The sequence below is a fragment of the Allomuricauda sp. CAU 1633 genome (assembly GCF_017313225.1).
GTDB lineage: Bacteria > Bacteroidota > Bacteroidia > Flavobacteriales > Flavobacteriaceae > Flagellimonas.
In genome coordinates this window covers 173,015-403,700 of sequence record NZ_JAFLNE010000004.1, presented here as the reverse complement: position 1 = coordinate 403,700, position 230,686 = coordinate 173,015, and the positions used below count along the sequence as shown (strand labels likewise).

The window sequence follows — 230,686 nt, the reverse complement described above, 5'->3', positions numbered from 1 at the left end:
GGAAGTGATGAAAAAAGCCCAAGAAATGGGTTTGGAAGCAAGCCATTTGGATGCAGATGGATTAAAGAAAATAGAGCCTAACATTGAGCTCAATGCCTTAGGGGCCATACATTACGAATGTGACCGACATACTACCCCGCCCCAGATTATGAAGAACCTTTTGGAACATCTTTCCAAAAATGGGGTGAGCATTCATAAAGGTGAAGAAGTTCTGGATATTGATGTGGAAAAAGGGTTTGTAACGGAAGTACGGACCAATAAATCCAGTTACCAAGCTGATGAAGTAGTTTTTGCAGCTGGCTCATGGACTTCGAACCTTTCCAAAAAAATGAATATCGATTTGCCGTTACAGGCGGGAAAAGGATATCGCATCAATGTGGAATCGCCCACCAAAATATCCATGCCTGCCATTTTAATGGAAGCAAAAATGGCTGTTACACCCATGCAGGGTTTCACCCGTTTTGCTGGAACCATGGAGTTTTCAGGGATTAACCATATTATTCGCAAAGAAAGAGTAGAGGCCATTGCCCAAGGAGCGGAGCGCTATTATAATGGCTTAAAAATTTCGGATGAAGACAAGAACAATGCCCAATGCGGATTGCGTCCTGTATCTCCAGACGGATTGCCTTACATTGGTAGACCTGCGGGTTATAAAAATTTGACCATCGCCACTGGACATGCCATGATGGGTTGGAGTTTGGGGCCTGCCACCGGCAAAATGGTCACTGAGCTGATTTCAGGTCAAAAAACAGCTATGGATTTATCCCCATTCAATCCGAATAGGAAGTTTTAACCCTCTTGTTTTCTTTAAGTTAATTTCGGCATAGTGTATGCAGTAAATTTTTTAGTTGCCTGAATTCGAAGTAATTTTATAGCATGACAAAAAACTACACACTACTCGTTTCTTGTTTTTTTCTTATCTCGGGGCTTCGTTCTCAGGAGATACAAATCTTCACATTGCAAGATTTTGACCTAAATGGGAAGGTAAAATCATGTTTGGTCATTACGGATTATGGTCGGGAATCGTTTGAATTTACCAAAGAAGGTATTTTGACCAAAACGGTGACCCAATACAATGATACCGATCAAGATATTACCTACTACAAGTACAATAGTGACGAACTTGTGGAAAGACGAATGGAGAGTTATAAAAATAATGTGCTGGATGCATCCACCTCCATGGCCAATTTTTATGAAATTGACACAGTTCCAAATCGAAAAGTCTTGGAGAAAATCATTTCATATGATAAAGAATTTTTGGAACAACAGGAATACTTGTACGATGATGAAGGCAGGTTGGCGAAAATCATTACCTCTAACTCTGATGGGGTGGATGAAACCACTTTTGAATATACACCGTATAAAAATGAGCTTACTACCAGTATTTTTACCAATGGAATTCTAGAAAAGACCATAAGAACTTCAGAACGTAAAAATTCCAAAGGAACACAAAAAGTAATTTTGACCAAGGAATATATTGATGGCGAACCCAACAGGGCCACGGAGGAAGTCTTTAATTCGGCAGATGATTTGGTGACCAGTGAGTTCTTTCAATATGATATAGACGAAAAGGAATTTGTGGCCCAAAAAAAATTGTTCTACTACTATACCAACGGGATTCTGGACAAAGTTGTAACCAAAACATTGAACACAGAATCTGTGGAAAACTATATCTTTCAGTTTGATAGCAACGAAGAAAAAAACTGGGTGAAAAAAATCATCACGCCCGGCAATGCTTACACTACACGTGTGATCAAGTATTATTCGGAAGAAGAAGACACCGCTGAACCTAACGAGGGGAGATAGGGTTAGATTAACCCTGTTATACCAAAATTAACTCCGGTTTTACCTCATGCCCGCCCTTAAAAATTATGATTTCAGCCTTTCCATGAAATAGTGAATCTATTTTGACTTTTTCAACTTGTAACCGCTCAGAAGTCAAATACTCATCAGAATCGCCATAAATGATTTTAATGGCTGTCGTGTCAAAATCCATAAACTCAAAATCCTCCTTTTTTACTTCATTTGGGATTCCCCCAGCGTAGAGAATTAATGCTTTCACTTGAACTTTTCGATGCACCAACCAACGGGTTGCAATGGAGACCCCTTGGGAAAATCCAAAAAGAATTAAGTTCAAATCTAAAGGAATTTCCTCAGCATCGAAGACGGCATCCACATAGTTGAGCACATTATCAATTTCCATGGGTGTATTCTCTTTGGTCAACCAACTGGCCCCAACATATTTGTATTCATTTTTCAAATAGTATTTTGAGGGAGCTTGGGGGACAATAATATGGTTCTCATCAGGGTTTAGGCCTTCAAAATATTTTACAAAAAAGCGGCTCAAATAGCCAATACCATGAAAAACCAACCATACATTCTTGGTTTTCTGGGTAATAGGATTTTGGGTGAGATACGTATTTTGGGTGGTATAGATTACCGTCTTTTCGCTCGGGACCATAAAGTCGTTTCTAGGTTGTTCGATTGCTTTAGCTTTGTGTAATTTTACAAAAAATAGAAGGATGGAAGAGCACAAAGAGAAGATTCTCTCTGTTTGCAATGAAATTTGCAAAGGAACATTGATGGAAACTTTGGACATTACCTATATTGATGTGGGGGAAAACTTTTTATTGGCCCGAATGCCCGTAACCCCCAAGGTTCACCAACCCGACGGTGTCCTTCATGGAGGAGCTTCCGTGGCATTGGCCGAAAGTGTGGGCAGCGCTGCCTCTTATATTTTTTTGAATGCCAAGGAATTTTTTGTTCGGGGAATCGAGATTTCAGCGAACCATGTTAAATCCATCAAAGAAGGTTTTGTTTATGCAAGGGCCTCTATCTTGCACAAAGGTCGAACCACTCAACTTTGGGAGATAAAAATAACAGATGAGGAGGGTAAACTGATTTCCAATTGTAAATTGACCACTATTGCCTTACCCAGAAAATAAGGATTTTCAGTCCATTCTTCACAAGATTGATTTTTGCCTAGAAAAAGGCTTGCCTTTTGCCGTTTATAGAAAACCAAAAGAAGAACTGGTGACTGCTGTTTCCCAAGCGGATGATACCTTGCATTACACCATTGATTTTACAGAGAGCGGATTTGTTTTTGCACCGTTTGATGTAGTGGACAATGCTATTTTAATTGAGCCAGATGAAGTCTTTTCAGCTCGATTCAGCATTGGGCCAAAACAAGAAAAGAGTTCTGCAGTAATTGTGGATTCTGCGAAAGAAGCCCACATTGATTTGGTAAGAAAAGGGATTTCTGAAATAGAAAAAGGCCATCTTAAAAAAGTGGTACTATCTCGAAAATTGGTTGTTGAAATGGCAACAGCACCGACTCAAATCCTTCAAAATCTGTTGCAGAATTATCCCAATGCCTTTTGTTATCTCTTCCATCACCCAAAAGTAGGTACCTGGTGTGGTGCCACTCCAGAGACCTTGGTGAAAATCAAAGGTCAACAATTACGCTCTATGTCTTTGGCGGCCACCTTGCCGTTTGATGGAGATGAAAATCCAAAATGGGGCTCAAAAGAAGTTGAAGAGCAACAGATGGTTTCGGATTACATCAGGGAACGGTTGGGTCCTGCTGTAGAAGAACTCCATATCGGAGAAGCGGAATCCATTAGAGCTGGAAATCTGTGGCATTTACGGTCAGAGGTTACGGGAACATTATCCGGTGGAAATGGGATAAAAAAGGTCATCACAGCTTTACATCCCACCCCAGCGGTATGTGGCATTCCTACCCAAACCGCGAAATCTTTCATTTTAAAAAATGAAAATTACATTCGAAATTTTTACACAGGCTTTTTAGGTGAACTGAATCTGAATGATTCAGGAGAAACCTCACTTTTTGTGAACTTACGATGTATGGAATTGTTGGGAAACAAAGCCACAATTTTTGTGGGTGGGGGAATCACATCCGCCTCGAATCCAGAAAGCGAATGGATTGAGACCCAGAACAAAAGCAAGACCATGTTGAATATCCTATAATTTGGTGCCCCCGAATTTAGGGGAATACGCTTTTCAAATGTATTTTTGTGGTCCATGATGTACTCAGATATTCCCTCGGCACAGACACTGGTACTGTACTTTAAGTCCAGAGGCGTAAAACATATTGTGATTTCTCCAGGATCAAGGAACGCTCCCTTGACACTCAGCTTTTCCAAGAATTCCTTTTTTAGCTGCTATAGCATTGTAGATGAGCGATGCGCGGCTTTTTTTGCTTTGGGCATGGCCCAACAACTGCGAGAACCGGTAGCCGTGGTGTGTACATCTGGAAGTGCACTTTTAAATTATTATCCGGCTGTGGCCGAGGCATTTTATAGCGATATTCCTTTAATTGTGGTCTCAGCTGATAGACCCAGTTACCGAATTGATATTGGTGATGGACAGACCATCCGACAAGAAAATGTGCTGGAAAAGCACATTGGATACTCGGCCAATTTAAAGCAAGATATTTCCCATGCCCCTGAAAAAGTGTCAGAATGGGGGAAATCCCTTCTCGCTGAAAGCCAGGAGGCGATTCAGGAATACAATGAACGGGAGTTGGTAAATGCGCTTCAAATTGCACGATGGAAAAGCACTCCGGTGCACATCAACATTCCTTTTGAAGAACCTTTGTATGGAGTAGTGGAAAAACCCGCTCTTCAAATTGCTGAAAAGAAGACAGATGTTCCCATCAATTCCGATGAAGAGAATTGGTCGGATTATGCATCTATTTGGAAACAAAGCGGTCGAAAAATGATATTAGTGGGGGTCAATCAACCCAATGTGATGGAAAAAGCAGTGTTGGAAGCATTGGCCCAAGACGGAAATGCCTTGGTGTTTACGGAAACCACTTCCAACATGCACCACCCTGAGTTTTTCCCGAGCATTGACAGCATCATTGCACCCATTGAAAAGTCAGAGAATAAGGAAGATTTGTTCAAAGCTCTTCAACCGGAAATACTGGTCACTTTTGGTGGATTGATTGTTTCCAAAAAAATAAAGGCGTTTTTACGGAAGTATCAACCCAAGGAACATTGGCACATCGACCCTAAAAAAGCGCATGATACCTTCTTTTGCCTTTCCAAGCATGTTAAAGCCAATCCAAATGATTTCTTTGGAGCTGTTTTACCTTCGGAAACAGAAAAGAGTGCTTACAAAACCAAATGGCAAGAAGTTAAAAAACATTACGAGGCTAGGAGGAAGACCTATTTGGACCAAATTCTTTTTTCCGATTTTACCGTTTTTGACCAAGTAATGCAGTATATACCCAAAGGGTATCAGGTGCATTTGGCGAACAGTTCCACAGTACGCTATACCCAATTGTTTCCGATGGATGCATCTTTAAAAGTGTTCTGTAACCGGGGAACCAGTGGTATTGATGGCAGCACATCAACAGCGGTTGGGGCGTCCATTCATGCAGTGGAGCCCACCTTGTTGATTACGGGTGATTTGAGTTTCTTTTACGACAGCAATGGCTTGTGGAATACCCATATTCGACCTGATTTTAGGATTATTCTCATTAACAATTCGGGGGGAGGAATTTTTAGAATTTTACCGGGCAAAGAGGATACAGAGGAATTTTCCACCTTTTTTGAGACCCATCATGGGTTTACAGCAGAACATTTGGCCCAGATGTTCGGATTTGACCATTTTAGAGCCGAAGACGAGGTAGAGTTGGCCAATGGATTGGAAGATTTTTATGCTACCTCCCTCAAGCCCAAAATATTGGAAATATGTACCCCGCGCTTGGTGAACAATAAAATTTTGCTTGGGTACTTCGATTTTATATCTTAGAAGCTGAGTAAAAATCAAACAAAACACTAATCAATCATGAGCAAACGAGACGAATTGATCACAAAGTACGCCGAGGACATCCAAGGTAAATTTGGAGAGGCACCAGATATGGACCTGTTGACCAAAGTAGCTATTGGCCTAGGTCCGGCCATATACAATTTGGATGCTTCGCGTGTTTCAGGGTCGGACGAAAAGGAATTGGAGACCGTAAAGAACAATTTCTTGGTCAAAAAACTAGGGCTGGCAGACAATCCCGCATTAATGGAGGCAATCAATAGTATTATTGATGGATATGGTCGCTCGGACAAGAATAAGTACCGTGCGGTGATCTACTATATGCTGACCAAGTATTTTGGAAAAGAATCCGTTTATAATTAATAGGGTTTATCCTAAAGTAGAGCTGTCCTTTTGGGGCGGCTTTTTTTATACCCGTATTTTCAATCTACCTTTGCACTATGATAAAATTGGGAGATTATAACACTTTAAAAGTATTGCGAAGTACAAGTGTTGGGCTTTTTTTGGGAGATGATGAGGGAACAGAAGTGTTGCTGCCCAATAAATATGTACCGGAGGATTTTCAGATTGATGCTGAAATGGAGGTGTTTTGTTATCTCGATAATAATGAGCGACCGATTGCCACCACACTAAAACCGTACATTAAGCGAAATGGATTTGCGTCTTTAAAAGTGGCCGAAGTTGCCGATTTTGGGGCGTTCATGGAATGGGGTTTGGAAAAACATCTCTTGGTACCCTTTCGGGAGCAAGCCCAACGTATGGAGGAAGGGAAAAACTACATCGTTCACTGTTATTTGGATGAGGAGACCTTCCGATTAGTAGGGTCAAGCCGAATCAATAAATTTTTATCCAATGAGGATGTGGCCTATGAGGTCAATGATGAAGTGGAGGTATTGGTGACCCGAAAAACCCCACTGGGCTGGGAAGTAATCGTAGACCAAAAGCACAAAGGACTCATTTTTGTAAGTGACTTGTTCAAACCCGTTTCGGTGGGAAGCCAATTTAAAGGGTATATCAAAAATGTGCGGGATGATAAAAAAATTGACATTTCACCGCAACCCATTGGGGCCAAAATGTTGGAACCCACCGCCAAGATCATATTTGATAAATTGCAGCAAAACAATGGTTTTTTGCCTTTGCATGATAAATCATCCCCAGAGGAAATACAGCACCAACTCCATTTGAGCAAAAAGGCGTTTAAAAAGGGAGTGGGGATTTTATATCGACAGCGAAAAATCAATATTAAAGATGATGGAATTTATTTGGTTTGAGCAGCTAGAAATTGAGAAGTATATAAGTATGAAAACAAGAAATTAATTTCATACCGCTAAGTTTTTTTGTTTGACCAAAAATTTTACATTTGTATAAACCTAATTTAACTTACTGACAGCTATGCTTTTAGCGAGCTGTTAGAATTTATAAAACCACTTAACGTATGCCTTTTATTGAAGAAAGTGATTTGTTGGACCTTCATAAGGATATAGATAAGGCCCAGATTATCAACGAAAGACTTTTAGATCAAATTAAATACAAGAACAAGGACCTCCGAAAAATAAGGCTGCAACGCAATGTTTTACTGGGCATTACGGGCTTGTTTGTGGTAGGGGTCTTGGCCATCACTTCCTTCACAGCTGGGTTGAGTAGCAAGAATTCATTTGAAAATCAAAATAACCATCTTTTGGTTTCCATAGATAGTTTGGATGCGGTTAAAACCCGCATTGATAACCTTAAGGCACAAAATGAGGAGCTTAGTTTGGTAAGGGAATTCTATTTGGCCAAGGCGTTTTTGGATAAGGAAAAAATATATTCCGTACAGGTAAAATCCTTTGTGGATAACAACGTCACCTTGGCCTCTGAAGCATTGACCAATACCCTTTTTGTAAAAACAAACCCATTTTATGCGTATTCCTTGGGTAATTTTGAAACCTTGGATGAAGCCCAAACGTTTAGAAAGCAATTGGTACAAATGGGCTTTAAGGATGCTTTTGTGGCTTCCTATCAAGATGGAAAACGAATTCAAATTGAAGATCCGTATTAATCTTGGGAAATATTAAGGTCTGGGTTCAGGCCGCTAGACTGCGCACCCTTCCTCTTTCATTATCAGGAATTATTGTAGGTACTGCTTTAGCCAGAAAACAAGGATTTTTTGAACTGGGCATTTTTGTGTTGGCCTTATTGACCACCATCGGTTTTCAGGTCACTTCCAACTTTGCCAATGACTATGGCGATGGGGTAAAGGGCACTGATAATGAGGATAGGATTGGTCCTTCGAGAGCGCTCCAAAGTGGGCTATTATCACGCCCTGTTTTAAAAAGGGGAATCATTATTTCAAGTATCATTTCCATGATATTGGCTGTGGCACTTATCTATCTGGCATTCGGTACTGAAAATTGGATTTATGTCCTTCTCTTTTTCTTTTTGGGAACTTTGAGCATTTGGGCCGCCCTTAAATATACCATTGGTTCCAATGCATATGGGTATATAGGGTTGGGGGATGTGTTTGTTTTTCTATTTTTTGGACTTTTAGGGGTTTTGGGAAGTAAGTTTTTATATACCAAGACTTTGGATTGGGCCTCATTGCTTCCAGCCGTGTCCATAGGACTGTTGTGCGTTGGTGTGCTCAATCTGAACAATCTCAGGGATGTGGTTTCGGATAAAAAATCGGGAAAGAACACTTTGGTGGTCAAAATGGGGTTCGCCAATGGAAAGCGGTATCATTTTGCATTGATTTCCCTAGCGGTTCTATGTTTTCTAGGGTATATCTGGCTGGAAAAAATCAGCCTATTGAACACGTATTTTATGCTGGCTTTTCTGCCCATTTTGATTCATTTGGCAACGGTACTAAAAACCCAAGAACCGGGAGAACTGGACGGCGAGCTTAAAAAATTGGCGCTCAGTACTTTTGCACTGGCTATATTGTTCTATATTGCTATTAATAATTTTTTGTAATTTTGATATACAACCAAATAAACTTTAAGCAACTTGGAACATCCCATTAAAATTTTAATTGTTGAGGACAATGTCATCATTGCAGATGACATGCAGTCCATGCTGGAAGAGATCGGCTATGAGATTGTGGATAATGTGATTGTCTATGAACAGGCCGTGGAGGTATTGAAAAATAATCATGTTGACCTGGTCCTGATCGATATCATCTTGGCTTCTGATAAAACTGGGATTGATTTAGGAAAGCACATCAGGGAATCCTACAACATTCCCTTCATTTTTGTGACCTCCAACTCGGATAGGGCCACAGTTGAAAATGCAAAAACAGTAAAACCAGATGGTTATTTGGTAAAACCATTTGAACAGCAAGACCTATATACTTCCATAGAAATTGCACTTTCCAATTTCAACTATAATAAGAAGGGAGAAATAAGGGACGAAGAAGGGGAAGAAGGCGAAAGCTTTACCTCCAACTCCGTATTGAAGGATTCCATCTTCGTTAAAAAGCAACACCTTTATTATAGGATTCAGTTCACGGACATCCAGTTCATCAAAGCTGACAATGTCTATTTGGAAGTCAACACTGCAGATAAAAAGTTTTTGGTTCGTTCCCCATTGAAGGATTATTTGGAGAAATTGCCCAAGAATAAATTTTATAGGGCGCACAAATCCTATATCGTAAATGTGGATCATATAGATGCCATCAACTCAAAAGACATTATGATCAACAACAACTTGATTCCCATTTCCAAGGATTTCAAGGAGTTTATCCTTTCGTCGATGAACAGTTGATTTTATAAAGAAAATTAGAATATAAAGAGCACCTTTTTCAGGTGCTTTTTTTGTGCCACAAACTTTTCTCCTGAACTGACCACAACTTTTTACAAGTTCACAACAATGTTTTCCCACTATGGTAAGCCTGACCTACTTTAGCAGTGTAAATAATTAGAAAGTAATTTTTTCATTTTCATATAGTGTTCTCGTAAAAGGGTCTTGTTTAATAGCAAGGCCTTTTTTGATTTTACAACTCTCCTAATTCCATGAAATGCACAAAACATCGATAAAAGGTCGTTTGACATACCCTTGGATACATTTCACAACAGAAATGAGCAGTTTCACAACAATACTGAACAAGTCTGTCCCTTTGCATTTAATTTTGACGCCAAACTAACGTTCTTTATATACCCCATACGTTGATTCCAAAGGTTGAATCGATAAAATACATCCAGCGCAGAAATCATCTTACGGGGAAGACAAATAAAGGGCACAAACCATACTATGGTTCTACAAGAAATTCTTGGAGAACCATATATCGTAAGTAAATTAATGGAACGTTACGTAAGATTTTTATTCACTGTATTTTGCTTTGTTTTTCTTTACAGCGGTTCTGCACAGTCTTTTGACGACCAGGAGCAGAGTGTTTTAAAGGAATTCCAAGATACCAATCTCCCAAAAGAACGGTTCAACGTTTTTTTCAATTCTGTCGATAGATATAATCAGAACTCGGCCTACGACTGGTTGGAGACCATCAAAATATACCTCTCCAACGCACAGACAACCAACGATACAACTGCCCTTCGTTTGTATCAGATAATGCAGGCACAGATTTATAATGATCTTGGTGAATACGACAAAAGTACCACCTTGGCCAAAGATATTTATGCCGCTAAAGACTCATTGGATGTAGACTCGCAAACAGCGGTCTTGGATGTTTTGGACGATAACTATGCCAACCTCCAGCTTTTTGATAAGCAAATAGAAATCAGGAAGCAGAAAAAAGAAATGGGCATTACAGATAACGTTTCCTTCTATGATATCTACAGCAACTTAGGATTGTACCGGGTGGCTAGGAACCAATACATTATGGAGGTAAAGCCCACCATCGCCGATAATGATTCTTATGGATTGGCGAAATACCATAGCAAAGTGGGAAACTATCTTCGTCTTGATAATTCAGCACCAACTGCGTTGAGCGAATTGAAGAAAGCAAAAGCCTATTTGGATGTTTATCTTAATGACATCTCTATTCAAAAAAGTGAAGACGAAATTTTTGAAAGTGATTTGCTCAAAGCTGAAATAGAAGGAAATATAGGAAAGTGCCATGTAATGCTGGGCGAATATGAGCAGGCCATTCCACTTTTGGAAAGTAGCATTGAAGTATTGGATACGTCATCCAAGAACAGCCATAAAAGTGAGATGGTAGAGAATACCCTCTATTTGGCAAATGCCAATTTGCAGATGGACCGATTTTTGGCAGCAAAACGAAACCTTGATATTGAGTTTGATAATATTGGGATCCAACAGGTGATTAAGCGAAACAGCCTATTGGCGGCTTATTATGACAGGGTGGAGAACTACAAAAATGCGGCCATGTACTACAAACGTAATGAACGTATCAAGGATTCCATGGCGCAAAAACAGTCCTCCATTATAAAACAACAGTTGGTGACCATTGTGGCCAATGAAGATTTGGAGAACTCGCAACGCTTGATTGAGGAACAAAAGCGAATCAATGAGTTGGCCCGGAGTGAAATGAAGGCAAAGGATGAACGCATCAATTTGGTTTTCATCTCCCTTATTTTCACATTGCTCGGTTTTGCCGGGTTGGTCTATGCCTATTTAAAGAGTATCAAGAACCAACGTTTAATTGCCGAACAAAAGCACATCATTGAAAACGCGCTGATTGAAAAAGATTCCCTGCTCAAGGAAATCCACCACAGGGTAAAGAACAACTTGCAAATGGTTTCCAGCTTGTTGAGTCTTCAAACCAAAAATACGCGTAGCAAGGCGGCCATTGAGGCATTGGAAGAAGGCAAGAGTAGGGTGAAAGCCATGGCATTGATACACCAAAAATTGTATCAGAATGATGATTTATCCGTCATTGAAATGCAGGGGTACATTGAAAGTCTTATCAATAGTGTTCAGTCGGTTTACAAGAAGGGCGGTCACAACATTAGCATTACCATTGACGCTGAAGGCACTGAATTGGATATTGATAGAGCCATTCCTTTTGGATTGATTTTGAACGAATTGGTGTCCAATTCTTTTAAATATGCTTTTCCTGATAGTGATGATAATGGCAAGATCTACATTCATCTCCGTAAAAATGGCGATCAAGGCTATTTTGAATACACCGATAACGGGGTTGGTCTTCCTGAAGACACAGAGGAGCGCACCCATTCTTCAATGGGAATCCGTTTAATGAACCGATTGGTAAACCAATTACAATCCAAGTTAAACATAGACACGCAAACCGAAGGAGTTCGCTTTTGGTTCAACTTTAGCTGATGATTTTTTGGTTGTAGCATCCTAAATATGGTTACATTTGAAACCATTGGATGAAAGCTACCTATAAAAAGTATATCCTAAATTTTAAGATTCCCAGTGGGACGTCACGTGGCGTTTTGACGCAAAAAGAGACTTGGTTTCTGTTGCTTCAGGATGAGAACCGTTATGGAATAGGAGAGTGCGGTATTTTACGAGGGTTGAGTGTAGACGATGTTCCCGGTTATGAAGAAAAGTTGCAATGGGTCTGTGAAAACATCCATTTGGGACAAGATGGTTTACTGCAGGAATTGAACGGATTCCCTTCCCTTCAATTTGGGCTGGAACAAGCATTCTTATCACTGCAGTCCCAAAATCCCTTTGAGCTGTTTCCTTCTGAATTTACTAAAAAAGAATCGGCGATACCCATTAACGGACTCATCTGGATGGGAGATGAAGCATTTATGCTCTCCCAACTAAAACAAAAACTAAAAGATGGTTTCCAATGCATTAAAATGAAGATTGGAGCCATAGATTTTGCTGCTGAACTTTCCATATTAAAAACTATCCGGAATAACTTCACACCACAAGAAATTGAACTTCGGGTCGATGCCAATGGTGCTTTTTCACCTACTGATGCCATGGAGAAGCTACAACAACTATCAGAATATCAACTCCACTCCATAGAACAACCCATTAAGCCCGGTCAATGGGAACAAATGGCAGAACTTTGCCAGAATACGCCATTGCCCATCGCCTTGGACGAGGAATTGATTGGTATTTTTTATGTAACGGAAAAGGAACAATTGCTACAAACCATAAAGCCACAATATATTATATTGAAGCCTAGTTTGGTGGGTGGTTTTAATGGATGCCGAGAATGGATAGATCTCGCGGAAAAGTATCAAATAGGGTGGTGGGTAACCAGTGCTTTGGAAAGCAATATCGGGCTCAACGCTATTGCGCAATGGACCTATACGTTGGGAAATTCCATGCCTCAAGGCTTGGGTACCGGAAGTCTGTACACCAACAATTTTAAAAGTCCGTTGGAGGTTTCAAACGGGAAATTGTATTATAGCAAGACAAAACAATGGAAACATAATTTAATTGAAGATTTATGTATATAGAACAAGGGTATAAAGGGGACATTGGCCTGTGGAAGTATTTTATCATCCCGGTTGCATTCATAGGGTTTATGGTGCTCAACTATATTGCCACGGTAAATTCTCCAGTAAGCGTGGAAGATACCATGCAGCAAGTTATAGCGGAATTTGGTTCTAATTTGGTTTTGATTTTCCTTTTGTTTCCATTAGCGGTAGGATTGTTCGTGGTATTGGGTTGGACGTATATTGTCCATAAACAATCCATTACCTCATTGACCACTTCACGAAAGAAAATAGATTGGAGACGTATCTTTTTTTCATTTGGACTTTGGACAGTCATCACCATTCTTCTGGTTGGGATTGACATTTATTTTTCCCCGGATAGTTACGTGTTGAATTTTGATTTGGTCAAATTTATCCCCTTGGCGATTATTGCCATTGTTTTGATTCCCATGCAAACCAGTTTTGAAGAATATTTGTTTAGAGGACACATGATGCAAGGATTGGGTATTCTGGCAAAGAACAAATGGGTGCCGTTGGTGGTAACTTCTACCTTGTTTGGACTGATGCACATTGCCAACCCCGAAGTGGAAAAATTGGGTTTTGGTATTCTTATTTACTATATCGGAACGGGCTTTTTCTTGGGAATTTTAACACTAATGGACGAAGGGTTGGAACTCGCACTCGGTTTTCATGCCGCAAACAACCTTATTACAGCACTTTTGGTCACCGCGGACTGGACCGCTTTTCAGACCAATTCAATCTATAAAGACATTTCAGAGCCCTCGTTAGGATGGGATGCTGTGATTCCTGTTTTTGTGGTTTTTCCACTGCTATTGTTGTTTTTTTCAAAAAAATACGGTTGGAAGAACTGGAAGGACAGACTATTTGGAAAAGTAATGACCAAGGAAGAATTTGTGGCCTTATCCAATGGAGAATCCAATCTGGCATAACATACATCCCCAGTTTAAGCTCAACGGCACTTCGTATCATTTGGAAGACCTTAAGGAGATTGGCTATAGCTTGGTCAAGGAAGGAGACCCTTTTGAGCTCTCCCTAGGTGATTTTATATTGGATTGGACTTCTGAAAAACCCACTTTGGAGGTTTTTACTTCAGGCTCCACAGGGAAACCCAAAAAAATTGCATTGCTAAAAGAGCACATGGTCAATTCGGCCAAGGCTACTGGAGCCTATTTTGGTCTAGCACCTAATCATACTGCTTTATTGTGCCTTCCTTGTTCGGGAATCGCAGGAAAAATGATGTTGGTTCGGGCTATGGTACTCGGTTTGCAATTGGATTATGTGGAGCCCTCATCGACCCCATTGTCAACTAATGAGAAGGCCTACGATTTTGTGGCAATGGTTCCCCTGCAAGTTCAAAGTTCCTTGGAGCATTTGGATAGAATCAAAATAGTGATTATTGGTGGTGCACCAGTGGATATCACTTTACGGAGCAAACTGAAAAACCTACCCACTCAATGTTATGAAACCTATGGGATGACGGAGACCATCACCCATATTGCCGTAAAAAGAATGGGAGATGGTTCAATCGATTATTTTGAAACCCTGCCCAATGTTACCATTTCTGTGGATGCGAGGGACTGTCTAGTGATTAATGCTCCCAAGGTTTTGAATGATCAAATTGTGACCAATGATGTGGTGGAACTCGCCGGTGAAAATCAGTTTAAGTGGCTGGGGCGTTATGATTCCATCATCAACTCTGGAGGCGTTAAACTGATTCCTGAGCAAATAGAGAAAAAACTATCGTCCATTATCAACTCCCGTTTTTTTGTAGCGGGACTTCCTGATGCGGTTTTGGGACAACAATTGGTTTTGGTGATAGAAGAATCCCAGGTTGACTCGGAAGTACTACTCTCAAAAATCAAAAAAGTAAAAGGTCTTCACAAATATGAAGTACCCAAAAAAGTAGTGGCCCTAAAACCGTTCATTGAAACCAAAACTGGCAAAATCCATCGTAAAAAAATAATGGAGCAAATACGTTAAGTTTTGTATTTTGAGAGGATAAATCAAACTACATGAAACAACTAACGCTATTATTTACATTCCTTACTATTTTTCTTGCCCATTCCCAACAAATCCTTCCCGAAGTGGAACGTGCCCGGGTAGTGGATGAGATTCTGGAAGAACGGTTCAATGTCTTACTCCCAAAACTTATGGATGATACGGGGATTGATATGTGGATACTCATCTCAAGAGAATATAATGAGGACCCTGTGCTACGCACTATGCTTCCGGCCACTTGGTTGAATGCCCGAAGACGAACCATACTCCTTTTTTATCGAAATACCGAAAAAAATACCATAGATAAATTGGCGGTAGCTCGATATAATATTGGCAAGAGCATAGTTTCCGCTTGGGATAAGGAAAAGGAACCTGACCAGTGGAAGCGTTTAATACAGCTTATTGAAGAACGGAATCCACAGAAAATAGCCCTTAATTTTTCAAAAGATCATAACATAACCGATGGTCTGGATAAGACGGATTACGATGAATTCATGTCCAACCTTCCCAAAAAACACCAGTCTAAAGTAATGTCAGCGGAACAATTGGCGGTACGTTGGATTGAAACCCGAACTGAAAGGGAGATGGTGATTTTTGACCAACTCGTGGATATTACCCATGATATAATCGCCGAAGCCTTTTCTGAAAAGGTCATAACTCCGGGCATCACAACCACCACTGAGGTAGAATGGTGGATGCGGCAAAAAGTTACCGATTTGGGATTGGAAACATGGTTTCATCCTACGGTGGACATCCAACGCGCTAGTGAAGAATTGGTAAGTCATCTGTATTCCTTTTCAGGAAGACCCGATGATTTGGTGATCATGCCGGGCGATTTGTTACATTGCGATTTCGGAATTACGTATCTCCGTCTCAACACGGACTGTCAAGAACTTGCGTATGTACTAAAACCAGAAGAGACCGAAGCCCCTTCATTTTTGGTGAATGCGCTATATGATGGTAACCGGGTTCAAGATTTCTTGACCACGAACATGGTCCAAGGAAGGGTTGGAAATGACATTTTGGCCAAATCATTGCAGGATGCCAAGGATGCGGGCTTACAACCTGCCATTTATACCCATCCTTTGGGAATGTACGGACACTCCGCTGGGACCACTATTGGCATGTGGGATTCCCAAGGCGGTATAGAGAAGGATGATGGGGACAATTACCCTCTAAACCCCAACACCTGTTATGCCATTGAACTGAATGCCACGGTGAACATCCCGGAATGGAACCGAGATATTCGGATTATGCTGGAAGAAGCGGGATTTTTCGGTGAAGATGGTTTTCGGTATGTGAATGGGCGACAAACAGAATTGTTTTTGATTCCAAGAGTAAAACCGCAGCAAGGATATTGATGGACAGTATTCCAGCAGCGTCTATTTTATACAATTGTTGACCGAGCGATACTTTTACATTAGCCCCAGAGAATGCTAAACATATTGAGAAATGAAATTAACTAACTGGAAAATCATTCTGATTTGTTTTCTGATAGGATTCAGCAGCAATGCACAAGAATACAAAAATGTCTCTATTTGTTGGGATGCTTCCCTCTCCATGCAAAATCGGGATATTGAAAAGGATTTTTATTTTTTGGACGCCTACTTTAAAACAGTCCAGAATGCCCAGGTGAGTTTGGTGACTTTCAGTGACCGGGTTCTCTCTAAAGATACCCATCAAGTAACTTCAGGTGACTGGTCTTCCATTAAAAAAGAACTTCAAGCATTAACTTATGATGGAGCTACTTCTTATGAATCACTCAGTAGTTATGTGGATACAGGAGAAGTTTTGTTTTTTACCGATGGAAAACAAAATTTGGGCAGCGGCACCCCCAATTTTAACGGTGAACTCTATATCATCAATAGCAACAAGAGTTTTGATAAAGCCAGCCTTAACCTGCTGTCCATTGTGAACAATGGAAACTTGGTGGATTTTAATGAAAAGAAGGATTCAGACGCCCCATTTGACAATACTAACCAATATTCTGGGACTATTTATAGCGGCACAGCAGGTCTGCAAGGTGCTGATATTTATGTTCAGGGCAATGAAAGTAACCGCGTTAAATCTAATGTAACAGGTGGTTTTTCAATAGACGGAAGGGTAGGGGATACATTGGTCGTTGCTTATGGAAATAAATTGGAAAAGCAGGTGTTGGGAGAAAATAACACGCTTAATTTTTCATTGGAAGACCAAGGAATTCAACTTCAGGAAGTGGTAGTGAGTGAAACGATAGGTGAACCTGAAGAGACCATTACAACGGGTTATGGCGAGGAAAACAAGGATAAAGTGGGCTATGCGGTCCAATCCATTTCAAGTGATGATATTTCTGATGCGGCCACAACCCCAGACATGGCGATTCAAGGTAAATTTTCTGGGGTGAACCTGGGACAAAATGAAGATTTGAGCCAAGTGACCATGCGGCCACGAATGACCTTGTTGGGTAATGTGTATGGATTGATTGTAATTGATGGTGTTCCATTACGGCAGTCTGATTCTGCAAGCGGCACGGTCTTTAGTTCAGATTTCATCAACCCAGAAAACATTGCGGAAATTACCGTTTTAAAAGGATTGGCCGCCACAAACAAATACGGCAGCCTTGGTGTTAATGGAGTTCTTCTGATTACTTCAAAAACGGCAACCTACGCCAAGGAATCGGGTGGAAAACCAGACATGGCCCGTTTAAGAGACAATATTTATGAAGATAAAATTAAGGTGAACAATAAAACGTTGGTCACACCTTACCTAAAGGAATTGAAAAATGGGAAAAGTATTAGGGAAGCCTATGATATTTATTTGAATCAAAGGGAAAGATATTGGAATGCTCCCGAATATTTTTTAGATGTTTCTAATTTCTTTTTGGGTTCAAGTCCTGATTTGGCGGAGCGGATATTATCCAATGTTCTTGAAGTTGAAAATCCCCCTTATGAAGCATTACGTGCCCTATTTTTAAAATGTACTGAACAGGAAAATCATGCAATGGCTGTATTCGCAGCCGATAAAATGCTGGAATTCTTTCCCAATAAAATCCAATCCTATTTTGATGTTGCCTTGGCCCAAAAAAACGTTGGAAATCTGCAAGAATCCCTCAACATGTTGAACGGTATGGTCAGTGGGGATGCCAATCTCGAATTAAATTTTTCTCCTATGGAAAAGATGGTAGGAACAGAGATTCGAAATATGTTGAATCAAAACAAGGGGAAGTTGGATATTGATAAAGTGGATGCCAAATATCGGAACAATGTAACCTATAATGCCAGATTAATCTTGGATTGGAGCGTTCCGGATGCCGAATTTTCCGTTCAATTTGTGAATCCTCAGAAACGATTCTTCACTTGGGAACATACGGAAATTGGTGACCGAAAACGGATTTTGGAAGAACTCCAGAATGGAAACTCCAGCGAACAGTTTGAAATTGTGGGTGCTGAAACCAAAGGCGAATGGATATTAAATGCCACCTATTTGGGGAACAGAACCCCAAAAAATGAAGCAGCCACATTTTTAAAATGTACCGTACAATACAATTTTGGGAAACCCAATCAAAGAAGCGAGGAATTTATAATACGACTTCAGGAAAATGGAGACGAACAGCAATTGGCCCGGTTCACCGTAGATTAATTACACCTGTAGCACTCCCATATTGAATTTTTTCTCAATTGGTGCATGATTGGCCGCTTCAATCCCCATAGAAATCCATTTTCGGGTATCTAAAGGGTCTATGATGGCATCGGTCCAAAGGTGTGCTGCAGCGTAGTAAGGAGATATTTGGTCGTCGTACCGCTGTTTGATTTTATCGTAAAGCTCTTTTTCTTTCTCTTCATCAACTGGTTTTCCACTTTTTTCCAGAGAAGCTTTTTCAATCTGTAGCAAAACCTTGGCTGCTGAATTCCCACTCATCACTGCGAGTTCAGCACTCGGCCAGGCCACAATCAATCTAGGGTCATAGGCCTTGCCGCACATGGCATAATTTCCGGCACCATAACTGTTTCCAATAACAATGGTAAACTTGGGCACAACGGAATTGGCTACTGCGTTCACCATTTTGGCACCATCTTTAATAATACCACCATGCTCACTTTTACTACCCACCATAAAACCAGTAACATCTTGTAGGAACACCAACGGAATCTTCTTTTGGTTGCAATTGGCAATAAATCGGGTGGCTTTGTCTGCAGAATCAGAATAAATAACCCCGCCAAATTGCATTTCCCCGTTTTTAGTTTTGACTACCTTCCGCTGATTGGCCACAATCCCCACGGCCCAACCATCAATTCGGGCGTAGCCCGTTAAAATGGTTTTACCGTAGCCTTCCTTGTATTGCTCAAATTCAGAATCATCTACAAGTCGTTTTATGATTTCCAACATGTTGTATTGGTCACTCCGTGAAGCAGGTAGAATTCCATAAATATCTTCTGGATTTTCTGATGGAGTTTTTGGCTCAGTTCGATTGAAACCTGCTTTATCAAAATCCCCTATCTTATCAACAATATTCTTGATTTTATCCAGCGCATCCTTGTCGTCCTTGGCTTTGTAATCCGTTACTCCACTAATTTCGGAATGGGTGGTGGCCCCACCTAAAGTTTCATTGTCAATGTTTTCACCAATGGCCGCTTTCACCAAATAGCTTCCTGCCAAAAATATGCTTCCAGTTTTGTCCACGATCAGGGCTTCATCGCTCATAATGGGCAAATAGGCGCCTCCTGCCACACAACTTCCCATAACCGCAGCAATTTGGGTGATGCCCATACTGCTCATAACGGCATTGTTCCTGAAAATACGTCCAAAATGCTCCTTGTCTGGGAAAATCTCATCCTGCATGGGCAAATACACCCCAGCACTGTCCACCAAATAAATGATGGGAAGTCTGTTTTCGATGCAAATTTCTTGGGCCCTTAGATTCTTTTTTCCGGTGATGGGAAACCAAGCCCCAGCTTTTACGGTAGCATCGTTAGCGACAACCACACATTGCTTTCCCTTCACATAGCCAACTTTTACCACAACACCTCCGGAGGGGCAACCTCCATGTTCCTCGTACATGCCATCGCCTGCGAATGCACCAATCTCAATTGAGGGCGATTTGGCATCCAACAGATAATCAATGCGCTCTCTAGCGGTCATTTTACCCTTTTCGTGATGTTTTTCAATGCGTTTTTTGCCTCCGCCCAGCTTTACTGCGGCGAGTCTTTTCCGAAGTTCGGAGAGCATTAATTTGTTATGGTCTTCATTTTTGTTGAAGTCGATATCCATAGGCACTATCAATTTCTTGCTATCGGTTAAAGATAAGGAGTTATAATCATTACTTTTGAGGTAATATGGACACAAAAATTAAATGGGGCATCGTGGGCCCTGGAAAAATTGCCACAGATTTTACCGAAGATTTAAAATTGGTGCCAGATGCGGAAGTAGCTGGGGTCGCTTCCAGAAATTTGGAAAGAGCGCAACTGTTCGCGGATAAATTTAATATTCCAAACGTTTTTGGTAGTTACGAGGAGCTTTTCAATTCAGATACAGTGGATATTGTCTATGTGGCCACGCCACATAATTTTCATAAGGATTTGGCCATTCAAGCTATAGAATCGGGTAAGCATGTGCTTTGCGAAAAACCGTTGGGTGTAAGTAAAACAGAAGTGGAGGAAATTGTGGCTGCTGCCAAAGCGAATAAAGTATTTATGATGGAGGGGCTTTGGTCCCGATTCAATCCTTCGGTACAAAAAGCAAAGAAGATGGTGGACGATGGAACCATAGGTAAAGTCGGTTATCTTCATGCTGATTTTGCCTTTTACGCTTTGGACAGAGGTTTGGACTCCAGATTGTTGAATCCAAATTTGGCTTCTGGTTCACTGCTTGATATAGGAATCTACCCTATCTTTTTGGCGTATTTGATTTTGGGAATGCCGAAAGAGATTATGGCCAAATCAAATTTTCATGAAAATGGGACTGAGTTGCAAACGTCCATGTTATTCCATTACCAAAATGCACAAGCGATTTTATATAGTGGATTGACCAGTAAGTCTAAAATGGAGGCAGAAATTTCAGGAAGCAAAGGTGAAATTTTCATCCATCCTAGATGGCATGAAGCTGATGGCTGTAGATTGGAAAAAGAGGGTGAAATCCAAGAATTTGAACTACCCCGCCAAGGAAATGGTTTTGTGTATGAAATTGAGGAAGTGCATCAGTGTTTGAAGGCCAAAAAGTTGGAAAGTGACCTTTGGTCCCATCAAAATAGCTTGGATTTGGCGGAATTGTTGAACACAATTCGTGAAAAATGCGGAATAACCTTTCCTTTTGAGTGATAAACCGTGCTCAAACCTTTGGATTATTCCATTTTTTACGATATTTGAGGCTCTTCTGAACGCTATATATGGGAATGAACAAAAACACAGTGCTCGCTTGGGCTACATGGATCATGATTTTTGTAGGAATAGGTATGATAGCTCTTGGGGCTTTCAAATATGACGAGGTTGCAGGTTACGGTTTTGGTGCGGTAGGCATCGGATTTTTTGCTGTGGCCTGGGTATTCAATGCGCTCAAGGGTCGGGTTTAGATTCCTCCTTTTTTCAATTTAAAGAACAACTACATGTCAGACGATAAAAAAGTCATTTTTTCAATGTCTGGGGTTACCAAGACCTTTAAAACGGCCAACACCCCTGTACTCAAAAACATTTATTTAAGCTTCTTTTACGGCGCCAAAATTGGGATTTTGGGTCTCAATGGCTCTGGTAAATCTACTTTGTTAAAAATCATTTCGGGTGTTGATAAGAACTACCAAGGTGATGTGGTGTTTTCCCCGGGCTACACTGTCGGTTACTTGGAGCAGGAACCCCAATTGGACGAAAACAAGACGGTAATGGAAGTGGTGCGCGAAGGTGTTGCCGAAACCGTGGCCATTTTGGATGAATACAATAAAATCAACGATATGTTCGGTCTGCCCGAGGTCTATGAGGATGCGGACAAGATGCAAAAGTTGATGGACAAACAAGCAGCCCTTCAAGATCAAGTTGATGCGTCCAATGCTTGGGAACTGGATACGAAATTGGAAATCGCGATGGATGCGCTTCGTACTCCAGAGTCTGACAAGAAAATTGCAGTGTTATCTGGAGGAGAACGCCGAAGAGTGGCTTTATGTCGATTGCTCTTGCAAGAACCCGATGTGTTATTGTTGGATGAGCCTACCAACCACTTGGACGCAGAATCCGTGCATTGGTTGGAACATCATTTGGCGCAATACAAAGGAACGGTGATTGCCGTAACGCACGACCGTTATTTCTTGGACAACGTTGCAGGATGGATTTTGGAGTTGGATAGGGGAGAAGGTATTCCATGGAAAGGCAATTATTCCAGCTGGTTAGATCAGAAAGCCAAACGTTTGGCCCAAGAAAGCAAACAAGCTTCCAAACGCCAAAAAACCTTGGAGCGAGAGTTGGAATGGGTTCGTCAAGGTGCAAAAGGAAGACAGACCAAGCAAAAGGCCCGTTTAAAGAATTACGATAAGCTGCTCAGTCAAGACCAAAAACAATTGGAGGAAAAGTTGGAGATATACATTCCCAATGGACCTAGACTGGGTACCAATGTCATTGAAGCAAAAGGGGTAAGCAAAGCATATGGTGATAAATTGCTATATGAAGAGTTAAACTTCAACTTGCCGCAAGCGGGAATAGTGGGAATCATTGGTCCCAATGGAGCGGGTAAGACCACCATTTTCCGAATGATCATGGGCGAGGAAACCCCGGACAAAGGAGAATTTGTTGTTGGGGATACGGCAAAATTGGCCTACGTGGACCAAAGTCACTCCAATATCAACCCAGAAAAATCAATTTGGGAAAACTTTAGTGACGGACAGGAATTGGTAATGATGGGAGGGAAGCAAGTGAATTCCCGAGCCTATCTAAGTCGATTCAATTTCTCAGGAAGCGAACAAAACAAGAAGGTAAGTATGCTTTCAGGTGGGGAGCGTAACCGACTTCATTTGGCCATGACCTTAAAAGAAGAAGGAAACGTACTGTTGCTGGATGAGCCAACCAACGATTTGGATGTAAATACGCTACGTGCTTTGGAAGAAGGTTTGGAAAACTTTGCGGGCTGTGCGGTTATTATTTCCCACGACAGATGGTTCTTGGATAGGATTTGTACACACATCTTGGCGTTTGAAGGGGATTCGCAGGTCTATTTCTTTGAAGGTTCGTTCTCCGATTATGAAGAGAACAAAAAGAAACGCTTGGGAACAGATATCATGCCCAAGCGTATCAAGTATAAAAAATTGATTCGGTAATTGAGAAACTATTCTTCTCCGCCGAGATTTTTGATGCCTTCCTCAAGTATTTTTTTGGCTTTTTCCAAATAAGCTTGTTGGTGCGATGCCAAACTATTGGGGTCATTGCTTCCAGTAGAATTTGCTCCAATGGTTTTGGAAAGCTCCACCAATTGTGCAATAGCTTGTTCGGCGCTGCTTAATTTATCGGTGGCATGCTTTTCAAAGACCTTGATCATTTCAAGTTCCATGGAATTTTCAGATGCTGTATTAGTTTCGATTTCCGCTGTGTTGTTATCGGCATGAGCTTCATGTACCATCGTTGTATTACCACTATCGGCGATGGTTACATCAGACGAAACACCAAGTGTACACTCATCTAAAAAAGTAATAAGTTCATTGATTTGACCCAACGCTTTTTTGGTATAGAATCGGCCAGCCTCCCAATCTATGGGTTCAATAGCCTTGTCTAAAGTCTGCTTTGTGTCATAGGCCTTGTCATAGGCTTTTTTACATACACAGTCACCTTTGAATTCATCCGCTTTTTCAAGTGCGGTCAATGCTCGTTCGGCATAATACATTTGGTGTTCAAAGTTGGTGGCCGTCATTGCTTTTTTACAATGGTTGAGCGCATACGTCACTTTGGAATAATAATTATCGCATTGTTGGGAAAAAGTTGCATTTATGGCAAAAAGTATTGCCATAACTACTAAAACACGGGATTTGGGAGCCATGATTAAGTATTTTGATTTGGTTAAGTTCTGTTACCTTAACGACAATATGGTGCCTTTATTTTACGTAATCAAAAATCATCATTGGGATACCAATCCAACTGAACAACTTTGATAGCTGAATTACCCTCATTGACCAATTGCTTGAATTTTGCCACATCGCTAACATCAGGCCGACCTCTAAAATGATAAGGGTACACCTCTTCGGGTTGAAATTCCAAAACGGCATCCGCCGCACTTTCCACCGTCATTGTGTAAGGGAGATTCATGCAAACAAAGGCCTTATCAATATTTTCCAATGCCCGCATTTCAGGAATATCCTCCGTATCTCCGGAAAAATAAATGCGTTCGTCCCCAAAAGTAAAGACATATCCGTTGCCCCTTCCTTTAACATGGAAATCCTTAGCTTCTTCACGTAGGTTGTACATGGGAATAGCTTTAACGGAAAATCCCGTTATTTCCTTGGTCTCTCCATTGTTTATCACGGTAGTTTTGGACGATAATGCTTCCTCCATTTGTGATTTTACCGCTTCCGGTGCGATGATTTGAACACCTTCCAAATTCAATTCATTCAAAGTTTCTGGATTAAAATGGTCGCCGTGTATATCGGTTATAAAAATCATATCTGGTGAATTTTGACCTTCAAAGGCCGCTTTTCCTCCAACCGGGTCTATATATATAGTGGTATCGTTCCACTCCAAAACCGCAGTGGCGTGTTCAATGGGTATGATTTTTACCTCGGCGGGAGTCTCAACTTCTACTTGAGAGGCTACCTCAGCGGTATCTTCTTTCGCTGACTTTTTCGGTTTGCAGGAGATAGTTAGTGCCAGAGCAATCACCATCAGGATAAAATTTCTTTTCATGGTTTTCTTTTGAATTCCTTTAAAATTAAGGGATATAGACCATAATTAAGATTTTTTTTGAGATTATTTCAATCCAAATGATCCAAATAGAAATCCAAAGCGTATATAAACCAAACACAATTGATTAAAAAACCTAAACGAGAATCAATTAATACAAAACGTTATGACTGAAACAAAAAATAACAATGGTTTGAAGGTAATAGCTGGTTTGTTGGGTGTAGTTCTTTTGGGAACTATCATCTATACTGTAAGTCTTTACCAAGATAAGAAAAAGACAACTCAAGCGCTTACCCAAGAAAAAGATTTGGTTGTTGAAGATTTGAACAATTTGAAATCTGAGTACGACAAAGCGATTTTGGAAAGTAACGCTACCAATGAAGAATTGGTTGCTGCCCGTGACAACATTGCAAAGTACATTGACTCTGTTGAAAGTATGAAGGCTGACATCGCTTCTCTTTCAAGATACAGAAGACAAGTAAGCGTATTGAAGGCTGAAAGAGAGAAATTGATGAAGCAAGTTGATTCTTTGACACAATCCAACACTTTGTTGGCCATGCAAAGAGACAGTACTTTCACCGAATTGGAGAAACAAACTGTTTTCAACGATTCTTTGATCGTACAGAACACTCAATTGGCAGATGCTGTTGAAAGAGGTTCTGCACTTAACCTTTCCACTATCAGTGTTGATGCTGTTAGAGAGAGAAACAGTGGAAAATTGGTTTCTACTTCCAGAGCCAGAGCTACTGACAAATTCAAAGTTTGCTTTACCATTGCTGATAACGTAATTGCTGAAGCTGGTGACAGAGAGTTCTTTATTGAAGTACTTGGTCCACAAGGAAATGTTTTGGGTGACAGCTTCACTAAAACTACCGAAGAAGGTGCTTCCATCACGTATAGCAAAGGAACCAATTTCTACTACGAAAACAGTTCTTTGGACGTATGTGACTACATCAACAAGCCTGCCGATGAGTTTCAAAAAGGAAACTACATGGTAAATGTATACGACAATCAATTGAAATTGTTGGGTACTTCCAAATTTGAATTGAAATAATTCACACTATCCATATAACTAAGAAAGCCCGTTCAGTTGAACGGGCTTTTTTTATGGATTGATTTTTAATCAATTACTTAAGGCTTCCCACCATATCTTCGGGTTTTACCCATGCATCGTATTCCTCTGGGGTAACATATCCTAAATTAATGGCTTCCTCACGTAGTGTAGTTCCATTTTTATGCGCAGTATTGGCAATTTCAGCCGCTTTGTAATAACCAATCTTGGTGTTCAATGCGGTTACCAGCATTAATGAATTGTTCAATAACCTTTTGATTACTTCATGATTAGGTTCAATGCCAATGGCGCAGTTTTCATCAAAACTAACACAGGCATCCCCAAGGAGTTGGGCTGATTGTAAAATATTGGCGGCCATCATGGGTTTAAAAACGTTCAGCTCATAGTGCCCTTGGGTGCCACCCACACTCACGGCAACATCGTTGCCTATAACTTGGGCACACACCATGGTCATGGCCTCACATTGGGTTGGATTTACTTTACCGGGCATAATGGAACTTCCGGGTTCATTGGCGGGAATAATGATTTCTCCAATACCAGAACGTGGTCCAGAGGCCATCATTCTTATATCATTGGCAATTTTATTCAAGGAAACCGCCAATTGTTTCAAGGCACCATGACTTTCCACAATGGCATCATGGGATGCCAAGGCCTCAAATTTGTTTTGGGCCGTAACAAATGGAAGTCCAGTAAAATCCGCAATATATTTAGCGACGAGCACATCATATCCGTTGGGTGTATTGAGACCTGTTCCTACGGCTGTTCCGCCTAAGGCTAGTTCGCTTAAATGAGAGAGTGTATTTTTCAGCGCTTTTAGACCATGTTCCAATTGAGCTACATATCCAGAAAATTCCTGACCCAAGGTTAGGGGAGTGGCATCCATTAAATGGGTACGGCCAATCTTTACCACATCCTTAAATTCCTTGGATTTTTTGGCCAAAGTAATTTTAAGCTGCTCCACCCCGGGAATGGTAACCTCCACTATTTTTTTATACGCAGCAATGTGCATTCCCGTAGGGAACGTATCATTGGAAGACTGACTCTTGTTGACATCATCATTGGGTTGGATGGTCTTTTCACCTTCACCGATTTTTTTTCCTGCAATCTCATGGGCCCGGTTGGCAACAACCTCATTAACGTTCATGTTGCTCTGGGTTCCCGAACCGGTCTGCCAGATGACCAAGGGAAATTGATCATCGTGTTTTCCCTCCAAAATTTCATCACAAACCTGTGCAATTAAATCCCTTTTCTCTTCGGCAAGCACACCCAGCTCGTGGTTGGCATAAGCGGCAGCCTTTTTCAGATAGGCAAAGCCGTAGACCACATCCAAAGGCATGGAGGCGGCAGGGCCAATCTTAAAATTGTTTCGGGAACGTTCCGTTTGGGCTCCCCAATATTTGTCCGCGGGCACTTTTTCCTCGCCCATGGTATCCTTTTCGATCCTAAAACTCATTTTTCAAAATTTATACCTACAAAGGTAATTGTTCACAAAATTATATGGTAGTTGTTATGGGCAAATACACTTTTTTGGAGTGAGATTTGTATTTTTTCACAAGAAGGAAGTATCTTTGTTCAACAAAAGGAAAGTATAATGTTCGAATTTGACCAATATTTAGGTTTTTTAGCTTTTTTAACGATTTTGACCATTGGTTTTTGGTTGATGATTTTCTTGTTGACCTTTGTGGTGCCTTATTGGTTGATTGGCAACTTACGTGAAATGTTCAAAGAAAGACGCGAGGCCAAAAGGGCTGAGCTTAAAGAATAAAAAAAGGAGCCAATTTGGCTCCTTTTTTGTTTTATATCGTTTCTTCTTTTCTAACCTTGGAATTGACCTTCACCTTCTCCATCATCATCATTTTGTCGGTCTCCTCTTTGTCTACGCTCCTTGGGTTGATTAAAGCGATAGATTAGGGACAGGTTGATTTGTCTTACCCTCCATTGAAATTCACTATCAGAAGTAAAGAATTCAGTTTGTGTAAAAGATTGACGTCTTCGTGAATTGAAGACATCGCTCACATTTATTGAAACCGTGGCATTATCTTTAAACAAGTCTTTGCTCATGGCCAAGTTCAAGGAGAACATGCCTTTGGTTTCTGTCTGGGCATTTTGACGAGGCCCCATATAGAACGAGTTGGCCTGGAAATCTATTTTGGCAGGCAAGGTGAATTTTGAACTGAACCGGGCAAACCAACTTGTGTTTTCTGTACCATAGTCCACTCCATTAAAGCTACCGTCAGAACTGAACTGGAAGAAATTGAAACTACCATTCAACCGTAGCCATTTTGTAGGGTTGTATAGCATTCCTGCTTCTGCGCCAATACGCTCATTGGTAGAAAGGTTAATAGGAATAGATCTGATAATACGGATACCATCTGAAGTAACCTCCCCAGTTTCTTCCTGAATACGTTCAAACGAGTTGGTTTCCCGTTGATAGTAGACTGATGATGTAAACGTCAATTTGGTCCATCGCTTGAGGTAACCTATATCAAAAGCGTTGGCAAAAGCAGGGTCCAAATCTGGATTCCCTTGGAAAACATTGGTTCTACTAGACCTAGAAGGGAAAGGGTTGATAAACCACCCTCTGGGCCTGTTAATTCTTCGGTTATACCCTAGGGAAAGGTTTTGGTTGCCTTCAAATTCGTAAATCAAATTAATGGTAGGGAACAGACCAAGGTAGTTTTTGTCAAAATTCAAGTCAACATCCTCTCCAAGAATCTCTTCCAAAGCTTCACTGTCTATTTCGGAATCAACGCCACCTCTCATCTCGGTGTTTTCCAATCGCAAACCTGCCAAGAAGGAAAATTTACCAAATTTATTCCCGTATTGGGTATAAAGGGCATTCACATTCTCATGGTACGTAAAGACATTGGTCAAATCTATGTTGGTCTCAAATTCATCGGTATCCAAGTTGTATTGGTCCAATTGGTAATCATTGACCTCTTTTTCAAAAGTTCCGCGATACCCAGCTTCAAATTGGGCATCACCAATGGGCAAAACGTAGTCTATTTGGGCCAGTATGTCATCCTGGGTTTGATCCTCCAATATATTTTCCAAGGCCAACAAATCTGTATTGGGAACGGTATTGTTTTCCTGGATCACCGTAAAAACAGATTCATCATCGTATGAGTATTGAAAATCTGCGGTGAGTTTATGCCCATCATCATTGATGTTATTGGTATAATTGAAGGAATACTGATAGCTGTTGTCATCTTCACCTTGATCTTCACTTCTAAAGGTGCGACTTGCCAATGCAGCATCAGTAAATCGTTGGTTATCGTTTTCGGTGATATCGTTTTCATCCGAAATACGGTAGAAAAAGCTTCCCGTTATGGATGATTTTTCCGTAAGGAAATACTCCATTCCAATATTAAGGTTGAAGCCATCATCATTTCTACTGGTATTGCGATCTTCAATGATCCGGTCATACTCTCCCTGCGAATAAGTGTTATCGCTATATCCATTTCCAGGAGACTCTCTGTGGAAATACCCCAGTGTATTAAAAATGTTGAATTTATCGGTACGGAGATTGAAATTGGTTGTAACCCTTGCATTGAAAGGGTCTCCAACTGTGGCATTTACTGACCCATTGATTCCCAAGGTCTTTTCCTTTTTCAAGACAATGTTAAGAATCCCTGCCGTACCTTCAGCGTCATATCGAGCAGACGGACTGGTAATAACTTCTACCTTTTCAATGGCATCGGCCGGCAACTGCTGCAACACATCGGTAGAACCAAAACCCGCTAGTGCGGAAGGTTTTCCGTTTATTAAAATCCGAACATTCTCATTTCCTCTCAAACTTATTGCACCTTCCACATCAACAGAAACAGAAGGAATATTGTTTAAGGCATCACTAACATTTCCACCACTTGTGGTAATGTCTTTTCCAATATTGTATATCTTTTTGTCCAATCGTACCTCAACAGTGGTTTTTTCTCCAACTACCTCAACCTCTTGGAGTTGGGCCACATCAGGTGCAAGAATAATATTGCCCAAATCAGTGGAAGATGTATAACTTTGGTTGCTACGGGAGTAGGTTTTATAGGAAATATATTCAACACGGATGTTATAATGGCCAGGAGCAGCTTCAATCTCAAATTTACCATCCAAATCTGTGATTCCCCCAGTTACGTTATCAGGATTTTCAGCCTCCTGTAAAACAAAAGTGGCATATTCCAAGGGTTGTCCGGAATCTTGGTCAACTACTGTTCCAGAAATGGTAATGGAGTTTTGGCTCTGCCGTGTTTGGGCATTCAAGGAAATGAAGGCCAACAATAACATCGGTACAATGATTTTTTGCATAGTTTGGTTTTATGCAAACAAAGTTGACATGAAATTAGAAGAAGCGAAATTTATATCTGCCAACAACAGACTTGATCCCGTGAATGACCTTAATGATTTGTTAATCTTTTTTCTTTTTCTTTTTCTTCTTCTTTTTGGCCTTGAAACTGTTTTCCTGAAGTTCTATAAATGCATTGTACTTATCTTCTGGTAGACCGGCCTGCAGTTCCTCGTTCTGCTTTTTTAAAATCTTCTCGTATTCCTCCTTCATCTTCAAAGGTTCCAATCCTAAAATTTGCAACTCAATCCGTTGCTGAACGGACTGCAATAGCGTTGTGCGAACCACGGCCTCTTCAAAAGGGTTAAGTCCCAAGGCTTCTGTAATGGAAGGCATTTGCTGATCCACGACTTCTTCTGCTGTTGGAGGCTCCACTTCTTTTGGGGTTTCTTGCGCTTGGGGTATGGTGCTCTGTCTTCTACCGTAACGGTTTCCGTAGGGGGATCCATAGCCATACTGTGCCGCTAAATCACCAATGCACAAGATTGTGGTCAAAAGGGTTAAGAAAACAAGGGTCTGTGTACTTTTCATAGCCTAATGAATACGTTTGTAATACTATAGCAAGGTATTGATTTTTTCTGAAGGTCTGCCAATCACGGCCTTTTTATCCTTTACAACTATCGGGCGTTCAATCAATTTGGGATTCTCCACCATAGCAATGATGATTTCGTCATCTGAAAGGGACTTTCCTTTGTATTTCTCCTTCCAGACCGCCTCATTTTTGCGAATCAATTCCAATGGAGCTATGCCTAAATACCCAATTAGGGTTTTTAACTCCTCTTTGGAAGGTACTTCGTCCAAATACTTAACAACTTCAAAATCTTGCCCTGATTTTTCCAACACACCCAGTCCTTCCCTGGATTTTGCACATCTTGGATTGTGATATATTTTAATCATATTCTTCAGTTATCAGTTATCAGTTATCAGTTGCCCATTGCCGGTGATACCCCAAACCCTTTAGCTTTATGTCTTTGGTCTTGTTTCTTTTTTCTTTTTTCTTTTTTCTTCCTTCGTCACCAACCCATTATTCTTCTTTCTGCCCCATCATCATAAGATAGGCCTTTAAAAAAGGATTGATTTCCCCATCCATGACAGCGTCCACATTACCGGTTTCTTCTGCTGTACGAACATCTTTCACCAATTTATACGGATGCATCACGTAATTTCGGATTTGGGAACCCCACTCAATCTTCATTTTTGAGGATTCTATTTCAGCTCTGGCCTCTTGTTTTTTCCGAAGCTCTATTTCGTACAATTGCGATTTCAGCATCTTCATGGCCGTTGCGCGATTGTCGTGCTGTGACCGAGAATCAGAACAAGAAATCTGGATACCTGTAGGTTTGTGCACCAACTGTACCTTCGTTTCCACTTTGTTCACATTTTGGCCACCAGCCCCGCTGGAACGTGCTGTGGTAATCTCAATATCTGAAGGATTGACTTCAATTTCAATGGTATCGTCGACTAAAGGGTACACATATACCGAAGCAAATGAAGTATGTCGCTTGGCATTACTATCAAAAGGGGAGATGCGCACCAATCTATGTACGCCATTCTCACCTTTAAGCCAACCAAAGGCATATTCGCCCTCAATCTCCAAGGTTACGGTTTTGATTCCTGCTACATCGCCTTCTTGGTAATTGAGCTCTTTGACCTTGTACCCGTTCTTCTCGGCCCACATCAGATACATCCGCATGAGCATGGAGGCCCAATCGCAACTTTCCGTACCTCCGGCACCCGCCGTTATTTGAAGCACTGCAGTAAGTTCGTCTCCTTCATCAGACAACATGTTCTTGAACTCTAAATTTTCAATGAGGTCCAGCGCTTTTGTATATTGTTGGGTCACTTCATCTTCAGAAACTTCGCCTGCTTGTTGGAATTCCGACAATACCTCAAGATCGCTTACCAAAGTTTTGGCAGATTCATAATCTTCCACCCACTTTTTCTTGGATTTAAGGGATTGCATTTGTTTTTGGGCCTCTTGGGGATTGTCCCAAAAGTTGGGTTCGAGGGTTCTTTCTTCCTCGTTTTCTATTTCAATGAGTTTGGCATCGATGTCAAAGATACCTCCTTAACGCACCAAGGCGCTCAATAAGATCTTTTTGCTGATCTGTGGTTACCATGTATTCAATTTTGCGCAAAAGTAAGTTTCTTTCTGCACATTCTATAAATTATCTATTGCTGTTGCTGCTGAGCCGCTTTTACCAATACAGAGTATTTGGTCTCATTTTTTCCTAGCGTGTAGACCACACCTTTTAAGGGAGCACAGTCGGTGTAATCCTTGCCGTGGCAAACTTTGATATGATTATGGTTGGCCAAAAGATTATTGGTGGGGTCAAAGCCTATCCACCCGGCATTAGGCACAAAGGCCTCTACCCAAGCATGCATTTGGGAATCCCCGAAGAACCCATTTCCTTGGTGCAGATACCCCGAAACGTAACGGGTGGGAACTCCATTCTTCTTGGCAATAGCACAGAAAAGATGAGTAAAATCTTGACACACTCCATGTCTTTTTTCGATAATCTCCTCCATGTGGGTATGTACATCAGTGACACCGGGCTTAAAAAATATTTTGTTGAAAACCCACTGGTTCAGTGCCTGAAGATTCTCAAATAAGCTTACATTTTCATCAAATGGGAAAATGGTCGCATATTTTTCAGGAAGATGGGTCAATCGGGTATTTCTTAGGAAGGGCTCATGATCTATTCTAAAATCCAGACTGCGGAGTTGGTCATAATCCTCTTTTGAATCCAGCGGAAGCTCAAAATCAAACGGATTGACTTCCTTTTTAATGAGCTTAAAATGCGCATTGAATTTGATATGGTCGATTTCCTTTTTAGATCGCACCTGCACCGTTCGAAACCCAAGTCCATTGATGGAAACACTGTTGCGTTCTCCCAAATCATTCTCAAAATGCCAATAGGTGAGTTCTTGGGTATCATTTTCTTCGGGAACAACCAAAAATTGCCAAAAGGCTTCATTTAACCCCTTTTCATAGGAGTTTTGGGTGTCATAATCTATTTCATATTCATAGAACATGGGCAAAATTTCAATCGGACCAAGTTAGTCAAATTGCCCTAGTAGTTGAAGAATTCTTTCTCCATGTTCTCACTAATTTTGAACATTTTATTAAGGATCAAATCCAGATTGCCCTGAATGTCCTCTTGTATTTCCTCAATTTGTTTGAATTCGAATTCAGCTTTTATTTTGCCTACCATAAAAGCAGTTGAGCTTTTGGCATATTCCACCTTTTTATCTATCTCCAGGATATGCTTGTACACTTGGTTGATACAGTTCATAAAGGAACGGGGGCACCTTCCATTCAATAGTAAAAACTCAAGGGTAGAGGTGCTGTTGGGTGATTTTTTATAGAGTCTGCGCATCATATCATACGATTCGGCACATTTGAGCAAGGTACTCCACTCAAAACTATTCCCAATGGGGTCTCCGTAGCTTCCCTTGGCCATTAAGGCATCGTTGTATTTGGTGTTGATGATTCGGGTAATCTGTATGGCCCGTTCAATATTTACACCCATCATAATAATGGCATATACCTCGTCATGAAGCAACGTACCTCGAATTTTTCCGCGGAGTACAGCGGTCATTTCAGTGATGTTCACCGTAAAATCATATAGATTGGTCTTTACAAAGGTGTCTGTGGAATAGTTCATCACATAGTGATAAAACTTGTTAAGGCTTTCATACAGTTCTGTTGAAATAAGATCACGCGAACTATTGGCGTTCTCCCTGGCCACTTTTATACTGTTGATGATGGAATAGTTCTTTTCCCGATTCAACCCAATATTGAATAAGACTTCCTCTTCTTTTAATTTTAAGGAATCATCGTATACAGGATCTCCCACCATAAACAGCATGGACCGAAGTACAAACTGTCTGGATTGCGACAATTGGTTGGGGGCATCCAAGGATGAAAAATAATTTACATTCATAAAACGGGCTACATGTTCTGCCCGTTCAACATATCTTCCCATCCAAAATAAATTATTGGCTACTCGTGCAAGCATACTATTTTATTGTTTTAACACCCAAGTATCCTTAGATCCGCCGCCTTGGGATGAGTTTACGATTAAGTTTCCTTCTTTTAAAGCCACTCGGGTAAGGCCACCCTTCAATACAAATTGTTGGTCATGTCCTAGAACGGTGAATGTTCTCAAGTCCACATGCCGTTGCTCAAAGGATTCTTTTTCATCGATATAGGTTGGGTGTACAGATAAGGACATTATGGGCTGTGCCACATATTTTCTGGGATTGGCTTTTACTTCGGCCTTTACTTTTTCAATTTCATCCTTGGTCAATTTGTTTCCTATGGAAATACCATACCCTCCAGCTTCATCCACAGGTTTTACTACCAATTCCTTCACATTTTCCAAAACATATTTCAACTCATCAGGACGGCTGCAATGATAGGTATGTACATTTTTTAGGATGGGTTCTTCATCTAGATAGTATTTAATGATATCCGGAACATAGGTATAGATGGCCTTGTCATCAGCAACCCCGGTGCCAGGGGCATTGGCGATGGTGACATTGCCTTTTTGGTAGGCGGCAAATAATCCAGGAACACCCAGTGCAGAATCGGGATTGAACTCCATGGGGTCTATGAATAAATCATCAACCCTTCTATATACCACATCCACCCGGACCGGGCCCTGTGTGGTTTTCATATAGACAAAATCGTTTTCAACAAAAAGATCACGACCCTCTACCAATTCCACCCCCATGGCTTTGGCCAAATAGGAGTGTTCATAATACGCTGAATTGAACATACCTGGAGTGATTACCACGCAAACGGGTGAATCTACGCCCGGTGGCTTTACGCTTTCCAAAAGATGTAGCAGGTTCTCGGCATAATTGGTCACGGTATGGGTCTTATAATGGTTGAACACGCCAAAAAGTGCCCTTTTTAGTGCAGTTCGGTTGCAAATGACATAGCTTACACCTGAGGGACAGCGGATGTTATCTTCCAATACATAATAATTGCCATCGGAGTGTTTAATGATGTCCGTTCCAGAAATATGGTTGTAGACTTTGCTGGGAGGATCAACATTCATCATTTGATGAAGATAATTGGGCGAGGAACTCAATAATTCTATAGGGACAATGCCATCCTTCACAATCTTTTTATCGTGATAGACATCCCATAAAAAGTGATTTAGCGCCAAACTTCTCTGAATCGCTCCTTTTTCTATGATTTCCCATTCTTTTGGGTCGATTATTCTTGGAAAGAGGTCAAAAGGAAAGATTTTCTCCTGACTTTGCTTATCGCCATACACTTGAAACGTAATACCTTGGTTGAAAAAAGACGATTTCGCCTTTGTGTTCAAGTTGACATAATCTTCAATGGACCGAGATCCATATAGATCTAAAAGCTTCTGATACACAGACTTAACATTACCATTACCTTTAAAAACTTCATCAAACAATCCTTCTTTTCGTACATAACTGGAAAAGATGGTTTTTTCTGTGGCTGACCCCATATTGTTTTTTTATTAAAATATGGATTTTCAATCTCTTATGAAATAAACAATAGTTAAAAATCCATCTGTAAAAAAATGGATGAAACAAAAATTGAAGGCAATTTTTATCAATATAGATTTTAAGGTGGAAAAGGAGGATTCGCAGGGTTTTTTAAAATGAATTACATATTTTTAAATCCAATTACTACTCAACTATGAAGAACACATTTACCCTCATTACTTTTTTAGGTTGTTTGTTTACTTCGGTATATGGACAAACCTTTGACAAAGCCAAGAATTTCCAAAAGTTCAATGGATATTTCAATTTCTATTATGATGATGCTTCAGATAAGATTTATCTGGAAGTGGATGAGTTGGACAAGGAGTTTTTATATGTCTATTCCTTGAGCAGTGGAATAGGGAGCAATGATATTGGTTTAGATAGGGGACAGCTGGGCAATGAACAGGTGGTTTTCTTCAAAAAAGCAGGGAATAAACTGCTATTGGTGCAGCCCAATCTAACGTACAGGGCCATTACCGATAATGCTTTGGAGCGAAAATCGGTGGAACAGGCTTTTGCCAAATCCATTTTGCATGGTTTTAAAATCGAGGAAGAATCCAAAGGACATTACCTTATTGATTTTACGGATTTTTTAATGCGTGATGCCCATGGCGTATCCAATAGACTAAAAGCATCAAAACAAGGAACATATAGCCTAGACACTTCCAAAAGTGCCTTGGCGTTTGAGCGAACCAAAGCATTTCCTAAAAATGTGGAGTTTGATGTCACCTTGACTTTTAAAGGTAATCCTGAGGGAGCTTGGATTCAGTCGGTAACACCAAATCCCAGTTTGGTGACTGTTGCCCAACATCACTCCTTAATAGAGTTGCCCGATGACAAATACAAAAAGCGGGTGTTCGACCCTCGTTGTGGTTCCTATCCAATTACCTATTATGATTATGCAACTCCGGTACAGGAACCTATTTTAAAGCGTTTCATAACCCGCCATCGTTTGGAAAAAAAGAACCCTGGAGCTGAAGTAAGTGAAGCCGTGGAACCCATCATCTATTATTTAGATAATGGAACGCCAGAACCCGTTCGTTCCGCGCTATTGGAAGGTGGCAAATGGTGGAACCAAGCCTTTGAGGCTATCGGATACAAAGATGCTTTCCAACTTAAAATACTACCTGATGACGCCGACCCTTTGGATGTTCGTTACAACGTGATACAATGGGTGCATCGTTCAACCAGAGGTTGGAGTTACGGAAGTAGCATCACCGACCCACGAACAGGAGAAATCATGAAAGGTCATGTAAGTTTGGGGAGTTTACGGATTCGTCAGGATTTTTTGATTGCCCAAGCTTTGATGGACAAGCCTTTTGCTGAGCGTGATGATAATTACCAACCGATGTTGGATATGGCTCTAGCCAGAATTCGTCAACTTTCTGCCCATGAAATAGGACACACCCTTGGTTTTGCGCATAATTTTGCCGCGAGCACTAACAACAGAGCGTCGGTTATGGATTATCCACATCCACAATTCGAATTGAAAGGAAATACCATTGACTTCTCCAATGCATATGACACAGGTATTGGCGTGTGGGATAAAGTTACAGTAGCGTATTCGTATGCTGATTTTCCAAGCGGCACTTCAGAAAAAAAAGGACTTAACGCTATCCTAAAGAAGGCCCAAGATGATGGGTTGCGCTATATCTCCGATCAAGATGCACGACCCACCGGAGGTGCCCATGCCTTGGCCCACCTGTGGGACAATGGCAAAAGTGCCAGTCAGGAATTGGAAAGTGTATTGCAGATCAGAAAAACAGCTATGAACAATTTCTCCATTGATAATATTCGAACTGGGGAGCCCAATTCTGTTTTGGAAGATGTTTTTGCCCCCTTGTATTTTTTCCATCGTTATCAAACCGAGGCCGTTTCAAAGGTTGTTGGCGGTCTCGACTACAATTATGCTGTCAAAGGAGATGGACAACGAGTTGTGGAGCCTGTAAATCAAGCAGTACAAGAAAAAGCGTTGGAATCTATCTTAGAAACTTTGGATGCCGAGGTCGTTGCCATACCCAAGAATAAGTTGGGTCTTTTCCCGCCCAGAGCCATTGGTTATCCACGTACTCGCGAATCATTGATGGGAAGGACTGGGGTAAGTTTTGATGCGCTTTCAGCTCCTGAAACCGCTGCGGATATGACTTTGGGGTTATTGCTACACCCAGAACGCGCTTCAAGATTGATTCAACAAAAGAGCTTGGATAAAAATCAATTGGGATTGGAAGAAGTTTTAAGCGAGTTGATTAACACTACCATTGAAGAATCCAAAAAGGACCCTTATTTGGAAGAAGTGCAACAAACCATCAACTTTAGGGTATTGTACCATATCATGAATTTGGCGGCCCATACAGAGGTGCATCCCCAAGTCAATGCAATCGCAAATGAAACATTAAAAGAACTTAAGGTCTCATTATTGGGTAGTGGAAAAACAGCTATCACTGTGGAAATGGTAAAACGTATCGATGCCTTCATGGAGAAACCCTCCAGTTTTAATGTAATACCTGTCCCAAAAATTCCTGATGGTTCTCCCATAGGAATGGACTGCATGGATTAGATAGGGACAAACACAAATACAAGTTCAAGTCCAAGCATAACTGTTGATGTAGGCAGACATTATGAGCAACATCTTCTAGAAGGAAGGTTTTACGTAATGATGAAATTATAAAAAGGAAACTAAAAATAAAGTGAGTTTGAACTTGAGCTTGAAATTGAACTTTTATGACAATCAATCTGATAAGTGACACGGTCACCAAACCCACGGCAGGAATGTTGGAGGCCATAATGACCGCTAAAGTAGGGGATGATGTTTTTAAAAATGACCCTTCGGTAAATGCCCTGGAAGAAAAAGTGGCCGATTACTTTGGGATGGAAGCCGCCCTGTTTTTTCCGAGCGGTACCATGACCAACCAAACAGCCATAAAATTGCATACGCAACCGGGAGACCAGTTGATTTGTGACAAATATGCCCACGTTTATAATTATGAAGGTGGTGGTGTAAGTTTCAATAGTGGTGTTTCCTGTAAGCTGGTGGACGGTCATCGCGGGATGATGACAGCTCAACAAGTGGAAGAAGCCATAAATCCCCCTGATTTTTACCACAGTCCCTTGACCTCTTTGGTCTGTATTGAAAATACTACCAACAAAGGTGGTGGTGCCTGTTGGGATTTTGAAGAGCTCAAAAGAATCCGGAAAGTTTGTGATGAGCACGGTCTAAAGTACCATTTGGATGGTGCCCGTTTGTGGAACGCTCTTGTAGCCAAAGGGGAAGATCCTAAAGCCTATGGCAACCTATTTGACACCATTAGTGTTTGTCTGAGCAAAGGAATGGGATGTCCGGTAGGCTCCGTTTTGGTGGGAGATAAAAATTTGATTGATAAAGCGCTTCGGATTCGTAAAGTTTTGGGAGGTGGTATGCGGCAATCTGGTTTTTTAGCTGCAGCCGGAATCTACGCCATGGACCATCATGTGGAACGGTTGACGGAAGATCACAAGAAAGCTGCTGAAATAGGGGAGGTGTTATCCTCGTTGGATTTCATCAAGAAAGTTGAACCCATTGAGACTAACATCATCATTTTTGAATTGGATGAATCCAAAATGACATCAGCAGATTTTTTGACCAAACTCACCGAAAACCAGATTTCCATCATTGGTATGGGGCAGGGCAAACTGCGCATCGTCACCCATTTAGACTATACGGATGAGATGCACCAGCATTTCCTTAAAATCCTGAAAACAATTGGATAAGATGTCACTTCGAGGGCAGTGGAGAAGCCTTTGTAGGTCTCGACTGCGCTCGACCAGACAAATCAAAATGTCCCCTTGAGGCCTCCCTGCCGCAGGTAGGGGACTTTAGGGATGTTTTATTTCATAAAAGCATCCATCCCAGGAATATTGGGCATACCTTCTTTAGCCACAGCGGCCAACTCCGTTTCATTTACGTTGGTAGCTTTTTCAATGGCCTTGTTCAGGATAAGGACCAAATAATCTTCTAGTTGTTCCTTATCCTGAAAAAGGGAATCGTCAATGCTGATGGATTTAATTTCACGGTTGGCGGTTAAGGTCACTTTTAGTAAACCATCGGAAGATTGCTCATCTATCATCACCGTGTTCAAACGTTCCTTGGTTTTCTGTACTTTTTTCTGGGTTTCTTTGAGTTTACCCATCATTCCCATGATATCTCCAAACATAGCTGTAATTTTTTTGTGTCTAGTTGACTTCAAAAATACTAATTTGGCAGAAATCAAACTGGATGAAACGAATCAATCCAACCCTTTCTATTCTCGGAATATACCTTATTTTTGCAGGCTCTTGCCAAAACCGTAACGATTTGATGCAAATACAACCCCCGGTAGCTAAAAAGATTCCAACCAAACTGGAAAAACACGGCGATATTCGGATAGACAACTACTATTGGATGAACAATAGGGAAGACCAGGCCGTAATAGATTATCTCAATGCTGAAAACGACTACTACCAAAAAATGACGGCCCATACCAAAAAGTTCCAAGAGGACCTTTTTTTGGAAATGAAGTCTCGAATTAAGGAGGTAGACTCCTCCGTACCCTATAAACTGGATGGCTATTGGTACATTAATCGGTATGAACAGGGGAAGGAGTACCCCATTTATTCTCGAAAAAAGGATAGTTTAGATGCGGCCGAGGAGATTATGTTCGACTGCAATCAAATGGCCGAAGGGCATGAATTCTTCAATCTAAAAGGTATCTCCGTAAGTCCAGACAATACCCTGGCCTCTTTTGGTACCGATACAATTTCCAGAAGGCAGTACAACATTCAGATTAAAAACCTACAAACGGGAGAAATTTACCCTGATATTATCGAAAATACCACCGGTGGTTCCGTTTGGGCAAACGATGGGAAAACCCTATTCTACACCAAAAAAGACCCTGTGACCCTGCGTTCTGATAAAATTTTTAAGCATGTCTTGGGAACTTCTGCGGAAAATGATGAGTTGGTGTTCCATGAAAAGGATTCCACCTATAGCACTTTTGTCTACAAGACCAAATCCCGAAAATATATTGTCATTGGCTCAGTAAGTACAATGACCACCGAATACCGTACTTTGAATGCGGACGATCCCAATGGAAGTTTTAAGGTGTTTTCCCCACGGGAATTAGGGGTGGAATACTCCATCGCTCACTACGATGGTAATTTTTATATTCTAACGAATCGGGATAAGGCCACCAATTTTAAGCTGATGCGAGCAGATGAAAACAATACATCATCAGAGCATTGGCAAGAATTCATTCCCCACAGACGTGACGTTTTGTTGGAAGATGTGGAGATTTTTCGGGATTATTATGTGCTTTCGGAGCGTGAGAATGGGCTCAATCAGATGAAAATATCCCGCTGGGATGGCTCGGAAAGCTATTATTTGCCTTTCAACAGTGAAACCTATGTGGCTGGAGCTTCGGTAAACTTGGATTTTGATACCGATGAGCTTCGGTATTATTATAACGAAATGGGAGCGCCGTATACCATTATCGACTTTAATATGAAGACGCGCACTAAAAAAGTGTTGAAGGAGCAAGAGGTTTTGGGCGGTAAATTCGATAAGGAGAATTATAAAACCGAGCGTTTATGGGCTACGGCCCAAGATGGGAAGAAAGTGCCCATTTCATTGGTGTATCGAAAAGACACCCCTTTGGACGGTACGAGTCCGTTGTTTCAATATGCCTATGGTTCATACGGTAGTACCATAGATCCTTATTTTTCATCAGTGCGGTTGAGTTTGTTGGATAGAGGCTTCATTTATGCCATCGCCCATGTAAGAGGAGGGGAGTATTTGGGAAGACCTTGGTATGAAGACGGGAAGTTGTTCAACAAAAAGAACACGTTCACAGACTTTATTGATTGCTCCAAATTCCTGATTGAACAGAAATACACCAGTCCGGAGCATTTATACGCCAGTGGCGGTTCTGCTGGTGGACTTTTGATGGGAGCCATCATAAATATGGCACCGGAACTCTACAATGGCGTCATTGCGGAAGTGCCTTTTGTGGATGTGGTCACTACCATGTTGGATGATTCCATCCCGTTGACCACCGGAGAATATGATGAATGGGGAAATCCGAATGACAAGGATTATTACGATTACATTAAATCCTATTCACCCTATGACAATGTAGAGGCCAAGGCATACCCTAATTTATATGTATCCACAGGACTGCACGATTCTCAGGTACAATATTGGGAACCAGCTAAATGGGTTGCAAAATTAAGGGAATTTAAGACGGATGGCCACCTCTTGTTTTTGGATACGAATATGGATGCAGGGCATGGAGGAGCTTCGGGTAGATTTGAAGCTTTAAAGGAAACTGCAAAGGCGTATACCTTCATTTTAGACCTAGAAGGGAAAACCCTTTAAAAATAAAATACTATTTTTGTGCCGAATGAACTTTTGTAATTTCAAAAATTTGTTCCTTACCTAATACCAGTTATGAAAAAACAGATAAATGCGTGTAGCAATATCCTTGACCTAATTGGAAATACCCCCTTAGTTAAGCTTAACAAAATCGCAGCCCCCCTTACTGGAAACTTTTATGCCAAATTGGAATGCTTTAATCCTGGACACTCTTCAAAGGATAGGATAGCAGCCTATATCATAGAGGAAGCCGAGCGTAAAGGGATTCTAAAACCTGGAAGTACCATTATTGAGACCACTTCCGGGAATACAGGTTTTAGCTTGGCTATGGTGAGTATCGTAAAAGGATATAAATGTATTTTGGCGGTCAGTTCAAAATCATCCCCAGACAAGATAGATATGTTGCGGTCTATGGGAGCCAAGGTTTATGTATGCCCCGCCCACGTTAGTGCAGATGACCCAAGATCGTATTACGAAGTGGCCAAAACCCTGCACAAGGAGACCGAGAACTCCATTTATATCAATCAATACTTCAACGAACTCAATATAGAGGCCCATTACCAGACCACTGGTCCTGAAATTTGGGAGCAAACCAATGGTAATATCACCCATTTGGTGGCTTGTAGTGGAACAGGAGGTACCATATCTGGAATTTCCCGTTATCTAAAGGAGCAAAACCCCAAGATTAAAATATTGGGAGTTGATGCCTATGGATCTATTCTTAAAAAGTACCATGAAACAGGGGAGTTTGACCATAATGAGGTATATCCATATCGTATTGAGGGATTGGGTAAAAACTTGATTCCCGCCGCCACGGATTTCAACAGTATAGACCGTTATATTAAGGTCACCGATGGCGAAAGTGCCCACATGGCGCGTAAAATTGCCCATGCCGAAGGTATGTTTGTGGGGTACACCAGTGGTGCCGCCATGCAGGCCCTATATCAACTGAACACAGAGGGAGAATTCACTGAAGATAGCAATGTAGTTGTTATTTTCCCAGACCATGGTTCAAGATATATGAGTAAAATATATAGCAATGAGTGGATGGAAAACCAAGGGTTTTTCGATATTAAAAATGCCGAGGTACCCGAAAAGATAGAATACATCAAATAAAAAGATGTAATTCAACTCAATTAAAACGGCAATGGAATTCATTGTCGTTTTTTTATGTGAAAAAATCGTTATGCGAGGTTCGTAAAAATCTATATTTTTGCATTTGAAACAATTTTAAGGTAGATGAGAGATTTATTTGATAGAATCATTGAGAATAAAGGTCCGTTGGGAAAATGGGCATCACAGGCAGAAGGCTATTTTGTATTCCCGAAATTGGATGGACCCATCTCCAATCGAATGAAATTCCAAGGAAAGGATGTAATTACATGGAGTATCAATGACTATTTAGGGCTTGCCAATCTACCCGAAATTAAGAAAGTTGATGGTGATGCTGCCCATGAACATGGGGCCGCTTACCCTATGGGTGCCCGAATGATGAGTGGACATACCGATTACCATGAACAATTGGAACGAGAATTGGCTGAATTTGTCCATAAAGAAGCTTCTTATCTTTTAAATTTTGGTTACCAAGGATTCATGTCGGTCATTGATGCGCTTGTATCCAAAGATGATATCATTGTATACGATGTGGATTGCCACGCCTGTATCATAGATGGTGTTCGACTGCACATGGGAAAACGATTCACCTTTAAGCATAACGACCCCGAAAGTTTGGAAAAAAACTTGGAACGGGCCACAAAACTCGCCAATGAGACCGGAGGTGGTATTTTGGTGATATCCGAAGGTGTTTTTGGAATGAGGGGTGAACAAGGTATTCTCAAGGAAATTGTGGATTTGAAGAAAAAGTTCACTTTCAGGTTGTTGGTAGATGATGCCCACGGTTTTGGAACTTTGGGAAAAACAGGAGCAGGAGCAGGAGAGGAGCAAGGTGTTCAGGATGAAATTGATGTATACTTGGCCACTTTTGCCAAATCCATGGCCGGAATAGGGGCTTTTGTCGCCGCTGATAAAGAAATCATAGAATACTTAAAATACAATCTCAGGTCACAAATGTTTGCCAAGTCGCTTCCTATGGTTTATGTAAAAGGAGCGTTAAAGCGATTGGACATGTTGCGCACCATGCCCGAATTGAAAGCAAAACTTTGGGAAAACGTGAATGCCCTACAAAACGGTCTTCGTGATCGTGGTTTTGACCTTGGAACGACTTCCAGCTGTGTTACGCCAGTATATTTAAACGGTAGTATCCCAGAGGCCATGGCCTTGGTGAAGGACTTACGGGAAAATCATGGAATTTTCTGTTCCATTGTGGTATATCCGGTAATTCCAAAAGGATTGATTCTCTTACGTTTGATTCCAACAGCGACTCATACCATGGAAGATATTGCGGAAACCTTGGATGCCTTTTCATCTATTAGGGAACGACTGCAAAACGGTACCTACAAGCGACTTTCTGCTGCCGTAGCTGCAGCCATGGGTGAGTAAATTTTAATTATTTATCCGTTTTTGAATCACCCCATTTTTTAGTACGGTGTTGATGGATAATGTATTATGGATGGATTCCAACGGATTTTTATCCAAAATCACCATATCTGCAACCTTACCAATTTCTATGGAACCTAAATGGTCTTCAACCCCCATCATTTTAGCAGCATTTAAAGTGCCCATTTTTATGATATCCAGTTTTGGGATTCCGCCCATTTCCATAAGTTGCATTTCCTCATGCAGGCTATAGCCAGGAAAGTTAAAATCATTACCTGTGTCAGTTCCCAAAACCATATTGAACCCTTTACCATACAGATACTGAATATCTTGAACCTGAGGAATGATCCCTTGGGATAAATTGGCACCCTCCATTCCGTATTCCTCTCTCAATCCCATTGCATGCATATTTGAACGTTTCATTAAGTCCGGTGTTATAGCATTGACTTTCTCTTGGTATTCTGGCAGCATTGCATCATTTTCAAACCATTCAGGATGTAAAGGATACAAAAAAGACTTATCTATCATCAAAGTGGTAACCCAAGATGGGTCGCGCTGTATAAACTCTTTTAATAGTTCTACCTGATTTTCATTGGTAGGATCAATGTTTACCCCTGTATAATGAATCAAATTTTGAACACCTGCATTGATGGCCATTTCCAACTCCGTGTTGTCACTAACATGTGCGAATACCTCCATGCTGTATTTGTCCGCTTCTTTAACTGTTTTATTTATGAACTCTTGGGGCATCCGTTCAACAAAAGGCGGGGCTGGCCCATCTTCAATGGTCAGCTTTATTCCAACAATTGGATTTTTGGAAACCCGTTGTACCAATTTTTCAATTTGAACGGTGTCCTTCAAATAGAAAATGCTCTCTCCATCACGCCAATTACTACTAGCATAGGTCTTGGAAGGGTGCCTTCCTTCCATCGTAAAATGCTGGCTCGTATGATAAACTCTTGGTGCTGGAATGGAATCTTGTTCGCCCCGTTCACGCATTTCCGAATAGTACGCATCTGTACATAAACTCCCGCCTGTTATGAAGATAGATGTAACCCCGTAATGCATAAACCTTGGGAAATCCCGGTTATAATCCATGGTATGGGTGTGGCAATCAAACAAGCCGGGGATGAGATATTTACCCGTTCCATCTATATATGTTAAGGCTTCACTGGAAAATTCGCTGTCGATAGCCACGATTTTTCCATTCGTTATTGCCACGGAAACCCCTACTTGCATTGATTTGCCCGTTCCATCAATTACATTGATGTTTGACAGTATCATGTCATAAGGAACTGAAGCTTCAGTTTTGGATTTACAGCCCCAAAGAAGAGCAATGGCAATACTGGCAAAAACGTATTTCATGGTTTACAGTGCTAGTTGGAGGGGGAAGTGCCCTAAATTTCAGCAAATATTCCCAAAAAACAAATGTTCTACCGATTTTTGTAGACAATAAACTATTTTAAACCTTTTCTGTAGGTTCTGCGCCGTTTATGGGTTACTGGATTAAAGTGTTTCCACATCTGCCGAATAGCCACATTGTCCTCTAGCTCAGGGGTACGGATGCAGTTTATAATTCCCTTGTCCTTAAATGTGTGGTAATATTCATTGAAAATGATGGCCGTTACCCCCTTGTTCTGATAGTTGGGATGGATACCGATTAAATAAAAGATAACATCTTTGCTTTCTTTTTTGGCTTTCAACAGATGAAATATTCCTGTAGGGAATAAGTGTCCATTCGCTTTCTGCAATGCTTTTGAAAATGAGGGCATAACAATAGCAAAGGCAGCCAGATTATCATCAGAATCCACCACAAATTTGATGTATTCTGGATTGATGAAACTGATATATTTTTTCTTGAAGTATTCCTTCTGTATATCCGTAATCTTTACAAAAGAGGATAGTTTGGCGTAACTCTCATTAAAGAGGTCGAACATCTTGTCCACCCACGGCATAATTTCTTTGCTGTTCGTAAAGTTCATTTCTCTGAGGCCATACCGCTTTTTCACCAACAAATTGGCTTTCTCAAATAATGCAGGGTCGGCCGCGGCGGCAAGGAATTTGTTTTCCAGATATTCCTTTTCCTTTACAAATCCGTGTTCTTCGTAATGCTTTTGATAGTATGGATGGTTGTACCAAGTAATCATAGTGCCGATATGGTCAAATCCTTCAATAAGGACTCCCACTTTATCCAAATTAGAAAACCCTACAGGACCTTCCATGTATTCCAACTGATTTTCTTTCCCGATTTCAGCTACCTTATCCAACAAAGCTTTGGAAACTTCAAAATCATCCACAAAATCAAACCAGCCAAAACGCATTTTCCGAACTTTTTGTTCGTTCACCTCCAACCAATTGATGATGGCGGCCACACGTCCCACCACTTGATTACCCTTGTAGGCCAAAAAGAAAGCGGCTTCGGCATTTTTAAAAACAGGATTTTTGCTGGCATCAAAGGAGGCCATCTCATCTTTAATGATGGGAGGAACCCAGTATGGGGAATCTTTATAAAGGGAAAAGGGAAATTTTACAAAGCGTTTTAAATCCGCTTTTGATTGGACCTGCTTGATGGTAATCATACATCATTTTTTACAGGTCAATATTAGCAATATTACCTACAGCATAAAAGTATTGGGCGTAAAACTTAGAAGTCAATGGCGTCTTTGTCTTTTTTCTTTCGCTTTTTTGATTTTTTCTTATTGGAATTCCTTTTGATTTTCCCATTCTGATTGCTGCTTTGGGTGTCAATGGTTTTAAAGCTGTCTTTGTGGAAGTCCAAGCGGTAGGAGGCACCAAGCACCACAAATAGGCGGGAAGGGTCGTTTTTAAACCCGGAGCCCATATGAAGATCAACTTGGAAGTTAGGACTGAGCAAACGGGCCACCCCTGTTCGTAAAATGATATCGGAATACCGATCTCCTGATATCCCTTGCCCTTCAAAAAAGATGCTCCACCGTGGGTCTCTAAGGGCATGCGAAAGGGATAGGGCATACCGCCACTCCGGAAAATCGGTGCCAATGCGGTCATACGCCACATTGGAAATAAGGACGAACCTTGGAGATAGCCTACTTTGGGTGGCAATGGCCCCTCGGTAGGAAGTTGTAGGTTCTCCAGGATAAAATGGATTATCACCCAACACAAAATTAACCCCACCATACAAAGAAACTGCAGGGATTAGATTTTTCCATTGGAACAAATTATTGGCTCGCCAGCTGTATAAATTTGGTTTGTTCCGTTCTGGATTCTTGTAGGGATCATAAATAAGATATTTTACACCAAGTCGGTTACGGGAGAAATCTGCTAGTTTCCCTTCAATCCCAAAATCCGGATAGTTAATGTTCTGCTTCATGAAAGACCCTTCCCAGTTGATTTCCAATTCTTCAAAAAGAAATCCGTACCTCAGGGCCATATCGGTTCCAAAAATATTGGAATCTGAATTTAGGTCCACATTGTCCTGTTGTTCATAAAACAACCCCACTTCAGCCTGAACCACATTTTTTCCAACGGCATACGCACTCACAGCCCTACCAGGTCGGTTGGAATTGATAACATCGGTATATTGGGCACTCAAAAAAACAGGCGAAAGCAAGAAAATTAAAAGGGTCTTTTTGAAAAAGGAAAAATCCATATAACTGATTTTAATAGTATTTTAAGATACGTTTGGGCGTTTTATGCTACTTAGAGTGTAATTTTGATACAATAGACTAAGGTTATATGGTTGTACTAAAAACGATATTACTCCTCATATTAGTATACTACGCAGTGAAATTACTGCTGAAATGGTTGGCTCCCAGATTGCTGAACTATGCTGTGAAGAAAACAGAAGAACGATTTGGGCAACAATTTGGCAATTACCAAGATTTTGGACACACTGCCGCCAATGAAGGGGATACAACAATTCACAAGAAACCCACCCAAAAATCCAATCCCTCAAAAAAAGTTGGAGAATACATAGATTTTGAGGAAATTGACTAATATTTGTCTTTTCAAAATCTATCCATGAATCTTTCTCCAAAAGCCATAATCACCCACATTTGTGTCATTGGTTTATTTTTACTTGCGTCTCTGGTATATTTCTATCCTGTTTTGCAAGGCAAGGCCATTTTTCAATCGGATATTGCCCAATATAAGGGCATGGCCAAGGAACGGGATGATTTTAAAGAACTTACAGGGGAAGAATCGTATTGGACCAATAGTGCTTTTGGTGGAATGCCCACCTATCAGTTAGGGGCGAACTACCCGAACGATTATATCAAAAAATTGGACCGCTTAATTCGGTTTTTACCAAGACCAGCGGACTATCTTTTTCTCTATTTCATAGGATTTTACATCTTATTGCTTTGCCTAAAAGTTGACTTTCGGCTAGCGGCATTGGGCGCATTGGCCTTTGGTTTTTCTACCTATTTGATAATCATTTTGGGGGTTGGCCACAACGCTAAAGCCCATGCTTTGGGGTATATCCCCATGGTTTTGGGAGGTATAGTGCTGGTTTTTCGGAAGAAATATCTGCTCGGTTTTATATTGACGGCCTTGGCCATGGCCTTGGAAATTAGTGCCAATCACTACCAGATGACGTATTATTTTATGTTGTTGGTACTTATTTTAGGGTTGGTGCAATTGATTTATGCCATCAAAAACAAGAAACTGAAACACTTTTTCCTTTCGGTCGGAATTTTGATTGGAGCCGTTGCCCTTTCCATAGCGGCCAATGCCACAGGATTACTGGCCACTAAAGAATATGCAGATTGGAGTACCAGGGGAAAATCAGAATTAACCATCAACCCAGATGGAACCCCAAAACAACCATCCAATGGATTGGACAAGGAATATATTACCCAATATAGTTACGGGATAGCGGAATCCCTTAACCTTTTTGCACCTCGCCTTTTTGGAGGTTCAGGGAATGAAGATTTGGGTAAAAACTCCAAAGCATATGAGTATCTGATTGGACAGGGACTTTCACCTACAAAAGCATTGGAGCTATCTAGTGGCCTACCCCTGTATTGGGGAAAACAGCCCATTGTTGCTGGGCCTGCGTATGTGGGTGCCATTGTATTTTTCCTATTTGTATTGGGGCTCTTTTTGGTAAAAGGAAAACACAAGTGGTGGTTGTTGGGCGGTGCCGTTTTGGCGCTTCTGTTGTCATGGGGAAAGAATTTTCCGGCTTTGACCAACTTCATGATTGATTATTTCCCATTGTACAACAAATTCAGGGCGGTTTCTTCCATTCAAGTGGTACTGGAACTTTGCCTTCCAGTTTTGGGAATTTTGGGATTGCGACAACTCTTTAAAAAATCCGTTGATGAATCAAAGAAAACCAAAGCCTTGAAACTAAGTTTTTTCATCACTTTGGGACTTGGTGTTTTCATTTTTCTTTTAAAGGCCTTCTTTGATTTTAATGGTATGCGCGATGAGATGTATCGTGGTTATTTTGGCGATGAATTAATGACCATGATCCAACGTGATAGGGAGGCCGTTTATGTCAGCGATACTATCCGCTCTTTGATATATGTGACTTTGGCCGCCGTCGCCCTATGGTTTTTTGTAAAGGAGAAAATAGGGAAGAATGCTATGGTGCTTATCCTAGGCGGATTATTACTATTTGATTTAGTAGGAGTGGCCCTTCGCTATGTAAATGAGGACGATTTTGTACGTCAGCGTGAAATGAACACACCCTTCCAGGCTAGTCAAATTGATGAAGCTCTTCAACAGGATGATTCGGTTTACCGGGTTTTTGACCCCCAAGAGGGATTGAATGGAGCTCGTACTTCGTATTTCCACAACTCCATTGGGGGGTATCATGCCGCGAAACCTAGAGCTCTACAAAATTTGTTTGAATACCACCTGTACCAGAACAATCTACAGGTGCTTAACATGTTGAATGTAAAATATATTCTTCAACAAGACGAAGAGGGGAACAGTTTCCCTGCTGTAAATGATGATGCCAATGGCAATGCTTGGTTTGTAGAGCAGTTGCTTCCAGTATCTTCTGTCAATGAAGAAATTGAATTGTTAAAAGACTTTGATCCCAAATCCCAAGCTGTGGTCAATACCAAAATGTATCCGCGTTTGACGAAGCTTCGATATGAAACTGATTCCTTGGCTCATATCGATTTAGTGGACTATCGCCCAAATTACTTGAAGTACGAATCAAATAATAGCCAAGATGGATTTGCGGTCTTTTCAGAAATGCACTATCCTTCCGGTTGGAATGCCTATGTTGATGGTACACCAGAACAGCATTACAAAGTGGATTACGCTTTGCGAGGCATGAAAATCCCATCTGGTGAGCACGTGATAGAATTCAAATTTGAACCCCAGATTATTGAAACGGGTAGTCAAATAAGCTTGGCAGCTTGTATTTTGTTGGGATTGATTATTGTTGGCAGTGTTGGCTATTCCTTTGTTCCGAAGAAATCCAAAAAGTCCTGATGCAAAAAGTATTGGTCATAGCATACTATTGGCCTCCGGCTGGGGGACCAGGGGTACAGCGGTGGCTAAAGTTTACCAAATATCTTCCTGAATTTGGATTTCAACCCATAGTCTATATTCCTGAAAATCCCAGTTATCCCATTACTGATGATAAGCTTGTGAGGGAAATCCCGAAGGGTATTCAGATTTTGAAATACCCTATTAAAGAGCCTTATGGATGGGCCAGTATGCTGTCAAAAAAGAAAACAGAGACCATAAGTTCTGGGATTATTCCTGAAAAAGACCCTTCTTTTTTGGGAAAGGTATTGCTTTGGATTCGGGGTAATTTTTTTATTCCAGATGCGCGAAAAAGTTGGGTAAACCCGTCCATTTCCTATTTGGCCAAGATAATTGCTGATGAAGGTATTGAGACCATAATCACGACAGGTCCACCTCATAGCTTACATTTGATAGGATTGGGTTTAAAAGAAAAATATGCTGTTCAGTGGATTGCCGACTTCAGAGATCCATGGACCTCTATTGGCTATCACAAAAAATTGAGATTGTCCAAAGCATCTCAGAAAAAGCACAAGAATCTTGAAAAAGAAGTCTTGACTTCCGCAGATAAGATTGTAGTGACCAGCAATCTGACCAAGCAGGAGTTTGAGTCCATCACAGATAAACCCATTAAAGTAATTACCAATGGCTACGATGATGAGCTAAAACCGGTGCCTCTGGATTCAGGCTTTACGATTTCACATATGGGCTCTTTGTTGACTGGCCGTAACCCCCTTGCGCTTTGGAAGGTCATCCAAGAATTGGTTCAAGAGAATGAAGCATTTAAAAATAAGGTGCAAATCCAGTTGGCCGGGGTAGTGGGGGAAGAGGTGCTGCAATCCATTACCGAATATGGTTTGGAATCCTATGTAAAACCCTTGGGCTATTTATCCCATGACGAAGTCTTGAAGGTTCAGCAAAAATCCCAGGTTTTGCTGTTGCTGGAGATTGATTCGGAAGAAACCAAAGGCATCATCCCTGGAAAACTGTTTGAGTATTTGAATGCCAGACGTCCTATTCTGGCTATAGGCCCGAAAGGATGGGAGGCTGGAGAATTGGTTGCTCAAACCCAATCGGGAAAGGTATGCGTGCAAAATGATGCTGATAGTTTAAAAAATGTACTTTTGGATTGGTTCCAGAACTATCAGAAGGGAGAACTTAATTGTAAATCGGTGGGAGTGGAGCAATTCCACAGAAAAGCGTTGACCGAAAGTTTGGCAAAATTCATCTAATGGGAGTCGTCTTAAAACAATCCATACAGAATGTTGTGGTCACCTATGTAGGGTTTTTGTTCGGCGCAGTGAACACCCTATTTCTGTACACCAAGATTTTGGAGGATGCCTATTATGGCCTTGTAACTTTTATTCTGGCATCGGGTGCTATTTTAATGCCGTTAATGGCTTTTGGAGTACACAATACCATGGTGAAATATTACAGTAATTATGGAGAAAGGGATAAAGATACTTTTTTGACTTTCATGCTCTTGGTACCACTATTAGGAATCATTCCTGTGGCCTTGGTAGGGTTATTTTTTTATGAACCTTTGGGAAATTTGGTTTCCCAAGAAAACCCCATGGTAAAAAATTACCTCTGGTATATCTTTTTTGTGGGCTTGGCCATGGCTTATTTTGAAGTGTTCTATGCGTGGTGCAGGGTACATTTAAAGTCGGTCTTTGGCAATTTTATGAAAGAGGTCTTTGGGCGTATTGGGGTATCCATTTTATTGGTTCTTTTATATTTTGATGTCATTACTTTGGACACATTTTTTAAGTGTTTGGTTGGGCTGTATCTTTTGAGGACGGTCATCATCAAGATATATGCGTATACGTTGCGCTTTCCAAAGTTTGATTTTCATTTACCACACAATACCAAAGAAATCTTATCGTATTCTTTTCTCATTATTTTGGGTGGGTCCGCTGCATTGATACTCTTGGAAATTGACAAGGTGATGCTCAACCAGTTTGTTGATATAGAAAATGTGGCATACTACGGAGTGGCAGTTTACATTGCCACAGTAATCATTGTCCCGTCTAGGGCCATGCATCAAATCACATATCCATTGACTGCCGAACAATTGAATTCAGGAGACCATTCTGGGATGGAGAAACTGTATCAAAAAACGTCATTGACGCTTTTTATTGCTTCGGGGATTTTGTTTGTGCTGATTATTTTGAATTTGAACGACTTGTATTTACTATTGCCCGAAGCTTACCGAAGCGGATATACCATAGTTTTTTTGGTAGGATTGGCCAAGGTATTCGATTCACTTTTGGGGAACAATAACTCTATTTTATACAATTCCCAATACTACAAAACTGTCTTGGTTTTTGGGGTTTGTTTGGCGGCATTGACCATTTTACTCAACTACTTGCTGATTCCTGTTTTAGGCTTGGAAGGGGCAGCTTTGGCCAGTTTTGTTTCTATTTTCATCTTTAATTTGACCAAGTTGTTGTTTGTAAAGCAAAAGTTTGGAATCCAGCCTTTTACCAAGGCCACCTTCAAGGTATTCGGGGTATTGGTGTTGTTGGCGGTATTGTTTGATTTGCTTCAATTTCCATTTCACCCTATTCTGAACATCGTATTGAAATCAGCCTTAATTGTTGTGATGTATGTCGGCATCCTCTATCGATTTGATATTTCTGAAGATGTTACGGGATTTCTTTCAAAATGGCTAAAAAAGAAAACCCCGTAGCGGATAAATCCTACTACGGGGCTAAACAACTAACCAACCTAAAAACTCTCGTTTAATTTTTTCGTGAACTTCTGCTATAACGGGCGCTACTGTTTCCTCTATTGGAAGAAGTTCCTGTGCTTCGTTTGACGGTTGTCCGCTTAGAGCTGCTACTTTTTACAGTTCTCTTGGGGGCATTGCTCCTTTGAACTACAGGCCTACTTGAATTACTCCTTGTTTCGGGTTTCTTGTAGGTGGTTGTAGTACGTGACACCGTTTTACGATTGGGTGTGGAAGTAACCTGTCTTTGGGTAACGGTTTTCCTATCGGGGGTACGTGTTACCTGCTTTTGGGTTACAGTTCTACTACTTCTTGAAGCACCTTCTGATTTTCTATAGGTATTACTTTGCTTTACGTTCCTCTGTGGTGTAGCTTGTCTTTTTACACTACTGTTGGAGCGATACACATTTGGACTTCCTTTTCTGTCATTGTTCTGAGCAACCGATCTATTGCTTCTACCGTAATCTTGGTTTCCACGTCTAATGCTATTGTTGTCACGAACACTTACCCTATTGTCGTTTCTATAGATATTGTCCCTTCTATATCTATTATCGTTTCTGTACACCTTCCCAATTCGGGCATAAGCTCTTCTTTCATTATATCGGTAAGGGGCATAATAGGTATAGCGAACAGGAGCATAATACCTTCTATAGGGTCTGGCATATACATTACAGAATCCAATTGAAGGTCTTATAAAGTACCTGTGGAACGGGCGATATACGTAGTGTCTGTTATAGATATTGATATATCCGGTATAGTGACTAAATACACCACCATTATAGTAGACATGCAATCCCCCAATTCTACGAACCCTACCGTTATTGTACCAGACATTTACGTTACCAATTTGTGAAACACGACCATAATAATCGTAAAAGATAGGCGTGTTTTCAACTTGGATTACGGCTCCGTAGTCATCATATTGCACAAAAGGGTTATAGTTATATCCGGAGTTAAAGGTGATGCCCACATTTCCTATTTGGGCACCGACTCCAACATTTACCCTATTATCCATATAGAAATCGAACTCTCCATCTGGGTATACTGAAAAAGTTACACCATCTTCTACAAAGATGAAGGAATTTCCATATCTAGTGGCTATGGCCACATTATTATCCAATTTGGCTGCTTGGGCACCTATGGTACCGAAAGCGACCGCTGCTATAAAGAGTACTAACTTTTTCATACTACTAGGTTTAAGGTTCTAGATGTACCTATTTACATCCACTCTAGTAATAGCAATCAGCGTGCCAAAAATTGTAAATAACTGATAATCAATACATTTTGATTTGATATTTACTCTTTTATAATAAATACGGACCTTCTATTTAATTCGTGCTTGGCCTCTGGGCATTGAACCCCGTTGGCACATTCATTCAACAACTGGGTCTCCCCGTAACCTTTGGCAGAGAGTCGATGGGAGGCTATTCCTTTATCAATCAACCATTGCATAGTGGCCAAAGCTCTCCTTTGTGATAAGTATATATTATATAAGTCGCTAGATCTGGAATCGGTATGGGATTCAATATGGATTTTTAGTTGTGGGTATTCTTTCATGGCTTCAAGAATTTTGGCCAATTCTACTTCAGCATCGGGTCTTATTTCATATTTTCCATAATCGAAATAGATAGGTTGTAAATCCAACCTACATCCAAGGTCGTTTGGCGGACAACCAGTAGGGGAGAGTTGAATGTCCAATTGTTCTTCTGCTTTATCACCAAGAATTGTTACGGGTTTTTCGGTAGGACTGTATTCCATTTCTTGATGTTCAGCCCTAACGCTGTATTGTTTGTTGCAGTCAACCATATCCTCAAATTGATAAATCCCGTCCATATTGGAAGAGGTCTGGGCAATTTCTTCATTATCATTGTTGAGCAAGGTCACCAATGTCCCACTAACCGGTAACTGGGTCATAGCATCAGTGACCATGCCACGAAGTGTTTGTACTTTGCAGGATTCCCTTACTTTATATATGTTGTCGGAAGCACTTCCATTTGCACCCTCTCTGTTGGAGGAAAGGAAACCAATCTTCTTTTCTTCATCCATTATAAAACCAAAATCGTCACTACTGGAATTGATTGGCTTTTTAAGGTTTGTTATCTTTTTATATGGACCATTCTCCTCCAAAGAAATTGCAAAAATGTCCAACCCTCCCAATCCAAGATGTCCATCACTAGCAAAGTATAGGGTATTTTTGCCACTTATGTAAGGAAATGTTTCCCGGGCTTCCGTATTGATTTCAGGTCCTAGATTTTTAGGGGTTCCATAGCCACCGCCATCCAGAATTTCCACGTACCACAAATCAGATTTCCCAAAGCCACCTTTCCTATCTGAAGAAAAATAGAGCCGTTTTTCATCAGGGCTTAGGGTAGGGTGGGCCGTGGCGTAGCCATCATTGTTTATGGGCAGTTCGGTTACATTGGTCCAAGCCCCGTCTTTGTTTTTTATCGCCTTATAGATTTTTAGCGTGATTTCCCTGTTCTTGTTTTTCTTTTTTTTGCCATCCAGATAGTTGTTTCTTGTGAAATAGACGGTCTTTCCGTCTTTGGTAAAAACAGGAGTTGATTCATGGTAAGGGGTATTGATGTCTCCACTGATTGAAATGGGATTGGATAGGTTGTACTCCTCGTCCAACTCGGCTTCGTAAAGGTCTAAATATTTCAACCCTGTCCATTCATCGGTTTTGTTTCCTGTGGGTTTTTTGGAAGAGGAAGCATAAACCAGTTTATTTTGGTAAAAAGAGGGGCCAAAATCTGAACCGGACAAATTATGGGTGATGTTTATGACTTCAAATTTTTCCGAAACAGTATCCACCAAACTGTCCAGACCCGGGTAACTTTTGATAAAATTATTAGCAAGATTGGTGGTTGATGAAAGCGAGGAAAACATACCCATCATTCTTTTGGATTGATAATAGTCCCCAATACTTTTATAGGTTTGAGCCGCCCTGTAGTAGTATTCAGGTTCCAACTCATTGGGGTAATTATCAATCAACTTTTTGTACCACTGGGCGGCATCAGCATATTCACCATTAAAGTAGTAGGTGTCCCCAAGGTTTTTATAGACTTGCGCTGACTGATATCCGTTTTTAACCACCTTTAAGTAGATTTCACGGGCATCGATATAGGCATAGGCATCGAACACCTCGTCTGCTTTTTTGATGTTACTTTTTTGTCCGTGTACTACCAATGCAAACAGACCCAGGTATAGAAAGATTATGGAAAATTTTATAGGCATTTCATTCAATTTTAAAAGAACCTTGGGGTAAGGACCCTATCCAGTCTATTGAAGACATCAAACCGAATAAAGACCTCATAGGAGCCATTGCTGTAATCTTCAATAGCGGTGGATTGATAATCATAGGCCACCCCTGCAAAAATGGACCTTGAAATTTGGAAACCAGCCAAGGCACTTATGGAAGCGTTCCAACGATAGGATGCTCCAAGTGCCAGCTTCTCATGGATTAGAAAATTGGCAGACATGTCCCATTGCAAAGGAGCACCGCTTACGAACTTGGCAAGGGTTGCTGGTTTGAATTTTAGGTTTTGACTTAAATCAAAAACATAGCCCATGATGTAGAAATAGTGCAATCGTTCAACGGCTATGTTGTTTAAGCTCTCGTCCTGTAACGAGCTTTCATCAAAGTGTTTTGAGTTTAAGAAATTTGGAACAGACACTCCAGCATAAAATTTCTCGGTACGATAATAGATTCCGACACCCACTTGAAGGTTCAATTTTTGATCTATGTTATTTTGAAAAGCAAAGTCGTTGGGATTGGAGAGTTCCAATCTACTATAATCTACATCCAGCATATCTACTCCTGCCTTTAGCCCAAAGGATAGTTTGCTTATGGTATAAGGAGCCAAATTAATGGAATAGGAATAGTCCACTACAGCATTGGATTCTATGGCCGGACCGATTTGGTCATGGACAATGGACATACCCAATCCCATATTTTTGTAAAGTCCCGTTGGGAAATTTACGGTAAATGTTCCCGTTTGTGGGGCGCCATCCAAGCCTACCCATTGGGTACGCCCCAAAACGCCAAAACTGAGAACTTCCCTAGACCCGGCATAAGCGGGATTTACAATTTGGGTGTTGTACATGTATTGGGTATACTGGGGGTCTTGTTGGGACAATCCTGAATGCATCGTAAAAATTATAATAATTAGGTATGCCCATTTCGTTTTTTGTATGTTAACTATCATTTCCTGATCTGTAGGTTGTTTTTGAAGTTGTTTTGAGGAGATTAGTCCTGATTGATATAGAGGTATCCGGTATAGCTTTCTTTGCCAGGGTTATTATTTCCATGGAAGGTGAGCGTATAAAAATAGGTACCACTTGGAAGCTTTCTATCTTTTGCAACAGTGACCTCACTATCGGAATGACCTGTGAACTGTTTATTACTTAAACCGTAACCATCCACCTCAAAGACCAAGACGCCCCATCTGTTAAATACTTTTAAAGTATTATCAGGATAATTTTCTATGCCATCTATTTGAAAATAATCGTTGACACCATCCCCATTGGGGGAAATACCATTAAAGATTTTAAAGTCAGAATCTGGATTGATGCATGTGTTGACCACGGTCATTACAATTTCATCTGAGCTAGTAATAGGGTTATTGGTGAGTACCTCCAAAGCTGATACCGTAGCTTGATTGGTGACTTCTCCATCAGCTATGTTTTGCTGGGTAATGGAATAAAGAGCCTCAAACATCCAGGTCTCATCTACAGAAATTACTTGGTCGCCATTACTATCACTCCCTGGCAAAGGTCCCAGAATATCTGTTTGCTCCAAAAGAGGATCTTCCAGTAATATCTGGTACAAGTTGATAGCACCCGTGTTTTCAACAGTAAAGGAATACTGAATAGATTCCGCACATCCATCCCCGTCTTGATCTACAAGTACCCCAGTTTTTAGTAGTTCAATTCCAGCGCGCGCCACACAGGCACCGGCAATCGAGGTAATGGTATCATCATCTTCATCAAAAGAGTTATTATCAGAATCGTCTGTAACCGCAATAGTGGTTCCAAGCTCAACAGCACTTACCTGCGCTCGATTTATAACCTGCCCTGCTATACTATCCTGTTCCGAAATGGGATATAGGGCTTGGTAGGTCCATGTTTCACCAACAGAAAGAAAGGTATCGCCATTAATGTCATTTCCGGGCAAAGGACCTTCTATAGAACCTGGCCCCAGTTTAATATCATTGAGAACCACATCTTGAAGAATGATTGCTCCGGTGTTTTTTACCGTAAACGTATAGCTGATATTTTCAGGGCAACCATCCCTATCTACATCCACCAATTCATTGCCAGCAGTTTTTATGAGTCCAATGGATGCTTCTGCGATACATGCTCCAGAAACATTCGTATTCACAACATCAGAACTGTCACCGATTGTAGTATTTGTTTCTGATTCGATAGCTGTAACCGAGGCTTGATTGGTTATGGTCACATTATCTATATCGGCTTGCGTGATAGGGTAGATGGCCTCATAGATCCATGATTCACCACTAGAGAGTGTCTGGTCATTACTTGAATCGTTCATAGGTCCATTGATTGGCACTGTCAAGTCTGTATCTGTGAGTACGATTTGCGTGAGATCCACCACCCCAGTATTCGTTACCGTGAAGGTATACTGAATACTTTCAGGGCAGTTATTTCCGTCCAAATCCTCCAGCACGCCTACCTTTGTCAATTCAATGCCAGCAGCAGCGCAGAAATTGTTATCTAATTGTAGGGTAATTTCATCCATATCCGTTACCGAGTTATTTGTGTTCTCAACATCGGCAGTGACGTTGGCTTGATTGGAAACCGAACCAAAATCCATATCGGCCTGTGTAATCAGATAGGGTACCTCGTAGACCCATTGCTCTCCAACAGAGAGCACCTCATCATTGTTGACATCTCCTTGTGGCTGTACGGTTATTTCTCCTCCAAGATCAGGATCGTTTAGCACTACATTTACCAAAGAGGAAATACCTGTGTTTTCCACCATAAAGGTGTAGACCAATCTCTCAAAACAGCCATCATTATTCGTATCCTCCCAGCCTGGGCCGATAAGTGTCTTTATAAGTTGTATGGCATCCGTTGGCGCGCAGGCATTGTTCCCGTTCAGGTCGGTGACGACCTGCACCTGGTCGGATACGTTGTTGTTGGTGCCCTCCTCGGTGGCCGCCACATCGGCTATGTTGGTGACCGAACCGGTGTCGATGTCGTTCTGGACGAGCTGATAGTCGGCCTGGTAGGTCCATACCTCGCCCGGTGACAGTATGCCGGGGGTGTTGACATCCCCCTGTGGGTTGTTGACCTGTCCCGCGATCTTGTCGTCGGTGAGCAGGATGCCCTCAAGGTTGACCGTCCCTGTGTTCTCCACGGTGAAGTTGTAGCGTATGATCTCGTTGCAGCCCGAACCGTTGAGGTCCTGGAAGCTGTCCACGGTCTTTATGAGCTGAATGGCGGCGGCAGGTGCGCAGGCATTGTTCCCGTTCAGGTCGGTGACCACCTGCACCTGGTCGGATACGTTGTTGTTTGTGCCCTCCTCGGTGGCCGCCACATCGGCTATGTTGGTGACCGAACCGGTGTCGATGTCGTTCTGGACGAGCTGATAGTCGGCCTGGTAGGTCCATACCTCGCCCGGTGACAGTATGCCGGGGGTGTTGACATCGCCCTGTGGGTTGTTGACCTGTCCGGCGATCTTGTCGTCGGTGAGCACGACGTCCTGCAGGTTGACGGTCCCTGTGTTCTCCACGGTGAAGTTGTAGCGTATGATCTCGTTGCAGCCCGAACCGTTGAGGTCCTGGAAGCTGTCCACGGTCTTTATGAGCTGAATGGCGGCGGCAGGTGCGCAGGCATTGTTCCCGTTCAGGTCGGTGACGACCTGCACCTGGTCGGATACGTTGTTGTTTGTGCCCTCCTCGGTGGCCGCCACATCGGCTATGTTGGTGACCGAACCGGTGTCGATGTCGTTCTGGACGAGCTGATAGTCGGCCTGGTAGGTCCATATCTCGCCCGGTGACAGTATGCCGGGGGTGTTGACATCCCCCTGTGGGTTGTTGACCTGTCCGGCGATCTTGTTGTCGGTGAGCAGGATGCCCTCAAGGTTGACCGTCCCTGTGTTCTCCACGGTGAAATTATAGCGTATGATCTCGTTGCAGCCCGAACCGTTGAGGTCCTGGAAGCTGTCCACGGTCTTTATGAGCTGGATGGCGGGTGCGGGCGCGCACTCGTCCCCGTTGAGGACCGTGTTGATCGTATCGCCGGCGGTGACCAGTACGTTGTTTATGGGGTCCGTGGCCTCGACATCGGCGATGTTGGTGACCGAGCCGGTGTTGATGTCGTTCAGTACCAGGGGATAGTCGGCCGTATAGGTCCATATCTCTCCCACGGCCAGGGTCTGGTCGTTGTCCATGTTGCTCACCGGCACTGTGTTTACCTGTCCGCCTATCTTGTCATCGCTCAGCACGACGCCCTCAAGGTCGAAGTCCCCGGTGTTCTCCACGGTGAAGGTGTAGCGTATGGCATCGTTGCAGTTGTCGTTGCCCACAAGGTCCTGGAAGCTGTCGAAGGCCTTGGTGAGCTGGATGGCGGGTGCGGGCGCGCACTCGTCCCCGTTGAGGATCGTGTTGATCGTATCACCGTCTGTGACCAGTACGTTGTTTATGGGGTCCGTGGCCTCGACATCGGCGATGTTGGTGACCGAGCCGGTGTTGATGTCGTTCAGTACCAGGGGATAGTCGGCCGTATAGGTCCATATCTCTCCCACGGCCAGGGTCTGGTCGTTGTCCATGTTGCTCACCGGCACTGTGTTTACCTGTCCGCCTATCTTGTCATCGCTCAGCACGACGCCCTCAAGGTCGAAGCCCCCTGTGTTCTCCACGGTGAAGGTGTAGCGGATGGCATCGTTGCAGTTGTCGTTGCCCACAAGGTCCTGGAAAGTGTCGAAGGCCTTGGTGAGCTGGATGGCAGGGGTGCAGGCACCTAAGGTGGAGGTGATGGTAGGTCTGTCATTGTCATAGTCGGTATGATCAGAATCATCAAAAATGGGATTGTCGCTAATTACTTCTTGGGCGGTGACCCGGGCTTGATTAATAACCTCCGTATCAGCTATATTCTGTGCTGTTAAGTCATATTGAAACACGTAGGTCCATTCCTCATTGGCGGAAAGGACACCTTGGGTGTTGGTATCTGTGCTTTGGATGAGTCCAGTGATTTCGCCACCCAAACCAGCATCCGTAAGTATTACGTTATCAAGGTCAATGGTTCCTGTATTGGCTACGGTAAAGGTGTATTCAATGGTATTGAGACAGCCATTTCCACTGTCCACCAAAACCCCTGTTTTTATGAGTCCAATCCCAGCTTCTGCCGGGCAGGCACCTACGGTGGAAGTGACGGTAGGTCTATCCTGGGCATAATCAGAAGGGTCAGAATCGTCAGTAACTTCAATGCTGGTACCCCATTCATTTGCGGTGACCTGAGCTTGATTGATGACTTCCGTGTCAGTGATATCCTGATCACTGAGGGAATAGAGCACTTCGTACGTCCATTTTTCACCAATGGAAAGAATCTGGTCATTGTTATCGTCACCCTGTAATGCTTCATATTGGGTTATGGGTCCGCCAAACAAAGCATCATTGAGTTCAACATTTTCAAGGGTTATAGTGCCTAAATTTTCTACATCAAAAAAGTAGCGGATGGTTTCGTCGCACCCATCGTTGTCCAAATCTTCCAAGTTTCCTAAAGGCACTCTTTTAAGGAGACCAATACTGGAGGAAGCTTCGCATACGGTTTGATTAAAAACAGTGACGGTCTCACGATCTTCATCGTTGCTGGTATGGTCCGATAAGTCGGATATTGGACTATTATCGTTCAAGGCGATGGCGGTAACCTGGGCTTGGTTGGTAACTTGTCCGTCCAATTCATCTTGAGCTGTAATGGGGTAGAGTGCTTCATAAGTCCAGCTTTCCCCTACAGAGAGCACTCCGTCACCGCCAATATCATTTTGGGGTCCCGTAATCGGTGCTTTGAGTGGTGTATCAATCAGGTTTATCTGTCCCAAATCAATGCTTCCTGTGTTGGTCACCGTAAATTGATAGTCTACCGTTTCTGGGCAACCGTCATTATCTAAATCCAACAGTGCTACAATAGGGGTTCTTTTTATAAGCCCAATACTGGCTTCTGCGGCACAGGCATTGATGGGTAAAGGGGTAGTAATCTCGTGCAAGGCAGAAACTTGATTGTTGGTGCCCTCTTCATAGGCAGTAACTTCTGCCTGGTTGGTGACCTCTCCGTCGGAGACATTCTGTAGGGTTAGGGAGTAGTTGGCCTGATAGGTCCAGCTTTCACCCACAGAGAGTATGCCATCACTGTTGGCATCCGTAAGGGGCAAGGGGCCATTTATTGGGCCACCTAATATATTGTCATTAAGCACTACATTATCCAGGTTTGTGCTCCCAGCGTTAAGCACTTCAAAGTTGTAGCGTATGGTCTCTACGCAGCCGTTGTTGTCCAAATCCAAATAGTCTGAGATGCCTACAGATTTGACCAATGCTATATTTGGTACGAGACAGGCTGGTACAATAGTAGGGTCATGTTCATCATAACTGGTATCATCAGAATAATCAAATAAGAATATGCCCATATTTTCTAATTCAGCTTGTACAAGCGCTCGATTGGACACAAAACCGGCATCATAATCGGCTTGGACCAAATTATAGTTTGCTTCATAGGTCCAGGTTTCTCCTGGATCTAGAATTTCATCCCCATTACCATTGTTGGTACGGTTGGCGATTTCTCCGCCCAACATATCATCTGTCAATAGGATATTTTCAAAAGGAGCCGGGCCAAGATTTTGTACATAAAAGGTGTATAGAATGGATTCGTAGCAGTTATCCGCATTATTATCTGTAGGAACGGCTTCTTTGATGAGTCCTATACGGACAGCATCATCAAGACATGTATCATCATCAAAAATGGTGGTAGTAATGTCGTCATTGCCAGTCCCACTCCCAAATGTGCCACCACCACCACTTTGGCCACCACCATCAGAAGGATCGAATACTTCTATGTTTTGAACCACGGTTTCTGCCGTAACCTCGGCTTGGTTATAAATAAATCCGACTTCTTCAAATTCTGCAGAATAACAGGCTTGGTATTCCCACTCTTCCCCAGGACTTAGTATACCATCGTTCCCAGCATCAAATCCCGGAATGGGGCCAGGGACCTCACCTCCCAACTTTTGATCGACCAAGACAACATTGTGCAAACTAATGTTCCCTATATTTCTTACCCTAAAGGTGTATAAATAGTTCTCAGAACAACCGTTAAGGTCCAGATCTAAATAATCCCAGTACTTAATTAGCCCAATGCTTGGGTTTTGACATGCGGATAGATCTACAATAGTAGGACCATCTGCATTTGGGTCTGATGGGTGGGAGTCATCCCCAACTGAAATGCCTTGACCTTGTACATCTGCACTAACATTGGCTTCTAGTTCACCAAAACTGCCATTTTCTAGTTCAGTTTGTGTAATGGGGTAATTATACACAAACGTCCAGGTTTCCCCGGGAGAAAGAATTCCATCACCACCTACACCACCTGTATCCCCAGAATAATCCAATGAACTAGGACCAGCAATTTGTCCTCCCAGGTCCGGATCTATAATAACTACATTGATAAGGGCTTCCGCATTGGTACTTTCATTGGTTATGGTATAGGTAAAGGGAATTTCGCTACAATCGCTTCCATCAAACGTAGGTGCAGATTTTATAAGGGATATGCTGGGAACATACATGTCTGCCCCTGCCTTGGATGTTGTAGGAGAATGGGCAAGATCTGGGCTCTGGCCATAATGATACTTTATATATGTATCATCAATCCAAAGATTGAAAATGAGAGCGGACAGAAAAACCGTGGAAGCAAATACTGCCACATTTTTTATGCTTTTTATTGAAATAAAGTCAAAGACCATAGCAGGGAGAGTTAGTTGTGTACAAAGGCTTATTGAATGGACATGAAATCGTCTTTTACATCGTTTGTGAGCAGTTTGAACACTTGGATGTTACCCTGAATTTCAAAACCTGATAAGGAGTAGTTCAATATTTTAACCCATTTATAGGATAGAACGTGCAGTGTAAAATCAATACCAAGGCAAACTGTTTTTAGTTATAAAATCATCATACACCCTGTTAAAGGCATACCTTATTATATTTTTGGTGCAAATTTTTTGATTTTACCTCTAGCGTAGCCCCATAACTTTATAGAAAGGGCATATGATTTGACGGAAAAGCCGTTCTGGTTGACGGAAAATTTAACATTTAGCACCAAAACCTTTGTCCAATAAGGTCAATCTGTATTGGGAAGAAGAAGAATTACCCTTGAATTAGTTGTAGACAAGCGTATTATTTTATGTTAGGATTATCGCTAAAGCTTTTCTCTAAGATATTTAGCCGTATGGGATTCTTTGCTTTTCACAACTTCTTCAGGAGTACCTTCCACAACCAAATGCCCCCCGTTTTCTCCACCCTCAGGACCGAGGTCAATAAGATAATCGGCACATTTGATGAGCTCAATATTGTGCTCAATAACAATGATGGAATGCCCTTTGCCAATCAACTCATCAAAAGATTTGAGCAGTTTTTTAATGTCGTGAAAATGGAGCCCCGTTGTAGGCTCATCAAAAATAAACAAAGCTTTTTCCTTGGTGTTTCCCTTCACCAAAAAGGAAGCCAATTTTATACGCTGTGCCTCACCACCGGAAAGGGTAGAGGAGGATTGGCCTAGAGTAACATACCCCAGTCCCACATCTTGTAAAGGTTGCAATTTGCTTACAACCTTGTCTTGTTTATGGGTTTTAAAGTGCTCAATGGCATCATCAATGGTCAGGCTTAAGATATCATCTATGTTTTTGCCCTCAAACTGTACTTCCAAAATATCCTTTTTGAAGCGTTTGCCTTCACACACATCACATTCCAAGTGTACATCGGCCATAAACTGCATTTCTACGGTAATTTCGCCTTCGCCTTTACATTTTTCACAGCGGCCGCCATCCACATTAAAAGAAAAGTGTTTGGCCTGGTATCCACGCAGCTTGCTCAACTTTTGGGAAGCAAATAAACTTCGGATGTCATCATAAGCTTTAATATAGGTGACTGGGTTGGAACGGGAGGAGCGACCAATAGGATTTTGGTCCACAAACTCAACATGCTTAATGTGCGAGTACTTGCCTTCCATTTCACTGAATTGCCCGGCTTTTTCTCCATAACCACCTACTTCCTTTAATATAGTTGGATATAAGATTTTCTTCACCAAGGTACTTTTTCCACTACCTGATACACCGGTGACCACCGTTAACATGTTCAGCGGAAAGGTGACATCGATATTTTTTAGGTTGTTTTCCCTTGCTCCCTTGATTTGGATATAATGCTTGGAATTCCTTCGCTCGGCAGGAATTTGAATTTCTTTTCTACCGGTTAGATAATCAGCAGTGAGCGAATTGGCTTGAAGAACGGCGGCCAGACTTCCCGTGGCCACCACTTCGCCACCCAAGGTTCCCGCTTCTGGACCAATATCAATGACTTCGTCGGCCGCTTTCATGATATCCTCATCGTGTTCCACCACAATTACAGTATTGCCCAAATCCCGTAGGGATTTAAGAACCTCAATCAAATTTTCGGTGTCTTTGGGATGAAGGCCAATGCTGGGCTCATCCAAAATATACATGGAACCCACCAAACTGCTGCCCAAAGAAGTGGCCAAATTGATGCGTTGACTTTCCCCGCCCGATAGCGTATTGGATTTACGGTTTAAGGTAAGGTAGCTTAATCCTACTTTGTCCAAAAAGTCTAAACGGGTGGTGATTTCTTTGATCAATCGTTTGGCGATGGTGGTATCATGTTCCGAAAGTTGGAGTTGCTCAAAAAAGAGAACCACTCTTTTTATGGGAAGTTCTATCAAATCTGAAATGGATTTTCCACCAACTTTCACATAATTGGCTTCTTTTCGAAGCCGTTTTCCCTTGCAAACCGTACACTTGGTTTTTCCTCGATACCGGGAGAGCATCACCCTGTTTTGAATTTTATAACTCTTTTCTTCGAGCTGCTCAAAGAATTTATGGATGCCGATAAAATGCTCATTCCCGTCCCAAACCAATTGTTTTTGTTCTTCCGATAATTCAAACCAAGGTTTATGGATGGGAAAATCAAATTTGTAAGCCGAGTTCACCAATTGATCCCGATACCAACCCATACTTTCGCCCCGCCAAGGAAAAACGGCATTTTCATAAACAGATAATGCTGTGTTGGGGATTACCAAGTCTTCATCAATACCGATAACATCACCATAGCCCTCACATTTGGGACAAGCGCCGTAGGGATTATTAAAACTGAACAAGTGAACGTTGGGTTCCAGGAACTTCATGCCATCCAGTTCAAACTGATTACTGAACACTTTGGTTTCCCCACTTTCCAAATTCTCGATGGCACACTGGCCCTTTCCTTCAAAAAAGGCATTGTCCACCGCATTGGCCAATCGATTGTAGAAATCTTCATCATCCTTTACAATGACCCGATCCACGACCAAATCAAATTCTCTACCGATATCCTCGGGAACTTGGTCTATGCGAAGGACCTCTCCTTTATATTTAATACGGGCATACCCTTGTTTGGAAAAAAGCTGCAACGATTTTATGGGGTCGCGGTCTTCCTTAATTAGTATAGGAGCCAGCAAAAGGAGTTTTGTTCCTTCAGAAAGTGGTTTTATATAATTAATGACATCAGTTACCGTATGCTTTTTTACCTCTTTGCCGGAAATAGGAGAAATAGTCTTGCCAATGCGGGCATATAATAGTTTTAGATAATCATAGATTTCGGTAGTGGTTCCCACGGTGGAACGTGGATTGGTAGAATTCACTTTTTGCTCAATGGCAATGGCCGGGGCTATACCTTTTATATAATCAACCTTGGGCTTGTCCAATTTCCCCAAAAACTGACGGGCATAAGAGGAAAGACTTTCCACATAGCGACGTTGTCCTTCGGCATACAACGTATCAAACGCCAAACTGGACTTTCCAGAACCCGACAATCCGGTAATCACAACCAACTTGTTACGGGGAATTACAACATCTATATTTTTAAGGTTATGGAGTTTGGCACCTTTTATGATGATATTATGCTTGGGATCTACGTTGGTAATCGCTGCCATTTGTTAAAATTAGGGGCTCAAAGATACGATACAGGACACTTAATACGTATATTGCACCAGTTAACATATAAAAAAGCGCAAATCACAACATAGTTTTTAGGTCGCCTACCTAAATTTCTATATTTGAGTTGTAATTAAAAAACTGATAGGCCTATACAGAAATAATTACTTTTTTAAAATTTCAACTAAATACCTAAAGTCTTTCTTGGACAGGAAAGACCGTGATATTAACCAAAAAAAAGTAATTTGTATGGAACTACAGATTAATGACTCGATTCTAGTTAAAAACTACATTGCTGGTGATGAAAAGGCGCTTGAGACGCTCATCAACAGGCACAACCAACGAATTTCCAGTTTTATTTATTCCAAAGTTTTGGATAGGGATGTAGCAGAGGACATCTTCCAGGACACCTTTATCAAGGTCATTAAAACCTTGAAGAAAGGGTCGTATAGTGAGGAAGGTAAATTTTTACCCTGGGTAATGCGTATTGCCCATAACCTTATCATAGACCACTTCAGGAAGAATAAAAGAATGCCCAAGTTTGAAGGCAGCGATGATTTCAACATCTTCTCTGTAATTAAGGACGATAAGTTAAATGCCGAAAAGCAAATCATCAAAGATCAAATTGATAGTGATCTTACCTTATTGATTGATGAATTGCCTGAAGATCAGAGAGAAGTCTTGATCATGCGAATCTACAAGGATATGAGTTTCAAGGAAATCTCTGAAAATACTGGAGTAAGTATCAACACAGCCTTGGGAAGAATGCGATATGCACTGATTAACCTCAGAAAAATTGTTGATCGTAAGAATATCGTTTTAACGAATTAATCGGCGTTTTGTCGAACCCTACAATATTTCAATTCTAGCGGCGTTATCTATTTGAAACATTAATGCTAGAATATGGAAAATATTTACTCTGAAGAACAAAAAGCCGTTAAATCGGTAAAAGCTAGCCAAGAAACTATTAATTTCTTACTTAGCTATTCAAAATCGATTCATGTAGTCAACTACAAAAAACATCCATTTGAAGTAACTTTAAACTAAGTTGCTGAAAAACAGATGCAAAAAGAGCCGCAATTAGCGGCTCTTTTTGTTTTTATAATATTCGTTGATGACCGATTTTCGACCAATGGTTTTTGTAATCACATCTTTTTCCAGATTCCAGCCCCTTGCTTGGCAGTATTCTCTACCGTACCAGATAATTTGCAAATGAAGTCGGTTCCAGATTTCCTCAGGGAATAAACGCTTGGCATCCCGCTCGGTTTGCACTACATTTTTCCCATTGCTGAATCCCCAGCGGTACATCAACCGATGAATATGTGTATCTACCGGAAAGGCAGGAATGCCAAAGGCTTGGGAGACCACTACACTGGCCGTTTTGTGGCCCACGGCGGGTAATTCTTCAAGAAGCTCAATGTTTCTAGGAACTTCGCCGTTGTATTTTTCAATCAAGATTTGGGATAACCCATGAATCCCCTTTGATTTCATTGGGGATAGTCCAACTGGTTTTATAATTTCCCGGATTTCATCCACCGAAAGCTTTACCATATCATACGGATTGTCGGCCTCGGCAAAAAGGATTGGAGTGATTTGATTCACGCGTACATCTGTGCTTTGGGCTGATAATAAGACCGCAATCAACAATGTATACGGGTCTTTATGATCTAATGGAATTGGAATCTCTGGATAAATCTCATCCAAAGTTCGGATTACAAAGTCAACCTTTTCTTGTTTAGTCATTTTTGTTTAGTTTTGAATAAAAATAATTAAACAATAAAATAGAGACCGTACGCATATGAATATGTTAAAAATAGGGGATAAAGTACCTGAATTTTCTGCAAAAGACCAAGATGGAAACACAATTAATCTCAGTGATTACAAAGGAAAGAAACTGGTAGTTTTCTTTTACCCAAGAGCCAATACACCCGGATGTACTCTGGAAGCCTGCAATCTAAGAGACAATTACAAAGCTTTGCAGGATGCGGGATATGAAATTTTAGGGGTTAGTGCTGATTCCCAAAAAAAACAATTCAACTTTAAGAAAAAATTCAACTTTCCATTTCCTTTATTGGCTGATGAGGACCATACGGTACTACAGATTTTTGGTGTTTGGGGACCAAAACAGTTTATGGGGAGGAAATTTGACGGAATTCACCGCACCACTTTTGTAATTAATGGCGATGGAGTAGTAGAACGCGTTATTGAAAAAGTAAAGACTAAAGACCACGCTGCACAAATTTTGGATTAAATTTAAAAAGGCGCTTTTAAAAGCGCCTTTTCATTTATCTTAAGCTTCCTCCTTTTCAGAAAGTACTTTTCGGGTAAAAAGTTCTTTTTCCTTGATCATTTCGGCAATGCCCTCTGGTAGTTCTTCTTCCCAGCCGTCCTCGCCATTGATGATCTTTTTTAAGACATCCCTGGAGAAAATGTGCATGATGTCTGGATCATAATCAATAATGTCCATCACTTTTCCATTGTACTTAAAGAATTTGTACAACTCTTTCATCCGCGGGTGTACCTTAATGTTGTTGCTGGTCATAATTTGACCAGTCTCTGGGTCCTTCATGGGATACAGGTACACTTTTAAATCTTTAAAGAACAATTTTCCAAAGGCTTCCAAGATACCTCCGCTCAAATGACGGTAATATTTCTCGTCAAAAATATCTACGAGATTGTTTACACCCATGGTAAGTCCAATTTTGGACTTGGTGTAATTGTTGAAATATTCCACCAACTTGTAGTATTCCTGGAATTTGGATATCAACACCGTATGTCCCATGGAACAGAGCAACTCTGCACGATCCATAAAATCCTGTTCGTCAATTTCCCCAGAAACTTTTAAGTTGGAAAGGGTTATCTCAAAAACCACTATGGTATTTTCGTATTCCACCGTTTGTTCCCGGACAAAGATGTCATACGATTTTTTGAACATGTCCATGTTCACTTTGGTCACGGGCCTGAAGCTTCCCCGTAAGGCCAAAATGTTTTTCTTATAAAGAACAGCCGCTGGCAAAAGGTTATTTCCGTCCGGACCAAACATGACCGCATCCGTCATATCGTTTTTGATCAACTGCAAGCTCATCAAACGGTTATCCACCTCCTTAAAGTTGGGACCTGTAAAGTTGACCATATCAATTTCCACGGTATCCTTGTCAATATGATCGTATAAATACTTCAGCAGTTTTTTGGGCTTATGGAACTTAAAATAGGCACCATACATAAGGTTAACGCCCAAAATACCCAAAGTTTCCTGTTGCAATCGGGCTTCATTTTGTTTAAATCGGATATGTAAAACAATCTCATCGTACTCCTTTTGGTCCGGATCCAATTGAAAACGGATTCCTACCCAACCATGGCCTTTGTATCGTTTGGAAAAATCAATCGTGGCAACAGTGTTGGCGTAGGTAAAGAAAAGATAATTGGGATTGCTCTCCCGACTGATCCGTTCTTCCACCAATTTCATTTCGTGGTCCAACATCTTCTTCAAGCGGGACTGGGTTACGTACCGCCCATCTTCTTCAATACCATAAATGGCATCACTAAACGATTTGTCATAAGCACTCATCGCTTTTGCAATGGTGCCTGAAGCACCACCAGCCCTAAAAAAATGCCGGGCCGTTTCCTGTCCAGCCCCAATCTCGGCAAAAGTTCCGTAAATATTCGGATTCAGATTGATTCTAAGGGTCTTTGCCTTTATGGAAGGGATGTTTTCAAAAGCATTCTCTTTGCTTGGTACGGTAGGCATATCCGAGAGTTTTGTGTGAAACAAAGTTACACTCTTCATTCAATCTATTAAATAAATATGTTATAATTTTGATTTTAATGGATGATATGATGACCATTACCTTTTTGGGCACGGGAACCTCCCAGGGCATACCTGTTATTGGAAGTGATCATCCAGTTTGTCTTAGCAAGGACCCCAAGGATAAGAGATTGCGGGTCTCCGTCATGGTTTCATGGAAAGATTTTAACTATGTCATTGATTGCGGTCCTGATTTTCGGCAACAAATGTTGGCAAATCCTATTGAAAAACTGGATGGGATTTTGTTCACGCACGAACATGCTGACCATACTGCTGGTATTGATGATATTCGACCCTTTTTCTTTCGCCAGGGCGATATTCCCATTTATGCCCATGAACGGGTGATTGCCTCGCTAAAAAGACGATTTGATTATATTTTTGCCGATGAGAACCGATATCCTGGAGCACCAGCAGTTCAGGTTGTTCCTGTGGAAAAAGATAGACCTTTTGAGTTGGGGGACATAGAAATCATTCCCATTGAAGCCTTCCACAATCGCTTGCAAGTATTTGGATACCGGTTTGGGGATTTTGTGTACTTGACCGATGTGAAACGGGTGGAGAAGGACCAACTCAAAAAGATAAAAGGTGCCAAAGTATTGGTGGTTAATGCGCTCCGGAAAGAACCCCATCATTCCCATTTTAATTTGGAAGAAGCTATTGCGTTTGCGCAGGAAGTTTGCGCAGAAAAAACATATTTTACCCATATTAGCCATGTAATGGGATTTCATAAAGAAGTGGAAAAAGAATTGCCCAAAAACATACATTTGGCGTACGATAACCTACAATTGAAGATTTAAAAAGACATGAAGAACAAATTTTTTCTCTATCTGTTTGTATTTGCTGCTTTAGTGGCTTTGTATCAATTTATAAGTACCAGCAATATGCAAAAAGCCATGACTGCTGATGTTGAAGGTCTGAAGGCCGAAGTGGAACAGCTGCAAGATTCCGTTCAGAAAAGTCAGCTTAAAATATTGGACATGCAATATTTTACCTTAGAAAACAATGATGATGCTTTGGCCTATTACGATCACCTTAATTTGGAGAATCCATCTCGCTATATTGAGGACAAACTTTTGGAAACCAATGAACAATCTGGTGATAACCCCTTGATTCCATATGAGGGTATGGAGAGTGATTTTAAAATCAACAAAATCAAGGTATTGAACCATAAATGGATCATTGTTGATTTTTCAGATGGAAAATATTGGGGAGAGCTGTTTGTGCAATACGAATTGAAAGATGACCTGAGCGTAAGCTTTACGCCATTGGACCACTTGCTTTACACCCGAAGCAATTAATAGCTTTCGATTAAACGGGATGTGCTAGATTGTTCCATTGTACAGCCCTCAGCTCCTCTCAAGAAAGGGACTTAAAAAACACCGGAAGACATAATCTCCCGGCGCTCTTTAAAGATAAACAAGTATTTTCTAATCAATTGCAATCGATAGGACCACCATCAGTTATGGACCAGCCTTTGTCATTGGTCAAATAGGTTAGTGCCAGGCCGGTAGACACATCATTACAATATTGAAGCCCGGTTGCATTAAAAGTTATACCCTGTGGGGCATTAGGGCTGGCCCAGCCCTTCAATGTATTGCTATAGTTCTCGGAGCTTAACCCTGAAAAACTCAACATATCTTCCATATTGGTGACACTGCTGATGTCCCATGCCCCAAGGTCACTGTTAAAGGCAACAGCATTGGCGAACATACTAGCCATACCAGTAACACTACTCACATCCCAGTTGCTAAGGTCCCCATTAAAGACATAAGCATTAACAAACATTTCACTCATATTGTTGACATTGCCTGTTTTCCAATCACTGAGGCCGGTGCCTTCAAAGGCAAATGCACCATTGAACATGGAACCCATATCGGAGACATTACTTACATCCCAACCGCTAAGATCCCCGTTAAAGGCGAAGGCAGAACTGAACATGCCACTCATAGTGGTCACTTGGGAAAGATTTGGCACATCGGTGGCGTTGTACACCATGTTCTTACAATCTATGAAGGCATTTTTCATGCTGGCCCACGGGTTGGTGCCCCATTGCTCTATGCTTGCCAATTTAAGCGCGTCAGCTTGAGCGACAAGCTCATATTTATCCATTAAAATTGCTGGAAAGATACCTTTTATGGCTACGGTATGTGCACCCGGTTGGGCATATTGGTGTTGTGCAGCAAAGTTATTGAAGGTAATGTTCTCAACCGTGCCATCTCCCCAATCTATGGTATAGTCATAGGTAAGGTCCGGATCCACCCCAATCTTTACCGATTCATTGTTGGCCGTGGTAACCCACACGGTGATAAAGGAATCGGGGTCCTCGGCCAAGGACTCTATCACATTGGTAACGGTGATGGTAATTTCTGCAAAGACAGGATCATTGACATTGTCGGTTACCTCCACGGCAATAGTATGTTCTTTTACGGTCTCAAAATCCAAAGATTTGCCCGCGGCTAGGCTCAGTTTACCATCTGTGGTAATCTCGAACAAGTTACTACTGTTTGCGGCGATACTAAAAGTGAGTTTATCGCCCTTGTCGGCATCGGTAGCGATTACCGTTCCAATGGTAGCTGTGTCGGTTATGTTCTCGGCAGCAGGGAAGGTCTGCGCCTCAATCTTGGGGGCTGTGTTAGGTGAGATGCTTGGTCCGTCGTCCTTGCTACAGGAAATTAAAAGGCCCAAGGCGAAAAGAGTCAGGAATAGCAATTTTTTTCGTTCCATCTTATAGAATTTAAAGGGTTGAAACCACAATTTCCCAAAACTCCTGCTGACTCTTTGGGACTATTTGACGAATGCTGTTTTTGGGTTGATGTGAGTCCCTTTTGGCTGATGACTTTTGGATTGTTGGAAGTCAAAAGATGAACTTGGACTTAACACTTGAACTTGAGCTTTTTTGACTGCCCAACGCTACCTGACACGAATCCCACAAATTGACGCGAAGGATTTGCTCTTGAACCCGATTCTTAAGCTTGACTCTTGTTTATTTGATTATTGTGTACTGCCTACTGACCTGCTGGACTACTGTTAGTTTGATCAAATATGATTCACCAACCACTTTCGGAAGGAGTAAAAATTTTGTTGAGAAACACCATGTCCAATGGGGAATTCCTCGTAAGTGAAATCAATGTTCAATTTTTTTAGGAAATCAGGGGTTTTTTGCGCCCATTCCACAGGAATCACTTGGTCTACCTGCCCATGTGAAGCATAAATATGAAGCTTACCATGGTCTTTTTGGGTATAGTTTTCTGCTAATATACCTTCATTGATGTAACCGCTCAACGCTACCAAATTCTTCACTTTTTCAGGAAATGAAAGTGCTACGGCATAGCTCAATATAGTTCCTTGACTGAATCCTAACAGTGTGATGTTTTCTTCATCCAAATCATAAGCAGCAATGGCCTCATCCATAAATGCCACAATTTTATCCCGAGACTCTTTGGCTTGCTCATCATCGCTCCATTTCCCATATTCCGCATCAAAATTTATGGCATACCATGCATGTCCAAACGGGTCCAAATCATACGGGGCTCTTACGGAAATCACCTCTAACTCCTCTGGAAGTTCAGAAGCAAATGAAAAAAGGTCCTCCTCATTACTTCCGTAACCATGGAACATGAATAGTCCGGGTTTTTTACCTGATTTCAATGATGACGGGCGCAGTAGGTATTCTAAAGACAACGAGGTTGGGGACATTTTAAAATTTTAGGAAATAAAAGTAAACCATTTTTGAAAATAAGAACCCAAAACAGGCAAGGGTTGGGTCTTTTCATTCAGTGCTTGTAAAAATCCGTAGCCCCAAAGTACCAAATAAAAAAGATACAGCGGGATGGATAGATACACTATGCCCATAAAAGTCAATGCAATCGCCAAAGCATGAAACACCAAATGGATTCCAAAAGCCTGACGAATATGAAAACGGGCAAAGGCATTTTTGGGTTCCATGTTCATGGTGATGGCAATCAAACAGCCCACTATGGTGATGTAGGCTACAATAGCTGTGGTTCTTCCGGGATTGGATTGGCTCAAAATATTAGATTGAAGTTTTTTCGTTATTGATTACACCATACACCTTGCCTTTAAGCTGCGTTCCCAAAAACATGCTGTTTTTTGAGGTGGACAGAATATCTTCAAGACCAAAGATGCTTTCCCCATCTGGGTTGAACAGGGTCAAACATGCCTTTTCACCTTCTTTTAAAATGGGAGTTTCCAGACCAAAACGTTCCCGACCTTTGGTCAATAGCGATACCGTTTCCTCCATACCAAAGATTTGGTTCAGGCTGCCAAAGGCGGTTTCCAGACCAAGGGTGCCGTCGGTGGCATTGTCAAACTCCACCCGTTTTCCTTCAACATCAATGGGAATATGATCACTGGTCACAAAATCGATAGTGCCGTCTTTTAATCCTTTAATCAAAGCCTTGATATCTTGCTTGGTTCGCAAAGGAGGGGATACCTTGAAATTGGTATCAAAATCCTCCAAAGACTCATCGGTAAACATTAAATTATGGATGGCCACACTGCAGCTCACATCCAATCCCTTTTTCTTGGCATTAGCAATCAATTTTACGGATTCCGCCGTTGAAATGGTAGGAATGTGCAATTTTCCTCCCGTGTATTCCAAGATAAATAGGTCCCGGACAATTTGTAGCTCTTCGGCCAAGGCTGGGATTCCTTTAAGGCCCAATCGGGTGGAAACTACTCCTTCATGAACAATGCCTTTTCCTTTAATATGGGTATCCTGTGGATGGGAAAAGACAAGTCCATCAAAATTTTGGGCGTAGAGCAAGGCCAATTTTAAAAGATTGGGATTGGCAATCTGTTGTTTAAAATCATAATAGCCCACAGCACCAGCATTTTTCATATCGAACAATTCGGCCAAATCAACACCTTCTGCATTTTTTGTCAGTGTTCCCAATGGGTACAGATGGGTCGGTTTACCAAGACTGCGTTCTTTCAAAAACACCACATCAGAACTGGTATCGGGCACAGGATAGGTGTTGGGATACAGCACAATGTCTGTAAATCCACTTTTACTGGCCACATGAAGTCCGTTGGCAATGGTTTCCCGTTCTTCATGACCTGGCTCTCCAAAACTCACACCACTATCAAACCAACCTATAGAAACATGTAGGTTTTTAAGGTCTACCAATTTGGTGCTGGAAGGTGTCTCAATAGAAGTGGCAATCTTTTCAATACTTCCTTTTTTAATAAGGATGTCCCGCTTTTTCAAGTGTAGCTCCTTATTTTCTGGGCACACGATTTTTGCAGGCTTCAGCAGAATGTTCATGTAATGAATTTTTGGATGAGTACCTCGGTCAACACCAAAAGCAACGCTAAAATAACAAACCATTTCCAATAAGCGGTAATATTGCTTTCCGCTTCCAAGTATTCAAAAAGGGAAGCAATGGAATCTTGTGTATTGGTGTTTGGTATACTTTCAACCTCCAAATAATTGAGTTTGCTCTCGGTCCTTGGATGGTTAAAACTGATATTTTGTAGCAGTTGTCCCTCTTGGTTGATGGAATAGATGCCATCTGATGTCGGGTTTTGGTCAAAAGTCAACCGAACCCGGTTGGGAAAGGTCTGTTGCAAGGGAATAAAATCATAATCCGTTTTGGATACGTTTAAAATATCATCACTACCCAAGTTGGTAGAGATATCCACTGTGCTGATTTCTCCAAGGATATGGTATATCTCCGGCATCTGAAGACTGGTGGTGGCCATATTATAAAATGTGGGCACAATTAAAGGTGAATTTTTAAAGTTGGAGTTATCGGTTTCCAGTGAGGCGGTAAACATGTAAAACCCATCATTTCCCAATAAAAAGACATCATTACCCTCCAGAGCCAGTATTTTGGACATTCGCGATTGCACCTTATAATATTCTTTTACCGTAGGGTATTGAAAATTGGTCACTTCCTTTTCAAATACATTTTTGTACAATGGATGATTAAAGGAAATCGAGGTCACTTTGGTGTTATTGGCCACCTTTTCGCCCAGTTGCTGGCCTGAAAAAGAAGATAAAAATGAATTATAGGAGGTTACATCGCTCTCGTTCGAAGGAACAACGATAAGGGTTCCGCCATTATCCTTAAAAGTTCTGAGGACGTTTTGTAGACTGCTGGGAATGGATTGTAGATTGTCCAAAACCACCACATTCTGTTCATCCAAATCGCTGTAATTCAATTGATTCAATGGGACCTTCTGGAAGTCAAATTCCGTATCCGGGTATAACCGCTCCAAATAATTATTTTCCGAAGCACTGATGGCCAACACTTTTATTTTTTCCCGTTCGTTGATGTTGAAATAGAACCGATTGTCATAGCTCAATCCATTTTCGGTAATGCTGAGCCTTCCGTTGATTTTTGTATTACCCGGAATGGAAAAGACCACTTCCGCTGCGCCATTGGAATCGAATTTAGCCGCTGATTTCGCGATGAGCGTATCATTATTGAACAGAGAAATGGGTAGATTTTGCTCTTCTGAACCTCCAGAAAGTAAAGCAGTTAGTTTGGGCTGTTCCGATAATTCATCAGCAAGGTAAATGGAATCAATGGCAATATTTTGGGCTTCTCTGGGTTGAATGGGAACCAGATAAGTGGTCATTACTGAATCTGGAGTGGTATTGTTGGAGGCAATTCGTTGTTGGAAATCAGAAACGAGAATCAGGTTTTTAACACTACTATTCGATTTTGAAAATAAGGTAGCCGCTTTCAGTTTAACTTCATCAAGATGTAACTGTTTATGGGAGTAGGGGAGCGATAAAAGTATATTTTGAATGTCCTTTATGTTGACATTATCGTATGTGCTTTCATTGGTGAACAAGCTAAAAACGGTTTCACCATCTATATTTTTAATAAGGTCCTGAACTGCCTTTTCCAATAGCGATAATCCATTGGTCTTAACCTGCATACTGAATGAATTATCCAAATAAACCACAATCTCTTTCTCCTTGAGAGCAGTTTCAGTAGATGAAAAAGGCTGGGCAAAGGCAATGATTAGGGCCGCCATCAATAGTAATCGAGTCAACAGCAGTAACCATTTTTTTAAACTGTTGCTCTTTCGGGATTCGGAAACCACCTTTTGCAGCATGGCCACATTGGTAAAGGGAGTCTTTTTATATCGACGTAATTGAAAAAGATGAATGAGGACAGGAATGACAAGTAGTGCGAGGGCCCAAAGAATTTCCGGATGTTTAAACTGCATTCCCAACATTGATTGAACAAATATAGGGATTAAAATAGTGCAGGGATATAAATTTCATTGTTAAGGGAGTGGTAAATGTGATATGTGGTTAATGGTTTGGTTTAGGGGTCAAGGGGAAAAGGGTGAAGGGGAGGATTCTCAGCAAAAAAAGAAATAATCGTGCATGGGTTGTTGCTCTAATCCCTTAAGGAAGGCTCTAATTTCATTTTGGGCCTCTTCATTGGCCACGGTGATAATGCTTTGTGGATTGTTTAAACCCTTCAATGATTCAAAATGCAAGAGTTGCTTGCCGTAAATTTTCTTTCCAATTTTATTGGGATTGTCACACAACCAAGTGAAATCGATTTTCTGTTTTTTAAGTTTTTTGGCAATGGTTTTGCCTTTGAAACCAGCTCCCCAAACGGCCAAAGGTCGATTGAAATTAAAATCCAACTTCAAAAAATAATGGAGCTTAATGTCTAAAAAATAATTCTGGGCGTAATGTTCATGGGTGCGTGAGGTTCTGGTATCATAATCGCGCCATAAATGTAACACTTCATTACAGCGAATGATTTTTAATCTTTTTTCATAAAACCGAAAGGTGAGGTCATAATCCTCTGGATATCTATCAGATTGGAAGCCACTGCAAGCTTCAAAATCTTCCCGAAAAGCCATCCAGCAAGGGGAGGGGATGACACATTCCTTATAGATTTCACTATAATTTGTCCCATTTGCCGTCAACTGGTTTAACCAGGTTTCGTAGCGTTCGTATCCGTTGCTGATACCTCGGTCTGAAAAATACCGAACTTGCCCCACAGCCACATGTCCACTTCCGGATTTCACCAATGAATTGACCATCACTTCCAATCTATTTGGCTTCATGATGTCATCCGAGTCCATTCGGGTGACAAATTCTCCACTACTTTGGTTATATGCTGTCCGTAACGCTGGAATGATTCCTTCTCCTTCATTGTTGAAGACTTTTAACCTAACATCTTTTTCTGCATAAGATTTTAGAACTTCAAGACTGGCATCATTGGAGTGGTCATTTACGGCAAGTACTTCCCAATTTTGGTGCGTTTGATTTAGAATGGAGTCCAGACATTCGGGAAGAAAATGTGCGGTATCCTTAAAGGGAATACAAATACTTACCTTGGGATTTTGCATACTACAAAGAAACTAAATCCCAAGGCAAATACATGATTCTAATCAAAAGGCAGTTTATCTGGCGCTATGTAATTGGTCTTGGCTTCATCGCTGGAAAAAATATTGAATCCATAATGCTGATCTAATAGTTCTTTGAAAGCTATTTTTAGGCGGGGAAACTCCTCCATAAAACAAGAAAAGGTCTTTGATTTCGATTTTTTCACAAAATGGTGCACCACTTTTACGGCTGCCACTGTTATTGTGGTATGAAATTTATCCCCATTACCATAGATTACATCAAAATGTTTGATGCCTGCACAGGTCTTTTCCACAGCCTTTTGTTCCCCAAAGTCACGGATGTAAATCCATGCCAACCTTAGATGGGCTTCATGGTTGAACAATTTAGGGTTTAAGCTTCCCTTTTCAAACGATTCCACAAATTCTGAATCACTAAATTGAGAATGGTGGGTATGATTCTTACCATACCACAGATTTGGATTGATACAAGTCATGTTATTTTTTGTTATGATTAAAGGGCTGGGCTAGTAAGCAATGCATTTCTGCCGGGATGATTTTTAAGGACATAGTGCATCCGATGAATTTGGTCTTTGGTAAAGATGTTCATTACCGCATCATGGGAATAGTTCATATAATTTCCGATCATGATTTCCTCTCCAGCGCATCCCAAATACGGAACACTTCCAAACACATGTTCATCCACCGCTGGGGTATCATCACAAAAATCATTGGTATCACATTCCCCAGAACCCCACGTATGCAACAACCCTAAAAAGTGCCCCATTTCATGGGTAAGGGTGCGACCAAAACGTGCATGGCAATCTATATCCGATTCTCCAAAATGTATCCAGTTGACCATAATTCCATCTGCATCATTGGGCCCCGGAATGGTTAAAAACTCCGTGCCCGGCAAATCGGTTTCTGGTCCAGTAGCACTGCCGAGACTCAAACAAACGGCTGATTCTGGCAATGGGGTAGTCCAGATATTGATGTACGCACTGGTATCCCAATAGGCATATTGTGCATAATGGTTTTGATTGTAACCTAAGTCCGGGACATTTATTTGAGAGGCATCTATTCGATTTATCCCATTGGTTTGCTCTCCGCCTGGCGTCTTTTTTGCCAACACGAATTCAATTTGGGCATCCCCGCCATCGGGATGATCATTAAATCCCTTGGTTCCCAATTTTCTTCTATAATCTTCATTGAGGATTTCTATTTGCCTTTCAATACGTTCGTTGGAAAGATTTGGACCTTCCCCAAGGGTCTCGCCGTTGTGAATCACATGGACCACAACCGGTAGATATACCACTTCATTACCAGGTTCTGGGATGGGAGAAGGACCAACACTGTCATCATTCTTACTGCATGAAGTCAATAATACATTGAACGCAAGCAATGCAGTAAGTAAAATTTTTGTGCTTTTTTCAAGCTTCATCAAAAACTATTTTTCTGACACATCTTTAAAGGTCAACATTTCCCAAACTCGTTTTGAGGCACCATTGTAGAACCCGGTTTCGTGTTCGTAACCCTTTGGGTTGTTGAAGGTTCCAAAAATGATGTCAAAAAGGGAAATGTCTGAATAATTATAGGCATGGATTCCCTTGGCGTGGTGTATAGTGTGCGCTTCAGGGCGTTGTACAATATACCCTATCCATCTCGGCGTCCGAATATTTGCATGCTGAAAAATGGCCAAAAATGTGGTAATCAAAATAAAGAGTGTCGCAGCTTCAGGCGTAAATCCTGCAATGACCACCAAGCAAAGGCTTCCCAACAATGTAAATCCGATCATGTCCATGGGGCTAAAATAGAAGGCTCCATAGCTGTCCATACGCTCTGCACTATGGTGCATTTGATGAAAGATTTTCCATAGCGTATCATTTTTATGCATGGCGTAGTGCCAAACATAGAGTCCGAACTCATAGATCATCACGGCTACAAAGGCTCCCCAACCTGCTCCAAGTGCGGTAAGGTCAAAGATTTGGTAATCCACCAAATAGGTATCCCATATTAACGGGAAATAGGTAGACAGATAAAAAAACACTCCAAAGGATGCGAGCCCCCTTAGTTTCCAGTTCTTTACTTTTGGCAATTCCCTAGCTGGAAAAAGGGCCTCCCAAAGCATCAACACCCCGTACATTCCCAAAACAATAAGAGAAATTGGGTCGATTAGCACGGCCCAAGGGTTTGGTAAATTTTGAATAATCTCAAGCATTTTTGTATTGTTTAGATTGTTGTTCACCCTATAGGCAAAAGTTTTTACCTTACATTGTAAGGAAAATGCTGTAAGTTGGATTATACAGTCCACTCATGTGGCGTCTCCGGCTCATAGCTACAACAAGTACCGGTTTTGATGGAGTTGGTCAAATGCTTGGCCAATTTGGGATGTACTTTCTCAATTTTCTTGATGGAGCTACGAATCCGCCAAGTTACTGCGGCACGTGCTTTTTCAACCGAGGAGCCTGTTTTTCTGATTTTGTTTGATAATCCGGTAACCTGCGATAAATGTTCCACCAAAGCTTCATATTCTTCCCTGAGTGAATCGGCCCTTTCATAAAGCCCCATTTCTTCTGCATCGGAAATATCCATTTTTAACGACCGAAGCTTATTTTTGTATTCTTTCATAGCTTGGTCATCAATCAGTGAAGTTCCTCCCGTTTCCAAAACTACGCCCATAAGAACTGCGCTATGAATTTGTTCTTCGGGCTGTTCCAAGAGTTTGGCAATATCATGAAGTCCTTTTGAATCTTTTAGGGTAACCGATTGATTTAAATAAGCAAGTTCCCATACTTCTCCGTTGCTTATGAAATTCCCTTTGGTAATTGACCCAGTGGTCGGAGCAATAGGTTTATTGATTTCTTTGGAAGTATTTCCCAAGGTAAATTCCCAAAAGGGTTCTAAGTTGGTAGCAACTAGATAAGGGTTGACCTCTTTTTGCCAATCTACTGCTTCTTTTTTGGTCACCTCTTTGCCATCATGGATATTCTTTTTGAACAATTCCATGTATTTCTTCCAGTTGGTCATCATCTTATCATGTTCCGATAGATGAAAATAGGCTGCGGCCAAAAAAGCGGTAAAATCGGTCCAAATGGAAAGATTGGCCACTTTTTCTCCCAACGAAACGGCCTTTTGGTAATCCCCCTTTTCAAAATACACCAACATACCTATGGGCAAATAGGCTTCTGGATGCAAAGGATTTAGGTTTCTGGCTTTGATGTAGAGTTGTTCAGCCTCTTCTAAATAGCCCAACCAGACCAAACAATTGGAAATGAGCACCAAATTATCAGCGTCATTGGGATTCATTCGGAGTGATTTCCGCAAGACATATTCTGACTTTTCATAATCTCCCAAATACAAAAAAGTCCTTCCCAAAACCGCCAGTGAGACATAATCGTTTTCATCCAGTTCAATGGCTTTCAGGGCATAATCGTGTGCCCCTTTTTGGCTCACATCCCAACGGTTCCACAACTGGCAGCTCCATTCGTTGAAATAGGAAAGGGAGAGACCAGTATACGCTCTTGCAAACAAAGGGTCTATTTTTAGTGCAGATTCAAAATATTTCCGAGCGGTTAAATCGCTTTCAACAGTACCTTTTTTAAGTTCGTTGAAACCCAAAAGCCAGTTCTCGTAAGCTGCTAGTTCAACAGATTCTTTTTTGTAGGAGTAGGAGAGGAGATCATGATCAATCTGCTGTTGCAATACGCTCACCATTTGCTGTGTGATGGTATCCTGTGCATTTAGGATGGTTTCCATTGCTTCGTCATGATTTCCAGCAAAAACAATCCTGTTATCCTTGGTCCTGATAAGGTGTACGCCAATTCTATACCCTTCACCAATGGCCCTAAAGCTTCCTGTGATGATGTAATCGGCCCCTAATTTTGTTATGGATTTAGTATCAGAAATATCGGAAATGCCCAATGTGGAATATTGGGAAATAACCGATAAACCGATAAACTTTGAGAAGTTAATTATAAGGTCCTCGGTAAACCCCTTTATTATAGGGTTCATGGCGTTTTCTGCCCCAATAATTTGAAAGGGCAATACTGCAATTGTAGTCTCCTTATTTCCAACCAGTTCCACCTAAAGCACAATTGAATGACAAATATACAAAAGATCATTTGTGATAAACTGAATGAGACAGATACTCCTTCTGTTTTTGTGTGTTAAGTGGGAATAGGTGCATGGATGGCCAAAAATCTTGTAACTATGGTTGAAGTTTCAAGACATCTATATTGGTCTTATACAATCTACTATTTCCATTTTCATAGCTGTTGAGAAATAGTTTTAAGGATTGCATATTCCGAATTGGGCCATCTGGATTTGTAATTCTTCGGCTTGTGAAATAGAGTATATTGTTTTTTTCATCCACAAAAGGGCAATAATCCATTTGTTTTGAATTGATGGGTTGGGGTAGGGGTTTGGCTTTCGACCATTCACCGAAAGCGTTTTTAAAACTGATGTATAAATCCCCACTTCCCTGTCCGTCTTCACGATTATAACCACCAAAAATCAAATAGCTGTCATCTTTGGAAATATAGGCATTGTACTCGAAGGTCTTGGAATTGATGTTTTCATCTAAGGAAATAGGGTCTGTGTAGGTTCCATTTTTGAATTCACTGAAAAAAATATCATCCTCCCCTTTAGAATCTGGACGGTCACCTGTATAATAGAAATTCCCATTTTCGGCCACTGCTGGATAAAACTCATTGTGTTCGGTATTAATTAGGCTTCCCATATTGATGGGTTTCGACCATGCCGCCGTTTTTGAAAACCGTTCCACATACCAAATATCATAATCCTTGGTTGTGGAGATGGAATCATGCAAAGGACGGTTCGACACAAAATAGAGTCGCAATCCATCAGGGGATAAAAATGGCTCCATATCTTTATAGGTTCCGGAAAAGGGAGCAATCAAAGGAGTGCCCCATGCATCACCAGTTTTGGTAGCGGTGGAAATCACCGAAACATCCTCGGTTTGGGATTGAATGGTAAAATAGGCTTCTGAACCACTGTCATCCAAGGTAAAGTCCCTGACTTTGTCAAAATCCCTCAAAACCTCAACGGCGGGGCTTACTACTATTTCATTTTGACCAAAACCAAATAAGGTGCAAATTGAAAAGACAAAAAAGAAACTAGTTTTCATAGTTGATGACCTTGGCAATAGCTTCTTGAATCAATTTTTCCATTACGGCATAGCCTTGTTTGGTCAAATGGACTTCATCTGTGGTCAATTCCTTGGGAAGGCCGCTTCGTTCATCGGCCATGGCCCAGAAGTAATCCATGTACATTACACCCTGTTCATCCGCCATTTGCTTCAACAGAAGGTTCAACTTTGGAATTTTTATATTGGGTTCCAACCCAGGTCGCCACGGATAATCGTATGCAGGAAGCACCGAACATACAATGGGAGAAATGTTATTGGCTTTTGCCAGTTCCACCATGGAAAGAATATTGTCCCGGATTTGCTCCAAGGTCATGGGACCCGTATTGCCCGCAATGTCATTGGTGCCCGCCAAAATGACTACAATTTTAGGTTGAAGGTCAATAACATCTTGCCGAAACCGAAGCAGCATCTGCGGTGTGGTCTGTCCACCAATACCTCGATTGATATAGGGATTATCCTTAAAGAAATCTGGATTGGCGTTGGACCAACCTTCGGTTATGGAGTTGCCCATAAAAACCACACGGTGTTCATCCTCCGCAGGAGCAGATACTTCTGCATTGGCGTTTTTATATTTTTCCAAATTGGGCCAATCTTGGGCGATAATCTTTGTAGCGGTTGAAGATCCTAAGAAAGATAGCATAAGGCAGAGAATAGTTTGCTTTTTTAACATGTGCTGTTTTTGTTAAAAATAGGAAAATATCGCTATGTCAAAAGCAGGTAGAATATAAAAAAGAGTAGAACGGTGGCAATGGCTGCGTAAAACATTCCTCTTTTTTCTTTTTCCTTTTGAATGAACATCATTTTCTTGATGCGATTGATATCTCGTGGAGTGGATTTCTTAAAATACAACTTTGTTATGCTTTTCCTTCCATAGACATCATCTTTGGATTTGAGCTTTCTCTTTTTGAGCAAACTCCTGTTTTCCTTTAAACTTTTGATGGCATGCATCATGCTTCCTTCTCCTCCCATAATTCTGCTGTTTATATATTAGTTTAAAAGGGTTCTAGAATGTTACATTTCATTCAAATAAAAACGGCATAACTTTTTAGTTATGCCGCTATGTTGAAGGTTTTTTAATGATTAATATTTGGCACTCTTCCCATTGGTCTGGGTTCGTATAATAAAGTCCCTAATATCGTCATTGGCCTTTTGAAGGTCTTCCCTTCTCAAATACATCATGTGTCCAGAACGGTAGCCTTTAAAATCGAACCGGTCTTTCATTCGCCCACTGGGGTCCACTTGAGACATGGTATATTTGGCCGCAAAATAAGTACAGGCCCCATCATAATATCCAGACTGCACCAACACATTCAAATAGGGGTTTTGGGCCATCGCCTGACGGAGGTTATCTCTAACATTATCATCATCATTGTTCCAAGGATGCACTGGACCGAACATATTGTACTTAATGTCCGTTTTAAATCCTAATTCTTCCTGTAAATAATAGTTAATGGCAGGGGTAAAACTGTGCAGCCAAGAAGTAAGCTCTGGAGAATAGTCTGGGCTATCGCCAAAAAGTTGTCGGTCAATTCCCAAATATCTGCTGTCCAATCGTCCCACGGTGTATCCACCTTTATCTTTTAAAAGCGCCTTCCAGAAAAATTGAGTGGGAACATCTAAATTATGGTCAATAATGTCTTTTTCCTTCAATCCGGTATAATAGGCCATTTGTTTGGCCACCTCGTTTCGTTCTGCCTCTGGAATAAAGCCACCTTTGGCAATGGCTGGCAACAGGGTATTAATGGTGTATTCTTCAACTTCTGGTAGCACATCCAACAAGTCCTTGCTTTGCAAAGCAGCAGGTAAAGCCTTGTGGTGCCATGCGGCTGCCGCAAAATAGGGAAGGTTCAAAGCACTGGAAACCGGGTCGTTGTCGCGAAACACCTTATAATCGGCAGGAGATACCATAATAACACCGTTCAAGTACATCCATTGCTGGTTCTGTAGCGCCAAGGACAATCCCATAACCCGGGTTCCTCCATAACTTTCACCGACAATGTATTTTGGAGATCTCCAACGATTGTTTCGGGTTACGAAGGTGTTCAACCACTCCGCTAAATATTCGGTATCTGCATTGATTCCAAAAAACTTTTCCCGTTTCACTTCCTCACCGGTTTCGGGAATAGTACGGGAATATCCAGTGTTTGCAGGATTTACATAAACAATATCCGTAACATCCAATACGGAATAGGGATTATGATCTACGCCATAGGGTTGAACTGGATAACCCTCATCATCAATTTTAAGAATTCTGGGGCCTGTGTAGGCGAGGTGCATCCAAACAGAACCTGAACCTGGACCTCCGTTAAAGGAAATCAGCAGGGGGCGTTCGGCCCTATTTTTAACATTGTTTCTAGTATAATAGGTATAGTGAAGTGATGCAATGGGTTCTCCCATTTCATCCCATACCGGCTGGGTACCTGTTGTTGCCGTGTAATTAATGCTAACCCCTTTTATAGTGACCGAATGTTGGGTGGTCACCGTGGTGTCCACTGGGAGTTTTCGGTTTTGGGAAATGGCAATGGAAGAGCACAAAACTATGCTTAATGCAAGATAAATTTTTCTCATGGTATTACGTTGAATTAGTCTATGGCTAAAAGTAAGTAATTTGATTGAGATTCCCTCCCAGCTAAGACAGAATGCGGCCTTAACAATTAGTAGATGTTAACAGAACAGTAACATCACTTAAACTTTACAGTGTAACATTTTCTTTAATCAAGCTTAATCCAATGAACATATTAAGGTAATCCAATTCTAAAGTGACGTGGATAGTTTTGGGGATAACGAAAACCTTAAACTATAAAATTATGAATTTGAAAAAATTAATCTTTGGATTGGCACTAACCTCTATTATTGGGTTCGGTCTTACTAGTTGCGACGGTGAAGATGGTCGTGATGGTGTAGATGGAGTCGACGGAGTGGATGGCGTAGATGGAGTCGACGGAGTGGATGGAGAGGATGGTGAAGACCTTACTATCGCCGAAATGGAACCACTCATGACTTCTGTAACCCCAAACACCCTATTTGAATTCAAAGGCGCATTTGCGGGAACAGCTCAATTAGAAATGATTATGTCCTCCGCCGATATTCTTCCCACTGACCCTTCTTTTGTTTTTGGAGCCTATACAGATGGAACCGCTCTTTACCCTGCCGAGGATGGGACTTTTGCTTTGATCAATAACTTGGAGGCTGATTACTCAATTGCCAGAATAAGGGTGAACTCCGATTTACGCCCTATGGAGGGAGACTACATTGTAAATTCCACTGCTACTGCATTTACCGCACAATGTTCTGGTTCTTCCATTACGGTTGATGAGCATGGCTTTGGCCCACTTTACCTTTCTGGAGGTGAATGGGGTGGAAATGGAAAAGGGGTTTATAAAATCAACCCTTTCCGTTCTACAAATGATAGGGTTGAAGCTGAAAGATTACCTGCTTTGGGTGAATGGTCTACAGAAAACGCCGTTGTCATCGGTAAAGATGCCTACCCAACCCAAACTGTGGTATTTATGGGAGATGATGATAGCCAAAACGTTTATCCATCAGCCCATTTTGGTATGTATGTAGGTGCCAGGGGCGACCTTTATGGTGGCAAGCTTTATGTGCTTAGAGGAAAAGATTCTACTGAAACCGCTATTGGTGGCGGTGGTCTTAAATTTGAAATGGGAATGGCCGAAGACATCGAATATGATGTAGAATGGGTAGAAGTTACTGAAAGAACCCTTGAGGAACTGAACCAGGAAGCCATTGATTCTGTAGCCATCGGTTTCCAAAGAATTGAGGATATTGACTGGCAAAGAGGTTCTGCCGCCAACAATAGAAATGTATTTTTTAACGCAACAGGTAGAATTCGTGGCGACAACCCAGACTTGGCCAATAGAGGAACTTCTTTTGGAAGGGTATACAAATTGGAGTTGAATCCAGATGATCCAACAGGCGATGCTAAACTTACTGTTGTTGTGGATGGAGACTTGGAAGGTGGTAAAGGTGATGGCATGCACTCTCCTGATAACATCGTGGTAACTGAAAACTATGCCTACATTCAAGAAGATCCCAACGGATATGCAGATTTAAACCCTGATATCCAAGGATATGCCAAACTGTGGCAATATGATATTATGACTGGTGCTTTTACCGAAGTTATGGAATGTAACCAAACGGTTGCAGCAGGTCTTGGCATTGGTGATACCGAATCTCTATGGGAAATCACCGGTATGATTGATGTAACTGATATCCTTGGTGCTTCCGAGCCTGTATTTATCTGTGGCGCTCAGGTACATGGATGGTCATACGACAGCAACAATCCAGCTACTTTTAGAGAAGATGGGGCAAAATTCGTAGATCCTACGGCAATTGACGAAGCGGCTGCCTCTTTGGAAGGTTCTGTTATATTCAAAATTACTGGGCTTCCAAGATAACAGGGTACAGCCAAAACATATTTTTATAAAAGGTTCCCTTGCAAGGGAACCTTTTTCTTCATTTTTAATACTTCGTATATGAAACTCTCAACGTATACTATCCTTGGCGTTTGTATTGCTTTTTTCAGTTTGATGTCCTGTAAAGAAAAAACTACCCCAAAAAGGGTTGCCAGTGCTGATGCGGAATCCCTTTTTACAGAAGAAATAAGGGATTATTACTTTCAAACATTGGACAGTGCTGCTTTCTACATTCAAAAATTGGACACAACCGAAACCTTGGAATACAACAAAGCCAACTTCTTAAAAAGCAGAGAATGGTACAAGCGGGCAGAACCCATGCTCATTGCCTATGATTATCAAAACTATCTTTCCATGAACGCTCCCAACCTCCTAAAGGTTGAGATTGATGACTACACAGACATAAAGCGGTTGTCGCCCAAGAGCTATCAAGTGCTGGAAGAACTCCTCTATGCAGATGAAGAGATATCCCATCAAGATCTTGACCAGGTTCTTAAATACCTAAAAGTGCGTATCCCTTTTATCAGAAAAAACCATATTATTTATACCCAAAAGGATAGGCACCATCTTAAAATGATTAGGGATGGAATCATCACCGTTGCCGCAAAAGGTATTACCGGGTTTGATTCCCCCATGCTGGCCAATTCCTTAAATGACGGCATATACAGCTATGAGACCCTAGCAAAAGTTTTAGGCTTTTATAAAGAAGCCTTTTCGGATGAAGCCCTTTACAATAAGTGGTCCATTGAGATTGAAAGTACTATTGCTGAATTGAAATCTGGTGATTTTGACACGTTTGATCGCTATGGATTCATTAAAGACCACACCAATAAACAATTGGAACTTATAAATCTAACCGCAAAGGATTGGGGGATTGAACTCAATACGTCAAGACCATTGAATCCTGCGGCCACCAATATTTTTTCAAAGGATTTTTTTAATATCAAGAAATTTGCATTGCCGGGATCACCCGCTATCAATGACGAGCGGATAGCTCTGGGCAGAAAACTCTTTAATGATGAATCCCTTTCCAGTACGCAAAACATAAGCTGTGCCACCTGTCATGTCAAAGAAAAAGCCTTTACTGATGGACATCCAAAGGCACTGGGCATCAATGGAGTTGAATTGCAACGAAACACACCCACCTTATCCTATGCCGTTTATCAAAAGACCATGTTCTATGATGGAAGGGCAACTGGCTTGGAAGATCAAATCGTAAATGTGGTGAACGACAAGAACGAATTTCACATGGACCTGAACACCATAGAGAAAAGGGTAGCGGAAAATAGCGCCTACAAGGCTTCTTTTGACAGTCTCTATGGCGGTGAAATGACCAATATGAATGTACGACATGCCATTGCCACCTACATTAGAAGCTTGGCACCGTTCAATTCCAAGTTTGACCGAAATATCCAAGGAATGGAAAACACATTGACCGATGAAGAAAAATTAGGGTTTAATCTGTTTATGGGAAAAGCGGCTTGTGCCACTTGTCATTTTCCACCAGCGTTCAATGGTACGGTTCCCCCAAAATATGAAGAAACAGAGTTTGAAAATCTTGGTGTGCCCAAAAATGCCAGTTTTGACAATCCCATTTTAGATGAAGACCCTGGACAGTACCACCCCTATAAGGTTGAAGAAAAACGGAATTTCTTTAAAACAGCTACGGTACGTAATGCCGAACTGACTGCACCGTACATGCACAATGGTGTTTACAAAACCCTTGAGGAGGTGATTACCTTTTACAATGTTGGCGGAGGTCAAGGTATGGGATTGGATGTGCCCTATCAAACCTTGCCACCAGATTCCTTGAATTTGGAAGAAAAAGAACAGAAGGCTTTGATTGCATTCATGAATACACTTACGGATTCTGACCTAAACTAGTTTCGAGGTAAGTATTCTTGTTGAATATGCCCGGTCTTGTGATTACTTTGTTAAAAAGATCGTGCATTCATTCGTATTATTTCTTTATTGTTAACTTTAATACGCACGTACTAAACACGTTATCAATGAAAAACTTATCGAGAAGAAATTTCAATACCCTAATGGCAAAAGGCATGGGAACCGCCGCTATTATGGCAACAACTCCATTGGCCTGTGCCATGGGAAGTGGACAGGACAAAAAGAAATTGGGAATTGCCCTGGTGGGTCTCGGCAGCTATAGTACCTATCAATTAGCTCCTGCATTGCAAGATGCACAACATTGTTACTTATCCGGAATTGTTACTGGAACCCCAGAAAAGGAAAAGATTTGGGCCGACAAGTACAACATTCCCAAGAAAAACATTTACAACTATCAGAATTTTGATGATATCGCCAAAAATGATGATATAGATGTGGTGTACGTAGTACTTCCGAACAGCATGCATGCCGATTTCTGCATCCGTGCCGCTAAGGCTGGCAAGCATGTTATCTGCGAAAAACCTATGGCAGTGAGTGTTGAGGAGTGTGATGCCATCATCAATGCCTGTAAGGAAGAAGGCGTAAAACTTGGAATTGGATATCGATTACAATCTGAACCCTATACCAATGAAGTGAAGCGTTTTGTTCGTGAGAAGACATTTGGAAACGTAAGGTATGTATCAGCGGATGCCGGATACCATTCTGGAGGGAATCCAAACCAGTGGCGATTGAACAAGGAACTTTCTGGAGGGGGAGCGTTGCTCAATATGGGTGTTTACGCCATTCAAAGTGCTATTTATGGATCGGGACAGAACCCCATTTCTGTTACAGCCCAGGAATACAGCACCCGCCCGGAGTATTTTAAGGATACCGACGAGACCATTACGGCCCAATTTGAATTTCCAAACGGAGCTGTGGGGAACATCATGACTTCCCATAATATTAGTGCAAACAGTATGTATGTGTCCGCCGAATCGGGGTGGTTTGAACTACAACCCGCAAATAGCTATGGCCCTCTAAGCGGAAAAACCTCGAAAGGCGATGTGATTGAGTTCCCACATGAAAGTCAACAAAAACTACAAATGGATGATTTTTCCAAACACATACTTTTTGATGCTCCCAATATTGCCCCTGGCGAAATGGGCAAGCGTGATATGATTATCTGCGCAGCTATTTATGAATCCATAGCCAAAGGAGGGCAAAAAGTCATGCTCGACTTGGAACCCGGATACGGTTTTGGAGGATTGCCAACATCTTGAAAGTTTTAGAATCATGGTAGGAATATACCTGCTAAAACACTCAAAATCAAAACGTACTGTTCAAAAAAATAACATGAGAAGCCGCTAAGTTCTCAAAATTTTAGGTTTTTTTGTAATAACAAATCTTATGTATTATGAAAAAACTTATAATTCCTACATTGGTCGTGCTATTGTTTAGTTGCGACAAAGAAGATGAAAAAACCGAAACCACTTCTGAAGATGTGGTCAATGCTTTAACGGAGTATGTTACGGTAAACAAAGTGTTTCAAGATATTGGAAACAACAATGGCGATGCTGTTTTATCGGCAGAAAATTCCACTTCTACTGCAAAATCCAATTCAGTGGGGAAAACTGCGCCAGATGTGGAAATAACAATATCTCCCGCTGATTTTGTTACTTTTCCAAAAACCATAACCGTTGATTTTAAGACGGGGGTTTTGGGTAAAGACGGTATTACCCGAAAAGGAAAAGTCACCATTATATCTACCAATTGGTACAGAGAACCGGGCAGTATTCACACAGCGACTTTCACGGACTACTATCACAACGATTATAAAGTTGAGGGAACCCATGTAGTGGAGAATACAGGTGAAAATGTAGATGGATTTTTGGAATACACTGTTGTCATCACCAATGGAAAAATCACAAAGAGTGATGGCTCGGTAATCGAATATCAGGAAAATTCCACAAGAACCTGGATAGAAGGGAAGGATACCCCATTAAACATTTGGGATGATGAATATCTGTTGGACGGGTCACAGAATGGGACCAGTTCTTCAGATTTGGATTACACCCTGACTGTTGAAGAATCGTTACATTTTATATTGCTCCCACGGAATATTGAATTTGGAATTTTGGATGTTGACATTGCCGATATCGAAAACATTAAAATAAATTACGCCAATTCTACCATCACCATTTTAGGAAAAACGTATCCATTTGTCAAATAAAGAAGTTTTCAAAGGAAAAAGCTTGCCCAAGTTATTGGCAAGCTTTTCTCTTTTTGGGTAAACCTTATTCCGTCATAGCTAAAAAAAGCTTGTTCCGTAACTCTTCCAACTTCATATGCAAAGGGCTGTAGGTTACTGTTCCTATATTGATGGCAATGAACATATAGCGATTGGTTTCGGGAAAATAACGCAGCTCACAACCCGCACCAATGCCTCCGCCAGAGTGTCCATAGTAAGGGTGTCCAAAAACGTCGCCATGGCCCAAACCCAGTCCGTAAGCTGGTTTTCCTTCCTGATTGTTGACCCAGGTCATCATCAATTCCATGGTGGATTGCTTGAGTAATTTGCCTTCCAATAGGCCTTTTAAAAATAGGATGGCTTCAGAAGTGGTGGTAACGATTCCATCATCACCAACCATATAGGTTACGTTTTGCTTTTGGATGTGTGATATGTTTTCCAAAACCCCATCACTGTAACGGTCCCAATAACTGCTCGAGAGCTCCTCCTTCCATATTTTTTTATCAGATATTCGGTAGTAGGTATGCTGTAATCCCAGAGGCTTAAATATACTTTCTTCAATATAAGTGCCATGGTCACCAGTAATTCCATCTGCTATCAATGAAAGCAATACATAGTTGGTGTTTCTATAGGAATACCGACTTCCTGGTTCAAAGTTGAGTTTTTTGCCGTCAATAAATTTGATATAGTCCACCGCTTCAAAGGCAGTTTCTGGATGCTGAAGAAGGGTACTCGCATATTCTGGGTTAAAATTATACTCTGGCACTCCCGAAGTATGATTCAACAACATTTTAATGGTGATTTCATCCGCTCTATCCACCATATTGGAAACTTCTGGAGCCAAATATTGGGTAATGGGGTCTTCCAGTTGCAATTTTCCTTCTTCATATAGCTTTAGAATTGCCACGGCCATGTAGGTTTTGGCCACACTTTGCAAATAGTGCAAAAAGGTATCCTCTATTTTCTGTTGTTCTTCAATATTGGAGAGTCCTTCACTCTGCAGCCACCATCCATCTTCATCCAAAATGGCCAAACTGGCACCCGGGCACCCATTTTCCACTAAGGATTTTAATATAGACGAAACTTCTTGGCCTTTAGTGTGGTTTGGATTGGAATCAATTTGTGTCCACCCAAAATGGCACTCCAATAACAATATGGTAAGTATGATTATTTGTTTCATGTTGTTCGCTTTTGAAAAATTAAAAATGAATACGGCTTCCAAATTCCATCAAGGTGAAAGGAACCAAGGGCATACTCTCATTATAGTTGGTGGCCAATAAAAACTGATAGTTGGCAAACGGGGAAACATAGGTGCCTTCATTATACGAGTCGTACCCCAATCCAATACCCATGGGCACTACAAGCATTCCTTTGCCCTTTTTGCCTACCTGCTCCCATCCATTCGTTGTAGGCTTATAACCGTCTTTGGGCCGCTTGGCATAGAGATATCCTACTCCCAATTTAATTTCGGAAAATGCATCGTTGACGATATCAGGTCGCCATACGGTTTGGGTGTGAAACAAAACTCCTCCACCAACAGTTTTGTTACCATACCAGGTCATTTTGAATTGTTGCACCCAATTTCGATTTCCGTTATGACTCACTTCGGTTCCCAATCCAACCCCGATATTTTTAAAAAGGGGCTTCTTATTTTTAAAGGGAAGGGAAAGGGAATGAAATTCAATACTGATGATCAACGGAAAATTTCTGTGGTTTCCTTCATCAGACTGCGCCATACAAGTTTGAATTACTGTCGTAAATAAAAAAATGGCTATAGTTACTGTTCTCATTTTTGATTGATTTGATGATTCAAAAGTAGAATGAAACCTAATTTGGGTTGAAGCAAAAAGCGTCTTTATCCCTAAAGTGTAGCAAAATTTCGGCTGAAATGTCAACGCTATGTTCGAAACCAACGTTTAAATGTGGGGGCTTTGGTACGACTCACAGGGATTTCAGAAGGAAGTACACTTTCTTGCAAGACGGAAACGCTGATTTTCCCATTTTCAAGTTTCGTAAACCCTGTGATTTGGTTTCTGTGGACAATAAACTGACGATTGAGTCTAAAAAACAAACTTGATGGGAGCTCGTCGGCAATTTTCTCCAGAGGCGTATCCAAAAAGTATTGTTTTCCATCTGAAGTATACAAAACCACATACTCGCTTTCCACAGAAAATCCTATAATAACCTCAAATGGAACCTGAGTTTCGTTTTTACCTTCCTTTACCAAAAAACCGATTTGCAGCTTTTGCTTTTCCAGGATTACTTTTTGTTCGGTGCCTTGCCATTGGTAGTAATAATGGATCATCACATAAATGGCATTGATAAAAAAGAACCAAATGGCAATAATGAACAGGTCATAATTGTAAAAGCTGGGGTGGGCCCACTTCCCCTTTACGATAAGACTCGACAATTCCGTAAGAAAACTGATAATGAACAACCCTACAAAAGTGGTCAGCAAGAATTGAACAATTACTCGTTTTGCAAATTGGGTGTAGGCTATTTTACGATCCAGCCACAGAATAATTTTCCTGACGGCAAGCCAAGCGGCATAACCAATTAATGTATCCAATGTATACGTAAAAGCAAACCACCAATCCAATTTTACATTGGCGTAGGTAAGGTAGTAGTTAAAGGCACTGATAAATGGAATAAGCACCAAAAACAGGGGGATATCAGGATAATATGGTGATTTTCGTTTAGATTCCATGGTCGGTTACCTAAGATAAAAGTAAACTTCTCCCACGAAATTCAAAAACTAAGATTTAGAATTAGAACTTTTCAAAAACGCCAAGTCCAAAGAGGGCAAAATCGTATTTAACAGGGTCGGTTGGGTCCAATTTTCGTAGCTTTTTGTCCAACTCCAAAAGGGCTTTGGCATCGTTTTGTTTCCGTTTGAGCAACTTTAGTTTTCGGGCAACGTTGCCAGAATGTACATCCAAAGGGCAGGAGAGTTGGGATGGACTTAAATTTTTCCAGATTCCGAAATCAACCCCAGTGCTGTTGTCCCGCACCATCCAACGCAAAAACATATTGATGCGTTTAGCCGCAGAACCTTTGTTCGGGTCCGAGATATGTTTTGTGGTCCTTGGCAAATGGGGGAGCTCAAAAAAGACTTCCTTGAATTTGGAAATTGATGACTGTAGTGAATCCTTTTCCTGATTTTTACAGAAAACAGCTTCCAATCCACCATAGTTTTCATAAATATTGCGAAGGCTACTTATAAAATAGCCCAAATCCAATCCGTTGAACGTACGATGAACAAAAGGAGAAAGTTTTTCCAAATCATCTTCTGAATGGTTCAGCACAAAGTCATACGGAGCATTATCTAATATCCCCATCAATTTTGATGCATTATTGATAATACTCTTTCGGTTGCCCCATGCAATGGTCGCGGTTAAAAATCCACTGATTTCAATGTCTTCCTTTTGGGTGAATCGATGTGGAACTTGCAACGGGTCATCCTCCAAAAAACGGGGATGGTTATATTGCTCCACCTTTTCATCCAGAAAATCCTTCAGTTCTGATTGGGTCATACGCTTTAAGAAACAATCAGGCCGTCCACCATGGTCAGTTTTCGGTCTGCCATATTGGCCAATTCAAGATTGTGGGTTACCAAGACAAAGGTTTGTCCAAATTCATCCCGTAGCTTAAAAAACAACTTGTGAAGATTGTCAGCACTTTCCGAATCCAAATTTCCGCTAGGCTCATCGGCCAAGACTATCGAGGGATTGTTCATAAGCGATCTTGCCACGGCAACGCGTTGCTGTTCCCCGCCAGACAGGGCATTGGGTTTATGATGATAACGGTCTTGCAATCCCAAGAAATCCAAGAGTTCCTTTGCTCGCTTTTCGGCATCTTCTTTAGGTGTTTTTTTGATAAAAGCCGGGATACAAACATTTTCCAAAGCGGTAAACTCGGGCAACAATTGATGGAATTGAAAAATAAAACCGATATGCTCGTTTCGAAATCGGGCCAGATTCTTATCATTTAGCGCCGTAACATTGGTGTCATTGATAAACAAACTGCTCTCACTTTGGTTTGAAGGTGAATCCAATGTACCTAAAATCTGCAAAAGGGTTGTTTTTCCTGCCCCGGACGCCCCAACGATTGACACTACTTCTCCTTTCTGAATTTCAAGGTCGACCCCTTTTAAGACCTTAAGGTCTCCATATTTTTTTTGAATATTTGTGGCCTTTATCATGAAAATGCTTCTCGTGGTGAAAATACGGATTACTGACGAGTGGGCAAAGATGCGCCTTTCAAATAAGTTTTCCAATGGTGTTACGACTATTTGCTAACGAATAAGTATTGGATTCCGATGGCGGAATCACAAACTTTGTTTAACTTTACAACTTAATGGGTAAACAAAATAAATCAATTATAGAAACCGCCGTGTTTGCTGGCGGTTGCTTTTGGTGTACCGAGGCCGTTTTTCAGCGGCTTAATGGGGTAGAGGAAGTACTTTCAGGGTATACCGGAGGTACGATAAAGAATCCAGCATACCGGGAAATCTGTACCGGAAGGACAGGTCATGCCGAAGCGATTAAAATTACATTTGATCCTTTAAAAGTATCATATATGGAATTGTTGGAAGTGTTTTTTGCTACGCATGACCCAACTACATTAAACCGGCAAGGCAACGATGTAGGTACCCAATACCGAAGCGAGATTTTTTATACATCCGCTCAGCAGAAGGCGCAAGCAGAGGAATTTATTGCGCTTTTGGAAAAAGGGAACATCTTTGCTTCCCCTGTTGTAACAGCCATTTCAGAAGAAAAGCCCTTCTATTTGGCCGAAGAAGAGCATCAAAATTATTATAATGACCATAGGCAGCAACCGTATTGTCAGTTTATCATTGATCCAAAAATTAAAAAGCTGAACACCTATTTTTCTAAAAAATTAAATAGCACAAATTAATTATGTCACCCTACCGAAACCTGGAAGAATATAATATTGAAATCACCAATGAAGTCAAGGACCACTTCGCTAAAATTGTGGACGATATTGGAGAGGATGTAACCCGTGAAGGTCTTTTAAAAACCCCTGAACGTGCAGCTAAGGCTATGCTTTTTTTAACGCAAGGCTACAAACAGAACGCAGAGGAAATCTTGAGAAGTGCCATGTTCGCAGAGAGTTATGACGATATGGTGATCATCAAGGACATAGAGGTGTATTCCCTTTGTGAGCACCATATGTTGCCATTTTTTGGCAAGGCCCACATCGCCTATATTCCAAACGGGCATATTGTGGGATTGAGCAAAATACCAAGAGTGGTTGATGTGTTTGCCCGAAGATTGCAGGTACAGGAACGCTTGACACATGATATTCTGGAGTGCATCAACAATACCCTGAAACCCAAGGGTGTTGCGGTAGTGATTGAAGCGGCTCACATGTGCATGATGATGCGTGGTGTACAAAAGCAAAACTCCGTCACCACAACTTCAGGGTTTAGAGGGCAGTTTGAAAAAATTGAGACCCGTAACGAGTTTTTAAAACTCATCAGTTCCGATTTATCCTAAGGGATTTTCCCAATTCATTCGGATTTCCTAATTTTCCTGAATGGCAGAAGAGAAAGACCCAAAGTATCGCAATCTCCTTTTAGGGGTATTGTTTGATGGCATAGGAATGCTATCCTTTATGATTCCCGGAATAGGGGAGTTCTCTGATGTCATCTGGGCTCCTGTTGCCGGTTGGTTGATGACCCGTCTCTATAAAGGTAAAGTAGGTCAGGCTGCTGGATTGATTGCCTTTGCCGAAGAATTGATTCCTGGGATGGATATTATCCCAACCTTTACCCTTACTTGGATTTATACCTATTTGTTGAGCAAAAAAAAGAACAGCAAGTAAACTCAATTACCTGCTGCCCTCATTTTTCTTAAAGTCCGATGCTCAAATTAAAAGCAATATTTCTTCCAATGTTGGCTATACCATCCGGCTTTAGTCGCGACAAGTGTGAAATATAAGTCTTGTCAAAAAGATTGTTACCACTGATTTTATAACCTACGTGGTGCTCAAAAATCTTTATTTCCCCTCCAATACCCATATTGAATAAATTATAGCCTGAAGTTGGGGTTTCAAAAGTAGCTACTCTATTTTGGTCAAAATGGGATTGTACTGTGGCAAAAGCGTAGCTTTTGTATTTAGTTCCCTTTGTTGTGTTCCACTCCACACGCAGCGTATTGTTCCAGCGATTGGCTGGGATCAAGGGAAGGTCTGTTTTGTCTTCCAGCTCACCAAAGACCATATCAAAACTACTCTCAAAATGCAACCAATCCAAAGGGTGGGGGTGTAGGTGGAATCCAAATTCCCCTCCATATAATTTGGCATCTTGTTGATCAAAAATATAAATTGGGTCTCCTTCCCTAAATTCACCTGTTGGTTGAAGGTAAATGTAATCACTTACATTATTGTAGAAAGCATTGGCATACACTTCAATGTGTTGATTAGCGTATTCCATGGCAAAATCAACCTGTACATTCTGTTCGCTATCCAAGTCCTGGTTACCAATTTCAACCCGATTGGCACCGCTGTGGTGTCCATTTGAGGTGAGTTCTGATAAATTTGGAGCCCTAAACCCGGTAGCTAAATTCAATCGCAACAAAATATTGTTTGTTAAATCAGTCCTGTATCCAACGGCAGCATTAAAACTGTTGAAATTTTTGTCAAGTGCCGGGATAAACTCCTCATCACCTTCAATTCCGCTTGATTCACCATTTATTGACCTTAGGTCGTACCGCAACCCAAACTGAAGGTCACTTTTATTGAAATGCACGTGAGAAGTGGCCAAAACCCCAAAGTCATTGGTGATGGCATTCGGAATCAACACTTCTTCTCCAAAATTTTCATTCTTTTGGTGCATCCCCTGAACCCCAAAAATGGTGGTCATGCTGCCCCATTGCGGATTGTATTGAAGGTTATAGCTAAATGTACTCAGATCCATATTCAGCGAAGGCCCTTCTTCCTCTTCATGTTCCTCACCTTCTTCTTCATGGTGATGCTCTTCAAATTCTTTTCTATCATTAAGAATGTAGCCGAAAGTGGCCTCCAAACTGGATTTTTTAAAGAAAAAGTTGGTTTTTGAGCTAAGAACATGTGTTGCAATTTCCTGATTGGGCAACAAGGGCTCCCTTTGGTTGTCCTGAACTCCAATTTCTTCTGGAATCCCCAATTTTGAAAAGTTGTAGTTGTATCTAAGTTCAGTCTTAAACGCACTTGCTTGGTATGCCATCCCTGTTTTTAAATCGGCTTCGTTGAACCGGGAGTTGGTCACACCAGTACCTTCACCAGTTTCGTAATCAGCATTGGATGCATAAGCGCCACGCGCCAAAAACTTGAGTTTTTCCCCTGATGTTTTTACACCAGCATTGGCTCCATATCCTAACGTATTGGTGAAATAATTAAGATTGACATCTCCGGAAGTCTCTCCGGGCAAAGCAAAGCTCTCGGGATTTAAATAGAGTACACCGCCCAAAGCATCGGAACCATACAACAAAGAAGCAGGACCTTTGATGACTTCCACACTGGAGATACCGGCATCGTTAATGCCCAAACCGTGCTCACCACCAAACTGTTGGTTTTCCAGACGAATTCCCTGTGTATAGACCAAAACGCGATTAAAACTAAGCCCCCGGATTACTGGTTTTCCAATACCAACACCTGTGGATACGGAGCTTACCCCGGCAATATTGGAAATACCATCAGCCAAAGTGATAGCTCCATTGCTTTTTAATTCTGCGATGGATTTTTGTTCTACCTTCATCACATTCTCGCGTTGTAATTTGTGAAATGGGGTAGAGAGTACCACTTCGTCAATTTCTATAGCCGAAGGAACCATTGCATAATTAAAGGTGTTATTTCCAGAATTAATGTTCAGTGAAATGGAATAGGTCTCGTACCCCAAATAGGATATGATCAATTTATAAGTGCCTTCAGGGAGATCTTTGAGCAAATAGCTTCCACTGGCATCGGTAACAGTCCCTTTTTCCAATTGTGGGATATATACAGAGACTTGCTCTAAGGGTTGTCCATTTTCTGAATCGGTTATTTTTCCGTTGACGGTATTTTGTGCATGTATAAATAGAGGAATCAATGCCAAAAGCATTGAAATATAATATTGTTTCATTTGATAAATAATAAGTTATTGAATCTGCTAACCTGATATCTATTATGAAACTTGCGGAGGGCCCCTTAAAGCCTTAAATTCTTTTTTATGGGATTTAAAATGATAGACAAAAAAGGTCTGTGGTTGCCCAAATTGGGGTACTTCCACAGCTGTATAAATGAATGATGACCCAAAGAAAACATTGGATGCCAAGGTGAAATCATGGAATTCACAATGAATATCGGCATCATGAAAATGCTTGGCACCATGCGAAACGCAACGCTTCTCCTTGGTATGCCCAAATAGCGCGTGATGGAGTTTTAGCGCAGAAGGAGTTAGTATCCCAATCGTTAGGATAAGGGACACATAAATTGCGATACGTTTATTGAGGAACAAGGTCATTTGTGTCAAAGATAGGTCAGGTCAAAAGACTTCTTGTGTTAAGAAAACCATAAACTACCTGAAAAGAAAGCCCATTCCCAAACGTTTTAGCATCTTTTTCTCAAAATTCCAGAAGAATTGAAACTGTCCAAAAAGCCATCCGATCACAATCAAAATAACTTGGTAAATGGGAAAAATCAGAAAAATACGGGCTGTCCAATACAGAAACCCATGGGTTTCATTTCTTCCAAGCCCAATCCATTCCGTAAGGGGGCCGGCCAATTTTCCAGCCAAACTTCCGGTTATGGCAAACACAATGAAGATGGCAATCATTTCCCATTTATAAGTGACTTTCCACTTATTTTCCAACTTTTTAAAGCACCAAAGAAAAAAACGGATTAGGAGAAAATAAAGCGCAATACCGACCACAGGGACAAAAATCCATTCCCATAAGGTGTTGTTAAGTTGAAATAGGTGCAATAGTCTCCGGGCAACCGTATATGAAGTGATTATGACCAGGACAGCGCCCAAAAAAGGATGTATGAGTTGCCAGTTTTTAGCAATTTCCCAGCGCGTTTTAATTTTCTGCATTGACTAAAGTATTCCGATGCAAAAATACGCTATTAAATTCTAGGGACGAAAGGCCCTAAGCGTTGATTATATTTTCTCTGGAAATAAATGAAGTAATTGTAGAGTTTATAATTTACTTCATAGCCGTAATCTATGTTCTGATCATAGTTGATTTGTAACTCGTACAGATTAGGATTGAAACGCATGGGCTGCATAACGCGTTGGTTCCAATTGGTGACCATTATGGCGTTTCTGTTTTCCAGAAAACTTTGGGAATAATACCCTTCTGGTCTGGCAATACTGTTCAGCCATGTATAAAATCCAGGCTCAATAATGATGATTTCATATTCAGTTTCATCATCCTTGATTTCCACTTCTTGCCCGTCATCCGAATTGAAAACGGCCTGTTCCTCATTGGAAATGTCCAAGGCCTCTTTTTGAGTACTGCACGAAAGCAACAGTGTAAAAACCACCAGTACGGGTAATAATCTCTTTTTCATAAACTTAAGATACAAAAAAAGCCATTTGAAAATTCAAACGGCCCTGTTAAATAACGTTAAGATGGTTTATTTGCCAAAGAGCCCACCGAGCAATCCGCCCAGGCCACTCTTTTTCTGACTACCACCGCTCAGTACCATCCCAGCGAGGTCATCGATGACGCTACCGTCACCATCAGAATCCAAAAAAGTCTCAATCAAGGATTGTTGTTTATTTGCAGTTTTGGTACCTCCCATAAGTCCACCTAGAAGCCCAGTAAGGGCATCGGGATTGCTTACATTCTGTTGACGGGTTTGTTTTCCCAAATAGCCCAATAGGATGGGAGCTGCGATTTTAAGTATTTGTGAAATACTACCGGCATCAATCCCAGATTTGCTGCTGAGTGCATTTTCCACTTGAGGTTGTTTGGTACCAAAAACATGGCCCAAGATTCCTGCGCCATCATCCATTACGGATTGATCTACTCCTCCGCCAAAAAGGCCACCCAGGTCGTTCAATATACTACCATCGTGTTTGGAGGATAGTGCGTTCATCAATCCTTGCGCCCCTCCTGGCGTGGATGCATTTTTCTTCATGGCCCCCATTAAAAGGGGCATAGCCATACTCAAAACATCTGCAGTTTTATTTTCGGGTTGTCCTGTTTGTCCAGCTACTCCGCTGACCAATTGCCTGCCCACAGGGCTATTGAGTAAATCCATTAATCCAGACATAGTATATAGTGTTAAGGTTAGAACGACAATGTACAAAAAAGAAGCCCTTTAAGCTCCATTTGAAGAAGAAAAGGACCCTATTTTAGCAGTTTAATAACTTGGGACGCCAGTTCCAAACCAACTCGTTCTTGCGCTTCTTGGGTAGAGGCCCCAATATGGGGTGAAAGGGATATTTTCGGATGCATTAAAATCTTTATTTCTGGTTGGGGTTCGGATTCGTAAACGTCGAGGCCTGCAAATGAAACTTTATTATTATCCAAGGCATCTACCAAGGCCACTTCGTCCAAAACACCCCCACGGGAAGCATTAATGATCCCTACGCCTTGTTTCATTTGGTCCAATTCTTTTTTGCCAATAACATACCCATTTTGGGCAGGAACATGAAGGCTAATAAAGTCCGATTCTTTCAGCAAGGTTTTTAAGTCGCTGTTTTCCAAATTAAACTGAACGGATTGTCCATCAAAAAATGAAACTTTCAGGGTTTCTTTTTTAGCATGATGGTCTGTAAACAGAACCTTCATGCCTAAGGCCAAAGCCATTTCTGCAGTGGCTTTTCCAATAGTACCAAACCCAATAATACCCAGAGTCTTCCCCCGCAGTTCGCTTCCGTTGGCGTAACTTTTTTTCAATTGCTTGAATTTATGATCACCTTCCAGGGGCATATCACGATTGGAGTTATGCAAAAAACGGACACCGTTCAGCAAATGGGCAAAGACCAGTTCAGCTACAGATGCTGCGGAAGCTGTTGGGGTGTTAATAACATGAATTCCTTTGGATTTGGCATAGTCCACATCAATATTGTCCATACCAACCCCAGCACGCCCTATCAGTTTCAACTGTGGACATGCATTGATCAACGATTTTCTGACTTCTGTTGCACTACGGACCAGCAGTACATCGATGTTGTTTTTATTGATGAAATTGGCTAACTGCTCTTGTGCAACCCTAGTGGTGATGACTTCAAAGCCAGCTTTCTCCAGTGCATCAATTCCTGCTTGGGCCAATCCGTCATTTGCAAGTACAACTTTCATAGGTATTTTGTCTAAAAAAATAGGGTGTCAACTCAAATCAGACATCTGAAATCTGAAATCTGATAACTGATAACTGATAACTGATAACAAACCTATCCTTTTTTCTCCAATTCACTCATAATATCCACCAACACACCAACACTTTCAACTGGTAGTGCATTATACATGGATGCTCGGTAGCCACCAACAGATCTATGTCCATTAATGCCACTGATACCAGCCTCTTTACACATGTCATCGAACACATCTTTTAGTGCATCGTCGGTAATGTTGAAGGTAGCGTTCATGATGGAACGATCTTCCTTGGCTGCAAAACCAGAAAATACCGGATTCAATTCAATCTCGGAATAAATAAGATTGGCTTTCCGTTCGTTGATTTCCTCAATGGCAGCAATTCCACCCAAATCCTTCAACCATTGTAGGGTCAACATGGAAACATACACAGCGAACACTGGAGGGGTATTGAACATACTGTCCTTACTCACATGCACGGAATAATCCAGCATAGAAGGAATCTTTCGGGATACCTTCCCTAAAATATCTTCTTTCACTACTACCAAAGTGGTTCCTGCGGGTCCCATATTCTTTTGGGCTCCGGCATAAATCAAATCAAATTGGGAAAAGTCGAGCTGTCTTGAGAAAATATCAGAGCTCATATCACAGACCAAAGGAACATTAGTCTTTGGAAATTCCTTGATCTGGGTTCCAAAAATGGTATTGTTGGAGGTGAGGTGCAGATAATCCAAATCTGAAGGTATGGTATATCCTTTTGGAATATGGTTGAAGTTCTGTTCTTGGGAAGAAGCCACTTCCACAATTTCTCCGAACAAACGGGCTTCTTTGATGGCTTTTTGACTCCAAGTACCCGTATTGATGTACCCTGCCTTTTTATCCAAAAGGTTATAGGCGGCCATTAAAAACTGCATGCTTGCTCCACCTTGAAGAAACAAGGCCTGATAGCCTTTGCCTTCCAATCCTAAAAGCTCTAGGGCAAGGGAACGGGCTTTTTCCATGATGGCCACAAATTCCTTACTACGGTGTGAAATTTCAATAAGAGATAGACCTATACCGTCCAATTCCAGAACGGCTTCAGAGGCTTTTTGCATGACCTCTTTGGGCAAAATGCAGGGACCTGCGCTAAAATTGTGCTTTTTCATTTGTTAGGTTTGAGTGGATAAAGGTCTTAAAAAAACTTGGATCTAAAAACGTTTCAAACCAAAGGTTGTCCGCTAGAGTTGGAGTAAAAATTCCATGGTGTCCACCCCGTCAGCATATTCGTGCAGTTTAGGCATTTGGGTTTCCCCAAATGGAACATCACCCAAGCCTTTGCGGCTTGAAACGACACATTGAATTTGTGTTTCATTATCCTTTAAATGATTCCTTAATTCATCCTCCGACTCATAATAGGAATAAAAAAGAGTAGCGATAGGGGAAGCAAAGCTTTCATCTTCCTTAACAATCAAAAAACCGTTATCCCGAATTTTAAAATTGCTCATGAGGTACACCGCTTTGTTATAATCGTAATTATTGGCGTATTTATGTTGATGTATGATCGCCCCATGCTCAAAAATTGCCTTGAAGAAAAGGTCAAAATCATAGGTTCTGGGCACATAGATTTTAGAGACATTACGACATCCCAATCCATAATATCTAAAAATGTCCTCCCCGAGAGCTTTGAGTTCTTTTTGGGTTTCATTTCCGGTAAGAACGGCCACAGAGTTTCTGTTTTTTCGAATGATATTGGGTTTCTTTCCAAAATAATATTCAAAATAGCGGCTGGTGTTGTTGCTCCCCGTGGCAATGACTGCATCAAAATCTTCCAGTTTTCCTTCGGTGAATTCAATTCGCTCCGCGAGTAAAGGTTCCTGTTCAATCAGATATTGTGTAATATATGGCAACAATGCCTTGTCATTTGAGGAAAGTTTGGCCAACACTTTGTTACCCGAACACAAAACACTTAGGAAATCATGGAATCCCACCATGGGGATATTTCCCGCCATGACAATTCCAATTGTCTTTGGAGTTTGTCCATCATTAAGATTGTAGTTGGACAACCATTGTTTTAAATTGCCGTCAGTCAATAACGCCGACCATTGTTTTAATGCAAAAAGGATATTCTCTCTTGTAAACCACCCATTTTGTTGTTGGGCTTGGGTAATGACCATCTCAAAATTAGCATGCTTCTCGGATGGATTTTCATAAGAATATTCACAAAAATCCGTTAGATAATTTCCAAGTTTAACAAAAGCTTCCAATATTGGGAGATGTGCGGTCATTATATTTGTATACTAATTTGGTAGGGTTTATTTTTGCCAAAAGTAAGCATGCTGAAATAATTCGGCACAATAGAAAAAGAAAATTATGGCGATTATCATAACTGATGAATGTATAAATTGTGGTGCTTGTGAGCCAGAGTGCCCCAATACTGCAATTTATGAAGGTGCGGATGAATGGAGATATAGCGATGGTACTTCCTTAGTAGGTGATGTGGTCCTGCCCAGTGGAAAAGCTGTGAATGCAGATGATGTGCAAGAGCCCATAAGTGATGAAATATACTATATTGCTCCTGATAAATGCACGGAATGCATGGGATTTCATGAGGAACCCCAATGCGCTGCAGTTTGTCCTGTTGATTGCTGCGTTCCTGATGAAGACCGTGTAGAGAGCGAAGACGTATTATTGGGCAAGCAAAAATTCATGCACCCCGACGGATAAGGAGTAAAAATTAAATATTTTAGCCCCGAACTTGTTTCGGGGTTTTTTTATGGAAAAGGAAAAAGCATACAATGGTTTTTGGAAGCAACTGGGTTGCGTTCTTTCCCTAATTGCCATTTTAGGTATCGCCGCCGTTTTTATTATTGGATTCTATCTATTGATTCAAGGGTTTTAGGTTCCCAAAACAAAACTTCAACTTATATTTGCAGCCGGAATTCAGACCTCAGACTTCAAATGTCTGAAATCTGATAGCTGAAATCTAAAGTAAAAGCCCATGAAAGCCGGTATTGTAGGATTGCCCAATGTAGGAAAATCGACTCTGTTCAATTGTTTGTCCAACGCAAAGGCACAGAGTGCCAATTTCCCTTTTTGTACCATTGAACCGAATATTGGAGTGGTGAACGTCCCCGATACCCGTTTGGAAAAATTGGAGGAATTGGTCAACCCAGAACGAGTGGTACCAGCAACGGTTGAAATTGTGGATATTGCCGGTTTGGTAAAAGGCGCCAGCAAAGGGGAGGGGCTTGGTAACCAGTTTTTAGGGAATATTCGGGAGACTGATGCCATTCTTCACGTTTTACGCTGTTTTGATAATGACAATATCGTACACGTGGATGGTTCCGTTGATCCTATCCGTGATAAGGAGACCATTGATATGGAATTGCAGTTGAAGGATTTGGAAAGCGTTGAAAAGAAACTGGACAAGGTAAAACGCGCCGCCAAGACAGGAAACAAAGAGGCCCAAAAAGAAGAGGCTGTGCTCAATGCCCTTAAAGAAGGTTTGGAAGCCGAAACTTCAGTTCGGGCTATTCAGTTCAGTGACGATGACAGAGCGGAATATGTAAAACCGATGCAACTCATCACAGACAAACCTGTAATGTATGTCTGTAATGTGGACGAGGGAGCTGCCACTTCGGGAAACGCCTATGTTGAAAAAGTTAAAGAAGCCGTGGCCAATGAAAATGCCGAGGTCATCTTTTTAGCAGTGGGTACTGAAGCCGATATCACCGAATTGGAAACCTACGAAGAACGACAAATGTTCTTGGAAGATTTAGGACTTTCAGAACCGGGTTCCGCCAAATTGATTCGTGGTGCCTACAAATTACTCGACTTAGAAACATATTTTACGGCAGGGGTAAAGGAAGTCCGCGCTTGGACCATTCCTGTTGGAGCCACTGCGCCGCAAGCTGCGGGTGTCATCCATACCGATTTTGAAAAAGGATTCATCCGTGCCGAGGTCATCGCCTACGACGACTATATTACATATGGTAGCGAGGCCAAAGTAAAAGAAGCTGGTCGTATGCGGGTAGAAGGCAAGGAATACATCGTTAAAGACGGTGACGTTATGCATTTTAGATTTAATGTGTAATCTTTGAACATTGTAATTCCCACTTCTGGAAAAATTCTTTAAATATACTTTGAAGTAGTTTTGCCCCATGTCAACAAAGGGCTTGGGAATTTTATACGGGATACTTGGGGTAGTACTGTTCTCCTCCAAAGCGGTCATGGTAAAACTGGCCTATCGATACCATGTGGACACCTTGGACCTGCTCATGTTCCGGATGTTTCTCTCCCTACCATTCTATATTCTTATTCTTTTTCTTATTCGAAAAAAGCGTCCTTCTGTTAAAATAAGAGCGAAGGATTACGTGTGGTTGCTCGCTTTTGGCTTTGTAGGCTACTATCTGGCCAGCTATTTTGATTTCTTGGGCCTCAATTACATCAAAGCGGGGTTGGAACGTATTATTTTGTTTGTTTACCCTACGATTGTTGTCTTTTTATCTTGGCTTTTTTTCAAGGAGAAAATAACAAAAGTCCAGACCACGGCCATTGTCATTACCTACACTGGCGTAGTGGTCACCTTTTGGAACGAATTGGAAATTGTGGGAAATGCAGCCTTGATAGGAGGCTTTCTGGTTTTGCTGAGCGCCATCACCTATGCATCTTATCTAGTGGGAAGCGGTTGGTTGATTCCCAAATTTGGAGTACTCCGTTTCACCTGCTATGCAATGATTGTTTCCACCTGTTGTATTCTTGTGCATTATATATTCTCCGGCGATTGGGATTTGTTCCAGTATCCATGGCCGGTGTATGGGTATGGGTTTGCCATGGCCATTTTTGCCACATTGATACCCTCATTTTTGGTTTCCGCCTCCATTGAGCGTTTAGGAGCTTCGAACTTTTCCATCTTGGGCAGTTTGGGTCCCGTATCCACCATATTGTTGGCCTATATTTTCTTGGCTGAAAAACTCACCTATTGGCAATTACTGGGAATGTTGATTGTAATTTTCGGGGTGACTTATCTCTCGCTCAACCGAAAAAGAAAGGCCTTACGATGATTACTATTAACAATCACACCGATTTCTTTGTTGATTACTTTCTGCCGTCAATACTTTTATTTTTGCTCCGAAATTTTATATTGCAAGGATTAACCCTTAACTCATGTCACAAACCCAGTATACCGAGGATAACATTCGTTCCCTGGATTGGAAGGAGCATATTCGCATGCGCCCAGGGATGTACATTGGAAAATTGGGCGATGGTTCCTCCGCAGACGATGGTATTTACATTCTTTTAAAAGAAGTCATTGACAACTGTATCGATGAATTTGTCATGGGTGCTGGGAAGACCATCGAAATCAATATTAAGGACAATACCGTACACGTGCGTGATTTTGGCCGTGGCATTCCGCTGGGCAAAGTGGTGGATGTGGTTTCCAAAATGAACACCGGTGGTAAGTACGATACCCGTGCCTTTAAAAAATCCGTGGGGTTGAACGGGGTTGGAACCAAGGCCGTGAATGCCCTATCTACATATTTTCGGGTAGAGTCCACACGTGATGGGCAATCCAAATCCGCAGAATTTGAAACCGGGAATCTCGTCAATGAAGAATTATTGGAAGAATCTTCAAGACGTCGGGGAACCAAAGTGAGCTTCGTTCCGGATGAATCCATTTTCAAAAAATACAAATACCGAAATGAGTATGTGGAACGCATGCTCAAAAATTACGTCTATCTCAATCCAGGATTGACCATTGTATTTAATGGTGAAAAATTCTATTCAGAGAATGGATTGAAGGATTTGTTGGAGGACAACAATAATCAAGACGATTTTCTATATCCCATCATCCATCTGAAAGGAGATGATATTGAGGTGGCCATGACCCATAGCAGAACCCAGTACAGTGAAGAGTATCATTCTTTCGTGAATGGGCAACACACCACGCAGGGCGGTACGCATCAAGCGGCTTTTCGGGAAGCGGTGGTAAAGACCATCCGTGATTTCTACGGAAAGAACTATGACGCCTCAGACGTAAGAAAGTCAATCATTTCCGCCATCTCAATTAAAGTGATGGAGCCCGTTTTTGAGAGTCAGACCAAGACCAAGTTGGGCTCAACGGATATGGGGGGCAACCTACCCACGGTACGCACCTTCATCAATGATTTTGTAGGTACCCAGTTGGACAATTACCTGCACAAAAATCCAAAGACAGCTGAGTCGCTTCAACGTAAAATTGTTCAGGCGGAGAAGGAGCGAAAGGAGCTTTCCGGAATCCGAAAACTGGCTAGGGAGCGGGCTAAAAAAGCAAGCCTTCACAATAAAAAATTACGCGACTGCCGGGCACATTTACAAGACATGAAAAATGACCGCAGATTGGAAACCACCCTTTTTATTACTGAGGGAGATTCCGCATCAGGCTCTATAACGAAGTCACGTGACGTAAATACGCAAGCTGTTTTTAGTCTTCGCGGAAAACCCTTGAATTCCTACGGTATGTCCAAAAAGATTGTGTATGAAAATGAGGAGTTCAATTTGCTTCAGGCGGCATTGAACATTGAAGAATCCATGGAGGATTTGCGTTATAATAATATTGTAATCGCTACGGATGCCGATGTGGATGGAATGCATATACGTTTGTTATTGATTACTTTCTTTCTTCAATTTTTCCCAGAACTGATTAAGGAAAACCACCTGTACATTCTTCAAACTCCGCTGTTCAGGGTCAGAAATAAAAAGGAAACCATCTATTGCTATAGTGAAGAGGAGAAACGGAATGCCATTGAAAAATTGACCGGAAAACCTGAAATTACCCGCTTTAAGGGATTGGGTGAGATTTCCCCGGATGAGTTTAAACATTTTATCGGGGACGATATTCGATTGGAGCCCGTAATGTTGGACAAGGCCATGAGCATAGATAGTCTGTTGCAGTTCTATATGGGGAAAAATACTCCAGACCGACAAGAATTTATCATAAATAATCTTAAAGTTGAACTTGATTTAGTTGAGGAAAACCAACTATAAACCTATTAAATGCACGCCCTTCTAAATGGAAGAGAACGAAGAACTGAATGATGAAGGTTTGGAAAACCAAGACAATTCCCAAGATAGCCTGGTCAAGGTCACGGGAATGTACAAAGATTGGTTTTTAGACTACGCTTCCTATGTAATTTTGGAGCGGGCCGTTCCCGCTATTGAAGACGGATTCAAGCCAGTGCAGCGAAGAATCATGCACTCGCTCAAGGAATTGGATGATGGTCGCTACAACAAAGTGGCCAACGTAGTTGGGCATACCATGCAATACCACCCCCATGGTGATGCCAGTATCGCCGATGCCATGGTTCAGATTGGGCAGAAAGACCTTTTGATAGACACACAAGGAAACTGGGGAAATATCTTGACCGGGGATGGGGCTGCAGCTCCGCGATATATTGAAGCCCGACTATCCAAGTTTGCTTTGGAAGTAGTTTACAGTCCAAAAATTACCGACTGGCAATTATCCTATGATGGGCGGAAGAAAGAGCCTATTAACTTGCCGGTAAAGTTTCCTTTATTATTGGCTCAGGGTGCAGAAGGTATTGCCGTAGGGTTATCCACCAAAATATTACCGCACAATTTTATTGAACTGATAGATGCTTCCATCAAGCATTTAAAAGGACAACGTTTTAAATTGTTTCCAGATTTCCCTACTGCTGGAATCATTGATGTGACCAACTATAATGATGGTCTACGTGGTGGAAAAATTCGAGTTAGAGCAAAGATTTCAACACTGGACAAAAATACGCTTGTAATCAATGAGATACCCTACGGAACCAACACCTCTTCTTTAATTGATTCCATTCTTAAAGCCAATGATAAAGGCAAGATTAAAATCAAAAAAATAGAGGACAATACGGCAGCCGAGGTTGAGATTTTGGTGCATTTGCCTCCAAATATTTCACCAGACAAAACCATTGATGCTTTGTATGCCTTTACGGCCTGCGAATCGTCCATTTCACCATTGGGTTGTATCATTGAAGACAACAAGCCCTTGTTTATCGGTGTAACGGAAATGCTGGAGCGCTCTACCGATAATACGGTGGAATTGTTGAAAGCTGAATTGGAAATTCAGTTGAGCGAATTGGAAGAGCAATGGCACTTTGCTTCTTTGGAACGGATTTTCATTGAAAACAGAATCTACCGCGACATAGAAGAAGAGGAAACTTGGGAAGGGGTTATCGCAGCCATTGGCAAAGGATTAAAGCCTTTCACCCAAAACCTAAAGCGTGCGGTTACTGAAGAAGACATCGTTCGCTTGACCGAAATCCGCATCAAACGAATTTCAAAGTTTGATTTAGAAAAGGCACAGCAACTTATTGAAAGTTTGGATGATAGAATTGCCCAAACCAAGCACCATTTAGCGCATTTGGTAGAGTTTGCCATCGACTATTTCAAAGAACTCAAAAAGAAGTATGGTGCCGGCCGGGAGCGAAAATCGGAAATCCGCATTTTCGATGATATTGAAGCCACAAAAGTGGTAATCCGGAACACAAAACTATACGTCAACCGTGAGGAAGGCTTTATAGGCACCTCACTGAAAAGAGACGAATACGTCACGGATTGTAGTGATATTGACGACATCATCGTGTTCACCCAAAAAGGGGAAATGATGGTGACCAAAGTAGATTCCAAAGTGTTTATTGGAAAGAACATTATCCATGTTGCGGTATTCAAGAAAAAGGATAAGCGCACCGTTTATAACATGATCTATAAAGACGGAAAGGGAGGTCCAAGCTATATCAAACGATTCAACGTTACCAGTATCACAAGGGATAAAATATATCCGTTGGCTGGGGACAAAGTTTCTGCCGATGTTCTTTATTTTTCAGCTAATCCCAATGGAGAGGCCGAGGTGGTGACGGTTATGTTACGCCAATCCGGGAGCATTAAAAAGTTAAAATGGGACTTGGATTTTGCCGATGTCTTGATTAAAGGAAGGGCTTCCAAAGGAAACTTGGTCACCAAGTATACCATCAAGCGTATTGAACTCAAAGAGAAAGGTGTTTCCACGCTCAAACCCAGAAAAATTTGGTTCGATGATGTGGTAAGCCGACTCAATGTAGATGGAAGAGGGGAGTTGTTAGGAGAGTTTAAAGGGGATGACTTGCTGTTGGTAATTGACCAAAAAGGTATCGTAAAAACTATCGCCCCAGATTTATTGGCCCGTTTTAATGAGGATATGATTGTATTGGAGAAGTGGAATCCAAAAAAACCTATTTCCGTAGTGCATTATGAAGGAGAAAAGGAACGGTATTACCTCAAACGCTTTTTGGTCGAGAATCCTAATAAGGATGAATTGGTGATTTCCGAACATCCAAAATCATTTATGGAACTGGTATCCACAGATTGGCGGCCTGTCATAGAAATTGAATTTGTAAAGCCCCGTGGCAAGGATGTTAAACCCAACCAAGAAGTGAATGTTGAAGAATTTATTAGTATAAAGGGTATAAAGGCTATTGGAAATCAATTGACTACAGATAAAGTAAAAAGTATTAACCGATTGAATTCCTTGCCCTTTGAGGAACCTGAAGAACAAACTGCAGAAGAAATGGAAGTTGTGGATGAAGAAAGTATAGACATTCCAAATACTGATATAGAAGCAAAAGATGAAGGTTCTGACCAAACCTCTTTGTTTTAATGCTTTTTCTACCTATTTTGCCCATCGAGTTAGACACGCACCAAAACCGCATAGCTTAATACATCTTTATGGATTTTACCAACCCGCTGGTATATGGCGTACCAGTATTTATTGCCTTTATATTATTCGAACTTACATATAGCAAAGCACATGGAGATGACCATCTCTACGAATGGAAGGATTTAGCCGCAAGCGGTTTCATGGGAATTGGGTCGGCTATTTTAGGGCCCCTTTTCAAAGTGGCTTTTGCCATTGTCTTTTTTGAAGCGGTATATGAACTCTGCAACCCTATGGTAAATGGGGTCAGACAAAATTTTCTTGGGTATGAATCCTTTGGGTATGCTTGGTATGTTTGGCTGCTTTGCCAATTAGCCGATGATTTTACCTATTATTGGTTCCATAGGGCCAATCATGAAATCCGTTTATTGTGGGCTGCCCATATTGTGCACCATTCTTCGGACAATTTTAATCTGGGAACGGCAATCCGAAATGGATGGTTCACCATTTTGTACAAACCCTTCTTTTATGCTTGGATGGTAGCTATCGGATTTCCGCCAGAAATGGTGGTGGTCTGTTTGGGAATTGAGGCCCTGTGGCAATTTCAATTGCATTCCCAATATATTCCAAAGCTTGGTTTCTTTGAAAAGATTTTCAATACACATACCATGCACCAAGTACATCATGCCCAAAATGTGGAGTATTTAGACAAGAACCACGGTGGGTTCCTCAATATTTTTGATAAAATGTTCGGAACTTGGAAAGAACTCGATGATGATATCGATGTAAAATATGGGGTGATTCACTCTCCAAATTCCTTTAATCCTATGGTTATCCTAACCCACGAGTTCAAGGATATTTGGAACGATGTAAAAAAGGCAGATAAACTTTCACACAAACTTATGTACATCTTTGGCCCTCCGGGTTGGAGTCATGATGGAAGTACGATGACCGTAAAGCAACAACAAAAAGTCTTCAAGGAATATAAAGAGTCACACCCTGAGTTGATTTATCAAAGACCTAATTGACAAACTTTAATTCTCTTCCAAAATTTCTTCCTGACCTTTCTTTTGGTTCTTTTTCATTCGCAAATCCAAGAATTCCACCATCAAAGAAAAGGCAATGGCAAAATATAAGTAGCCTTTGGGAATAGAGCCCACTTCGTTGCCAAACACAATCAAATGCGATAGGTGTGCCGCTTCCGCAATCAACATAAATCCGATTAGGATAAGAAATGAAAGCCCCAACACCTGAATGGAAGGATGCCTGTTCACAAATTCACCTACAGGATTGGCAAACAGCATCATAATCACCACCGAAATTACTACAGCAGTCACCATAAGAATGAGAGCGTCATTAGGATTTGGAGAAATTCCATTGGTCATCCCGATGGCTGTTAAGATGGAATCAAAGGAAAAAACAATATTGATGACCGTAATTTGAACAATGGCATTGGTCAAGGATGATGAGCGTGATTTTTTCACCTCGCGTTCATCATGTCCACGATCTTCCACCTTTTCATGAATTTCTTTGGTACTCTTGTACAACAAAAACAATCCGCCCAAAAAGAGAATAACGGCCTGCCAACTTATTCCACCGGTTATCCAAGATTCATCCAAAACCCAAAACGGTTTTTTCATTTTGGTGAGCCACGTAATCCCAAAAAGCAAGACAATCCGCATAACCATGGCCAGTACCAACCCAATATTGGTGGCCTTTTTCCGATTTTTCTTTTCCAGCTTTCCTGCCGCAATGGAAATGAATATAATATTGTCTATTCCAAGAACAATTTCTAAAAATGTTAGGGTTAACAATGCCATCCAGGCATCGGGGCTGGTAAAGATTTCAAACATGGTCAGTCTATTTTATAAGCAGTTCCTTTAAATTTTCGCTTGTCGCCAATGGCGTTATATTCAAAAGTATAGGAAGAATCTGTTGTGGTCAATATTTTAATGTGGATTGATTTTTCTTCGGACTTGTTTTTTGGATTCTTGTTCTTCAGCACGTACTCACAATCGTTGATCCATCGTATGGATGATGTATCTCGTTGTCCTTCAAAAAAATCCACTTCTGTATCCAAAGTCCTATGGAAGGTGGTTTTCTTTTCCTCACCACCTACCACGGTGGTAAATGAAAATTCTCCTGTTTTAAAATCAGTGCAGTTGCGCTGGGGAGGTTGCTGACACGATGCCAATAGCACTAATATGACCCCTAAAAGAAATTGTTTCGCCATAACAGCAAAGTAACGGAAACTAGCCAAAAGGGTCAATCATTTTTTGACTTGAATGTGGTAAATGTTCCATCTGGGTAAAAGAAGACAATTTTATTGGGAGCATCCTCATGAATTATATGTATTGGTTTGAGGGTTTTGGATTGTTGGTTTTTTTCTTGAGGCTTATTCGGTATATCCTCAAAAGTAAGAGTAGGGCTGTCTTTCTCTATATCAACTTTGCTTTCAGCGGATTCTTCAGCAGGAAATTCACCCTTTCCCTGAAGCAACCAATACAAATCAACTTCCGGATAGGCTTCGACCAATTTCAATACAAAATCCAAACTCGGTTTATTTCGCCCATTTAGGAGATGGGAGATACTGGAGCGCTGTACGCCAATAGTGTCCGCAAAAGCTGAAACACTGAGAGCGTAGTGATCTATGATGGTCTTAATTCGGGTTACAATTCCTTTGTCCACAAATGTAAACTATACTGGTATAAAGTTAATCAATCAGAACAGCATTGGCAAATAAAAAGTAACTTGATGGTATAATATCTAAACTTATAGTTAAGATGATACCATTTAATTTATTCTTTTAATGAATTTTACAGATTTGATTATTGCTAGTAATCACATTTGTCACAAGCGGCACAAAAGCCGCATGCTTTTTGATTACACCTGTAACTAGTTTTTGTATTTGATATGTTACAATTGTAATCAAATCAAAGTTTACATTTGTGGTCGCAAACAGAATCGGAATACATGATAGCGCACTCATTATATAAGGAAGCTTCCATTCAAAATAGATACATTACAAACGACATGCTTCAGCAATGTTTCGCTGCACTCCCTGTTTCGTCAATTGAAGAAATAGGACAATCCGTTTTAAAGGTGCCTATTCGTTCTTTTAAAATGGGAAGTGGAGAAAAACGTATTCTGATGTGGTCCCAAATGCACGGGAACGAATCCACCACCACCAAAGCAGTTTGGGACATGGTAAACTTTCTGCATTCGGATGACCCATTGGCTAAACTAATTTTGGACAATTGCACACTAATGGTGGTGCCCATACTCAATCCGGATGGGGCAAAAGCGTATACACGGATCAATGCCAACCAAGTTGATTTAAATAGGGATGCGAAACAGCGCACCCAACCGGAAAGCGTTGCACTTAGAAAATTGTTCGAGGAATTTAAACCGGATTATTGCTTTAACCTTCACGGTCAACGCACGCTTTTTAGTGCGGGTCAAAAGGAAAAGCCTGCCACTGTATCCTTTTTATCACCTTCCAGTAATGCGGAACGCGAAATAACGCCAACTCGAATCCAGGCGATGAAACTTATTGCTGCCATGGACTCCATGCTTCAAAATTTGATTCCCGGACAAGTGGGGCGTTATGATGATGGGTTTAATGACAATTGTGTGGGCGATACCTTTCAAATGTTGGGAGTTCCTACAGTTTTGTTCGAAGCAGGACATTATCCAAACGATTATGAAAGGGAGCGAACCCGGGAATACATTTTTTTAGCCTTGATTGAAGCCTTAAAAACTGTGGCCACGGATTCCCTTGATCAATTCAGTACCGGTGATTACTTCAATATTCCGGCAAATGGAAAGCTGTATTATGATGTTTTGGTCAAAAATCCGCAGGTACTAAACCCAAGTTTAACAGAAGGTAATGCTATAGGAATTCGGTTTAAGGAAGTTTTGGAAAACAACGCGATCCGATTTAAACCCGAAATCATCGATATTGGGAATCTTGATGATTTTTTTGGTCACCAGTCTTTTGAATGTACTGATTCCAAGGATTTTGAACTGATTTCCAACCATAGGGAACTATTGGATTTGGTGCTTCAGGCTAAAGAATAATCAACTATTTTGAGTCAAGTCTTGCGTTTTATTTAAAAAAGACCCATTTTTATTACGCAAATTTCTTTATTTAACTAATTTTGCTGAAAATTTCAATGTAATGACAAAAGTAAAACTAGACGAAATCGACCACCAGATATTGGATATGTTGATTGATAATACCCGCACACCATTCACCGACATCGCCAAAAAACTGTTGATTTCCGCAGGTACGGTCCATGTTAGGGTAAAGAAAATGGAAGAATCTGGAATCATTAAGGGTTCCTCGCTTACATTAGATTACGTTAAGCTTGGGTATTCTTTCATTGCTTATGTGGGTATCTTTTTGGAAAAAACGCATCAGACCAAGTTTGTACTTGAGCGTCTAAATCAAATCCCATATGTTACGGTTGCCCATATCACTACTGGAAAATTCAATATTTTCTGTAAGATTCGCGCACGGGACACTACACACGCCAAGAATATCATTTTTAAAATAGATGATATTGATGGAATCAGTAGGACCGAGACCATGATTTCATTGGAAGAAAGCATCAACGACAAAAAGCGATTGATGCATACCATTTTCAACGAGCTATAATCTTAATTTTATAGGACATGTTGCGTTCAGAACTACCGTCTTCTGAATACAATCCCTTTTACCAGACGTATTTGTTGGCCTTGGACGACGTAGACCTAATCCAAGAATTAAACAGAGGTAGGGATGAGTTCACAACGCTTTTGGAAGGAGTTCCAGAAAGTAAGTTAGGGTATGCCTATGGCGAAGGCAAGTGGACCTTGGCCGAGGTGCTTTTACATATTATGGATGCCGAACGGGTTTTTCAATATAGGGCATTGTGCTTTGCCAGAAATGACAAAACGCCTTTTCCTGGTTTTGATCAGGATGAATATGTACCTGAGTCCAATGCCTCTGCTAGGACAAAGGATGATTTGTTACAGGAATACAAGGCCATTCGGGAATCGACTTTGTGCCTGTATAATTCCTTTGATGAAGAAGTGTTGAAACGGATTGGGATGGCCAGTGGCTCCCAAATGAGTGTTAGGGCCATGGGATTCATCATCTCCGGTCACCAAGCCCACCACTTAAAAATTATCCGCAAAAAGTATTTGTAGCGTAGTTTTCTAGTATAGGCTTTCGTTTTCTAGGTCAGCATCGGTATCGGCTTCAAAATCTGAGTCGTTGAAGGAAGGTTCATCTGCATCCAACACAGCTTCTTTTTCAAGATCTTTGTCCAACTCCCTTTCGATGGTTTCCTCAAAATTGGCAATGAAATTGGAAAGGCTCTTGCTGATTTTCACCAAATAAATGGTGTCTTCCGTTTTTACTTCAACGGCCTCAACAATTTCACCACTGGGCTTTTTAAGGGTGATGATGTCATCATCGCCATACCCATCTGGGTATGAATCGATTAAAATGGCTGCGACACTATGGTCCAGCTTTTTGTAGTCAATCAAAATACGTTTCATAATGGCTAGGTTTAAATTCCTATCCTGAAACTATAACTTTTTAAACAGGTGTTGTTCAAAGAGTTGTAAACGTAAAAAATTAGTATACGAAGTGCTTATTCCCTGTAGTATGCAAATGCTTTTTGGAAAAGTTCCTCTGGAACCTTTATATCGGAAACCGCTTCCCCAATGGATTGTAGCAATACAAAATTAACATCGCCATGTGTGTTTTTCTTATCAAACTTGAGCAGTTTTAAAATAGCGTCCACATCATCGTCACTAAAATGTACAGCTTCAAAATATTGTAAGAAGGTGGTTTTTATCTCATCCAAAGAAAGTTTGGAAAGTCCCTTTAGCTCGTGCGAAAGATATCCCTCCAAAATCATACCCACGGCAATGGCCTCGCCATGGAGCAGTGTTTTTTTCTCTGGGTTTTCCAGACAATAGGATTCTATGGCATGGCCCAAGGTATGACCAAAGTTTAAAATCTTACGCAATCCTTTTTCCGTAGGGTCTTGGAGAACCACCTTGTTTTTAATGGCTATGGATTTTTGGATGCTGTCAGGTTCGGTAAAACTGCTAGTTTCCTTTAATTGATTCCAATATTCCATGTCCGAAATAAGCCCATGCTTCAACATTTCTGCATAACCACTTACGCGTTGTCTTGGCTCCAAGGTCTTTAAGAACTCGGTAAATACCAATACCATTACAGGTTGATTGATGACCCCGATTTGGTTTTTCAAAACGCCCAAGTCCACCCCGGTCTTACCACCTACCGAAGCGTCTACAATAGAAAGTAGGGTAGTGGGTATATTGATAAAATCTATGCCTCTTTTAAAGGTTGAGGCCACAAATCCGCCCAAATCGGTAAGCACTCCACCGCCAAGGTTGATTAAAAGGCTCTTGCGGTCTCCATCAAAATTGGAAAGCATTTCCCAAACCTTGGTGCAGGTACTTATGTTTTTATTTTCCTCCCCAGATGCAATCTCAAAAACGGAATCGATGGGATGGGCCATGATTTCTTTTTTGAAAAATGGGAGGCAGTATTTTTTGGTATTTTCATCTACCAGGACAAACACCTTGGAATAGCCGCTTTTTGCAATATGCTGTTTTAGAGCAGCTTTGGCCAACTCTCCAAAATGTACCTCGTAGGATTGTGATATTATCGACTCCATAATTCCAATTACACCGCTAAATAAAGATTATTTTTATAGAAATGGATATGGAATACGTACTTATATTTGGATCTTTAATGGATTTCTAATAATGCAACCAAATTTTGAGAATACTGCAATAGCATTTGAGCTAAAAACCGACTCCCAATTGGAGCGCGCCTATTTTTTGTTTAAGATGATTGCCAATGAACCTTTGGTTCGCATTGGCACCGCAGTGACAAATTTTGCCATTAAGGCACACCTTCCTGTTGAAGGATTGATTAGGGCAACCGTCTTTGATCATTTTTGTGGGGGAGTTAGCGAAAAGGACTGTCTCCCTGTCATTGACAAAATGTATGAAAAAGGGGTGTTTTCCATTTTGGATTATTCAGCAGAGGGAAAGGAAGTGGATAACCAGTTTGATTTTGCCTTGGAGAAGACTTTGGAAATCCTAGATTTTGTCAAGGAAAAAGATGCCATACCTTTTGCTGTGTTCAAGCCCAGTGGTTTTGGACGGTTCAAGCTTTATGAAAAAGTGAGTGCTGGTACAAAACTGACCGAGAGTGAATCAGCAGAATGGGGCCGTATCATCAATCGATATGAGAAAGTCTGCAAAAAGGCCCATGATCTTGAGGTGGCATTGCTCATTGATGCAGAAGAAAGTTGGATGCAGGATTCCGCTGATGATTTGGCCTTGGTCATGATGCGCAAATACAATAAAGAGAAGACCATTGTGTTCAACACCTTTCAGATGTACCGTTGGGACCGAATGGACTATTTGAAGGAAATCCACAAAATTGCCAGAGACGAAAACTTTAAGGTTGGCGCTAAAGTGGTTCGTGGTGCCTATATGGAAAAAGAAAATGAAAGGGCTCAAGAAAAAGGGTATACCAGTCCCATATGCAGGTCCAAGCAGGAAACCGATGAGAATTTTAATGCGGCCATAGCCTATATCATGGAGCATTTAGAAGACATCACCATATTTGCTGGTACCCACAATGAGGAAAGTACCTTCAAGTTGATTACTCATATGAAGGAAAGAAATCTAAACCCTTCAGATGAGAATGTTTGGTTTGGTCAACTTTTTGGAATGAGTGATCATATCACTTTTAATCTAGCAGCTCAGGGCTACAATGCGGTGAAGTATGTGCCCTATGGTCCAGTTCGGGATGTAATGCCCTATTTAATACGAAGGGCAGAGGAAAATACCTCGGTGGCCGGGCAAACTTCCAGGGAATTGGCTTTGTTGCAAAAAGAACGAAAAAGGAGGAAGTTGGATTCTTAATCAACCTCTACCTCTTCAGCAATAATTTTATCTGGACAGCTTTTTATCTTTAGAACTTGGGCCTCTTTTTCAACAAAATAGGTTTTGCACGGCTCAGACTTGGTATCACTTTTCCCAAAATCCACATCACCATCGGTTAAAAAAGATTGAATCAACAGGGTATCTCTATACTTTTCGGGCAACGCTTCACCAAAGGTTAATGGTTTAGATCGCATGTCCTTTAATACCCTGCAATTGGGAAAGTAGCAGAAGTCTATCCCTTCTTCACCTGATTTTTTCTTCAGGAAAAACACCAAAAAAACTATCCCAATGGACAGCCCTACCAAGTACCATCCCAAACGCCGTAAAAAAGCCATTCAATTAAAAAATAAGAAAATTAATATCGTTGTAATTCAGTCCAAACCAGTCCCCAACCGATTTATTGGTCAAAATGCCGTGGTACATGTACAGCCCATTTCGTAGACCTTTATCAAAGCGAAGGGAATGTTCCAGGCCTCCATCCTCTCCAATTTTTAAGAGATAGGGTGTAAATATATTGCTGATGGAAATTGAAGACGTTCTGGGATATCTGGAGGGAATGTTGGGCACGCCGTAATGGATAACCCCAAACTTATCAATTGTGGGTTTGTTGTGGGTAGTCAATTCCGAAGTCTCAAAACAACCTCCCATATCAATGCTCACATCTATGATTACCGCTCCCTTTTTCATGTTTTCTACCATGGAACTGGAGACCACAACCGGCGAACGATCCTTGCCACGGGTGGCGCCTATGGCCACATCGCACCGCTTTAAAGCTTTGATAAGATTTTTAGGTTGAATGGTAGAGGTATACACCGTGCGGTTAAGATTAGTCTGTATGTGTCTTAACTTACTGATGGAATTATCAAAAACTTTAATATTGGCACCCAGCCCCAAAGCTGACCGGGCCGCAAATTCTCCAACGGTTCCTGCACCAATGATCACCACTTCCACCGGCGGCACGCCACTGATGTTACCGAACATCAATCCATTTCCTTTGCTGGTGGTGGCCATCAATTCAGATGCGATTAGGATAGAGGAAATTCCGGCAATTTCACTCAAGGACCGTACCGCAGGATAGTTGCCGTCTTCATCCCGAATGTATTCAAAAGCAATGGCCGTCAGTCTTTTTTTGGCCATAGTTTCAAAATATTCCTTGCTTTGTGTCTTGATTTGTAAGGCAGAAATAACAATGGTCTGCGGGTTGAGCAGATCTATTTCAGAAAGGGTAGGAGGCTCCACTTTTAGAATGATGGAACAAGAGAAAACTTTCTTGACATCCCTTGTGATCTCAGCACCGGCATTGGTATAGTCGATATCAGAAAAATTGGCGCCGTCCCCGGCACCTGACTCAATCAAAACCCTATGCCCATGTGCCGTAATGGCATTGACAGCATCCGGGGTTAAGCATATCCGCTTTTCTTGATATTGGTTTTCCTTGGGAATACCTATAAAGAGTTCGCCCTTTTGTTTTAGAACCTCCAAGGTTTCTTCCTGGGGTAAAAGTTGTTGTTTGCTGAAAGGGGATGACGGTTGGTTCATAAGTAGTAAATCAGTTCATCATACCACATTAAGGTAAGAAAACAAATTTACACTTTTTTTGAAAGGGTCTTTTGACGTTCTTCCAGTTTCTCACGCTCTTTACGCAGCTCTTCTTTTTCCTTTAGTATTTGAAGTTCGGTGTCCATGGCATCCAAATCAATGCCGTGCACGTGCTTGTCCACCAATTTCACCCGTATAAAGTACACAATGGGCACCACTACCATGGTAACGGCGATTACATAGAACACTTCATTTTCATCTACTTCTTGGGAACTTTCAAATATGGCACTGTACAATTGAAAGCTGTACATGGATATGGGGATCAATACGGCATGGTACCACCATTGTTTACTGGTCACAAACCAAATGACCAATAGTAAGAGGGGAATCAACTTGATGAGATAGAACCATACTGCTGTCCTGGCATCGGCAAATCCATTTGTGCCAATGCTAAATATGATAAAGTCCAATGATTCGGTATCACTGGGCATATATTTATACGAATAAAACATGATGGGTGAAAGCACTATAAGCAACGTAATCAGCCCCTCAAGAATAAAACGTTTTCTTATCTTTTTCTTACTGCGCATACATGTATAACTACGGATGCGCGGTTTTATTGTATAAAAAAACCCCTTCCGAGAAGAGGTTTTAAAAGAATAATCTTTTTGACTAATTACATCTTACCGATGTCTTTTTTCTTAACGCTAACGGTTTGATCTTTGTCAATATCAACAGTACCTGTTGAAACCGCAGTCATCGCCAAAAAAGCAACAGCAAGTAGTCCAAAAAAAACTTTTTTAGTGTTCATCGTAAAAGAGTTTTTGGTTAATAAATGAATTCATCTACAACACAAATGTAGGAAAATATTTCAACCTACACTACGTTTTATCGACAAAAATTGCATTTTAACGTTTAAAACACTCATTTTATCGATTTGCTACAATATCGCAGATGAATGAGTTGAAGATAGCAGGAATGCCCATTAACGAATATTTAACTCGACTGAACGTGTGTTTTCATCGACAAAGTGCAAGAAAATGGGTACAATATCCTCAGGTAAGAGTGACTTTATTTTTTCGGGCCATTCCATAAAGATCCAAGCATCGGAATTCAAATAATCCTCCAACCCCATATCCAAAGCTTCTATTTCGTCTTCCAGACGGTAAAAATCAAAATGGTAGCCCAATAATTGGCCTTGGACATCGTGGTATTCGTTTACCAAACCAAAAGTGGGGCTGCTTCCACTGTCCACAGCCCCTAATTCTTTTACCAATGCTTTGATCAAAGTAGTTTTTCCAGCACCCATCTCGCCATAAAAGCAAAGTTGCTTGCTGGGGCTAGCATCAATAATGGCCTTGGCCACTGTTTGAATATCGCTTCGTTGAAATGTCTTTTTCAAGTTGAATTTATTTTGCCTCCAAAACTACAAAAGGAACAATCATTTCTTCCAAAGATACCCCGCCATGTTGATAGGTGTTTCGGTAATAACTCACATAATGATTGTAATTATTGGGATAAGCAAAGAAGAGGTCGTTCTTGGCAAAAATATAGCTGCTGCTAAGATTGATGTTGGGCAAGTGGATGTCTTGGGGATTTTTCGAGGCGAGTACATCCTTGTCCTCATACGTAAGGCTTTTCCCCGTTTTGTACCTGAGGTTAAGACTGGTCTCACGATCTCCAATAACCTTGGAAGGTTGCTTCACGTTGATGGTCCCGTGATCTGTGGTCAAGATGAGTTTCATTCCCAAGCTTTGCGCTTGTTGAATGATTTCCAAAAGTGGCGAGTTCTTAAACCAACTCAAGGTAAGCGACCTATAGGCCTTATCATTGGAGGCTAGTTCCTTCACCACCTCCATTTCGGTTTTGGAATGGGAAAGCATGTCCACAAAATTATAAACCACAACAGTTAGGTCATTGTTCTTTTGCGACTTGAAATTCTGCGCCAGTTGTTTTCCTTGTTTTAGATTACTGATTTTATGGTATTCCCATTTAAGATTTAAGCCCAAGCGTTTTAGCTGTGCTCCCAAAAAATCAGACTCAAAAAGGTTTTTTCCGCCATCATCGGTATCGTTCTTCCACCAATTTGGGTGTTTTTTTTCCATATCCAAAGGCATCAAACCCGAAAAAATGGCATTCCGGGCGTATTGTGTGGCCGTTGGAAGAATACTGAAATAGGCACTTTCCTGCTTCTTTTTATAATGCACGGAAAGGGTCTCCTCAAAAGCCAGCCATTGATCATAACGAAGATTGTCTATGACCACCAACAAGGTTTTGTTCCCCTCCAATTCCGGTTGTACTTTATTTCTGAATAAGGTATGAGACATAATGGGGGCATCACCACCCTTAAACCAACTGGTGTAATTCTTATCCACAAACTTGCTGAACTGGGAATTGGCCTCCACTTTTTGCGATTCCAAAATTTCAAACATGCCAGAATCCTCAATTTCCTCCAATTGCAGTTCCCAATAAATCAACTTTTTATACAGCTCTGTCCATTCTTCACAGCTGTTTACCATGGATAGGTCCATGGCAATTTTCCGAAATTCTTGTTGATAGCTCGAAGTCGTTTTCTCCGAAACCAATCGGGAGTTATCCAAGCTCTTTTTCAGGGACAATAATATCTGGTTGGGATTTACGGGCTTTATCAGGTAGTCGGCAATTTTGGAACCAATGGCCTCATCCATAATATATTCCTCTTCGCTTTTGGTGATCATGACCACGGGAATGGAAGCATCAAACTTTTTTATTTCATTGAGAGTTTCCAAACCGGAGATTCCAGGCATATTTTCGTCCAAAAAAACAATATCAAAAAAAGAATTTCGTAACTCCTCCAAAGCATCTTGCCCACTTTGGCTAGTGACTACGTTATAATTTTTGCTCTCCAGAAAAAGAATGTGCGGTTTTAGCAGATCAATTTCATCATCGACCCAAAGAATTGTAATCTTGTTCATATAGTAGTTATCTTTGTGGCATTAAAACAAACTTCCTTGGTAAAAACCAATAAGCTTAACGTTTTTAACGATCCAATTTACGGTTTTATTGGAACTCCAAATGAACTTATTTTTAAGCTGATAGGGCATCCCTATTTTCAGCGGCTTCGCCGAATTTCCCAAATGGGAATGTCCTATTTGGTATATCCGGGAGCGCACCATACCCGTTTTCATCATGCACTGGGAAGCATGCATCTTATGGACAAGGCCATACAGATTCTAAAATTAAAGGGCGTAACTATTTCTGAGGAGGAGGAAACTGGTTTGCTTTGTGCCATTTTGCTTCACGATATTGGTCACGGTCCCTTTTCCCATGCACTGGAAGGCTTTGTGGTGAAGGATTTGAACCACGAATCCCTTTCCTTAAGATTCATGGAGGAACTCAATACCGAGTTTAATGGTCAATTGGATATTGCCATTGCCATTTTTGAAGGGGACTACCCAAAACCTTTTATGAATCAGTTGGTTTCCAGTCAACTCGACATGGATCGTATGGACTACCTGAAACGGGACAGTTTTTATGCCGGTGTAACCGAGGGAAACATCAATTCCGAACGGCTTATTTCTATGCTCAATGTTACCAATGGGAACTTGGTAGTAGAAGAAAAGGGTATTTATGCCGTGGAAAAGTTCTTGATGGCTCGGAGGTTTATGTACTGGCAAGTATACTTACACAAAACCGGGTTGGTGGCGGAGCAGATATTGGTTCGAATCATGCAGCGTGCCCGAAAGATTTTATCTGAAGGAAACCAGTTGGAAGGAAGCCCGTCTTTGCTCTTCTTCCTGAAAAAGAATGGTAACGCCGCTTTCGATAAAGAAGTACTGTCAGTTTTTGCCCAATTGGACGATGTGGACATTTTGGGTGCAGTGAAATCTTGGCGTTCCCATCCTGATTTTGTACTCTCAAAAATGTGTGAAATGTTATTGGACCGAAAGCTGTTGCACATCAAAATAAAAAAACGCCCGGTAGACTCACAAAAAATGGAAAAAAAGTTAGAGGAAATCGCCCAAATGTACGATCTTTCAGAAGAGGATGCCGCCAATTTTGTATTTCAGGGAGAAATATCAAATAAGGCCTATAGTGAAGAACAACAAGCCATTAACATTCTTAAAAAGAATGGGAAGATAACCGATGTGCTCAAAGAATCCGATCAACTCAGTTTAAAAGCATTGTCCACTACCGTAATCAAATATTATAGCTGCTACCCTAAAGAAGCTGTTTAACAAATTTTGTTACTTTTGCACAAATGAAATTTACAGCGACCCAAATTGCCGGAATACTAGAGGGTGAAGTTGAGGGAAATCCTCAAATCGCTGTTCATAAATTATCCAAGATTGAGGAAGGTGAAAAAGGCTCACTGACCTTCTTGGCCAATCCAAAATACACCTCCTATATATACTCCACAAAAGCGTCTATTACCATTGTAAACAAGGATTTTATCCCAGAACAATCCTTGTCCACAACATTGATCAAAGTGGACGATGCCTACAAGTCCTTTTCCAAACTATTGGAGTACTACAATCAGGTAAAGAACAACAAAGTTGGGATAGAAAACCCAGTTTTCATTTCTGAAAGTGCCAACTATGGAGAAGGGTTTTATTTGGGTGCTTTTTCATATTTGGGCGATAATGTTAAGATTGGCAAGAATGTAAAAGTTTATCCGAATGTATATATAGGGGATAATGTTACCATTGGCAATGATGTAATGATTTTTGCCGGAGCCAAGATATATTCTGAATCCATTATTGGTAACAATTGCACCATACATAGTGGGGTAATTATTGGAGCGGATGGCTTCGGTTTCACTCCAAATGCCAACGGCGAATACAGTAAAGTGCCCCAAACCGGAAATGTTATTTTAGAAGACAACGTAGACGTAGGTGCCGGAACCACTATTGACCGTGCCACGTTGGGATCAACAATATTGAGAAAAGGGGTTAAGCTGGACAACCAAATCCAGATTGCCCACAATGTTGAAATTGGTGAGCATACCGCCATTGCTGCACAAACAGGCATTGCAGGATCTACCAAAATAGGAAAGAATTGCCTTATTGGCGGACAGGTAGGTATTGTAGGCCATATAACCATCGGGGACCGTGTAAAGATTCAAGCACAATCCGGTATCGGCAGAAATGTAAAGGATGATGAAGTCCTTCAAGGATCCCCAGCATTAAACTACGGCGACTTCAATAAATCTTATGTACACTTTAAAAATTTACCAAAACTGGTAAATCAAATCTCCAACATCGAAAAAAAGGTTGAAGGTGAACAAAACTAGCAATAAGCAACGCACCATAGAAAAGAAAGTAACCCTGCAAGGAGTGGGATTACACACTGGCGAGAACGTTACCATGAGTTTTTTGCCCGCAAAGGAAAACCACGGATTTGCCTTTAAACGGGTAGATTTGGAAGGTGAGCCTATTATTGAGGCAGATGCCAACTACGTTGTCAATACTCAGCGTGGTACCAACCTGGAAAAGAATGGGGTGAAGATCCAAACATCGGAGCATGTTTTGGCTGCTCTGGTTGGTTTGGACATTGATAATGTCCTTATAGAATTGGATTCCCCTGAACCTCCCATCATGGATGGTTCCTCCAAATTTTTTGTGAAAGCTTTGGAAGAGGCCGGTATTGTGGAGCAGGATCAAGAACGTGAAGAATACATCGTAAAAGATGTCATTTCCTATAAAGACGAAACTACTGGAAGTGAAATCACGGTAATCCCTTCAGAACATTACCAAGTAACCACCATGGTAGACTTTGGTACCAAAGTTTTAGGTACCCAGAATGCTACTTTGGAGAGGATGTCTGATTTTAAGAAGGAAATCGCCGATGCCCGCACCTTTAGTTTTCTCCATGAGTTGGAAATGCTTTTGGAGCATGGCTTAATCAAAGGTGGGGATTTGAACAATGCCATTGTCTATGTGGATAAAGAGATTTCTGAGTCTACCATGAAAAAATTGGAAAAGGCTTTCAATAAAAAGAAGCTTTCTGTAAAACCCAATGGCATATTGGACAACCTTACCCTTCATTACCCCAATGAAGCGGCCAGACATAAATTGTTGGATGTAGTAGGGGACTTGGCCTTGGCCGGTACTCGGATTCGTGGAAAAGTCATTGCCAACAAACCTGGACATTTTGTAAATACCCAGTTTGCCAAAAAGTTGTCCAAAATCATTAAGATAGAAAAGCGCAACAAGGTTCCCACGTATGACCTGCACCAAACTCCTTTGATGGATGTCACACAGATCATGAACATGTTACCACACAGGTCACCGTTTTTATTGGTGGATAAAATCTTGGAGCTTTCAGATACCCATGTGGTCGGTGTAAAAAATGTGACCATGAACGAACCCTTTTTTGTTGGGCATTTCCCTGGAGCACCAGTAATGCCTGGGGTCCTGCAAGTGGAGGCCATGGCGCAGACGGGAGGTATTTTGGTGCTGAGCACCGTTCCAGACCCAGAAAACTACTTGACCTTCTTTATGAAGATTGATAATGTAAAGTTCAAACAGCAAGTAGTTCCCGGCGATACTTTAATTTTTAAATGCGATTTGATTTCACCCATCCGAAGGGGAATTTGCCACATGCAGGCCTATGCCTACGCTAATGGCAAGTTGGTTTCAGAAGCGGAATTGATGGCGCAGATTGTTAAAACCAAAAACACCGATTCGGAATGAACCAGCCCTTAGCATACGTACACCCTGGAGCCAAAATCGCCAAAAATGTGGTGATTGAGCCCTTTACCACCATTCACAACAATGTGACTATTGGCGAAGGCACTTGGATTGGGTCCAATGTCACCATCATGGAAGGTGCACGCATTGGAAAAAACTGCAATATTTTTCCTGGCGCCATTATATCGGCCATGCCACAGGATTTAAAATATCAAGGGGAAGATACTACCGTTCAAATTGGTGACAACACCACCATTAGGGAGTGTGCCACCATTAATAAAGGTACTTCAGACCGAATGAAAACCGTAATTGGCAACAACTGTTTGATCATGGCCTACTGTCACGTAGCCCACGATTGTGTAGTTGGAGATGGCTGTATTTTCAGCAACAATTCCACACTTGCTGGCCATGTTACTATCGGTCAAAATGTGGTTTTGGCAGGAATGGTAGCCGTACACCAATTTGTTTCTATTGGAAATCATGCTTTTGTTACCGGAGGTTCTTTAGTTCGTAAAGATGTTCCCCCATTTGTAAAGGCAGCCCGAGAGCCGCTTTCCTATGTTGGAATCAACTCTATTGGTTTGCGTAGAAGAGGATTTGAGGCGGACAAAATCAGGGAGATTCAAAATATCTACAGAATTCTATACCAACAAAATTATAACAATTCCCAAGCGGCATCCATCATTGAAGCTGAAATGGAAGCTACTCCAGAACGCGATGAGATACTTCAGTTCATCCGCGATTCGCAACGAGGAATCATGAAAGGTTATTTTAGTTCAAATTAAATATATGGCAAGCACGTCTGATATACGAAAAGGGTTGTGCATTCGATACAACCACGACATTTTTAAAATTGTGGAGTTTCTTCACGTAAAACCGGGAAAAGGTCCAGCCTTTGTCCGCACCAAATTAAAAAGCGTAACTACGGGTAAGGTAATCGACAATACCTTCTCGGCAGGTCATAAAATTGAGGATGTTCGTGTTGAAACCCGTTCATACCAATATTTGTATCCAGAAGGTGATACCTTCCATTTCATGAACACGGAAGATTACAACCAAATAGCATTGCCGAAAGATAATTTGGATGCTCCTGATTTATTGAAGGAAGGTGAAGTGGTGACTATCATTTTCAACGCAGAGGACAATATGCCTCTTTCGGTTGAAATGCCAGCCAGCGTTGTTTTGGAAGTAACTCACACCGAACCGGGCGTTAAGGGAAATACCGCCACCAACGCTACAAAACCTGCTACCGTGGAGACCGGTGCCCGAATCAATGTGCCTTTGTTTATCAATGAAGGAGACAAAATCAAGATTGATACGGAGAAAGGTGCCTACATGGAACGCGCAAAAGAATAGGGAAAATGAAATTTCCTAAGGTCCACACTTTAAAAGAGATTTCAGAGATTATTCAATCTGAATACGTTGGGGAGGATGTATTCCCTGTATTTGGTATGAATGAAATCCACGTAGTGGAAGAGGGCGATATTGTATTTGTGGACCATCCCAAATATTATGATAAAGCCCTTCAATCCAAAGCGTCCGTGGTGCTCATCAATAAAAAAGTGGATTGTCCAGAAGGAAAGGCCTTGTTGATTTCCGATGATCCTTTTCGGGATTTCAATAAGTTGACCAAGCATTTCAAACCTTTCCAAAGTGCGAGTGCATCTATTTCGGATACTGCTGAAATAGGAGAAGGTACTATTATTCAGCCCAACGTTTTTATAGGGAATCATGTGAAGATTGGAAAAAATTGTGTAATTCACCCCAATGTAACTATTTACGATAATTGTATCCTTGGCAATAATATTACTATCCATGCAGGCACCGTACTTGGGGCAGATGCCTTTTATTATAAAAACCGGCCTGAAGGATTTGATAAACTCCTTTCAGGAGGTAGAGTGGTGATTGAGGATAATGTCGACATTGGAGCATCATGTACTATTGACCGAGGTGTTACGGGTGATACAACAATCAAGGAAGGTTCCAAGTTGGACAATCAGATTCAAGTAGGGCACGATACCATAATCGGAAAAAAATGTTTGATCGCATCCCATGCGGGTATTGCAGGTTGTGTGGTGGTTGAGGATGAAGTTACCATGTGGGGACAAGTTGGAATTACCAGTGGTGCCACCATAGGGACAAAAGCAGTAATACTGGCCCAATCCGGTGTAGCCAAGTCTTTGGAAGGCCACACTACCTACTTTGGAAGCCCCGCCGAGGAAGCTAGGGAAAAGCTGAAGCAGATGGCACATGTGAAAAAGATTCCGGAAATCCTTGAAAAATTGAAAAAGAATTAAAAAATCAATAGACAAAACCCCTTGCAAAGTTTATTTTTGCACCTAATTAAGTTAAATATATGAGCGTCTTAGTAAACAAAGATTCAAAGATAATTGTACAAGGTTTTACTGGTAGTGAAGGAACCTTTCACGCCGAGCAAATGATTGAATACGGAACCAATGTAGTTGGTGGGGTCACGCCCGGCAAAGGTGGTCAAGAGCATTTGGGAAAACCCGTTTTCAATACCGTTGCGGAAGCGGTAAAAGAAGTTGGTGCGGACACCACGATTATTTTTGTGCCACCTGCGTTTGCTGCGGATGCTATTATGGAGGCGGCTGATGCTGGAATCAAGGTCATCATCACAATTACGGAGGGGATTCCCGTTGCCGACATGGTGAAAGCCAACGACTATATTAAAGAAAAAGATTGCACATTGGTAGGTCCAAACTGCCCCGGTGTCATCACCCCAGAAGAGGCCAAAGTGGGTATTATGCCTGGTTTTGTCTTTAAAAAAGGACATGTAGGGATTGTATCCAAATCAGGAACACTGACCTATGAAGCTGCTGACCAAGTGGTTCGTCAGGGATTGGGTATCACCACTGCTATCGGTATTGGTGGGGACCCTATCATCGGAACCACTACCAAACAGGCCGTTCAATTATTGATTAATGACCCAGAAACGGAATGTGTTGTAATGATCGGTGAAATTGGAGGTCAATTAGAGGCCGATGCTGCAAAATGGTATAAAGAAAGTGGCAGTAAAAAACCTATCGTAGGATTTATTGCTGGTGAGACTGCCCCTGCAGGACGTACCATGGGTCACGCTGGAGCCATTGTTGGTGGCAGCGACGACACAGCCCAAGCTAAAAAACGAATCATGCGCGAATGTGGTATCCACGTAGTGGATTCACCTGCTGAAATTGGCGTAAAAGTGAAAGAAGTGGTTGGATAACCAACCGTTAAAACTATTCTAAATCCCGTTTTATGCGGGATTTTTTTCTTTAAAAACATAAAACAACAACTATATTTGGTTGATAACCATTCAAACACATCATATATGAAACTTTTGGAAGGCAAAAACGTAATCATAACAGGAGCAAGTAGGGGAATAGGCAAAGGAATTGCTGAGGTTTTCGCAAAACACGGTGCTAATGTGGCATTTACCTATAGCTCCAGTGAAGCTCCTGCTTTGGAACTGGAAAAGGAATTGACAGCCATGGGCGTAACAGCCAAAGCCTACAAAAGCAATGCGGCCAGTTATGACGAGGCTGAAAAGTTAGTGTCCCAGGTTTTAGAAGATTTTGAAGGAAGAATCGATGTGTTGATCAACAATGCAGGAATCACCAAAGACAATTTGTTGATGCGAATGGGCGAAGAAGATTTTGATACCGTTATCGAAATCAATCTGAAATCCGTTTTTAATATGACCAAAGCCGTTCAGCGCACCATGTTGAAACAGCGCAAAGGTTCTATCATCAATATGAGTAGTGTTGTTGGGGTAAAAGGCAATGCAGGGCAGACCAACTATGCTGCATCCAAGGCTGGAATGATTGGCTTTACCAAATCCGTTGCCTTGGAATTGGGCTCGCGAAATATTCGTTGCAATGCCATTGCTCCTGGTTTTATTGAAACCGAAATGACGGATAAATTGGATGAAAAAACCGTTCAGGGTTGGCGAGATGCCATTCCATTAAAAAGAGGGGGAAGCCCTGAAGATGTAGCCAATGCGTGCTTGTATTTGGCTTCAGACCTATCGGATTATGTTACCGGACAAGTGCTCAACGTGGACGGTGGTATGTTAACTTAGCAGTGGATGGATTTCAGCACGGTACTCCTTATTATTCTTGCAGCGATTACCGCGCTCACTGTTGTATTTTATCAGTATTTCTATAAAAATTCCAGAAAGGGTTCACTTAAAATCGTGCTGGCTGCTTTGCGGTTCATCACCTTGTTTTGTGCACTTCTGTTGTTGATAAACCCAAAATTTATCAATCGGGACTATTTTTTGGAAAAGGCCAATTTGATTGTTTTGGTAGATGATTCTTCTTCCATGGAAGATGCTCAAGCGGAAACTTCAATATCCCAATTGGTAAATCAGTTGACCACCAATGAAGACTTAAGCGAGCGGTTTTCCATGCATCAATATGCCTTCGGAACCAATTTGCAAGCAACAGATTCACTTCATTTTAACCAAAGGAATACGGATATTTCCAATGCACTGTCCACCACCGATGAGATTTTTGTGAACGGCACCAATGCCGTAATCTTAATTTCTGATGGAAATCAGACCCTTGGCAGAGATTATGAATATATAAATCTTGGAGCAAACTTATCTGTAAATCCAGTAGTAGTTGGAGACACCACCGCGTATGAAGATATTTCGGTAGGATTGGTCAACATCAATACTTATGCCTTTCTGCGCAATCAATTTCCCGTGGAGACCACTATCTTGTATCGGGGTTCGCGTCCTGTTTCCAAAACAGTTTCCATTTCTTTGGATGGAACCCGTGTGCATCAACAACGCTTAAATTTTGACGCATCAAAAAACAGCCAAACCCTTAATACCCTAATTGAAGCTAAAAGTGTAGGGGTAAAGACCCTAAAGATTGAGATTGAAGGTTTAGATAATGAGAAAAATCGGGCCAATAACAGTAAAGAAACTGCCATTGAGGTCATTGACGAAAAAACCAATGTGACAATTGTTTCGGATATCCTTCACCCAGATATTGGCGCATTGAAAAAGTCCATCGAGTCCAATGAGCAGCGTTCCGTAAGCGTCATAAAACCAAATACTTCGGCTAATAGTTTAGAGGACGCGGACATTCTGATTCTCTATCAACCCACCCGAAATTTCAGAGGGGTTTATGATTATGTAGCCAATTCAGGTAAAAGTATTTTCACCATCACCGGCTCCAAAACGGATTGGAATTTTCTGAATCGGACCCAGCAAAGTTTTGTGAAGGAGAACATCAATCAGTCTGAAGATATACTTCCGATTCTGAACAACGCTTTCGGCACCTTTGGTCTTGGCAATTTTAATGTGGATAATTTTCCACCGCTAAAGGGAAATTTAGGGAACATCGACCTACTAAAAAATGGAGAAACCCTACTTTACCAACAGATTAAAGGTGTGGAGTTAGACCAGCCGCTCTTTGCTATCATAACGGAGGGAAAGCAACGGGAAGCCGCCCTGTTTGGTGAAAATATGTGGAGGTGGAGGGCGCAGACCTACCGCAACACGGAATCTTTCAGCAATTTTGACGAACTCATGGGTAATCTCATGGTGTACTTGGGCAGTAGTGACCAACGGAGCCGTTTGGAATTGGATTTTGAGCTGGTCTATGACAATGCTAGCATGGCTCTAATCCGTGCGACGTATTTTGATGAAAGCTACCAGTTTGATTCTGGTTCCACCATTTCAATTGCCATCCAAAGCAACAACAGCAGTTTCAATCGTGAATCGCCCATGTTGCTCAAAGGTAATTTCTATGAAGTGGACTTGAGTGACCTAGAGGCAGGAGAGTATCAATTTACAGTAACCGTTGAGGGAGACAATCTGAAACGTTCGGGGTCCTTCAAAATTTTGGATTTCAATCCGGAAAAACAACTTATCTCTTCAAACTATTCAAAATTACAACGGCTCGCGGACAAAACAAATGGGGAAATGTATTATCCAAACCAAATGGATTCTTTGATTAGCAATCTATCTACTTCGCAGCGTTATCTCCCAGTTCAAAAGAGCCGTCAAAATGTTGTATCTTTAATAGATTTCCGTATTTTATTGGGACTGATTGTTCTGACTCTTGCCGCGGAATGGTTCATCAGAAAATATAACGGATTAATATAAACTATATATATGGACAGATTACCAAAAATTGCATTGCCTGCTATTGCGGGCATCATCATTCTAATCATATTTATGTCTAGGTCAACCGTAACCATAGGTTCGGGAGAAGCTGGCGTTTTATATAAATATTTCGGAGGAGGTGTAGTCACTGAAGAACCACCTTTGGGGGAAGGTTTTCATTTGGTGGCGCCTTGGAACCGCGTATACATTTACGAAGTACGGCAACAAGAGCGATTGGAAAAAATGAACGTACTTTCATCCAATGGATTAGATATTAAATTGGAAGCTTCCGTTTGGTTCCAACCCAAATACGACCAGCTTGGTAAATTGCACCAAGAGAAAAGTGAACAATACATTGAACGTGTTTTGCTTCCCGCAATCCGGTCTGCGGCACGTAGTGTAGTTGGGCGATATACCCCAGAGCAGTTATATTCCAGTAAGCGAGATGCCATTCAGCAAGAAATCTTTGAGGAGACCCAAAAAATTGTGGATGACCAGTACATTCAGTTGAATGAAGTTTTGGTGAGGGATGTAACCCTGCCGCCAACCATCAAGGATGCTATTGAACGTAAATTGCGGCAAGAACAAGAATCGTTGGAATACGAGTTTCGACTGGTCACGGCTGAGAAAGAAGCCGAAAAAGTACGTATTGAAGCACAAGGTAAAGCAGACGCGAATCGAATTCTCAGCGCCTCCTTAACGGATAAAATCCTTCAAGACAAGGGTATTGATGCCACATTGAAGCTTTCAGAATCTCCCAATGCAAAAATCGTTGTTGTAGGTTCTGGGGATGACGGATTGCCATTAATTTTGGGAAATAACTAAATAAGGCTTTTTTGATAAAAAAATATATTCTACTTTTGGAGTGAAATGAGAAATAAAAACGTACATCATCACCATTTTTATACTTGCCCTCAAGCGAGATAGAAATGTATTGTTGTATATCAAGATATATTCTAACCCGTTTGAGAAATCAAACGGGTTTATTTTTTGTGCCTATTTGATTTTTCGTAAAAAAGATTGAAAAATGACAAAAATTAGAATTGCGGTCCAAAAAAGCGGCCGCTTAAACGAAGATTCGCTCAAAATTTTAAAGGACTGTGGTATTTCCATAGACAATGGAAAAGACCAGCTAAAGGCCATTTCCAGTAATTTTCCCTTGGAAGTGTTCTATTTGCGAAATGGAGACATCCCGCAATACTTGCGGGATGGCGTAGTGGACATTGCCATAATTGGGGAGAACGTACTTATTGAAAAAGGTCAGGACATTTCCATAGCGGAGAAATTGAATTTTTCAAAATGCAAAGTTTCTTTGGCAGTGCCAAAAACCACGAAGTATAATTCAGTTCAGGATTTTGAAGGAAAGAAAATTGCTACATCGTATCCCAATACGGTTTTGGAGTACCTGAAATCAAAGGGGGTAACCGCTGATTTGCACATCATTAATGGTTCTGTGGAAATTGCTCCCAATATTGGTTTGGCCGATGGTATCTGCGATATTGTTTCCAGCGGAAGTACGCTGTTCAAAAACAACTTAAAAGAGGTCGAAGTTATTTTGAAAAGTGAAGCAGTTTTGGCGGTATCTCCATTGATTTCAGAAGAGCGAAAGGAAATCCTGAGGAAAATGCAGTTCAGAATACAATCCGTACTTCAGGCCAGGCAGAACAAGTACGTGCTTTTGAACGCGCCGAACGATAAATTGGATGAAATTATTTCCATCCTGCCCGGTATGCGAAGTCCCACTGTGTTGCCCTTGGCCGAGGAAGGCTGGAGTTCTGTTCATTCTGTCATTAAGCGCGATACCTTTTGGGAAGTTATCGATGCCTTGAAAAAAGCCGGTGCCGAAGGCATTTTGGTGTGTCCTATTGAAAAAATGGTTATGTAAAAATCGGGGTATGGAAACACAATTTACCATAAGATGGATTCCCGTTGAAAACTTGAAGAGCATATTGCCATTGGCCTATGTGCTCAACAGCGAAAGAATTTCCATGGAAACATTGGAAAGTCGATTGGTTGAGATGATTCCCCTGGGATATAAATGTATTGGGGTATACGATGGCGAACAATTGATTGGAATATGTGGGGTTTGGTTGCTCAATAAGCTCTATTCAGGTAGACATGTGGAACCTGACAATGTCATTATTGACCCAAAATACCAAGGCAAGGGAATTGGTAAGCTCATGATGCAATTTCTAATGAATTATGCCGAGGAAATTGGATGTGATACCACCGAGGTCAACTGTTATGTCAAAAATGAAGGTGGAAAGCGGTTTTGGGAATCCCATGGTTATGAACCCGTAGGATACCACATGATTAAAAGGCTTAAAAAATGAATAAAATAATTCGCCCAGGCAGAGATAGTTGGCAAAGCTTGTTACAACGTCCCACCCAAACCGTGTCGGACATCGAACAAACCGTAAACACCATTTTTGAAGAAGTGAAAAGCGGGGGGGATGCCATTGTCCAAAAATATACGGAGCAATTTGACAAAGCCAAACTAAATTCGCTTTTGGTAAGTGCCAATGAAATCAAGAAAGCCTCTGAATTAGTTCCCGAGGAGTTGAAAGAGGCCATTGCCTTGGCCAAAGCCAATATTGAAACATTTCATGCTGCGCAAAAGACCAGCAGGGTCGAAGTAGAAACGATGCCTGGGGTTCAGTGTTGGCAGGAGAAAAGGCCCATTCAAAAAGTGGGTTTGTATATCCCTGGGGGAACCGCACCTTTGTTTTCCACCATTTTGATGCTGGCCGTTCCTGCTAAAATTGCCGGTTGTCAAGAAATTGTTTTGTGTACGCCCCCTTGCAAAGATGGGGAAGTAAATCCAACCATTTTGTATGCGGCCAATTTGTGCGGAGTAACCCAAATTTTTAAGGTTGGGGGCATTCAAGCCATAGCTGCCATGACTTTTGGAACCGAAAGCATCCCAAAAGTGTACAAAATATTCGGTCCAGGAAATCAATATGTCACTGTGGCAAAACAATTGGCCACCAAACACAATGTTGCTATCGATATGCCTGCTGGCCCAAGTGAACTTTTGGTGGTAGCAGATGACACGGCCAATCCTGCTTTTGTGGCTTCAGATTTATTGAGTCAGGCAGAGCATGGTACGGACAGTCAGGTTATTTTGGTTTCCACCTCTGAAAAATTAATAGATGCTGTTGAAAAGGAAATTGAAGAACAGCTTAGCGTTTTACCTCGAAAGGAAATTGCCGAAAAATCCATCGCCAATAGTAAATTGATTTTGGTGGAGAATGATGAAATGGCCATTGACCTTATCAACGAGTATGGTCCTGAACATTTTATTGTTTGTATGGAAAATGAGAGTTTTTATCTCAACAGAATACAAAATGCAGGGTCGGTTTTTATTGGCAATTACACACCCGAAAGTGCTGGTGATTATGCCTCAGGAACCAATCATACGCTGCCCACCAATGGCTATGCCAAGCAATATAGCGGAGTAAATTTGGATAGTTTTATGAAGAGTATGACTTTTCAAAAAATATCCGAAGAGGGAATGAGCAAAATTGGGAGTGCCATTGAATTAATGGCGGAAGCGGAAGGCTTGCAGGCACACAAAAACGCCGTAACGCTTCGATTAAATAGTTTGAAATGACGAAGATTTTCAACATAAATACAATTGTAAGGGAATCGGTAAGCAAATTGAAACCCTATTCCTCTGCTCGAGACGAATACGTATCTGATGGTTCTGAGATGCTATTTTTGGATGCGAATGAAAATCCGTTTGAAAATGGGGTGAATCGTTACCCAGACCCGTATCAACGAAGCTTAAAATCGCTATTGGCGGAACAGAAAGGGGTTTCTGAGGCAAACATGCTGCTCGGTAATGGGAGCGATGAAGTCCTCGATCTTATTTTCAGGGCTTTCTGCGAACCGAACCAGGACAATATCATAACCTTGCCACCTACTTATGGAATGTATAAAGTGTTGTCTGGAATCAATGCAGTGGAAAACAGGGAAGTATTGTTGACTTCGGATTTTGAGCCCAATGTTCTTGAAATTTTGAGAACAGTTGATGAAAACACGAAGTTGCTCTTAATCTGTTCACCCAACAATCCTACGGGAAATGCTTTTTCTAGAGAAAAAGTAGAGGAATTATTGGAACATTTTAATGGTCTAGTGGTTATTGATGAGGCCTATATTGATTTTTCAGAACAAGAGAGTTGGTTGTCAGAATTGAAGAAATATCCGAATCTGATTGTCACCCAAACTCTATCCAAAGCGTATGGAATGGCAGGGATTCGATTGGGAATTTGTTACGCGTCCGAAGAAATCATTACCATCTTGAATAAAATCAAGCCACCCTACAATGTGAATCAGCTTACCCAACAACAAGCACTGAAACGAGTAATGAATCAAGATGTGGTTGAAAAAGAGGTGGTGCAAATTTTAAAGGAACGGGATGAGTTAATTGAGGCTATGAAACAAGTTGAATTCGTTCAGGAAATTTATCCTACAGACGCTAATTTTGTTTTGGCCAAAGTGGATGATGCCGACAAACGATATCAAGAATTATTGGAGCAACATGTGGTGGTTCGAAACCGAAGTACCCAACCACTTTGCGAAAATACCCTCAGGTTTACTGTGGGAACTCCAACAGAAAATAAAAAACTAATCGCCATTTTAAAACAATTGGGATAATGGGCAAGAAAGTACTTTTTATTGACCGAGATGGGACCATCATCAAGGAAACGTCAGATGAGCAGATAGATGCATTTGATAAGATTTCATTTTATCCAAAAGTCTTCACCTATTTAGGGAAAATCGCGAAGGAGTTGGATTATGAGTTGGTCATGATTACCAATCAAGATGGTTTGGGCACTGATATTTTCCCGGAGGAAACCTTCTGGCCCGTGCATAACTTTATCCTGAAGTCCTTTGAAAATGAAGGGGTTGTTTTTGATCAAGTCTTTATCGATAGAACATTTCCAAAAGATAATGCTGATACTCGCAAACCGGGAACCGGATTGCTTACTTCTTACTTTTTCGAGGAATATGATTTAGAAAAATCCTTTGTGATAGGTGACCGTCTTACAGATGTGGAGTTGGCCAAAAATTTGGGAGCCAAAGGTATCTTCATCAACGATGAAACCCATTTGGGAACTGGAGAAATCACAGTGAAGCGTGACGAATTGGATGGCTATATCGCTTTGGAAAGCAACGATTGGGAGAAAATTTATGAGTTTTTGAAGCTAGAGAATCGAATCGCTGAGATATCCAGAAAAACCAATGAGACCGACATTCAAATCAAGTTGAATTTGGACGGGACTGGCAAAAGCGACATACAAACAGGTCTGGCCTTTTTTGACCATATGTTGGACCAGTTGGCACGTCATGGTCAAATGGATTTAACTATAAAAGTAGATGGCGATTTGGAAGTGGATGAGCACCACACCATTGAGGATACCGCCATTGCATTGGGAGAAGTTTTCTCAAAAGCGCTAGGCAACAAACTTGGTATTGAACGCTATGGTTTCTGTTTGCCCATGGATGATTGTCTGGTACAAGTGGCCATTGATTTTGGTGGACGAAATTGGCTCGTTTGGGATGCCGATTTCAAACGTGAAAAAATAGGGGAGATGCCAACGGAGATGTTCTTGCATTTCTTCAAGTCGTTTACAGATGGTGCCAAAGCCAATTTAAATATTAAAGCCGAAGGCAACAACGAACACCATAAAATCGAGGCCATATTTAAGGCCTTTGCCAAATCCATTAAAATGGCAGTAAAACGGGACGCGGAGAAAATGGTGTTGCCCTCAACGAAAGGAATGTTGTAAATGAAGATAGTCATAATCGATTACGGTGCAGGGAATATCCAAAGCATAAAATTTGCCATCAAACGGTTGGGCTTTGAAGCAGTTTTAAGTCATGATGTTGCGGAAATCCAGAACGCCGACAAGGTCATTTTTCCCGGTGTAGGGGAGGCCAGTTCTGCCATGGCAAAATTAAGGGCCAGTGGTTTGGATAAAATCATTCCCCAGTTAAAACAACCGGTGTTGGGAATTTGCCTGGGCATGCAATTAATGTGTAGGTCATCCGAAGAAGGAAATACTAAAGGACTCAATATTTTTGATATGGATGTGGTAAAATTTCCAAGAACCGTAAAAGTACCGCAAATAGGATGGAACCAAATCACCAATCTAAAAACGGACTTGTTCAAGGGAATTCCAGACAAATCCTATATTTATTTGGTGCATAGTTTCTATGCGCCCCTAGACCCAGAAACGATCGCAAGCTCGGATTATGGATTGGCCTACAGTGCTGCATTGCAAAAAGATAATTTTTACGGAGTGCAGTTTCACCCTGAGAAAAGCAGCGATGTAGGAAGTGAAATACTAAAGAATTTTTTAACAGTCATTTGATGGAATATTACATTTCAACTGATAAGGACAAATTGGATATCCCAAAAATCCACCAACAGGTCAAAAGCACCTATTGGGGTGGGTATCGTACGTTGGAATTGACCACAACAACCATTGAAAGTTGTTTGTGCTTTGGATTGTATACCCAAAATGGTGAGCAAATTGGTTTCGCAAGGGTACTGACAGACAAAGTAGTTTTTGCCTACCTAATGGATGTTCTGGTTTTTGAACCCTACAAAGGAAAAGGATTGGGAAAAATGCTGGTAAAACACATTTTGGAGCATCCAGACATTAAAAATGTTTTTACGGTGGCTTTGAAAACCAAAGATGCGCATGGATTGTATGCACCTCTAGGTTTTTCAAAAGTTGGGGATTCTGAAATGTGGATGGCCTTGGACAAGGCAAAATACGATTGACATGAGATTGATACCTGCCATAGATATTATTGAAGGAAAATGTGTTCGCCTTTCCAAAGGGGATTATGGCACCAAAAAAATATACAATGAAAATCCGTTGGAGGTTGCCAAGGAATTTGAGGCGCATGGCATTCAATATTTGCACGTAGTGGATTTAGATGGTGCTAAATCCAAGCATATTATCAACCATAAGGTTTTAGAAACCCTTGCATCCCAGACTGACTTGAAAATTGACTTTGGCGGTGGATTAAAGTCCGATGAAGATCTTCATATTGCATTTGAAAGTGGTGCCAATCAGATTACGGGGGGAAGCATTGCCGTGAAGGATCAAGAAACCTTTTTAGGTTGGTTAGAAACTTACGGTTCCAGTAAAATTATTCTGGGAGCAGATGCTCAAAATGAGAAAGTGGCCGTATCTGGTTGGCAGGAAGAATCCAATCAAGAGTTGGTTCCTTTTATCCAATCCTACCAGAAGAAAGGTATCCAATATGTAATTTGCACGGATATCAGCAAAGATGGGATGTTGGAGGGGCCTTCTTTCGAGCTTTATAAAAAAATTCTCTCCAAAACCATGAAACATGAGACCTTGGTTACGGGAAGTGGGGTAGAGGATGTTGAGACTATAGGGCTAAAGTTGATTGCCAGTGGAGGCATTTCCACTTATGATGAACTCCCCAAACTCGCCGAAATAGGGTGTGAGGGTACCATAATTGGTAAGGCCATTTATGAGAACAGAATCAGTTTAAAACAATTGGAACACTACATTCTTGAAAATGGATAAGGACAAACAACTTCAGGAAGAATTGGTTTGGAATGCAGGTTATCGCATGAACGAAAGTCTTCGCATGATTAAAATCTGCCTGGACCAGCTCCCAGAAAAGGCCATTTGGCAGAAGCCCAATGAATCAGCGAACAGTATTGGGAATTTGATATTGCACTTATGCGGCAACATTACCCAATATGGAATTGCTTCCATTCAAAACTTGGAGGACAGCCGCAAACGTGATGAGGAATTCTCCACCACCTCTGGGTATTCTAAAGACGAATTGATTCAAAAGCTCAGTGATACCATTGATGAGGCCAAAAGGGCTTTTTACGAGGCTCCTTTGGAAGAGTTGTTGCGAAAAAGGTCGGTACAGGGTTTTCATTTTTCAGGCGCAGGAAACATCATCCATGTTACGGAGCACCTATCCTACCATACGGGTCAAATCGCACTTTGGACAAAACTATTGAACAATCAAGATTTAGGCTTTTATGATGGTGTGAATCTTAATGCAAAAAATGAATAACGACGTCATTCCGAACTCGTTTCGGAATCACACATATTGATGAAACAAAGTTTTGTATACATAATGACCAACAAGTACAGAACAACATTTTATATTGGAGTTACATCCAATTTGTCAAAAAGAATGGCAGAGCATGAAGAAGGTAAGGGTTCAAAATTCACCAAAAAGTACAATCTTATAGATTTGGTATATTTTGAAACTTTTACAGATATCAACCAAGCCATTGCTAGAGAAAAACAATTGAAAAACTGGCATCATGAATGGAAAGTCAACTTGATTAAAGAACAAAATCCAACCATAGAAACATTGGACTATTAAATAATGTGACCCTGAAACAAGTTCAGGGTGACGAGAAGAAAATATGCTCACAAAACGAATCATACCTTGCTTGGACATCAAAGACGGAAGAACCGTAAAAGGAGTCAATTTTGTTGACCTCAGAGACGCCGGTGACCCCGTTGAACTTGCTGCCATCTATGCAAAAGAAGGTGCTGACGAATTGGTCTTTTTGGATATTTCTGCCACGGAGGAAAAACGGAAGACCTTGGCCGAATTGGTGTATCATGTCGCAGAAACCATCAATATTCCTTTTACCGTGGGTGGTGGTATATCTTCGGTTGAAGACGTGGACATTCTATTAAAAAATGGGGCTGATAAAGTTTCCATCAATTCTTCCGCGGTGAAACGACCAGCACTCATCAATGAATTGGTGGCTAAATTTGGTTCCCAGTGTATTGTAGTTGCCATTGATGCCAAACAGATTGATGGCAACTGGAAAGTCCATTTGGTCGGGGGCAAGGTTCCCACGGAAATTGAATTGTTCCAATGGGCCAAAGAAGTGGAAGAACGCGGTGCTGGAGAGATACTGTTCACATCCATGGACCACGACGGCACCAAAAACGGTTTTGCCAACGTAGCATTGGCACAATTGTCAGAACTGGTAAACATTCCCGTGATTGCCTCAGGAGGAGCGGGTACTGTTTCACATTTTACGGATACCTTCAAAGATGGAAAAGCGGACGCTGCTCTAGCTGCTAGCGTTTTTCATTTTAAGGAAATTGAGATAATAGATTTAAAGAACGAACTAAAGGGAGAAGGAATTCCTGTTAGAATTTAGGATATGAAAATAGATTTCAACAAAAATCCAGACGGACTGGTTCCTGTCATCATCCAAGATGCACAGACCAAAAATGTTTTGATGCTGGGTTATATGAACCAAGAGGCGTTGGATGTTACCAAAGAAACCAAAAAGGTCACTTTTTTTAGTCGTACTAAACAACGATTATGGACTAAAGGAGAAGAGAGCGGTAATTTTTTGAACTTGGTTGATATTAAAATAGATTGCGACAACGACACACTTTTAGTTACCGTAAACCCTGTTGGACCCACCTGTCACAAAGGAACCGATACCTGCTGGGCCCAAGAAAATGTTCAAGGCTATGGGTTTCTATCCGATTTAGAGGACATCATTACTTCCCGAAAAAACGATCCAGAAAATCCAGACAGCTATGTGGCCTCCTTGTTCCGAAAAGGCATTAATAAAATTGCGCAAAAAGTGGGCGAGGAAGCCGTGGAGACCGTTATTGAAGCCAAAGATGACAACGAGGGCCTCTTTTTGAACGAAAGTGCTGATTTGCTCTTTCACTATCTCATTTTGCTACAAGCAAAGGGATATAAATTAGATGATATCGCCCAAGTGCTGCAAAAACGCCATTGAACAAGAGCGTTAAGTTTTTTTTAAAGGCCTAGTCGTTACACGGAAATACCGTAATTTTATGTAATGGCTATGAATACAAGAAAAGGGTTTCGTTTTACTACCTACGAAGCCCCAGATCAAACTCCGTTTGAAAAACTCTTTGAGATTTTTCAAGAACTCATTACACATACTTCAGGCGATGTTGAGGAAGCTTTGGACTGGCTCCGTGAGCTGGACAAGGAATACGAACTTACCGATGAGGACTATACCATCGACGATTTTATCGAAGATTTGAAAGCGAAAGGTTTCATTCGCGAAGAGTTTGATATGGACGACCGCGAAGCGGGTGAAGGTGAGGAAGGTGATGAAGAGGGCAGGGGCCCAGGAAATCTTTCCATTACCGCTAAACTAGAACGAATGCTTCGCCAACGTGCTCTCGACCAAATCTTTGGAAAATTGAAACGAAGCGGAGCCGGAAATCATCGTACCGGAAAATCGGGCAGGGGCGATGAGCACACTGGGGATTTTAGGGAATATCGTTTTGGGGATTCCCTAGAAAGTATTTCCATGACCGAAAGTTTGCGTAATGCCCAAGTCAATCATGGTTTGGACAGTTTTTCCTTGAATGAGGACGATTTGGTGGTGGAAGACACGCATTATAAGGCGCAAATGAGCACGGTGCTGATGATTGATATCAGCCACAGTATGATATTATACGGTGAAGACCGAATCACTCCGGCCAAAAAAGTGGCCATGGCCTTGGCGGAGCTCATTACTACACGCTATCCGAAGGATACGCTGGAAATTTTGGTTTTTGGAAACGATGCGTGGCCCATTCCCATAAAGGATTTACCCTATCTGAAAGTCGGGCCATACCACACCAATACCGTGGCCGGATTGCAATTGGCTATGGACATGCTCCGTAGAAAACGAAATACCAACAAGCAAATCTTTATGATCACCGATGGTAAGCCCTCTTGCTTGCGGCTTCCTAATGGGGACTATTATAAAAACAGTGTAGGCTTGGATGAGTACATCGTGGAAAAATGCTACGCCATGGCCCAGCAAGCCCGTAAGTTGCATATTCCCATCACCACATTTATGATTGCCCAAGACCCGTATCTCATGCAGTTTGTGCGTGAATTTACCCAAGCCAACAAAGGCAAAGCTTTTTATACGGGATTGAAGGGATTGGGAGAGATGATTTTTGAAGATTACGAGCAAAACAGAAAACGAAGAATTAAAGGATAAACCATCATATGAAATTGGATCATACCAAAATAAAGACCTTAGGAGAATTAAGGTCCACAGGATATCAAAGTAAAAGTATCAAAGACGAGCTCCGCGAAAATCTCCTCAACAAAATTTCTAACGGTGAAGAAGTCTTTGAAGGCGTTTGGGGTTACGAAAACTCGGTGATACCCGAATTGGAGCGTGCCATTCTTTCCCGACACAACATCAATCTTCTTGGGTTACGGGGACAGGCCAAAACCCGTTTGGCCCGATTGATGGTGCAACTTTTGGACGAATGGATGCCCATTGTGGAAGGGTCGGAAGTGCATGATGACCCAATGAAGCCGATTTCTCGATATGCAACTGAACTCATCAAGGAGAAAGGCGATAAAACGCCAATAGATTGGATTCATAGAAACGAACGATTCTATGAAAAGTTGGCTACACCAGATGTTACCGTGGCCGATTTGATTGGTGACGTGGACCCCATCAAAGCCGCAAACCTGAAACTTTCGTATGCAGATGACCGGGTAATTCACTTTGGAATGATTCCGCGTGCGAACCGTTGCATTTTTGTGATCAATGAGTTACCAGACCTCCAAGCCCGGATACAAGTGGCTTTGTTCAATATTCTTCAGGAAGGTGACATTCAAATCCGTGGATTTAAGCTGCGACTTTCATTAGACCTTCAATTTGTATTTACGGCAAATCCTGAAGATTATACGAATCGAGGAAGTATTGTAACACCGCTTAAGGATAGAATCGGTTCCCAAATCTTGACCCATTATCCTGAAAGCATTGAAATAGCCAAGAAAATCACCAAACAAGAGGCCCAACTGGATTCTAGACAGTCAGACAATGTCTATGTCCCAGAGATTGCGATGGATGTGTTGGAACAAATCAGTTTTGAAGCTCGCAATAGCGAATATGTAGATGCCAAGAGTGGGGTAAGTGCGCGAATGAGCATTACCGCTTTCGAGAATCTTTTGAGCACAGCGGAGCGCAGAGCCATCCATTCTGGAGATAAAAAAACTTCCGTTCGATTAAGTGATTTTATGGGTGTGATTCCTTCCATCACCGGGAAAATTGAATTGGTTTACGAAGGTGAACAAGAAGGGGCTGGATTTGTGGCCGAGACTCTGATAGAGGAAGCCATAAAATCCCTTTTCCCAACTTATTTTCCAAAAATCGATAAGCTTCAACGCAAAGAAGCTGAAACCGAATACGATGAATTGGTCAACTGGTTTTTCGATGGCGAAGGATTCGACCTTTTAGACGATGATTCTGACTCAGACTACAAAACCAAACTCGATTCCGTTAGGCCACTAAATAATCTAATTAAGGAGTATCAACCTTCCATTTCAAAAGAGGATTCTTATTTTATGAAAGAGTTATTGCTCTGGGGATTGGTGGCTCATAAAAAGTTGAGCAAACACCGCTTTACGAAAGGGATTCAGTTTAAAGATTTGTATGGAAGTTACATCCGAGGACTCTAAACCCAGCTAGGAACTACTGCCAAATATTTAGATTGTCGTTGTAGTTTTCAAAATTGTACACTCCAACATATCGTTTTCTAAGCCAAAATGTATATAGCGTCAGAATAGGCAATATACTATAAAGGACAAGTATGAGCGTGGCCATAGGCTTAAAAGAAGCAGGGATAATATGTTCTCCGTAGGTTTCAATGGAGTTGAGTACCATTGCGCTATCATATATTTTGAAAAAATACACAATCATAATTGCATATAGTACGTACTCAATGTTCCGCATCTTTGGGTCTGGAAGTTCTTCTTCAGAAATTTTGAACCATATCACGTACAGATAAAGAAAGTGTACCGAACTAAGTATGGGAAATATGTAATTGTCGGGTTTAGTGAAATAAAATTGGTTGGTGTAAACACCGTAAAAATTTAAAACAATCAAGATGAACAAAACACCTAAACTAGCCAGGATATTCCTTTTCCAAGTGATTATTTTAGACAATGTATTCATATCTAATAGGGATTTGGGGGACTTTATTTAGCATAAAGAACGGGGTTTTTAAAGGAGTATTTTAAAGAAATCGATGACCCGTCAACAATGTTGGATAATCCGAAAAAACTGATGTGAAACTTCATTTTTTTGAGACTTGGACGCTAATTTTCCTTACGAATAAACTCAACAGCTTGATTCATAAGATCGTGAAGGTTAGATAATCGTATTTTTTGTATTTTGGATAAATTCCTTTCCTATGCAAAATTGGCTTTACATCGTATGGATTGTCCTCGGCGTGTACATCGTGTTGAGCGTTTTGTTGTATTACCTCCAGGATTACTTTCTGTTCAAACCTGAAAAGTTGTCCAAGGACTTCCAATTTTATTACGATAATCAGGAAATAGAGGAATATAGTATTGAAACTAGGGACGGTGCTACGATCAATGGCCTTAGGTTTAAATCAAAAGACCCGAAGGGCGTCGTTTTTTATTTAAAGGGCAACTCAAAGAGTATTAAGGGGTGGGGGAAGTTTGCGGTAGATTTTACCCGCCATGGCTACGATGTAATCATGGTGGACTATCGAGGCTTTGGAAAAAGTACAGGTCGAAGGACCCAAAAAGCCATTAAGCGGGATATGCAGGTGGTGTACAATAAGATAAAAGAGCAAGTGGCCGAAAAATATATCATCCTGTACGGACGTTCCATGGGTTCGGGATTTGCGGCTAAGTTGGCCTCCATGAACAACCCCCGAATGCTTATTTTGGATGCGCCGTATTATAGCTTGAGTAAAGTCGCAAAGAAGTTTATCCCGTTTATGCCGCTTTCCTTGTTGATCAAATTTCCCATGCCCACGTACAAATGGTTGAAGTATGTGAATTGTCCCATCCATATCATTCACGGAACGGATGATCGGCTTATTCCCTATAAGACCAGTGTAAAATTGTCCAAAATCAAACCAGGTTTAACCACTCTGTATACCGTAATAGGGGGTGGGCACAAAGACCTGAACAATTTTGAATCCTATCACAAAATGTTGGGAGAGATTGTTACCAGCAGGCCCACCAAGGTCAATCTAGAGGGATCCAGCATCAATGTTAAACATTCTTCAAAGCACGTAAATGCAAAAGCTTAAGCGTTTTGGTGCTTTTTTTGGGATTTTTTTGATTCTACTTACAGCCATGGTGTACTTTTTTCAAGAAAGATTGATTTTTTTGCCCACAAAATTAGCTCAGGACTATACCTATTCCTTCCAAGCTGATTTTGACGAAATCTTCCTTAAAACGGATGATGGTGCCAACTTAAATGCACTCCATTTTCATGCTACAGACCCAAAAGGGGTGATTCTGTATTTCCATGGTAATGCAGGGGATTTGTCCCGATGGGGGGAGATTGTACTCCCATTTGTAGAATTGGGGTACGATGTTTTGGTGATGGATTATCGCAGCTATGGGAAGAGTACCGGGAAAATCAGCGAAGAAGCCCTGTACCAAGATGCGCAACTTTTCTACAACTATCTTAATGATACATATAAAGCCAATGACATTATTGTCTACGGAAGATCTCTTGGAGCAAGCATCGCAACCCAGTTGGCTTCTAAAAATCAGTGCCAAAAGCTGATATTGGAAACTCCTTTTTATAGTCTTTTGGATGCTGCCAAAGACCGATTTTCCTTCTTACCACTAAAACAATTGCTCCAATATGAGATGCCTTCTCATAAATTTATTCAGGGGGTGGAAAGTCCCATTCGTATTTTTCACGGTACCGATGATACGGTGGTTTCCTATGCTTCCGGAAAAAAATTGTTTGATGCCATTCCAAATACCGATAAAAAAATATATACCATTCCCAACGGGAGTCACAATAATCTAAGTGATTTTGAAGCCTATTGGAATGGAATAAAAATGGAATTGGAATAATCCCTAATTAAATAAATCTGAAGACAGGTAACGGTCACCTCGGTCACAAACAATGGATACGATTGTTCCGCTTTCCAAGGTTTCGGCAAGTCGCAATGCAACGGTAGCGGCCCCGCCACTGCTCATACCCGCAAAAATACCCTCTTCCTTGGCCAGTTTCTTGGCCATACTAACGGCATCTTCCTCGCTGACCTCCATAATGCGGTCTACCTTATTACGGTCAAAAATCTTGGGCAGATATTCCTCTGGCCATTTCCGAATACCTGGAATACGGGATTCATCTGTAGGTTGCACCCCAACAATCTGGACCGATGGGTCTTGTTCCTTTAAATAGGTTGATGTTCCCATTATAGTTCCCGTGGTTCCCATACTGGATACAAAATGGGTGATTCCGCCTTGGGTATCCTTCCATATTTCGGGCCCTGTAGTTTTATAATGGGCCATCCAATTGTCGTTGTTGCCAAATTGATTCAGCATGATGTAGCCTTCATCATTTACTTTGGCCTCTGCATAATCCCTAGCACCTTCAATTCCCACATCAGAAGGAGTCAAAGTTACTTTGGCACCGTAAGCACGCATGGTCTGCACCCGTTCCTTTGTAGAATTTTCGGGCATGACCAATTCTATGTCCAACCCGAATATACCTGCAATCATGGCTAAAGCGATACCTGTATTGCCACTGGTGGCCTCAATTAATTTGGAATCTTTGGTGAAATCACCGCGTTCCAAACCGCTCTTGATCATGTTATAGGCTGGTCGGTCTTTAACACTCCCTCCGGGATTATTTCCTTCCAGCTTAAAAAATAATTTTACGTTGGGGTTAGTATTTAAAACTTTGGATTCCACCATAGGGGTGTTTCCAATGAGGTCAAGGATGCTTTTAGACATTGGGCGTTGTCTTGATTTTGATTTCTGGAGAATGATAAACGGTTGAGTTGGCAGGTACTGAAGAGGTAAGCCAAGCATTTCCTCCAATAATTGAGTTTTCGCCAATCACAGTTTCACCTCCTAAAATTGTAGCATTGGCATAAATGGTAACATTGGATTCTATGGTAGGGTGCCTTTTGGTCTTTTGCAGATTCTTGGCCACATAAAGTGCGCCCAAGGTAACTCCTTGATAAATTTTCACATTATCATGAATCACGGCGGTTTCACCAATAACCACACCCGTAGCATGATCTATAAAGAATGATTTTCCAATAGTGGCACCAGGATTTATGTCCACACCGGTCTGTCTGTGCGCATATTCGGTCATCAACCTTGGAATCAGCGGGACATCTTGTACATAAAGCTCATGTGCCAACCGATATATGGCAATGGCATAAAATCCAGGATACGCCATATAGATTTCTTGGATGGACAACGAGGCCGGATCACAATTAAGAATAGCCTCCGCATCTAAATTGAGCTTTTCCAAAATTTGGGGCAAGGTGGTTACGTAACTGTCCCAAAATTCACTGCTGGGTCGTTCCAATTCCCAGCATGCCATGTCCAGCAAGGTGTTGAACTTATTCTCTAACATTTCAAGATTTACCGCAACTGGCGTGTTGGCATCAAAAAGGGTATAAAAAAGTGTATCGGTAAAATCCTCGGTTTCCTGTTTTAATCTAAAGTCAAGATAGGGCAGTTTCTTATGCCTGTTTAACTCAGAAATTATCTTTTCCTTGTCCATACTGTGCTTTATGGTCTTAAAATTAGAAAAATCCTTACCATGCTCCCCGATAAAAGTCTAACTTTAGATAAAAAATAACATATTATCAAAATAAGACTGTGAGCAATTCCACTATCTCAAAAGATGTATTAGACTTCTTAAAAGAACTTTCCAAGAATAACAACAAAGACTGGTTTGAACAGCATAAACCCACATTCAAGACCCATGAGAAAGCCGTAAAATCTTTTTTTGAAACCATTAAAGATGGGTTGAACCACCATGATGAAATTGAAAAAATGAAAATGTTCCGAATTTATAGGGACGTTCGCTTTTCCAAGAACAAAACACCCTATAAGACGCATCTATCAGCTTCATTTTCAAGATTGGGTGCCCATTTAAGAGGGGGTTACTACATTCATATTATGCCAGGTGGGTCCTTTTTGGCCACAGGCTTTTGGGACCCCAATAAAGAAGATTTGTTCCGTATTCGAAAAGAGCTTGAAATGGATGCTTCGGAGTTTCGTGAGGTAATCAATGAAAAATCCTTCAAGGAAATTTGGGGTGATTTGGCGGGTGATGCCGTAAAAACAGCTCCAAAAGGGTTTGATAAGGAGCATCCCGATATCGATTTGATTCGGAAAAAGCAGTTTATTTTTGTCCGAAATTTTTCAGATAAAGAAGTGCTTTCCGATTCTTTTGCCCAGGAAGTGGATAAATCCTTTCGCGCGATTCGGCCCTATTTTGACCTTATGAGTGATATTTTGACCACCAACTTGAACGGAGAATCCCTTTTATAAAAGGACTTCTTCCTTGTCCAGCAATTGTACCTGGTCCTTCAATCTTTCGGTGACCATATTCATCATCCTCTTGTTCAGGGCAGAGGAATTCCGAATATAATCTTGATATTCCTCGACGGTAAATTGACCTATGACCATACCTTTTAAGGAGTTTCTGAATTTGATGTCCTTCTGTATGGCCCGCTCAATATACGCAAGGCGTTTCTCCAAACTAAGATCATAAAAAACACCCTTATGTTTATAGATGTAATTCTTAAATGCCTCGACCAGCAAAAAGTTCTGCAATTTAATTACGGGGCGAAGGGTCTTGTTCTGAAAACGTTCATCAGAACCCATTTCGCTATTAAAGTGTGACTGTGGAATGTCTGGACGAATCTCCAAAAGACTTTTGGAACGTGAATCCATGGTTGTAAGTTTTACTAAAATTACATAATCAAAAACCGCACAATTTTGTTGACGCCAATAGTTTTTAACGATGTTATAAACAAGTGTACAAACCTGCACCATTCAATAGGGGCATTTAAATATTTTATTTGACTATTTTTAAATCGATTTACCTAAACAAACATCATGCACATTAAAATTTTTGGCCTGCTGTGCCTTACCCTTATTATCATTTCCTGTAAAAATCAGGATAAAGAAGAAAAAACTTCCGAATGGCACACCAAGCAAGTAGCCCAAGAAAATGAGAGCCATAATACCTTATATGATATTGAAAAAGAGCAGGGGTGGGAATTGTTGTTTGATGGTGAAACCTTACAAGGTTGGCATGTTTACAATTCCGGAGCGCCATCCGTCTGGGAAGTAAAAGAGGGGGCGTTGCATCGTAATCCAAGCATTGAAACAGAGAGCAATGAGGATTTGGTCAGTGAAAAGTCCTATACCAACTACGAACTGGTATTGGAATGGAAAATCGGTAATCGTGGGAATAGCGGGATTTTCATCAATGTGCAGGAAAAACCGGAGGTGGCCACAGCTTACCAAACTGGGCCTGAGTACCAAATTCTGGACCCCAACCACATGGATCAAGACATTCCCGTGAAAAAATCAGGTTGTTTGTATGGGTTTTCGCCTCAAGAAAATGAAGCCATTACCAATGCTGGTGAGTGGAACCAAACCCGTATTAAACAGGAAAATGGAAAAGTGGAATTTTACCTGAATGGCGTTCGTACAGCAACACAAGATTTTACCGCACCGGAATGGCACGAAAAAATAAAAGGTACCAACTTTACCAATTATCCTGAGTTTGGCAAAGCCAATCAAGGCAAAATAAGTTTACAGGATTGGTATTTTGAGGTTTGGTTTAGGGATATAAAAATCAGGGAGCTTTAATTAGTATTTCCCAACAATCCACCATGCAATCATGATGACCACAAATACGGCGGTTTGGATATAAAGAAATAGTCTGTAGATGTTATAGCTCTTTCTGGTCATACACTAAAGATACGCTTTTATTTTTTCAACGAACTTTACCAATTCACCAAGACCGTGAAATTGGACAAAACCAACCCAAATTTAAAAACTGCTTCTTTTTAAATAGAGTAACTGCATCAGACAAAGGGCGACTGGGGCTGCATACATCCAAATTAAGGTAGGAACAGTTCCGCAGTAGCCACTATTGTTCATTTTACAGTCGATATAGTTGGATAGATACAAAACTCCAACAAGCATACCAATGGTGGCCAAGGTCCATATTAACCAATCAGGGTTTAATCCAGCTTTTACATTTTTATACACCAATACCAAAAAGATGACCCCAACCACGATAAGAAATATGCCCATACGGAATATGTTTTGTTAGGGGGGAAGTGCTGGTAAGATACTCAAACTCGGTAAAACCCCATTACAGATAAACCTTAAAAAAACTGGGGTTTTTCTTTTAGCCATATTAATATAAGCCTCCCCAGCTAGTATAGCGTTTTTATTTGGCGCGAATTTTTTGAAGCTTTACCTTTAAACATCTTGAAAATTAATTGAATGAAATTCGGAAAAGTAGACCACCCAGAACTGATAGATTTTACCATACCACCAGACCATCCCGATACGGCTGTGGTCTTGTCAAAGAATACGCAGGAATGGGAGACCAAAGTCTTTGTGGGTTGCGCCAAATGGAACCGGCAAGATTTAAAAAACTTTTACCCGAGAGGCACCAAAGACGAGCTGACGTACTATTCCACACAATTCAATTGTATTGAGTTGAACGCTACGTTTTACCGCATCTTCCCCCCAGACACCTATGAAAAATGGTACGACAAGGCCCCAGAAGGCTTTAAGTTTTTCCCAAAAATGACCAATGAGGTCAGTCATTTGCGTCGACTTAATGATAAAGTCTACGATGTAGCAGACCGTTATTTGGAAGTCACATCACTGCTCAAGGAGAAGTTAGGTACTATCTTCCTTCAGATGCACAACAATTTTGGTCCCAAGAATTGGGATAGGGTCGAACGTTTTGTGGAATATTGGCCCAAAGAATTTCCCTTGGCCCTAGAATTCCGGCACACAGATTGGTTTACGGATGAAACCGTGGCCCAAGAACTCTATCATTTATTGGAGGAGAACAACATGGCCAATGTGTTGGTGGATACGGCCGGTAGACGCGACCTTATGCACATGCGGCTGACCAACAACGAAGCCTTTATTCGCTATGTGGGCGCTAACCACGAATCGGATTATCCACGTTTGGAGGATTGGGTGAAACGTTTGACTACTTGGAAAAAAATGGGATTGAAAAACATCCATTTCTTTGTGCACCAGAATCTTGAGTTGGAATCTCCCTTACTTTCGGCCCATTTCATTGAAAAACTGAACCCAAAACTGGGCTGTAACTTAACCATTCCGAAGTCGACATTGAGCCCACAAAAAGATTTGTTCAATTAATTGACGGATTGAAAAATCCGAAGGTTAAAAATTGTAATCTAAACACTTCTAAATAGTCGAAAGTTTCAAATTCATAAATAACTGAAATCAAAGTAGTAATTAACTTCAACTTAACACGATTCAACTAACTTTGCGCCTGAATTAGTAAAGTTTCAATTATGCGATTTCATACAAGAAAATGGGTAAAGCCAGAGGATTTGAACGCCAATGGAACGCTGTTTGGGGGCAAAGTCCTCGCCTGGATAGACGAAGAAGCGGTACTGTACAGCATCATACAGTTGGAAAATAAAAAAGTGGTTACCAAATATATGTCCGAAATCAATTTTATGAGCACCGCCAGAGAAGGGGATGTGATTGAGATCGGAATCGATGTGATTAAATTTGGCGTCACTTCAATTTCCTTGAACTGCGAGGTACGGAATAAAATGAACCACGAAAGCATTGTTACCGTGGACAACATTATCATGGTAAACTTGGACGATAAGGGCAATCCAAAGCCTCATGGGAAAACCAAGATAGAGTTCGTTAAAGATCGTTTGGCCAAAAAAGAAAAAGAGGAAGAGGCAAAATCCTAGTTGAGGGAAGCGGCATACGCCTGCACCTCATCCAAAACCCGTAACAGGTTTCCACCCCACAGTTTTGCAATTTCCTCTTCGGTGTATCCCCGTTTTACCAGTTCCAAGGTCACGTTGAAGGTTTCCGAAGCATCGGACCAGCCTTCAATACCACCACCACCATCAAAATCGGAGCTGATACCCACATGGTCAATCCCGATGAGTTTCACCATATAATCAATGTGATCCACCAAATCGGATACATTCACTGCAGGTGGTGCATCAGTTTTTGTGGCTGCAATTTCATTGCCCAATTGGAGGACTTTGGGGTAATTTTCCAAAAATTCCTCTTGCTGCTGCTCGGTCAGGGATGAAAATTGGGAACGTTCATACCAATTCACGCCCAATGAATCTGCAACTTCTTCATAAATACCTTTCATATAGGCAGAACGAGCCTCATGCTTTTCGGTGTTTAAGTATGACGTGAAGGCCACGGTCTGTACCACGCCGCCATTTTCCTTGAGCAATAACAATTGCTCATCATCCAAATTTCTACTGTGGTTGCAAAGTGCCCGGGCCGAAGAATGTGAAGCAATAATAGGAGCTTTGGACAATTCCACCATTTGTAGCATCGCTTCTTTGGAGGGATGGGAAATATCAATCATAACACCCACTCGGTTCATTTCAGCAATGGCCTTTTTGCCCAACTCACTCAACCCGTTGTGCAGCCAAACGCTGTCTTTTTCACCGGTATTGGAATCCGAAAATTGACTGTGACCATTATGCGCCAGAGAAATATATCGAGCACCACGTTTTTGGTATGCTTCAATTTTTGATAGATCCTCACCGATGGGATAGGCATTTTCCACACCGATCATGGCCACTTTTTTACCCGAAGCATTTATTCTTCTAACATCATCTGAGGTCAATGCCAATTCAATTTGGTCCGGGGCAATGTCTTCACAAAGCTTGTGGATGGCATCGAACTTGGAAATGGCATTTTCGGAAGCAGCGGCATATCCTTCTGTACTTAAGGTGTCCTGTCCGGTATATACAATGAACCAGGCCACATCCAAACCACCTTCTTTCATCTTTGGCAGATTTACCTGCGTATCCAGGTTTTGGGTATAGTTGATACTGTCTGTAAAGTTGTTCACATTAATGTCATCATGCGTGTCGATGGTGATGACCGAATCATGTATGCGCTGGGCTTTCTCTTCCAAGGTTTCGGCTTTGTTCGGTTGTTTTTCGGCACAGCCCACAAACAAGGCAATGCTGCACAAAAAGTAGAAATATTTCATGGTGGGTTATTTACACCTACAAATAAAGCAATTTGACAACAAAATCCAGTACCTACAAAACAATAAATTGGGATCCCATGACCTATTCCTGATTTTTAATACGAATAATCAATAGGAAGAAAAGAAAGTGAAGACACGGGAACTACTCACGTATTTGGAAAAATTGGAAATAGGGCTAAGCAGTTTTTCATATGAAGAATTGGGCACTGTTGAAGCCGGAGAACTCAAAAAATCCTTTGAAGTGTTTAAGCACGGGCTGGAAAACAAGGTTTTTGGGATTTCTGAGATGAAGCAATTGGAAGTGATCTATGAGCGCATTGGCATTCAAGGAGCGGAAAAAAAGTCATCAACATCAGCGGACCAGACGTTATCTGCTCTAATAGATGCTTTGGAGAAAACTCAATTATCCCCAGCACAAAAAGAAATTGTATCAGAATTAAGGCAAGTTGCGCAAAACTTGAACATGAACCATACTGAAATTGATATGTCCTCAAAAATAAGATCGCTTGAGAAAAGTCTGGAATCCAGCTTTTCGTCCAACAACATTAATCTTAAGCCTGTCTTGGAAGATTGTATGGGACAGATGGAGCTGATGGAAGAACTGGTAAAACTATTCAAACAAAATGTGCTTGAATTTATAGGAAGCGCCAAAGTGCATCTGCAAAATGAAAATTTTAACGCACTGGACCTCTCCTCCCAAAAAGTACAATCTTGTCTCCGGATGATGAAAACCGATGGCCTTTTGGAAATCACCCAGGAAATCATTGCCCTGTGCCGTACCGATAATGACCGCAAACACCATGCTTTTCTATATGAGCAATTTGTACAGGAGTATCCCAAAGTGGAAGAGCAGGTGGATTTTGAAATGGAATTGCTAAGAGCTATGTAATATAAATCTGTTGCCATGGAAGACCATGAACTGCCAAAATATCTGCAAAGTATTTTTTATCCCTTGTACCAACATACCACGGATGTAAAATGTAAGCTTATGCTATTGGATCAAATGTTGGAGGTTGGCGACAAAAAAGAGATTCCTTTTCTGGAGGAATTGGAGAGCAGCGGTGACCCCAAAATCAGCAATAAAGCTTTTGAGGTTAAATCTGCATTGCAAGAAAAATTAGGAGTTATCTCAGAAAGGGAGAAAAGGCGATTGCCCATGAACCTGTGTTTCATCTACGATGAATTCAATATACGACCCAATAAGGTCGATTCTGAGTTAGATTTTGAGGTGACCTTGGATATCATGGAAATGGAAAAGTGAACGGGTCTCATTTTTACAACCAAAAAATAGGATTTCACCACAATTTATTGTTTCACCATAATCTTTACAATAGATTCACGTTATAACAAAGACCCAAACAATTAAACCACAAGATTACCATGTTATACGATACCTACGGAGAAGAATACTTGGCCTTTTTACAAGAACTTAACGAGATTTTGAGCATCAACCAACTAGCCGAACTCGATTATTTATAGATAACACCCCAAACGCTTCATCATGAAAAATCATAATCAAGAAAATTCCGCTTATTTGAATTTCATTCAAAGTTTGAACGAAATGCTTACTGATTTTGATATTACTCAGTTGAGCAGACCTTGATAGTTTAAGTGAATATCATGAAAAAGGGGATGTTTTTGACATCCCCTTTTTTATTCTCTGTTTGGGCTTAACCCAAATACGATTTTAAAATCTTACTTTTTGAAGTATGCCGCAGCTTACGGATGGCTTTTTCCCGTATTTGTCGTACCCGCTCACGGGTCAAATCAAAGGTGCTGCCAATCTCTTCCAAGGTCATGGAAGGTTGGTCGCCAATACCGTAATATAACCGGACTACGTCCGCCTCACGAGGCGAAAGCGTGTCCAAAGCCCTGTTGATTTCCGTATTCAGCGATTGGTGCATGAGTCCTTTATCCGGTTTAGGGGAATCCCCAGCGTTGAGCACATCATATAAATTGGAGGTTTCACCTTCTTTCAACGGTGCATCCATGGAAACGTGTCGACCTGTATTTTTTAAAGATTGTTTTACTTCAGAGACCGTCATGTCCAGCTCCTTGGCAATTTCTTCCGCGGAAGGTGGTCGCTCATGGGCCTGCTCCAAGTAGGAAAAAGTCTTTTTGATTTTATTGATGGAACCGATTTTATTTAAAGGTAATCGCACTACACGGGATTGTTCCGCCAACGCCTGAAGAATGGATTGTCGAATCCACCAAACGGCATAGGATATAAATTTGAATCCCCGGGTTTCATCAAATCGCTTGGCAGCCTTAACAAGACCTACATTTCCCTCGTTTATCAAATCAGGAAGCTTGAGTCCTTGGTTTTGGTATTGTTTTGCCACTGAGACCACAAATCGCAAATTGGCATTCGTCAACTTTTCCAAGGCCACTTGATCCCCAGCTCTAATGCGTTGGGCCAATTCCACTTCCTCTTGAGCAGTAATCAAATCAATTTTACTGATGTCCTGTAGGTATTTGTCAAGGGATTTGGATTCTCGGTTGGTGACCTGTTTGATGATTTTTAACTGCCTCATTCTTACTTATGGTTTGTACGTGTTATAAGCTTACATTATACATTATAATAGCCTATTTTCCAAGTCTCAAATGTTATTGTTATCAAAATGTTATGAGCAGAACAGCGAAAATTCCAAAATCACCTATTTTGCCGATTGTTGATAGTATCTTAATAGAAATGCGTTCCCAAGGTTCGACTGAACTATAAAAAACTCCTAATTTTGCAAGGTTTGTTAGTTTGGAACCTATAAGTCATTTTTCCCTTGGAAGTAAAAAAAGGAGTAAACAAAAAAACATTATACGATTATCAGCAAGAAGATTTACGAAAAATCTTTAAGCATTTGGATGAGATGCCCCAAGGCACCAACCTGCTATACCAACTCCCAACGGGGGGTGGAAAAACCGTTGTTTTTTCAGAAATAACCCGAAAATATATCCAAAACACGGGTAAAAAGGTCATGGTACTCACGCATCGGATTGAGTTGAGCAAACAGACCTCACAAATGCTCCACGGATTTGGAGTGGCCAATAAGGTCATTAATAGTGAGGTAAAAGAACTGTATGACCAAGACGACTATATGTGCTTTGTGGCCATGGTGGAAACCTTGAACAACAGGCTCCAAGAAGAGAAGGTGACCATCAACAATATTGGGTTGGTCATTATTGACGAGGCCCACTACAACTCCTTCCGAAAACTCTTTAAATACTTTGACAAGGCCACCATTCTTGGGGTAACGGCAACGCCCTTGAGTTCCAACATAAAACTCCCCATGAAAGACAATTACAAGCATTTGATCATTGGGGAATCCATTAAATCCTTGATTGAAAAAGGGTTTTTGGCCAAGGCCAACCTTTATAATTATGATGTTAGCCTTAAAACTTTAAAGCTCGGGATTCATGGGGATTATACCGTAAAATCATCAGATGAATTTTATGGGAACCATAGCATGCTGGGTAAATTATTGACAGCCTATGAGGAAATCGCAAAGGGCACCAAAACCTTGATTTTCAACAACGGTATCAATACGTCGCTGTATGTTTATGAAACCTTTAAAAAGGCGGGGTACAACATTCGCCATTTGGACAATAAAAATACGGCCACCGAGCGGCGCGAAATTCTGGACTGGTTCGCAGAAACACCAGATGCCATTCTTACCTCGGTAAGTATCCTAACTACTGGTTTTGATGAGCCCACCGTACAATCCATTATCCTGAACCGAGCCACACGGTCGCTTACCTTATATTTTCAGATGATTGGGCGGGGGTCACGGATATTGCCCAACAAGGATGAGTTCAATGTTGTGGATATGGGAAACAACATTGCTCGTTTTGGGCCCTGGGATGTTCCTGTGGATTGGCAGGAAATCTTCCATTTTCCTGATTTTTACTTGGAGAACATCAAAAACGATGAAGAGATCGAGCGGGATTTTGTCTATGAAATGCCCGATGACCTCCGGGCCAAATTCAGTAAATCAGACGATATCACCTTCGACATCAAGGAAGAATACAAAAAAGTGTTTGCCCAAGGGAAAAAATCCAAAGAAGTCTTGGAACGTAGCATAGAACAACATGCCAAAATCTGTGTTGAAAACAGTGAAGATGTTTTCGATGCGCGGATTCTCGCCAAAGAACTCAAAGATGAGATTGCATATCGGGTTCGCCAATATTCCTACTGCATCATGAACAACACCAAAAACTACAAGGAGTGGTTGGAAGAGGATTATGAACGAAAACTCCGCTCCAGTATTTCCAAAAAGTTTGCGGCAATGCTATAGCCATGAAAAAGGCCTTCTTCATCGGATACGTTTGGCCTGAGCCCAGCACTACTGCAGCGGGACACCGTATGGTTCAATTGTTGGAAGCTTTTCAAAGTTTTGGGTATCACATCACTTTTGGTTCCACTGCTTTAAAAACAGAACATAGCTTAGATTTAGATGCATTGGGGGTGAAATCGGTCAACATTGCATTGAACGACTCCAGTTTTGACGCCTTCATCCAAAAGCTGAAACCCGATATAGTAATCTTTGACCGCTTTATGATTGAGGAGCAATTTGGTTGGCGGGTGGCCGAATTTTCACCCCAAGCCCTCCGGGTTCTCAACACCGAAGATCTTCACGCCCTACGAAAGGCTAGGGAGGAGGTCCATAAAAAGAAGCATCTCTTTTCGCTTGATGATTGGAGAAATCACCCCATGACCGTACGTGAAGTGGCCAGTATGTATCGTTCTGATATTTCGTTAATGGTGTCCTCTTACGAAATGGAAATTCTTCAGAATGAATTGGGAATTTCCGAAAACTTGCTTTTTCATCTGCCGTTACTATTTGATAGATTAGAAAATTCCGTGACTTCAAAATGGCCAAGTCATAAAGCACGTAAGGATTTTGTCTGCATTGGAAATGGCAAGCATGCGCCCAACGTTGATTCCATCCAAGTATTAAAAAAAGAAATATGGCCGTTAATTCGCAAACAACTTCCCGATGCCCATCTTTATGTGTATGGTGCCTATTTACCCCAGCAGATTGAAGAAATGCATCATCCAAAGGAGGGTTTTCATATCGTAGGATGGACAAAAGACATTGAAACGGTTCTTAAAAACGCCAGACTTCTTTTGGCTCCCTTGCAATTTGGAGCCGGAATTAAAGGAAAACTATTGGATGCCATGTGCTGTGGAACCCCAAGCATCACCACGGCCATTGGCACAGAAGGCATGCATGGGGATTTACCTTGGTGTGGTAGTATTGTTGATGACTGGGATTCTTTTGCAAAGACAGCAGTGGAATTATATCTAAACCCATCAAAATGGGAGAAAGCACAGAAAAATGGGATAGTGCTCATCAACCGTTTTTATGAGAAAGAGTTTTTACAGCAATCCCTGAAACAGAAAATAGATGATGTCATTACAAATTTAGACACACATCGCTCGCAAAACTTTATCGGGCTAATGCTCCAACACCATACCCAAGCCAGCACCAAATACATGGCCAAATGGATTGAGGCGAAGAATAGAAATCAAGAAATTTCGTAATCGGTTTGTGGGTAAAGGGTATAATAGTGTTTAGTTCACCAAAATGGCTTTTACTTATAAACTACTTCTCCAATAAGGCATGCGCAAACCAAAGAATTGGTGCTTGTCCATGCAGGTCACCAACAACTCTTGGACGATCCAGGTAATAATTTGCATCTTTGCTTTGTCCTGTTCCAACACAAACCTCGCGAACCTTCCCATCCTCATTGATATACCTTGTTAACGCGTTCCACGCTTTAACATAGGAATCTTGGTATACTTCTTTTGGCAATATTTTATTTTTGACACCTGTAGCCATAGCAAATCCGAACATAGCCGTAGAGGAAGTTTCCGCAAATGACCTCGACGGTTGGTCAATTAACTGATGCCACATACCATCTTCTCCTTGATTTTCTGCTAGGGTCTTCATCATCTTTTTATATCCCTCGAGGATAGAACTATAATGAGGATTGCTTTGTGGCAGTTCTGATAACAACTCCGCAAGCCCCGCTGCTACCCATCCATTACCGCGTCCCCAATAAAATGGAGCATCTTCCCCATGAAAAAACAAACCATTGGGTTGCTGCAATTTTTTAATATACGCATCGATTTCCAAGGCGGCACGATCAAGGTATTTTAGGTTTCCAGTAGCTCTATACGCCTGCACTTGTAAACTCCCTATCATATAAATGTCATCTATCCAAAATCTGGTTTGGGAAGTCAGACCATTGGGTAAGGGGTCGCTCCATTGCCCATCGGCTAAGGCTATACCTTGGTCCAGATATATTCTGTCCTTGTTGTAGAGGTAAAGTTCAAGTGGTAAAATACCATAAACATTGGCATCTACATGATTTTCGGTATTGGGTATATTTTCACTTTCTATCCTATTGTATCTTTCTTGTATTTTTTGAATAGTGTTTTTGTCTTTTAACAAAGCTGCCATTTTGATGGCACCATAAGCGGTGCAGGCTTCAGCATAATGAAGTGCATTCACATCACCCACTTCATACATATAAAACTCTTGCCTTGAAAGAAGATCTTCCATGACCAACCGACTAATTTCCTCGGGGGATTTGGCCAACTTAGGTTGATTTAAGCTTTTATGGCTTGAGCAGCCAACGAGCAATACTACGGTGAGAACAAAAAAACGAATCCTTTTCAACATATATCTTTTTGAACAACCCAAACAGAGATTTACCATTTTAATCGCTTTACTTTGATACCATTCTTTATTATTTGTTGTGTTGTACATAGGCTGTTTTTCTATTTCAATGGAAGCAAACGATTAAGATAAAAATCATTTTAATGACACTTTAACACAAGTAACGAAGTTCAAGGAAATTCCATTCAAAATCAATGAAAAAAAATACATAAAAACCCTTGTTTTTCAACCTAAAAACCATTACTTCCGATAATCCAAAGCTGGCTTTCTATCTCCCAACAAGGCTTCATACGTAAAATCTGGACCTCTCCGTTCGTTGAATTCTGCTTTCGCTTTATCCAAAACCTCTGGTGAGTTATATAAATCAATGGCGGACAAGGCCATGGTTTTGGCGGCGACCATCATCCCCTTGAATCCGATACCGGTGCCACCCGCAGCAACAGCTTGCCAACTGTGCGGTGGCGTTCCCGGCACCCAAGTGGCGGCTCGTACCGCGGCCATGGGTACATTCCAACTTACATCTCCCGTATCTGCCGACGCTTTACCGTAGGTAAACACCATAGGTTGAATATCCCCGGCACTTTCAATGGGTTTGGGTGCGCCCAAAGTTTTCTGGATTTCTTTGGCAAAATTGACTTCTTCGGGAGTGTACTTCAGTCCGCCTACCAAGGTCATATTCTTGTGCATCATGGAAGCCAAGACTTCATTGGGCAAACGATCATAGGTTCCGCCGATAATTTCATAGGTCATTTCGGTTTCTGTTCCAATGGCTGCACCTTCTGCGGCCTTTACCACTCTGTCCCAAACGGCTTTGACCTCATCTCTGTTGGAATGTCGGATGACGTAATACACCTCTGCTTCGGCAGGCACGATATTAGGAGCATCACCTCCTTTGGTAATCACATAATGGATTCGGGTTGATTCTGTGGTGTGCTCCCGAAGCATGTTCACCAAATCGTTCATCCCTTCCACACCGTCCAAAGCAGAACGACCCAATTCTGGGGCTGCAGCTGCATGTGATGATTTTCCGTTGAATCGAAATTTACCAGAAATTGTAGCCAAGTTGGTCCCTGGATTGGAGGTGTTTTCATCTCCCGGATGCCAAGAGACCACAGCATCGACATCATCAAAAAGTCCAGCACGTACCATATATACTTTTCCTGAGCCACCTTCTTCAGCGGGCGTTCCATAAAACCGAATGGTACCTGATTTTCCTGAACTCTTTAACCAATCTTTTATACTGATGGCTGCCGCTAAGGAGCCCGTTCCGAACAAGTGGTGTCCGCAGGCCTGGCCTGGAGCACCTACCACTCGAGCCTTTTTGAACGGTTCTGTGGATTGGGACATCCCAGGAAGAGCATCAAACTCGCCCAAGATTCCTATCACAGGACTACCTGAACCATAGGTGGCCGTAAAAGCCGTGGGTATCCCAGCAACCCCTTTTTCAATGACAAAACCTGTCTTTTTCAACTCCTCCTGAAAAAGGGCGGAGCTATTTTCTTCCAAATACCCTAATTCAGGGTTTTCCCATAATTCCATGGCGATTTTGGAGTAGTGGTCATATTTGGAATCCAAGTCATTTATGATGACTTGCTTCCCATCTTGGGCATAAGAAATTGAAATGACAAAAAGTAGCGATAAAAACAGATGGTTTTTGATACGTAGTTTCATGAAATATGAGGTTTGAGTTAGTGAAATAATGGCCTCCAAAAGGATAGGACCTAATTTCGGTGAAAATCAAATGAAAACCAAAACACAACTCCAAGAAACGCCTATTGCGGTATTTGTTGACTCAAACAATGCAGCGTGCCAAATCCCCAGATAAAATCAATACAACTAATGCCAATCACCTCGCGTTTTGGAAAAAGTTCAGCCAAAATGTTTAACGCTTCTCGGTCACGGGCATCATTGAAGGTGGGTACCAACACAGTTTTGTTCGTGATCAAAAAATTAGCATAGCTAGCGGGCAGTGAAATTCCATCAAAATCAATGCGATGGGGCATGGGCAAGGTCACAATAATGGGCTTTCTACCATTTTCCAAAACAGCGTTTTGCAATCTTTTGAGATTCTCTTGCAGCGCTTTGTAATTCGGTTCTTTCTTGTCGGACTCAACGACTGTAACAATGGTATCGGCATTCACAAAACGAGCCAAATCATCAATATGACCGTGTGTATCATCGCCTTGAATACCATCACCCAACCAAATGGTATTTGTGACTCCCAAATATTGCTTAAAAATAGCTTCGTAATCTGCTTTAGTAAACCCTGTGTTCCGCACCTGAATTTTTGGGTCGAGCAAGCATTCTTCTGAAGTGATTAATGTGCCTTTTCCGTTTACATCAATGGCACCGCCCTCCAAAATCACGGGTTTTCCTTTGTAGCGAACTTGTTCCAATGGGATTTTTAGAAAATCAGCCACCTTTTGGGGAACGTGTCTATCCAGTTGGAAATTTTTGTACTTGGCCCAGCCACTAAAATTGAAGTTGAGGGCTTTCCGTTCTTCACCATTCGTCACAATAATAGGTCCCGAATCGCGCATCCAGCTGCGATTGGTCTTGTGGATGATGAAGGAAACTCGTTCTAGGTTCACATGGGCCATTTCCAACATACCCACAACCTTTTCCTTCAATTTGTCGGTTGCAACCACCAAAATCACTTCTTCATGCGAGGCAATCTTCTTGATGTACTCCACAAATGCCCATTGAATGGCGGCATATTTGCCGGGCCAATCGTTTCCATTATGCGGGAAACAGAGTAAAACTCCCTGTTGCTTTTCCCATTCCGCGGGAAATCGCCATGAAGCCCCCATCTTAGTCGATGGCTCTTTTAGTGATTCCTCCGTACATATCTATTCTACGGTCGCGCAGAAAAGGCCAATTTTGACGGACATTTTCTTGAAGAGTCAAATCCACTTCGGCCATCAATATCTCTTCTTGGTCTTGCGAGGCTTGCGCCAGAATCTCGCCTTGAGGCCCACAAATGAAAGACGAGCCCCAAAACTGGATACCATCGGTATTGGGTAAATATTTTTCCAGACCTATGCGGTTCGCTGCGGCCACATAAATACCGTTTGCCACGGCATGGCCTTTCATCACATTCATCCAAGCGCCTTGTTGATTTGCCCCAAATTCCTCCTTCTCCTTAGGATGCCAACCAATGGCGGTAGGGTAGAAGAGTACCTCAGCGCCTTGCAGGGCCGTCAATCGGGCCGCTTCTGGATACCACTGGTCCCAGCAAATGAGAGTGCCAATATTCCCCTTTCGTGTTGGGATAGTCTTAAAACCAAGATCACCTGGAGTGAAATAGAATTTTTCATAGTAATGCGGGTCATCTGGAATATGCATTTTGCGATATAGGCCGGCTTCGGAGCCATCAGCATCAATAATATAAGCACTGTTGTGATAGACCCCGGCCATGCGCTTTTCAAAGAAAGGTACTATGATGACCACTCCCAATTCCTTGGCCAATGCACTAAAAGCTTGAAAAGAGGTGCTGTACAGCGGTTCCGCCAAAGCAAAATTATCGGTATCCTCACTCTGACAAAAATAATGGCTACTGTATAACTCAGGCAACGAGATGACTTCGGCTCCTTTTTTGGCAGCTTTGCGCACCCATTCGGTACATTTTTTTAAATTATTTTCAGGAACATCATTGAGATTGAGTTGCACCACCGCAATGGTGTATCTGTTCTTTTTCATGCTATACTATTCAATCAGGGTTTATACATAAAATCGTGATAAAGGTATATTTTTTACGATTCAGATGTTGGCATCATTTTGAAAATATAAGTAATTCTATTTTATCATTTGTTCAGAGGGATGCTCGGGAGTATGGATGGGTCATAGGTTTCCCCTTTGGATACTTGAATCATGGTAATCCGGACTTTGGTAGGAAAGAATTTTTCATGGTCCGCACGCTTGTGGGCGTGCCCTTGTCCACCACTGTCATCTTTGATCACCAAATCCATTTGCTTAATGCCTTCCGACCAAATAATAGACTCATTTTCCCAAAACTCGGTCATGGGAACGTCCTTTTCATAGATACCCTCATCCACAAACAAGTCGGTGGAGGTACAACCATATCCATTGCCCTGACCCTTGTTGGGAATGTAGCACAAGGTCCATTTGGTAGGTTCTTTTCCAGCGGGTTTTTCCAAAACCTCCAACCGAATATGAACTTTGCCATTTCGATAATCCACTGGACTGGTCCAGTCTTTGGGAATATCAGGGTTCAATTTATCCCCGGTGACATAATAATGGGATTGACTTGGAGTGGAATTATCCGCATCTGTCTTGGTATAGGTAAACTCCACATCAAAAAGAACAAATTGTTTGGTTTCCGATTGCGCCCAAAATAGCATCGGAAGTAAAAGGCAAACGGGTAAAAGATATTTATTCATGAATATTATTTCAGCTTATTCTCTTGTGAAGGTAAAGTTTGCCCCACGCTGCTCAAAAGCCATAGTGTCTTCTTCTGGTTTAAACGTCATTACAATTCCAGCGGGACTAAACTCAAACTGATGTTCGGCAGTTGCTTCCAATGGAAAAGAAGGTTGTCCCGTGGCTTGCCCAATAAGTCGACCATCTTTTTTGGTGATGTCAATCTTCAATGGGAAACTGGTTGAGGAATAGACCCCTACGTACTGTTCCAATGTTTCTGGCTCCACAGTGTATGAACTAAACACAGGCATTTCAAAAGGTTTGTCGTACACCGTGCTCAACATAGCAATGGCAATATCATTGGTGTTCATATTAGAGCCATTTGAGGTCATTGAAAAGGAGACTTCGCCATCGGGCAAATACCCAAATAAGGATCCGAAACCATCGATACCCCCAGTATGACCGTAACTAATTCTTTCATGGAATGGAAATTGAAACAAACCCAAGCCATATCCATCTTGAATGGTTTCCATGAGTTCCAATTGTTCAGATGTAATTAGCTTGCCTCCAAAAAGGGCATCGCTAAACTTTACAATGTCTGTGGGAGTAGAAACCACAGCGCCTGCACCAACCGGAATGGACATATCGGTATCCGTTTCCTTTTTCCAATCATTATTGTATTTGTACGAGCTGCATTCATTTTTGACAATATCGATTTTACTTCCAACATAGGTGTTGGATAGCCCCAGGGGTTCTGCAATATATTGCTCTATGAGTTGAGTATAACTTTTTCCAAAGCTCTTCTCCAAAATATAGGTCAACAGCACAAAATTGGAGTTACTGTATTCCGCTTTGCTCCCTGGGTCAAAATCATTGCCTGCTTTTACGATTATGTCAATCATGGCTTCCTGGGTCTGAGGACTGGTGTTGTAGGTCATGTAGGCTTCATCGTTCGTGAAATTATGGATACCGCTACGATGGCCCAGCAATTGTTTGATAGTAATGCTCTCTGAATTTGTAAGTTTTGGAAAGTATTGGTCAATGGTTTGATCAAGGTCTATTTTTCCTTCGGAGACAGCCTTAAACGTCAACACCGTAGAAAACGTTTTGGAAATGGAACCGATTCGAAATATAGAGGATGCATTGATCGCAGTTTCGGTTGAAAGGTCGCAATATCCCAAAGATCGGGTGTAAATCAATTCACCGTCTTTGGAAATGGCCACGCTGCCCATAAACTTATCGTTTGTTTCCAAAATATCGAAGTATTGGTCCAGTTTTGCTTTATCAAATTCTTGGGCAAAACCCAATCTGCCCATGAGCAGAATACATGCGAGGAGCAAAAAATGTGTTTTCATGATTGTTATGATTTGAATTGATGAATTATTCTTTTGAAACGTATCCAGGCCCGTGAACCACTTGTCCGGGCAATGCTCCAGTATGCTCTCCATTTTCCAATACCTGTGTTCCGTTTACAAAAACATGCAACATCCCCTCGGCATATTGATGCGGTTCCTCAAAAGTGGCCTTATCCTCAATGGTATTGGGGTTGAACACCACCATATCGGCAAAATACCCTTCAGTAAGAGCACCCCGTTTTTTGATTTTTAGATTTGTGGCAGGTAGGGTGGTCAATTTATAAATGGCCTCTTCTAACGGAATTACTTTTTCATCCCGTACGTATTTTCCAAGCAATCTGGCTACGTTTCCGTATGCCCTGGGGTGCGTGCTCGATTTTAGAAAAACACCCTCTGCCGCCAAAGAGCCCCCATCAGAACCGAAACTCATCCATGGAAGGGCAATTTGTTTTTTGACATTTTCCTCAGACATTAAAAAGTAAATGGTGCCAACACGACTACCATCCTGAATCACCAAATCCATAGCAGTTTCCTCGGGGGAGAGCCCTCGCATTTCTGCTACTTCGGCAAGTGTTTTTCCTGTGAGATATTTCAGGGAATCGTTTTTGAAGCCTGCTAGCAAAATCTTGCTTGGGTCACCTGCAGCTTGCATTAAACTTTCCCATTCATCTGTGGGGGTTCGCATTTCTTCCATGACTTTCTTTCGGATAGCAGGGTCCTGCAACCGTTCCGCCCATTTGTCATACCCGCCTTCCTGGATCCAGGGTGGCATAGAGGCATCCAAACCGGTTGCTCCGGCAACATAATTGTACATGTCGGCTGTAATACTCAATCCAGCTGCTCTGGCTGAGTCTACTTTTTTGACAACTGCATCAAACTTGTGCCAATTGTCCTTGCCACTCTGCTTTAAGTGGTAGATTTCGGCTCGAATCCCAGCCTTATCCGCAATCTGAATCAACTCATCCAAGCTTTCCAAAAGTTGAGAGCCTTCACTTCGGATATGACTGATGTACATGCCATCATATTCTGCGGCCACTTTGCAGAGTTCAATCAATTCTTGGGTATTGGAATAAAAAGCAGGCGCATAAATTAAGGATGAACCTACACCCAAAGCACCATCCTCCATGGCCTGTTTTACCATCAATTTCATGGAATCCAATTCTTGAGGGGTAGGGGCTCTGTTCTCATATCCAACGGTATGCACCCGAAGGGTGGTAGCTCCTACAAAGGATGCCACATTGGGTGAAATGCCCTTGTTAGTCAAATATTCCAGATACTCGTTCAAAGTGGTCCATTCTATATCAAATTTGATGTCTCCCTGACTTTCCTTTTCCTCTTTTTTCATGGAGTCGCTCAAAGGCCCCATGGACCAGCCTTCCCCAAAAACTTCCAAAGTAACCCCCTGTTTAATGTCACCCATGGAACGACCATCCTCAATCAAAGATTCCACGGCCCAACTCAACATATTGATAAAGCCCGGAGCCACAACCATACCTGTTGCGTCAATTTCTTGGGTTCCCGTTGCATTTTCAAGACTGCCAAGGGCCGCAATGGTATCGGCATTGATTCCAATGTCCCCAACATAGGAAGCATCACCAGAACCGTCCATAATGGTGCCATTTTTAATAAGGACATCAAAGTTTTGTGGTTGGGTGCAACTGGATAGGCCAACCAAAAAAATACAGGCAAATAGGGATTGGATAGGTTTCATAACTGGGCTATTTAGCGAAAGATAACCAAGTTAGGGAATTTCAACCTATTTCTTGCCACCTACCATTTTACTTTCTGGTGGCCCCAAATAGCTGGGTTTCAACCCACCTAAATCAAGTACAAACTTTTGGAATACCACGCCGGGGTCAACCATCCAAATTTTTAAGGTATGCTTCCCAGATTTTATGGATTGATGCTCGGTGCGTTTTTTCTTGATATGATCCGTTACGGAATCGTTCCACCAATCTGGGTATTCCCAATCCGGTTGGGTTTCCCCTTCATGTATGTTCACTATATGAGGTGCTTCGTCATCAATGGCAATGGCATATTTCAATCCTTCATTCTTTTTGTAGTTCAACGTAGGGGAGAGGTAGGTTTCCACTGCGAGTTCCGCTTCATCAAAAACGGTGAATTCATACGACACAGAAGGTGCACTTTCAGGAGATTGCTGCTCTGCATTGGCCGGTTCCACCATAATTGATGAATCAGTTCTACCCAAATTGGGAACTACGGTCCATTGAATGTTTTTAGTGTCGTTCTTTTTTGAAAAATGCGCCGCATTGATTGAAATCACCCCATTATTTTCCACAAAACCACTTGCTTGCTGTATATCATTTCGGGTGGGCACTTTGACTGTGAATTCCCGTCCACCGCCTGAAATCGCTATTTCACTCGATGATTCTCCCTGAGGTGCTTTATCCCAATCTATGTTGACGTATACTTTTTCTTCAAACTTTATTGTACCAGAAGTGGATGAAAGTTGTACCCACGCATCTTTTGGTGTGAGGGTATAGCTCAGTTCTTCTTCACCCTGATTGAAAATTTCCAGATAGTAGCTCTGATCATTGATGGGGTCAAAATTGGAAAAACTCTGACTGAACAATCCCGTAGTATTCCAACGGGTTCTTGTACCGTGTTCCACAACATACCCCAATGAGGCCTTGGGATTGTTTTGCAGATATGATACCGAAGGCATTTTGTTGTATTGGGGATTATTCCAACTGGTGTATCCAATATGGGTCTGTGCCATGATGTGATTCCATTTTCCGTCCTCAAGCTCCTCGTGAAATTCTTTGGTAAGGGCTTCATCCTTAAAAAATAAATCTTTTACGCTATCACCATACATATTGGTCGACGCCCTTCCTTGTTGGCCGTATAAAGCATTCTTTCCAGCGGCTACATACATTTCGTTTAAATTGCTGCACAATTCCACAGGGGAAAGTGCCAACTGGTAGAATGCCGATTTGTACTGTTCTGGAAGCTTGTTATAAACGACTTTGCTTTTCTCTAACAAATTGTTGTATTCGTCAACAATGGTTTCCGCTTCCCGGTAATTGAAAAGGCTATAGGTATCGGGTTTCAACATTTCCGGGGTACGGCGGGCATTGTATTTGGTGTAGAGCGACAAAATCTCCGCTATTTCTTGGGCATATTCCTCTCCAAACTGCTGTTTTGCCCAGTTTACATAATAATTGGGAAGGTCTTTGGCCCTGATAGCATCTGTGTCCCAAGCAAATTCCAAGAAAAAACTGATGGGAAGTTCCATAGGTTTTAAATCCCCCACATTTACAATCCACAAATCTTTTACGCCCCACTCATAAGACAAATTCATCTGCTCCCAAGTACGTTCCAATTGGGTAACATTGAGCCATCGATAGGAAACAGGACCGCCCACAAAATCAAAATGATAATACATTCCATAGCCGCCTGAGTGATTCAAATCCTCCTTTTTGGGAAGAATACGCACGTTACCCCAGTTGTCGTCACAATACAGCACCAAAATATCATCATCTACCCGTAAACCTTTATCATAGTAGTCCTGAACCTCTTTGTAAATGGCCCAAACTTGGGGAGTTTCTTCAGCGGGTTTTCCAGTGACATCTTTAATAATTTCGCGCTGGTCGGCTATGATGGTTTTGAGAAGGTCAACCGCCGTTTCTTCAGACATGGCCTCATCACCATCACCTCGCATGCCCAAGGTCACTACACTTTCATGATGGCCCATTCGCTCAATCCCACCACGCCAAAATTCCTGTAACTTTTCCTTGTTGGTTTCATAATTCCATGCGCCACCGTTATACCGACCCCATTCATCATGGGCACGCATCATAGGTTCATGATGACTAGTGGATATTACAATCCCATATTCATCAGCAACACGTGCATTTTCTGGATCGTCATCAGCAAAGGCTGATGGCTGCCACATGGCGGGCCACAAATAGTTGGCCTTGTTCCGCAATAAAAGCTCAAAAACCTTTTCATAAAATTGGTGGTTGAACCCTCCGAAGGTTTCTTCTGCCCAGCCCCGTAAGGCAGGTGCTTCATCATTCAAGAAAATACCCCGGTACTTTACCGAAGGAGTTTTTGAAACGTATTTTCCGTTGTTCACATAAATGGCATCTCTTTGTTTAGCAGGAACATCGGCCCAAAAATGCCAAGGGGAAACTCCAATTTCTTTTGAAAGTGAAAAAACGCCATAAGCTGTCCCTCGTTTATCACTACCTGCAATGACCAAGGCCTGGGAAACACCGGGGTAGGGGTTTTTTACGGTTTGCATCAGGAAACGTTCCCATTGTCCTTCAATGCCACGGACATCAATCTTTTTGGATGCGATGAGTTCATCAATGAATTTACTTTTGCCAATAGTGCCGATAATGACCAGATTTTCACCAAGTGATGTACTTGAAGAGGTGGGTTCAGATTTCTTCCCAGTTACTTTTTCAATATCACTGGCAAGAAATGAAGCTGCTTTATGAACCAACACTTCATCCGAAGCATCATATAGAATAGTCGCTGTTGAAGTTTCATTTACTAAGGCAAATTGCTGCTTGTTCTCCCTAATGTTGCTGACCTGCAACTGGGCAATAGATAAAAGGGGACATAGCAGAAACCCCAAGAAAAGTTTTCTCATTTTTATGTGACTGATTTTAACCTAATTAAGTGATAGGCGTAGTTTGCAGGCTAAATATACGCAATCGATTGCGTAATTCGGTGATTAGCGGCAAAAAAATGTTGTTAAACCGCTCGGGGCATACATAACCATTATATAAATAAACCTACCCGAATTCTTACGAATTTAAAACCTATTGCACTAAAGGGCCCACCAAGTAATAGGACAGGGGAAGGGTTTTACTATTGGTTATTGTTAGGCAGTCCTTTTCTTTTAATTATCAACCAAATACTTAGTGAAAGTTCCGCAATGGCCATAAGCAACATAAGCATTACCATAATTGAATCGGAGAGATGCAAGTCAACAAAAAAAACAATGTAGCTAAAAGATGCAAGAATTAGTAGTATACCAAGGATTTTTGGTATATACCCCGATTTCAGAACAGCATAACCAAGCACCAAAATATGCACGGCGAAAAATACATAGCCAATTAGTTTTATGGTTGCAAAACCATATGTGTCGATTATTTGAAATGCAAACGCCAGTACCCCAATGATCAGAGTAAAAGCATATAACAGTCTGAATGCAGCAGTTAGCCTTGCCCTTTGTTCATGGGCAGGCTTTAGCACTAAATAAAGGGCAAGACCAATTATTGCATCAAGTACCAACACCAAAAAATAACCCAGTACTGCTAAACCAAACAGACGCTGATTAGCCGCAATATCATGGGCCAGCGCTTCGGTATCTCCTGGCACTACAAAATTGGGCAATATAAAATCATCCACCAGGGTAACAAAAATAACCGAAGTAATAAATGCTATTCCTACGGTCATTGCAGCTCTGCTTGTTGATATATTTAAAATCGGATTTTTCATGAGTTTACTTCTGGATTTAAGTACTCTTAACGTATCGCTGCATTTCCGTTGTTTCGTTCAATTGTAACTGTTCTATCAGCCTTACAATGGGCTCTATACTTGACTTGTCCATATAGTCAAAGCCCAATCGTTCATCTCTACTAGCATCGGGATTGGGGTTCATCAGAGACCCTATCCACAACATCAATCGTACTCCCCAGCTGACCTTGGAATGATCTAATCTGCCACGTAGGGCTATATGTTCTATTTGAGACAATAGCTCAGATGGAAATGAATTAGAGACCCATCGTTCAAGTTTCTCACTGGGTCCAGCTCCAGAAACGGAGAACAATACCTTTGATTTACCTGTAAGGGTGGCAAGATTCTTCTTCGCCCATTTTCGTATGGTCAATTTGAAATAAATGATTGAGCTACCCAGTATCAAAAAGTCGTAGTTTGATGGGTTGGCTTGAGCGTCATTGATATTAAATACCGGTAATCCCACGGCTTCACCTATCCAGTTGGCGTATTGCTCTGTACTACCGTATTTGCCTGAGAAAAAAATAGCGCCTTTCATGATTTACTCGTTTTTGTAACAGTTTTTTAACCCATAGGCCCCATCACCAAGGCTTCTTCACCAATTTTAAGTCCTTCGCAGTTTCTTGAAAACCCGTTGTTTTCTAAGGGGATATGGAAAGTGAGAATAGATTCTTCAGCCGATGAAACAACGGGCAACCAACGGTAGGGTAGGTCCAGTTCAAGAGCTTTTGGGTCATGCAGTTTAAATACAACATAGTCTCCTTGCTGATGCTTAAATTTCGCGGGCTTCGCAAAATTTAATTCAATCGTTTGGTCATTTACCTTATTCTTGGCTATGAGCTTTACGATTCTATCGTCCAAATAGTTATCTGCATCTGTTTTGGACCAGATTTTATCCTTATTCATCTGCAAGGCGGCCAAAAAACCTCCTGTTATGCTTCCCTCAAAACCACCACCGGGAAATGCCCATGCCGATGCGAAGTACAAATTTGGAATCAAGAAATTATTTCTGAATCGTTTGGTGCCGGTTTGATCTAAAGTTTGGGCAAAACCATATACCGATCCACTGGGATTAGAGGTATATTTCTGAACAGTTTTAGATGTTGCCACTTCATAATATTCAATCGTATCGCGAATTCCGGGAAATTGCTTTTCTAATCGCTGCAATACTATTTGGGCTACTTCTTCCTTTTTCGCTTTGTAATCTTCTTCATTTAAATTTTCCCAATCTTTCAAATAATCCACGGAACAGATTACACCAGCGGACTTGTTGGGTGGCGCCAGTTGGGCATCTATTTGATTATAATCCACAAAAATGAAGCTGCGCTTTGACCAATCACTCAAGTGGTTGGGCTTCACATCTTTTAAGGACTCCACACCTTCGCCTGGAATATAATTGGAATAATGCTTTACACCCAAACTCCTCAATTCCGTTTTAAAACCAAGATATATGCACAACAAGGAGCAAGAATTGGTTTTATCCTTTATTTTTTGTTGAAGTGCCGTTGCATGAGGTTCATCCAACATAGACGGCACCAATGGAATGGCACAATTAGCCACGACATTATCACATAAAATGGTGACAGGTTCCGTACTTTTTGTAAAACTATCGCGGAAGGTGACTCCCGTTACACGACTATTCTCCGTAACGATTTTCTCTACCTTTTTCCCCAATAAAACTTGCCCTCCGTTCTTTTCTATATATGTTGCAAGGTGATTGGAAAGCTGTTGCGAACCACCCTTTACAAAATGTCCGCCATTTCCAATAAAGCCCGAAAATGGTAAACCAAAATAGAACATGGACAATGTGTAAGGATCATCTCCCCAATAGACAATATGCGCTACTAGGTCGAGTTTGGCTTTTTCGTTGGTAATGTATTTATCCAGCCAAGACCCAACTGTGTGCCTAGTTGCCTGCACCAGGTTGGGATAAAGCAATGGCATTAGAGGATATATTAACTTTCGTTTTAATGGTGTACGTGGCAAACTCACAGCTTCCTTACGTATGCCCGCGATTAATTTAAAAAACCGTTTGATGCCTTTTTCTTCATCTGGATATTTGGTGATGAGCGCTTTGGTTGCCGCATCAAAACCATGTGGAAATACAAAAGTGTCCTTGTTTGAATGTACGGCATAGAATTCAGGCACTTTAACCAACTCAACTTCTTTGCTCACATCCAGCATATCAAATATTCGTGGTAATGAACCATTGTCCACCAAGCCGCTCATTTCATGCAGTCCGACTTCTATAATGAAATCGCCTCTTTTGAAGGAGGTGGCACAGCCCCCTGGCTTATAATGTTGCTCTAGTAAAAGGACCTTTTTGCCGAATTTTGAAAGGGTGGCAGCGGCTGTCAAACCAGCTAAGCCTCCGCCGATGATGATAGTGTTATATTTCATGGTACTACGCTTTTACATTGAGTTCATTTCTTACAATATTTCTAAACCGTGTATGGCTGATATAATGGTCTTCCAATAGTTTACCATAGTGTAAAAGATTAAAAACGACATCATCGGCGATTGTTCCCTCGCAGTCTGATATATTGGCCAGGTTCAACCGCTGCAATACAGCAATGTTTGGATGAATTGAATTCATGACAAATCACTTTTACTTACTTCCATTATTTATGTTGACGCTTAAAAAGTCTCAGTGACCATTGGAATGATGACAACGTGCTTAACCATCAGATAGTCAAGGTTTAAAACATCATGACAGGATACCACATTTTAGATAAAGAAACCATGATAAAGATCAGTTAAGTAGTTTAAAATAAATCGATTAGGTGATGCTTCATGGTAATGCCATATTTTTGGCAGAAACCCAAAAAAGTCAAAAGAAGTTTCTCATTGCGCTTCAAATGACAATGATGAGGATTTTCCGTTATTTTGTGGTTCAACAAATATATTCAGCATGAAATCACCCAACTGGCAGACCGCCATGGAATTTGAGGACATTACCTATAAAAAATCTGACGGCGTGGCCCGCATTGCCTTTAATCGCCCTGATGTACGCAATGCCTTTCGCCCCAAAACCACCAGCGAACTTTACAAAGCTTTCTACGATGCCCAAGAAGACACCTCTATTGGTGTGGTGTTACTTTCGGGCGAGGGACCGTCCAGCAAAGATGGAAAATGGGCCTTTTGTAGTGGGGGTGACCAAAAGGCTAGGGGACATAAGGGGTATGTGGGCGATGATGGTTACCACCGTTTGAATATCCTCGAAGTTCAGCGTCTTATCCGTTTTATGCCGAAAGTAGTCATTGCAGTAGTGCCCGGTTGGGCCGTTGGGGGAGGGCATAGCCTTCATGTGGTCTGCGATATGACCTTGGCCAGTAAGGAACATGCCATTTTTAAGCAGACCGATGCCGATGTTACCAGCTTTGATGGTGGATATGGGTCGGCCTATTTGGCGAAAATGGTGGGACAGAAAAAAGCCCGCGAGATTTTCTTTTTAGGTCGAAATTATTCTGCCCAAGAAGCCTTTGAAATGGGTATGGTAAATGCCGTTATTCCCCATGATGAATTGGAAGACACGGCCTATCAATGGGCCCAAGAGGTGTTGGCCAAGTCGCCAACGTCTATAAAAATGCTCAAGTTTGCCATGAACCTTACAGATGATGGTATGGTGGGGCAACAAGTTTTTGCAGGAGAAGCGACACGTTTGGCCTATATGACTGATGAAGCCATTGAAGGAAGAAATGCCTTTTTAGAAAAACGGAAACCTAACTTTGGGAAAGACAAATGGATTCCGTAAGTCAATTATCAATTGACAATGAACAATTTACATTGAATAATACCCAATTGTCATTCTGTCGGATAAGATTGAGATTCTTCTCTTTGCTCAGAATGACATTTGGTAATTGGCGGGATTCGTGTGATTCGTGAAATTCGTGTCGAACTACCATTTACAAAAGGGCTGTAAACCAAAAAGAGCCTTGCCACTTGGGTCAAGACTCTTTTACGAGAACACTATATGAAAATGAAAAAATTACTTTCTATTTTAATTACATTGTAAATGTACCACCAGAGTCCCCACAAATGAAATTATTGTTGTGAAACCCCCTATTGTTGTGGCGATGGGAAACGTTTTTGTAAGTCATCCCATTTTTTAACGACTTAATCGGAAATACCAACATCATGAAAATCAAATTCATAACCATTGTTATTAGTGTTTTATTGGTTTCATGCTCCTCATCTTCTACTTCAGAGGATATGGTTTCTGACATAGATGGAACCCCAATGGAAGGAGAAATGGGAAGCAATACTACATTGATGGGTGAATTTGTGGACGCCGCACACCCCACCATGGGACAAGTCACCGTAAACGAAGAACGAACTTCACTTTTCATCACCGATTTTAAATCCGATGACGGCCCTCTGCTCGAAATGTACCTCGCCACTGATTTGGAAGCCACCAATTATATCACTTTGGGAGAATTGAAGGGCCTGGAGGGCAACTTTAATTATACCATCCCCAATGGAGAGACTTTGGATTTTACGGAATACAAATATTTAATGGTCTGGTGTGTTGATTTTTCGGTGAATTTTGGTCATGCCATTTTAGAATAACTGCTACTGAATAGCATCCACCACAGCTTTCAATATCCGATTGGGATCAAAATCAGGTTCTTCGGCCAATCCGGTTCGTACCACAACCAAATCCTTTGAGGGAATCACAAACACATATTGGCCCTGATAGCCATTGCAGGAAAATAGGTCTTTCGGCACATTTGGATATTTTCCTTCGGCATTTAACCAAAAATGGGCTCCGTAGGTGCCATCGGAATGCAGGGTGGGGGTGGTAATATAGTCCACCCATTCCGAATCAAAGATTTGTTCGCCATTCCAAACACCTCTATTCAAATACAGCTGACCAAAACGTGCCCAATCCCGCGTACTGGCCCAAGAATATGATGAACCCACATAGTTTCCAGCAATATCGGCCTCCAAGACCATGGAATGCATTCCAATTTTATCAATCAAAGCTGAGTATGGAAAATCCAAGTATTCCTGATGACTTCGAAACTGCTGTCGAAGAATCCCGGAAAGCAAATTTGTGGTTCCGGAGGAATAGTTCCAAATCTCGGTAGGCTTTGCGATGGCTTTTTTCTCCTTTGGTCTTTGGGTCATATCACTATCCAAAAAAAGCATTTTTGTGACATCAGACATACCGCTATAATCTTCATCCCATTCCAATCCACTTTGCATACGCAGCAAATGGTTTAGCGTAATATCCTTGCGCTCATCATTTTTCCATTCAGCAATTGGGGCAGGCCAGTCCATTTCCAATTTTCCTTGATGCTCCAAAATTCCGAAACACGTGGCCAATATGCTTTTGGTCATGGACCAACCCAAAATAGGCGTGTCTTTGGTAAAACCATCAATATATTTTTCGGCTACCAAATGGCCCTTGTACAAAATCAAAAAGGTTCTTGTTTTTTGTATCTCAGGATTGGCGAAAGCCACAGCCAACGCTTGATTGACTTGATCCATATCTACTTCCGCCATAACAGAATCCAAGGAAGCCGCTTGCCCATACGGATACGGAATCGTATCCATAGATACATTTCTATGCGGCCGAATGGTGAGTTTGCTCGGGTCATAGTCGTCGTTGATGAGTACGGTTCCCAAACCGTCACGATACACCGCAGTACGTTTCATCAGGCCATACACTTTGGAAGAAGCCGATTTTTCTGCTTCGTTCACTTCGGTAGTGGCCAATTCCACCAAAGGGACATTGTTGTCGTTCAAGTTCATGGAGGCTTCGGAACGACCTGCCACATATACTCCAGAGGCCACATTCTTGGATGCGTAACCGGAGATGATGTTCAATTTGGGATAATTCAAATAAACCACCACTCCAATTACAATCAATAGGAGCAGTAAAATGCGCTTAAGTAGTTTCATGGTTTTGGATTTGTCGTAACTTTCTGCATCTAAATATAAACATAAAAGATATGTCCAACATTGGATTAATCATAGAAGAACGTAGTAGGGATATCGGGGATTTTTTGGTGGGACGACTCATTCCTTTTCGGAAAAAAAGAATGATAGGTCCTTTTATTTTTATCGACCATATGGGACCCACTGAATTGGGGCCAGCAAGATATATGGATGTAAACCAACATCCCCATTTAGGACTGTCCACCTTGACTTTTATGTTGGAAGGTGAAATAATGCATGAGGACAGTTTGGGTACCCAACAACGCATTAAACCCGGTTCGGTAAATTGGATGACGGCTGGAAAAGGAGTCACCCATACCGAACGAACTCCAAAAGATATGCGGGATGGAACCATCTTTACGGCCCATGGCTATCAAATTTGGGTGGCTTTACCAAAGGAATTGGAAGAAATGGAACCTGAATTCCATCATATTGACGGGAATGATTTGCCTAAATGGACGGATGACACTGCCGAATTCACCTTGGTGGCCGGAAAAGGGTATGGAAAAGAATCGCCCGTTCCCGTTCATTCCGAATTGTTCATGGTAGAAGTGAAAACCGAAGAAAGCTATTCCTTGAATGTAAATGGGAAACTGAAAGGTGAAATCGGGATTTGCATTGTGGAAGGCAGCATTGAAGCCTGCGGGGAAGTCGTCGAAAAAGGGAATATTCTGGTATCTAAAGTGGAGGACACCTGTAACATCATATTGCGTCCAAAAACACATTTGTTGTTATTTGGTGGGGAACCTTTTCCAGAAGAGCGACACATTTATTGGAATTTTGTGTCTTCAGGCAAGGAAAAAATTGAGGCAGCCAAAGAAGCATGGCGGAGCAAGACTTTCCCCATGATGGAAAATGATGACACCTATGTGCCCTTACCTGAATAAAATCAAGAAATATGTATCTTTAGGAATAAACCATTCCTAACGCCTATTGAAGAAATTACTCTTTTCTTTTATCGTGTTGGCTTCCTGTACCCAACAAAAGCCAGTTCAAAAACCCACTCATGAATGGATAGGGCATGAGGTAACAGCATCGGCCTATAATTCGGTTTTTTGGCAAACAGATACCATCAATCCATCCGTAGCAGCTTGGGGTGATACATTACAACCAGGCATGAAGTGCATTGCGGTTTCCCGAGATCTTATTAAAATGGGATTGCAACACAACACCATGGTAAAAATCGATACCTTTCCAGATACCTTCTACGTGAAGGACAAAATGCACTATCGCTGGCGAAACCGAATTGATATTTATATGGGAGAGGATGTAAAAAAGGCCCGGGAATGGGGGAGAAGGAAACTTATGATCTGCTATGCCATTCCCATTGAATAAGATTTAGTTATCCCACTGAAAAGCAAAATACATGCATTGCTCATCACCGATATTTTTGATGGCATGGGGCACTTGTGAGGCCAAATAGTATACGTCGCCTGCCTTTCCTTGGTACATTTCATTACCGATTTCCATTTCGGTCTCTCCTTTGACCATAATAACCAACTCTGCCGCTGCATGCGTGTGCGGTTCATGACTTTTTATACCCGAGTTTAAATTGGTGACGTGCATCTCGTAATAAGGGCACATGGCCGTTTCTCTATGGAAGTAGTTCCGAATTCCGCCCCTGTCGTGCGTGCTGTATTGTACCCCATCAAAATCAATGATGATTGAACCCTCCTCGTTCCCTCTATCCAAATCCATAGGTTGATGGGAGGTGTAGACCATATGATAATATTGTGCCTTTGCTGTTTTAGCATTTACAGTGGCCTTGTCACCGGGCATAATAACAACCACACTGTTTGGCCCTATTGTTTTGGTGTCTCCGTTTAGGTCCACTGTGAGTTCTCCTTCCTTGGCAATGATAATCTGTTCCCTCTCCTCATTCAAGAACATTTTTTTAGAAGCAGGCACCAACGTTTCCAGTGTTAGTTCCATTGTTTTAAAATGGACGGTTTCACCTTCGAGCAAAGTGGTGTCATGCGCGGTTTCGCCTACCTTATATACCTTGGATTGGACTCGTTTGGGTGCCACATCACTCCATAACCATTCCAATGACTCTGGTAAAATGGCCCCTCCGTGATTACCATCATGCCCTCCGGTCCCCGGTACAAACTTGTAATCATACTCTTTAAACTTTAAGGCAGATTCCATCTGCAAATTGGCCAACCACCAATTGCCATATTCCAGATTCAGGTCATTGGACCCATCTTGCAGGAAAACTTTGATGTCCTTGGGCTCATTTTTGCGAATCATGGAGGGATAATTATGTCCTCCCCGGATATCGGTAAAGCTTCCAATATGGCTCAACACTTTTTGAAATTTGTTGGTATGGAACCACGCTACAGAAAATGCACAAATGCCCCCCGAAGAAAGACCGCAAATGGCATTCATCTTTGGGTCATCAGAAATCTTATAGTTCTTTTTGAGTTCGGGAATAAGTTCTTGAAGTAGAAAATCACCATACGTACCTGAAACTTCATCGTATTCAAGGGTTCTATTGGTGACTCGCCACGGACTCTCGGCCTTCGGAGCATCCTTATCATGGCCTGGATTAATGAACAATCCAATAGTTACTGGCATTTTTTGTTGGGCAATCAGGTTATCAAAAACCGTAGGCACCCTAAACTCCCCTTCCAAATCCACATAGGTATGTCCATCCTGAAAAACCATTAGCGCAGCTTCTGAAGAGCCATCATACTGTGCTGGCACATACACATAATACTCCCGAACTGTATTGGGGTAGATGTCACTTTCCCAGACATACTTACTCACAGTACCCTTTGGAATACCCTCATAAACCTCAGAATTGGGTCCAAGCTGATACTCTTCTTGGGCATTCATGAAAAGGCAGCCAAAAACACCTACAATAAAGCTAATTCTAGTTTTCATGTATTGTTGATTATTTGAATTTCATAAACTTTTTGGCTTTCGTCCATTTCACCATCAAACACCACGATTCGATATTGCAACATATGGGTTTTCTTGGACTTAATCTATATGGAGGCACATTAAAGATATTAAATAATAGTAGATGCTGTTTTTAATTTTAGGTTACATTTGGGCATGGCTCCATTTCAATTTTATTTGAAAAAAATAAGTCTAACAGTCTTTTTGGGAACACTTTTTATTTCATGCAAAGTTCAAAAAGAGATTGTGGACATCCCCATAATTTTTGATGAGCAACGGATTGAACTTACCAAAGAATATTTGGCCCAACGTTACAGATTGGAGCAAGATACCACCACCATTGTCCCTAAAATGATTGTGCTGCACTGGACGGCCATCCCAACCTTGAAAAAATCGTTTGCCGCTTTTAATAGGTCTACTCTGCCCAATTGGCGACCTGATTTGGAAAATGTGAGTGGATTAAATGTGTCTTCCCATTTTTTGGTGGATCGGGATGGTACTATTTATCGTTTGATGCCCGAAACCGTCATGGCACGTCACACCATAGGGTTGAACCACTGCGCCATCGGAATTGAAAATGTAGGTGGAACGGGAGGCTTTCCATTAACCAAAAAACAGCTGAAGTCCAATATTTATTTAGTGAAGTATCTCGCTTCAAAATATAATATTGACTATGTGATAGGTCATCAAGAATATACACTTTTCGAAGGACATCCCCTATGGCTGGAAGTGGATGATGGGTACCGCACAACAAAAACTGACCCAGGCATGGATTTCATGAAAAAAGTGCGAAAAGCGACTAAAAAATTTAACTTTAAACCCGTTCCAACAAAATAAAGCTATGCTCAATAGACTGCTTCCCATTTTTATAGCGTTACTGACAATTTCAATGCAAGGTCAGGACCCTATTACCTCCAAACTGTATGAAACCTATGAAAAGTACAAAGAGCCATCCTTGGGGGAGCGGCGTATTAAACATCGGGAAATACAGCCTTTGATTCAGCAATTCAGGGCCAACCCAAAGTTTGATGTACATAAAGTAGGGGAGTCCATTGAAGGGCGGGATTTGAGTCTTATCAGTATTGGTACAGGAGACATTAACGTGTTTTTATGGTCACAGATGCACGGCAATGAGCCTACGGCCACACAAGCCATTTTTGATATTCTCCATTTTTTGGATTCTTCCGATTTTGAGCAAGAGAAAAGCGAAATCCTTTCGAAATTAAAACTTCACTTTTTGCCGATGGTAAATCCAGATGGGGCAGAAGTGTACCAGCGCAGGAATGCGTTGGGCATCGACATCAATCGAGATGCACTGCGATTGCAATCACCCGAAGGACGGGCCCTAAAACGGATTCGGGATAGTTTGGATGCTGATTTTGGTTTCAACCTGCATGACCAAAGCACCTATTACAATGCAGAATTGACGGACAAACCGGCCACGATTTCCTATTTGGCTACGGCCTTTAATTATGAAAAAAACATCAACGAGGTACGGGCGAATGCCATGAAGGTGATTGTGTACATGAACAAGATTATTCAAAATTATGCACCTGGACAGGTAGGACGATACAGTGACGATTTTGAACCCCGTGCTTTTGGCGATAATATTGCCAAATGGGGTACCAGCCTTATTTTAATTGAATCAGGCGGATACACCAATGATCCAGAAAAACAGGAAATACGGAAACTCAACTATGTTTCCATCCTTTCGGCTTTGTATACTATTGCCAATGGCAGTTACAAAAGTATTCCTGTGGAAGATTATGAGAAAATCCCACATAACGACAGGAAGTTATTCGACCTAAAGATTGAAAATGTTACCTATGAACTTTTGGGGAACGACTATATTTTGGATTTGGGCATTTTCAGAAATGAAATTGACCTTAAAGGGCACAACGATTTTTATTACAAAAGTGTGGTGGATGACCAGGGCGACCTTTCCACATTTTATGGGTATGAAACATTTGATGCTTCGGGATATACCATTGTTCCTCCAAAAGTGGCCAACATGGGTAACAATCAGAATGCGAAAAATCTTTTGCAAGAAGGAATTGCTTATGTGAAGACCATGCTTCCTGATACTGGTTTTTCTGTGAATCAGCCAGTTCACAAAATCGGGTTAAATTTTAAATTGAATTCATTCAATCTGCAACCGGGAGTGAACCCAACTTTTTTTCTGGAAAAGGAGGGAATAATAACCCACGCGGTCATCAATGGTTTTTTATTGGATTTATCCAAACCACTTGAAGAACAAAAATTCGGAAATGCACTGATCTATCGCTAGTAGCCGTAATGAAAGGTAATGCTGGAACCATTTATAATCAAAATGGTCAACATAACTAGCAGTACGCAAACAATTGAAGCAAAAAGAGAAAGTACCACACTTTTAAATCCGTTGGAAAAAGGACCTATGGCACTGTTGTCGATAATTTCTTTTACTACATCCATCACATTTCATTTTACGTTTAACTTTTCCTCGGGTCATTAGGATGTTTTTAGTTGTCGTCTGTATCCTATAAACAACTATCGGTCTAAAAACCCTACGTTTTGGACGTTATCCCCAAGATTTCCCGTATTTTCTTGCCCAGATTTATACAATTATGAGAAAACTAATTTTTACAACTTTATTCCTAGTGGCAATTCAAGGGGTGTCAGCACAGGGCAACGTCACCGATTTGTTTAATGGTAAAAATCTCGACGGATGGGTCAACCATGGCGAAGAAAAGTGGTTTGTTGAAAATAGCGAACTTATCTGCGAAAGTGGACCCAAAGCCGAATACGGATATTTATCCACCGAAGATTTTTATGATGATTTTGAATTGACTTTGGAATTTAAACAAGAAGCGGATGGGAATAGCGGTGTTTTTATCCGTTCCACTTTTGAAGGTACCAAAGTGAGCGGTTGGCAAGTGGAAGTGGCCCCTCCCGGAAAAGATACAGGGGGAATTTACGAATCGTATGGTCGTGGTTGGTTGATTAAACCTGACCCAGAAAAAGACAAGGCCCTTAAAATGGGGGAGTGGAACACCTTAAAAATAAGGGCGGAAGGTCCAAGCATCACTTCTTGGCTCAACGGCACAGAAATGGTGCATTTAGAAGATGAAAAAATTGGCGAGGGCAAAGGGGCCATTGCCCTTCAGATTCATGATGGTGGTGGTATTCGTGTAAAATGGCGGAATATTAAGATTACCCCTTTGGACACAAAATAAAAAATGCCCGGTCAAATTGCCGGGCTTTTTTTATAACTATTATGATTACACCTTTATTCGCAACCCCCAGTAAAACCTTTGGCATTGAACTTGGTCTGTACGGCACCTTGAAGGCTTCCATTGGTCAATTGTATCACCAAGTTATTTTCGCCACTGCCATCTCGTTTTGGAGTGCAGTACTCAAAAAGATAAAAACTATTGGCCTGCTCAGAGACCCGTTGCGAAATTTGGTTAAAGGTCGTTTCCAATTCTTCCTTATTTCCAGCGAACACACTAGCGGTCTTTCCTATTTGCATGAGAATGTCCGCATCGATCTCTGCACCTAGACCAATGGTGAAGTAAGAGATGTTTCTACTTGCATTTTCAACAGCTCTCAGTGCGTTGTCTTCACTATAGCGCGAAGCTTGGTCCGTACCATCCGTAAACAATACAATGGATGCCGCACCAATCAAAGATTCTTGTTGACTTTCCCTCAGCAAATCTTCAGCAATATCCGTGGATTTAATTACAGCTCCATACAAATCTGTCGAGGGGTCATTGCTGATATCCGCAGTAATACCATCAATAGCCGCGGTCAATTCAGTTGCAGAAGACGACGGTTCATTCAGAAGATGCAATTCATCCTCACCATCAAACCAATAAATAGCCATTTTAAAAGACTCTGTTTCTGGAGTTGGCATCACATTATTGACAAAACTTGTTGAAGCCGATTTCAATTCTGCCAAACTACTTTGAAGTACACTATTACTTAAATCCAGTACTAAAACGGTATTGTTGTTGAACACCTGGGTATTTGGTGAAATTCGGGCCTGCGACTCGGATGAAGAAATTACATTGAAGCAATCATCATTTCGTCCTTGTTCGTAAATGGTGAATTGGTCTGCACTCAATCCAGATATTGGATTACCCTGAAGGTCTGACACTCTAAAAAGAATGGAAACTTTGGCAGGTAACGCGGTAAATTGATCCTGTATGGAAAGTAACAACTCGTTATCATCAAAACCAAGACAGTCATCAGGGCTCTGTCCTTGACCCAATTCTCCATCATTAATGTCAAAATTGACATCATCATCGGCATTTCCACAAGAGAAAATTAAAAAAGTAAGGGATAGCAAAAAACAATAGCGAAAAGCGTTTTTCATTTTCATATAAAGTTAAGGTTCAACATGCAAAACGTTGAATCTGCCTGAAAATTATCTTATGGAGTCACAATAGATTTAAAGAAAAGTTAAAAAAAGAGGGGTGCTGTTAAAAAAAGAACATTCGATTAATTTTTTGATAACTTCAACAGCAATAGTAACAACAAACAATCAATTCAAAAAACTATGCCAACGTATCAAATCACTGTCAATGGCACGTCAAAAACAGTCGACGTTGCTGAGGACACTCCCGTTTTATGGGTGCTTCGAGATCATTTAGATCTTGTGGGCACCAAGTATGGATGTGGAATTGGGCAATGTGGTGCCTGTACCATCCATGTTGATGGCACCGCCATGAGAAGCTGTTCCCTAACCCTTTCCCAAGTAGAAGGAAAATCCATTACCACCATTGAAGGACTATCGGAAGATGGTACCCATCCCGTTCAAGAAGCCTGGAAAGAAGTGGATGTTCCCCAATGCGGGTATTGCCAAGCCGGTCAGATTATGACTGCCTCCGCTTTTTTGGCGAGCAATCCCAATCCCTCAGAAGAGGACATTGAAAACGCCATGCACGGCAATATCTGCCGATGTGCGACCTATACCAGAATCCGTAAAGCGGTACAAATTGCTGCGGACAACATGGAATAAATCCCTTTTCATTACAAAAAACTAGAACATGTCAATAAATCCTATACATAATTCACTTAGTAGAAGGTCATTTCTGCGCAATTCTTCGCTGGCCGGAGGAGGCTTGCTGATTGGCTTTAATCTTTTCCAGGCGTGCAAACCCAAAGTCATTCAAGAACCCGCCATTGATTTGGCCAGTTTGGATTATAACGACTTTAATGCCTTCATCAAAATTGCCGATAACGGCGCGGTCACCATTTTTTCACCAAACCCAGAAGTGGGTCAGAATGTAAAGACCTCCATGCCCATGATCATAGCCGAAGAGCTGGATGTGGCTTGGAAGGATGTTTACGTGGAGCAAGGTATTTTGGATACCAATAATTACACCCGGCAGGTAGCTGGAGGTAGTCAATCCATCCGATTTGGATGGGATGCCCTCCGTCAAACTGGAGCCGCCGCCAAGCAAATGCTGGTGAGTGCTGCTGCTGCACGTTGGGGCGTTGATCCATCAGAATGTTCTGTTAGCGAAGGTGTCATCACCAATGCCGCTGGTGAAACACTGGGTTATGGTGATGTCGTAAAAGAAGCCGCCCAGTTGGAGGTCCCTGAAGATGTCCCACTCAAAGACCCTAGCGAGTACAAAATCATGGGCAAACCCACGCCCAACGTGGATATCGACAAAATTATTACTGGAAAACCATTATATGGAATGGACTACAAAGCAGAAGGCATGGTATACGCCGCTGTTTTGCGTCCACCAGCCTTTGGGCACAAATTGGTTTCCTATGATGATACCGAAGCTAGAGCCATGCCGGGAGTTGTGGATGTATTCACCATTGGAGAAAAAATACGTGGGCTCATGGAAGAAATCCCTAGAATTGAAAACATTTTAAGCTCAAGTGATAAAGTCGTGGTGTTAGCGAATTCCACATGGGAAGCCCTAAAGGCCAAAAAAGCAATTAAGGCCGAGTGGCAGGAAGCCACCAAAGCTGAAAACACAGAGGAGCACGACAAAATATTGACAGACTTATTGGATGGCAACAAATTTGAAACCATGCGATCTGATGGTAATGTGAAAAAAGCATTCGCAGAAGCGGATGAAATTTTGGAGCGTACCTATGAGTCGCCCTTTTTATCGCATAGCTGTATGGAGCCGATGAACTTTTTCGCCCATGTTACCGATGAAAAAATACATTTGGCGGGGCCCATCCAAACCCCAGAGGGAACTGCAAATTTTGTGGCCCAATTACTTGGAAGGGAAGCGGAGGAAGTCCATCTGGAAATGACCAGGATTGGTGGTGGTTTCGGAAGAAGGCTTTATGGTGACTTTGCCATTGAGGCTGCTGAAATTGCAGAAAAAGCAAAGAAACCGGTAAAACTAGTGTATAGTCGTGAAGATGATATGGAAGATGGTATTTACCGAATGGCCATCAAATACAGAATCAAAGCCGGTATTAAGGATGGAAAGGTCACAGCCTACCACCTTAAAGAAGCCGCAGTTAATTCCAATATGTACGGATTGGTTCCCAATTTCTTCCCCGCAGGAGCCATTGAAAACTACCAAGTTGATACCGCAGTGTATGATAGCAATATCACCACTGGAGCGTGGCGCGCACCCTATACCAATTTTTTGGCCTCTGCCGAGCAAAGTTTCTTTGACGAGTTGGCCGAGTTGATGGAGGTGGATAAAATTCAGCTTCGGTTGGACTTATTGGACAAGGTAAAACCTGAGGAAGATGAGCGCATTCAATATTCCCCAGAGCGCATGAAGGAAGTGATTCACTTGGCTGTTGAAAAATCGGGATGGGGCACCAAACCTGATAATGTTTACCAAGGTTTTGTAAACTATTACTGCCACAACACCCATGTGGCTGAAGTGGCCGATGTGGAGATTGAGAATGGAGAGCCGGTAGTGAAGAAAATCACTTGCGTGGTGGACTGCGGTATTGTAGTGAATCCCCTTGCAGCCAAAAATTTGGTGGAAGGTGGAGTTTTGGATGGCCTGGGCCATTCCATGTATACCGAAATGACCTTTAAGAATGGAAAGCCAACAACCACCAATTTTGATGGATACCGATTGCTTCGCATCAAAGAAGCACCCATAGTGGAGACCTTTTTCGTGGAAAATGACCTTCCCCCAACCGGATTGGGCGAGCCAACCTTGCCACCCGCAGGAGGGGCTGTGGCCAATGCCATGAAAGCCGCCACGGGCAATAGACTTTATAAGCAACCATTTACCAAAACACCAGAACTTTTAAAAGTACCAGAAAAAGAAATTATAGGTTGATTATATGACAATACTCTTGTTTGGAATTACAAAGGACATCGTGGGAGCACCCACGTTGTCCATTCCTACAGCTAGCGTAACAGGAAAAAAAATACCAAAAACGGTAAAGGAATTGAAAGAATTTTTGGGTAACACCTATCCAGAACTGAACAAACTGTCGTCTTTGGCCGTAGCCGTAAACAACAGCTACGCTGAGGATGACCAAGTCATCAATTCCTATGATGAAATTGCACTTATCCCCCCGGTAAGTGGGGGATAATCCATGCAAAATCGGTAACTTACCACTGAAAAAGAAGCAACGGATTTATGCTGATAGACAATCACGGAAGAAAAATCAATTATTTACGACTGGCGGTAACCGACCGGTGCAACTTGCGTTGTAATTATTGCATGCCTTCGGAAGGCATCAATTTTGTAAAAAATGATAGGTTGCTCACCATTTCGGAACTAAAGCAGGTCAGTAAAATATTGGTCTCGCAAGGGATTGATAAAATTCGGATTACAGGCGGCGAACCCTTTGTTCGTAAAGATTTAATGGAATTAATGCGCCATCTTTCCAAATTGGAAGGGCTCAACGATATTTCCGTAACTACCAATGCAACTTTAATAGGTCCCCATATTGATGAACTCAAGGAATTGGGCATTACCAACATCAATGTGAGTTTAGATTCCATCAATCGGGAAACTTTTGAACGCATTACACGTAGAAAACAATTTGATACGGTACACAATAATCTAATCCGATTGATAACGGAAGGATTCAACGTTCGTATCAACTTTATTGTTTTGGACGGACAGAACGAGCAGGACATCATTCCTATTTTAGATGTCATGAAACACCATAATGTTTCTGTTCGATTTCTAGAGGAAATGCCATTTAATGGTGGTTCCAAGAATTTCAATACCATCAAATGGAATTATAAGGCCATTTTGGAGCATATCGCCAACACCTATCCCAATTACAAAAAACTGGAATCTCCGAAGGAATCAACTTCTATCAATTATCAAATTGAAGGGCATACCGGGACTTTTGGGATAATTCCTTCCTTTAGTCGGACGTTTTGTGGCAGTTGTAATCGTTTACGGATTACCGCAACAGGGGATGTCATCACCTGTTTATACGGCAAACCTATGGCCAATTTGAGGGATTTGGTTCGTGGCGAATCAAACACGGAAAAAATAAAGGAAACCATTCTCACCGCCATTGGCAACCGTGCAAAAACTGGTTTTGAGGCACAAGAAAAACATGCCCAAACGGTATTTGATAATTCCATGACCTCAATAGGAGGTTAATTTTTGGATAAAATAGAATAATATGGCCCGCACGACACCCCAACTATATGGATTGGTCCTTGCAGGAGGAAAAAGCACCCGAATGGGTTCAGATAAAGGACTGCTTACCTATCACGGCATTCCACAACAAGAATACCTTTATCAATTGTTGGGAGAACTTTGCGATGATGTCTTTTTGAGCATTCGAGATGAGCAAAGCGATTCAATTCCAAATAGCTTCAAGACGATTGTCGATAAAAATGAATACCGTGGACCGTTCAATGGCATATTGAGTGCACATAAAGCATATTCTGACGTAGCTTGGTTGGTTTTGGCCTGCGACTTACCCCTTCTTGACCTGGAAACTTTAAAACACTTGGTCGAAAATAGGGACTCAAAACAAGGCGCAACATCATTTGCCACCAAAGAAACCAAACTTCCAGAACCCTTGATTACCATTTGGGAACCTAAAGGACTACGTGAAGCGATACACCATATGCAAACCGCTGAAAGTTCATGCCCCCGTAAATTTTTGATCAATTCTGATACAAAATTGGTCTTTCCTGAACATGACGAGGTACTTTATAATGCCAATAATATTGAGGATTATAAATATGCCAAATCCAAACTAGTTTGACCGATGAGCCGATATATCAGACAAACCCAATTGAAGGATTTTGGACCAGTAGGGCAGAAGAAATTGTCCCAAAGCAAGGTTTTGGTCGTGGGTTTGGGTGGACTGGGACTACCTGTACTTCAATATTTGAATGCAATGGGTGTGGGTACGTTGGGTTTGATGGATCAAGATCTCATTGAACTGCACAATCTGCAACGACAGGTATTGTATTCTGAACAGGACATAGGACGATTGAAGTTGGAAGTGGTCCATGAAAAATTGAGTACGCAAAATTCACAAACGCATTTTAACCTTCATGACTCTTTTTTGACCAAGGACAATGCATTGGAGATTATAAAGGACTATGATTTGGTTGTGGATGCCACCGATAATTTCCCGACGCGATATCTGATTAACGATGCCTGTGTTCTACTAAAGAAACCCTTTGTATATGGGGCATTACATAGTTTTGAAGGGCACGTGAGCGTTTTCAACTACCAGAACGGCCCCACTTATCGCTGCCTCTATCCCAACATGCCAAGTGCAGAAGAGGTACCCAATTGTAATGAAAATGGAGTTTTGGGAGTCATCCCAGGAATTATAGGGACTTTTCAAGCGTTGGAAGCTATAAAAGTGCTAACCGGAATAGGGGAGGTGCTCTCTGGAAAACTACTCTTGTTTGATGGCCTGAGCCAACGTTCTACCCAAATCGGTTTCAAACTGAATCCAAAGAATTTGGAGCTGAAAAAACTTCAGGATTTTTATGAACCTTTGGATTGTGATGTAGTGCCTGCGATAACCGCCGAAGATTTTCAATCATTATTGGATTCGAAAACAGACATCACTTTAATTGATGTTAGAACGGAAGAAGAATTCACAGAACGCAATTTAAAGAAAGCTATCAATGTCCCCTTGGATTGTTTGGAACTCGCATCAAACCATATTACTTCCGATGATACTATTTATGTGATTTGTCAATCTGGGAAGCGCAGTGAAATAGCTGTAAAAAAACTTCAAGACCAATATCCCAACAAACAGTTTATTAATATTTTGGGCGGAATGAACAAAATTGCCAGCCTATGTCCTTAGATGCCACTGATTTCATCCTATTGACCTTGGCCTTTTTTTTGGTAGCTACACTCTATTCTGCCGTAGGTTTTGGGGGCGGGTCCAGTTATTTGGCCATTTTAACCTTGGTCTTGACCAGCTTTTTTGCCATCCGCACAACAGCCTTGCTTTGCAACTTAACAGTCGTCACTGGAAGTTGCTATCTCTATTACAAAAACGGACATTTGTCCCTCAAAAAATTCTTGCCCTTTGTCATTACCAGTATTCCTATGGCATTTATCGGGGCTTCGTTTCGGTTAAAGGAGCAGGTTTTCTTTATCCTGCTGGCACTGGCATTAATTATTTCGGCCATTGCGCTCATCTATCAGACCATGGCCCGGTATTCCAATTTTAATGTCAAGAAATATCCACCGTACATGTCCTACCTGTTGGGCGCGGGAATTGGATTTTTATCCGGACTGGTAGGTATTGGTGGAGGAATTTTTCTGGCACCCGTGCTTAACCACATGAAATGGGACAAGCCCATTGTCATAGCATCACTTGCCAGTTTTTTTATTTTGGTCAATTCCGTTTCAGGAATTGGTGGTTTGTTGACCAGCAACTCCTTTGAACTCTTTTGGCCCGAAATATTGGGACTACTTTTTGCCGTGCTTCTGGGAGGCCAGTTAGGGGTTCGACTCAGTATTGGTAAATTGTCTGCAAAACGCATTCGCATGCTGACTGGTATTTTGGTATTGTTCGTGGGCATTCGCGTATTGCTGAAAAACGGACTCGAAATCGCACTTTTTTCATGATCACATTTGATGAAGCCTTACAGAACGTTCTGGAAAATTCCCAAAACTACGGGGATGAATCAGTGGAACTGATTAATTCACACGGAAGAATTTTAGCCGAAACCATTGTGGCCGACCGAGATTTCCCACCTTTTGACCGGTCTACCAAAGATGGCATAGCCATTCGGTTTGACGCCCTCAATTCTCAAAATAAAAGTTTTAAAGTTTCAGGGATAGCCCAAGCTGGAAGCCCGCAATTGGTTTTAGACGAAAAAGAATCATGCATTGAGGTGATGACCGGAGCCATTATTCCCCAAAATGCAGATACTGTGGTCATGTACGAACATACCACAAAAGATGGCGAGAAGTTTATCATAAATGAACCTGTCAAAAAAGGTCAAAACATCCATTACCAAGCCAGTGATGTGCATCAAGATGAGATTTTGCTTCAACCTGGAGTCAGAATCACTGCCGCCGAAATTGGCGTATTGGCCACTGTGGGAAAGGCTAATGTTTCCGTAAAAAAACTTCCAAAAGTTGCGGTGATATCCACAGGAAATGAATTGGTGGATGTGGACAAGACCCCGCTACCTTTCCAAATACGGAAATCCAATTCGTATTCCTTGTTTTCCCTTTTGGAAAATGAAAAAATTCAAGGGGATATCCATCATGTATTGGACAAACCTGACGTAATTAAACAGACATTGAAAAACCTCTTGAACGATTACGATGTGCTCTTGCTCAGCGGTGGTGTTTCCAAAGGAAAATACGATTTTCTACCTGAAGCTTTTGATAGTCTGGGAGTTGAAAAGGTCTTTCACAAGGTATTGCAACGTCCTGGAAAACCGTTTTGGTTCGGAAAACATAAATCCTATAACACTACGGTGTTTTCCTTTCCTGGAAATCCAGTTTCTACTTTTGTGAACTATCACCTGTACTTTAAACCCTGGCTTAACAAAACTTTGGGAACGGACACAACGCATTTTGCTGTATTTTTAGATGAACCCTATACCAATAGTACCGATTTGACGCTATTTGTTGGGGTCATCCTAAAATTGATGGAAGGAAAATTAGTGGCCAATACCATCACTTCAACCGGTTCTGGAGATTTGTTGGCCTTGACCAAAGCAGATGGTTTTATAAAGGTGCTTCCGAAGGAAGAAATACCAAAAGGCAAGCTAGTTCCTTTTATCCCAACCAGAAAATTAGTGTGAGATGACACATGAATTAAAGACCATAATACAACATTACGAAGCAAGGCAGGAAAATGCCATTTTGGCCACTGTGGTAGCATTGGATGGGTCTTCGTACCGGAGGCCCGGCGTTCGTATGCTGATTTTTGAAAATGGAGACATGATAGGGGCCGTAAGTGGTGGATGTGTAGAAAAAGAAGTGCTACGGCAGGCACAGTCGGTTTTCACCACTGGGGTTTCCCGAGTGATGGTGTACGATGGCCGTTATCGTTTGGGGTGTGAAGGTATTCTCTACATTTTATTGGAATCCTTTAAACCAAGTCATTCCTTTCTTTCCGAATTTTGGAAAACCATCGAAAGCAGAAAGCCATTTCATATCCAATCCTATTTCAAAAAAGAACAAAGTGATAATACGGGATACCATTCGGTATTTCAATTTGTGGATAGCGTATTTCCAATCTCCGAGAACAGCGAATCCAGTAAGGAGTTTTCCATTTTTGAACAGGAAATGCATCCGTGTTTTCAATTGGTCATCATTGGAGCGGAGCACGATGCAGTACAATTATGCAAGTATGCTTCATTGACCGGGTGGGAGGTAAGCGTGGTAGCCAACCCCAGAGAAGAAAAGACCAAAAAAGACTTTCCAGGAATCCACAAACTCATTCAAGTAGAGCCAGAGGCTTTTCAACATACTCTCGACAATCAAACAGCTGTAGTCATCATGACTCATAGTTTTGTAAAAGACCTGCAGTTTGTTATGGCATTGAAAGAGGAGAAAGGTGCTTACATAGGTTTGTTGGGCCCTTTTCAAAGGCGGGAAAAACTTTTTGATGAACTTTTAGAGCGCTTTCCTGATATTTCCGAAGACTTTTTGGAGCAAGTCCACGGCCCAGCCGGTATAGATATTGGTGCTGAAACACCACAAGAGATTGCCATATCCATTTTATCGGAAATTCTTTCGGTGGTCAACAATAAAGAACCCCAGTTACTCAAAGATAAAATGGGAAAAATCCATAGCTAGCCAATGACATCCATTGCTGTTCTCATATTGGCCGCTGGTGCCTCCACACGAATGGAGGGCGGGCCCAAACAGCTACTAGCTTGGGGGGACACCACACTATTGGGACATGCCATTGAACAAGCCAAGCAACTTACAGAGTCCGTATTTGTGGTTTTGGGTGCTCATACCGATAAAATCAAGGAAATTGTTCCGAAGGATGTTGGGATAATCCATAATACCCATTGGGAAAAAGGAATGGGCAGTTCCATTTCAGTTGGAATAAAAAACATTCTAGAAAATCACAGTAATTTATCAGGGATACTCATCATGTTGGCCGACCAACCCTTCTTGGACGCTTCCTATTTAAGCACTATAAAAGCTGAATTTGAAAATGGTGGGCATAAAATCGTGGCTACTGACTATGGAAAGAAATTAGGAGTGCCCGCATTATTTCATCCATCCTTATTTTCGGAACTCTCAAAACTCAATCAGGATTTTGGCGCTAGACATATCATTGAAAAATATAGCACTGACAGCATGTCCGTTTTTCCCGAAGGGAAGCAAATCGACATCGACACCAAAAAAGAATACAACCAATCAATTGATAATAAATAAATTACGAATGAAAATCTATACTTTTACTTTAGGCATAATCCTTAGTTTTACATTTACCCATGCGCAGGATATGGGGTTCGAGGAATACAGCCCTACCTCGACTCTTGTGGTGCCCGAACACCCCGTGGAGAAGGCCAAGTTTACTTTTATCGATGTGCACAGTCACCAGTTTCGGATGGCAAGTCAAGATTTATCAGAACTGATTAGACACATGGACCAGCTCAATGAGGGGATTATGGTGAACCTGAGTGGCGGTTCTGGGGAAGACCTTGTTGCCAAAATAAAGAATGTAAACGAGCATTACCCCAATAGATTTGCCATTTTTGCCAATGTGGACTACAGTGGTGTTGGAAATCCCAATTGGGGAGCACAAGCCGCAGCGCAACTGGAAGAAGATGTGAAAAATGGTGCAAAAGGACTAAAAGTTTATAAAAGTTTAGGGTTGCGAAACAATGATGTGAATGGGAATCGAATCCCAGTGGATGACCCAAGACTTGATCCCATTTGGGCCAAATGTGGCGAACTCGGAATTCCGGTACTGATTCATTCTGCCGATCCTAAGTCGTTTTGGGACCCCATGGACGGCGACAATGAACGCTGGTTGGAATTGAAGACGCATCCAAGAAGACAACGTTCGGCCACCGACCCAGCACCTTGGCAACAAATCATTGATGAACAACATCGTATGTTTAAAAAACACCCCAAAACCAATTTTATCAATGCCCATATGGGATGGTACGCCAATAATCTGGACAGGCTAGGGGAGTTGATGGACGAAATCCCCAATATGAATGTGGGCATAGCTGCTGTAATAGCGGAATTAGGTCGACAACCCAAAAGAGCCAAGGAATTTTTTATCAAGTACCAAGATCGTATTCTCTTCGGAAAGGACAGTTGGCAACCCAATGAGTTCCCTACCTATTTTAGGGTGTTGGAAACTCCGGACGAGTATTTTCCATACTACAAAAAATACCATGCGTTCTGGGCCATGTACGGATTGGACCTTCCGGATGAGGTTTTAAAGAAAGTGTACTACAAGAATGCGTTGAATTTGATTCCGGGTCTGGATAAATCTTTATTTCCAGAGTAATCTTAAGACCCGACTTGGGGTTGGGATTTTTTGGAATTTAATTCCAAAGCTTCCAAATCCTGGAATATGCCACAGGAAATTTGCTTTTTGATTAAGGATGCGGATTTTTTCCGCTTGATTTTTGCTTCAATTTCTTTGTTTAAAAATTGCATGGGAAAATCTTTATACCAAAAACGAAATTTAGTTCAATTTATTTTGATTTTCAACGGATTGTCCATGATTTTCATCCATTTTTTGATGAACATAGTCCAAAACCGTCATCCAATTCATTTTTAAGATTAAAGCAGCGGTGGGGATATTGTCTTGTTGAATCGCTTGCAGAATTGCTTCATTTTGGCGATTGGCCAAGTCAAAAAATGAAGTATCCTTGGCAAATCCTTGCTCATAAAAACGGAGTCGAACCTTGAGACTGTCCAAAGTTTGCAAGAGAATTGAATTACTGCAATTTTTTACAAGCAATCTATGGAATTCAAAACGCTTGTTTAAACTCTTTTCATCTCGTAGTTTCTTCTCCTGGACTCGTAAAGACTCCATGTCCTTTAAATGGAAAATTGAGCTCTCCAAGGCTATTACTTCCAACTGTGCTATGGTCTCATAGAGGTTTCTAGCTTCTGTTTTGGTTAAATGGGTCACCACAAAACCACGATTGGGAACCGCATTGATTACCCGAGCCTGCTCCAACTGACTCAAAGCTTCACGAATAGGGGTGACACTTATACCAATGGTCCGTGATAGGGCTGCAAGGTTAATGGTTTTTCCAATGGCAAGCTCTCCTTTTTCTATCTGACCCAACAAATGGTCCTTCACTTTGTCCCTTAGTACAGAAATCTGGCTCATACCGTAAATTTACAAATCGTATACGATTTTAAACGGTAAACCTTTAAGCTTATTACCATATATTTAAGCTCAAATTCAAGGAAATGAAAAAATGGTTCTTAGGTATTTTATGGATGGTATTGGTTTTTGGGTGCAAAGAAGAGGAGCAACCCGTTCAAAAGGTCAATTTTTACGAAACCCAACTATTTAAGGATGTGCAGCTCTCATCCATTTTTAGCGATTCAAAGACTTTTGTAGACTTGGTCCCTAAAAAAGAGCCTGCTGAACTTGAAAAAGAATACTTGGAACAAAAAGGCACGCAAGGCTTTAACCTGCAGACCTTTGTTCAAGAAAACTTTGCGGACAAATCCATGGAATCCTTGGTTTTTGAATCGGATACCACCAAAAACATGTATGAACACATTTCCTTGATGTGGGACAAACTTACTCGTCCACCTGATACAGAGATACCACATTCCTCACGTATTGCTTTGCCTCACAACTATATAGTCCCTGGTGGGCGATTTCAGGAAATCTACTATTGGGACAGCTATTTTACCTTGGAGGGACTTTTGGCTGATGGACGCGATACCATTGCCAAAAATATGGTAGCCAATTTTAGTTTTTTGATTGATTCCATTGGTTTTATACCAAACGGTACTCGAAATTATTATAGAACAAGATCACAACCTCCCTATTATGCTTTGATGGTGGATGCCTTAGCTAAAAAAGACCAAAATCTTCTTTTATATTACTTGCCCGAATTGTCTAGGGAATATGAGTTTTGGATGCATGGAGAAGATATCGCAGCACCAGGAAAACCATTTCAGCATGTGGTAGATATGAACGGGAACATGTATCTGAACCGCTATTGGGACAAAGGAGACACCCCAAGACCTGAAGCCTATAAGGAGGATTTTAAACTAGCTAGTACACTGGAATCCGATTCTCAAAAAAAGCTTCTTTACAAAAATTTGAGATCAGCCGCAGAATCAGGATGGGATTTCAGCTCAAGATGGTATGGTCCAGAAGGTGGATTGGCCTCCACCCAAACCACTTCCATTTTACCTGTGGACCTTAACTGTCTTCTGTATTATATGGAACGAACATTGTACAGGGCATGCCAGCTTAGAGGTGATCTGAATGCCATGAATGAGTTCGACAAAAGGTCCCAATTGAGAAAAATTGCAATCCAGCAGTATTTTTGGAATGAAGAATCGGGCTTTTACCACGATTATAATTTTGAGAAGGATTCCATCACACCCAAATTGACCCTTGCCGGGGTAGCCCCTTTATTTTTTCATATTGCAGACCGAAATCAAGCAGAAAAAGTTAAGGACGTACTCATGAAATCCTTTTTAAAGGAAGGAGGGCTAGTGACCACTCTAGAGCATACGGGGCAACAATGGGATGCGCCAAATGGTTGGGCGCCTTTGCAGTTTATGGCCGTAAGAGGACTATTGCGATATGGGTACAGGGAAGAAGCCATTGAAATTATGAAACGATGGCTCGCTCTTAATGAGAAGGTTTATGCGAACACCGGGAAAATGATGGAGAAATATAACGTGGAAGACCTATCCTTGCTTTCTGGAGGCGGGGAGTATCCTACCCAAGATGGTTTTGGATGGACCAATGGGGTGGCCATCAGCTTTAAAAACATCTTGCAAAGATTTGAAAATATAAAATAGTGGGATCAAGACCCTTTTTCATCCAGATATGCGTCCAAATTCCCCAAAGCCGTATCCCAAAACTGCTCGTAGAATTTAACCCAGTCTTTAATCTGCTGCAAAGGTTTGGCATCAGCGATGCAAAATCGCTCGCGACCCCTTGAAGTGATTTCCACCAGACCAGCTTGCTCCAGAGTTTTGATGTGTTTGGTTACTCCTTGCCTGCTTATTTCAAATTGACCGGATATCTGTGTAATGGATAGGGCAGAGGAAGCAATGATCAAGGCGTGAAAAATTTCACGCCTTTTAGGATCAGCAATGGCCTTTAAAATTTTGGTGATGTTATCCTGCATGGACTTTTTTTGATAAAAATGAAGTGAGTTCATTGATGCAATTATCCCACCCTTGGTCAAAATTACTGAAAAATGAAACAGCAGAATCTCCTGGATACTTAGAGATGCCAGAGTGCTCCAAATACAGTTTGGTGCCTTCAGCAGTTTCCATTAAATCCCACTTAACAGTGGTTACTGTATCCGTGTTCTGCACAATCCATGTGTAGATCAGGGTATAGGGGTCAGCGCTTTTCACTTCACCGGTAATCTGGGTACAACCATGTTCCTCGCTTGCTTTAAAGGTGTATTTATACCCTTTTTTCGCCTTAAAGTCAGCCTGAATGAACCAAGTGGAAATTTCTTCGGCCTTGGAAATGGCATCCCATACCTTTTCAATGGGATGCTTAAATACGTGTTCTTTTGTGATTACATCTTTCATAATGTTCGATTTAATGATTAATACGCAACTATTTGGTTGCTAAATTAAACAAATATTCTTATTACGCAACTTTTTGGTTGCATTTTAATTTTGAAACATTGCCTATTTTTAGGTAAAATACAGAAATACAACATTTTGAAGGACACATCAGGATACTCAGGAACACCTTTGGCCAAAAAATTGGGAATCAAAGAAGGATTTTCAATTCTAACATACAATGCCCCAGAACACTATTGGGGTCTGTTTTCGGATTTGCCCAACAATCTGGATATACACAAAAGGCTAGGGGAAGACAAGTTGGACTTTATCCATATTTTCTGTACTACTTTGGAAGAGTTGAAGATGATTGCCTCCCAGTACAAAGAAGCCCTAAAAGTGAATGGCTCGCTTTGGGTAAGTTGGCCAAAAGGAACATCAAAAATTAAAACAGATTTAAAACGCGAGCCTGTTCGTGAACACTTGCTATCAATAGGATTGGTGGATACCAAAGTAGCGGCCATCGATGAAGATTGGAGCGGGCTTAAATTTGTTTACAGGCTAAAAGATAGGCGCTGAATTCCAATTTAAAGGTATTGGCATCTTTTCACATTTATTTTGGGAATAACATTCGGGTTTTGGTTATATTACGATACTAATTCAACTTAAACTGTTATACATGGGACACTGTTATAAATTCTGTTCTGCACTCTTTCTATCCGTTATTTTTTCTCTTTCATTATTTGCCCAAAAACCTGATCCCTCACCGTACGCCGGTTTGGAATTCAGGAATATTGGGCCGGCCCTGACCTCGGGACGTATTGCCGATATTGCCATTCACCCCGCCAATGAAAGTATTTGGTATGTGGCCGTAGGCTCAGGCGGTGTTTGGAAAACCACCAACGCAGGAGTCACGTGGAGTCCTATTTTTGATGGACAATCCAGCTATTCCATTGGGTGTGTCACCATCGACCCCAACAATCCCAGCACTATTTGGGTCGGGACCGGGGAAAATGTAGGGGGTAGACATGTTGGTTTTGGTGATGGAGTTTATGTGAGCCATGATGAAGGCAAGACTTGGGAAAATAGGGGGCTAAAAACCTCAGAGCACATTTCCAAAATCATAATCCATCCCGAAAATTCAGATGTGGTCTGGGTCGCTGCTCAAGGGCCTCTCTGGGCTAAAGGCGGTGAACGAGGCTTTTACAAAACCACAGATGGTGGGAAAACATGGAACAGAACACTTGGCAACAGTGAATGGACCGGAGTTACCGATATTGTAATGGACCCCACCAATCCAGATGTCCTGTACGCTGCAACGTGGGACCGACACAGAACGGTGGCCGCCTATATGGGTGGAGGGCCCGGTTCTGGAATTCATAAAAGTACGGATGGTGGTGACACTTGGACCGAATTGAAAAACGGAATCCCAACGTCAAACTTGGGCAAAATTGGACTGGCCATTTCTCCTTTTGATAATGAAACCGTCTACGCCGCAATAGAATTGGACCGAAAAAAAGGAGGTCTGTATATTACTGAGAATGGTGGTGCTTCTTGGACCAAACAATCCGATGCAGTTTCAGGAGGAACCGGACCACATTACTATCAAGAATTATACGCTTCTCCCCACCATGAAGGAAGACTTTATTTAATGAGTTATATCGTATTGATTTCCAATGACAATGGAAAAACATTCACTCAAATGAATGAAGACAAAAAGCACGTGGACAGTCATGCCATGGCTTTTAAAGAATCAGACCCAGATTATGTGCTTTTTGGAACCGATGGTGGCCTCTATGAATCATACGATCATACGGCAACATGGCGCTTTTTTGACAATCTTCCCGTAACCCAATACTATAAAATTGCGGTTGATGATTCCGAGCCTTTTTACAACATTTATGGGGGTACGCAGGACAATGGCTCCCATGGGGGGCCATCTCGTAACAAAAATCAAGCCGGAATATTGAATTCCGATTGGTGGATAACTTTGGGCGCTGACGGGCACCAATCTACCACAGAGCCTGGAAATCCGGATATCACCTATGGTGAATTTCAGCAAGGATGGTTATGGCGAGTTGACCAAACTACGGGTGAAACCGTTTTTGTGCAACCACAGCCCAAAGCAGGGGATCCCCACGAACGTTTCAATTGGGATGCCCCTATTTTGGTAAGTCCCCATAAACCCGAACGTCTTTATTTTGCTTCCTATCGCGTATGGAAATCCGAAAATAGGGGGGATGATTGGACGCCTATTTCTTCGGATTTGACCAGAAACGAAGAGCGTTTGACCCTTCCTATCATGGGTGGCCAACAAAGTTGGGACAATCCATGGGATGTGGACGCCATGTCCAACTACAATACCATTACCTCTTTGGCGGAATCTCCAGTGCAAGAAGGTCTTATTTATGCGGGCACGGATGATGGCATTCTTCAAGTTACTGAAGATGGGGGCAACACCTGGCGCAAAATCATGCTGGGCAATATAAAAGGTGTTCCCAGCAGGGCTTTTGTGAATGATGTTAGAGCCGACCTTCACGATGCCAATACCGTTTATTTGGTTCTGGACAACCATAAGGAAGGTGATTTTAAACCCTATTTGCTCAAGAGCACAGATAAAGGCAACAGTTGGACCTCTATCAATGGAAATCTACCCAATAGACTCATCACTTGGCGCATTGTACAAGATCATAAAAAGAAGGAAATGCTTTTTGCAGCTACGGAATTTGGAATCTATTTTACCAATAACGGCGGAAGCAATTGGACAAAATTGGATGGGGGAGTGCCCACCATTTCTTTCAGGGATGTTACTATCCAAAGAAGAGAGGACGATTTGGTCGGAGGTACCTTTGGCCGCGGTATTTATATTTTGGATGATATTTCTCCGCTACGGGATTTCAACCCATCAACTACAGAACCTGTATTGTTCAAGGTTAGACCAGCCCATTGGTATATGGAAAGGGAAGCGGTTTATGGGCAGGGCCATTCGGAATATGCTGCCAAAAACCCACCCTATGGGGCTACATTCACCTATTATCTACCCGAAAAGCTAAAATCTTTAAAAGAGGTAAGAACCGAAAAAGAGAAAGAACTCACCAAACAAAAATCCAATATCCCGTTTCCCGGTTGGGAGAAGCTTGAGGATGAAAGTCTTCAAGAAGAACCTGTTTTAGTGCTTTTGGTAAAGGATAGTTCCGGAAAAGTGGTCAATACCGTAAATGGTACCAACAAGAAAGGCTTTAATCGAGTTGCTTGGGATTTGTCCTATGCAGACCGAAACGGCATTGCATTGGAAGAATCCAGTGGTGGTGGAGATGAGGAATTTTTACCGTCCCCCTACAAAGCAACACCGGGCTCGTATTCTGTGGAATTGTACCAAAGAGTGGATGGAGCATTGCAACAGCTTTCCAGTGCCCAGCGTTTTGAAGTGAAACCTTTAGGTGAAGGTGCATTGCCTTCCAAACCTTCCTCCGAAATTGATGCATTTCGCAGCAGATTCCAAGAATTCCAGCAAGACCTTACGGCAACCACCACTGTATTACAAAAAAGCTTACAGAAAGTGGATGCCATGAAACGAGCCATGGAGCAAGCAGAACGACCCAGCGCATCACTTTCCAGCAAGATTTTTGAGGCAAAATCCCAACTGTCCGCTTTAAATATCAAAATGCTTGGAAACCCAGCCAAAAATGAAATAGGCGAACGGAACCCGCCTTTACCTGGCGATGGGGTCTTTATTGGAACCGTAGCGCTTGGAAATACCTATGGCCCAACTGGAAACCAAAAAGCTGCTTTGGATAGAGCAGACAATCAACTACAAGGAATCAAACAAGAATTGTCCGTATTGGTCAATAGCACATTGCCAGCATTGGAATCTGAATTGAAGGCCGCCGGGGCACCATGGATTGAAAGTCAAGGGCTTATCCAAAACTAAAGTTTATGTCATTTTTCCGTTCCTTCCTCTTGATTTTTATAGGTTCTGTAATTGGACTTCAGGCTCAATACACCGAATCGGATTGGGAGGAACGGGACAAATGGATGAAAACGAATGCCCTACTTGCGATGACTGCAGTAGGAGCAGGGGACAAGGTGGCCGATATTGGCTGCCACGAAGGCTATTTAAGTATACATTTGGCCAAAAAAGTATCCAATAGTGGACGCGTGTATGCTGTGGATATCCGGGAAGACCGCCTACAAAAGCTAAGAACCAATGCACGAGATCGAGACCTCAAAAACATTGTCACCATATTAGGAGAAACTGACAATCCCAAATTACCTGAAGGTGAACTGGATGCCGTCTTCATTTTTGATACCTATCACGAAATGGATGCCCATGAAGAAATCCTTCAGCATGTAAAAAGAGCCTTGAAGCCAGGAGGACAACTCATGCTTATGGAAAAGCTCAAAGATTGGGTACGTGGTGAATCAAGAGAACGACAGGTTTCTTCCCATTCCTTGGGCCCAGAATATGTGCGTGAAGAATTAAAACAAGCAGGTTTTACCATCATCTCTGAAATAGAAGACCATGGCGATTGGGAACGGGAAACCGACAAGCAAATGTGGGTGATTCTAGCTAAAAAAACAGGCTGAAATCAAAGTATCACTCCCTCCTTACATATACATAACTCTGGATTCCTGGCAAATCATCCCCAACATCATTGGTGAGTCGGTCACCACTAAGATCTAAAATGCCCAAAGTGGCACTGCCTTGGAATGCAATTTGGTTTCCGCTCACAACCCAAGCACCTGTACCTAAAATTGAGCCGTCGTTGCACTGCGCAAAAAATTCTCCGCCTGTTATCGGTGTTACAGAGATATCTGTCTGCTCAAAGGTCCATACATTATCACCATCAATCAAAATGGTTCCAGAAATACAGTCCAATTCATCCAATAAGTTAGTGGAGGAGGTGCCATCCATATCAATATCTTGGGCAGAACTTATGTTCACTTCGGCCAAATCCCATATCCCGATTACTTGTACGTCGGCTGCGACTTCACCACCACTATCATCACTGCCACAGGAAACCAACAGGAAAGTAAAAAACAAAAAGGAAAGAATAGCTCTCATTTTTTTCATAGCAAATTGTTTAGTTCAAGTATTGTGTCTGTAAAATAACACAAATCAGGGCGTATTATTTCAAAAGGAGTGCATTTTATCGAGAAATGATTGTTGAAAACACTAAAAAGTATACCATTTCGTTAGTGCAGCGTAACCCTTAACTAAAGTAAAATGAACGGACTTACAAAAAAAATCTACGCGGTTGCCCTAATGGGTGTTTCCCTGTTTTTGGTTCAATCCTGTAGTGAAGACGGCAAGCCCAATGCCGAGCAAGAATTGACCCAGACCGAATTACAGACCATATTGGAGACGGATGACATCTCCAGTGTTGCCGATGATGCCCTAGCCGAACTTTTTGCCAATGATGGCGCTGGTAAATCTGCCATTTCGGCCAAAACCAACGATTGTTATGTTGCAGAATATTCTGAAACTGGTTTTGTGGCCACCTTTAACAATTGTGTGTTGAATGGAACGGACAATGTAAATGGTACGGTGACCGTAACCTATACAGTAGGGGAGGAATCAGCTTCCTTTACCGCCACCTATGTGGATTTTTATGTGGGCACCATCAAAATAAATGGAACCCGAAGCTTTGAGATAAATGGAAATATGGAAACCAACTCTTTTTCATTTACGGTGACCAGCAACATGAGTGTTGAGTTTGAAGATGAAAGCGTTATTTCTGAATCGGGAACAAAAACGTTTGGGTTTACTTTTGACGAAGAATTACAAAGTGGTTCTTTCAGCCTAGCTGGAAATTGGACCATTCAAGCTGATGGTAATACCTATGCAGTTGAGATAGTGGACACGCTTGAAGGTAGCCTTACTTGTGAAAATGTGACCTCTGGCAGCATGATAGTGACCAAAAACGGTCTTGATATTGTTGTGGATTTTGGTGATGGCGAATGTGATGACAAAGCCACTCTGATTTATCCCAACGGAGCTTCAGAAGAAATCACCCTGTAAGTTTTCATAAAACAATAAAGCAAAAAGCATCGGCGAAAGTCGGTGCTTTTTTTGTTTTAGGTGCACCCTAATTTGGGTTTGATTATATTTATGGGAATCATTCGAACTTGACCATGGCACAGGATATTGTGAAAGCCCAAAACGATTTTTTTGCGACCCAAAAAACCAAGGCGGTTGCTTATAGAAAGCAATTCCTAAAACGGTTGAAGCAAGAAATCATAGCACAAGAGGATGCCATTTGTGAGGCGTTGTATGCCGATTTTAAAAAACCAAAGTTTGAATCCTTGGCCACGGAGACGCAGCTGGTTCTTGCTGAGTTGAGCTATACCTTAAAAAATGTAGAACGCTGGAGCAGACCTGAACCCATTGAAGCTTCTTGGACCAATTTCCCATCAAAAGATTGGATACAGCCCGAACCCTTTGGGAAGGTGTTGATCATTTCACCTTGGAATTATCCATTTATGCTGACCCTGGCACCCTTGGTGGGTGCATTGGCTGCGGGCAATACTGCTGTCCTAAAACCATCGGAGTTGAGCCCGCACACTTCTCGAATCATTTCAGAAATCATTCAGAAAGTATTTTCTCCGGAATATGTTTCGGTTGTGGAAGGGGGCGTGGAGGACTCACAAGCGCTATTGGCTGAAAAATGGGAATACATTTTCTTTACGGGAAGCACCCAAGTAGGCAAAATTATTTATAAGAGTGCTGCAGAGCAGCTCACCCCCGTTACCTTGGAACTGGGCGGTAAAAATCCCTGTATAGTGGATGATACAGCATCCCTTAAACTAGCAGCCAAACGGATTGTCTGGGGGAAATTCATTAATGCGGGACAAACCTGCATCGCTCCAGATTATATTTTGGTCCATAAAAAAATTAAGGAGCGATTTGTGGAAGCACTTAAGCAAAACATCACTGATTTTTATGGGGAAGACATACAAAAATCCCCGGATTTTGCCCGAATCACAACGGAGAAGCATTATCAGGGGCTTAAAGGAATGCTTCAAGGAGAAACTCTTCTTTTTGGTGGCACCTGTGTGGATTCCGAAAAATACATTGAGCCCACCTTGGTGGATACCCCTAAAATGAACAGTGCCTTGATGGAAGGTGAGATTTTTGGCCCCATTTTGCCTATTATTCCGTATGAAACAGAGGGTGATCTACACCACTATATTTCAAACTATGGAAAGTCGTTGGCATTCTATCTGTTTTCCACCGATAAAAAATTTCAAAAAAAATTACTATCACAATATTCTTTCGGCGGAGGAACCATCAATGACACCGTAATCCATATCAGCAACAAACGCCTTCCCTTTGGCGGCGTGGGCCCATCCGGAATAGGGGGGTACCACGGAAAAAATTCCTTTGATTTGTTTTCACATAAAAAATCCATTGTAAAACGGGGTAATTGGTTGGATATCCCTTTGCGATATGCCCCATACAAGCTTCCCGAAGCGTGGGTAAAGCGTTTTAAACATCTATTTTAGCCTCTCTTTTTTGCTGAATTCTCAATTTTGGGGGTATCGTATTGAATGCCAAACATTTATTTGCTAATCAAAAGTTAAACTGAAGGATATACAACACTTTTGGTACTATATTTAGAATACACCAAAAACAATTGCATCATGAATCCTAAAAACACTTCGAGCAAATACCGTATCTCCGTTTTACTTGACCTATCCAAAAGCTCCGAATTGGTTTTGACCAATGCCGTACAGTTGGCCAAGACCCTAAATGGGTCAGTGGAAGTCTTTCATGTAAAACCAGCCGCAGACATTGTCAAGCGGGAAAGCCAACTATCTGCTATCCGAACCATTTATAAGGATAATCGAGACACCCGTTCCAAGATGCAGGATTTAATTCAATCCATGGAAAAGGAGGAAGGCATTTCACTTTCCTATAAATTGGAATATGGCAATGTAAAAAACAGGGTGAGGGATTATTTGTCCCAACAAAAGCCCGATATTTTAGTTTTGGGCAAACGTAGACCCGGTTTCTTTGGGGAAAGTATCACCGATTTTGTGATCAACGAAACCAACATCAATGTATTGATTACAGGTAAAGACGATAAATTTCACACGTTTACCGATATTAATTTGGGTGTGTTTGGCAGCGGACTGCGCGAAAATGGCTTGGATATTATAAAAGACTTAAAACGAGATAGCGAAAAACCTGTGCGCTTGTTTAATATAAAGGGCAAGATAACACAAGGAGAGCATGAGGTTAGCCCGTGGCATAAAACGGTTTCCTATGTTTTTTCGGAAGGTTCCAATGCCTTGGACGGTTTGGTAAGCTATGTGTCTCATACGAACACCCAATTGTTGTGCGTTCCCAAAAGCCAGAGTAAAACCTTGGCGTTCCAAAGTAACCCGGCCAAGCAGGTGATGCGTAAAGCCAATGTTCCCATTTTTATAATGGCATAGAAGAATCTACAAGGGGAGTCTTGAATAGTCTCCCTTTAGTTTAAAACATTTTGTTTTACATAATGTAAATTATGGAACAGATTGTTTCATTTCCATAATACGCCATTATGTAAAATTGCTTTGGAAGTCGTTTTTGGGGTAAAAAACCTTACTGTACTTTTTTATTTGCCTCTTCTTATGCTAGAATAGTGAGGCGTTATTATTGCTCAGGCACAAGCCGTATAAGTCTACCAGGACCCTCCACGGCTATGTAAAGATAACCGTCTCTACCCATATGCACATCACGTACCCGGCCTATACCATTCAATAGGGTTTCATGGCCAACGACCTCGTTGCCATTCATCTTTAAGCGATGGAGATATTCGAACTTAAGTGAGCCGACAAATAAATCATTTTTCCAATTTCCATAATAATCGCTGGACACAAATGTCATTCCACAGGGAGCAATGGAAGGAGTCCAGTAATATATGGGTTGCTCCATGCCATCCAATGCCGTAAGGTCTGTAAATGTGGTGCCATCATAGTTGATACCGTATGAGATTACTGGCCAACCATTGTTGTTTCCTGACCCCAAAATATTGATTTCATCACCTCCCTGAGGTCCATGTTCGCCTTCCCAAACCGCTCCAGTTTCGGGATGTAGGGTCATTCCTTGCGGATTGCGTATTCCATAGGTAAAAATTGAACTAACCGCCCCAGATGTATTATAAAAAGGGTTGTCGGTAGGAATTTGACCGTCGTCATGGATTCGGTGAATTTTTCCAATGGCATTGTCCAACTCCTGTGGGTAAACATCTCTATACCCGCGATCACCCACGGAAACATATAAGTATCCATTGCTGTCAAACACCAATCTTGAGCCATAATGGTGAGTACTGCTGAGGTATGGAAGTGCTGTAAATATGTTCTCCACTTGAACCAAGTTGGTTCCCTCAAGCCTAGCTCTCGCCACCGCTGTGGTTTGCTCAGATGAATTATTAGGGTTGACACGGGAATAGGACAGATAAACCAATGAATTGTTTTCAAAATCTGGATGTATGAGCACATCCAATAATCCACCCTGCCCTTGTGAAACAACAGCTGGAACACCGTTAACTTCTGTCAATTGTTTGTCATTATTTACCAAAAATAGTCTTCCCCCGCGTTCGGTCACCAAAATTTCCCCATTGGGTAATTGCTCTATCCCCCAGGGAATGCCGGGAATCTCATCTGTTATGGTTTCCAATCGGAAATCAAGGTCATCAGATGAAATCAAACCAGACAAATCGGGATTATCCTCCTCCAACATCGCTTTGGTTTTTCCATCGATCTCGGAAAGTATATAGGTGGTCAAATCTTCTATTTCCTGCGCTCCCAAAGTAGAACCATATGCTGGCATACCATTGCCCGAATACCCATCTGTTATTGATTTTATGATGTCTTCCGGAGAATTACCATATGTCCATACACGTTCAACAAATGAGCCCAAGTCCTGTCCATGGCAACCACCACACTGATTCCTATAAGTGAGGGCTACATTTTCTACATCAACAATTTCGTTATCAGGATCAGCTTCTTCCGCAGGTGACTCGGAATCCTGCGAATTGCTACAGCCCAACAGTATGAACGCAACAAACAACCACGCAAATTTTGTGGTTTTCAACCACCCGTATTTGTCCTTTGATTTTAAAGCTATCCCAGAAAACTGATTTGAAATAATTGGAGCCATAACACTTTGCACATCAACGTTATATGTAACATAACGTTATCCGGTAAAATAAAGTATTGGGTTGTTAGGTTACTTCTTCAGGAGCTACGCGGTAAATTTTTGCTTTTACCAATACCTGCATACAAGAAATTTTTCTTCCAATAGATAGACCGATTTAATATAAGCATCATCTCCCCTATCTACTATTTGGAATTGTTATCATTTTGTACTATTATTGAGTGTGCAATCGATTGCACGTACATAATTATTAACTATGCATATTAGAAAATCAATTTTAGCACTTTGTGTGTTGTTCCTAGCGGCTTCCTGCGCAGAATCCAAAAAACAAAAACCTTTACTAAAAAGTGAAAAACAAGAAGGAAGTTTAGTGATAAGCTTGGCCGAACAACCTCTTTTGGGTTATAAATACGAAACAGAGTATCCTCCGGAAGGTGTGGATTCTGCCTATCAGCGCAGCGGCTATATTCATCCTCTACGAACACCCAAAGGCAAAATTTTAACCCGTATACAACCAGAAGACCATTACCACCACTATGGAATTTGGAATCCATGGACACATACCCTATATGATGGTGATACTATAGATTTTTGGAACCTCAAAAAGAAGGAAGGTACGGTAAGGTTTGCAGAATTTAAGGAAGTAACTGATGATGGTTATACCGCCCTACACGAACATGTGGTGCTCAAGGATAACAAAAATGAGGTGGCCTTGAACGAATGGCAAACCGTAAAGATTACCCCCGGTGAAGACCCATCAACCTACACGGTCGATTTAACATTTACCTATGAATGTGCCACTGACAAGCCTTTTTTGATCTTGGAATACCGCTATGCAGGTTTTGGATGGCGTGCTACCCAGGAATGGAACAATCAAAACAGTGAGATTTTGGCATCCAATGGAAGTACAAGAGCCGAAGCCGATGGAAGTACTGCTCGATGGTGCCTAGTTCAAGGTGCATTGGGAGATGATTTTGGTGGTGCCCTAATGCTTTCGCACCCCAGTAATTTTAACCACCCCGAACCGTTGCGAATCTGGCCTGTGGATCAATATGATCGTGGAGATGTCTTTGCCTGTTTCTGTACAACAAAAAATACCGATTGGCTTTTCGAACCCGGCAAAACCTATACCTTAAATTACCAACTTGTGGTTTTTGATGGAAAATTGGACAAGGAAAAATCGGAACACTACTGGCAAGAATTTGCAAAAACTGAATAATCAAAAAAATCAAATAGAAATGAGTCAGATAAAAAGAAGGGATTTCATAAAGAAAACCTCTGCCGCATCAGTCGCCACTTTTGCGGTTCCCACCATTGTGCCCGCCAGCGTTTTTGGTAAAAATGCACCCAGTAACAGAATTAATATAGCTGCCATTGGAACAGGAAGAATAGCCCGCGTAATGGATTTGCCCGGAGTATTGCGCCACGATGATGTGCAATTGGTTTCTGTGTGCGATCTGGATGCCAAACGTGTTTTGGAAGCTTCCCAACTCGTAAACAATTATTATTATGAGAAATATGGCAAGAAATATATTGAAGTATCCCAATACACGGATTATCGGGAATTGCTCGATAAGGATGATGTTGATGCGGTGCTGATCAGTACTCCAGACCATTGGCATGCCAAAATTGGGGTTGACTTTGCTCGGGCAGGAAAAGACATTTTTATGCAAAAACCTGCTTCCTTGACTATTCAGGAAGGTCGCATTTTGAGTGATGAAGTGCAAAAGGCCGGGGTCATTTTTCAGATTGGCAGTCAGCAGCGTTCCAGTAATCAGTTCAGATTTGCGGCAGAATTGGTACGGAATGGAAAGATTGGAGAACTAAAGAAAGTATATGTGGGCCTTCCCGGAGATCCTGCTGGGGATGAAGAACCGGAACTTCCCATCCCAACAAATTTGAATTATGATATGTGGCTGGGATCCACCCCAGAAGTCTATTATACGGAGAAACGCGTACATCCACAGGTGGGTTATGGTAGGCCTGGATGGCTGCGATGCGAACAGTTTGGTGCGGGCATGATCACAGGTTGGGGATCCCACCATATTGATTCCGCCCATTGGGGAATGGACACTGAGTATACCGGCCCCATTGAAATTTGGGGCAAGGCGGATTTCCCTACCTCGGGACTGTGGAATGTGCACGGAATCTTTGAAACCCATGCGCTGTACGAAAATGGTGTGGAAATGACCGTGTCCAACACCTTACCGAACGGGGTTAAATTTGAAGGTACCGAAGGTTGGATTTTTGTAACCCGTGGCGCATACAGGGCGACCGCTTCTGACCCCTTGCCCAATGCCGAAGGAGTAAAGCCTTTGGACGCCAGTGATCCGAAAATTATTTCATCCCCTATAGAGAAAGATGGCATACACCTTCCCGTAAGTGAAAACCACCATAGAAATTGGCTTGATGCCATTAAATCAAAAACCGAACCCATTGCCCCTGTGGAAGTGGCGCACCGATCCTGTTCAGCCTGTCTGTTACACCACATGGCCATGAAGTTCGATAGAAAACTCCATTGGGATCCAAAGGCCGAAAAATTCAAGGATGATGCGGAAGCCAACAGTATGCTTTCTCGTTCCCAACGTGAACCTTATGGACTACTTTAATTATGAAATTACGAATATCAGTTCTTTTGTTGGTTACTGCGTTCGCTTGCAACAAAACCCCTAAGCAGCCTCCTTCCGACAATGATAGGATTCGGTTGGTTACGGTAGATCCTGGACACTTTCACGCCGCCTTGGTGCAGAAAAATATGTATCCCTTAGTGGACTCCACGGTTCATGTTTATGCACCTGACGCAAACGATGTGGACCTGCACCTTAAAAGAATTGAAGGGTTCAATACACGGGCGGATAATCCAACGAAATGGAAAAGTGAAGTTTACCGAGGTAGTGATTTTTGGGACAAGATGCTATCTGATAAATCAGGAAATGTGGTGGTATTGGCTGGGAACAACCAAAAGAAAACGGAGTATATCAACCAAGCGATAAATGCAGGAATGCATGTCTTGGCAGACAAACCCATGGCCATTGACCGCGATGGGTACAAGCTCTTGCTCAAAACTTTTGAGAGGTCAAAAGAGAATGGTGTCCTGCTATACGATATCATGACAGAGCGATATGAAATCACCTCTATCCTCCAACGGGAACTCACCCAGATTCCGGAAATTTTTGGAGAAATGGAAAAAGGAAGTCCAGAGCATCCGGCCATCACCAAAGAAAGTGTGCACCATTTTTACAAGTATGTGTCCGGAAATGTTCTTGTGCGCCCACCTTGGTTTTTTGACGTTGAACAAGAGGGTAATGGACTGGTTGATGTGACCACTCATTTGGTTGATTTGGTTCAATGGCAATGTTTTCCAGAACAATTATTGGACACCTTGGACATTGAAGTGGGGAAATCTTCCCTTTGGGCCACAAAATTGTCTTCCCATCAGTTTAAAGATGTCACCAATTCACCTTTTCCAGATTATTTGGCCAAAGCCATTGAAAATGATACGCTTAGCGTGAATTGCAACGGTGAAATCAATTTTAAAATCAAGGACTTGCATGCCCGTGTATCGGTAATATGGGACTATAAAGCTCCGGAAGGTGGTGGCGACACACATTTTTCTACCATAAGGGGCACAAAGGCCAACTTAATTATCAGGCAGGGTAAAGAGCAAGATTTTAAACCCGTACTTTATATTGAGCCAGTTGTTCAGAACATTGATGGTGAATCGGTAATTGAAGCATTTGATGCATTGGTTAAAAAATACCCAGGTATAGCATTAAAAGAAAACCCAAATGGCTGGGAAGTAATGGTGCCCAATGAATATCGTGTAGGGCATGAAGCCCATTTTTCCCAAGTAACCGAAAAGTTTATTGAGTTTTGGAAGCAAAATTCCATGCCCGCTTGGGAATTGAACAATATGATCAGTAAGTATTATATTACCACTATGGCCTCAGAGTTGGCCAAATAAAAAAATTATTCAATAGCAAAGAAACACCTACCTTGCCGGTAGGCAAGAACATTATAGCACAAATACGGACCTATATCAAAACAAAAAGCGCCTTACACTTGTAAGGCGCTTTTAATGCTTTAAAAGTTGTTTGCTAAAGTATCTCAACCACTTCCAAGTCAAATACCAAATCATGACCTGCCAACGGGTGGTTGGCATCTATAATAATGTCTTCTTCTTCAATTTTGGCTATTCTAAATTGTTGTTCTTGTCCTTGCGCATTGGAACCCACTAAGCCCATTCCTACTTCGGGTTTAAGGTCTTCTGGTAATTGTGATTTGGAGACTCTTTGAAAAAGCGATTCGTTGACCTCTCCATAGGCATCTTTCTTATCTATGGTTATGGTTTTCTTCTCATTTACGGCCATATCAATCAGTCCCTTTTCAAATCCCGGTATAAGCTGACCCTGGCCCAAGGCTACTTCCATGGGTTCTCTTTGAAGCGAGCTGTCAAAAATTTGCCCATCCGTCAATTTGCCAGTGTAATGTACTTTAACCGTATCATTCTCCTTTACTTTACTCATAATTCTTGTTTATAGTTTTAAAATCAAAACGTTGCAAATATAGGGGCTATAAAATGGTTCAACGAAAGAGTTGGGTATTGGTTTTTCTATAGTGCCCTTATTTTACAGAATACACCCCCTTCCCCGCTCTATTTCCAATAAATATCACTTGTGGTTCAACTTTCGTCTCCTGAATTAGAAATTCAGTACATATCGCTCACACTAAAAGGCCAGATTGCGCTTCAAATTAAAATAGCAATCATTTGAAAAAATCATTCCTTTCCATTGCCTTTCTTTTGGTGACCCAGTTCATGTTGGCCCAAGAAACCGCTTCAACCCGTAGTACTTTTCAATATAACATTGTTCCATCCCAAGCTGACATTAAGGTGGATGGCATTGAAAGTGAAGATGAGTGGAACACTCATCAGACCATAGACCAATTCTACAACCATAACCCCAGCGATAAGGGATTGGCCAAACACAAAACGGAGGTCAAACTCGCGTATACCAATCAAATGCTCTATGTTTTTGCCAAAATGTATGACGAAGGCAAACGGGTGGTGCAATCCCTTCAACGCGATTCGGACAATGCTCATTTTAACAGTGATTCGTTCACTATAGTTATTGACCCCATCAACACCAAACAGAACGGGGTCATGTTCGGGGTAAATGCCGGAGGAGCCGAAATTGATGGAAGCCTAAGTGTAGAATCTTCCCAGACCCTCTATTCCGAAACATGGGATGAGCGCTGGTTCTCTTCGGTGAAAAATTACGATACCTACTGGATTGCCGAATTTGCTATTCCCTTTAGCAGTCTGCGTTACAATGAAAACAACAGGGAATGGGGCATCAATTTCATCCGAGGCGATAAGATTGAGAACTTCTACTACACCTGGACCCCGTTTCCCATAAACTTTAACGCTATAGATGTAAACTATATGGGAACCTTGGTATGGAGCCAGGTTCCTCAAGTAAAGAGCAACTCGGTGTTTGTGAAACCTTTTTCCACTGCCAGTACCTATAAAACAAGGGTTGGAGAGGATTATGTTACTGATGAAAATTTTGATGTTGGAGTCGATATAAAAGTCCCCATAACAACATCATTGTATGGGGATTTGGCCATTAACCCTGATTTTTCCAATGCCGATGTGGACCAAGAAGTGGTGAACATCACCCGTTTTGATATTTCCTTGCCCGAGCGAAGGGAATTTTTTCTGGAAAACAATGACATCTTCACCAATTTTGGGACGGATAACTTTCGACCCTTCTTTTCGCGCCGCATCGGGTTAAAAAATGGTGAAAGCATCCCTATTCTATTTGGAGCCAAAGTGACCGGAAACCTCGGGTCAGATTTTCGGTTGGGTGCTATGAATGTTCAAACCAAAAAATCAGGAGACATCGCCGCAGAGAACAATACGGTACTGGCAGCCCAGTACAAGGTCCTTAAGCGTTCCATTATAAAAGGAATGTTCATCAACCGGAGTACCACTGGTGATACTACCATGGATGACCATAGCCAGAATTTCGGAACAGAGTTCACTTATATTTCAGAGAAAGGAAATTTCAACAATACCGTGAGTTATCATGGCAGTACCGCCAAGGATTTCTCCAATGGCTATTTTGTTGGACTGGAAGGCAGCTACAATTCCCGAAGGTTTGGTGCGGGCTGGGTACTCCATACCATTAATGACCATTATAGGGCAGATGTGGGTTTTACCCCAAGAATCTTCAACTACAACGCGGATACGGGAGAGGTTATCCACCAAGGATATTCATTTGTAAACCCCTGGATGAAATACCGCTTCTTTCCTGAAAAAGAGGATTCTGGAATTGTGGAACACGGAGCACGGACCTGGAACCATTTCTATTACCATGATAATAGCCTCTTTGAGCGGCAGAACAATGTAGCCTATGATCTTTTCTTCAGAAATACAGCTTCGCTGGTCTTTACCGCTACCCATGTTGACATTGACCTGCAATTTCCTACCAATTTTTTGGGAGATGAATTTGATAACCTTCCGGTTCAGGGGTATAATTATTGGAACGGCTCGGTGGATTTCAGTTCAGATATCAGAAATCGATTTACCTATACCGCCGGAGGTACCATGGGTTCGTTCTATAATGGAAATATTTCCACATTGTATGCCTCCACCAACTATCGTTTTGGCAACTGGGGGAATTTTAGCCTATCCTATGACTACAACAACATAGACCTACCCGATAATTATGGGGATGTAGACATTCATCTGGTGAAATTTAATGGAGCCCTGAGTTTTACAAACAAACTTTTTTTGAGCAATACAGTACAGTACAATACACTCAGCGACAACTTCAGTGTTTTCTCAAGACTGCAATGGAGGTATTCGCCACTGTCCGACATCTTTTTGGTCTACAACCAAAACAATAATACAAATGGATTCGACCTTAGTAACCGGTCCATCATTCTAAAGCTCACCTATCGCTTTGGGCTCTAGAACTATGTCTGGTAATTGCGGTTTTCTCCGTTGGGCTTTTTGATACTCCGTGGGAGTCGTACCCGTCACCTTTTTAAAGGCCGCATAAAATGCGGAAGGTGTATTGAATCCCACTGAATAGGCCAAGCCTTCTATTTTACCATAGTCTTGGTCTTGCTTGGACAATTCTTTGAGCACTTCCTGAATACGCTTATGGTTGATGAGTTCCGAAAACGATTTTTTGAATTCTGTTTTTATGGCCAAGGAAATAAGGTACGATGGATGGTCCAGGTCTTTTGAAAATTGATCAAGGGTCAATGAAGGTTTTCGATACACCTTCTCCCCTTCGATGGCATGTTTTACCTTTTGAACCACTTTGGGGTCCAATCGTTTCTTTTTCTTGGCAACCGGAAACAACACCGGATGATTAAGGGCAAAGTACAACAGGCCATAAAAGGCAACCGCAGCCAAAGCAGAACCTATCATGTAATTGACCAAATAGTCAGTATGGTATTGGAATAGAAAAATAGCACACAATACCGAAATGGATATCAGTAACAACAAATTCCATTTTCTCAACAATTCTCCATGGTGGTCTTTATCCAACAGAAACGTCCTCCATCCCCATAAAACATAGGCCAATACTACATATGTGGTGAAAAAATACAGTTCAATGGCAACCTCCCTACCCATAAGAAGAATGGTTATAAAACCAATCAAGGAGGGTAAAAAGTGAGCGTAATCCTTGGCTTCTATAGATTGGACGGATGCTTTCCCCGCGTACTTAAGGTACAACCACAATAGCGGGCCAATACTGGCCAATCCCAAATAGCCCAAAGCCATCCCCACCGTGGGCATGCCCAATGAAAAGCAGAGAAAAGATTTGGAACATCTTAGAGCCATGGCCATAAATAGGGCGGCCAATAGGTTTAGTTTTAAGGTATCCTCTTTTCGGATTCGATAAAAATAAACGGCTCCCAAGAAACCCGCTGGTAGGGAAACTCCTGAAAAAAAGGTCAACATCAGCATTACATTCATAATAAAAAAGTCTCTAGAATTTCGAAAACAAGAGATAATAGACCATACAGAGGTCTACATTTGGAAAATTAGTGGATGTTATGCAAATGCGTTAGCCAAAGAATTGTTAAACCTTTAAAAATTACTTTTTAAACATGAAGAAACAGATTATTTCAATCCTGATTTTCGCCATGACCCTTACCCTTCAGGCTCAGGAAAATCATATCAAGTATCAAGATGAGACGCGGACCATAGACAGCACCATTAAAGCACTATATGCTGTAATTTCTGGAGAAAAGGGAGAAGAACGGGACTGGGACCTAATGCGCTATATCTATCACCCCAATGCGAAACTGGTGCCCTCTGGAACAAATCCCGAAGGTAAGGTGGGGGCACGCTACATTACCCCGCAAACCTATGTTGAAAGTTCAGGGCAGTGGTTGGTGGAAAATGGATTTTTTGAAGAAGAAATCCACCGAGAGACACAAGTTTTTGGAAATATTGCGCACGTATTCAGTACCTACCAATGTTTTAAGAGTAAAACGGACAAAGAACCTTTTATGAGGGGCATCAACAGCATTCAATTGCTCAATGAAGGTGGCCGATGGAGGGTCATCAATATTTTCTGGGCTCAGGAAACCGAGGAAAACCCCATCCCAGAAGCCTATCTGCCCAAAAACTGATCTATATGGGAATAAAAAGAATCATTTTTAATCAGCAAGGCAACGTACGAACAGTTTTTAAGCTGTTGGCATTTGTACTCCTATTTCAACTTATCGGGATACTCTTGCTGCGCACGACAGTACCCCTTATTCAAAACAGTCCCTTTCATCTCTCTTATGGGGTAAATGCGATTTCATGTGCTGCTATGTTGCTAGCTCTTTGGGTCTTTGCAAAATATGTGGACAAAAGCTCACTGGCCAAATACGGGTTATATCCCGGTAAAGGTACAGCAGTTCAATTTGGAATTGGTACAATAGTAGGTTTAGTAGCCATTATCTCTATTATCGGATTGCAATGGTTTAATGCTGAAGTAGTTTTAGACCCTAATTCCACTTTTAAAGAACATGATTTAACATGGGGCTATATGGCACAATTGCTTCGATATCTATCTGGGAGCCTATTTGAGGAACTCTTGACCACCTCTTTTCTCTTTATTTTGATTTTTTATGCGATAGGAGCCAAATTAAAGCTATACAACCATCGCTATTTAATGGCCATTGGAGCATCTGCGGTATTATTTGGTTTGGTCCACGGGTTTAATGAAAATGCCACCATTTTGGGAGTGATCAACTTGCTGATTTTTGGCGCGGTGACCACCACCAATTTTGCCCGTACCCGGAATTTGGCTTTTGCCATTGGGTTTCATTGCTTTTGGAATTTTGGTCAGAATATCCTGTTTGGTCTTCCCAATAGTGGTAAACCTTCTGAAGCATGGATCTTCAAAACACAACTACATTCTTCCGATTGGATTACTGGAGGTTTATTTGGCTTGGAAGGAAGCCTGATTGCAACCTTCGTTCTTGGGGCCATACTAATTTACAATTTAATAAAACTCAGAAACTCACTCGAATGATATCTCTATATCACTCTCGGCCTTGGATTTAAAAACTAAAGGCCAGCTTAGATATTCATAAGCTGGCCATTAAACATGATTATTCAATCAGATTATACTCCTCCTTTTAGAACATCCTGCCATTTTTGGAGTTCTTCCCATTGGCCAATTTCAGCCAATTTGGCTTGAGCTGGCCAGGTTTTGGTCATCCCTCTATGGGTGGTGAACGCAGGCCCTCCTTCCTCAATGATTTTCTCCAAAACGTCCACTGAAGTATTGGACAGCTGATGGTAATTTTTAATGCCCTTGTTGTTGAGCAAGCCTTCTATTTTTGGGCCAATGCCTTCCACTCTTGTGAGATCGTCTGTTCTATTGGATGCGGAACCACTACCAAAAATTTGTTTTAATAGCCATCCTAAGATCAAGCCAAGAATAAAAGCGGCCAATAACCATAATATCCAGGCCCAAAACACGTCTGAACCATCACATGCTGTTGTATTTATTTGTAATGCCATAATTGTATTTTTAAAAGTTTAGTCGATTATTTTAATTTCAACACGACGATTCCATTTTTTATTCTCTTCCGTGTCATTCGGTTTCCAAGGGTCGGCTTCTCCTTTGGAGTCCACTGTAATTTTCCCCTCTTCTACGCCAAGGCTCATCAAATGTTCTTTATATTCTTGGGCGCGCTTGAGTCCGAGTTCCATATTATACGCTTCCTCTCCATCCGAGTCGGTATAACCCGTGATTGAAATTTCATCTCCAGAACTTATTAGGAACTCCGCCAACTCTTCAAAATAAGCCAATGTGGACTCACTGGTGATTTCTTCATCGGAATCGTACTTGTAAAAAATCTTGGTGTGGTCCAAATGTTCAATGACATCCGCGTTACGCGTAACCCATTTATACCTCAATTCGTGAAGCATGTGGGTTTTTGCAACTTCGCAATCACCCGCAGCCCGAGCACCCGTATGAATGTCTTCTGGTGAAATTTCATCAAACAGGGCTTTTACTTTTTCTGCCCTTGCCCTACCATCGCTTTCAGTTTCAGAAGTAAAGTAAGGCCCAACCAAAAGAAGTTGTTTACCCCTCTTTTGCTCAGCTAAAATTTCAGCCTTTTTGTCGGGCCATAAGTCATTGGTAATGACTTCCCCCGTGGTACAATCAAAAATCAGAGGACCGTACATGGGTTCTTCCATGACCTCCTCTGGACAACACACCACTGCATCTTTATACCATCCCCAACTATACCAAGTCAGCAATAGAAAAAGAAGCAGCAGCAAAATGGCTAGTGCTTTTTTCATTTTCGATAAAAATTTGATTATTAGAGCTTTAAGGTAGTCAAAAAAGGCTTTCGGTAATCAAAAGACTACAAAAAAACGAAAGAATTATAGCTGCTTGTGCTGAATCTAAGGAAGCCCCTTATTTTTTCAACAAACAATAGTATAGGTTCAGTTCCTCAAGATTTTGATGGTCTGAACCCCTAGGACATACCCAAAAAAGAAGTTGTAAAATTTAAGCGTCGGAGCTGTTATTTTTCATTGAGCTCCACCAGTTTGTCATCGCTCCACTCCCCTCCTGCGACCACACCACCATCGGCATCGTAAAACTTCCCGGAACCACTACGCTTGTCATCCTTCCACTCACCGGTATATTTTTCGCCATTGGGCCAGTAATAAGAACCATGTCCACTTCGCTTGTCATTGGTGTAGTTGCCCACATAATATTCCCCATCAGGCCAATAGAAGGTGCCCTCTCCATGCCTCTGGTTGTTTTTCCACTGCCCTTCATACCGGCTCCCGGTATCCAATAGGGCCACCCCAAAACCATGGGCCTTCCCATCCTTCACCTGACCGATGTAGTGCATTTGGCTTCCCTTTTTGCTTTTGAAGGTAAGATATTCACCAAAGGATTTTTGCATAAGCTGCTTTTTTACACGGGCCAACTGCACTTTGGTCTTTTCAAGGGAAAAATTAAGGGAGTCATATTTTCTAACGGCCACCTCTTCATTCCAATTTGAATTCGAATTGGGGAGCGAATCCAGATGGGCAACAATGCTATCTGGAATGGTTTTCTTCTGGGTATTGTTATTCCTCAATTTTTCGGCCAAGGCAATTCGCAATGGAATAATATTATTGTGCTCCTTGGCAGCGTTCATGGAAGCACTATAGGAAGCGATGGCGGCATCATAATCGCCCTGAAGCAACACGGAGTCTATTTCCGTCAATCGTTCGTACTCGTTTAATTTATCTGAAATAATCTTGTTTTCACCTGAGACTTGTGCTAATTCCTTCTGCAATTGAAGGGATTTAGTAACAAAAAACAGCATTCCAAGTGTAAAAATGGCCAAAAGAATAAAAGGAATGAATTTTTTCATTTTCACAGTACTTTTTGTTTGGTTCACTCTAGATACGTATCAATCGGTTAAATGGATGTCCGGCAATTTATTTTTTACCCTTCTAAAGTCGGGCGAGAAATACACATGAAAGCGCATGGTCCAAGATTGCTTGTAATAGCCTCCATTGTACAACTCCTGACCTTGGGAGTACATCAATCCAGCGGCAAAGGTCAACCTAGGGGTGGCAATATATCCTATGGTTGTGGTCAAACGAAGGTCTTCCATAGGACTGTCTACCACTTCTTTTCCGCTCTGCATGATAAGTTCTGCCTCTGGAGAAATGTAGAATGTCTTGGGTTGCAGTTTATGGTCGTTCAATGGGATTTTAGCCCGAAACATATATCGCCAACGGTTTCTAAAAATATATTCACTGTCCTCGGCAAAACCTTGGGTCCAACGGTGCTCTATCCGTATCCGGTGATATAGCATGGCCGAATAAAAAGGCATCGCAAATTGGTATTGGTGCCAGATACGCCATTCTGGGACAACATTTCGGTCTTCTGAGTCTTCATCCGTATTAAAATTGATACGCACTACCCCACCCAAACTCACATTGGTCTTTTTGGAAAAGATATAACCAATCGCATGTCGGTTATAAATTTGACCAATTTGTCCCATAAAAGGGGTGCTTTCTGTCTCCTCAAACCTAAAATGGGTCTGGGCATCCCAAAAGAAACGTTTCCCAATCCGAATATTTCCGTAGGTATTGAACCAAACTTTGGTCTTTGGGTCTTTGTATTTTGAATATTCGGGCAAGACTTCTGGCTCCGATTCTTGTGCGAAAACCGTACTTACAAACCCGCTAACGACCATAAAAATCACCAAAAAGCTTTTTCCGCTACTCATCATGCTTATTGGTTTTTAGAGGTTGATTGCTGGTGCAGCAATTGTAAAACTTCTTTTGGGCGTTTTTCCCGCCTTAGCTTACGCTCCAATTTTTTGGTGTCCTCATCCCGAAGCTCCAACATACGTTGATAGGCATGTTCCATTTGATCGTTTAGGGTACCCGCATTGTCACATTGAAGTTCTTGGATAATGTTTGTAATGAAGTAGGGAATCAAAACATCTTCATAGGCGTTCACAATCCGCTTTTTGACTTCTTCCTCCATGACATTGGCCATAAAAGGGTTCCAAACGGCATCGGTATATTTTTTTTGGATTTCCTGACTTTGTTGAGGAAGACTGGCCACAGAACTGGCTAGACTATTTAATTGCGAAAGGCATGTTTTTGCGCCTTGACCATATTCCAATTTCGCATTGGGCTCTTCAATTGACGAATAGGTGGTCAACGAACTATCTGCCACCTTCTTCATGCTTACCAAGGCATCTTTGTATTCGCCGGGAAACGTGCTTGGCAGGGAATCTATTTTCTGTTCCAATGCATTGTTCAGAGCAATCAGTTCCTCCTCCAGTCCGTTTAACATTTGGAGTTGTTCCTCATTTGTCAACCTTGAGGATAGCGACCCCTTGATATATTCCAAGCTCATTCTGGCATAGGTACCCAAAGCCACAATGGACAGCAAATCATTGCCCTCGTATCCAAATTCTTCCGAACTCGGCAAACTGAATGTACGTTGCCCCTCTGCTGTTTCAGACGATACTACAATTTCCTTTTCAGGTTTTCCATTAGGCCAAAGTCGCTCCAAAACCGATGGGATTTCCTGATATTGGACAATATCATTTGCGATGTATCCTGCCATGATTCCCAGAGGTTCCAAGAACTCTTGGCTTATCTTTTCGGTTACCTTATAAAAGAAAAGAGCTTCAGGGTCGGTACGCTTTACAATATTTAGGTGACTGTTCTTTAAAATGGCATCGCTTAACTTCGCCGCCGTTTTGTATCCCGAAGCGATTTGCTCCAGTGTCGCATTTTGAAGTGAGTCCAAAGGATAGTGAGTAACCCTCACCTTCATATTGGCCGCGATTCCGGGTGAGTCCAAATGGGAAAGGACCTCGTCCATTTTTGTGTAGTAGCCTATGTTCTGTTCCAACAAATGAACTATCTGGCTTTGGCCCAAATCATTATTTAAAACAGCATCCAGCAAAGCAAAATACTTAGTGTTCAATGGAATGGTTTGGTAGTCTGATGCATCACCGTCGAAGATGGAAGCCGTCCTTGAGGTTCCATCAGAATTAAGTTCAATACGACGCAGCAACCCATCTTCAAAAAACCAGTTCTCAGTATCTTCAACGGCCTCGGTAGCATAAAACGACCACTCATCGTGAGCCAGACCGTTTCGCAAAAACCGCCCAACCAAAACGCTGCTATCGTTTTCTATTTGGAAGCTTTGTTGAGGAACCCCGTTGTCAAAAGAAATAGTACTCTTAAAAAGGACTTTCTCAATCTCAGAATCCTTGATTTGATTTATGGTGTACGTCCATGGCCCGTCAGGTTTTCCTTCTACCATCTCCCCTGCTCCAACTTCTTGACGACCACTGACCAAGACCCGATATTCATAATCCACCACTTGGCTTTGGCTATTGGTCTTGAATTCTCCAAATTGGAATTGCCAAGGGCCATTGGCCACTCCTTCGTCAAAAACACCAGAAAAAAGGAAGGATGAATCTTCCTTTTCCATTAAAGTCTCCAAATTGGATTTCTGTAGTTGAAAGTCACCATCCAAAACGGTGTCCAATTCAGAAATGATGTATTGATAGGTTGCTTTTCCAGAATAGGGCCCAACTTGTAGAGGGCCTTCAAACGTATTCTGTTCTTGACCATGGGATACAAGCGACAGTATAAGGAAAAACAATAATGGAAAGAGCCATTTTTTAGAGGGCTGATTCATGTGGAATTTTTAGGTTAGCCGATAGTCTGTATAAGTTACGAACAGAACGCCCCATCTGGACTATTCAACTCCACTTTTAGTGAATTCCTCGATTTTATCTTAAAAATTTAGGCGTTTGATAAATTTTCAGGCTCTTGCAAAAGAACTTAGGTGATTATGCCACAGGCTTCCTGTAACCATTTAATACTCATTGTATCCTTTTCCCGCCCTGATTTTGGGAATGCACTTTTCAATTCGGTTCTCCCGGGTTTGAGATTGTTTTGCCTGGGAAATGTGTATGAAATAGCTACGCTGACGTCCCGGTGTCAATGCTTCAAAAGCTGCTTTAAAATCAAGGTCATTATCTATTCTGGCTTGTAGCTCTTCAGGCACATCGTGTTCCGATATGTCTTTCTTTTTTACCTCCAATCCCGCTTTTTCAACCTCAATGGCCTCAAAAACATACTGTTTTAAGATATTCCACTGGTCCGTAATCTGTTTCACATCGGTAAAGCGAGCAAACCGTACGGATTGGGAATTTTCACCGGGTTTTTCCAAAATACCCTGATTATCTTTCAACAAGACTCCTTTTAAAAAGCTGAGGGAGCAATTATCTTTAAAAGCGGCAATCATTACCACATTCTTGCCGTTAAAGGTATAACAAGGCGAACCCCATTTCCGTTCTTCGGTAAGACCGCATTCCAATAAAAGTCTGCGCAATGCTTTGATTTCCTCTTGCCAAGTCTGCACCTTGCAATCTGGTGTGCCCACCAAGTCGCAACGGCCGCATCCTTCGGATATATACTCGTCAACTTCGGGGTTTGCTGTATTCATGCTTTTTCGTTTGATGATTCACCACCTCAAAGAAAATACAATTTTATTGAATTTTTATCAACATCATCAATCAGCATCACGCCATGGCCCGGGCAAAACCAACAGTGTCCCGATATACTTTGGGAGAAATGTCGGCATTGTTCTTAAAAAAGCGACTGAAATAGTGCTCATCATCATACCCCAAATCAAAAGCGATCTCCTTTACGGATTTATTGGTGAGATACAGCTCCCGTTTGGCCTCAATGATGATACGTTCCGAAATCAAATTGGTCATGGTCTTGTTGAAATGGTTCTTGGTAATTTTGGCCAACGCCTTTGGACTGATGTTCAACAAATCGGCATACTCCCCTGCTGAATGTTTGCTTTTAAAGTGGGTTTCAATAAGGTCCTTTAGATTTTGAATAATGAACGGCTCTTTTTCATCCGGGGTGTCTTTTAACGACTCGGGTTGTTGTTTGGCCTTGGCCCGGGAGGCGGTAATCAAGAAAATTTTCAAGTATGACAGCAGTAAATCGTACTGAGCCATCTCCGCTTTTTGTACTTCAGTGCGCATTTGCTCCAGTACCATTTCAAAATTGCTTCGGATGGAATCATCCACACAAAAATACGGCGGACTGTAGATGTTGTTGAACAGCACCCCGTTGCAGGCCACCTGTTCTTGGTGTTTATGGATGCAGAAAAAATCAGGATG

Annotated in this window: 214 protein-coding genes (2 of these 214 cut by a window edge); 116 read left to right on the top strand and 98 right to left on the bottom strand. The window is 41.6% G+C overall.

Features of this window, described 5'->3' with window-relative positions; genetic code table 11:
- Together J0X14_RS13925 and J0X14_RS13920 are read left to right on the top strand one after the other, a co-directional pair.
- Window positions 1–793: the 3' portion of an NAD(P)/FAD-dependent oxidoreductase gene (locus J0X14_RS13925; protein ID WP_207098405.1), read on the top strand. The gene continues 464 nt to the left of window position 1, outside the view; the window shows 793 of its 1,257 coding nt (coding positions 465–1,257); its start codon lies off the left edge, out of view; its stop codon occupies window positions 791–793.
- Window positions 794–876: 83 nt separating this feature from the next.
- The gene (locus tag J0X14_RS13920; protein WP_207098404.1) at window positions 877–1,806 is read left to right on the top strand and encodes a hypothetical protein; all 930 of its coding nucleotides are present in this window, start codon (window positions 877–879) and stop codon (window positions 1,804–1,806) included.
- Between the two features lie 16 nt (window positions 1,807–1,822).
- Here J0X14_RS13920 and J0X14_RS13915 read toward each other — a convergent pair whose 3' ends face one another.
- Complete coding sequence (locus J0X14_RS13915; protein ID WP_207098403.1) at window positions 1,823–2,461, bottom strand: alpha/beta hydrolase; 639 nt, start codon at window positions 2,459–2,461, stop codon at window positions 1,823–1,825.
- Between the two features lie 61 nt (window positions 2,462–2,522).
- Here J0X14_RS13915 and J0X14_RS13910 point away from each other — a divergent pair, with 61 nt between their 5' ends.
- The 14 genes from J0X14_RS13910 (at window position 2,523) to J0X14_RS13845 (ending at window position 18,746) form a co-directional block, all read left to right on the top strand.
- Window positions 2,523–2,945, top strand: coding sequence for a PaaI family thioesterase (locus J0X14_RS13910; protein ID WP_207098402.1), 423 nt, complete (start codon window positions 2,523–2,525; stop codon window positions 2,943–2,945).
- Complete coding sequence (locus J0X14_RS13905; RefSeq protein ID WP_242528034.1) at window positions 2,926–3,987, top strand: isochorismate synthase MenF; 1,062 nt, start codon at window positions 2,926–2,928, stop codon at window positions 3,985–3,987. The genes J0X14_RS13910 and J0X14_RS13905 overlap by 20 nt, the downstream gene beginning before the upstream one ends.
- 54 nt (window positions 3,988–4,041) lie before the next feature.
- Window positions 4,042–5,778: a 2-succinyl-5-enolpyruvyl-6-hydroxy-3-cyclohexene-1-carboxylic-acid synthase gene (menD, locus tag J0X14_RS13900; RefSeq protein ID WP_207098401.1), complete on the top strand. Its 1,737-nt coding sequence runs from the start codon at window positions 4,042–4,044 to the stop codon at window positions 5,776–5,778.
- Window positions 5,779–5,814: 36 nt separating this feature from the next.
- The gene (locus J0X14_RS13895; protein ID WP_207098400.1) at window positions 5,815–6,156 is read left to right on the top strand and encodes a DUF2853 family protein; all 342 of its coding nucleotides are present in this window, start codon (window positions 5,815–5,817) and stop codon (window positions 6,154–6,156) included.
- A 77-nt stretch (window positions 6,157–6,233) separates the two neighbouring features.
- Window positions 6,234–7,064 (top strand): S1 RNA-binding domain-containing protein, encoded by an 831-nt coding sequence (locus J0X14_RS13890; RefSeq protein WP_207098399.1) that lies wholly within the window; start codon window positions 6,234–6,236, stop codon window positions 7,062–7,064.
- Window positions 7,065–7,228: 164 nt separating this feature from the next.
- Window positions 7,229–7,831, top strand: coding sequence for an SPOR domain-containing protein (locus tag J0X14_RS13885; protein ID WP_207098398.1), 603 nt, complete (start codon window positions 7,229–7,231; stop codon window positions 7,829–7,831).
- A gap of 2 nt (window positions 7,832–7,833) precedes the next feature.
- Complete coding sequence (menA, locus tag J0X14_RS13880; protein ID WP_207098397.1) at window positions 7,834–8,742, top strand: 1,4-dihydroxy-2-naphthoate octaprenyltransferase; 909 nt, start codon at window positions 7,834–7,836, stop codon at window positions 8,740–8,742.
- Between the two features lie 33 nt (window positions 8,743–8,775).
- Window positions 8,776–9,531: a LytR/AlgR family response regulator transcription factor gene (locus J0X14_RS13875; RefSeq protein WP_207098396.1), complete on the top strand. Its 756-nt coding sequence runs from the start codon at window positions 8,776–8,778 to the stop codon at window positions 9,529–9,531.
- A gap of 534 nt (window positions 9,532–10,065) precedes the next feature.
- On the top strand, window positions 10,066–12,027 hold the full coding sequence (locus J0X14_RS13870; protein ID WP_207098395.1) for a sensor histidine kinase: 1,962 nt from the start codon (window positions 10,066–10,068) through the stop codon (window positions 12,025–12,027).
- 50 nt (window positions 12,028–12,077) lie between these two features.
- Window positions 12,078–13,130, top strand: a complete 1,053-nt coding sequence (locus J0X14_RS13865; protein WP_207098394.1) for an o-succinylbenzoate synthase — start codon at window positions 12,078–12,080, stop codon at window positions 13,128–13,130.
- Window positions 13,121–14,059, top strand: a complete 939-nt coding sequence (locus J0X14_RS13860) for a CPBP family intramembrane glutamic endopeptidase (protein ID WP_207098393.1) — start codon at window positions 13,121–13,123, stop codon at window positions 14,057–14,059. Before J0X14_RS13865 ends, J0X14_RS13860 begins: the two co-directional genes overlap by 10 nt.
- Window positions 14,037–15,110, top strand: coding sequence for an AMP-binding protein (locus J0X14_RS13855; RefSeq protein WP_207098392.1), 1,074 nt, complete (start codon window positions 14,037–14,039; stop codon window positions 15,108–15,110). Before J0X14_RS13860 ends, J0X14_RS13855 begins: the two co-directional genes overlap by 23 nt.
- A gap of 32 nt (window positions 15,111–15,142) precedes the next feature.
- Complete coding sequence (locus J0X14_RS13850; protein WP_207098391.1) at window positions 15,143–16,489, top strand: M24 family metallopeptidase; 1,347 nt, start codon at window positions 15,143–15,145, stop codon at window positions 16,487–16,489.
- 91 nt (window positions 16,490–16,580) lie between these two features.
- Complete coding sequence (locus tag J0X14_RS13845) at window positions 16,581–18,746, top strand: TonB-dependent receptor plug domain-containing protein (protein WP_207098390.1); 2,166 nt, start codon at window positions 16,581–16,583, stop codon at window positions 18,744–18,746.
- Here the strand turns inward: J0X14_RS13845 and J0X14_RS13840 are convergent, their stop codons facing one another.
- The gene (locus tag J0X14_RS13840) at window positions 18,747–20,375 is read right to left on the bottom strand and encodes an acyl-CoA carboxylase subunit beta (protein ID WP_207098389.1); all 1,629 of its coding nucleotides are present in this window, start codon (window positions 20,373–20,375) and stop codon (window positions 18,747–18,749) included.
- A gap of 65 nt (window positions 20,376–20,440) precedes the next feature.
- On the opposite strand from J0X14_RS13840, the gene J0X14_RS13835 reads away from it, so the two are divergent.
- The 3 genes from J0X14_RS13835 to ettA all read left to right on the top strand — a co-directional run bounded on the left by J0X14_RS13835 (window position 20,441) and on the right by ettA (window position 23,397).
- On the top strand, window positions 20,441–21,421 hold the full coding sequence (locus tag J0X14_RS13835) for a Gfo/Idh/MocA family protein (protein WP_207098388.1): 981 nt from the start codon (window positions 20,441–20,443) through the stop codon (window positions 21,419–21,421).
- Between the two features lie 74 nt (window positions 21,422–21,495).
- Window positions 21,496–21,672 carry a CAL67264 family membrane protein gene (locus tag J0X14_RS13830; protein ID WP_231562643.1) on the top strand — a complete coding sequence of 59 codons (177 nt, stop codon included), beginning with the start codon at window positions 21,496–21,498 and terminating at the stop codon, window positions 21,670–21,672.
- A 33-nt stretch (window positions 21,673–21,705) separates the two neighbouring features.
- Entirely contained in the window at window positions 21,706–23,397 is a 1,692-nt protein-coding gene (gene ettA / locus J0X14_RS13825; protein WP_207098387.1) for an energy-dependent translational throttle protein EttA, read from the top strand.
- 8 nt (window positions 23,398–23,405) lie between these two features.
- On the opposite strand, the gene J0X14_RS13820 is transcribed toward ettA, so the two are convergent.
- Both J0X14_RS13820 and J0X14_RS13815 read right to left on the bottom strand, forming a co-directional pair.
- Window positions 23,406–24,110 carry a hypothetical protein gene (locus J0X14_RS13820; protein ID WP_207098386.1) on the bottom strand — a complete coding sequence of 235 codons (705 nt, stop codon included), beginning with the start codon at window positions 24,108–24,110 and terminating at the stop codon, window positions 23,406–23,408.
- A 68-nt stretch (window positions 24,111–24,178) separates the two neighbouring features.
- A complete protein-coding gene (locus tag J0X14_RS13815) occupies window positions 24,179–24,970 on the bottom strand; it encodes an MBL fold metallo-hydrolase (protein ID WP_207098385.1) in 792 nt (263 codons plus the stop codon).
- A 163-nt stretch (window positions 24,971–25,133) separates the two neighbouring features.
- Here J0X14_RS13815 and J0X14_RS13810 point away from each other — a divergent pair, with 163 nt between their 5' ends.
- Window positions 25,134–26,021 (top strand): hypothetical protein, encoded by an 888-nt coding sequence (locus J0X14_RS13810; RefSeq protein ID WP_207098384.1) that lies wholly within the window; start codon window positions 25,134–25,136, stop codon window positions 26,019–26,021.
- Between the two features lie 73 nt (window positions 26,022–26,094).
- Here the strand turns inward: J0X14_RS13810 and fumC are convergent, their stop codons facing one another.
- Window positions 26,095–27,492, bottom strand: a complete 1,398-nt coding sequence (gene fumC / locus J0X14_RS13805; RefSeq protein WP_207098383.1) for a class II fumarate hydratase — start codon at window positions 27,490–27,492, stop codon at window positions 26,095–26,097.
- A gap of 138 nt (window positions 27,493–27,630) precedes the next feature.
- On the opposite strand from fumC, the gene J0X14_RS13800 reads away from it, so the two are divergent.
- On the top strand, window positions 27,631–27,804 hold the full coding sequence (locus J0X14_RS13800) for a hypothetical protein (RefSeq protein WP_207098382.1): 174 nt from the start codon (window positions 27,631–27,633) through the stop codon (window positions 27,802–27,804).
- Between the two features lie 50 nt (window positions 27,805–27,854).
- Here the strand turns inward: J0X14_RS13800 and J0X14_RS13795 are convergent, their stop codons facing one another.
- From J0X14_RS13795 to J0X14_RS13765, 7 genes are all read right to left on the bottom strand, one after another.
- Entirely contained in the window at window positions 27,855–30,338 is a 2,484-nt protein-coding gene (locus J0X14_RS13795) for a TonB-dependent receptor domain-containing protein (RefSeq protein WP_207098381.1), read from the bottom strand.
- 100 nt (window positions 30,339–30,438) lie between these two features.
- Entirely contained in the window at window positions 30,439–30,906 is a 468-nt protein-coding gene (locus J0X14_RS13790; RefSeq protein ID WP_207098380.1) for a hypothetical protein, read from the bottom strand.
- A 24-nt stretch (window positions 30,907–30,930) separates the two neighbouring features.
- Window positions 30,931–31,272: an arsenate reductase (glutaredoxin) gene (arsC, locus tag J0X14_RS13785; RefSeq protein WP_207098379.1), complete on the bottom strand. Its 342-nt coding sequence runs from the start codon at window positions 31,270–31,272 to the stop codon at window positions 30,931–30,933.
- Between the two features lie 127 nt (window positions 31,273–31,399).
- Window positions 31,400–32,495, bottom strand: a protein-coding gene (gene prfB, locus J0X14_RS13780; protein ID WP_207098378.1) for a peptide chain release factor 2 whose coding sequence is annotated in 2 segments (ribosomal slippage) — window positions 31,400–32,431 and window positions 32,433–32,495 — 1,095 coding nt in all. Because the reading frame shifts where the segments join, the coding sequence is not laid out codon by codon here.
- Between the two features lie 52 nt (window positions 32,496–32,547).
- Window positions 32,548–33,411 (bottom strand): transglutaminase-like domain-containing protein, encoded by an 864-nt coding sequence (locus J0X14_RS13775; protein WP_207098377.1) that lies wholly within the window; start codon window positions 33,409–33,411, stop codon window positions 32,548–32,550.
- Window positions 33,412–33,449: 38 nt separating this feature from the next.
- Complete coding sequence (locus J0X14_RS13770) at window positions 33,450–34,397, bottom strand: alpha-E domain-containing protein (RefSeq protein ID WP_207098376.1); 948 nt, start codon at window positions 34,395–34,397, stop codon at window positions 33,450–33,452.
- A gap of 6 nt (window positions 34,398–34,403) precedes the next feature.
- Window positions 34,404–35,870 (bottom strand): circularly permuted type 2 ATP-grasp protein, encoded by a 1,467-nt coding sequence (locus J0X14_RS13765; RefSeq protein ID WP_207098375.1) that lies wholly within the window; start codon window positions 35,868–35,870, stop codon window positions 34,404–34,406.
- A 194-nt stretch (window positions 35,871–36,064) separates the two neighbouring features.
- Here J0X14_RS13765 and J0X14_RS13760 point away from each other — a divergent pair, with 194 nt between their 5' ends.
- Both J0X14_RS13760 and J0X14_RS13755 read left to right on the top strand, forming a co-directional pair.
- Window positions 36,065–38,467 (top strand): zinc-dependent metalloprotease, encoded by a 2,403-nt coding sequence (locus J0X14_RS13760; RefSeq protein ID WP_207098374.1) that lies wholly within the window; start codon window positions 36,065–36,067, stop codon window positions 38,465–38,467.
- Between the two features lie 164 nt (window positions 38,468–38,631).
- Entirely contained in the window at window positions 38,632–39,657 is a 1,026-nt protein-coding gene (locus tag J0X14_RS13755; RefSeq protein ID WP_207098373.1) for a threonine aldolase family protein, read from the top strand.
- A gap of 116 nt (window positions 39,658–39,773) precedes the next feature.
- On the opposite strand, the gene J0X14_RS13750 is transcribed toward J0X14_RS13755, so the two are convergent.
- Window positions 39,774–40,100 carry a YbaB/EbfC family nucleoid-associated protein gene (locus J0X14_RS13750; protein WP_207098372.1) on the bottom strand — a complete coding sequence of 109 codons (327 nt, stop codon included), beginning with the start codon at window positions 40,098–40,100 and terminating at the stop codon, window positions 39,774–39,776.
- A 62-nt stretch (window positions 40,101–40,162) separates the two neighbouring features.
- Between J0X14_RS13750 and J0X14_RS13745 the strand changes: the two genes are divergently transcribed.
- The 3 genes from J0X14_RS13745 (at window position 40,163) to J0X14_RS13735 (ending at window position 44,794) form a co-directional block, all read left to right on the top strand.
- The gene (locus J0X14_RS13745; RefSeq protein ID WP_207098371.1) at window positions 40,163–42,298 is read left to right on the top strand and encodes a S9 family peptidase; all 2,136 of its coding nucleotides are present in this window, start codon (window positions 40,163–40,165) and stop codon (window positions 42,296–42,298) included.
- 72 nt (window positions 42,299–42,370) lie between these two features.
- Complete coding sequence (locus J0X14_RS13740) at window positions 42,371–43,411, top strand: PLP-dependent cysteine synthase family protein (RefSeq protein ID WP_207098370.1); 1,041 nt, start codon at window positions 42,371–42,373, stop codon at window positions 43,409–43,411.
- Window positions 43,412–43,534: 123 nt separating this feature from the next.
- Window positions 43,535–44,794 (top strand): aminotransferase class I/II-fold pyridoxal phosphate-dependent enzyme, encoded by a 1,260-nt coding sequence (locus J0X14_RS13735; RefSeq protein WP_207098369.1) that lies wholly within the window; start codon window positions 43,535–43,537, stop codon window positions 44,792–44,794.
- Between the two features lie 3 nt (window positions 44,795–44,797).
- Here J0X14_RS13735 and J0X14_RS13730 read toward each other — a convergent pair whose 3' ends face one another.
- From J0X14_RS13730 to J0X14_RS13720, 3 genes are all read right to left on the bottom strand, one after another.
- Window positions 44,798–46,156 carry an amidohydrolase family protein gene (locus tag J0X14_RS13730; RefSeq protein WP_207098368.1) on the bottom strand — a complete coding sequence of 453 codons (1,359 nt, stop codon included), beginning with the start codon at window positions 46,154–46,156 and terminating at the stop codon, window positions 44,798–44,800.
- 92 nt (window positions 46,157–46,248) lie between these two features.
- Window positions 46,249–47,370, bottom strand: coding sequence for a GTP cyclohydrolase (locus J0X14_RS13725; RefSeq protein ID WP_207098367.1), 1,122 nt, complete (start codon window positions 47,368–47,370; stop codon window positions 46,249–46,251).
- A 65-nt stretch (window positions 47,371–47,435) separates the two neighbouring features.
- The gene (locus J0X14_RS13720; RefSeq protein ID WP_207098366.1) at window positions 47,436–48,419 is read right to left on the bottom strand and encodes a transporter; all 984 of its coding nucleotides are present in this window, start codon (window positions 48,417–48,419) and stop codon (window positions 47,436–47,438) included.
- Window positions 48,420–48,505: 86 nt separating this feature from the next.
- Between J0X14_RS13720 and J0X14_RS13715 the strand changes: the two genes are divergently transcribed.
- From J0X14_RS13715 to J0X14_RS13700, 4 genes are read left to right on the top strand one after another with little or no spacing between them, the layout of a single operon-like run.
- Complete coding sequence (locus tag J0X14_RS13715; protein ID WP_207098365.1) at window positions 48,506–48,766, top strand: DUF4834 family protein; 261 nt, start codon at window positions 48,506–48,508, stop codon at window positions 48,764–48,766.
- A gap of 24 nt (window positions 48,767–48,790) precedes the next feature.
- Window positions 48,791–51,223, top strand: coding sequence for a YfhO family protein (locus J0X14_RS13710; protein ID WP_207098364.1), 2,433 nt, complete (start codon window positions 48,791–48,793; stop codon window positions 51,221–51,223).
- Window positions 51,223–52,491, top strand: coding sequence for a glycosyltransferase family 4 protein (locus J0X14_RS13705; RefSeq protein WP_207098363.1), 1,269 nt, complete (start codon window positions 51,223–51,225; stop codon window positions 52,489–52,491). The genes J0X14_RS13710 and J0X14_RS13705 overlap by 1 nt, the downstream gene beginning before the upstream one ends.
- On the top strand, window positions 52,491–53,951 hold the full coding sequence (locus J0X14_RS13700; RefSeq protein ID WP_207098362.1) for a lipopolysaccharide biosynthesis protein: 1,461 nt from the start codon (window positions 52,491–52,493) through the stop codon (window positions 53,949–53,951). Before J0X14_RS13705 ends, J0X14_RS13700 begins: the two co-directional genes overlap by 1 nt.
- Window positions 53,952–54,003: 52 nt before the next feature.
- Here J0X14_RS13700 and J0X14_RS13695 read toward each other — a convergent pair whose 3' ends face one another.
- From J0X14_RS13695 to uvrA, 5 genes are all read right to left on the bottom strand, one after another.
- Window positions 54,004–55,176 carry a hypothetical protein gene (locus J0X14_RS13695; protein WP_207098361.1) on the bottom strand — a complete coding sequence of 391 codons (1,173 nt, stop codon included), beginning with the start codon at window positions 55,174–55,176 and terminating at the stop codon, window positions 54,004–54,006.
- 110 nt (window positions 55,177–55,286) lie between these two features.
- Window positions 55,287–57,227, bottom strand: a complete 1,941-nt coding sequence (locus J0X14_RS13690) for an OmpA family protein (RefSeq protein WP_207098360.1) — start codon at window positions 57,225–57,227, stop codon at window positions 55,287–55,289.
- An 11-nt stretch (window positions 57,228–57,238) separates the two neighbouring features.
- Window positions 57,239–58,198, bottom strand: a complete 960-nt coding sequence (locus J0X14_RS13685; protein WP_207098359.1) for a type IX secretion system membrane protein PorP/SprF — start codon at window positions 58,196–58,198, stop codon at window positions 57,239–57,241.
- Between the two features lie 41 nt (window positions 58,199–58,239).
- The gene (locus J0X14_RS13680; RefSeq protein ID WP_207098358.1) at window positions 58,240–64,926 is read right to left on the bottom strand and encodes a gliding motility-associated C-terminal domain-containing protein; all 6,687 of its coding nucleotides are present in this window, start codon (window positions 64,924–64,926) and stop codon (window positions 58,240–58,242) included.
- Between the two features lie 491 nt (window positions 64,927–65,417).
- On the bottom strand, window positions 65,418–68,195 hold the full coding sequence (uvrA, locus tag J0X14_RS13675; protein ID WP_207098357.1) for an excinuclease ABC subunit UvrA: 2,778 nt from the start codon (window positions 68,193–68,195) through the stop codon (window positions 65,418–65,420).
- A 250-nt stretch (window positions 68,196–68,445) separates the two neighbouring features.
- Between uvrA and J0X14_RS13670 the strand changes: the two genes are divergently transcribed.
- The gene (locus tag J0X14_RS13670; RefSeq protein WP_207098356.1) at window positions 68,446–69,027 is read left to right on the top strand and encodes an RNA polymerase sigma factor; all 582 of its coding nucleotides are present in this window, start codon (window positions 68,446–68,448) and stop codon (window positions 69,025–69,027) included.
- Between the two features lie 249 nt (window positions 69,028–69,276).
- On the opposite strand, the gene J0X14_RS13665 is transcribed toward J0X14_RS13670, so the two are convergent.
- The gene (locus tag J0X14_RS13665; RefSeq protein ID WP_207098355.1) at window positions 69,277–69,939 is read right to left on the bottom strand and encodes an endonuclease III domain-containing protein; all 663 of its coding nucleotides are present in this window, start codon (window positions 69,937–69,939) and stop codon (window positions 69,277–69,279) included.
- 55 nt (window positions 69,940–69,994) lie between these two features.
- Between J0X14_RS13665 and bcp the strand changes: the two genes are divergently transcribed.
- Window positions 69,995–70,447, top strand: coding sequence for a thioredoxin-dependent thiol peroxidase (bcp, locus tag J0X14_RS13660; protein ID WP_207098354.1), 453 nt, complete (start codon window positions 69,995–69,997; stop codon window positions 70,445–70,447).
- A gap of 39 nt (window positions 70,448–70,486) precedes the next feature.
- On the opposite strand, the gene J0X14_RS13655 is transcribed toward bcp, so the two are convergent.
- A complete protein-coding gene (locus J0X14_RS13655) occupies window positions 70,487–71,944 on the bottom strand; it encodes a TonB-dependent receptor (RefSeq protein ID WP_207098353.1) in 1,458 nt (485 codons plus the stop codon).
- Between the two features lie 89 nt (window positions 71,945–72,033).
- Between J0X14_RS13655 and J0X14_RS13650 the strand changes: the two genes are divergently transcribed.
- Both J0X14_RS13650 and J0X14_RS13645 read left to right on the top strand, forming a co-directional pair.
- On the top strand, window positions 72,034–72,798 hold the full coding sequence (locus tag J0X14_RS13650; protein WP_207098478.1) for an MBL fold metallo-hydrolase: 765 nt from the start codon (window positions 72,034–72,036) through the stop codon (window positions 72,796–72,798).
- A gap of 6 nt (window positions 72,799–72,804) precedes the next feature.
- Window positions 72,805–73,299, top strand: coding sequence for a hydrolase (locus J0X14_RS13645; protein WP_207098352.1), 495 nt, complete (start codon window positions 72,805–72,807; stop codon window positions 73,297–73,299).
- A gap of 133 nt (window positions 73,300–73,432) precedes the next feature.
- Here J0X14_RS13645 and J0X14_RS13640 read toward each other — a convergent pair whose 3' ends face one another.
- The 14 genes from J0X14_RS13640 to J0X14_RS13575 all read right to left on the bottom strand — a co-directional run bounded on the left by J0X14_RS13640 (window position 73,433) and on the right by J0X14_RS13575 (window position 88,082).
- Entirely contained in the window at window positions 73,433–74,725 is a 1,293-nt protein-coding gene (locus tag J0X14_RS13640) for a BspA family leucine-rich repeat surface protein (RefSeq protein ID WP_207098351.1), read from the bottom strand.
- Window positions 74,726–75,037: 312 nt separating this feature from the next.
- Window positions 75,038–75,697 (bottom strand): alpha/beta hydrolase, encoded by a 660-nt coding sequence (locus J0X14_RS13635; RefSeq protein ID WP_207098350.1) that lies wholly within the window; start codon window positions 75,695–75,697, stop codon window positions 75,038–75,040.
- Window positions 75,698–75,706: 9 nt separating this feature from the next.
- On the bottom strand, window positions 75,707–76,030 hold the full coding sequence (locus tag J0X14_RS13630; RefSeq protein WP_207098349.1) for a hypothetical protein: 324 nt from the start codon (window positions 76,028–76,030) through the stop codon (window positions 75,707–75,709).
- 4 nt (window positions 76,031–76,034) lie between these two features.
- A complete protein-coding gene (locus J0X14_RS13625; protein ID WP_207098348.1) occupies window positions 76,035–77,288 on the bottom strand; it encodes a dihydroorotase in 1,254 nt (417 codons plus the stop codon).
- Window positions 77,285–79,207, bottom strand: coding sequence for a BatA domain-containing protein (locus J0X14_RS13620; RefSeq protein ID WP_242528032.1), 1,923 nt, complete (start codon window positions 79,205–79,207; stop codon window positions 77,285–77,287). The genes J0X14_RS13625 and J0X14_RS13620 overlap by 4 nt, the downstream gene beginning before the upstream one ends.
- A 138-nt stretch (window positions 79,208–79,345) precedes the next feature.
- Window positions 79,346–80,353, bottom strand: coding sequence for a glycosyltransferase (locus tag J0X14_RS13615; RefSeq protein WP_207098347.1), 1,008 nt, complete (start codon window positions 80,351–80,353; stop codon window positions 79,346–79,348).
- 38 nt (window positions 80,354–80,391) lie between these two features.
- Entirely contained in the window at window positions 80,392–80,844 is a 453-nt protein-coding gene (locus tag J0X14_RS13610; RefSeq protein ID WP_207098346.1) for a hypothetical protein, read from the bottom strand.
- A gap of 17 nt (window positions 80,845–80,861) precedes the next feature.
- Window positions 80,862–81,788, bottom strand: coding sequence for a M43 family zinc metalloprotease (locus J0X14_RS13605; RefSeq protein ID WP_207098345.1), 927 nt, complete (start codon window positions 81,786–81,788; stop codon window positions 80,862–80,864).
- A 6-nt stretch (window positions 81,789–81,794) separates the two neighbouring features.
- Window positions 81,795–82,565, bottom strand: a complete 771-nt coding sequence (locus tag J0X14_RS13600; protein WP_207098344.1) for a sterol desaturase family protein — start codon at window positions 82,563–82,565, stop codon at window positions 81,795–81,797.
- Window positions 82,566–82,645: 80 nt separating this feature from the next.
- Window positions 82,646–84,430: a tetratricopeptide repeat protein gene (locus J0X14_RS13595; protein ID WP_207098343.1), complete on the bottom strand. Its 1,785-nt coding sequence runs from the start codon at window positions 84,428–84,430 to the stop codon at window positions 82,646–82,648.
- 124 nt (window positions 84,431–84,554) lie between these two features.
- Window positions 84,555–85,493, bottom strand: a complete 939-nt coding sequence (locus tag J0X14_RS13590; protein WP_207098342.1) for a PD40 domain-containing protein — start codon at window positions 85,491–85,493, stop codon at window positions 84,555–84,557.
- Window positions 85,483–86,154 carry an SGNH/GDSL hydrolase family protein gene (locus tag J0X14_RS13585; RefSeq protein WP_242528031.1) on the bottom strand — a complete coding sequence of 224 codons (672 nt, stop codon included), beginning with the start codon at window positions 86,152–86,154 and terminating at the stop codon, window positions 85,483–85,485. Before J0X14_RS13585 ends, J0X14_RS13590 begins: the two co-directional genes overlap by 11 nt.
- Before the next feature lie 62 nt (window positions 86,155–86,216).
- A complete protein-coding gene (locus J0X14_RS13580) occupies window positions 86,217–86,483 on the bottom strand; it encodes a hypothetical protein (RefSeq protein WP_207098340.1) in 267 nt (88 codons plus the stop codon).
- Between the two features lie 111 nt (window positions 86,484–86,594).
- On the bottom strand, window positions 86,595–88,082 hold the full coding sequence (locus J0X14_RS13575; protein ID WP_207098339.1) for a S10 family peptidase: 1,488 nt from the start codon (window positions 88,080–88,082) through the stop codon (window positions 86,595–86,597).
- 239 nt (window positions 88,083–88,321) lie between these two features.
- Here J0X14_RS13575 and J0X14_RS13570 point away from each other — a divergent pair, with 239 nt between their 5' ends.
- The 4 genes from J0X14_RS13570 (at window position 88,322) to J0X14_RS13555 (ending at window position 94,061) form a co-directional block, all read left to right on the top strand.
- The gene (locus tag J0X14_RS13570; RefSeq protein ID WP_207098338.1) at window positions 88,322–89,932 is read left to right on the top strand and encodes a phosphatase; all 1,611 of its coding nucleotides are present in this window, start codon (window positions 88,322–88,324) and stop codon (window positions 89,930–89,932) included.
- 78 nt (window positions 89,933–90,010) lie between these two features.
- Entirely contained in the window at window positions 90,011–91,834 is a 1,824-nt protein-coding gene (locus J0X14_RS13565; protein WP_207098337.1) for a cytochrome-c peroxidase, read from the top strand.
- Window positions 91,835–91,959: 125 nt separating this feature from the next.
- Complete coding sequence (locus J0X14_RS13560) at window positions 91,960–93,111, top strand: Gfo/Idh/MocA family protein (protein WP_207098336.1); 1,152 nt, start codon at window positions 91,960–91,962, stop codon at window positions 93,109–93,111.
- 134 nt (window positions 93,112–93,245) lie between these two features.
- On the top strand, window positions 93,246–94,061 hold the full coding sequence (locus J0X14_RS13555; protein ID WP_207098335.1) for a hypothetical protein: 816 nt from the start codon (window positions 93,246–93,248) through the stop codon (window positions 94,059–94,061).
- Window positions 94,062–94,125: 64 nt separating this feature from the next.
- Here J0X14_RS13555 and J0X14_RS13550 read toward each other — a convergent pair whose 3' ends face one another.
- From J0X14_RS13550 to J0X14_RS13530, 5 genes are all read right to left on the bottom strand, one after another.
- Window positions 94,126–95,259: a serine hydrolase domain-containing protein gene (locus J0X14_RS13550; RefSeq protein WP_207098334.1), complete on the bottom strand. Its 1,134-nt coding sequence runs from the start codon at window positions 95,257–95,259 to the stop codon at window positions 94,126–94,128.
- A 19-nt stretch (window positions 95,260–95,278) separates the two neighbouring features.
- Window positions 95,279–95,869 (bottom strand): hypothetical protein, encoded by a 591-nt coding sequence (locus tag J0X14_RS13545; RefSeq protein ID WP_207098333.1) that lies wholly within the window; start codon window positions 95,867–95,869, stop codon window positions 95,279–95,281.
- A 107-nt stretch (window positions 95,870–95,976) separates the two neighbouring features.
- Complete coding sequence (locus tag J0X14_RS13540) at window positions 95,977–96,786, bottom strand: LytR/AlgR family response regulator transcription factor (RefSeq protein WP_207098332.1); 810 nt, start codon at window positions 96,784–96,786, stop codon at window positions 95,977–95,979.
- Window positions 96,787–96,847: 61 nt separating this feature from the next.
- Entirely contained in the window at window positions 96,848–97,612 is a 765-nt protein-coding gene (locus J0X14_RS13535) for a TIGR02757 family protein (RefSeq protein ID WP_207098331.1), read from the bottom strand.
- A gap of 5 nt (window positions 97,613–97,617) precedes the next feature.
- Window positions 97,618–98,280 (bottom strand): ABC transporter ATP-binding protein, encoded by a 663-nt coding sequence (locus J0X14_RS13530; protein WP_207098330.1) that lies wholly within the window; start codon window positions 98,278–98,280, stop codon window positions 97,618–97,620.
- A 155-nt stretch (window positions 98,281–98,435) separates the two neighbouring features.
- Between J0X14_RS13530 and msrA the strand changes: the two genes are divergently transcribed.
- Genes msrA through J0X14_RS13515 form a run of 3 tightly spaced genes read left to right on the top strand, consistent with a single transcriptional unit; the run spans window position 98,436 to window position 99,926 of the window.
- Window positions 98,436–98,996 carry a peptide-methionine (S)-S-oxide reductase MsrA gene (msrA, locus tag J0X14_RS13525; RefSeq protein WP_207098329.1) on the top strand — a complete coding sequence of 187 codons (561 nt, stop codon included), beginning with the start codon at window positions 98,436–98,438 and terminating at the stop codon, window positions 98,994–98,996.
- A 2-nt stretch (window positions 98,997–98,998) separates the two neighbouring features.
- Window positions 98,999–99,598 (top strand): GTP cyclohydrolase I FolE, encoded by a 600-nt coding sequence (folE, locus tag J0X14_RS13520; protein WP_207098328.1) that lies wholly within the window; start codon window positions 98,999–99,001, stop codon window positions 99,596–99,598.
- Window positions 99,599–99,638: 40 nt separating this feature from the next.
- Window positions 99,639–99,926 (top strand): hypothetical protein, encoded by a 288-nt coding sequence (locus tag J0X14_RS13515; RefSeq protein WP_207098327.1) that lies wholly within the window; start codon window positions 99,639–99,641, stop codon window positions 99,924–99,926.
- 28 nt (window positions 99,927–99,954) lie between these two features.
- Here the strand turns inward: J0X14_RS13515 and J0X14_RS13510 are convergent, their stop codons facing one another.
- From J0X14_RS13510 to J0X14_RS13475, 8 genes are all read right to left on the bottom strand, one after another.
- On the bottom strand, window positions 99,955–102,201 hold the full coding sequence (locus J0X14_RS13510; RefSeq protein WP_207098326.1) for a TonB-dependent receptor: 2,247 nt from the start codon (window positions 102,199–102,201) through the stop codon (window positions 99,955–99,957).
- Window positions 102,202–102,243: 42 nt separating this feature from the next.
- Complete coding sequence (locus tag J0X14_RS13505) at window positions 102,244–102,582, bottom strand: hypothetical protein (RefSeq protein WP_207098325.1); 339 nt, start codon at window positions 102,580–102,582, stop codon at window positions 102,244–102,246.
- A gap of 54 nt (window positions 102,583–102,636) precedes the next feature.
- On the bottom strand, window positions 102,637–103,152 hold the full coding sequence (locus J0X14_RS13500) for a DUF6787 family protein (RefSeq protein WP_207098324.1): 516 nt from the start codon (window positions 103,150–103,152) through the stop codon (window positions 102,637–102,639).
- Between the two features lie 32 nt (window positions 103,153–103,184).
- Window positions 103,185–103,631: a DUF6146 family protein gene (locus J0X14_RS13495; RefSeq protein WP_207098323.1), complete on the bottom strand. Its 447-nt coding sequence runs from the start codon at window positions 103,629–103,631 to the stop codon at window positions 103,185–103,187.
- A 66-nt stretch (window positions 103,632–103,697) separates the two neighbouring features.
- Window positions 103,698–104,339 carry a DUF937 domain-containing protein gene (locus tag J0X14_RS13490; protein ID WP_207098322.1) on the bottom strand — a complete coding sequence of 214 codons (642 nt, stop codon included), beginning with the start codon at window positions 104,337–104,339 and terminating at the stop codon, window positions 103,698–103,700.
- Between the two features lie 77 nt (window positions 104,340–104,416).
- On the bottom strand, window positions 104,417–105,370 hold the full coding sequence (locus J0X14_RS13485) for a D-2-hydroxyacid dehydrogenase (RefSeq protein ID WP_207098321.1): 954 nt from the start codon (window positions 105,368–105,370) through the stop codon (window positions 104,417–104,419).
- A 92-nt stretch (window positions 105,371–105,462) separates the two neighbouring features.
- The gene (gene serC / locus J0X14_RS13480) at window positions 105,463–106,527 is read right to left on the bottom strand and encodes a 3-phosphoserine/phosphohydroxythreonine transaminase (protein ID WP_207098320.1); all 1,065 of its coding nucleotides are present in this window, start codon (window positions 106,525–106,527) and stop codon (window positions 105,463–105,465) included.
- 72 nt (window positions 106,528–106,599) lie between these two features.
- The gene (locus J0X14_RS13475) at window positions 106,600–107,646 is read right to left on the bottom strand and encodes an acyl-CoA reductase (RefSeq protein WP_207098319.1); all 1,047 of its coding nucleotides are present in this window, start codon (window positions 107,644–107,646) and stop codon (window positions 106,600–106,602) included.
- 85 nt (window positions 107,647–107,731) lie between these two features.
- Between J0X14_RS13475 and J0X14_RS13470 the strand changes: the two genes are divergently transcribed.
- From J0X14_RS13470 to J0X14_RS13445, 6 genes are all read left to right on the top strand, one after another.
- Window positions 107,732–108,085 carry a 4Fe-4S dicluster domain-containing protein gene (locus J0X14_RS13470; RefSeq protein WP_207098318.1) on the top strand — a complete coding sequence of 118 codons (354 nt, stop codon included), beginning with the start codon at window positions 107,732–107,734 and terminating at the stop codon, window positions 108,083–108,085.
- Between the two features lie 274 nt (window positions 108,086–108,359).
- Window positions 108,360–109,454 (top strand): redox-regulated ATPase YchF, encoded by a 1,095-nt coding sequence (gene ychF, locus J0X14_RS13465; RefSeq protein ID WP_207098317.1) that lies wholly within the window; start codon window positions 108,360–108,362, stop codon window positions 109,452–109,454.
- A 67-nt stretch (window positions 109,455–109,521) separates the two neighbouring features.
- Window positions 109,522–110,424 carry a DMT family transporter gene (locus J0X14_RS13460; protein WP_207098316.1) on the top strand — a complete coding sequence of 301 codons (903 nt, stop codon included), beginning with the start codon at window positions 109,522–109,524 and terminating at the stop codon, window positions 110,422–110,424.
- A 103-nt stretch (window positions 110,425–110,527) separates the two neighbouring features.
- Window positions 110,528–112,387, top strand: coding sequence for a DNA topoisomerase IV subunit B (locus tag J0X14_RS13455; RefSeq protein ID WP_207098315.1), 1,860 nt, complete (start codon window positions 110,528–110,530; stop codon window positions 112,385–112,387).
- A gap of 25 nt (window positions 112,388–112,412) precedes the next feature.
- Window positions 112,413–115,040 (top strand): DNA gyrase/topoisomerase IV subunit A, encoded by a 2,628-nt coding sequence (locus tag J0X14_RS13450; protein ID WP_207098314.1) that lies wholly within the window; start codon window positions 112,413–112,415, stop codon window positions 115,038–115,040.
- Between the two features lie 68 nt (window positions 115,041–115,108).
- On the top strand, window positions 115,109–116,065 hold the full coding sequence (locus tag J0X14_RS13445) for a sterol desaturase family protein (RefSeq protein ID WP_207098313.1): 957 nt from the start codon (window positions 115,109–115,111) through the stop codon (window positions 116,063–116,065).
- 6 nt (window positions 116,066–116,071) lie between these two features.
- Here the strand turns inward: J0X14_RS13445 and J0X14_RS13440 are convergent, their stop codons facing one another.
- From J0X14_RS13440 to J0X14_RS13430, 3 genes are read right to left on the bottom strand one after another with little or no spacing between them, the layout of a single operon-like run.
- The gene (locus tag J0X14_RS13440; RefSeq protein ID WP_207098312.1) at window positions 116,072–116,890 is read right to left on the bottom strand and encodes a TerC family protein; all 819 of its coding nucleotides are present in this window, start codon (window positions 116,888–116,890) and stop codon (window positions 116,072–116,074) included.
- Window positions 116,891–116,892: 2 nt separating this feature from the next.
- Window positions 116,893–117,270: a DNA topoisomerase IV gene (locus J0X14_RS13435; protein ID WP_207098311.1), complete on the bottom strand. Its 378-nt coding sequence runs from the start codon at window positions 117,268–117,270 to the stop codon at window positions 116,893–116,895.
- 32 nt (window positions 117,271–117,302) lie between these two features.
- Window positions 117,303–117,725 carry a helix-turn-helix transcriptional regulator gene (locus J0X14_RS13430; RefSeq protein ID WP_207098310.1) on the bottom strand — a complete coding sequence of 141 codons (423 nt, stop codon included), beginning with the start codon at window positions 117,723–117,725 and terminating at the stop codon, window positions 117,303–117,305.
- A 285-nt stretch (window positions 117,726–118,010) separates the two neighbouring features.
- On the opposite strand from J0X14_RS13430, the gene J0X14_RS13425 reads away from it, so the two are divergent.
- From J0X14_RS13425 to J0X14_RS13415, 3 genes are all read left to right on the top strand, one after another.
- The gene (locus J0X14_RS13425) at window positions 118,011–119,117 is read left to right on the top strand and encodes a M14 metallopeptidase family protein (protein WP_207098309.1); all 1,107 of its coding nucleotides are present in this window, start codon (window positions 118,011–118,013) and stop codon (window positions 119,115–119,117) included.
- Between the two features lie 100 nt (window positions 119,118–119,217).
- Window positions 119,218–119,697, top strand: a complete 480-nt coding sequence (locus tag J0X14_RS13420) for an Lrp/AsnC family transcriptional regulator (protein WP_106146668.1) — start codon at window positions 119,218–119,220, stop codon at window positions 119,695–119,697.
- A 17-nt stretch (window positions 119,698–119,714) separates the two neighbouring features.
- Complete coding sequence (locus J0X14_RS13415; protein ID WP_207098308.1) at window positions 119,715–120,230, top strand: DinB family protein; 516 nt, start codon at window positions 119,715–119,717, stop codon at window positions 120,228–120,230.
- A 9-nt stretch (window positions 120,231–120,239) separates the two neighbouring features.
- On the opposite strand, the gene J0X14_RS13410 is transcribed toward J0X14_RS13415, so the two are convergent.
- Together J0X14_RS13410 and aroB are read right to left on the bottom strand one after the other, a co-directional pair.
- Window positions 120,240–120,584: a hypothetical protein gene (locus J0X14_RS13410; RefSeq protein WP_242528029.1), complete on the bottom strand. Its 345-nt coding sequence runs from the start codon at window positions 120,582–120,584 to the stop codon at window positions 120,240–120,242.
- 95 nt (window positions 120,585–120,679) lie between these two features.
- The gene (gene aroB, locus J0X14_RS13405; RefSeq protein WP_207098307.1) at window positions 120,680–121,738 is read right to left on the bottom strand and encodes a 3-dehydroquinate synthase; all 1,059 of its coding nucleotides are present in this window, start codon (window positions 121,736–121,738) and stop codon (window positions 120,680–120,682) included.
- Window positions 121,739–121,829: 91 nt separating this feature from the next.
- Between aroB and J0X14_RS13400 the strand changes: the two genes are divergently transcribed.
- The gene (locus J0X14_RS13400; RefSeq protein WP_207098306.1) at window positions 121,830–123,002 is read left to right on the top strand and encodes a proline dehydrogenase family protein; all 1,173 of its coding nucleotides are present in this window, start codon (window positions 121,830–121,832) and stop codon (window positions 123,000–123,002) included.
- On the opposite strand, the gene J0X14_RS13395 is transcribed toward J0X14_RS13400, so the two are convergent.
- The 6 genes from J0X14_RS13395 to J0X14_RS13375 form a co-directional block, all read right to left on the bottom strand.
- Window positions 122,999–123,358: a DUF4258 domain-containing protein gene (locus J0X14_RS13395; RefSeq protein WP_207098305.1), complete on the bottom strand. Its 360-nt coding sequence runs from the start codon at window positions 123,356–123,358 to the stop codon at window positions 122,999–123,001. The two genes, J0X14_RS13400 and J0X14_RS13395, sit on opposite strands and share 4 nt — an antisense overlap.
- A gap of 4 nt (window positions 123,359–123,362) precedes the next feature.
- Entirely contained in the window at window positions 123,363–124,562 is a 1,200-nt protein-coding gene (locus tag J0X14_RS13390) for an alanine dehydrogenase (RefSeq protein ID WP_207098304.1), read from the bottom strand.
- A gap of 47 nt (window positions 124,563–124,609) precedes the next feature.
- Window positions 124,610–125,152 carry a hypothetical protein gene (locus J0X14_RS13385; protein ID WP_207098303.1) on the bottom strand — a complete coding sequence of 181 codons (543 nt, stop codon included), beginning with the start codon at window positions 125,150–125,152 and terminating at the stop codon, window positions 124,610–124,612.
- 86 nt (window positions 125,153–125,238) lie between these two features.
- The gene (locus tag J0X14_RS19120) at window positions 125,239–125,373 is read right to left on the bottom strand and encodes a hypothetical protein (RefSeq protein WP_262491877.1); all 135 of its coding nucleotides are present in this window, start codon (window positions 125,371–125,373) and stop codon (window positions 125,239–125,241) included.
- Between the two features lie 174 nt (window positions 125,374–125,547).
- Window positions 125,548–125,964 (bottom strand): tRNA (adenosine(37)-N6)-threonylcarbamoyltransferase complex ATPase subunit type 1 TsaE, encoded by a 417-nt coding sequence (tsaE, locus tag J0X14_RS13380; protein ID WP_207098302.1) that lies wholly within the window; start codon window positions 125,962–125,964, stop codon window positions 125,548–125,550.
- Between the two features lie 7 nt (window positions 125,965–125,971).
- A complete protein-coding gene (locus J0X14_RS13375; protein ID WP_207098301.1) occupies window positions 125,972–127,516 on the bottom strand; it encodes a PglZ domain-containing protein in 1,545 nt (514 codons plus the stop codon).
- Between the two features lie 36 nt (window positions 127,517–127,552).
- Here J0X14_RS13375 and J0X14_RS13370 point away from each other — a divergent pair, with 36 nt between their 5' ends.
- The 24 genes from J0X14_RS13370 (at window position 127,553) to J0X14_RS13255 (ending at window position 149,867) form a co-directional block, all read left to right on the top strand.
- Window positions 127,553–128,779 carry an HD domain-containing protein gene (locus tag J0X14_RS13370; RefSeq protein WP_207098300.1) on the top strand — a complete coding sequence of 409 codons (1,227 nt, stop codon included), beginning with the start codon at window positions 127,553–127,555 and terminating at the stop codon, window positions 128,777–128,779.
- Between the two features lie 23 nt (window positions 128,780–128,802).
- Window positions 128,803–129,834, top strand: coding sequence for a UDP-3-O-(3-hydroxymyristoyl)glucosamine N-acyltransferase (gene lpxD, locus J0X14_RS13365; RefSeq protein WP_207098299.1), 1,032 nt, complete (start codon window positions 128,803–128,805; stop codon window positions 129,832–129,834).
- Window positions 129,821–131,236, top strand: coding sequence for a bifunctional UDP-3-O-[3-hydroxymyristoyl] N-acetylglucosamine deacetylase/3-hydroxyacyl-ACP dehydratase (locus J0X14_RS13360; RefSeq protein WP_207098298.1), 1,416 nt, complete (start codon window positions 129,821–129,823; stop codon window positions 131,234–131,236). Before lpxD ends, J0X14_RS13360 begins: the two co-directional genes overlap by 14 nt.
- On the top strand, window positions 131,233–132,018 hold the full coding sequence (gene lpxA, locus J0X14_RS13355) for an acyl-ACP--UDP-N-acetylglucosamine O-acyltransferase (protein WP_207098297.1): 786 nt from the start codon (window positions 131,233–131,235) through the stop codon (window positions 132,016–132,018). The genes J0X14_RS13360 and lpxA overlap by 4 nt, the downstream gene beginning before the upstream one ends.
- A gap of 4 nt (window positions 132,019–132,022) precedes the next feature.
- On the top strand, window positions 132,023–132,589 hold the full coding sequence (gene efp / locus J0X14_RS13350; RefSeq protein ID WP_207098296.1) for an elongation factor P: 567 nt from the start codon (window positions 132,023–132,025) through the stop codon (window positions 132,587–132,589).
- A gap of 5 nt (window positions 132,590–132,594) precedes the next feature.
- On the top strand, window positions 132,595–133,530 hold the full coding sequence (locus tag J0X14_RS13345) for a UDP-3-O-(3-hydroxymyristoyl)glucosamine N-acyltransferase (protein WP_207098295.1): 936 nt from the start codon (window positions 132,595–132,597) through the stop codon (window positions 133,528–133,530).
- 59 nt (window positions 133,531–133,589) lie between these two features.
- A complete protein-coding gene (gene sucD / locus J0X14_RS13340; RefSeq protein WP_207098294.1) occupies window positions 133,590–134,462 on the top strand; it encodes a succinate--CoA ligase subunit alpha in 873 nt (290 codons plus the stop codon).
- Window positions 134,463–134,567: 105 nt separating this feature from the next.
- Entirely contained in the window at window positions 134,568–135,317 is a 750-nt protein-coding gene (gene fabG, locus J0X14_RS13335; protein WP_207098293.1) for a 3-oxoacyl-[acyl-carrier-protein] reductase, read from the top strand.
- Between the two features lie 6 nt (window positions 135,318–135,323).
- Entirely contained in the window at window positions 135,324–137,357 is a 2,034-nt protein-coding gene (locus J0X14_RS13330; protein ID WP_207098292.1) for a VWA domain-containing protein, read from the top strand.
- 9 nt (window positions 137,358–137,366) lie between these two features.
- The gene (locus tag J0X14_RS13325) at window positions 137,367–138,182 is read left to right on the top strand and encodes a prohibitin family protein (protein ID WP_207098291.1); all 816 of its coding nucleotides are present in this window, start codon (window positions 137,367–137,369) and stop codon (window positions 138,180–138,182) included.
- 202 nt (window positions 138,183–138,384) lie between these two features.
- The gene (hisG, locus tag J0X14_RS13320) at window positions 138,385–139,242 is read left to right on the top strand and encodes an ATP phosphoribosyltransferase (RefSeq protein ID WP_207098290.1); all 858 of its coding nucleotides are present in this window, start codon (window positions 138,385–138,387) and stop codon (window positions 139,240–139,242) included.
- A 10-nt stretch (window positions 139,243–139,252) separates the two neighbouring features.
- Complete coding sequence (locus J0X14_RS13315) at window positions 139,253–139,690, top strand: GNAT family N-acetyltransferase (protein ID WP_207098289.1); 438 nt, start codon at window positions 139,253–139,255, stop codon at window positions 139,688–139,690.
- Window positions 139,687–140,970, top strand: a complete 1,284-nt coding sequence (hisD, locus tag J0X14_RS13310) for a histidinol dehydrogenase (RefSeq protein ID WP_207098288.1) — start codon at window positions 139,687–139,689, stop codon at window positions 140,968–140,970. The genes J0X14_RS13315 and hisD overlap by 4 nt, the downstream gene beginning before the upstream one ends.
- Window positions 140,967–142,016: a histidinol-phosphate transaminase gene (gene hisC, locus J0X14_RS13305; RefSeq protein ID WP_207098287.1), complete on the top strand. Its 1,050-nt coding sequence runs from the start codon at window positions 140,967–140,969 to the stop codon at window positions 142,014–142,016. Before hisD ends, hisC begins: the two co-directional genes overlap by 4 nt.
- Window positions 142,016–143,152, top strand: coding sequence for a bifunctional histidinol-phosphatase/imidazoleglycerol-phosphate dehydratase HisB (gene hisB, locus J0X14_RS13300; protein ID WP_207098286.1), 1,137 nt, complete (start codon window positions 142,016–142,018; stop codon window positions 143,150–143,152). The genes hisC and hisB overlap by 1 nt, the downstream gene beginning before the upstream one ends.
- Window positions 143,153–143,737: an imidazole glycerol phosphate synthase subunit HisH gene (hisH, locus tag J0X14_RS13295; protein ID WP_207098285.1), complete on the top strand. Its 585-nt coding sequence runs from the start codon at window positions 143,153–143,155 to the stop codon at window positions 143,735–143,737. It abuts the gene before it with no gap.
- A complete protein-coding gene (locus J0X14_RS13290; RefSeq protein ID WP_207098284.1) occupies window positions 143,737–144,153 on the top strand; it encodes a GNAT family N-acetyltransferase in 417 nt (138 codons plus the stop codon). The genes hisH and J0X14_RS13290 overlap by 1 nt, the downstream gene beginning before the upstream one ends.
- Before the next feature lies 1 nt (window position 144,154).
- Window positions 144,155–144,934 carry a HisA/HisF-related TIM barrel protein gene (locus tag J0X14_RS13285; protein WP_207098283.1) on the top strand — a complete coding sequence of 260 codons (780 nt, stop codon included), beginning with the start codon at window positions 144,155–144,157 and terminating at the stop codon, window positions 144,932–144,934.
- Window positions 144,927–145,442, top strand: coding sequence for a DinB family protein (locus J0X14_RS13280; protein ID WP_207098282.1), 516 nt, complete (start codon window positions 144,927–144,929; stop codon window positions 145,440–145,442). The genes J0X14_RS13285 and J0X14_RS13280 overlap by 8 nt, the downstream gene beginning before the upstream one ends.
- Window positions 145,443–145,481: 39 nt before the next feature.
- Window positions 145,482–145,760, top strand: coding sequence for a GIY-YIG nuclease family protein (locus J0X14_RS13275; RefSeq protein WP_207098281.1), 279 nt, complete (start codon window positions 145,482–145,484; stop codon window positions 145,758–145,760).
- A 43-nt stretch (window positions 145,761–145,803) separates the two neighbouring features.
- On the top strand, window positions 145,804–146,559 hold the full coding sequence (hisF, locus tag J0X14_RS13270; protein ID WP_207098280.1) for an imidazole glycerol phosphate synthase subunit HisF: 756 nt from the start codon (window positions 145,804–145,806) through the stop codon (window positions 146,557–146,559).
- Window positions 146,560–146,562: 3 nt separating this feature from the next.
- Window positions 146,563–147,159, top strand: a complete 597-nt coding sequence (gene hisIE, locus J0X14_RS13265) for a bifunctional phosphoribosyl-AMP cyclohydrolase/phosphoribosyl-ATP diphosphatase HisIE (RefSeq protein ID WP_207098279.1) — start codon at window positions 146,563–146,565, stop codon at window positions 147,157–147,159.
- Window positions 147,160–147,222: 63 nt separating this feature from the next.
- On the top strand, window positions 147,223–148,389 hold the full coding sequence (locus J0X14_RS13260) for a vWA domain-containing protein (protein ID WP_207098278.1): 1,167 nt from the start codon (window positions 147,223–147,225) through the stop codon (window positions 148,387–148,389).
- Window positions 148,390–148,397: 8 nt separating this feature from the next.
- The gene (locus J0X14_RS13255) at window positions 148,398–149,867 is read left to right on the top strand and encodes a magnesium chelatase (protein WP_207098277.1); all 1,470 of its coding nucleotides are present in this window, start codon (window positions 148,398–148,400) and stop codon (window positions 149,865–149,867) included.
- Between the two features lie 13 nt (window positions 149,868–149,880).
- Here J0X14_RS13255 and J0X14_RS13250 read toward each other — a convergent pair whose 3' ends face one another.
- Window positions 149,881–150,363: a hypothetical protein gene (locus J0X14_RS13250; RefSeq protein ID WP_207098276.1), complete on the bottom strand. Its 483-nt coding sequence runs from the start codon at window positions 150,361–150,363 to the stop codon at window positions 149,881–149,883.
- Between the two features lie 238 nt (window positions 150,364–150,601).
- Here J0X14_RS13250 and J0X14_RS13245 point away from each other — a divergent pair, with 238 nt between their 5' ends.
- Window positions 150,602–151,477 carry an alpha/beta hydrolase gene (locus J0X14_RS13245; protein WP_207098275.1) on the top strand — a complete coding sequence of 292 codons (876 nt, stop codon included), beginning with the start codon at window positions 150,602–150,604 and terminating at the stop codon, window positions 151,475–151,477.
- Entirely contained in the window at window positions 151,464–152,261 is a 798-nt protein-coding gene (locus tag J0X14_RS13240) for an alpha/beta hydrolase (RefSeq protein ID WP_207098274.1), read from the top strand. Before J0X14_RS13245 ends, J0X14_RS13240 begins: the two co-directional genes overlap by 14 nt.
- Window positions 152,262–152,264: 3 nt before the next feature.
- On the opposite strand, the gene cysM is transcribed toward J0X14_RS13240, so the two are convergent.
- Window positions 152,265–153,149, bottom strand: coding sequence for a cysteine synthase CysM (cysM, locus tag J0X14_RS13235; RefSeq protein ID WP_207098273.1), 885 nt, complete (start codon window positions 153,147–153,149; stop codon window positions 152,265–152,267).
- Window positions 153,142–153,933 (bottom strand): serine O-acetyltransferase EpsC, encoded by a 792-nt coding sequence (gene epsC, locus J0X14_RS13230; protein WP_207098272.1) that lies wholly within the window; start codon window positions 153,931–153,933, stop codon window positions 153,142–153,144. The genes cysM and epsC overlap by 8 nt, the downstream gene beginning before the upstream one ends.
- Before the next feature lie 98 nt (window positions 153,934–154,031).
- Here epsC and J0X14_RS13225 point away from each other — a divergent pair, with 98 nt between their 5' ends.
- Window positions 154,032–154,709: a DUF2461 domain-containing protein gene (locus J0X14_RS13225; RefSeq protein ID WP_207098271.1), complete on the top strand. Its 678-nt coding sequence runs from the start codon at window positions 154,032–154,034 to the stop codon at window positions 154,707–154,709.
- Here the strand turns inward: J0X14_RS13225 and J0X14_RS13220 are convergent.
- Complete coding sequence (locus J0X14_RS13220) at window positions 154,704–155,114, bottom strand: glyoxalase (RefSeq protein ID WP_207098270.1); 411 nt, start codon at window positions 155,112–155,114, stop codon at window positions 154,704–154,706. The two genes, J0X14_RS13225 and J0X14_RS13220, sit on opposite strands and share 6 nt — an antisense overlap.
- Window positions 155,115–155,279: 165 nt before the next feature.
- On the opposite strand from J0X14_RS13220, the gene J0X14_RS13215 reads away from it, so the two are divergent.
- Window positions 155,280–156,041, top strand: a complete 762-nt coding sequence (locus J0X14_RS13215) for a DUF1080 domain-containing protein (RefSeq protein WP_207098269.1) — start codon at window positions 155,280–155,282, stop codon at window positions 156,039–156,041.
- Between the two features lie 183 nt (window positions 156,042–156,224).
- Here the strand turns inward: J0X14_RS13215 and J0X14_RS13210 are convergent, their stop codons facing one another.
- Window positions 156,225–156,491: a hypothetical protein gene (locus J0X14_RS13210; RefSeq protein ID WP_207098268.1), complete on the bottom strand. Its 267-nt coding sequence runs from the start codon at window positions 156,489–156,491 to the stop codon at window positions 156,225–156,227.
- 195 nt (window positions 156,492–156,686) lie between these two features.
- Between J0X14_RS13210 and J0X14_RS13205 the strand changes: the two genes are divergently transcribed.
- A complete protein-coding gene (locus J0X14_RS13205; RefSeq protein WP_207098267.1) occupies window positions 156,687–157,586 on the top strand; it encodes a DUF72 domain-containing protein in 900 nt (299 codons plus the stop codon).
- A gap of 158 nt (window positions 157,587–157,744) precedes the next feature.
- Window positions 157,745–158,161, top strand: a complete 417-nt coding sequence (locus J0X14_RS13200; RefSeq protein ID WP_207098266.1) for an acyl-CoA thioesterase — start codon at window positions 157,745–157,747, stop codon at window positions 158,159–158,161.
- Here J0X14_RS13200 and J0X14_RS13195 read toward each other — a convergent pair.
- Entirely contained in the window at window positions 158,158–159,441 is a 1,284-nt protein-coding gene (locus J0X14_RS13195) for a dipeptidase (protein ID WP_207098265.1), read from the bottom strand. The genes J0X14_RS13200 and J0X14_RS13195 overlap by 4 nt on opposite strands.
- Window positions 159,442–159,568: 127 nt before the next feature.
- Here J0X14_RS13195 and J0X14_RS13190 point away from each other — a divergent pair, with 127 nt between their 5' ends.
- Window positions 159,569–160,330, top strand: coding sequence for a hypothetical protein (locus J0X14_RS13190; RefSeq protein WP_207098264.1), 762 nt, complete (start codon window positions 159,569–159,571; stop codon window positions 160,328–160,330).
- A gap of 15 nt (window positions 160,331–160,345) precedes the next feature.
- A complete protein-coding gene (locus tag J0X14_RS13185) occupies window positions 160,346–160,702 on the top strand; it encodes a hypothetical protein (RefSeq protein ID WP_207098263.1) in 357 nt (118 codons plus the stop codon).
- 409 nt (window positions 160,703–161,111) lie between these two features.
- Here J0X14_RS13185 and J0X14_RS13180 read toward each other — a convergent pair whose 3' ends face one another.
- On the bottom strand, window positions 161,112–161,975 hold the full coding sequence (locus tag J0X14_RS13180) for an RNA polymerase sigma factor RpoD/SigA (RefSeq protein WP_207098262.1): 864 nt from the start codon (window positions 161,973–161,975) through the stop codon (window positions 161,112–161,114).
- A gap of 243 nt (window positions 161,976–162,218) precedes the next feature.
- Here J0X14_RS13180 and J0X14_RS13175 point away from each other — a divergent pair, with 243 nt between their 5' ends.
- Together J0X14_RS13175 and J0X14_RS13170 are read left to right on the top strand one after the other, a co-directional pair.
- Entirely contained in the window at window positions 162,219–163,730 is a 1,512-nt protein-coding gene (locus J0X14_RS13175) for a DEAD/DEAH box helicase (protein WP_207098261.1), read from the top strand.
- Between the two features lie 2 nt (window positions 163,731–163,732).
- Window positions 163,733–164,980, top strand: a complete 1,248-nt coding sequence (locus J0X14_RS13170; RefSeq protein ID WP_207098260.1) for a glycosyltransferase — start codon at window positions 163,733–163,735, stop codon at window positions 164,978–164,980.
- Window positions 164,981–165,041: 61 nt separating this feature from the next.
- Here J0X14_RS13170 and J0X14_RS13165 read toward each other — a convergent pair whose 3' ends face one another.
- The 12 genes from J0X14_RS13165 to J0X14_RS13110 form a co-directional block, all read right to left on the bottom strand.
- Window positions 165,042–166,040, bottom strand: coding sequence for a glycoside hydrolase family 105 protein (locus J0X14_RS13165; RefSeq protein ID WP_207098259.1), 999 nt, complete (start codon window positions 166,038–166,040; stop codon window positions 165,042–165,044).
- A 321-nt stretch (window positions 166,041–166,361) separates the two neighbouring features.
- The gene (locus J0X14_RS13160; protein ID WP_207098258.1) at window positions 166,362–167,792 is read right to left on the bottom strand and encodes an amidohydrolase; all 1,431 of its coding nucleotides are present in this window, start codon (window positions 167,790–167,792) and stop codon (window positions 166,362–166,364) included.
- Between the two features lie 101 nt (window positions 167,793–167,893).
- Complete coding sequence (locus tag J0X14_RS13155) at window positions 167,894–168,931, bottom strand: agmatine/peptidylarginine deiminase (protein ID WP_207098257.1); 1,038 nt, start codon at window positions 168,929–168,931, stop codon at window positions 167,894–167,896.
- Between the two features lies 1 nt (window position 168,932).
- Window positions 168,933–169,820, bottom strand: a complete 888-nt coding sequence (locus tag J0X14_RS13150) for a carbon-nitrogen hydrolase (protein WP_207098256.1) — start codon at window positions 169,818–169,820, stop codon at window positions 168,933–168,935.
- 104 nt (window positions 169,821–169,924) lie between these two features.
- On the bottom strand, window positions 169,925–170,521 hold the full coding sequence (locus tag J0X14_RS13145; RefSeq protein ID WP_207098255.1) for a hypothetical protein: 597 nt from the start codon (window positions 170,519–170,521) through the stop codon (window positions 169,925–169,927).
- 15 nt (window positions 170,522–170,536) lie between these two features.
- Window positions 170,537–171,856, bottom strand: coding sequence for a serine hydrolase domain-containing protein (locus J0X14_RS13140; RefSeq protein ID WP_207098254.1), 1,320 nt, complete (start codon window positions 171,854–171,856; stop codon window positions 170,537–170,539).
- A gap of 25 nt (window positions 171,857–171,881) precedes the next feature.
- Window positions 171,882–173,567, bottom strand: coding sequence for an N-acyl-D-amino-acid deacylase family protein (locus J0X14_RS13135; RefSeq protein ID WP_207098253.1), 1,686 nt, complete (start codon window positions 173,565–173,567; stop codon window positions 171,882–171,884).
- A gap of 45 nt (window positions 173,568–173,612) precedes the next feature.
- The gene (locus J0X14_RS13130) at window positions 173,613–176,477 is read right to left on the bottom strand and encodes a glycosyl hydrolase 115 family protein (protein ID WP_207098252.1); all 2,865 of its coding nucleotides are present in this window, start codon (window positions 176,475–176,477) and stop codon (window positions 173,613–173,615) included.
- Window positions 176,478–176,698: 221 nt separating this feature from the next.
- Window positions 176,699–177,331, bottom strand: coding sequence for a DUF4386 domain-containing protein (locus tag J0X14_RS13125; RefSeq protein ID WP_207098251.1), 633 nt, complete (start codon window positions 177,329–177,331; stop codon window positions 176,699–176,701).
- A gap of 16 nt (window positions 177,332–177,347) precedes the next feature.
- Window positions 177,348–177,887, bottom strand: a complete 540-nt coding sequence (locus J0X14_RS13120) for a flavodoxin domain-containing protein (protein WP_207098250.1) — start codon at window positions 177,885–177,887, stop codon at window positions 177,348–177,350.
- 26 nt (window positions 177,888–177,913) lie between these two features.
- A complete protein-coding gene (locus tag J0X14_RS13115; RefSeq protein ID WP_207098249.1) occupies window positions 177,914–179,749 on the bottom strand; it encodes a phytoene desaturase family protein in 1,836 nt (611 codons plus the stop codon).
- Between the two features lie 4 nt (window positions 179,750–179,753).
- Window positions 179,754–179,945 carry a hypothetical protein gene (locus J0X14_RS13110; protein WP_207098248.1) on the bottom strand — a complete coding sequence of 64 codons (192 nt, stop codon included), beginning with the start codon at window positions 179,943–179,945 and terminating at the stop codon, window positions 179,754–179,756.
- Window positions 179,946–180,260: 315 nt separating this feature from the next.
- Here J0X14_RS13110 and J0X14_RS13105 point away from each other — a divergent pair, with 315 nt between their 5' ends.
- Both J0X14_RS13105 and J0X14_RS13100 read left to right on the top strand, forming a co-directional pair.
- The gene (locus J0X14_RS13105; RefSeq protein ID WP_207098247.1) at window positions 180,261–181,103 is read left to right on the top strand and encodes a 1,4-dihydroxy-2-naphthoyl-CoA synthase; all 843 of its coding nucleotides are present in this window, start codon (window positions 180,261–180,263) and stop codon (window positions 181,101–181,103) included.
- A gap of 383 nt (window positions 181,104–181,486) precedes the next feature.
- Window positions 181,487–181,918 carry a DM13 domain-containing protein gene (locus tag J0X14_RS13100; RefSeq protein ID WP_207098246.1) on the top strand — a complete coding sequence of 144 codons (432 nt, stop codon included), beginning with the start codon at window positions 181,487–181,489 and terminating at the stop codon, window positions 181,916–181,918.
- Between the two features lie 3 nt (window positions 181,919–181,921).
- On the opposite strand, the gene J0X14_RS13095 is transcribed toward J0X14_RS13100, so the two are convergent.
- A complete protein-coding gene (locus tag J0X14_RS13095) occupies window positions 181,922–183,256 on the bottom strand; it encodes a serine hydrolase domain-containing protein (RefSeq protein ID WP_207098245.1) in 1,335 nt (444 codons plus the stop codon).
- A gap of 50 nt (window positions 183,257–183,306) precedes the next feature.
- Between J0X14_RS13095 and J0X14_RS13090 the strand changes: the two genes are divergently transcribed.
- The gene (locus tag J0X14_RS13090) at window positions 183,307–184,179 is read left to right on the top strand and encodes a pirin family protein (RefSeq protein ID WP_207098244.1); all 873 of its coding nucleotides are present in this window, start codon (window positions 183,307–183,309) and stop codon (window positions 184,177–184,179) included.
- Between the two features lie 46 nt (window positions 184,180–184,225).
- Window positions 184,226–184,627, top strand: coding sequence for a 3D domain-containing protein (locus J0X14_RS13085; protein WP_242528027.1), 402 nt, complete (start codon window positions 184,226–184,228; stop codon window positions 184,625–184,627).
- Between the two features lie 3 nt (window positions 184,628–184,630).
- On the opposite strand, the gene J0X14_RS13080 is transcribed toward J0X14_RS13085, so the two are convergent.
- The gene (locus tag J0X14_RS13080; protein WP_207098243.1) at window positions 184,631–186,178 is read right to left on the bottom strand and encodes a cupin domain-containing protein; all 1,548 of its coding nucleotides are present in this window, start codon (window positions 186,176–186,178) and stop codon (window positions 184,631–184,633) included.
- A 195-nt stretch (window positions 186,179–186,373) separates the two neighbouring features.
- Between J0X14_RS13080 and J0X14_RS13075 the strand changes: the two genes are divergently transcribed.
- Both J0X14_RS13075 and J0X14_RS13070 read left to right on the top strand, forming a co-directional pair.
- Entirely contained in the window at window positions 186,374–187,033 is a 660-nt protein-coding gene (locus J0X14_RS13075; RefSeq protein ID WP_242528026.1) for a peptidoglycan recognition family protein, read from the top strand.
- A gap of 4 nt (window positions 187,034–187,037) precedes the next feature.
- Window positions 187,038–188,483, top strand: coding sequence for a M14 family zinc carboxypeptidase (locus tag J0X14_RS13070; RefSeq protein ID WP_207098241.1), 1,446 nt, complete (start codon window positions 187,038–187,040; stop codon window positions 188,481–188,483).
- Here J0X14_RS13070 and J0X14_RS13065 read toward each other — a convergent pair.
- Complete coding sequence (locus tag J0X14_RS13065; RefSeq protein WP_207098240.1) at window positions 188,480–188,647, bottom strand: hypothetical protein; 168 nt, start codon at window positions 188,645–188,647, stop codon at window positions 188,480–188,482. The genes J0X14_RS13070 and J0X14_RS13065 overlap by 4 nt on opposite strands.
- 152 nt (window positions 188,648–188,799) lie before the next feature.
- On the opposite strand from J0X14_RS13065, the gene J0X14_RS13060 reads away from it, so the two are divergent.
- A complete protein-coding gene (locus tag J0X14_RS13060) occupies window positions 188,800–189,408 on the top strand; it encodes a DUF1080 domain-containing protein (protein ID WP_207098239.1) in 609 nt (202 codons plus the stop codon).
- Window positions 189,409–189,461: 53 nt separating this feature from the next.
- Here J0X14_RS13060 and J0X14_RS13055 read toward each other — a convergent pair whose 3' ends face one another.
- Window positions 189,462–190,550, bottom strand: a complete 1,089-nt coding sequence (locus J0X14_RS13055; RefSeq protein ID WP_207098238.1) for a vWA domain-containing protein — start codon at window positions 190,548–190,550, stop codon at window positions 189,462–189,464.
- 183 nt (window positions 190,551–190,733) lie between these two features.
- Between J0X14_RS13055 and J0X14_RS13050 the strand changes: the two genes are divergently transcribed.
- From J0X14_RS13050 to J0X14_RS13000, 11 genes are read left to right on the top strand one after another with little or no spacing between them, the layout of a single operon-like run.
- Entirely contained in the window at window positions 190,734–191,195 is a 462-nt protein-coding gene (locus tag J0X14_RS13050) for a (2Fe-2S)-binding protein (RefSeq protein WP_207098237.1), read from the top strand.
- Window positions 191,196–191,223: 28 nt separating this feature from the next.
- Window positions 191,224–193,461, top strand: coding sequence for a xanthine dehydrogenase family protein molybdopterin-binding subunit (locus tag J0X14_RS13045; RefSeq protein ID WP_207098236.1), 2,238 nt, complete (start codon window positions 191,224–191,226; stop codon window positions 193,459–193,461).
- A 4-nt stretch (window positions 193,462–193,465) separates the two neighbouring features.
- Window positions 193,466–193,720 carry a MoaD/ThiS family protein gene (locus tag J0X14_RS13040; protein ID WP_207098235.1) on the top strand — a complete coding sequence of 85 codons (255 nt, stop codon included), beginning with the start codon at window positions 193,466–193,468 and terminating at the stop codon, window positions 193,718–193,720.
- A gap of 47 nt (window positions 193,721–193,767) precedes the next feature.
- Window positions 193,768–194,754 carry a GTP 3',8-cyclase MoaA gene (gene moaA, locus J0X14_RS13035; RefSeq protein WP_207098234.1) on the top strand — a complete coding sequence of 329 codons (987 nt, stop codon included), beginning with the start codon at window positions 193,768–193,770 and terminating at the stop codon, window positions 194,752–194,754.
- Between the two features lie 22 nt (window positions 194,755–194,776).
- The gene (locus J0X14_RS13030) at window positions 194,777–195,370 is read left to right on the top strand and encodes an NTP transferase domain-containing protein (protein WP_207098233.1); all 594 of its coding nucleotides are present in this window, start codon (window positions 194,777–194,779) and stop codon (window positions 195,368–195,370) included.
- A 3-nt stretch (window positions 195,371–195,373) separates the two neighbouring features.
- On the top strand, window positions 195,374–196,438 hold the full coding sequence (locus J0X14_RS13025) for a HesA/MoeB/ThiF family protein (RefSeq protein ID WP_207098232.1): 1,065 nt from the start codon (window positions 195,374–195,376) through the stop codon (window positions 196,436–196,438).
- Complete coding sequence (locus J0X14_RS13020) at window positions 196,429–197,211, top strand: sulfite exporter TauE/SafE family protein (RefSeq protein WP_207098231.1); 783 nt, start codon at window positions 196,429–196,431, stop codon at window positions 197,209–197,211. The genes J0X14_RS13025 and J0X14_RS13020 overlap by 10 nt, the downstream gene beginning before the upstream one ends.
- Window positions 197,208–198,404, top strand: a complete 1,197-nt coding sequence (locus J0X14_RS13015; protein WP_207098230.1) for a molybdopterin molybdotransferase MoeA — start codon at window positions 197,208–197,210, stop codon at window positions 198,402–198,404. Before J0X14_RS13020 ends, J0X14_RS13015 begins: the two co-directional genes overlap by 4 nt.
- Window position 198,405: 1 nt before the next feature.
- Entirely contained in the window at window positions 198,406–199,404 is a 999-nt protein-coding gene (locus J0X14_RS13010; RefSeq protein WP_207098229.1) for an XdhC family protein, read from the top strand.
- A 3-nt stretch (window positions 199,405–199,407) separates the two neighbouring features.
- Window positions 199,408–199,998, top strand: a complete 591-nt coding sequence (locus tag J0X14_RS13005) for an NTP transferase domain-containing protein (RefSeq protein ID WP_207098228.1) — start codon at window positions 199,408–199,410, stop codon at window positions 199,996–199,998.
- A gap of 7 nt (window positions 199,999–200,005) precedes the next feature.
- A complete protein-coding gene (locus J0X14_RS13000; protein ID WP_207098227.1) occupies window positions 200,006–201,088 on the top strand; it encodes an amidohydrolase family protein in 1,083 nt (360 codons plus the stop codon).
- Between the two features lie 180 nt (window positions 201,089–201,268).
- Here the strand turns inward: J0X14_RS13000 and J0X14_RS12995 are convergent, their stop codons facing one another.
- Window positions 201,269–201,925, bottom strand: a complete 657-nt coding sequence (locus J0X14_RS12995; RefSeq protein ID WP_207098226.1) for a GntR family transcriptional regulator — start codon at window positions 201,923–201,925, stop codon at window positions 201,269–201,271.
- Window positions 201,926–202,008: 83 nt separating this feature from the next.
- Here J0X14_RS12995 and treF point away from each other — a divergent pair, with 83 nt between their 5' ends.
- The gene (treF, locus tag J0X14_RS12990; protein ID WP_242528025.1) at window positions 202,009–203,592 is read left to right on the top strand and encodes an alpha,alpha-trehalase TreF; all 1,584 of its coding nucleotides are present in this window, start codon (window positions 202,009–202,011) and stop codon (window positions 203,590–203,592) included.
- Window positions 203,593–203,597: 5 nt separating this feature from the next.
- Here treF and J0X14_RS12985 read toward each other — a convergent pair whose 3' ends face one another.
- Both J0X14_RS12985 and J0X14_RS12980 read right to left on the bottom strand, forming a co-directional pair.
- Window positions 203,598–203,924: an ArsR/SmtB family transcription factor gene (locus J0X14_RS12985; protein WP_207098225.1), complete on the bottom strand. Its 327-nt coding sequence runs from the start codon at window positions 203,922–203,924 to the stop codon at window positions 203,598–203,600.
- A complete protein-coding gene (locus J0X14_RS12980) occupies window positions 203,914–204,342 on the bottom strand; it encodes an SRPBCC domain-containing protein (RefSeq protein WP_207098224.1) in 429 nt (142 codons plus the stop codon). The genes J0X14_RS12985 and J0X14_RS12980 overlap by 11 nt, the downstream gene beginning before the upstream one ends.
- A 135-nt stretch (window positions 204,343–204,477) precedes the next feature.
- Between J0X14_RS12980 and J0X14_RS12975 the strand changes: the two genes are divergently transcribed.
- The 3 genes from J0X14_RS12975 to J0X14_RS12965 all read left to right on the top strand — a co-directional run bounded on the left by J0X14_RS12975 (window position 204,478) and on the right by J0X14_RS12965 (window position 208,905).
- Window positions 204,478–204,897, top strand: coding sequence for a DUF3052 domain-containing protein (locus J0X14_RS12975; protein WP_207098223.1), 420 nt, complete (start codon window positions 204,478–204,480; stop codon window positions 204,895–204,897).
- A gap of 100 nt (window positions 204,898–204,997) precedes the next feature.
- Complete coding sequence (locus tag J0X14_RS12970) at window positions 204,998–208,249, top strand: VPS10 domain-containing protein (RefSeq protein ID WP_207098222.1); 3,252 nt, start codon at window positions 204,998–205,000, stop codon at window positions 208,247–208,249.
- Between the two features lie 5 nt (window positions 208,250–208,254).
- Entirely contained in the window at window positions 208,255–208,905 is a 651-nt protein-coding gene (locus tag J0X14_RS12965; protein WP_207098221.1) for a class I SAM-dependent methyltransferase, read from the top strand.
- A gap of 10 nt (window positions 208,906–208,915) precedes the next feature.
- On the opposite strand, the gene J0X14_RS12960 is transcribed toward J0X14_RS12965, so the two are convergent.
- Window positions 208,916–209,392, bottom strand: coding sequence for a hypothetical protein (locus J0X14_RS12960; protein WP_207098220.1), 477 nt, complete (start codon window positions 209,390–209,392; stop codon window positions 208,916–208,918).
- A 153-nt stretch (window positions 209,393–209,545) separates the two neighbouring features.
- Here J0X14_RS12960 and J0X14_RS12955 point away from each other — a divergent pair, with 153 nt between their 5' ends.
- The 3 genes from J0X14_RS12955 to J0X14_RS12945 all read left to right on the top strand — a co-directional run bounded on the left by J0X14_RS12955 (window position 209,546) and on the right by J0X14_RS12945 (window position 212,760).
- Window positions 209,546–210,340, top strand: a complete 795-nt coding sequence (locus J0X14_RS12955) for a hypothetical protein (protein ID WP_207098219.1) — start codon at window positions 209,546–209,548, stop codon at window positions 210,338–210,340.
- Window positions 210,341–210,453: 113 nt separating this feature from the next.
- Window positions 210,454–211,824 carry an aldehyde dehydrogenase gene (locus J0X14_RS12950; RefSeq protein WP_207098218.1) on the top strand — a complete coding sequence of 457 codons (1,371 nt, stop codon included), beginning with the start codon at window positions 210,454–210,456 and terminating at the stop codon, window positions 211,822–211,824.
- Between the two features lie 138 nt (window positions 211,825–211,962).
- Window positions 211,963–212,760, top strand: coding sequence for a universal stress protein (locus J0X14_RS12945; RefSeq protein ID WP_207098217.1), 798 nt, complete (start codon window positions 211,963–211,965; stop codon window positions 212,758–212,760).
- Between the two features lie 199 nt (window positions 212,761–212,959).
- Here J0X14_RS12945 and J0X14_RS12940 read toward each other — a convergent pair whose 3' ends face one another.
- Window positions 212,960–214,402: a PQQ-dependent sugar dehydrogenase gene (locus J0X14_RS12940; RefSeq protein WP_207098216.1), complete on the bottom strand. Its 1,443-nt coding sequence runs from the start codon at window positions 214,400–214,402 to the stop codon at window positions 212,960–212,962.
- A 319-nt stretch (window positions 214,403–214,721) separates the two neighbouring features.
- Here J0X14_RS12940 and J0X14_RS12935 point away from each other — a divergent pair, with 319 nt between their 5' ends.
- Genes J0X14_RS12935 through J0X14_RS12925 form a run of 3 tightly spaced genes read left to right on the top strand, consistent with a single transcriptional unit; the run spans window position 214,722 to window position 218,429 of the window.
- Window positions 214,722–215,684 (top strand): PmoA family protein, encoded by a 963-nt coding sequence (locus J0X14_RS12935; RefSeq protein WP_207098215.1) that lies wholly within the window; start codon window positions 214,722–214,724, stop codon window positions 215,682–215,684.
- Window positions 215,685–215,703: 19 nt separating this feature from the next.
- Window positions 215,704–217,074 carry a Gfo/Idh/MocA family protein gene (locus J0X14_RS12930; protein ID WP_242528024.1) on the top strand — a complete coding sequence of 457 codons (1,371 nt, stop codon included), beginning with the start codon at window positions 215,704–215,706 and terminating at the stop codon, window positions 217,072–217,074.
- A gap of 2 nt (window positions 217,075–217,076) precedes the next feature.
- Window positions 217,077–218,429: a putative oxidoreductase C-terminal domain-containing protein gene (locus tag J0X14_RS12925; protein WP_207098214.1), complete on the top strand. Its 1,353-nt coding sequence runs from the start codon at window positions 217,077–217,079 to the stop codon at window positions 218,427–218,429.
- A gap of 133 nt (window positions 218,430–218,562) precedes the next feature.
- On the opposite strand, the gene J0X14_RS12920 is transcribed toward J0X14_RS12925, so the two are convergent.
- Window positions 218,563–218,991 (bottom strand): peptidylprolyl isomerase, encoded by a 429-nt coding sequence (locus J0X14_RS12920; RefSeq protein ID WP_207098213.1) that lies wholly within the window; start codon window positions 218,989–218,991, stop codon window positions 218,563–218,565.
- A gap of 242 nt (window positions 218,992–219,233) precedes the next feature.
- On the opposite strand from J0X14_RS12920, the gene J0X14_RS12915 reads away from it, so the two are divergent.
- The gene (locus J0X14_RS12915) at window positions 219,234–221,444 is read left to right on the top strand and encodes a DUF5916 domain-containing protein (RefSeq protein WP_207098212.1); all 2,211 of its coding nucleotides are present in this window, start codon (window positions 219,234–219,236) and stop codon (window positions 221,442–221,444) included.
- On the opposite strand, the gene J0X14_RS12910 is transcribed toward J0X14_RS12915, so the two are convergent.
- Window positions 221,415–222,461, bottom strand: coding sequence for a helix-turn-helix domain-containing protein (locus J0X14_RS12910; protein ID WP_207098211.1), 1,047 nt, complete (start codon window positions 222,459–222,461; stop codon window positions 221,415–221,417). The genes J0X14_RS12915 and J0X14_RS12910 overlap by 30 nt on opposite strands.
- Window positions 222,462–222,595: 134 nt before the next feature.
- On the opposite strand from J0X14_RS12910, the gene J0X14_RS12905 reads away from it, so the two are divergent.
- Together J0X14_RS12905 and J0X14_RS12900 are read left to right on the top strand one after the other, a co-directional pair.
- Window positions 222,596–223,123, top strand: coding sequence for a hypothetical protein (locus J0X14_RS12905; protein ID WP_207098210.1), 528 nt, complete (start codon window positions 222,596–222,598; stop codon window positions 223,121–223,123).
- 5 nt (window positions 223,124–223,128) lie between these two features.
- Complete coding sequence (locus J0X14_RS12900) at window positions 223,129–224,016, top strand: CPBP family intramembrane glutamic endopeptidase (RefSeq protein WP_207098209.1); 888 nt, start codon at window positions 223,129–223,131, stop codon at window positions 224,014–224,016.
- Between the two features lie 92 nt (window positions 224,017–224,108).
- On the opposite strand, the gene J0X14_RS12895 is transcribed toward J0X14_RS12900, so the two are convergent.
- The 7 genes from J0X14_RS12895 to J0X14_RS12865 form a co-directional block, all read right to left on the bottom strand.
- Window positions 224,109–224,510: a hypothetical protein gene (locus J0X14_RS12895; RefSeq protein WP_207098208.1), complete on the bottom strand. Its 402-nt coding sequence runs from the start codon at window positions 224,508–224,510 to the stop codon at window positions 224,109–224,111.
- A gap of 18 nt (window positions 224,511–224,528) precedes the next feature.
- Complete coding sequence (locus tag J0X14_RS12890; RefSeq protein ID WP_207098207.1) at window positions 224,529–225,299, bottom strand: OmpA family protein; 771 nt, start codon at window positions 225,297–225,299, stop codon at window positions 224,529–224,531.
- 227 nt (window positions 225,300–225,526) lie between these two features.
- Window positions 225,527–226,372, bottom strand: a complete 846-nt coding sequence (locus J0X14_RS12885) for an MORN repeat-containing protein (protein ID WP_207098206.1) — start codon at window positions 226,370–226,372, stop codon at window positions 225,527–225,529.
- A 39-nt stretch (window positions 226,373–226,411) separates the two neighbouring features.
- On the bottom strand, window positions 226,412–227,242 hold the full coding sequence (locus tag J0X14_RS12880; RefSeq protein WP_207098205.1) for a DUF2490 domain-containing protein: 831 nt from the start codon (window positions 227,240–227,242) through the stop codon (window positions 226,412–226,414).
- 2 nt (window positions 227,243–227,244) lie between these two features.
- Window positions 227,245–229,182 (bottom strand): hypothetical protein, encoded by a 1,938-nt coding sequence (locus J0X14_RS12875; protein ID WP_207098204.1) that lies wholly within the window; start codon window positions 229,180–229,182, stop codon window positions 227,245–227,247.
- A gap of 180 nt (window positions 229,183–229,362) precedes the next feature.
- Window positions 229,363–229,995 (bottom strand): YdeI/OmpD-associated family protein, encoded by a 633-nt coding sequence (locus J0X14_RS12870; protein WP_207098203.1) that lies wholly within the window; start codon window positions 229,993–229,995, stop codon window positions 229,363–229,365.
- Window positions 229,996–230,071: 76 nt separating this feature from the next.
- Window positions 230,072–230,686, bottom strand: partial view of a helix-turn-helix domain-containing protein gene (locus tag J0X14_RS12865; protein WP_207098202.1) — the 3' portion only. The gene runs 267 nt beyond the window's last position; only the last 615 of its 882 coding nucleotides appear in the window; its start codon lies off the right edge, out of view; the stop codon is at window positions 230,072–230,074.

Bases quoted from the DNA above. Each gene is read 5' to 3' on its own strand.
- J0X14_RS13920 (WP_207098404.1), top strand. From the start codon at position 877: ATGACAAAAAACTACACACTACTCGTTTCTTGTTTTTTTCTTATCTCG.
- J0X14_RS13915 (WP_207098403.1), bottom strand. From the start codon at position 2,461: ATGGTCCCGAGCGAAAAGACGGTAATCTATACCACCCAAAATACGTAT.
- J0X14_RS13910 (WP_207098402.1), top strand. From the start codon at position 2,523: ATGGAAGAGCACAAAGAGAAGATTCTCTCTGTTTGCAATGAAATTTGC.
- menD (WP_207098401.1), top strand. From the start codon at position 4,042: ATGATGTACTCAGATATTCCCTCGGCACAGACACTGGTACTGTACTTT.
- J0X14_RS13895 (WP_207098400.1), top strand. From the start codon at position 5,815: ATGAGCAAACGAGACGAATTGATCACAAAGTACGCCGAGGACATCCAA.
- J0X14_RS13890 (WP_207098399.1), top strand. From the start codon at position 6,234: ATGATAAAATTGGGAGATTATAACACTTTAAAAGTATTGCGAAGTACA.
- J0X14_RS13885 (WP_207098398.1), top strand. From the start codon at position 7,229: ATGCCTTTTATTGAAGAAAGTGATTTGTTGGACCTTCATAAGGATATA.
- J0X14_RS13870 (WP_207098395.1), top strand. From the start codon at position 10,066: ATGGAACGTTACGTAAGATTTTTATTCACTGTATTTTGCTTTGTTTTT.
- J0X14_RS13865 (WP_207098394.1), top strand. From the start codon at position 12,078: ATGAAAGCTACCTATAAAAAGTATATCCTAAATTTTAAGATTCCCAGT.
- J0X14_RS13860 (WP_207098393.1), top strand. From the start codon at position 13,121: ATGTATATAGAACAAGGGTATAAAGGGGACATTGGCCTGTGGAAGTAT.
- J0X14_RS13855 (WP_207098392.1), top strand. From the start codon at position 14,037: ATGGAGAATCCAATCTGGCATAACATACATCCCCAGTTTAAGCTCAAC.
- J0X14_RS13850 (WP_207098391.1), top strand. From the start codon at position 15,143: ATGAAACAACTAACGCTATTATTTACATTCCTTACTATTTTTCTTGCC.
- J0X14_RS13845 (WP_207098390.1), top strand. From the start codon at position 16,581: ATGAAATTAACTAACTGGAAAATCATTCTGATTTGTTTTCTGATAGGA.
- J0X14_RS13840 (WP_207098389.1), bottom strand. From the start codon at position 20,375: ATGGATATCGACTTCAACAAAAATGAAGACCATAACAAATTAATGCTC.
- J0X14_RS13835 (WP_207098388.1), top strand. From the start codon at position 20,441: ATGGACACAAAAATTAAATGGGGCATCGTGGGCCCTGGAAAAATTGCC.
- J0X14_RS13830 (WP_231562643.1), top strand. From the start codon at position 21,496: ATGAACAAAAACACAGTGCTCGCTTGGGCTACATGGATCATGATTTTT.
- ettA (WP_207098387.1), top strand. From the start codon at position 21,706: ATGTCAGACGATAAAAAAGTCATTTTTTCAATGTCTGGGGTTACCAAG.
- J0X14_RS13820 (WP_207098386.1), bottom strand. From the start codon at position 24,110: ATGGCTCCCAAATCCCGTGTTTTAGTAGTTATGGCAATACTTTTTGCC.
- J0X14_RS13815 (WP_207098385.1), bottom strand. From the start codon at position 24,970: ATGAAAAGAAATTTTATCCTGATGGTGATTGCTCTGGCACTAACTATC.
- J0X14_RS13810 (WP_207098384.1), top strand. From the start codon at position 25,134: ATGACTGAAACAAAAAATAACAATGGTTTGAAGGTAATAGCTGGTTTG.
- fumC (WP_207098383.1), bottom strand. From the start codon at position 27,492: ATGAGTTTTAGGATCGAAAAGGATACCATGGGCGAGGAAAAAGTGCCC.
- J0X14_RS13800 (WP_207098382.1), top strand. From the start codon at position 27,631: ATGTTCGAATTTGACCAATATTTAGGTTTTTTAGCTTTTTTAACGATT.
- J0X14_RS13795 (WP_207098381.1), bottom strand. From the start codon at position 30,338: ATGCAAAAAATCATTGTACCGATGTTATTGTTGGCCTTCATTTCCTTG.
- J0X14_RS13790 (WP_207098380.1), bottom strand. From the start codon at position 30,906: ATGAAAAGTACACAGACCCTTGTTTTCTTAACCCTTTTGACCACAATC.
- arsC (WP_207098379.1), bottom strand. From the start codon at position 31,272: ATGATTAAAATATATCACAATCCAAGATGTGCAAAATCCAGGGAAGGA.
- J0X14_RS13775 (WP_207098377.1), bottom strand. From the start codon at position 33,411: ATGTTCTATGAATATGAAATAGATTATGACACCCAAAACTCCTATGAA.
- J0X14_RS13770 (WP_207098376.1), bottom strand. From the start codon at position 34,397: ATGCTTGCACGAGTAGCCAATAATTTATTTTGGATGGGAAGATATGTT.
- J0X14_RS13765 (WP_207098375.1), bottom strand. From the start codon at position 35,870: ATGGGGTCAGCCACAGAAAAAACCATCTTTTCCAGTTATGTACGAAAA.
- J0X14_RS13760 (WP_207098374.1), top strand. From the start codon at position 36,065: ATGAAGAACACATTTACCCTCATTACTTTTTTAGGTTGTTTGTTTACT.
- J0X14_RS13755 (WP_207098373.1), top strand. From the start codon at position 38,632: ATGACAATCAATCTGATAAGTGACACGGTCACCAAACCCACGGCAGGA.
- J0X14_RS13750 (WP_207098372.1), bottom strand. From the start codon at position 40,100: ATGTTTGGAGATATCATGGGAATGATGGGTAAACTCAAAGAAACCCAG.
- J0X14_RS13745 (WP_207098371.1), top strand. From the start codon at position 40,163: ATGAAACGAATCAATCCAACCCTTTCTATTCTCGGAATATACCTTATT.
- J0X14_RS13740 (WP_207098370.1), top strand. From the start codon at position 42,371: ATGAAAAAACAGATAAATGCGTGTAGCAATATCCTTGACCTAATTGGA.
- J0X14_RS13735 (WP_207098369.1), top strand. From the start codon at position 43,535: ATGAGAGATTTATTTGATAGAATCATTGAGAATAAAGGTCCGTTGGGA.
- J0X14_RS13730 (WP_207098368.1), bottom strand. From the start codon at position 46,156: ATGAAATACGTTTTTGCCAGTATTGCCATTGCTCTTCTTTGGGGCTGT.
- J0X14_RS13725 (WP_207098367.1), bottom strand. From the start codon at position 47,370: ATGATTACCATCAAGCAGGTCCAATCAAAAGCGGATTTAAAACGCTTT.
- J0X14_RS13720 (WP_207098366.1), bottom strand. From the start codon at position 48,419: ATGGATTTTTCCTTTTTCAAAAAGACCCTTTTAATTTTCTTGCTTTCG.
- J0X14_RS13715 (WP_207098365.1), top strand. From the start codon at position 48,506: ATGGTTGTACTAAAAACGATATTACTCCTCATATTAGTATACTACGCA.
- J0X14_RS13710 (WP_207098364.1), top strand. From the start codon at position 48,791: ATGAATCTTTCTCCAAAAGCCATAATCACCCACATTTGTGTCATTGGT.
- J0X14_RS13705 (WP_207098363.1), top strand. From the start codon at position 51,223: ATGCAAAAAGTATTGGTCATAGCATACTATTGGCCTCCGGCTGGGGGA.
- J0X14_RS13700 (WP_207098362.1), top strand. From the start codon at position 52,491: ATGGGAGTCGTCTTAAAACAATCCATACAGAATGTTGTGGTCACCTAT.
- J0X14_RS13695 (WP_207098361.1), bottom strand. From the start codon at position 55,176: ATGAAAAAGTTAGTACTCTTTATAGCAGCGGTCGCTTTCGGTACCATA.
- J0X14_RS13690 (WP_207098360.1), bottom strand. From the start codon at position 57,227: ATGCCTATAAAATTTTCCATAATCTTTCTATACCTGGGTCTGTTTGCA.
- J0X14_RS13685 (WP_207098359.1), bottom strand. From the start codon at position 58,198: ATGATAGTTAACATACAAAAAACGAAATGGGCATACCTAATTATTATA.
- uvrA (WP_207098357.1), bottom strand. From the start codon at position 68,195: ATGGCAGCGATTACCAACGTAGATCCCAAGCATAATATCATCATAAAA.
- J0X14_RS13670 (WP_207098356.1), top strand. From the start codon at position 68,446: ATGGAACTACAGATTAATGACTCGATTCTAGTTAAAAACTACATTGCT.
- J0X14_RS13665 (WP_207098355.1), bottom strand. From the start codon at position 69,939: ATGACTAAACAAGAAAAGGTTGACTTTGTAATCCGAACTTTGGATGAG.
- bcp (WP_207098354.1), top strand. From the start codon at position 69,995: ATGAATATGTTAAAAATAGGGGATAAAGTACCTGAATTTTCTGCAAAA.
- J0X14_RS13655 (WP_207098353.1), bottom strand. From the start codon at position 71,944: ATGCCTACCGTACCAAGCAAAGAGAATGCTTTTGAAAACATCCCTTCC.
- J0X14_RS13650 (WP_207098478.1), top strand. From the start codon at position 72,034: ATGACCATTACCTTTTTGGGCACGGGAACCTCCCAGGGCATACCTGTT.
- J0X14_RS13645 (WP_207098352.1), top strand. From the start codon at position 72,805: ATGAAGAACAAATTTTTTCTCTATCTGTTTGTATTTGCTGCTTTAGTG.
- J0X14_RS13640 (WP_207098351.1), bottom strand. From the start codon at position 74,725: ATGGAACGAAAAAAATTGCTATTCCTGACTCTTTTCGCCTTGGGCCTT.
- J0X14_RS13635 (WP_207098350.1), bottom strand. From the start codon at position 75,697: ATGTCCCCAACCTCGTTGTCTTTAGAATACCTACTGCGCCCGTCATCA.
- J0X14_RS13625 (WP_207098348.1), bottom strand. From the start codon at position 77,288: ATGAACATTCTGCTGAAGCCTGCAAAAATCGTGTGCCCAGAAAATAAG.
- J0X14_RS13620 (WP_242528032.1), bottom strand. From the start codon at position 79,207: ATGCAGTTTAAACATCCGGAAATTCTTTGGGCCCTCGCACTACTTGTC.
- J0X14_RS13615 (WP_207098347.1), bottom strand. From the start codon at position 80,353: ATGCAAAATCCCAAGGTAAGTATTTGTATTCCCTTTAAGGATACCGCA.
- J0X14_RS13610 (WP_207098346.1), bottom strand. From the start codon at position 80,844: ATGACTTGTATCAATCCAAATCTGTGGTATGGTAAGAATCATACCCAC.
- J0X14_RS13605 (WP_207098345.1), bottom strand. From the start codon at position 81,788: ATGAAGCTTGAAAAAAGCACAAAAATTTTACTTACTGCATTGCTTGCG.
- J0X14_RS13600 (WP_207098344.1), bottom strand. From the start codon at position 82,565: ATGCTTGAGATTATTCAAAATTTACCAAACCCTTGGGCCGTGCTAATC.
- J0X14_RS13590 (WP_207098342.1), bottom strand. From the start codon at position 85,493: ATGAAAACTAGTTTCTTTTTTGTCTTTTCAATTTGCACCTTATTTGGT.
- J0X14_RS13585 (WP_242528031.1), bottom strand. From the start codon at position 86,154: ATGCTATCTTTCTTAGGATCTTCAACCGCTACAAAGATTATCGCCCAA.
- J0X14_RS13580 (WP_207098340.1), bottom strand. From the start codon at position 86,483: ATGGGAGGAGAAGGAAGCATGATGCATGCCATCAAAAGTTTAAAGGAA.
- J0X14_RS13575 (WP_207098339.1), bottom strand. From the start codon at position 88,082: ATGAGAAAAATTTATCTTGCATTAAGCATAGTTTTGTGCTCTTCCATT.
- J0X14_RS13570 (WP_207098338.1), top strand. From the start codon at position 88,322: ATGAATTTGAAAAAATTAATCTTTGGATTGGCACTAACCTCTATTATT.
- J0X14_RS13565 (WP_207098337.1), top strand. From the start codon at position 90,011: ATGAAACTCTCAACGTATACTATCCTTGGCGTTTGTATTGCTTTTTTC.
- J0X14_RS13560 (WP_207098336.1), top strand. From the start codon at position 91,960: ATGAAAAACTTATCGAGAAGAAATTTCAATACCCTAATGGCAAAAGGC.
- J0X14_RS13555 (WP_207098335.1), top strand. From the start codon at position 93,246: ATGAAAAAACTTATAATTCCTACATTGGTCGTGCTATTGTTTAGTTGC.
- J0X14_RS13550 (WP_207098334.1), bottom strand. From the start codon at position 95,259: ATGAAACAAATAATCATACTTACCATATTGTTATTGGAGTGCCATTTT.
- J0X14_RS13545 (WP_207098333.1), bottom strand. From the start codon at position 95,869: ATGAGAACAGTAACTATAGCCATTTTTTTATTTACGACAGTAATTCAA.
- J0X14_RS13540 (WP_207098332.1), bottom strand. From the start codon at position 96,786: ATGGAATCTAAACGAAAATCACCATATTATCCTGATATCCCCCTGTTT.
- J0X14_RS13535 (WP_207098331.1), bottom strand. From the start codon at position 97,612: ATGACCCAATCAGAACTGAAGGATTTTCTGGATGAAAAGGTGGAGCAA.
- J0X14_RS13530 (WP_207098330.1), bottom strand. From the start codon at position 98,280: ATGATAAAGGCCACAAATATTCAAAAAAAATATGGAGACCTTAAGGTC.
- msrA (WP_207098329.1), top strand. From the start codon at position 98,436: ATGGGTAAACAAAATAAATCAATTATAGAAACCGCCGTGTTTGCTGGC.
- folE (WP_207098328.1), top strand. From the start codon at position 98,999: ATGTCACCCTACCGAAACCTGGAAGAATATAATATTGAAATCACCAAT.
- J0X14_RS13515 (WP_207098327.1), top strand. From the start codon at position 99,639: ATGGCAGAAGAGAAAGACCCAAAGTATCGCAATCTCCTTTTAGGGGTA.
- J0X14_RS13510 (WP_207098326.1), bottom strand. From the start codon at position 102,201: ATGAAACAATATTATATTTCAATGCTTTTGGCATTGATTCCTCTATTT.
- J0X14_RS13505 (WP_207098325.1), bottom strand. From the start codon at position 102,582: ATGACCTTGTTCCTCAATAAACGTATCGCAATTTATGTGTCCCTTATC.
- J0X14_RS13500 (WP_207098324.1), bottom strand. From the start codon at position 103,152: ATGCAGAAAATTAAAACGCGCTGGGAAATTGCTAAAAACTGGCAACTC.
- J0X14_RS13495 (WP_207098323.1), bottom strand. From the start codon at position 103,631: ATGAAAAAGAGATTATTACCCGTACTGGTGGTTTTTACACTGTTGCTT.
- J0X14_RS13490 (WP_207098322.1), bottom strand. From the start codon at position 104,339: ATGTCTGGATTAATGGATTTACTCAATAGCCCTGTGGGCAGGCAATTG.
- J0X14_RS13485 (WP_207098321.1), bottom strand. From the start codon at position 105,370: ATGAAAGTTGTACTTGCAAATGACGGATTGGCCCAAGCAGGAATTGAT.
- serC (WP_207098320.1), bottom strand. From the start codon at position 106,527: ATGAAAAAGCACAATTTTAGCGCAGGTCCCTGCATTTTGCCCAAAGAG.
- J0X14_RS13475 (WP_207098319.1), bottom strand. From the start codon at position 107,646: ATGACCGCACATCTCCCAATATTGGAAGCTTTTGTTAAACTTGGAAAT.
- J0X14_RS13470 (WP_207098318.1), top strand. From the start codon at position 107,732: ATGGCGATTATCATAACTGATGAATGTATAAATTGTGGTGCTTGTGAG.
- ychF (WP_207098317.1), top strand. From the start codon at position 108,360: ATGAAAGCCGGTATTGTAGGATTGCCCAATGTAGGAAAATCGACTCTG.
- J0X14_RS13460 (WP_207098316.1), top strand. From the start codon at position 109,522: ATGTCAACAAAGGGCTTGGGAATTTTATACGGGATACTTGGGGTAGTA.
- J0X14_RS13455 (WP_207098315.1), top strand. From the start codon at position 110,528: ATGTCACAAACCCAGTATACCGAGGATAACATTCGTTCCCTGGATTGG.
- J0X14_RS13450 (WP_207098314.1), top strand. From the start codon at position 112,413: ATGGAAGAGAACGAAGAACTGAATGATGAAGGTTTGGAAAACCAAGAC.
- J0X14_RS13445 (WP_207098313.1), top strand. From the start codon at position 115,109: ATGGATTTTACCAACCCGCTGGTATATGGCGTACCAGTATTTATTGCC.
- J0X14_RS13440 (WP_207098312.1), bottom strand. From the start codon at position 116,890: ATGTTTGAAATCTTTACCAGCCCCGATGCCTGGATGGCATTGTTAACC.
- J0X14_RS13435 (WP_207098311.1), bottom strand. From the start codon at position 117,270: ATGGCGAAACAATTTCTTTTAGGGGTCATATTAGTGCTATTGGCATCG.
- J0X14_RS13425 (WP_207098309.1), top strand. From the start codon at position 118,011: ATGATAGCGCACTCATTATATAAGGAAGCTTCCATTCAAAATAGATAC.
- J0X14_RS13420 (WP_106146668.1), top strand. From the start codon at position 119,218: ATGACAAAAGTAAAACTAGACGAAATCGACCACCAGATATTGGATATG.
- J0X14_RS13415 (WP_207098308.1), top strand. From the start codon at position 119,715: ATGTTGCGTTCAGAACTACCGTCTTCTGAATACAATCCCTTTTACCAG.
- J0X14_RS13410 (WP_242528029.1), bottom strand. From the start codon at position 120,584: ATGAAACGTATTTTGATTGACTACAAAAAGCTGGACCATAGTGTCGCA.
- aroB (WP_207098307.1), bottom strand. From the start codon at position 121,738: ATGGAGTCGATAATATCACAATCCTACGAGGTACATTTTGGAGAGTTG.
- J0X14_RS13400 (WP_207098306.1), top strand. From the start codon at position 121,830: ATGCAACCAAATTTTGAGAATACTGCAATAGCATTTGAGCTAAAAACC.
- J0X14_RS13395 (WP_207098305.1), bottom strand. From the start codon at position 123,358: ATGGCTTTTTTACGGCGTTTGGGATGGTACTTGGTAGGGCTGTCCATT.
- J0X14_RS13390 (WP_207098304.1), bottom strand. From the start codon at position 124,562: ATGAACCAACCGTCATCCCCTTTCAGCAAACAACAACTTTTACCCCAG.
- J0X14_RS13385 (WP_207098303.1), bottom strand. From the start codon at position 125,152: ATGCGCAGTAAGAAAAAGATAAGAAAACGTTTTATTCTTGAGGGGCTG.
- J0X14_RS19120 (WP_262491877.1), bottom strand. From the start codon at position 125,373: ATGAACACTAAAAAAGTTTTTTTTGGACTACTTGCTGTTGCTTTTTTG.
- J0X14_RS13375 (WP_207098301.1), bottom strand. From the start codon at position 127,516: ATGAACAAGATTACAATTCTTTGGGTCGATGATGAAATTGATCTGCTA.
- lpxD (WP_207098299.1), top strand. From the start codon at position 128,803: ATGAAATTTACAGCGACCCAAATTGCCGGAATACTAGAGGGTGAAGTT.
- lpxA (WP_207098297.1), top strand. From the start codon at position 131,233: ATGAACCAGCCCTTAGCATACGTACACCCTGGAGCCAAAATCGCCAAA.
- efp (WP_207098296.1), top strand. From the start codon at position 132,023: ATGGCAAGCACGTCTGATATACGAAAAGGGTTGTGCATTCGATACAAC.
- J0X14_RS13345 (WP_207098295.1), top strand. From the start codon at position 132,595: ATGAAATTTCCTAAGGTCCACACTTTAAAAGAGATTTCAGAGATTATT.
- sucD (WP_207098294.1), top strand. From the start codon at position 133,590: ATGAGCGTCTTAGTAAACAAAGATTCAAAGATAATTGTACAAGGTTTT.
- fabG (WP_207098293.1), top strand. From the start codon at position 134,568: ATGAAACTTTTGGAAGGCAAAAACGTAATCATAACAGGAGCAAGTAGG.
- J0X14_RS13330 (WP_207098292.1), top strand. From the start codon at position 135,324: ATGGATTTCAGCACGGTACTCCTTATTATTCTTGCAGCGATTACCGCG.
- J0X14_RS13325 (WP_207098291.1), top strand. From the start codon at position 137,367: ATGGACAGATTACCAAAAATTGCATTGCCTGCTATTGCGGGCATCATC.
- hisG (WP_207098290.1), top strand. From the start codon at position 138,385: ATGACAAAAATTAGAATTGCGGTCCAAAAAAGCGGCCGCTTAAACGAA.
- J0X14_RS13315 (WP_207098289.1), top strand. From the start codon at position 139,253: ATGGAAACACAATTTACCATAAGATGGATTCCCGTTGAAAACTTGAAG.
- hisD (WP_207098288.1), top strand. From the start codon at position 139,687: ATGAATAAAATAATTCGCCCAGGCAGAGATAGTTGGCAAAGCTTGTTA.
- hisC (WP_207098287.1), top strand. From the start codon at position 140,967: ATGACGAAGATTTTCAACATAAATACAATTGTAAGGGAATCGGTAAGC.
- hisB (WP_207098286.1), top strand. From the start codon at position 142,016: ATGGGCAAGAAAGTACTTTTTATTGACCGAGATGGGACCATCATCAAG.
- hisH (WP_207098285.1), top strand. From the start codon at position 143,153: ATGAAGATAGTCATAATCGATTACGGTGCAGGGAATATCCAAAGCATA.
- J0X14_RS13290 (WP_207098284.1), top strand. From the start codon at position 143,737: ATGGAATATTACATTTCAACTGATAAGGACAAATTGGATATCCCAAAA.
- J0X14_RS13285 (WP_207098283.1), top strand. From the start codon at position 144,155: ATGAGATTGATACCTGCCATAGATATTATTGAAGGAAAATGTGTTCGC.
- J0X14_RS13280 (WP_207098282.1), top strand. From the start codon at position 144,927: ATGGATAAGGACAAACAACTTCAGGAAGAATTGGTTTGGAATGCAGGT.
- J0X14_RS13275 (WP_207098281.1), top strand. From the start codon at position 145,482: ATGAAACAAAGTTTTGTATACATAATGACCAACAAGTACAGAACAACA.
- hisF (WP_207098280.1), top strand. From the start codon at position 145,804: ATGCTCACAAAACGAATCATACCTTGCTTGGACATCAAAGACGGAAGA.
- hisIE (WP_207098279.1), top strand. From the start codon at position 146,563: ATGAAAATAGATTTCAACAAAAATCCAGACGGACTGGTTCCTGTCATC.
- J0X14_RS13260 (WP_207098278.1), top strand. From the start codon at position 147,223: ATGGCTATGAATACAAGAAAAGGGTTTCGTTTTACTACCTACGAAGCC.
- J0X14_RS13255 (WP_207098277.1), top strand. From the start codon at position 148,398: ATGAAATTGGATCATACCAAAATAAAGACCTTAGGAGAATTAAGGTCC.
- J0X14_RS13250 (WP_207098276.1), bottom strand. From the start codon at position 150,363: ATGAATACATTGTCTAAAATAATCACTTGGAAAAGGAATATCCTGGCT.
- J0X14_RS13245 (WP_207098275.1), top strand. From the start codon at position 150,602: ATGCAAAATTGGCTTTACATCGTATGGATTGTCCTCGGCGTGTACATC.
- J0X14_RS13240 (WP_207098274.1), top strand. From the start codon at position 151,464: ATGCAAAAGCTTAAGCGTTTTGGTGCTTTTTTTGGGATTTTTTTGATT.
- cysM (WP_207098273.1), bottom strand. From the start codon at position 153,149: ATGTCTAAAAGCATCCTTGACCTCATTGGAAACACCCCTATGGTGGAA.
- epsC (WP_207098272.1), bottom strand. From the start codon at position 153,933: ATGGACAAGGAAAAGATAATTTCTGAGTTAAACAGGCATAAGAAACTG.
- J0X14_RS13220 (WP_207098270.1), bottom strand. From the start codon at position 155,114: ATGGATTCACGTTCCAAAAGTCTTTTGGAGATTCGTCCAGACATTCCA.
- J0X14_RS13215 (WP_207098269.1), top strand. From the start codon at position 155,280: ATGCACATTAAAATTTTTGGCCTGCTGTGCCTTACCCTTATTATCATT.
- J0X14_RS13210 (WP_207098268.1), bottom strand. From the start codon at position 156,491: ATGGGCATATTTCTTATCGTGGTTGGGGTCATCTTTTTGGTATTGGTG.
- J0X14_RS13205 (WP_207098267.1), top strand. From the start codon at position 156,687: ATGAAATTCGGAAAAGTAGACCACCCAGAACTGATAGATTTTACCATA.
- J0X14_RS13200 (WP_207098266.1), top strand. From the start codon at position 157,745: ATGCGATTTCATACAAGAAAATGGGTAAAGCCAGAGGATTTGAACGCC.
- J0X14_RS13195 (WP_207098265.1), bottom strand. From the start codon at position 159,441: ATGAAATATTTCTACTTTTTGTGCAGCATTGCCTTGTTTGTGGGCTGT.
- J0X14_RS13185 (WP_207098263.1), top strand. From the start codon at position 160,346: ATGGAAGACCATGAACTGCCAAAATATCTGCAAAGTATTTTTTATCCC.
- J0X14_RS13180 (WP_207098262.1), bottom strand. From the start codon at position 161,975: ATGAGGCAGTTAAAAATCATCAAACAGGTCACCAACCGAGAATCCAAA.
- J0X14_RS13170 (WP_207098260.1), top strand. From the start codon at position 163,733: ATGAAAAAGGCCTTCTTCATCGGATACGTTTGGCCTGAGCCCAGCACT.
- J0X14_RS13160 (WP_207098258.1), bottom strand. From the start codon at position 167,792: ATGAAACTACGTATCAAAAACCATCTGTTTTTATCGCTACTTTTTGTC.
- J0X14_RS13155 (WP_207098257.1), bottom strand. From the start codon at position 168,931: ATGGGGGCTTCATGGCGATTTCCCGCGGAATGGGAAAAGCAACAGGGA.
- J0X14_RS13150 (WP_207098256.1), bottom strand. From the start codon at position 169,820: ATGAAAAAGAACAGATACACCATTGCGGTGGTGCAACTCAATCTCAAT.
- J0X14_RS13145 (WP_207098255.1), bottom strand. From the start codon at position 170,521: ATGAATAAATATCTTTTACCCGTTTGCCTTTTACTTCCGATGCTATTT.
- J0X14_RS13140 (WP_207098254.1), bottom strand. From the start codon at position 171,856: ATGAAAACACATTTTTTGCTCCTCGCATGTATTCTGCTCATGGGCAGA.
- J0X14_RS13135 (WP_207098253.1), bottom strand. From the start codon at position 173,567: ATGAAACCTATCCAATCCCTATTTGCCTGTATTTTTTTGGTTGGCCTA.
- J0X14_RS13130 (WP_207098252.1), bottom strand. From the start codon at position 176,477: ATGAGAAAACTTTTCTTGGGGTTTCTGCTATGTCCCCTTTTATCTATT.
- J0X14_RS13125 (WP_207098251.1), bottom strand. From the start codon at position 177,331: ATGAAAAATCCGATTTTAAATATATCAACAAGCAGAGCTGCAATGACC.
- J0X14_RS13120 (WP_207098250.1), bottom strand. From the start codon at position 177,887: ATGAAAGGCGCTATTTTTTTCTCAGGCAAATACGGTAGTACAGAGCAA.
- J0X14_RS13115 (WP_207098249.1), bottom strand. From the start codon at position 179,749: ATGAAATATAACACTATCATCATCGGCGGAGGCTTAGCTGGTTTGACA.
- J0X14_RS13110 (WP_207098248.1), bottom strand. From the start codon at position 179,945: ATGAATTCAATTCATCCAAACATTGCTGTATTGCAGCGGTTGAACCTG.
- J0X14_RS13105 (WP_207098247.1), top strand. From the start codon at position 180,261: ATGAAATCACCCAACTGGCAGACCGCCATGGAATTTGAGGACATTACC.
- J0X14_RS13100 (WP_207098246.1), top strand. From the start codon at position 181,487: ATGAAAATCAAATTCATAACCATTGTTATTAGTGTTTTATTGGTTTCA.
- J0X14_RS13095 (WP_207098245.1), bottom strand. From the start codon at position 183,256: ATGAAACTACTTAAGCGCATTTTACTGCTCCTATTGATTGTAATTGGA.
- J0X14_RS13090 (WP_207098244.1), top strand. From the start codon at position 183,307: ATGTCCAACATTGGATTAATCATAGAAGAACGTAGTAGGGATATCGGG.
- J0X14_RS13080 (WP_207098243.1), bottom strand. From the start codon at position 186,178: ATGAAAACTAGAATTAGCTTTATTGTAGGTGTTTTTGGCTGCCTTTTC.
- J0X14_RS13070 (WP_207098241.1), top strand. From the start codon at position 187,038: ATGCTCAATAGACTGCTTCCCATTTTTATAGCGTTACTGACAATTTCA.
- J0X14_RS13065 (WP_207098240.1), bottom strand. From the start codon at position 188,647: ATGGATGTAGTAAAAGAAATTATCGACAACAGTGCCATAGGTCCTTTT.
- J0X14_RS13060 (WP_207098239.1), top strand. From the start codon at position 188,800: ATGAGAAAACTAATTTTTACAACTTTATTCCTAGTGGCAATTCAAGGG.
- J0X14_RS13055 (WP_207098238.1), bottom strand. From the start codon at position 190,550: ATGAAAAACGCTTTTCGCTATTGTTTTTTGCTATCCCTTACTTTTTTA.
- J0X14_RS13050 (WP_207098237.1), top strand. From the start codon at position 190,734: ATGCCAACGTATCAAATCACTGTCAATGGCACGTCAAAAACAGTCGAC.
- J0X14_RS13045 (WP_207098236.1), top strand. From the start codon at position 191,224: ATGTCAATAAATCCTATACATAATTCACTTAGTAGAAGGTCATTTCTG.
- J0X14_RS13040 (WP_207098235.1), top strand. From the start codon at position 193,466: ATGACAATACTCTTGTTTGGAATTACAAAGGACATCGTGGGAGCACCC.
- moaA (WP_207098234.1), top strand. From the start codon at position 193,768: ATGCTGATAGACAATCACGGAAGAAAAATCAATTATTTACGACTGGCG.
- J0X14_RS13030 (WP_207098233.1), top strand. From the start codon at position 194,777: ATGGCCCGCACGACACCCCAACTATATGGATTGGTCCTTGCAGGAGGA.
- J0X14_RS13025 (WP_207098232.1), top strand. From the start codon at position 195,374: ATGAGCCGATATATCAGACAAACCCAATTGAAGGATTTTGGACCAGTA.
- J0X14_RS13020 (WP_207098231.1), top strand. From the start codon at position 196,429: ATGTCCTTAGATGCCACTGATTTCATCCTATTGACCTTGGCCTTTTTT.
- J0X14_RS13015 (WP_207098230.1), top strand. From the start codon at position 197,208: ATGATCACATTTGATGAAGCCTTACAGAACGTTCTGGAAAATTCCCAA.
- J0X14_RS13010 (WP_207098229.1), top strand. From the start codon at position 198,406: ATGACACATGAATTAAAGACCATAATACAACATTACGAAGCAAGGCAG.
- J0X14_RS13005 (WP_207098228.1), top strand. From the start codon at position 199,408: ATGACATCCATTGCTGTTCTCATATTGGCCGCTGGTGCCTCCACACGA.
- J0X14_RS13000 (WP_207098227.1), top strand. From the start codon at position 200,006: ATGAAAATCTATACTTTTACTTTAGGCATAATCCTTAGTTTTACATTT.
- J0X14_RS12995 (WP_207098226.1), bottom strand. From the start codon at position 201,925: ATGAGCCAGATTTCTGTACTAAGGGACAAAGTGAAGGACCATTTGTTG.
- treF (WP_242528025.1), top strand. From the start codon at position 202,009: ATGAAAAAATGGTTCTTAGGTATTTTATGGATGGTATTGGTTTTTGGG.
- J0X14_RS12985 (WP_207098225.1), bottom strand. From the start codon at position 203,924: ATGCAGGATAACATCACCAAAATTTTAAAGGCCATTGCTGATCCTAAA.
- J0X14_RS12980 (WP_207098224.1), bottom strand. From the start codon at position 204,342: ATGAAAGATGTAATCACAAAAGAACACGTATTTAAGCATCCCATTGAA.
- J0X14_RS12970 (WP_207098222.1), top strand. From the start codon at position 204,998: ATGGGACACTGTTATAAATTCTGTTCTGCACTCTTTCTATCCGTTATT.
- J0X14_RS12965 (WP_207098221.1), top strand. From the start codon at position 208,255: ATGTCATTTTTCCGTTCCTTCCTCTTGATTTTTATAGGTTCTGTAATT.
- J0X14_RS12960 (WP_207098220.1), bottom strand. From the start codon at position 209,392: ATGAAAAAAATGAGAGCTATTCTTTCCTTTTTGTTTTTTACTTTCCTG.
- J0X14_RS12955 (WP_207098219.1), top strand. From the start codon at position 209,546: ATGAACGGACTTACAAAAAAAATCTACGCGGTTGCCCTAATGGGTGTT.
- J0X14_RS12950 (WP_207098218.1), top strand. From the start codon at position 210,454: ATGGCACAGGATATTGTGAAAGCCCAAAACGATTTTTTTGCGACCCAA.
- J0X14_RS12945 (WP_207098217.1), top strand. From the start codon at position 211,963: ATGAATCCTAAAAACACTTCGAGCAAATACCGTATCTCCGTTTTACTT.
- J0X14_RS12935 (WP_207098215.1), top strand. From the start codon at position 214,722: ATGCATATTAGAAAATCAATTTTAGCACTTTGTGTGTTGTTCCTAGCG.
- J0X14_RS12930 (WP_242528024.1), top strand. From the start codon at position 215,704: ATGAGTCAGATAAAAAGAAGGGATTTCATAAAGAAAACCTCTGCCGCA.
- J0X14_RS12925 (WP_207098214.1), top strand. From the start codon at position 217,077: ATGAAATTACGAATATCAGTTCTTTTGTTGGTTACTGCGTTCGCTTGC.
- J0X14_RS12920 (WP_207098213.1), bottom strand. From the start codon at position 218,991: ATGAGTAAAGTAAAGGAGAATGATACGGTTAAAGTACATTACACTGGC.
- J0X14_RS12910 (WP_207098211.1), bottom strand. From the start codon at position 222,461: ATGAATGTAATGCTGATGTTGACCTTTTTTTCAGGAGTTTCCCTACCA.
- J0X14_RS12905 (WP_207098210.1), top strand. From the start codon at position 222,596: ATGAAGAAACAGATTATTTCAATCCTGATTTTCGCCATGACCCTTACC.
- J0X14_RS12900 (WP_207098209.1), top strand. From the start codon at position 223,129: ATGGGAATAAAAAGAATCATTTTTAATCAGCAAGGCAACGTACGAACA.
- J0X14_RS12895 (WP_207098208.1), bottom strand. From the start codon at position 224,510: ATGGCATTACAAATAAATACAACAGCATGTGATGGTTCAGACGTGTTT.
- J0X14_RS12890 (WP_207098207.1), bottom strand. From the start codon at position 225,299: ATGAAAAAAGCACTAGCCATTTTGCTGCTGCTTCTTTTTCTATTGCTG.
- J0X14_RS12885 (WP_207098206.1), bottom strand. From the start codon at position 226,372: ATGAAAAAATTCATTCCTTTTATTCTTTTGGCCATTTTTACACTTGGA.
- J0X14_RS12880 (WP_207098205.1), bottom strand. From the start codon at position 227,242: ATGATGAGTAGCGGAAAAAGCTTTTTGGTGATTTTTATGGTCGTTAGC.
- J0X14_RS12875 (WP_207098204.1), bottom strand. From the start codon at position 229,182: ATGAATCAGCCCTCTAAAAAATGGCTCTTTCCATTATTGTTTTTCCTT.
- J0X14_RS12870 (WP_207098203.1), bottom strand. From the start codon at position 229,995: ATGAATACAGCAAACCCCGAAGTTGACGAGTATATATCCGAAGGATGC.